The sequence below is a fragment of the Serratia myotis genome, from assembly GCF_027474885.1.
In the GTDB taxonomy this organism is placed as follows: domain Bacteria; phylum Pseudomonadota; class Gammaproteobacteria; order Enterobacterales; family Enterobacteriaceae; genus Serratia; species Serratia proteamaculans.
The window spans coordinates 633,213-863,898 of the sequence record NZ_CP099707.1 but is presented as its reverse complement, the minus strand read 5'-3'; the positions used below and the strand labels follow the sequence as shown (position 1 = coordinate 863,898).

The following is a 230,686-nucleotide window of genomic DNA, read 5'->3' as shown; positions in this document are numbered from 1 at the left end:
AGGCTATCGATCAGCAGCTGTGGGTGGTTAATAAGATCACCCATACCTTAAGCAACAGTGGCTTCTTCAGTAATCTGGAACTTAACGTCTACATCGAGGGTGTTGAGATCACTACCAAAGAAAATTAATCTCGATTTCGACAATCAAGCTTGCTTTTGCAAGTTATTGGGCTATTATAAGTCATATAACTTGATGCAGTCGAAAGAGGGATTCAACTATGATGCACTGTCCACTTTGCGGTAGCGTGGCCCATACTCGCTCCAGTCGGTACCTGAGTGAAGCGACCAAAGAGCGCTATCACCAATGCCAGAACATTAACTGTAGCTGCACCTTCGCCACGCATGAGTCCGTCGCGCGAGTGATTGTAAAGCCTGGCGATATTATTCCGGCTCAGCCGCACCCGGAAAAAGCCAAGCCGCGCGCCGCCGCGCTGTAATGCAAAGAGCCTGCCTCCGCAGGCTTTTTTATGCCTGTCGTAACTTACTTTTACAAGAATCAAATCTTGCAAATGCGACCATTGGATTTTAAGCATAATAATAAATATCCTCCGGCATAGCCGGAGGTTTTTCATATGCGCCTATAAGGCTCTGTTACCAGCCGCGCCCTAACAGGCGCATAGCAATCTGACATTTGCATCTATGGATTACTTACGGCCCGTAAACGGGCTACCTGGATACGGGATCGAGAGTTGCTCACCCATTTTATCCTCTTCCAGTTGGTGCTTTATGTATTCTTGTATCCTGGCCGTGTTTTTCCCTACCGTATCAACGTAATACCCTCGGCACCAAAACTCCCTGTTACGGTATTTGAACTTCAAATCCCCAAACTGCTCATAAAGCATCAGGCTGCTCTTTCCCTTCAGGTACCCCATAAACCCCGATACACTCATCTTCGGCGGGATTTCCAGAAGCATATGAATGTGATCCGCACAGCATTCCGCTTCCAGAATATTCACGTTTTTCCATTCGCACAGCTTTCTTAAAATACTGCCAATCGCTTTGCGTTTTTCCCCGTAGAACACCTTTCTTCGGTACTTCGGCGCAAAAACTATGTGATATTTACAGTTCCATCGGGTGTGCGCTAAGCTCTTTTCGTCCCTCATTGGGACCCCCTTTTGATTTCTTGTTGAACATTTGCAGTTGCCAGACCGCAAACTGTTTTAACAAATCAAAAGGGGTTTTTATAACTGGCTCAAAGCTGAAAGCTTTACTGAACCCCCAGCCTAGCTGGGGGTTTTCTGTGCACAAAAAAAGGGGTCGGCATATTGCCAACCCCTTCATAGTTATTAACTTTTGGATGCAGCGTTAGCCGACGCGGTTCAGACGCTCTTTGATACGAGCAGACTTACCAGTACGCTCACGCAGATAGTACAGTTTGGCTTTACGAACGGCACCACGACGTTTAACAGCAATGCTGTCAATTACTGGTGAGTGAGTCTGGAATACACGCTCAACACCTTCGCCGTTGGAAATCTTACGAACAGTGAATGCAGAGTGCAGACCGCGGTTACGGATAGCGATAACCACGCCCTCGAATGCCTGCAGACGTTTTTTGCTACCTTCAACGACCCATACCTTCACTTCCACGGAATCACCCGGACGGAATGCAGGTACGTCTTGCTTCATCTGCTCTTGTTCAATTTGCTTAATAATGTTGCTCATAATATGTCTCTTACCCTAGGTAAACTGATATATCGGTCCCGTCGAGCCAATTGCTCAGACGTTCCCTTCATAGTCCTGCTACTTGGTCTGATGTTCCCGTTGGAACTCAGCCAGCAACACCGCTTGCTCGTCAGTCAGAGCTAGGCTTTCCAGAAGTTCAGGTCTTCTAAGCCAGGTACGGCCCAGCGACTGCTTTAAGCGCCAGCGACGTATCTCGGCATGGTTGCCCGACAGTAGAACTGGCGGAACCTCCATCCCTTCCAACACCTCAGGACGGGTATAGTGCGGGCAGTCCAGCAATCCATCGGCAAAAGAATCTTCTTCTGCTGAAGCCTGATGGCCCAGCACACCCGGTATAAAGCGGGCGACTGAATCGATCAGGGTCATTGCCGGCAGTTCCCCGCCGCTGAGAACGTAATCGCCGATTGACCATTCTTCATCAATTTCGGTTTGGATTACGCGCTCGTCTACCCCTTCATAACGACCGCACACCAGAATCATCTTCGGGTTGGCCGCCAGTTCGCACACGCCGGTTTGATCCAGCTTGCGCCCCTGAGGTGACAGATAAATCACCTTTGCTCCCTCGCCTGCCGCTGCTTTTGCTGCATGAATAGCTTCCCGCAAGGGTTGCACCATCATCAACATTCCCGGGCCGCCGCCATAAGGGCGCTCGTCCACGGTACGATGCCGGTCGTAGGTGAAGTCACGTGGACTCCAACACTGCACGCTCAGCAGGCCATTTTTTACTGCCCGGCCAGTCACCCCGTAATCGGTGATCGCGCGGAACATCTCAGGAAACAGGCTTACAATACCAATGAACACAAGCCAATCCCCATACTGTCATTCCACTTGTTTCGACCGTTTAATTCGGAGGTCAAAAACCAGGATCCCAATCTGCTTCAATCACGCGAGCAGTGAGATCGACTTTCTTGATAACCTGCCCATGAAGAAACGGGACCAACCGCTCCTTCATGCCGAATGCATCTTTCAGGTTAGCTTTAACAACCAACACATCGTTCGAACCGGTTTCCATCATATCGATGACTTTACCCAGTTCGTAGCCGGTGGTTGTGACTACCTGGCAGCCCATAAGGTCTTTCCAGTAGTAATCATCACCCACCAACTCAGGAAGTTGTTCCGAATCCACCAGGATCTCGCGATTGGTCAGTAGATTCGCAGCATCCCGATCGTCAACGCCTTTGACTTTGATGATCAGGTCCTGACTGTGGCGCTTCCAGTCTTCCAACTCGACAAGCTGCCATTGACCCGCCTGCTGGATAAACCACGGCTGATAGTCAAAAATGCTTTCGGCGTTCTCGGTGGATGAAAATACTCTGAGCCAACCACGGATGCCGTAAGTAGACCCCATTTTACCGAGTACAATCGGCTGCTTAGGTGCTACCGGTTTGAGTTGCTTGCTCATTGCCACCACCGCGACAGATTAAGCTGCTTTCTTAGCGTCTTTGATCAGCGCGTGAACGCGATCAGAAACAGTTGCACCCAGGCCGACCCAATGTTCGATGCGGTCCAGGTCCAGACGCAGTGCTTCAGCCTGACCAGATGCGATCGGGTTGAAGAAGCCTACGCGCTCGATGAAACGACCATCACGAGCATTGCGGCTGTCGGTCACTACTACTTGATAGAACGGACGCTTTTTTGCGCCGCCACGTGCCAAACGAATTGTTACCATAACATCCTCTTTAGTTAATAAAACAGCCGGGCCCCATTGAGGGAACGGGGCCCGGTTGCAATATAAAAAGCCCGAAAATTTTACTCATTTTGGCGCAAAAAGCAATCGAAAGCGTAGATCGTCGTCAACTACTTTTTATAGCCAGTAATATTTCGGGCGGTTTTCACCGCGAACGGCAAATGCTTAAACGCGCTCACCCCAGAGGGCAAGCGGCTGTCAGCGGCCTGGGAAGCCCGGCGGCATCATACCTTTCATGCCGCGCATCATCTTCGCCATTCCGCCTTTCTTCATCTTTTTCATCATCCGTTGCATATCGTCGAACTGCTTTAACAAACGGTTAACATCCTGCACCTGCATGCCGGAACCTACCGCAATACGACGCTTGCGCGAACCTTTGATAATTTCCGGCTTGGCGCGCTCTTTCAGCGTCATCGAATTGATCATCGCCTCCATACGCACCAAAACCTTGTCGTCCATCTGCGATTTCACATTGTCCGGCAGTTGGCCGGCACCGGGCAGTTTACTCAGCATGTTGGCCATACCGCCCATGTTACGCATCTGCTTCAGCTGCTCCAGGAAGTCGGTCAGATCGAAACCGTCACCCTTCTTCAGCTTGTTAGCCAGTTTTTCCGCCTGTTCGCGGTCAACTTTGCTTTCGATATCCTCGATCAGCGACAGCACGTCGCCCATGCCGAGAATACGCGATGCTACGCGGTCCGGATGGAATGGCTCCAGCGCTTCGGTTTTCTCGCCGACACCGAGGAACTTGATCGGCTTGCCGGTAATGTGACGGATGGATAACGCAGCACCGCCGCGCGCATCACCGTCAACTTTGGTCAGCACCACACCGGTCAGCGGCAGCGCTTCGTTAAAGGCCTTGGCGGTGTTGGCCGCATCCTGGCCGGTCATGGCGTCGACCACAAACAGGGTTTCCACCGGCTTAATCGCCGCGTGCACCTGCTTGATCTCGTCCATCATCGCTTCATCAACGTGCAAACGGCCGGCGGTATCGACGATCAGAACATCGTAGAATTTCAGCTTGGCCTGTTGCAGCGCACGGTTAACGATATCGATCGGCTTTTCTTTAACATCGGACGGGAAAAAGTCGATGCCGACACTCTCCGCCAACGTTTCCAACTGTTTGATCGCCGCAGGGCGATAAACGTCGGCAGAAACCACCAACACTTTTTTCTTCTGTTTTTCTTTCAGGAACTTGCCGAGCTTGGCGACGCTGGTGGTTTTACCGGCGCCCTGCAGGCCCGCCATCAGCACCACGGCCGGCGGTTGTGCCGCCAGGTTCAGTTCGGTGTTCACTTCGCCCATCGCGGCAATCAGCTCGCCCTTGACGATTTTGACGAACTCTTGCCCCGGCGTCAGGCTTTTGTTGACTTCATGACCTACCGCGCTCTCTTTTACACGGCTGATAAAGTCCCGCACCACCGGCAGCGCAACGTCCGCTTCCAGCAATGCCATACGCACTTCACGCAGGGTTTCTTTGATATTTTCTTCGGTCAGCCGCCCACGGCCGCTGATATTGCGCAGGGTGCGCGACAAACGATCGGTTAAATTTTCAAACATCGTCTCTTGCTCAACGTGTAATAACAGGCCGCTCTGGCGACATAATTACGGCGATGATAACACGAAGCGAAAAGGATCTCTGCCTCAGCGTTGGAGATCGGTTGGAGTGGGACGCGCTCGACGCTATACTGACAATCCCATTCACCACGCCGAAGCAAAATTAAACGCTATGCCAGTTTTCTCCATTGTGGCTTTGATCGCCTACCTGCTCAGCCTTGGACTGATTATTCCCAGCTTGTTGCGGAAGAATAGCGCATACCGTCGGCTTGCTCTCGTCTCAGCAGTGGTGGCGCTGGTTTGCCACGCCATCGCACTGCAGCAACGTATTTTTGATGTCAGCGCCGGGCAAAACCTCAGCTTGCTGAACATCGGCTCGATAGTCAGCCTGATCATCTGTTCGGTCATGACCTTCGTTGCTTCACGTGACCGCGGCTGGTTCCTGCTGCCCATTGTTTACAGCTTCGCGATGATCAATCTGGCCTTTGCCAGCTTTATGCCAGGTGAATTTATTACCCATCTGGAAGCCAGCCCGGAACTGATGGTGCACATTGGCCTGGCGCTGTTTTCCTACGCCACACTGATTATTGCCGCGCTGTATGCGCTGCAACTGGCCTGGCTGGACTATCTGCTGAAAAACAAAAAGCTGTCGTTCAGCGCCGACATGCCGCCGTTAATGAGCATCGAACGTAAAATGTTCCACATCACCCAGATCGGTGTCGTGCTGCTCACGCTCACGCTGTGCACCGGCCTGCTGTATATGGATAACCTGTTCAGCAAAGAAAACGTGCACAAAGCCGTCCTGTCGATCATGGCATGGTTTGTCTATATCGTTCTGTTGTGGGGCCATTACCATGAAGGCTGGCGTGGCCGCCGTGTCGTGTGGTTCAGCTTTGCCGGCGCCTTTCTGCTGACGCTGGCCTACTTCGGCAGCCGTCTGATCCAGCAAGTGATGGTTCGCTAAGCCTTCAGGCTATCTTTCTCCATACATAAGGAATACCGCGTTGGAGCACGTTTCGACAGGAACCCTGATCATTGTCCTGGTGGTTATGATCGTGGTTTCCGCTTACTTTTCAGCATCCGAAACCGGCATGATGACTCTAAACCGCTATCGTCTCCGTCATCTTTCCAAGCAGGGCAACCGCTCTGCCCGCCGGGTCGAGAGGCTACTGAAAAAACCGGATCGGTTGATTGGCCTGGTGCTGATCGGCAATAACCTGGTCAACATTCTGGCCTCCGCGCTGGCAACCATCGTCGGTATGCGTCTGTATGGCGATCTCGGCGTAGCCATCGCCACCGGTATCCTGACGTTTGCCGTGCTGTTGTTCGCCGAAGTGCTGCCAAAAACCTTCGCCGCACTTTATCCAGAGCGCATCGCATTCCCCAGCAGCGTTCTGCTGGCACCGCTGCAGAAGGTCATGTTCCCGCTGGTATGGCTGCTCAACGGCATCACCACGCTGGTCTTGCGCCTGTTTGGCATCCATACCAACGTGCGCGTCAGCGACGCCGTCAGCAAAGACGAGCTGCGCACTATCGTGAATGAATCCCACTCGCAGATTTCTCGTCGCAATCAGGACATGTTGATTTCGGTGCTGGATCTGGAGAAGGTGACGGTTGACGACATCATGGTGCCCCGCAACGAGATCGTCGGCATCGATGTAAACGATGACTGGAAGTCGATCATGCGTCAGCTCACCCACTCACCGCACGGCCGCATCGTGCTGTATCGCGGGTCGCTGGACGATGCCATCGGCATGCTGCGGGTGCGTGAAGCCTACCGCCTGATGACCGAGAAAAAAGAGTTCAACAAAGAGAACCTGTTGCGCGCCGCCGATGAGATTTACTACGTGCCGGAAGGCACGCCGCTGAACGTCCAACTGGTGAAATTTCAGCGCAACAAAGAGAAAGTCAGCATCGTGGTAGACGAATACGGCGATATTCAGGGCTTGGTGACGGTCGAAGATATCCTGGAAGAGATCGTCGGTGATTTCACTACCTCGATGTCGCCAACGCTGGCGGAAGAGGTCAATCCGCAGAGCGATGGCTCGGTCCTGATCGACGGCACCGCCAACGTGCGCGAGTTGAACAAGGCATTCAACTGGACACTGCCGGCCACCGATGCACGAACCATTAACGGCATGCTGTTGGAAGAGCTGGAAGAGATCCCTGAGATTGGCACCCGGGTTCGGGTAGGCCATTACGACGTTGATATCCTCGACGTGCAGGACAATATGATCAAACAGGTGCGGGTCACGCCAATAAAATCGCTGCAATCCAGCGTCCAGCAACACTGACCGCCCGCCAGAAAGGAAAAAAGACGCGAACATCGCGTCTTTTTTTATCGCTGTAGCCAGGTGACGAACTAGATGTGCAGTTCCTGCAATTTCTCTTTCGGCAACGCCAGCTCTTCGTTGTGGTTCACTACCACGTCGTGATCAAGAATGTGCTTGGCGATTTCCTGTGCTTCTTCCAGCGAGTGCATGTGGTAAGTCCCGCACTGGAACTCATTCAGCTCAGGAATTTTGCGCTGATCGGTCACTTTCAGCACGTCACTCATCGCGGCTTTCCAGGCATCGGCAACACGCTGCTCTTCCGGCACGCCAATCAGGCTCATGTAGAAGCCGGTACGGCATCCCATTGGGGAGATATCGATAATCTCAACGCCCTGGCCATTCAGATGGTCACGCATAAAGCCGGCAAACAGGTGTTCCAGTGTATGAATGCCGCGTTCAGGCATCACTTCCAGATTCGGACGGCAGAAGCGCAGATCGAATACGGTGATGGTATCGCCATGAGGAGTTTTCATGGTTTTCGCAACGCGGACAGCCGGGGCTGCCATGCGGGTATGGTCTACGGTGAAGCTATCCAGCAGTGGCATTTCGTTACCTCCTCGTAAAAGTGTATTTATTTCGAAACTTTTTTATCTATCCAGGAAACCTTTTCCAACTCAGCGAGTCTGAATATGTGAAAGACGCGCATTTGTTATCATCATCCCTGTCATCAGAGATGCATATTTGGCCACATTGATGTGGCCTTTTTCTTTTTCAGCTCCCGCCATGTTGCTTCAGGAACTCTTCAAAGCTTAGCGTATCACTGGCTTCTATGTTGCGTTGACGCTGCCATGAGGCTTCCTGCTCCTTCGCCAGTTCGGCTTCAGTCAGGATTTCCAACGGCTCTTCCATCAGCATCTGACGGTATTGCTCAGCCAGTTGCAGGCCTACACGACCGGTCCCCTCTTCCTTCATCGCTTTCAGAATACGGGCAGAGAATGTCAGTTCCGGATCGTCAAATGCCGCGACCAATTCGTCACACACCTGCTGGTACTGGCGATCGCCGGCTTCACTATCCAACACTTCCGCCACGCGGCGCAAATCGTCAAACAGCGCTTTGCCTACTTTTGCCAACGGCTCACGGCTGTCATCACAACCGATGCCAATGGTCTGACCCGGTTTACGCCCTTCGAGGATCACCCGGTTCCAGTTTTTGCGCGTACACAGCAATTCATCGCTGCTCATCTCCGGCGCATCGGCCAGTACACACCACACCAGGAACAGGTCCAGGAAACGCGCCTGCACCGCATCTACGCCGATTGGCGAGAACGGGTTGATATCCAGCGAGCGAACTTCAATGTATTCGATACCGCCCCGTAGCAGCGCATCTGACGGTGTCTCACCGCTTTTAGTCACACGCTTCGGCCGGATCGGCGCATAGAGTTCGTTTTCGATCTGCAGTACGTTACTGTTCAACTGCAGATGACGATCACCGTCTTTCACACCCAACTTGGCAAACTCTTCTGAAGGCGTGACAATCGCCCGCTTCAGGCCTTCAACATAGCTTTGCAGATCGTTGAAGGTGATGCCCAGATTACTTTGCGATTTATTGGTGTAACCCAGATCGCTCAAGCGTAGTGAAGTGGCATACGGCAGATAGCACATACCCTGTTCGGTACGCTCAAACGGCAACGCAGTTTCACGCCCTTTCAGGAACGAAGAACAGATCGCCGGCGATGCGCCGAACAGATACGGGATCACCCAGCCAAAACGATAATAGTTACGGATCAGACGGAAGTAGCCCGCTGAAATCTGCTCCTTACCGCTTTCGGCATCTTTAACACCAGCCCATGCTTGCCAGAATTCCAGCGGCAGGGAGAAATTGTAGTGCACGCCGGAAATGGTCTGCATCAGCGCGCCGTAGCGGTTCTTCAACCCCTCACGGTACAACGTCTTCATGCGGCCAATATTCGACGAGCCGAACTGCGCCAGTTCAATGTCCTGCTCGGCTTCAATAAAGCACGGCATACTGAGCGGCCACATGCGCTCCTCGCCCAGATTACGCGCTACGTGACGATGAATATCACGCAAGAACGTCAGCAGGTGATCGAGGTTGTCGTCAACCGGCGTAATAAACTCTAACAGCGCCTCGGCAAAGTCTGTGGTTATCCAGTGGTGCGTTAATGCCGCCCCCAACTTCTCCGGATGTCCGGTTGTTGCAAGCTTTCCGTCTTCGGTGACACGCAGCGTTTCACGCTCAATGCCGCGACGAATGCCTTTTAATGCATGGGGATGGGCTTCCAACCAAGAAAGCGCCTGGGATACGTCCGGGATCAAATTGACCTCCCGCTTCTAAAAACAAGAACTCGTAAGCATACTGAATCTGCACCCGAGAGAATATTGAGTTATATTCACGTCGTTAATGCCACCAGGCCATTCCCTGTAACGTTATCATAGTCAAAATGATGTAACGCAGCGCCTTTCCGATACACAGAAACAGCGCGACAGGGCCCCAGGGCATGCGCAGCCAGCCTGCCAACACGCACAACAAATCGCCCACCACCGGCACCCAACTGAGCAACAGCGCAGCCGGGCCAAAGCGTTGCATCCACCCCAGTGCTGTATCCAGCCCTCGCTGTGGTTTCAACGCCGGTAACAGGCGCCCGATAATGACATTGGTCAGCCCACCAAGCGTATTGCCCAACGTCGCGGCCAGCACCAGCAATTCCGGTGAGACACGACTGTTGGTCAGCAAGGCGACCAAAATAATTTCTGAATTTCCCGGCAACAACGTCGCACTGAGAAAGCTGCCGCCGAATAACGACATCACGGCCAGCGTACTACTCACAGCGTGCGGACATCTACCACAGCCATATTGGCGCTTTTCGCCGCCTGGATACCGAAATCTGCGTCCTCAAACACCACACATTTCTCTGGCGGTACGCCAATCAGTTCGGCGCAACGCAGGAAGGTGTCCGGCTCCGGCTTGTGACGCTGCACGTCGTCAGCACCCACGATCGCATCAAAGCAGTGGAACAGGCCCAGATGACGCAGCAGAGTTTCGGCCATACGATGCTCACTGCCGGTACCCACTGCCATCGGGCGGCGGCCATGGTAGGCTTTCACCACCTCGATCAATGGCAAGGGCTGTACGCTGTCCAGCAGCATTGCTTCTACCGCACGGGTTTTCTCTGCAGCCAGATGGTGAGGATCAAGATCGGCCTGATGGCTGGCAATAATCGCCTGGGCAATGCGCCAGGTCGGAGAACCGCTCAACGCCATCACCGCTGGCTCATCAAACGTCATACCGTAACGGGACAACACTTCACGCCACGCCTTACGGTGCGTCGGCTCAGTATCGAGAATGGTGCCGTCCATGTCGAAAATAAGACCCTGATAGCGGTCGTACATCGTTACTCCATGATCGTTGTGGAAAGAAAACTACTTTAGCGTAAAGCCGGAAGGTTGTCGCTGATCGCGTAATAGCGGAATGTGCTGTGCGCAAGAGTAAAGATGGTGGGATTACAGTAGCGTATCGCCGAATGCCAGAAAGCGAAAAACCCGCCAAGGCGGGTTTTTCTTAGATGGTGCATCCAGGAGGATTACTCAGCGTAAACGCTTCGCCCTGCGGGCCGTTGCTAAAGCAACGTTATCCTTCTTCGTGCTACCTTCCAGTTCGTAGCTATCTGAAAGCGAAGACTTAGAGATAAGTACTTTTCAATATGGTGCATCCAGGAGGATTCGAACCTCCGACCGCTCGGTTCGTAGCCGAGTACTCTATCCAGCTGAGCTATGGATGCATTACTATTTTTGGTTTGTCTGCTTGAAGAAACAAGTTTGACAGAAAGAATGGTGCATCCAGGAGGATTACTCAGCGTAAACGCTTCGCCCTGTGGGCCGTTGCTGAAGCAACGTTATCCTCCTTTGAGCTACCTTCTAGCTCGCATCTATCTGAAAGTGAAGACTTAGAGATAAGCGCTTTTAAATATGGTGCATCCAGGAGGATTCGAACCTCCGACCGCTCGGTTCGTAGCCGAGTACTCTATCCAGCTGAGCTATGGATGCACAGGAATTCTTTTTTGATACCGTATGGTACGTTGTTACTACCCCACCATACTGCGAAATATGGTGCATCCAGGAGGATTCGAACCTCCGACCGCTCGGTTCGTAGCCGAGTACTCTATCCAGCTGAGCTATGGATGCAAATGGCGGTGAGGCGGGGATTCGAACCCCGGATGCAGCTTTTGACCGCATACTCCCTTAGCAGGGGAGCGCCTTCAGCCTCTCGGCCACCTCACCATACGCTTCTTGCGAATTGTGCCTAACTTGCTTTGGAGAAGCTCATCGGCACTGCGTGGCGCACATATTACTTTCTCCGACTTTTAAGTCAAACAATTTTTCCCATCTCATGCGTGTTTGCACAATTCACGCTCAACATGGGCAATTTCACGTCAAAAAGAGTGTTTTATCAACAGGCAATAACAGTGAATTAGCAAACAAAGCGAAAGAAGCGGCAGAAAGATTTTGCAGGGGAAGTCTGGGAAAGGTCGGTGGCGGGCACAAAAAAGCGCAGTAGCGTCTCGCTGAGCAACGAGACGCTGCTTCGAAATCAGAAAGTCGTCTGTTGAGACTTCTCGGCCTGAATGCGCTGATAGATTTCTTCGCGGTGAACTGACACCTCTTTAGGGGCATTCACACCAATACGAACCTGGTTGCCTTTGACCCCTAACACTGTGACAGTGACCTCATCGCCAATCATGAGGGTTTCACCAACTCGACGAGTCAGAATTAACATTCTTTGCTCCTTGAAAGATTAAAAGAGTCGGGTCTCTCAGTTTCCCCGTCAGTATCCATCATATGCTGCGAAAACGTAAGTCATGTAACCCACAATAAATGTAAGCAGACTTGGTCTCACCTCAGATAATGATAAGTTTAGCCGACCTGAAAAACTTTGTTCCCGTAATTGTAACCAAATTGTGTTAGCACAGTTTAAAAACGCCATAATCAGTAATGAGTTATGGCGTTTTTAAGTGCTATTTATTTATATTCACAGTTTCGAGGCCACCCAGGCTTCTACGCTGTCTAATGCCGCTGGCAGGGCACTGACATCAGTCCCCCCGGCCTGCGCCATATCAGGGCGTCCGCCCCCTTTGCCGCCAACCTGCTGCGCCACGTTACCGATCAGCTCGCCGGCTTTCACCCGGTCGGTCAAATCTTTGGTCACGCCGGCAATCAGGCTCACCTTATCATCGGCCGTGGTGGCCAGCACGATAATCGCAGAACCCAGTTGATTTTTCAGGTCATCAACCATGGTTCGCAGCATTTTGGCCTCAACGTTATCCAACTGGCTGACCAACAGCTGTACGCCGTTAACCATTTTCGCCTTGCTGGACAATGAAGCGCTTTCTTGCGCCGCCTGCTGGTCCTTCAACTGCTGCAGCTCTTTTTCCAAGGCACGGGTACGATCGAGCACCGCTCGCACTTTGTCCGTCAGGTTATTGCTGTCACCCTTAACCAGATGAGCAACGTCCTGTAACAGATCGTTTTGCTGATGCAAGGTAGCAATCGCCCCTTCACCGGTTACCGCTTCAATACGGCGGATACCGGCGGCGGTGCCAGACTCACTCAGAATGCGGAACAGACCGATATCGCCGGTACGGCTGGCATGGGTGCCGCCACACAGCTCGGTCGAGAAGTCGCCCATGGTCAGTACGCGCACGTTGTCGTCGTACTTCTCACCGAACAGCGCCATAGCGCCCTTCTCTTTGGCATCATCCAACGCCATGACCTCGGTTTGCACCGGCAGGTTACGACGTATCTGCTGGTTTACCAAGTCTTCCACAATGCGAATTTGCTCCGGCTTCATCGCTTCAAAATGCGAGAAGTCAAAACGCAGGTATTTATCGTTAACCAACGAACCTTTCTGCGCCACGTGCTCGCCCAGCGTCTGACGCAGTGCAGCGTGCAGCAGGTGGGTCGCGGAGTGGTTCAGACGAATGCGGTTGCGGCGAACAGTGTCGATTTGCGCATCAACGCGGTCATTCACTTTCAGCGAACCCTGAGACAACTTGCCCTGATGGCCGATCGCCTGACCGTATTTCTGGGTATCACTCACCACAAAATCAGCGCCGGCGGCTTTCAGCACGCCTTTATCACCGACCTGCCCACCGGACTCACCGTAGAACGGGGTCTCGTCCAGTACCACCACGGCTTCTTCACCGGCGTGGATCTCGTCTACAGCCTGGCCATCACGGAACAGCGCGGTCACGGTGGACTGCTGTTGTTCGTGGTCATAACCGCTGAATTGGCTGGCACCATCAACACGGATCATGCTGTTGTAGTCTGCGCCAAAACCGCTGGACTCACGCGCACGACGGCGCTGGGCTTCCATTGCCTGTTCGAAACCGGCTTCATCCACTTTCAAGCCACGTTCGCGACACACGTCTGCCGTCAGATCGACCGGGAAACCGTAGGTGTCATACAGTCGGAATGCAGTTTCACCATCCAGAGTATCGCCCTGCAAGTTGGCCAGCTCTTCGTCCAACAGCGTCAAACCACGCTCCAGGGTACGGGCAAACTGATCTTCTTCGGTTTTCAGCACTTGCTCAACCAGTGACTGCTGGCGCTTCAGCTCATCGGCTGCCGGCCCCATCACTTCGATCAATGGTGCGACCAGCTTGTAGAAGAAGGTGTCTTTCGCACCCAGCATGTTGCCATGACGAACCGCGCGGCGAATGATGCGACGCAGCACATAACCACGGCCTTCGTTTGACGGTGTCACACCGTCTGACACCAGGAAGGCGCAAGAACGGATATGGTCGGCAATAACGCGCAGGGATTTGTTATCCAAATCTGTGGCGCCGGTCACCTTGGCCACCGCGGCAATCAGCTTGCTGAACAGGTCGATTTCATAGTTGGAGTTCACATGCTGCAAGACTGCGGCAATACGCTCCAGTCCCATACCGGTATCTACCGAAGGTTTTGGCAGTGGCAACATGGTACCGTCGGATTGACGGTTGAACTGCATGAATACGAGGTTCCAGATCTCAATGTAACGATCGCCGTCTTCTTCCGGGCTGCCCGGTGGGCCACCCCAGATATGATCGCCGTGATCGTAGAAAATCTCGGTGCACGGGCCACATGGGCCGGTATCACCCATCTGCCAGAAGTTGTCGGAAGCAAAGGCCCCGCCTTTATTGTCGCCAATGCGGATAATACGCTCTGCCGGTACGCCAATTTGCTTCTGCCAGATGTCGAAGGCTTCGTCATCGGTTTCATAGACGGTCACCCACAGCCGGTCTTTCGGCAGGTTAAACCAGTTTTCACCGGTCAACAGTTCCCACGCGTAGCTGATGGCATCGTGTTTGAAGTAGTCGCCGAAGCTGAAGTTACCCAGCATTTCGAAGAAGGTGTGGTGACGTGCGGTATAACCGACGTTTTCCAGATCGTTATGCTTGCCGCCCGCACGTACGCAACGCTGTGAGGTAGTGGCTCGGGAATAGGCGCGCTTGTCCAGCCCCAGGAAAACATCTTTAAATTGGTTCATGCCGGCATTGGTAAACAACAATGTCGGATCATTGTCAGGCACCAGGGAGCTGCTTGCTACAACCTGATGGCCCTTACTATGAAAGAAATCGAGAAACGCTTGACGGATCTCAGCGGTGCTCTTGCTCATAATTTTCCCGGAAAGGCTAGAATAACGACACGTGAGCAAGATACGCGACATCCTGACGATGCATCTAACTCACGAACAAAAAGTGGGGATAAGATAAATTTTCTTCAGAGGGAAGTAAAACCCCGTGTGCGTTCATTGCGCAAAATCACGGAAAATTGACTGAATTTCTTCCTGGAAAAAGCCACGATAGAGCAGATAACGCTGCACTTTGGCTTTTTCTTTCCAGTCCGTAGGCAATGAGTCGCCAAATTTACGCTGTGCCACCTGTTTGGCCTGTTCACACCAGTCAATCTCACAGTCCGCCAACGCTGCCTGCGTCAGCTCTTTATCCACGCCTTTTTGCATCAGTTCAGAGCGGATGCGCTGCGCACCATAGCCTTTACGGCTGCGGCTACCGATGTAGCTGCGGGCAAAGCGCTCATCGTCCAGCCAGTTATGCTGGTAGCAATAGGCAATCACCTGCTCGATAACGGCAGGATCGATGGGTTCTTCAGGGGGCGGAGCAGAGGACGAGGGAGTTTTGGTGCCAAATCTGGCTTTCGCCATAAATGACTGCGCCGCAAGTTTGCGGCGCAGTTCAGCTTCACTATGATCGCGTTGCGACAGCAGGCGCATGGCGCGGCTTAGCAAATCATTCATTATTCAAGCCTGATTAATTAACGTTCGTGAACCCTCAATGGTGCTCACGAACGTCAGCAGCGATTAAAACTCTTCGCTGGTTTCAGCTTCATCATCGAAGCCTTCGTTGGTGGCAGCGACCAGTTCGCCGTTGCTGTGCAGCAGCAGTTCACGCAGTCGTTTATCCAACTCAGCAGCCACCGCCGGGTTTTCTTTCAGGAAGTTACAGGCGTTTGCCTTACCCTGACCGATTTTGTCGCCGTTGTAGCTGTACCAGGCGCCGGCTTTCTCGATCATCTTGTGCTTAACGCCCAGATCAACCAGTTCACCGCGGCTGTTGATGCCTTCACCGTACAGGATTTGGAACTCGGCCTGCTTGAACGGCGCAGCGATTTTGTTTTTTACCACTTTTACGCGGGTTTCGCTGCCGACCACTTCATCGCCTTCTTTTACCGCGCCGATACGGCGGATATCCAGACGAACAGAAGCGTAGAATTTCAGTGCGTTACCGCCAGTGGTGGTTTCCGGGTTACCGAACATCACACCGATTTTCATACGGATCTGGTTGATGAAGATCAGCAGCGTGTTGGCGTTTTTCAGGTTACCCGCCAGCTTACGCATCGCCTGGCTCATCATACGCGCCGCCAGGCCCATATGTGAGTCACCGATTTCACCTTCGATTTCCGCTTTTGGCGTCAGCGCCGCTACGGAGTCAACGATGATCACGTCAACCGCGCCAGAGCGGGTTAAGGCATCACAGATTTCCAGCGCTTGCTCACCGGTGTCCGGCTGAGAACACAGCAGGTTGTCGATATCAACACCCAGCTTTTTCGCATAAATCGGATCCAGCGCGTGTTCGGCATCGATGAACGCACAGGTTTTACCCTGGCGCTGTGCCGAAGCGATAACTTGCAGCGTCAGGGTAGTTTTACCTGAAGACTCCGGGCCATAAATCTCAACGATACGGCCCATTGGCAGGCCGCCCGCACCCAGTGCGATATCCAGTGACAGTGAGCCGGTGGAGATCGTTTCTACGTCCATAGAACGGTCTTCACCCAGACGCATGATGGAGCCTTTGCCGAACTGTTTCTCAATCTGGCCCAGTGCCGCAGCTAGCGCCTTTTGCTTGTTCTCATCAATAGCCATTTTTGCTCCTTCGTTACGCAATGTCGGTGTTACCCCACACTGCCACTGATTGTATGTTGTGCAGGAAATGCCACTAATTATACTGTATGGTCATACAGTATCAAGCCTAATTTTACAAAAAATCATCAAGCGCGGTTTGCAGCGCAAAAATCGTCGCCTGAAGCCGCACTGCATCGCGATCGCCGCTAAATTGCTTCTTGTGCGCCACTACCCTTCCGGAGCGGTCGGCAAAGCCAAACCAAACGGTGCCCACCGGTTTTTCCGTACTCCCGCCGTCTGGCCCGGCAATGCCGCTCACCGACAGCGCCAGGCTGGCCCGTGCGGCGTGTAATGCCCCCTGAGCCATCTCACGCACCACCTCTTCGCTCACTGCGCCATGGGCTGTCAGGGTCGCTTCAGCCACGCCCAACAATTCATGTTTCGCCGTATTGCTGTAGGTGACAAAGCCACGGTCGAAATAGGCAGAACTCCCGGCAATGTCGGTGATGGCTTTGGCAATGCCGCCGCCAGTGCAGGACTCTGCGCAGGTGATCCACTGGCCGTTGGCCTTCAGTTTTTCGCCCACCGCAATGCTGAGTTTACGCAGTTGATTTTCACTCATAACCTCTCCTTAGCGAATCAGGTATATGCGCCCGATAGTAGCATTTATCAAGCTTGCCTGACGGCGTGATGACAGAAATGCGCGGCGCTTCGCAGGCGAGGCGGTGTTAAGCGGCAAACCAAACTGCTAGTATCGAATGTAATGCTCGGGTTAACGGGCGGTGTTTTGCACGAGGGATCTCACCGGGTTGCGTTTGCCACCGGCAGGGTCAGCCCCAGGGCAAACCAGGATAAAAGATTAGGATGATAGAGTGAAAAAAACGTTAGGCGTCTTCTTTCCGTTGTATACCACCACCCTGCTGATGCTGCTGGGTTCAGGGTTGCTCACCACTTACGTCTCCCTGCGTTTAACCTCTATCCACGTGACCGGTGCGCTGATCGGCGCCATTATCGCCGCCAACTACATCGGCCTGGTGATCGGCGGCAAAGTCGGCCATTTTCTGATTGCCCGCGTCGGTCATATCCGCGCCTACGTTTCCTGCGCCGGTATTATCACCGCCGCGGTGTTGGGACATGGCCTGACGGAATATATTCCCGTGTGGGTGGTGCTGCGGCTGATTATCGGCATGTGCATGATGTGTCAATTCATGGTGCTGGAAAGCTGGCTGAACGATCAGGCGGAATCCAATCAGCGCGGAACGGTTTTCGGCTTTTATATGGCGGCCACCTATCTGGGTATGTCATTGGGTCAGGTGGTGTTAATGCTGCAAAGCAATCTCGGCATCACCACCCTGCTGGTGATCGCCCTGTGCTTTGCACTCTGCCTGGTACCTATCGCCCTCACCACCCGCACCAATGCACGCCATATGTCACCGGCTCCAATGGAGCTACGCTATTTTATCGGGGCCATTCCCAAGGTGCTGGCCACCACGCTGGTGATCGGCATGGTGGTGGGATCTTTCTATGGGCTGGCACCGGTATACGCGAGCCTGCAATCGCTGACTACTCAGCAGACCGGCTTGTTTATGGCGATAGCCATCTTCGCCGGGCTGGTAGCGCAGTTCCCGCTTAGTTGGCTGTCAGACCGCTACAACCGCACGCTGCTGATGCGCATCAACGCCATTTTATTGATCGTCGCCGCCCTGCCGCTGGCGCTGGTGCCGCACATTGATTTTCCGGTGTTGCTGGTGGTGGGCTTTATCGTCAGCATGCTGCAGTTCACGCTGTATCCGCTGGTGGTCGCCCTGGCGAACGATTTGATTGAACCGGAACGACGCGTATCCCTGGCCGCCTGTTTGCTGATGGCCTTCGGCGTAGGTGCCAGTATCGGCCCATTGGCAGTCGGCTCGCTGATTGAGCCACTGGGCGGCAATATTCTGTATGCCTTCTTCTCGCTTTGCGGCCTGCTGCTGGTGGGCTTCAGTCGGACGGTCAAACAGGACGAATCGCAGTTTGTGCAGGATGCGCCCTTGCCGCATATTCCCCTGCCGGACAGCCTGACCAGTTCCCCGCTTTCTCCGGCGCTGAACCCAACCTTCGATGAACAGATCATCCATGACACCATGCCGCCGCCGGAAGCGGCACCGGATCCGGTCGAGCCACAGACCAGTGAAACGTCGGGGGAAGAAGACGCAGAGACACCGGTCCCGCAGGGCGCCGATCCTGATGAGGATACCGGGCTGAAAAAGGCCCACTCGATGCTTTAAGCGGGCCATTTTTATGATGCTACGTCGGGGTCTTCACAGATCCAGGAAGGATCCCAGACGGTAGCCGCGCTCCGCAATCATGTTTTTAATGCCTGGCGATGTCAAAACATCCACTTCGGCCAGGCGCGGGTAGCAATACTTGCTCGCCAATATCGTTTTATCCAAAAACGCCGGGTGACACATCATCTCCACCGACTGGGCACCGCGTTGATCGGTGCGCTCAAGCACCTGTAAAAACAGCGCCTCGGATATCTCCTCACCATAAAAGCCCGCATCAAACCATTCGGTGCTGCGACCATAGCGCAGTGGAATGTCTTGCCGTGCAACTTCTTCGCGGCCGATGCGCAGCGGGATGGATTTGGTCTGGGCAAAGGCCTCCACCAGCGGGAAAATCTGCGGCAGCATGTGCACGTGATGGTGGCTGTCGATATGCGTCGGCGCTTTACCAAACACGGCCACGAATTTGTCGTATTGGCTCACCAACTCATCGTGGATTTCGTTCAGGTCCAACAGCGCAGATTCCGCGCGTTCCCATAACCACTTGCCCAGCTCCCCACGCTCGTTGACCAGCGACGGCATGGCGGTCAGGGGATGCCCGTGGGTCAGTACAAAGTGCAGGCCAATCTGCAGCCCGGGATAAAGCTGGCTGAGCCTGGCCGCATGGTGCACATCCGCGCTATTGACCATGGCCGTGGTCGAAGAAACAACCCCAGAGTGAAACGCCTCGATAACGCCGTAGTTCTGGCCCTTGCTCAGGCCAAAATCGTCGGCATTCACTATCAGTAACTTGTCCATTGTGGGCATCCATTTAACAAATTTTTGGCAAGGGAATACCGTCCGTCAGGTACGGCAATTCCCCTTCGCTTAAGCAAAGAAATTTATCGCATCAGGCTATTGGCGGCCTGAAAGGCATTCGGAATATCGGCGTTAATGCTTATCGGGAGCGGCCCTAAATAGGGCCGTAGAACTTTTTTCGGTAATTACCCGGCGTCACTTCAGTGAGTCTTTTAAAGTTTTTAATAAACAGGCTCACGTCACCATAGCCCGAGTCAAAGGCGATATCCGAAACCGAATAGTTGGTGACCTCAAGCTGGGTTTTGGCGAAGTTGATGCGGATTTCATTGATCACCTGCATCGGGGTTTTATGGTAATAACGCCGCATTGCCCGGGTCAGGTACTCCTGCGTTTTCCCCGACAGCTCAACCATATTAAGCAATGCCTTTTCACCAAACATCGCCTTATCATGCATCCCCGCCAGGGTGTTCTTCAGCCACTGAGGAATGTCATCCCCCTCGCCACTCTCTTCCTTATAATGACGAATGCGGCTGATGATATAAAAGGTCAGCGTTTCCAGAAACTCGGCAAAATCATCCTCACGAAACTGCGGTGAACTGACCACCGACTCGATATAAGCCAGGAACTCGTTCTTCAGGCTATAGGCCTGAGAGGCGACAAAACAACGAGGTAACTGCTGCAAATAGTTCTCTTCAAAGAAAACCTTGCCGACCGCCACGTTAAAGATTTTCGCGGCGCCGAACTCATAGAAGCTTTGGTGATGCGAGCCAATGGGGATAAACACAAAATCCCCCCGCTCCAGCAGCACCCGCTTGCCGTTAATCTCCTGATAGCATTTGCCGCTCAGGACGATGGTGAATTCGTAATAGTCATGCTGATGCAGCCCGGTGGCGCTCTCCACCTTGTTATAGATAAACAGATGGAAATCTTTGCAGTTAAAAAAATCCTGCTCCCGAATCAGCTTAACGTCGTTCGCATTCAGCGAAACCAGGTTCTCAGACACCGCGCGCGCTCCCATTAGTCAAAGCCGTTTTGTCTGGCCGTCTCAGCAAACCAATAGCCGCTCTTTTTGATCGTGCGCCGTTGGCTTTCCCGCTCCAGTCGAACCAACCCGTAGCGATTCTTGTAGGCATTAAGCCAGGACCAGCAGTCAATAAAGGTCCATAAATGGTAGCCTTTACAGTTAGCCCCCTCGGACAACGCCTGATGCAGCCATTTCAGGTGGTCGCGAATGAAGTCGATGCGATAATCATCCTCTACCCGCCCACTGGCACCAATAAAGGCCTCTTCACCCTCTACACCCATGCCGTTTTCTGAAATATAGCAGGGAATATTGCCGTAGTTCTCCTTCAGGTCCATCAGGATGTCATACAGGCCTTTTTCATAGATTTCCCAACCGCGATGCGGGTTAATCTTGCGGCCCGGCATCTCGTAAAAGCTGAACAAATCTTCCGGCATCGTCACCGGGTCACTGGCCTGATAGCCAGACTTGGCTTTAACTCTGCGCGGTTGATAGTAATTGACGCCCAGAATATCCACCACCCCATCGGCAATCAGCTGCGCGTCTTCCGGCGCTGTCTGCGGCAACAAATCATTGGCCCGCAGTAAATTCACCAGATCTTCCGGATAGCGCCCTTTGGTCACCGGATCGAGGAAGCTTTTATTCAACAGCAGATCCGCATAGTGGGCGGCAATGCCGTCTTCCTGGCTGTCCGAACGCGGATAAGTCGGGCTCAGGTTCAGGATAATCCCGATGCTGCCCTGATTCCCCAGCGCTCTGAATTCGTTCACCGCTTTGGCATGGGCCAAAACGCTGTGGTAAGCCACCGCGATCGCCCTTTTGAAATCAACCACACAAGGATAATGCAGGTCATTCAGATACCCGGCTTCGACCGGGACAATCGGCTCATTGAAGGTGAACCAATGGCTGACTCTGTCGCCGAACAGGCTGAAACAGGTTTTGGCATAGCGGGCGTAGGCTTCCACCACCGTCCGGCTTTCCCAGCCGCCCTGTTGCTGCATGCACAGCGGCATATCGAAATGGTAAAGGTTGATAAATGGCGTGATGCCCTGGGCTAGCAGGCTGTCGATCATCGCATTATAGAAAGCGACCGCTTTCGGGTTCACTTCGCCATCCCCCTGCGGGATCAACCGCGACCAGGAGATGGAAGTCCTGAAGCTATTATGGCCAAGGGTCTTTAACAGCAGGACATCTTGCTGGAAATGGTCATAAAAGGTGGAGGTCTCGGACGGGCCAACCTGATGATGAAAGCGTTCTGGCGCAATCTCATACCAGTAATCGAAGATGTTCTGGCTTTTGCCATCCCGGGCTGCTGCCCCTTCCGACTGCGGCGCAGAGGTGGCACTTCCCCACCAGAAATCGTCAGCAAATTGATATTTCATCCGAAGGCTCCCTAAAACCGGGGCAGCAAGCGCTGCCCCAGACTGCAGTTAGAATTTCAACGCTTTGGCGATGTCTTCTTCGCTTTCCGTTGCCTGATCAATCTGGCTCTGCGCCTTGTTGGAGATCATCACAAACGGCAGGTAAATCAAGGTCGCGACGCCCAGGTTGAAGAAGCTCAACAACATGGCGACGATACTGCCGTTAGTGTTGAAGAACGCCCCCAGCCCCACCGGCATGGTCCACGGTGCAATGTTGGTGATTGGCGGGATCAGCCCGGTGTAATAAGCCACCGTGGTGATGATCGTCAGCACCGGCTGAACCAGGATAAAGGGAATAAACATCACCGGGTTCATAATCACCGGCAGACCGAACAGAATAGGTTCGTTGATCTGGAAGATGCCCGATGGCGTCGCCAGCTTGGCAACCTGACGATAATCTTCGCGGCGTGAAGCGATAAAGATGGCAATGATCAGCCCCAGCGTCGACCCCGTCCCACCCAGATAGATGTAGGAGTCAACAAACGGCTTCGCCCACATGTGGAACTCTTTACCGGCAGCCACTGCCGCTTCGACAGAACCATACTTGTTGTACAGCTCTACGTTCTCCAGCGCGAATGGCGTCATGATGCCGCTGTCCAGCGCGGCCAGTGCCATCGAACCATGCACCCCAAAGAACCACAGCAGTGAGGAGAACATCACATACACCCAGCCCACTACGCTGCCCATTTTCGCCAGCGGTGCCGAGATGCTGTCCATAATGATTTGGTGGAAGTTGGTTCCCCACAGCGTCAGGCAATAGGCCAGTACGCCCATGATCGACAGGATAAGAAAGCCGGGGATCAGGGCCGAGAACGAACGTGACACTGAAGAAGGTACGCTGTCCGGCAGGCTGATCACCCAGTTGCGGCGCACCACAAAGGTAAACATCTCTGCCACCACCAGGCCGATCACCATACCGGAAATAATGTTGGCACCGCCCAGCCAGTTAGCGCCTACGGCATAGGCCTCACCGACGCTGAACGGGGTCACCGTCATAAAGGCGGCAACCGCCAGCAGAGCCGCGGCCAGTGGATCGACCTTGCGCTCTTCGGCTAAAGCCATGCTAATAAAGAAGGGCGTCATCAGGGACATAATCCCCAGGGTGCCGTTATAAACGCTGCCACCGATGGCCTTCAGGCCATTCAGCGTCTCAATGGTGGACGCATCCAGCCGCACCCCCATTGAAAAGAAGAACGAGCCTTCACCGAAGCTGAGGAACACGTTGTTGATCAGCACGAACATCGCCCCGGTCAACGTCAGCGGCATTAATCGAATGAACCCGTTTTTGATGGCATTAACATGGGGCTGTTTACCAATTTTCACAGCAAAAGGCAGAATGACCTTTTCCAACGAGGCAATTAACGTATTCACGGCAGACCCCTTTATTGGTTAGCTTTTTTTATAGTGGCGACTGCGGCCTTCAATACCCCAAGGCCATCGAGCTTGCCGTATAAAGCAGAGTCGATCACTTCGACGGGCTTATTGGGCAACTGCTTCTGTACTTCGGCCAGCGTATAGGCAATCTGCGGCCCCAGCAGGATCAAATCGGCCTCAGCGCCCTTTTCTGCTGCCAGCGCCTCCGGATAAGCGGCAATGATTACCGGCACTTCGTACTTCTCGGCTTGCGCTTTCATTTTGGAAACCAGCAGGGAAGTCGACATACCGGCAGAACAAAACAGATAGATTTTTTTCTTTTCCATACCCAATCCCTCAAGATAATCAAAAAAGCCCCGTGTCATTTGTTTGCCAGATGCAATAGCCATTGCCTCACGCACATTCCTTATGAAAATTTCCGTCACTTTGCCCTGGTTGCAGACAGTATACGGAGGCATTGCAGCGGATCGGTAAGCCATCAGCATAGAGAACCGTCTCTGCTTGACCTGCCTGATTGACCCTCTTCACATTTCACATAAAAAAATAGTGTGATCGACGTCGCAAATAACCTTAAATTACTGAATAAATTCGATAAAAATAACCAAAAAACAATTATAAACAATAAGTTATAAACATGCAGGGTATTTATGGATCATTCGACGCGCGGGACCAGCCATCGCTCGATAGATGAACAAAAAATCGTTCGCCCTTGATTAGCCGACTTCAACAAGACGGGACGATTCGACAGAGGAAAACCAGAGGTAAAATGGCAGGGATTTTGAGCAAAGGGCGTTTGCCGGATGAGGTCTGGACTCGGAGCTATGACTCCGCGGGATTATTCTCCTGGCTGGGATAACGCATGACATTGATCACCGTGGTCAGTGCCACTGGATGGTTTCTGCGGTTCGGATAATAAAGATAAAAACCAGGGAACGGCGCGCACCAGTCAGCCAACACTCGCTCCAGCCGCCCGGTTGCCAGATGTTCATTCACTTCTTCCTCGATAGCGAACGCAATGCCTGCGTGAGCTAACGCAGCCTGCAACATCAGTCTCGCGTCATCCAGTATCAGCGGGCTGTTCACCGAGACGGAAAGCGCCTGAGTCCCTTTTTGGAATATCCACTTGTAGAGCTCTCCTGAGGCAATCTTTCGCCATCCGATACAGCGATGACTCAACAGATCTTCAGGATGATTCGGCTTGCCGTACTGTTGGAAATATTCAGGGGTTGCCACAATGGCCAGCCGCAAATCAGGGGTAACGCGCACCGCCCGCATGTCGTTGTGCAGATCCTTTCCGAGCCTGATACCGGCATCAAAACCTTGTTCAACGATATTGGCAAAGCCCTCTTGCGCCACGATTTCCAGCGTAATTCCTGGGTAATCACGGGCCAGTCGCCCCAAATGAGGGACCAGCGCAAGTTCTATTGCCGTTCGCGGCGCATTGATCCGCACCAGCCCCTGGGGCTGTTCGCGGAAGGTATTCAGGCTTTCCAGTGCGGTATCTATATCCGTAAACGCCGGTACCAGCTGCGCCAACAGATGTTCACCGGCCTCAGTCGGCGCTACGTTACGGGTAGTCCGATTCAACAGACGAATACCGACCTGCGCCTCCAGCTCGCGCATCGTATGACTGAGCGTTGGCGGCGTCACGCCAAGCCTGGCGGCTGCCCGTCTGAAACTGCGTTCCTGAGCAATGGCGACGAAAGCCACCAGCCCTGACAAGTCGGTTTTTTTCATTGGATTGATATAAATAATCTAATAGTGAAGTGAATTTTTAACGGATAGTTATCCTTTTCGCAACAACATAGCATGGTGAGGTGTTCAATTACTGAGTATTAATACCATGACTCACTACGCTGATGCTGTACAAACGCCCTCCCGTAAACGTCTGGAGGGGAAAGTCGCCCTGGTTACCGGCGGGGGCACCGGTATCGGGCGCGCCGCCGTACTGGCCTATGCTCGCGAAGGGGCGAAAGTCATGCTGGCCGGGCGCCGCGCTGCAGAGATAGAAGCCACCGCTCATGAGGTTGTGCTGGCCGGCGGAGAAGCGCTGGCCGTGGTGGCGGACGTTTCACAGGAAGAAGATGTCCGTCGTTTGCTCGCCAGAGTCAACGCGCACTACGGACGACTGGATATCGCCTTCAACAACGCCGGTATTCTCGGCAACTTTGTGCCGATTCATCAACAAACCAGTGCAGATTTCGACGCGGTGATCGCCATCAACCTCAGGGGCGTGTGGCTCTCGATTAAATACCAGGTCGAGACTTTCCTGGCGCAAAACTCGGGCGGCGTGATCGTCAACACCTCTTCCTGGCTCGCCAAAGGCGCACTTGCCGGATCATCAAGTTATTCCGCCAGCAAGGGAGCACTCGATTCGTTGATCCGTGCGGTAGCGCTTGAGTATGGCAATCAGGCTATCCGTATCAACAACATCAATCCCGGCATCATCGACACGCCAATGGCCCACAGCAGCATATCCGACGCATCCGCCTTTACGCCTTTCATCGCACATACGCCCGCCCAACGTCTGGGTCAGCCTGAAGATATCGGTGATGTCGCCGTCTGGCTTTCGACGGATGACGCCCGCTTTATCACCGGACAAAGCATTTTGGTGGACGGCGGCTACACCATCGCCGGTATGCGCTGAGAGATAACCCTGTCGACACCCAGCTCGACGAGTCCCCGGAGGGAAGATGATGAACTATGTGCGCCTTGGAAATAGCGGTCTGAAAGTCTCCCAGCTTTGTCTGGGCTGTATGACCTATGGCGATCCCGGTTGGCGTCCCTGGGTATTGCCAGAAGATCAAGCCCGCCCCTTCATCCGGGAAGCGCTGGAAGCCGGAATTAACTTTTTCGATACCGCCAATATCTATTCTTCAGGCGAGAGTGAACGCATTCTCGGGCGTGCGTTGAAGGATTTTGCCCACCGCGATGACATGGTGATCGCCACCAAGGCATTCTTCCCGATGGGCGAACAGCCCAACAATCGCGGCCTGTCACGCAAACATATCATTCAAAGCGTTGAGGCCTCGCTGCAACGTCTGGGGACTGATTATCTCGATCTGTTCGTCATGCACCGTTTCGATGAGGAAACCCCGATTGAGGAAACGGCCGAAACGCTCGATGCGCTGGTGCGGGCCGGCAAGATCCGCTATCTCGGCGCGTCCTCGATGCAGGCCTGGCATTTTATGAAAATGTTGGCGTTTCAACGCCATAACAAATTGGCCGCCTTTATTTCCATGCAAAGCCAATACAATCTGGTCACGCGTGAGGATGAAGAGGATCTCATCCCGCTCTGCCTGAAGGAAGGAGTCAGCCTGACTCCGTGGTCGCCATTGGCGAGGGGGTTACTGGCAGGGGCAAAAGGAGCCGGGACGCTACGCGCCGAAACCGACGAACAAGCGCCCCGCTGGTACGGCGACAGAAAAGAAGTCGAACAAAGCATTATGGCCGTTGAAAACATCGCTGCCGAGAGAGGCGTTCCGGCGGCCCAGGTCTCTCTGGCATGGGTGCTGGCCAAAACGGTGGTTGCTGCGCCGATTGTCGGTATGTCCAAGTCACATCACCTCCAGGATGCGCTCAAGGCGCTCTCTCTCACGCTGTCCCATGAGGAAATCGCACAACTTGAAGCACCGATGAAAGAACAGACTCGCCTTCAGCGTTGGTAGGACTTCGCCCCATCATCAATCACAGGAGAGGCTCAATGTTATACGCTATAAACTATCGCCCGGCACAGGCTGCGCTGGTGGCCTTTATGCTCGCCATGACAACGCCTGCGGTTTCCGCTGCCGTCACCGCTGCGCCGAACGCCACCTGCAACTCGTCCAATCTGACATTACCGCCGGGCGCACTCTACCCTAATGGCATTGCCCGCGCATCCGACGGCACCCTGTATGTTGGCCTGGTGACCAGTGGCCGCATCCTGCGCAAACGCCCGAACGAAGATTGGGAGACCTTCTTTGCCGGCGCCGATACCGTTTTCGCCTCAACCACGCTGCGGTTGGATGAACAACATGGGCTGTTATGGGGAAACTCGCCGGATTTCCTGCCCACAGGAAAAACCCGCGCCCATCGCGTTTTTGCCCTGAATGTCTCCAGTGCCACCATTAACCGCAGTTTGACCTTACCAGAGGGGGGAATGGGCAATGACCTGGTTCTCGCCAAAGATGGCACGGTTTATCTTACGGAGACCAAAGCGGGCAGCATCATGAGGCTACGCCCGGGTGAAGACAACTTTCAGATCCTCTTCCGCGATAAACGTCTGGCTGGTCCCGAGGGTATCGGTGCCGCAGGCATTGTTCTGTTGAATGACCGGATAATGGCGGTTGCCAACTTTGGCAGCGGAAAGCTCTATACCCTGAGCTATGGGGAGGCGACGCCGCAACTGACTGAAATCCTGCTGCCTCGCACTATCGAAAATCCGGATGGGATGGGAATGGCACCAGACGGTTCGCTGATCGTGCTCGAAAATGGCATTAAAAGCGGCCAGGGCAGGATCCTGCGAATTACCGATCCCGATGCTGCCGGTATGCATTCTATTGAAGTTATTCGTGAGGGAATGGAGTCGCCGGTCAATCTGGACATCACGCCACAGGGCTGCGCCTTTGTCACTGAATCGCGTATTCGCCACCGCCTGCTGCCCGGCCACGAAGCCGAAGTACCCGACAGCTTTCGTATTTACCAACTTCCACTGCCCTTATCCGCCGCCAACTGACACTTCAACCTTTCTGGGCTTGTTGGAGAATATACTCCACAAGTCCAGCGCCCTATTTTTGGGCCTTCTTCATTTTCGCATAACCGTAAAAAACGATGCGGTTTATAAAACACCACAAAGTGACACTCAGAGTGAATGTACAGTCAAAATTTTAAACTACCCTATCCACCCGGCAAGAGTCTCCTCAAGCTTCACCAACGCCTGAATGTGTTTCTCTTTTGGCATACGACCAATATTTTGGAGCTTCCACCTCACCGCAGGTAAATACTGAATCTGGTTTTCGGGAGCAAGGCTCCAATCCGGTTCACCGCGCTTGAAAGACATCAGAAAATCACAATCCCGCTGAGTAAATTGTACTTTGAGAGCCGTCACCATTAATTCGGGTATCGCATTGAGTTCTTCCAGAGAAACCATATCGAATGTCATTCCGTTAAATTCATTCGCATACAGTTCAGAGATATTTTTCCAGCGGGGGTTCAGTACCTCTGATAATGGACGTGGATGTCCCAGCAGATAGGTGATAAATCCATTAAAGATTTGGCGATCAATACCTTGTGTTTCGAGTAGCATTTTGACGTCATAGAAATCGCGAGGATGTTGCCTATCCAATGCAGCGCAAAGCTTGCCACCATAGAGATCGACAAGTGATACAACCTGAATGGTTGCAAAACCGAACTCGTTTTCGACCGCTTCAACAACATCACGTTCTTCTGAAGGATACAGAGGGCCTCGTGCGACAGGCGAAACTTCAATCTTAATCTGTGCCTGCTGAGAATAAACAACAATGCGCATTTCATCAGAGTTATTCGTTTGTAGCACCGCCGAAATACCCGCCTGTTGTTGCAGTATTTCAGCGATACGTGTCAAGGCCGCCCGAACATTTGGCAATGCCACATCTCTGTTTTACAGCGGAATATAAGCCAAATCAATATCAACTGATAAACGTGGAAACTCGCGAACAAACAAGTTAATCGCCGTCCCACCCTTTAGTGCAAAGCAGCGCTCTGATGCTACGACAGGTAATGTACTGAGTAGCAACGCCACTTGGCGATAATAGGGTGAATGCTTATCCATGTGAGATCTCTTTGCTAACAAAACTCTCTGGAACCGTGATCTGATATTTTTGGTCCAGCTTGCCACCCGATACGATCTGTCGCTTTCCTGCCCCTAAATCAATGTTGGTTTTATCTATTCGCTTAACCCATGCATGAGCATAGTGATCGGCCAAAAACAGATAAAGGCGGTTAGTTTGCACTGCTCGACTGGATTGCAACAATGCTTCGACTTTACGTGGACTCAGGTTTACCAGGCCCTGAAACAGCTCCGCTGCATGCTCAAATGAAAGCGAACCTGGAACGGCGTTAGCAACCTCGTAAGCCGCTAACTCCGGCACACTCGCCTTTAACCGCTCGCCCTTAATTTCTACCTCGGTCAGATATTTTCCGTCATGCATATTGAGCTTCTGATTTGAAAGTAAAAGCCACTCAACATTGGGAAATTCTTTGAACCACTTTGGCAATGAAGCTTTATTTTCAACACAGAGCCAAATCACCTGGCGCGTTAACTGAAGATAATGAGAGCGTCCTTGATAGGTCAGACTAGTAAGCCCTGCCAGATGTACAGAAACCCCAAGTTGATGTTGCAGGCATAGAACTGCATCACTCCACAGAGGCTCACGCCCACTCCTCACGTATACTCCAGCACGTAGTTTTTGCAACCAGTCGCTGTGCATATACTTATTGGCCAAAGAAGGGCTGATGCCATTTTTCGTCAGCCAGGACTGCAAAACCAAGGATCCCGGTGCCGTATTCTGCAAAAGCCAGTTTAACTTTGATGACATAGATTCACCCTTGGTTTAACAATAATGAAAATAGTAAACTCCCGAGTGAGTATCATGTCAATGTTGAACGCAATTAATACAATGGCCAGGTGGCCGAGTTTTAAGCGAGGTTCTGCTCGGTATAGGTCCTTGCAACCTCATCCCCCGTCTTGCAAACCGACTTTGCGTAAAGCTTCCCATTTTTACCTGTGACAGCCGATTGCCCGCTGGGCTAGTATAGCGACAGTATTAAGGGCTTATTGATCCTTAACGCCGTCAACCACAGCCTATTGAGTGGTTTTTTTATGCCACGGCGTGACCCCGATGATGACAATCAAAATCGCAACCAACTTTAAATTCAATGGATTGGAAACAGTAATCTTATGAATAGTACCGACAAGCTCGATTCACATACGCCGATGATGCAGCAGTACCTGCGCCTTAAGGCCCAGCATCCCGAGATCCTGCTGTTCTACCGCATGGGCGACTTCTACGAGCTGTTCTATGACGACGCTAAACGCGCTTCCCAACTGCTGGATATCTCGCTGACCAAACGCGGTGCCTCAGCAGGGGAGCCTATCCCAATGGCCGGCGTCCCCCACCACGCGGTAGAGAACTACCTGGCCAAGCTGGTGCAGCTCGGTGAATCTGTCGCCCTGTGTGAACAAATCGGCGATCCGGCCACCAGTAAAGGTCCGGTGGAGCGCAAAGTGGTGCGTATCGTCACGCCAGGCACCATCACCGACGAAGCCCTGTTGCAAGAACGTCAGGATAACCTGCTGGCGGCCATCTGGCAGGACGCACGCGGCTTTGGTTACGCCACGCTGGACATCAGCTCCGGTCGTTTCCGCGTTGCCGAACCGGCAGATATCGAAACCATGGCGGCAGAGTTGCAGCGCACCAATCCCGCCGAGTTGCTGTACCCCGAAACCTTTGAACAGATGTCGCTGATTGAACAGCGCCACGGCCTGCGCCGTCGTCCACTGTGGGAATTTGAACCTGAAACGGCACGCCAGCAGCTTAATCTGCAGTTCGGCACCCGCGATCTCACCGGTTTCGGCGTTGAACAGGCTCATCAGGCGCTGCGCGCTGCCGGTTGTCTGTTGCAGTACGTTAAAGATACCCAACGTACCTCATTACCGCATATCCGCGGGATCACCATGGAGCGCCAGCAGGACGGCATTATCATGGATGCCGCCACGCGGCGTAACCTTGAGCTGACTCAGAACCTGTCCGGCGGCAGCGAAAATACCCTGGCGGCGATCCTCGACTGTAGCGTGACGGCGATGGGCAGCCGCATGCTTAAGCGCTGGCTGCACATGCCCACCCGTGACATCAAGGTGCTGAATAACCGCCAGCAGGCAATTGGCTCCCTGCAGGATCTGTATGCCGATTTGCAGCCTTCGCTGCGCCAGGTCGGCGACCTGGAACGCATACTGGCCCGTTTGGCGTTGCGCAGTGCCCGTCCACGCGATTTGGCGCGTATGCGTCATGCTTTCCAACAATTGCCGGATATCCATGCGTTGCTAAAAGGGGTAGAAACCCCCTATGTGCAACAGTTGCTGTCACAGGTCGGTCAGTTTGATGAACTACAGGATTTGCTGGAACGCGCAGTGGTTGAAGCCCCGCCGGTGCTGGTACGTGACGGCGGCGTGATCGCTCCCGGTTACAACAGCGAACTGGATGAATGGCGCGCGCTGGCCGATGGTGCCACCGACTATCTCGACCGTCTTGAGATCCGCGAGCGTGAAAAGCTGGGGCTGGATACGCTGAAGGTGGGCTTCAATGGCGTGCATGGTTATTACATCCAGGTCAGCCGCGGGCAAAGCCATCTGGTGCCGATCCACTACGTGCGCCGCCAGACGCTGAAAAACGCCGAACGCTACATCATTCCAGAACTGAAAGAATATGAAGACAAGGTGCTGACCTCGAAAGGGAAAGCGCTGGCGATCGAGAAAGGGCTGTACGAAGAGCTGTTCGACCTGTTGTTGCCGCACCTGGGTGAATTGCAACAAAGCGCCGGTGCACTGGCCGAGCTGGACGTGTTGGCCAACCTGTCTGAACGTGCAGAGACGCTGAACTACGCCTGCCCGACCATGAGCGAACAACCCGGCGTGCGCATCACCGAAGGCCGCCACCCGGTCGTCGAGCAGGTGCTGAGCGAGCCGTTTATTTCCAACCCGCTGTCGCTGTCACCTCAGCGTCGGATGTTGATCATTACCGGCCCAAATATGGGCGGTAAAAGTACCTATATGCGCCAAACGGCGCTGATCGTGCTGATGGCACACATCGGCAGTTATGTGCCGGCGAGCAAGGCGGTCATCGGCCCGGTAGACCGCATTTTCACCCGCGTGGGCGCAGCGGACGATCTGGCCTCCGGGCGTTCTACCTTTATGGTGGAGATGACCGAAACCGCCAATATCCTGCATAACGCCACCGAAAACAGCCTGGTGCTGATGGATGAAATTGGCCGCGGCACCTCAACTTATGACGGTTTATCCCTGGCCTGGGCCTGCGCCGAGAACCTGGCCAGCCGCATTAAAGCCATGACGCTGTTCGCCACCCATTACTTTGAGCTCACCACCCTGCCGGAAAAAATGGAAGGCGTGGTTAACGTGCATCTGGATGCGCTGGAACACGGCGACACTATCGCCTTTATGCACAGCGTGCAGGACGGCGCGGCCAGCAAGAGTTATGGTCTGGCGGTTGCTGCACTGGCCGGCGTACCGCGTGAGGTGATCAAGCGCGCGCGCCAGAAGCTGCGTGAACTGGAGGCCATTTCCAGCCATACCGCTACCGGTACCGTTGATGCCACCCAGATGACGCTGCTGAATGAGGAAACCTCACCGGCGGTTGAAGCACTCGAGGCATTGGATCCGGACTCACTGTCGCCACGTCAGGCGCTGGAGTGGATTTACCGTCTGAAGAACATGGTCTGATCCTGCATAAACTGCAGGCATAAAAAAACGGTGAGCATGATGCTCACCGTTTTTATTTTGATGCGATTCGACTGTCGACGTTACTCGCGGAACAGTGCCTCAATGCTCAGGCCCTGCATTTGCAGAATTTCACGTAAACGGCGTAAACCTTCAACCTGGATCTGGCGTACTCGCTCGCGAGTCAGGCCAATTTCACGGCCCACATCTTCAAGCGTTGCCGCTTCGTAGCCCAACAGGCCAAAGCGACGCGCCAGCACTTCACGCTGTTTGGCGTTCAGTTCGAACAGCCATTTAACGATGCTCTGTTTCATGTCATCGTCTTGCGTGGTGTCTTCCGGTCCGTTGTCTTTCTCGTCTGCCAGAATATCCAGCAAAGCCTTCTCTGAATCCCCGCCCAACGGCGTATCGACAGAAGTGATACGTTCGTTCAGACGCAGCATACGGCTGACGTCATCGACCGGCTTGTCGAGTTGCTCTGCAATCTCTTCAGCGCTCGGTTCATGATCCAGTTTATGAGAAAGCTCGCGCGCGGTGCGCAAATAGACATTCAGTTCTTTAACAATGTGGATAGGCAAGCGGATGGTACGGGTTTGGTTCATGATCGCCCGTTCAATCGTCTGCCGGATCCACCAGGTTGCGTAAGTCGAGAAACGGAAACCGCGTTCTGGGTCAAACTTTTCCACCGCACGGATCAGACCGAGGTTACCCTCTTCAATCAGATCCAGCAGCGCCAGGCCGCGATTGCTGTAACGGCGGGCGATTTTCACCACCAACCGCAGGTTACTTTCAATCATTCGGCGGCGGGACGGCACGTCACCGCGCAGTGCACGCCGCGCAAAATAAACTTCTTCCTCTGCGGTCAGCAGCGGAGAATAACCGATTTCGCCAAGATAGAGCTGCGTCGCATCCAATACGCGTTGGGTCACGCCTTGTGACAACAACTCTTCTTCCGCTAAATCACTCTCACTGGCCTCTTCTTCAACCAGTGTTTTTTCGTCGAATGATTCCGCTTCCGTTGCGTTCTCGTCGAAATCCGCATCGTCATGTAACTCGTTAACTTTCAGCGTATTTTGGCTCATATGCTGCTCCTACCCGTGATACCGCGAGCAGAATACAGCGTATTCTGCCCAATCTATCGCTGCGGAAGATAACGCAGCGGGTTTACGGATTTCCCCTTGTAACGAATTTCAAAATGCAAACGTACTGAACTGGTTCCGGTGCTACCCATGGTGGCTATTTTTTGACCCGCCTTCACTTCTTGTTGTTCCCGGACCAGCATTGTGTCGTTGTGAGCGTAGGCGCTCAGGTAATCATCATTGTGTTTGATGATGATTAGATTACCGTAACCCCGTAAAGCGTTGCCTGCGTACACTACACGACCATCGGCGGTAGCGAAGATTGGCTGCCCACGAGTCCCGGCGATATCGACACCTTTATTCCCACCTTCTGATGAGGAAAAGTTATCAATAATCTTACCGTCAGTCGGCCATCTCCAGGTACTTACTGGGGCGCTGTTGCTGACGGTGCTGCTCACTGGTGGAGCAACTACCGGTGCGGTAACAGGGGCTGTTGCGGTAGTTGCCGCCACTGCACCTGCTGTAGGCAACATCTTACCTACATTCTGTTTACCCGAATTATCAGAATACGCGTTAGTTGATGGAGAATCAACCGTTGCAGTTTGTATCTGAGAGGTCGATGGCGGCTTCGGAACACCGCCGCTGGTTGCGTCTGTTGCCGCCAGCATGCCGCCGTTTCCGTTGGCAGAACCATTACCAAGCTGAATGCTTTGGCCGACATTCAGGCTGTATGGTTCAGGAATATTATTGCGCTGGGCCAGGTCACGGTAATCGTTTCCGGTGATCCAGGCGATGTAAAACAGCGTGTCTCCGCGCTTAACCGTATAGGTATTACCGCTGTAGCTCCCTTTGGGGATCGAAGTGTAACTGCGGTTGTAAACAATGTGCCCTTCAGCATTAGCCTGTGATCCAGCATTGCCGGATGCAGCGGCTCCGCCACCGTCCACACTACTAATAGGGGCCGATGTCGACTCAGTGTTCGAACAACCTGCCAACCACAAACTTACCATCGTACACACCGCAACCCGGCGTAATGTAATCATTGGGCTTCCCGTGCTCATGCTTCCCCCATGACAGCAATATCAGCGATATATCCAAATACCCTTTACATGGTAGCTGAGCTTTTAACATTCTCTCGATTTCTACCCTGAAAGGTGCCCACGGCCGATCCCTGAACGTCAGGAAATCCTCATGCCGGAGCCTCAAAACAGCGCGCCAATGCTAACCACATTAGCGCCGCTGCACCATAAGACAACTGCGCAGAAAGGCAATTGTATTGAAAATTAGTTTTATTGAAACGTTAAAACATTAACCGGAGGTGATGAAAGTGCAACAGATTTCGTTTCCTGTCGAAAATTCAGACAATCGCTAGGCCAATTCGCCCTTCACCAGGGGAACAAAACGCACCGCTTCGACGGTATCGATAACAAATTCGCTTCCCTGGCGCCGAATGTACTTCAGCGTTTGGGCCTGCTCACCGACCGGTAACACCAGAATGCCACCGTCGTCCAACTGCTCCATCAGCGCCGGGGGGATCTCCGGTGGTGCCGCCGTGACAATGATGGCATCAAACGGCCCGCGCGATGCCCAGCCCTGCCAGCCATCGCCGTGACGGGTGGAAACATTGTGAAGATCGAGTTGTTTCAACCGGCGCTTGGCCTGCCATTGCAGCCCTTTGATACGTTCAACAGAGCAAACATGCTGCACCAGATGCGCCAGGATGGCGGTTTGATAGCCGGAACCGGTACCGATCTCCAATACCCGGGAGGTTGGCGTCAGGTTCAGCAGTTCGGTCATGCGTGCGACCATATAAGGTTGGGAGATCGTTTGGCCGGAGCCAATGGGTAACGCGGTATTCTCATAGGCCTTGTGTTCAAGTGCTTCATCAACAAAACGTTCCCGCGGCACTGCTTCGATCGCCTGCAGCAACCGTTCGTCCCGGATCCCCTGTTGACGCAGCTGCGTCAGCAATGTTTGCATACGCTTGTTCACCATTCCCCGCCGACCCTTGCTTTGGTTAACCACGTTTTTACCACGTCCTGAGCCGCATAGGCGGTTAAATCCACCTGCAGTGGCGTGATGGCCACATAACCTTGTTCTACCGCAGCGAAATCCGTGTCTGGCCCGGCATCAAACTTATCACCCGGCGGCCCGATCCAATAGAGATTTTGCCCGCGCGGATCTTGTTGACAGAACACCTTGTCAGCCGGATGGCGGCTGCCGCAGCGGGTCACACGAATGCCCTTAATCTGGTCCAGCGGCAAATCCGGCACGTTAATATTCAGAATTTTACCGGTTCGCAACGGTTCCCGCAGTAACGCACGCAGTACCCGACAGGTGATCGCCGCGGCGGTCGCATAATGCTGATGGCCGTTCAGCGACACGGCCAGCGCAGGCAACCCCAAATGACGCCCTTCCATAGCAGCCGCTACGGTGCCGGAATAGATAACGTCATCCCCCAGATTAGGCCCGGCGTTGATACCGGAAACCACGATATCCGGCGCAGGCTGCATCAGGGCATTCACACCCAGATACACACAGTCGGTCGGCGTTCCCTGCTGTACGGCGATATCGCCATTGGGCATCGTCAGGGTGCGCAATGGGGATTCCAGCGTCAGCGCATTGGATGAACCACTGCGGTTACGATCCGGTGCCACAACTTGAACTTCGGCGAACTCTCGCAATGCCGCCGCCAGCACCTGAATGCCCGGGGCGGTCACGCCGTCGTCATTACTCAGCAATATCCGCATAAGAGGTTGTCTTCTTTTTTATCTCTCAACCTGACCCTTTTTAAGCGGGCCGGCTATTTAACTACTCGGAATGAACGCCCAAAAGGAGGGGCTTAACCAGCAGATATTATGTTCACTCCCCCCGGCATGTCCAGTCACCAAGGGAAAAGACGAATTTTCGACCGGCTTCGGCACACTTCTTAACACCAAAAACCGCAGACAGGGCCAATACACCTCATGGTGCCGTCATGCTCCAGACGAAAAAAAACCTGCCTAAGCAGGTTTTCTATTACTCGCTAATATCCGCATCACTGCTGTCCTGCCGCATAATTTCGCGCACCACGCTGGTGGCGAAACTGCCGGCCGGTAGCCAAAAACGCAGTTCAACGGTGGCATCATCCCACCAGTCCCACTGCATATTTTTTGGCTGTAACAACAGCGCACGGCGGGCCGGATCAACACGTTCACGCTTTAAAAGCGCCATCAGTTCCGGTTGCTCCAGCAAACACTGCTGTTCAAAATTTAACGCTTCACCGGCGGTGCCCGGCTCGCCGTCACCCGGCAAGGGGGCGGTAATCATCAGTTCGCCGGCATCCAGCCGCTGTTGCAGCGCTTCCAGCTCTTCAGGCTTGGCAACAAACCAACTGCCACGACCACTGAGTTGCAAGGCATCTCCTTCCAGCACGGTATATTGCTGCTGATTGGCCAGACGCCGGCTGGCAATCAGATTAAACAGCGCACTGCGGCTGGCAGAAAGATAAAAACTGCGCTTGCTGCGTTCTTTAACCCGGATCTCATCATTCGCCCAACGGCGCGCCATCACCAGATTATTGCCGCCGCGACCAAAGCGCTGGCTGCCAAAATAGTTCGGCACACCGCTGGCCGCAATCGCCTGCAGACGCGGTTCGACATTCTGACGGTCGGAAATATGACGCAGTACCAGCGTGAAGGCATTGCCTTTCAGCGTGCCAATACGCATTTTGCGCAGGTGGCGAGCGCTAGCCAGCACTTCGCAGCCCTCCAGTGAGAACTGAGTAAAATCGGGGGTTTCTTTACCCGGCAAATGCAGGCAGAACCACTGCTCGGTCACCGCATGACGATCTTTCAGACCAGCATAACTGACAGAGCGGGCGTGAATACCGGCAAAGCGCGCCAGATAATCGGCGACAAACTGGGTGTTGCAGCCATTTTTGCGGATGTTCACCAGCACATGTTCGCCTTCGCCGTCCGGCTCAAAACCCAGGTCTTCCACCACCACGAAATCTTCCGGGTTGGCTTTCAACACGCCGGTGCTCTGCGGCTGGCCATGCAGCCAGGTCAGGTTAGTCATATCCATGCGCTTATTCCTTGATCAACAAGGCAACCGCTTCGCAGGCAATACCTTCGCCGCGCCCGGTGAATCCGAGCTGTTCGGTGGTGGTAGCCTTAACGTTAACGTCATCCATATGGCATTGCAGGTCTTCCGCCAGGAAAACGCGCATTTGCGGGATATGCGGCGCCATTTTAGGGGCCTGGGCAATAATGGTGATATCCAGATTCCCCAGACGGTAGCCTTTGGCGCGGATACGTTTCCAGGCCTCACGCAGCAGCACGCGGCTGTCGGCACCTTTGAAAGCGGGGTCTGTGTCCGGGAACAGCTTGCCAATATCCCCCAACGCCGCCGCACCCAGCAGGGCATCGGTCGCCGCGTGCAGCGCCACATCACCGTCGGAGTGGGCCAGCAAACCTTTTTCATAAGGGATACGAACACCACCGATCACCAGCGGCCCTTCGCCACCAAATTTATGTACGTCAAAACCGTGACCGATACGCATGATGCGCTCCTTAATTGTCCAACTGAGTTAAATAGAAGGCCGCCAGCGCCAAATCTTCCGGGCGCGTGACTTTAATATTGTCCGAGCGTCCACTGACCAGCAACGGATGATAGCCACAATGCTCCAGCGCAGAGGCCTCATCGGTGACCGTCGCGCCGTCGTCCAACGCGCGCTGCAGGCAAAGTTTAAGCAAGGCCAGCGGGAATAGCTGCGGCGTTAACGCATGCCACAGGTCCTGACGCTCAACGGTATGGGAGATTGCACTGTGACCCGGCTCGGCACGCTTCATGGTGTCACGTACCGGTGCGGCCAAAATCCCCCCCACCTCGCTGTGTTCGGTGATCGCCAACAGGCGTTCCAGATCGTCGGCATGCAGACAGGGCCGCGCAGCATCGTGTACCAGCACCCATTTTGCCTCACCGGCCAGTTGCAAGCCGGCCATTACCGAATCGGCGCGTTGCTGACCGCCGACGGTGACCCGCACGCGGGGATCCCTGGCAATAGGTAACTGGTGAAATTGCTGGTCATCGGGGCCGATCGCCACAATCACCTGCGGAATACGCGGATGGCGCAATAGCGCGTGGATCGCATGCTCAAGAATGGTTTGGTGGCCGATGGTTAAATACTGCTTCGGGCAATCCGCCTGCATACGGCTGCCGATACCGGCAGCGGGCAGGACGGCAATCACCGGTGGAACGGTTCCTGCGGAGTGATTCATGCGTTACTTTTGTAGGTTATTTTGCGAGGAGGACGCCGCGTTGCGTCTGGATTGATCAGGAACCAGACGATAGAAAGTTTCACCGGGCTTAATCATGCTCAGTTCATTGCGCGCACGCTCTTCGATCGCTTCCTGACCGCCGTTCAAATCGTCGATTTCGGCGAACAGCTGATCGTTACGCGCTTTCAATTTCGCATTGCTGCCCTGTTGGACTGCAACGTCATCATTGACCCGCACGTAATCGTGAACACCATTTTTGCCCAGCCACAGTGAATACTGTAACCAACCGAGCAATGCCAGCAATAACAGCGTAAGTTTTCCCATCTCCGCCCCCTGAAAAACCGCCTAATCATCCCACAACTTTTCGTTGGACTCCACACTGAGAACGGCATTTCACCGCCAAATTCAGAGTAGGATGAGAATTTCTTGAGTTTATAACCTAAATTCGCGCCGAAAGCGGCAAAAAAAACCACTTTCACCCGATAAGACACAGATCGACAGCACCGCCTTCCCTCAATCAGGGTTTTTCTCGGTTATGCAGCAAGAAAAACTGGCTGCCCCGTCGTTTTGCCAACGCTTCCGCCGACCACGAACGAAAAGTGCATATTTAACACTATTGAAAATTCCATCATCAGGTAGGAGTTGTGTTTTTATTCATTAAGGATTATTTTTATGCACTCATAGTGCATAAATAAATCCAATAGATAACTTTTAATTACCGGGGATAGTGATGTTAAAACGCTTAGTTCTGATTGGCGCCTGCCTGGCCGCCACCCTGTCGGCTTCTGCCCTGGCAGCCGAACCTACTTACGTCGTCGGCTCCGGCGGCACCTATCGGCCGTTCGAATTCGAAAACAGCAACAAACAGCTGGAAGGCTTTGATATTGATATCATCAAGGCCGTGGCCAAGGCCGAAGGCTTCCAGGTCAAACTGGTGAATACGCCGTGGGAAGGGATCTTCGCCACGCTGAATTCCGGCGATCGCGACATCATTATCTCCGGCATCACCATCACCGACAAACGCAAGCAAATGGTTGATTTCTCTGCGCCTTACTTCCCGGCGGAGCAGACTATCGTGGTGCCTAAAGACTCTAACGTGAACTCCATCGCCGCGTTGAAAGCGCTGAAGGTCGGTGTGGTGAACTCCAGCACCGGCGACATTGTGGTATCCGACGTGCTGGGCAAAAACAGCACCGCCATCAAACGCTTCGACAACACCCCGCTGCTGTTGCAGGAGCTGTACGAAGACGGCATCGGCGCCGCCGTGGGCGACGTTGGCGTGGCCAAGTTCTACATCAAAACTCACCCGGAAAAAGAGTTCAAACTGGTGTCCGACGCCAAATTCGAGCGTCAGTATTTCGGCATTGCCGTTGCCAAGGGCAACGAGGAACTGCGCGGCAAGATCAACGCCGGCCTGAAGAAAATCATCGCCGACGGCACCTACGCCAAAATTTACCAGACCTGGTTTGACAGCAACGTGCCGACGCTGCCTGCCGAATAACTCAACAGTTGCCTGCAACCGGAAAACACTCGCAGGCAGGCGTAGCGAGCTAAGTCATCTCGGGTGCGGGTAGCGCGCAGCCACCGGAATGGACACAACGTCCATGAGGATGGCGAGCACAGCCCAAGCTCGAGATGACGACGCGCAGTAGCCTAAACACTCTTAAAGAAGGATCCGACCTTGAATTTCCGTTGGGAGATTATCCAGGAGTACGCCCCGCTGTTTATGGAAGGCGCCTGGATGACCATCAAATGCACCATTATCTGCGTGATATTGGGCACCACCTGGGGGCTGCTCCTGGGGTTAGGCCGTCTGGCGCAAGCACCGCACGGCATCTGGAAACCGATACTGCATTACGGCGTCCAATGGCCGGTGCGCATTTATATCAGTGCCTTCCGCGGCACACCGCTGTTTGTGCAGATCATGGTGGTGCACTTTGCCCTGGTACCGTTGTTTATCAACCCACGTGACGGCCTGCTGGTCACCAACGGCCTGATGAGCAGTGACTTCGCCCGTGCGCTGCGCTCCGACTACGGCGCGTTTCTCTCCTGCGTCGTGGCGATTACGCTCAACGCCGGTGCCTACGTCTCGGAAATTTTCCGTGCCGGCATTCAGTCAATCGATCGCGGCCAGATGGAGGCTTCACGCTCACTGGGCATGAGCTATGGCAAAACCATGCGCAAGGTGATCCTGCCACAGGCATTCCGTCGCATGCTGCCACCGCTGGGCAACAACGCCATTGCCATCGTCAAGGATTCCTCACTGGCCTCCGCCATCGGCCTGGCCGATCTGGCCTATGCCGCCCGGACGGTTTCCGGCGCCTATGCCACCTATTGGGAGCCCTACCTGACCATTTCGCTGGTCTATTGGGTCCTCACCTTCCTGCTTTCGCTGATGGTGCAACACATGGAAAAGAGGTTCGGGAAAAGTGATTCGCGTACATAATCTGCAAAAACAATTCGGCGAAAGCCACGTACTGCGTGGCATCTCCTGCGAAATCGCGACCAACGAAGTGGTCTGCGTCATCGGCCCGTCCGGCTCCGGTAAAAGCACCTTCCTGCGTTGTATCAACGCGCTGGAAACGCTTTCTGGCGGCGAGGTCCTGGTTAACGGTTTTGCCATACACAGCCAGAAAACCGATCTCAATAAAATGCGTGAGAGTGTGGGGATGGTGTTCCAGCGCTTTAACCTGTTCCCGCATATGACGGTGCTGGAGAACATTATTATGGCGCCGATGGGGGTGAAAAAGCTGTCGCGCGCCGACGCCGTCCTGCGCGCAGAAGCGCTGTTACGTAAAGTGGGTCTGTTGGACAAGATTGACGCCTATCCCAGCAGCCTGTCCGGCGGCCAACAACAGCGGGTGGCGATTGCCCGGGCGCTGGCGATGGAGCCGAAAATCATGCTGTTCGACGAACCCACCTCAGCGCTTGATCCCGAGTTGGTCGGCGAAGTGCTGGCGGTCATGAAGTCGTTGGCACACGAAGGAATGACCATGGTGGTGGTCACCCACGAGATGGGTTTTGCCCGCGAAGTGGCCGATCGGGTGTTGTTTATCGATCAGGGGATCATTCAGGAAGAAGGCACGCCGCAGCAGATTTTCAGCCAGCCTGCCAACCCGCGAACTCAGGCTTTTCTAAGCAAAGTTTTGTAACCTTCGGCACGGCTTTGCAATGCTTCGGGCGCAGGCAACTGCGCCCGCTCTCTCACCAACCGGTCAGAAAACTGAATACCAGCCAGAACAGACACAGCACGATAGCGCCAGTCAGCAGCAGCGTCAGGATCAGACGGCCACGCAACAGCATGCTGAGCGTAATGCCAATCAGCACCGAAACCGGCATCAGGGCCAGGAAGAACGGCCAGGTGTAGAGCAGGAAGAAGAGGGTGTTGGAGCCATAGACCACGAACGGCACCGCGAACGCCAGCCAGTAGAAAACAAAGCCACAGACGCCGCCCAGGAAAGAATAAGAGGGTTCCTCTTTCTCCTGGTTTGAGTCAATCAAGATAGGCGAGACATTTTGCATAGTGATCCCTGGTTATTCGGCACGCTCTTCGGCGGGCTTAGCGTAAAAAGCGTATGACGCAAAAACGCCACACGCTTTTCTGAATTCAGGGTTTGATAATAGCCCGACCACGCAGCACGTCTAACAATTGCGCAATCAAATTTGTTACCAATTGTTGGCCATCAAGGTGAATATCCGGCCGTTGCGGTGCCTCGTAAACCGAGTCAATTCCGGTGAAATTACGCAGTTCGCCGGCGCGGGCTTTTTTGTACAATCCCTTCGGATCGCGCTCCTCACAAATCGCCAGCGGCGTGTCGACAAACACCTCGATAAAGCGATCTTCATCAAGCAGTTGGCGCACCATCTGCCGTTCTGCGCGGTGCGGTGAAATAAACGCGGTCAGCACCACCAGTCCGGCGTCCACCATCAGTTTGGACACTTCACCCACGCGGCGAATGTTCTCGCGTCGATCGTCATCGGAAAAGCCCAGATCTCGGCACAGGCCATGGCGCACGTTATCGCCATCCAACAGATAGGTGCTGACGCCAAGGGCGTGCAGCGCCTGCTCCAGTGCACCGGCGACGGTGGATTTACCCGAGCCGGACAGCCCGGTAAACCACAGCACCACGCCTTTATGGCCATTACGGGCTTCACGATCCGCACGCGCTACCGCATGCGGGTGCCAGACCACGTTATCGTCCTCCGGCCCGGTTGGCCGTTGCTCTGCATCGGCCACGTTATTTGCCCCCGATCAGGTCACGCGCGCCCCAATGCGGGAAGTGTTTGCGTACCAGAGCATTCAGTTCCAGCTCGAACGCACTGAACTCCCCTGCCGCTACCGGAGCGTCCTGCAAGGTTTCGCGGATCAGCCCTGCGCCGACCGTGACGTTACTCAGGCGATCGATAAAAATCAGCCCACCGGTATCATGGTTACGCTGATAGCTGTCCAGCACCAGCGGTTCGTCGAAGGTCAGTTCCACCAGACCAATGCCGTTCAGTGGCAAGGTGTCGGCCTGATGTTGGGCCAGCGAGTTAATTTCTACCTGGTGACGAATACCTTCCACCCGTGCACGGGTCTTTTTACCGGCAACCTTGATGTCATAGCTCTGCCCTGGCAACAGCGGCTTCTCGGCCATCCACACCACGTCGACCAGTGCGCTTTGCGCCACCTGCAAGGTTTCCCCGGCATCGACCAGCAAATCGCCACGGCTGATATCCACTTCATCCTTCAGCACCAGCGTGATCGCCTCACCCGGCACCGCTTCCTGCAAATCGCCATCAAAGGTAACAATGCGTGCAACGGTAGATTCCACACCGGAAGGCAGCACCTTCACGCGTTGGCCCACGCGCACCACACCGGCAGACAGGGTGCCGGCATAGCCACGAAAATCCAGGTTCGGACGGTTAACATATTGCACCGGGAAGCGCAGCGGCTGCGTTTCACGCTCGCTGATCACATCCACGCTTTCCAGCACCTGCAGCAGCGTTGGGCCGTTATACCAAGGCATCTGGGTGCTTTCGCTGGCCACATTATCGCCGTCCAGCGCCGATAGCGGGACAAACTTGATGTCCAGATCGTTTGGCAACTGCTGGGCGAAGGTCAGATAGTCCTGTTTGAACAGCTCGAATACCGACTCTTGATAATCCACCAGGTCCATTTTATTGACCGCGACCACCAGATGGCGGATCCCCAGCAACGTAGCGATAAAGCTGTGTCGGCGAGTTTGATCCAGCACCCCTTTGCGTGCGTCGATCAACAGGATCGCCAAATCGCAGGTAGAGGCACCGGTCGCCATATTACGGGTGTACTGCTCATGCCCCGGCGTATCGGCGATAATAAACTTGCGCTTTTCGGTCGAGAAATAACGATAGGCCACATCGATGGTAATGCCCTGTTCACGCTCGGCCTGCAGACCGTCGACCAGCAATGCCAGATCGAGCTTTTCGCCCTGGGTGCCGATACGCTTGCTGTCACTGTGCAGCGTTGACAGCTGATCTTCGTAGATCTGGCGGGTATCGTGTAGCAGGCGGCCGATCAGGGTACTTTTACCGTCGTCGACGCTGCCGCAGGTCAGGAACCGTAACAGACTTTTATGTTGCTGTGCGTGCAGGTAAGACTCGACCCCGCCCTGTTCAGCGATTTGTTGTGCAATTGCGTTATTCATCCGGCGGCTCCTTAGAAATACCCTTGACGCTTTTTCAGCTCCATCGAGCCGGACTGATCGCGGTCGATCATCCGTCCCTGGCGCTCACTGGTGGTGGACACCAACATCTCTTCGATGATTTCCGGCAGCGTTTCGGCCTCGGACTCCACCGCACCGGTCAGCGGCCAGCAACCCAGCGTGCGGAAACGCACCATGCGCTGGCTGATCACTTCACCCGGCTGCAGATCAATACGATCGTCGTCCACCATCAGCAGCATGCCGTCGCGCTCTACCACCGGGCGTGGTTTCGCCAGGTACAACGGGATAATGTCGATCTTTTCCAGGAAGATGTACTGCCAGATATCCAGCTCGGTCCAGTTCGACAGCGGGAACACACGAATGCTCTCGCCCTTGTTAATCTGGCCGTTATAGTTGTGCCACAGCTCCGGACGCTGGTTCTTCGGATCCCAGCGGTGGAAACGGTCGCGGAAAGAATAGATACGCTCTTTGGCGCGTGACTTCTCTTCGTCACGGCGAGCACCGCCAAAGGCGGCATCAAAACCGTATTTGTTCAGCGCCTGCTTCAGGCCTTCGGTTTTCATGATATCGGTGTGCTTGGCACTGCCGTGAACGAACGGGTTGATGCCCATCGCCACGCCTTCCGGGTTTTTGTGGATCAGCAGTTCAAAACCGTATTCCTTCGCGGTGCGATCACGGAATTGGTACATTTCACTGAATTTCCAGCCGGTATCCACGTGCAGCAGAGGGAACGGCAGCGTGCCCGGGTAAAAGGCCTTACGCGCCAGATGCAGCATCACGGAAGAGTCTTTACCGATGGAATAGAGCATCACCGGGTTGCCGAATTCAGCGGCGACTTCACGGATGATATGGATACTCTCCGCCTCCAATTGCCGCAAATGAGTGAGTCGTTTTTCGTCCATAACAGATCCTTAAGCCAAATTCACGACGGCTGGGCGTGATACCCCTTCCGTCTGCGGTTGATGCCCAAACCAGGCGATTTGGTGATGTAACTCCACCACTTCGCCGATCACCAGCAGCGCCGGTAACGGTGCCTGTTGAGCCAATTGTTCGAGTTGTTGCAGCGTACCGGTTTGCACCAGTTGGTCCGCACGCGTGCCGCGGCTGATGACCGCTACGGGCGTAGTGGCCGCGCGGCCGTGGGCTATCAGGCGCTGGCTGATATCCGCCGCCTTCATGGTGCCCATATAGATAGCCAGAGTCTGACGCGCACGCGCCAGGTCGGCCCAGTCCAGCCCATCGCCGTCGGGACGACAGTGACCGGTAATAAAGGTGACACTTTGTGCGTGATCGCGGTGCGTCAGCGGGATACCTGCATAGGCGGTAGCCCCGGCGGCAGCGGTCACACCCGGCACCACCTGGAACGGAATGCCTGCCGCAGCAGCCACCTGCAATTCTTCGCCGCCCCGGCCAAAGATAAAGGGATCGCCCCCCTTCAACCGCACCACACGCTTGCCCTGTTGCGCCAGTTCCACCAGCAGGCGGTTGGTTTCCTCCTGGATCACCGAATGCGCTCCGGCGCGTTTGCCCACGCAGATGCGTTCGGCATCGCGACGAACCAAATCAAGGATTTCATCGCTGACCAGATGGTCATACAGCACCACGTCGGCCTGCTGCATCACCTGCAACCCGCGCAGGGTCAGTAACCCCACGTCGCCCGGCCCGGCGCCCACCAGCGAGATTTCGCCCTGAGTGCCTTCACTGCCCTGGGCAAACTGCTGTAAGTCTTGCTCCAGTTGCCGTTCCGCCTCGGCAGTTTGGCCATTGGCCACCAGCGTTGCGAAACGGCCACCAAAGGTTTTTTCCCAAAAACGACGGCGTTCACCGATCGCATTCAGCCGTTGTTTCACCTGCCCGCGCCAGCGTCCGGCCACTTCGGCCATCTGCCCCAGGCTGGCGGGCAACAAGGCTTCGAGTTTTTCACGCAGCATACGTGCCAACACCGGCGCCTGGCCGCTGGAAGATACGGCCACCACCAAGGGTGAACGGTCGATTATCGACGGGAAGATGAATGAGCAACGCGGCTGATCGTCCACCACATTGGCCAGCACCCGGCGTTTGTCCGCTTCGGCAAACACCTCGGCATTCAGCGCACTGTCATCAGTGGCGGCAATCACCAGGAAAACCTCATCCAGTTGCTGAGCGACAAAAGCTTGTCCCAGCCAGTGGACTTGCCCCTGCTGACGTAATTGTTCGAGTATCGGTGAGAGTGACTGCGCAACTATCCGTATTTCAGCCCCGGCGCGCAGGAGAAGATCAACTTTGCGCGCAGCCACTTCACCGCCGCCAACGACCAGCACCGGACGTTGTTTTAGGTCGGCAAATATAGGTAGATAGTCCACAACAGCCTTTTCATCTATGCAGAAAGATACTGTGACTATACGGGCTGAGATTTAGCCTCTGAAATGACGAAAAGGAATGACTAGTGCAATAATGGAATAAGGCACGCCGCGTCAGGGTTTGCGGCGGTTTCACGCCCGGTATGGCCACAGCGATGAACCAGCCCAGGCAGGCGCCAGGGAACGGAAGTTAAAACCAAAACTTCGCGGCAGTCATGCACAGTCCGGCTACAACCAATATGGTGCTAACCATCCATTTGGTTTGATTAGCCATCTCTTTATGAACCAAACCGATCTCCCGGCGCAGCAATCCCACTTCCTTATGCAAATCGCCTTTGGTAACAAACTCTACGGAACGCATGGTCAGCGTCGCCAAATCGGTTTTGACCTGATTGAGGGTATGTTCCACATACTCAGCTTTCTTCTCTATCAGGCCGAACCTGTTATCACAGTTGTCCAACATCAGGGTTTCTCCTTCGATCCGCATGAACCTTATCGCCGAATAATAAACCATACACTGGCCATGGTTAAATACCGATTCCCGTAATATGCCCAGCATTTCGCAAAATGTGTTGCACGAACCCGGGATCGATATCAATAGTTGCGCACAGCGCCGAAATTTTGCCTGCACAGCGTAAATTTCAGAGCGGAGGAAATTGTTTAATCTGCCGCCGAGTCTCATACTGAGAGCCGCAAAAAGAATCGGTATTACCGACATTAAAAAGAAGGATTTTTCGGTATGTTTTCCCGCGTTTACCTGAAGACCGGCCTGCTGGTGGCAGTGCTTGGCGGTATTTTCAGCGTTTCGGCTGCCGCCCAGCCCGCGAAAGAGGCCCCGATGGGCAAGTTCGCCGCCGATCAAATTCGTCATATTGCCACCTATTTCCCCGGCCGTATGGCAGGCAGCCCAGCCGAATTGCTCACCGCCGATTATCTGAACCAGCAGTTCAGCAAGATGGGGTATCAGAGCGATATCCGCAGTTTCAATACCCGGTATATCTACACCAGCAAAGACGGCAAGAAGAACTGGAATAACGTCACCGCCAGCTCGGTGATCGCCGCCAAAAATGGCAGTAATCCGCAGCAAATCCTGATCGTCGCGCATTTTGATACCTATACGCCGAAGAGCGATGCCGATCTGGACAACAATCTCGGCGGCTTGACGCTACAGGGCGTCGATGACAATGCCTCTGGCGTTGGTGTGATGTTGGAGTTGGCGGAACGCCTGAAGAATATCCCCACGACTTACGGCCTGCGCTTTGTCGCCACCAGCGCCGAAGAGATCAGTTCGCTGGGCGCACAGAACTATTTGCAGCGCATGAGCCCGGAAGAGAAACGTAATACGCTGCTAGTGATTAACCTCGACAGCCTGATTACCGGCGATCGCCTGTACTTCAATTCCGGTCTCAACACGCCGCCGAAACTGGCGAAACAGAGCCGCGATCGCGCGCTGGATATTGCCCATCGCTACGGTATCGCCGCCGCCACTAACCCGGGCACTAAGGCGCACCCAAAAGGCACCGGCTGCTGCTCCGATCAGGAAGTGTTTGATAAAGCCGGTATCCCGGTACTGGCCGTCGAAGCCACCAATTGGTCACTGGGTGATAAAGACGGCTATCAACAACGCGCCGTCAGCCCGCATTTCCCACAGGGCGTGAGCTGGCATCGCCCGCAGTACGATAACCTGCAATACCTGGAGCGTAATCTGCCAGGGCGGATCGACAAGCGCAGCCGCGAGAGCGTGCAGATCCTGTTGCCGCTGCTCAAAGAGCTGGCACAGGCACACCCGGTAAAAACACCCAAGAAGAAGTAGTCGTATCGGGGGCAAAATTCAGTACAAATTTTGTACCCCAGTACTCGACTGAGTATACTGTTGCCAGGAATACGCAGCAGGAGCCCTACTGATGAGCACGCAAAAGACCCTGTCGCAGAAAGCGACGCGGGAAAGCCTCGGCTCTCCCGAAAATTTCGAGGGAGGTGTTTGGGTGACGAGAAATGGAACCGCTGAATTATTCGTTCAAACTGCAGCCGAGCGCCAGGAAGAGCTCGCCGCTTGGGAACGAGAACGGCAAACGCATGCGTTGCTGAAACTGACCTTGAAGGCAAAACAGGATGTCACCGAAGGCAGAACACTTTCTGCTGAAGAGGCATTACAAAGGTTACGCGCATCACGGGGGTAAGGATCACCACCATGTATGATGTTCACCTTACGAATACAGCATTGCAGTGCCTCAGCGATATTGAATCCTTTAAGGCCTCCACTCTTGGCCCACAAGGCTCAGCAAGATTCGTTGACTCACTGTTTGCCGATACTCTCCAACATTTACGCCTTGATCCGCTACGCTGCCGGTATAACGTTCAGTTAGCTGAATTTGGGCTGGCGGTACGTGAGCGACTGGATCGTCACGACTACCGAACGCTGTATGAAGTGACAGAAAATCGCGTAGATATTCTACTTATTTTGCATACCCGCCAAGATATCGGTGCGGCACTCTGGCGGCATATGTTGCTGAATTAACAAGGGCCCAGCAAATGCTGAGCCCTTGGCCGGTTTAATAGGGTATTAGCCTTCGTGCAGGCCGCACTCGCGCTTCAGACCGAAGAAGCGGGTTTCTTCTTCGCTCATGCCCGGTTCCCATTTCTGCGTGGTATGGGTATCCCCTACCGACAGATAGCCTTGCTCCCACAGCGGGTGGTAACTCAGGCCGTGCTCGGTGAGGTATTGATAAATTTTGCGGTTGTCCCAGTCGATAATCGGCAGGATCTTGAACACCCCGCGTTGTACCGCCAACACTGGCAAATGAGCGCGACTGCCGGATTGCTCACGGCGCAGGCCGGCGAACCAGGTCTGTCCGCCCAGGGTTTCCAGCGCGCGGTTCATCGGTTCAACCTTGTTAAGCTGGTTGTACTTCTCTATGCCCTCAACGCCCTGCTCCCACAGTTTGCCATAGCGTGCCTCCTGCCAGGCAGGCGACTGCTCGGCGCGGAACACCTGCAGGTTCAGCTTCAGTTTGTCAGCCAACTGGTCGATAAACTGATAGGTTTCCGGGAACAGATAGCCGGTATCGGTGAGGATCACCGGGATATCCGGCTTGATCCTGGTGACCAAATGCAGGCACACCGCCGCCTGAATGCCAAAGCTTGAAGAGAGCACAAACTCGCCCGGCAGATGTTCCAGCGCCCATTCCACACGTTGCTCGGCAGAAAGTGTCTCCAACTGACCATTAACCACCGCCAGTGCCAACGCCTGCCCAGACTTGGGCAGCGCATTCAGCTCTGCCAGATTGAATTCAGCCATGTTGCCTGCCTCCTGATACTTGAATCATACCGCGCAGATCCAGCCCCCTGTGACAGCGGGGCCAAATGGCGTCAGTCCCAGAAATCCTGTGCCGGATCAACCACCGGCCGGACCACACCGGCGCGGATGGTGAAATCACCAAAGCCTTCGCCTGCCGTGCGCTCGGTGGCCCAACGGCCCACCAGTTGGTCAATCTCTCGCAGAATTTCTTCTTCGTTAATATTTTCGCGATACATGCGCGGAATACGCGTGCCTTCCCGGTTACCGCCAAGATGCAGGTTATAGCGGCCAACCGCTTTACCTACCAGACCAATCTCCGCCAACAGCGCACGACCACAGCCGTTCGGGCAACCGGTGATGCGCAGCACAATGTGCTCGTCACCTACCCCGTGCCGGTGCAGGATCCCTTCCACCTTGGTGACAAACTCCGGCAGGAAACGCTCAGCCTCTGCCATTGCCAATGGGCAGGTTGGGAAAGATACGCAGGCCATCGAGTTTTGACGCTGTACGCTGATCCCGTCGTCGATCAGACCATGATCCCGTGCCAGAGCTTCGATCTTCGCCTTCTCGCTTTCCGGCACGCCGGCGACGATCAGGTTCTGGTTGGCGGTCAGACGGAAATCCCCTTTGTGGATCCGTGCTATCTCGGCAACGCCGGTTTTCAGCGGACGCCCTGGGTAATCCAACAATCGACCATTCTCGATAAACAGCGTCAGGTGCCATTGATCATCAATGCCTTTCACCCAACCGATGCGATCGCCACGACCGGTAAATTCGTATGGGCGGATTGGCTCGAAAGTGATGCCTGCCCGTTTTTCCACTTCAGCACGGAAGGTGTCGACCCCGACACGCTCCAGCGTATATTTGGTTTTGGCGTTCTTGCGATCGGTACGATTGCCCCAGTCGCGTTGAGTGGTCACTACCGCTTCCGCGACGGCCAGCGTGTGTTCCAGCGGGATATAGCCGAATTCACTGGCCTGGCGGGCATAAGTTTTCTTGTTGCCGTGTTCAATCGACAAACCACCGCCCACCAGCAGGTTGAAGCCCACCAGCTTGCCGTTTTTGGCGATCGCAACGAAGTTCATGTCGTTAGCGTGCAGATCAACGTCATTCTGCGGCGGGATCACCACCGTGGTTTTAAATTTGCGCGGCAGATAGGTAGCACCGAGGATTGGCTCTTCGTCGGTGGTCGCCACTTTTTCCTGATCCAGCCACACTTCTGCATAAGCGCGGGTACGCGGCAGCAGATGTTCAGAAATCTTCTTCGCCCACTCGTAGGCTTCCTGATGCAGCTCGGACTCTACCGGGTTGGAGGTACAAAGCACGTTGCGGTTGACGTCGTTGGCGGTAGCCAGCGCGTCCAGGCCCAGTCGGCCCAGCAGTTGGTGAACCGGCTTCACGTTGCCCTTCAAAATGCCATGGAACTGGAAGGTCTGACGGTTGGTGATACGAATGCTGCCGTAAAGCGTGCTTTCCTGCGCAAACTTATCAATGCCCAGCCACTGCTGCGGGGAAATAATCCCCCCCGGCAGACGGCAACGCAGCATCATCGCGTGACGCGGCTCCAGCTTCTGCTCGGCGCGTTCGGCACGGATATCACGGTCGTCCTGCTGGTACATGCCGTGAAAACGGATCAGCAGGAAGTTGTCACCGGTAAAACCGCCGGTCAGGCCGTCCTTCAAATCTTCAGCAATGGTGCCGCGCAGGAAGTTACTTTCTTTCTTCAAACGCTCGGCATCGGCCAATTTGCCTTCAACCACCAGAGGCCCCGGGTGTTTATCACTCATCAGTAAACATCTCGCTGATAACGGCGCTCAAGGCGCAGCTCACTTAAAAATTCATCCGCCAGCTCGGCATCCATACCACCGTGCTCGGCCACCAGTTCCAGTAATGTATTTTCCACGTCCTTCGCCATGCGGTTTGCATCGCCGCAGACATAAATGTGTGCGCCTTCCTGGATCCAACGCCACACTTCAGCGCCCTGTTCGCGCAGTTTGTCTTGCACGTAGACTTTATGTTGCTGGTCGCGTGACCAGGCCAGATCGATGCGAGTCAGCAGGCCGTCCTTCACATAGCGCTGCCATTCGACCTGATACAGGAAATCTTCGGTAAAGTGCGGGTTGCCGAAGAACAGCCAGTTCTTGCCACCGGCACCGTCAGCATCACGCTGCTGCATAAAGGCACGGAACGGCGCAATGCCGGTACCCGGACCAATCATGATCACCGGCGTTTCCGGGTTGGCCGGCAAACGGAAGTTGTCGTTATGTTCGATGAAGACCCGCAGGTCGCCGTCCTCTTCCAGACGATCGGCCAGGAAACTGGAGGCGCCACCGGCACGTTCGCGGCCGTCGATGTCGTAGCGCACCACACCGACGGTAACGTGCACTTCGTTTTCGTTCTCAGCCTGCGAGGAAGCGATGGAATACAAACGCGGCGTCAGCGGACGTAGTAAAGCAATCAACTGTTCGGCGTTGAGATCGGCCGGGGCCTGACGCACCATGTCGACAATCGGCGTGTTGTGCGCGTAATGCTGCAGCGCCGCTTTATCCGCCAGCAGGCCGATCAACTTCTCATCACGCGACAGGGCCGCGTATTTGTCGACAATCAGCGTGGTGTTCTGCGTCAGCTCAAAATGGCTGCGCAACGCTTGCGCCAGCGGCAAGGTTTTACCTTCCACTTCCACCGACTCGTCGCCTTTCAGCCACAGCAGTTGCACCAGCTCATCCACCAGCGCAGGATCGTTATCGAACCATACACCCAGCGCGTCACCCGGTCGGTAACGCAGGCCAGAATCGCCCAGGTCGATCTCGATATGGCGCACGTCTTTGTCTGACGCACGGCCGGTAATTTTTTGCTTCACCGCCAGTTGCGCGGTCAGCGGCTGTTCTTTGCTGTATGGGCTGCTGTCGAGCAGATCAACCGCGCCGCTGGCAAGCTGGCCCGGTGCAGCGTTTTCAGCCGGGGCACGTGCTTTCAGCACTTCCACTACCTGTTTACGCCAGGCCGTGGCCAGTTCCTGATATTCCACGTCGGCGTCAACCCGCTCGACCAGGCGCTCGGCACCCAGTTCGGCCAGTTTGCCGTCGAAGTCTTTCCCCGACTGACAGAAGTTTTCGTAGGAAGTGTCTCCCAACCCGAATACCGCAAACGCGGTCTCGTTGAGTTTGGGTGCTTTCTTCGAGAACAGGAATTTATGCAGCGCAACCGCCTCTTCCGCCGGATCACCTTCCCCCTGCGTGGAGGCGACTATCACCAGCAAACGTTCCTGGGCAATTTGCTTGAACTTGTAGTCACCGGCGTTCACCAGGGTGACGCTCAATTTGGCGGCCAACAGATCGTCACGCAGCTGTTCTGCCAGACGGCGTGCATTACCGGTTTGCGACGCGGAGATCAGCGTAATGCTGGCGGCAGCCGAGGCCACCGGCGCAATGGCTACGGCGCCAGGCTGTTGATTAACCATTCCCCAGAAATAACCTGACAGCCACGCCAGCTGCGTTGGTGAATATTCACCAATCGCCGCCTGCAGGCGTGCCAGCTGTTCGGGCGTCAGCGGGAGCAAAGATGTTGGAGGTGCCTGAGTCGTCATTGCAGTACTTATTTCCTATACTTGGCACCTATCCAGCCAGGTGCTCGCCAATGTCAGTCGCTGTCTTTTCGTTCAGTCCGTGGTGCTGAAAAGATCAGGATAGTTTGTAAGGTTACCGAGCAGATTAGCAACGATTAAATAAGGGATAGCCATAAATAATAACTAAAATGACTAAGCGGTTTTTCTGGTAAGGGTTAGCAGTTAAAGCGTTAAGGTGTATTTTTTATCCCTATGAAAATAAACCTGTTTTTTTGAAGCTTATTGAATGACTCGCATTTACCACTCATTACCCCAACCGATAGGTCTATCAATGACCAAACAAAAAAAGTGTTAAGACCGCTTTGCGGCGGCTGGCGGTAGACCAAAGCGGTATAAATGGCAAGCAGGCTCCATTTCCGGTAAACTTCGGCGGTTTTTGAGTCAATGAGGCCGTAATAATGGCAACCACGCTGTTTAAAGATTTTCAGTTTGAAGCCGCACACCGCTTGCCGAACGTCGCGGAGGGCCATAAATGTGGTCGTCTACACGGGCATTCGTTTATGGTGCGTCTGGAAGTGACCGGTGAAGTCGATGCACACACCGGTTGGGTGATGGATTTCGCCGAGCTTAAAGCCGTGTTCTCCCCTATCTGGGAGCGCCTGGATCACAATTATCTAAACGATATTCCAGGATTGGAAAATCCCACCAGCGAAGTTCTCGCCGCCTGGATTTGGCAGCAGCTCAAACCCCAGTTGCCGGAACTGACTGCGGTGATGGTGAAAGAAACCTGTACCGCGGGATGCGTGTATAAAGGTTAAAGAAAGGGCGCCGATGGCGCCCTGAATTTTAGGCAATATTCAGATACTTATGGGTCTGCATCGACAGGCGCCAGTTGCGCGCAATGCAGGTTTCAATACACAGGCGGGTCGCCTCTTCCTTCTGACTGATCGGCTGCAACGCGATAATCCGCGGTTTCTCATCATGCAGCGTCGCCAGCAGCGCATCCAGCGCTTCAATATCACGCTCGCGTCCGACCGGATGCTTCACTTCATCAGCACGTTGCAAAGCCTGGCTCAACACCTTCATGCCACCGCGCATATTCACCTTGGGTGAAACCGTCACCCAGGTTTTCGCCGAGCATTGAATTTCGTGAGTACCACTGGTTTCAATCTGGCAGCCGTAGCCGTGATCTTCCAGTAACTCGGTCAGCGGAGTCAGATCGTAAATGCAGGGCTCACCGCCGGTGATCACCACGTGGCGCGCGGTATAACCTTGCTGGCGCATGACGGCCAACAACTGCTCGGCACTGGCGCTGCCCCAAGCATCGCTCTCTTCGGTTTTAACCAGAATCCGTTGCATATCAACTTCCCGATTGGCTTCCTTTTCCCAGGTATGTTTGGTATCGCACCAGCTGCATCCTACCGGGCAGCCCTGCAGGCGGATGAAAATGGCCGGAACGCCGGTAAAAAAGCCTTCGCCCTGCAAGGTTTGGAACATTTCATTAATCGGGTACTGCATCGGTTTCTCAATCTGGAAAGGTAAAAAGGGATTATCGCAGATTCCGGCCCGGTGACCAAACAGGCGAAATTGTATTAAATTTTATCCTCCGCGCTATCGGCAGCTTATCTCACCGGCTATCGGCTTCATTTTAATTCGCTTACTGTGCCATCCCCTTGCATTGACGGTGTAATCTGCTTCGCAAAAACAACATTTAATTAACGTATAAGATAAATATATTTGACATAAACCGCTCACACGCAGATGTATATACAGGCAAGCACAAGTCGGACGTCAGTTCCGGCGGTTCATTCACCACAATCATATCTGCGTTTAGAGGGTGCCATGGCTCATTCCACCGAGTTGAATATTCAACAGGCCATCGACGACAGCAAATTCTCGCTGTTTCACTGGACCTTGATCATTTTGGGATTCCTGATCCTGGCCATTGATGGCTTTGACACTGCGGCAATGGGGTATATCGCCCCTTCGGTCGCCAAAGACTGGGGCATCGTGAAGCAGGATCTCGGCCCGGTGCTGAGCGCCGCCCTGTTGGGGCTGTCACTCGGTGCACTGGTTGCCGGGCCGATCTCCGACCGTATCGGCCGCAAACGGGTGCTGGTGTTTTCGTGCCTGTTCTTCGGCCTGTCGAGTCTGGCTACTGCCTATGCCGGATCGCTCAACAGTCTGACGCTATGGCGTTTTCTCACCGGCCTGGGGCTGGGTGCGGCAATGCCGAACGCCATCACGCTGATTTCCGAATATGCGCCGCAGCGCTGCCGTTCGATGGCGATTAACACCATGTACTGCGGTTTCCCACTGGGTGCGGCCGGCGGCGGCGCCATTTCGTCGTGGCTGATCCCGGCCTATGGCTGGCACAGCGTGCTGTTGCTGGGGGCGATAGCTCCGCTGGTGCTGACGGTCTTGTTGATCCTGTTCCTGCCGGAGTCGGTGAAGTACATGGTTAACCGCGGCAAAGAGACGCTCAAAATCAAACGCATCGCCCAGCGCTTTGTCAGCCAGGATCTCGATAACGTCTCGCGTTTTTATCTGTATGAAGAGCCACTGGCGAAATCAAAAACCAGCGTCGGCCTGTTGTTCACCCGGCCTTATCTGACCGGCACGCTGATGCTGTGGCTGACCTACTTTATGGGTCTGGTGATTTATTACGTCTTACTGAGCTGGATGCCGATCCTGATGCAGGGTCTGGGTTATCAGTTGGAGCAGTCGGCGATCCTGACCTCGTTGTTCACCTTCGGCGGGACCCTCGGCATTCTGGTGGCCGGCTGGCTGATGGACCGCTGGAACGCCCATAAGGTGGTGTCGAGCGGCTTTGTCATTACCGCGCTGCTGATTGTGGCGATGGCGACCGAAGACAGCCATATCGTGCTGCTGGGCACCTTTATCTTCCTGATGGGGATCACCATGAACGGGGCGCAGTCCGGCCTGCAAACGCTGGCAGCGACCTTTTACCCGACCCACAGTCGTGCAACCGGCATTGCCTGGATGCAGGGCATCGGCCGCTTTGGTGGCGTGGCGGGCACCATGATGGGGGCGCAGTTGCTGGCCATGCAGTGGGAAGTGCAGAGTATTTTGATGTTCCTGTGCGTGCCGGCGTTGATCGCCGCTATCGCCACGGTATTCAAAATGACCCGCCGGGCGGTGTTACAGCCTGCGGCATAAAGAAAAATGCCCGCCCTCTGGCGGGCGTTTTTCTTCCAGCGATAGGACTTTTTTATCACAGCGCCTAACTTGTAATAGGTATGTAAAATTATTGTGATTGGACGCTCAAAATTGACCCATTTTTAATTCATTTTTGTTGAATAGCTCACTGTTCTCCCCTGTCAGGCTAATGAGTATAACGCCCAATAAATCCGTATCAATTTGATTAACAACAATAATAACTTTCTCTTATGCCATTTTTGGCATCCACTGGTCGGTGTTGCATATGCTTGTACATACAAGTATATGTTAATAAACCCTACGCATTGTTATGGCGTGGTGATTCACCCCACCGCGTTATGGGATCTGCTCCAATACTGTTTGAGGAAAATGCTGTGACTGCAAATAACAAAGTTCGCAATGTCGAAGTACGCGCGCCACGCGGCACAAAATTAAATGCAAAAAGCTGGCTGACCGAAGCGCCGTTGCGCATGCTGATGAACAACCTCGATCCTGAAGTGGCGGAGAACCCGCACGAGCTGGTGGTGTACGGCGGTATCGGCCGCGCTGCACGTGACTGGGATTGCTACGACAAAATTGTCGCCACCCTGAAAACCCTGGAAGACGACGAAACGCTGCTGGTGCAGTCCGGCAAACCGGTTGGGGTATTCAAAACCCACAGCAACGCGCCACGCGTACTGATCGCCAACTCCAACCTGGTGCCTCACTGGGCAACCTGGGAACACTTTAACGAACTGGACGCCAAAGGCCTGGCCATGTACGGCCAGATGACCGCCGGCAGCTGGATCTACATTGGCAGCCAGGGCATCGTCCAGGGCACCTACGAGACCTTCGTGGAAGCGGGTCGCCAGCATTATGACGGCAGCCTGCAGGGCCGCTGGGTGCTGACCGCCGGTCTGGGTGGCATGGGTGGCGCACAGCCGCTGGCCGCGACATTGGCAGGCGCTTGCTCGCTGAACATCGAATGCCAGCAGAGCCGCATCGATTTCCGTCTGAAAACCCGCTATGTCGATGAACAAGCGGTGGATCTGGACGACGCACTGGCCCGCATCAAGAAATACACCGCCGAAGGCAAAGCCATCTCCATCGCCCTGTGCGGTAACGCAGCAGATGTTCTGCCGGAACTGGTACGCCGCGGCGTGCGTCCGGACATGGTCACCGACCAGACCAGCGCCCACGATCCGCTGAACGGCTACCTGCCTAAAGGCTGGAGCTGGGAAGAATACCGTCAGCGTGCGCTGAGCGAACCGGCTCAGGTGGTGATCGCCGCCAAGCAGTCGATGGCCGAACACGTCGAAGCCATGCTGGCGTTCCAGAAAATGGGCGTACCAACCTTCGACTACGGCAACAACATTCGCCAGATGGCGAAAGAAATGGGCGTCAGCAACGCCTTTGATTTCCCGGGCTTCGTACCGGCTTACATCCGCCCGCTGTTCTGTCGCGGTGTTGGTCCGTTCCGCTGGGCTGCACTGTCCGGCGATCCGCAAGACATCTACAAAACCGATGCCATGGTTAAAGAGCTGATCCCGGATGACGAGCATCTGCACCGCTGGCTGGATATGGCGCGCGAGCGCATCAGCTTCCAGGGCCTGCCGGCACGTATCTGCTGGGTCGGTCTGGGCCAGCGCGCCAAGCTGGGTCTGGCGTTCAACGAAATGGTCCGCAGCGGCGAACTTTCCGCACCAATAGTGATCGGCCGTGACCATCTGGACTCCGGTTCCGTTGCCAGCCCGAACCGTGAAACCGAATCGATGAAAGACGGCTCAGACGCCGTCTCCGACTGGCCACTGCTTAATGCCCTGCTCAATACCGCCAGTGGCGCGACCTGGGTTTCTCTGCACCACGGTGGTGGCGTCGGCATGGGCTTCTCCCAGCATTCCGGGATGGTTATCGTTTGTGATGGCACCGATGAAGCCGCAGAACGCATCGCCCGCGTATTGCATAATGACCCGGCCACCGGCGTGATGCGTCATGCCGATGCCGGTTACGACATCGCCATTGAATGCGCCCGCGAGCAAGGGTTGAACCTGCCGATGGTGGCTGCGACTCAAGGAGACAAAGCATGAAAGCGCTGACTATTCGCCCTGGCCACCTGACGCTGGCGCAACTGCGTGAAGTTTACCTACACCCGGTCACCCTGACACTGGACGACAATGCCTACGCCGACATCCAGCAGAGCGTCGCCCTGGTAGAGCGTATCGTTGAAGAAGACCGCACCACTTACGGTATCAACACCGGTTTCGGCCTGTTGGCATCCACCCGCATCGCCCGCGAAGATCTGGAAAATCTGCAGCGTTCGATCGTGCTGTCCCACGCTGCCGGTGTCGGTGCGCCAACCGACGATAGCCTGGTGCGTCTGATTATGGTGTTGAAGATCAACAGCCTGTCGCGCGGTTTCTCCGGCATCCGTCTGGAAGTGATCCAGGCGCTGATGGCGCTGGTCAACGCTGAAGTTTACCCGCATATCCCGCTGAAAGGCTCCGTTGGCGCCTCCGGCGACCTGGCACCGCTGGCGCACATGAGTCTGGTGCTGCTGGGTGAAGGCAAGGCCCGTTATCAGGGCGAATGGCTGCCCGCCACCGAAGCATTGGCCAAAGCGGGCCTGAAACCGCTGACGTTGGCGGCCAAAGAAGGCCTGGCGCTGCTGAACGGCACCCAGGTTTCCGCCGCCTTCGCCCTGCGTGGCCTGTTTGATGTAGAAGATCTGTACGCCGCAGCAACGGTCACCGGTAGCATGACGGTGGAAGCCGCGCTGGGCTCACGCAGCCCGTTCGACGAGCGTATTCATGCCGTGCGTGGCCAGCGCGGCCAGATTGACGCCGCCGCCGCTTACCGCCACCTGCTGGGTGAACGCAGCGAAGTGTCCGATTCACACCGCAACTGCGACAAGGTGCAGGATCCGTACTCCCTGCGCTGCCAGCCGCAGGTGATGGGTGCCTGCCTGACCCAAATCCGCCAGGCCGCCGAAGTACTGGAAATCGAAGCCAACGCCGTCTCCGACAACCCACTGGTGTTCGCGGAGCAGGGTGACGTGCTGTCCGGCGGTAACTTCCACGCCGAGCCGGTCGCGATGGCTGCCGACAATCTGGCGCTGGCGTTTGCCGAAATCGGTTCGTTGTCCGAACGTCGCATCTCGCTGATGATGGATAAGCACATGTCGCAACTGCCACCGTTCCTGGTGGACAACGGCGGGGTGAACTCCGGCTTTATGATTGCTCAGGTTACCGCCGCGGCGCTGACCAGCGAAAACAAGGCACTGGCGCATCCGGCCAGCGTCGACAGCATCCCAACCTCCGCCAACCAGGAAGACCATGTTTCCATGGCACCGGCCGCCGGTCGCCGCCTGTGGGAGATGGCCGATAACGTGCGCGGCATTCTGGCCGTTGAATGGCTGGCTGCCTGTCAGGGACTGGATTTGCGTAAAGGGCTGAAAACCACCGAAAGTCTGGAACAGGCCCGTCGGGTGCTACGCGAGCAAGTCAGTTACTACGACAAGGATCGTTTCTTCGCCCCCGACATTGAAGCCGCCAGCCTGCTGTTGGCGGCCGGTCATCTGACCTCGTTGATGCCTGCAGCGCTGCTGCCTAGCCAGGCATAAATAAACCCTACCACGCAGTTTGTTCTGTCCCACCGGGCGCGTTCCGCCCGGTGCGGATAGCGCGTGCCTGTTCTGCCGTAAAAACTCGACGGGAAGCAACATGCATAACGAAACAACACAACTCAGACGCGGATTAAACGCGCGACATATCCGCTTTATGGCACTCGGTTCCGCCATCGGTACCGGTCTGTTTTATGGCTCCGCCGGGGCGATACAACTGGCCGGTCCTGCGGTGCTGCTGGCCTATATGGTGGGCGGCGCGGCGGTGTTTATGGTGATGCGCGCGCTGGGTGAAATGGCGGTACACCAGCCGGTTTCCGGTTCGTTCGGCCACTACGCCAGTCACTATCTCGGCCCGCTGGCCGGTTTTCTCACCGGCTGGACCTATACCTTCGAAATGGTGATTGTCGCCCTGGCGGACGTGACCGCCTTCGGCATCTATATGGGGCTGTGGTTCCCGGACGTCGCCCAATGGGTGTGGGTACTCAGCATTATTATGTTTATCGGCGCGCTCAATCTGTGCAGCGTGAAAGTGTTCGGTGAAATGGAGTTTTGGCTGTCGCTGATCAAGGTTGCGGCCATTGTGGCGATGATCATCGGCGGTGCGGCAGTGATGCTGTTTGGTTTCGGCCAGACTCAGCACGCCACCGGTATCAGTAACCTGTGGGAACACGGCGGCTTTATGCCTAACGGCTTCAGCGGCGTGGTCGCTTCATTGGCGGTCGTGATGTTCGCCTTTGGCGGCATTGAGATCATCGGTATCACCGCCAGCGAGGCAAAAGACCCCGCGAAGGTTCTGCCGAAGGCGATCAATGCGGTTCCGATTCGTATCCTGCTGTTCTATGTGCTGACGCTGCTGGTACTGATGGCTATCTATCCGTGGAACAGCATCGGTCAGAACGGCAGCCCATTTGTTGAGATCTTCAGCAATCTGGGGATCAGCTCCGCCGCCAACGTGTTGAACGTGGTGGTGATCACCGCCGCGATTTCTGCCATCAACAGCGATATTTTCGGTGCGGGCCGCATGATGTACGGCATGGCGCAGGATGGCCAGGCACCAAAAAGCTTTACCCGGTTGACCAACAACGGCGTGCCCTGGATGACGGTGCTGGTGATGTCGGTGGCCCTGCTGCTGGGCGTGGTGCTCAACTACCTGATGCCTAAACAGGTGTTTATGATCATCGCCTCGATTGCCACCTTCGCCACCGTCTGGGTGTGGCTGATGATCTTGCTATCGCAGATCGCCATGCGCCGCACGCTGACCCCGCAAGAGGTCAGCAAACTGAGTTTCCCGGTGCCGTGGTGGCCGGTTGCTCCAGCGTTGGCAACGATATTTATGCTGTTCGTTATTGGCCTGCTCGGTTACTTCGAAGACAGCCGCATCGCCCTGTACGTTGGGCTGGTGTGGGTGGCCTTCCTTACCCTGGCTTACTGGTTGTGGGTACGTAAAAAAGGCGGGGGTTCACCCGTCACGTCGTCCCCCCAGTATTAACCTCATGAGCCCGCCGTTCCCGGGCTCTTAGTCATTACACTGGAGTATCATTATGCAAACACGACACAAATTATGGATACCGCTTATTGCACTCGGGCTGATGACAGGCAGCCTGTCCGCCCGTGCAGCAGGCTGGTGCGAATCCGGCAAGCCGGTCAAGTTCGCCGGGCTGAACTGGGAAAGCGGCATGCTGCTGACCGACGTCATGCAATACGTGCTGCAAAAGGGTTACGACTGCAAAACCGACGCGCTGCCGGGTAACTCCATCACCATGGAGCAGGCGGTGGGCAACAACGACATTCAGGTATTCGCCGAAGAGTGGATTGGCCGCAGCGAAGTCTGGAACAAGGCCGAAAAAGCCGGCAAAGCGGTCAGCGTTGGCGCACCGATTGTCGGGGCGGTGGAAGGCTGGTACGTGCCGCGCTATGTGATTGAGGGCGATGCCAAACGCAACCTGAAACCGCTGGCACCGGACCTGAAAAGTGTCCCGGACTTAGCCAAATATGCCCAGGTGTTCCGCGATCAGGAAGAGCCGGACAAAGGCCGTTTCTACAACTGCCCGGCCGGCTGGACCTGCGAGTTGGACAACACCGCGATCCTGAAGAAATTCAAGCTGGATGACAAATTCACCAACTTCCGCCCAGGCACCGGTCCGGCACTGGATACCGCTATTCTCTCCAGCTACCGTCGTGGCGAACCTATCCTGTTCTACTACTGGTCACCGACCCCGATCATGGGCCAGCTCGATCTGGTGAAACTGGACGAACCGGGTGTGAACAAGAACATTCACATCAAGGTCGGTCTTTCCAGCGTGTTTAACCAGCAGGCACCTGAACTGGCGCAGGTGCTGTCAAAAGTGAACCTGCCGCTCGATCTGGTTAACCAGAATCTGGCGCGCATGAGCAAGGAACGCATCAGCTCAGAGAAGCTGGCACTGGAGTTCTTCAAGCAGCACCCAGACATCTGGAAACAGTGGGTCAGCGAAGACGCAGCGAAAAAAATTCAAGCCTCCTTGTAATCGCTTTGGCATTCAGTAAACACCAACCCGAAGCCTGTGCGCTTCGGGCCTGACAGGGGTAATACTTATGTTCCCAGATCGCTTTACCTTCTCCATCGCCGATTGGATCAATCGCTGGGTCGATGTCCTGGTCAACAACTATGGCGATACGTTCCGCAAGATCTCCGACACCCTGCTGTGGGCGGTGATCCACCTCGAAAGCCTGCTGCGTGCTACGCCCTGGTGGCTAATGTTGGCAGTGGTTGGGCTCCTGGCCTGGCATGCTACCCGCCGCTGGCTGCCGACGGTGGTGATCGTCGGTCTGCTGCTGCTGGTCGGTACCGCCGGCATGTGGGACAAATTAATGCAAACCCTGGCTCTGGTGCTGGTCGCCACGCTGCTGGCGGTGATTATCGGTATTCCGCAGGGCGTGCTGGCGGCGCGTAACGATCGGGTGCGGGCAGTAATGATGCCGCTGATGGACGTGATGCAAACCATGCCAAGCTTTGTGTACCTGATCCCGGTATTAATGCTGTTTGGGCTGGGCAAGGTGCCGGCGATCCTGGCGACGGTGATCTACGCCACGCCACCGCTGATCCGCCTGACCGACTTGGGCATCCGCCAGGTGGACAAAGAAGTGATGGAGTCCGTCACCGCCTTTGGTGCCAACCGCTGGCAGAAACTATTCGGCGTGCAGTTACCGCTGGCACTGCCAAGTATTATGGCTGGGATCAACCAGACCACCATGATGTCGCTGTCGATGGTGGTTGTAGCCTCGATGATCGGTGCTCGTGGCCTGGGCGAAGACGTGCTGGTGGGCATTCAGACGCTTAACGTCGGCCTGGGACTGGAGGCGGGTCTGGCGATCGTTATTCTGGCCGTGGTCATTGACCGTATCACTCAGGCTTATGGCCGCTCCGCCGTTGCGAGGTAACCCCGATGAACAAAATCGAAATCAAAAACGTTTACAAGATCTTCGGCCACAAAACGGCTGCGGCGCTGGCCATGAGCGAGCAGGGTAAAACCAAGCAGGAAGTCCAGGCAGCAACCGACTGCGTGATCGGCGTGCACGATCTGTCGATGTCGATCGAGGCCGGTGAGATCTTTGTGATCATGGGCCTGTCAGGATCGGGTAAATCCACGCTGGTGCGCCACTTCAACAGGCTGATCGATCCCACCAGCGGCCAGATCCTGGTGGATGGTGAAGATATTCTGCGTTACGACGAGAAGCAGCTCGAGCACTTCCGCCGTCATAAGATCAGCATGGTATTCCAGAGCTTTGGCCTGCTGCCACACAAGACGGTGCTGGACAACGTGGCCTACGGTCTGAAAGTGCGCGGTGAGACAAAAGAAGTCTATCAGGAGCGCGCACTGCACTGGATCAACACAGTCGGGCTGAAGGGCTATGAGAAATCGTACCCGCATCAGCTCTCCGGCGGCATGCGTCAACGTGTCGGGCTGGCGCGTGCGCTGGCCACCGATACCGATATCATTTTGCTGGACGAAGCCTTCAGCGCGCTGGATCCGTTGATCCGCGCCGAGATGCAGGATCAACTGCTGGCGCTGCAAAAAGAGCTGCACAAGACGCTGGTGTTTATCACCCACGATCTGGATGAAGCCGTGCGTATCGGTAATCGGATCGCGATCCTTAAAGACGGCAAACTGATCCAGGTCGGCACACCACAGGAAATTCTTAACAACCCGGCCGATGAGTATGTTAACCGCTTCGTGCAACGCCGTCTGGCGCTGGATGAAAACGTACAGAAACCGCGCCCAATGATCGCAGCCCGCGCCTGAGGAGAGCCACATGCACTATCCTCCTTCGATCACCCTAGACACCCTGCCGCTACGCTGGCAGGACGTGGTGGCGGTGGCTCGGTATCAGGCCCCGCTCAGCCTGTCTGGCGCTGCCTGGGCGCGTATCGACAATGCGCAGGCCATCGTCCAGAAAATTGTCGTCAGTGAACAACGCGCCTATGGCGTCAACACCGGTCTGGGGGCGTTATGCAATCAGGCGCTGCACGGCGAACAGCTGTCGCAACTGTCACGCAACACGCTGATGAGTCACGCCTGCGGCGTGGGTGCACCACTGAGTGATGAGCAGACTCGCGCCATTATCTGCTGTGCCATCGTCAACTACAGCCAAGGAAAATCCGGTATTCAACGCCCGCTAGTCGAAACCCTGTTGGCACTGCTTAACCGCGGGATTACCCCGCAGGTGCCGTCGCAGGGTTCCGTCGGCTACCTGACCCATATGGCGCACGTCGGCGTCGCGCTGCTTGGGCTGGGCAAAGTCAGCTACCGCGGTCAACTCGTCACCGCAGCCCAGGCTTTGGCGGAGGAAGGCATTGTGCCACCGCAGTTGGGCGCCAAAGATGGCCTGTGCCTGGTCAACGGCACGCCGTGCATGACCGGATTAAGCTGTCTGGCGCTGGCCGATGTTTGGCGGCTGGCCCGCTGGGCGGACGTGCTCGCGGCGATGAGTTTTGAAGCGTTGGGCGGGCAGATAGCCGCCTTCGACAGCGAAATTTTGGCGCTGAAGCCGCACCCGGGAATGCAACGGGTGGGCAGTAATTTGCGCATGTTATTGAACGGCAGTGAGATGATTGCCGCCAGCAAGGGCATTCGTACCCAGGATGCGCTGAGCATCCGTTCAATCCCGCAGGTGCACGGTGCCTGCCGCGATCAAATTGCTCATGCTGAACGACAGATTGAAACCGAGCTGAACGGCACTACGGATAATCCCCTGTTGCTCGGCACACCGGACAACTATCGCGTGATGTCACAGGCCAACCCACACGGTGAGTCTGTGGCCATGGCCGCCGATCTGCTGGCGATCGCCATCGCCGAACTCGGCGGTATCGCAGAACGGCGCATCGATCGGCTGATTAACCCGCTGATCAGCGGCTTGCCGGCATTTCTGGTCAGCGAGCCTGGGGTAAACTCGGGCATGATGATTGCTCAATACGTGGCGGCGTCGCTGTGTGCGGAGAACCGCCAACTGGCTCAGCCTTGCGTGGTGGATAACTATGTGACTTCGGCGCTGCAGGAAGATCACCTCAGCCTGGGCACCGGGGCGGCGCTAAGGCTGCATAAGGCGCTGGCCAACGTTAACCAGATCCTGGCGATTGAATACCTGCTGGCGGCGCAGGCCTTTGAGTTCCTGCAGCAGTACCGTTTCGGTGACGGCACCCAGCGTGCCTGGCAGCGGCTGCGGCAAGTGGTGGCACCCTATCATCAGGACCGCTGGCTGGCACCGGACATCGCCAGCAGCAGCGCGCTGTTGCAGGATGAGCAGGCGCTGGCGGAGATTGCCCCGGCATTACTGTAACCCCCGTCCCTGCCCGCCGGGCGGGGGCACCCAGGTTAGCGCAGAGCCAGAGCCTGACGGATATCCGCCTGCAGATCGCTCAGATCTTCCAGCCCGGCAGACAGCCGCACCAAACCGTCGCTGATATGGTGACGCTGCCGCTCCTCGGCGCTGTAGGCCGAGTGCGTCATGCTGGCCGGGTGTTGGGCCAGAGATTCACAATCCCCCAGGCTGACCGCGCGCAAGATGAGGCCCAGCCCATTGAGGAAGCGGATCCCCGCGGCCATACCGCCTTTCAGTTCAAATGCCAGCATGCCGCCTGGCCGCGCCATTTGCCGCTGCGCCAATGCATACTGCGGAAAGTCTTCCAGACCGGGATAATAAACCCGTTCCACCGCCGAATGCTGCGCCAGCATTTCCGCCAGGCGCTGAGCGTTATCGCAGTGGCGCTCCATACGCAGCGGCAAGGTTTTCAGCCCACGCAGCAACAGCGCGGCATCCTGTGCCGACAGCACCGCACCGTTCATGTCTTTCAACCCGACCAAACGGATGTCCTGCGCCAGATCCTGACGTGTCACCGCCAGACCGGCCAGTAAGTCACCGTGCCCCCCGATGTATTTGGTGGCGGAATGCACCACAATGTCCGCCCCCAACTCCAGCGGCCGTTGCAGATACGGCGTGCAATAGGTGTTATCCACCAGCAACAACGCCCCCTGACGGTGAGCAATCTCGGCGACCGCAGCAATATCGACCAGCCGCATATTCGGGTTAGCCGGCGTTTCGCAATATACCAGCCGGGTACGCGGCCCTATCGCCGCCGCCAACCGCTCTGGCCGGGTCAGGTCAACGTGGGTGACTTTCACACCGTAACGTGCCAGCCCATGATGGAAGTAGCTGAAAGTGCAGCCATAAATGGTTTCATCGACGATCAGCTCATCCCCCGGGCTGAGCAGCGTCCAGCAGCAGGCGGTAATCGCGCCCATGCCGGAGGCAAAAGCCACCGCCGCCTCCCCACCTTCCAGATCGGCAATTCGCTGTTCCAGCAGGTTGACCGTTGGGTTGGCAATGCGTGAATAAAAATAACCTGGCTCAGTGCCGGCAAAACAGGCACCGCCGTATTCGGCCGTCGGGAAGGTAAAGGTCGAACTCATAAACACCGGTGGGCAGAGCGCCCCCAGATATTGCTGGGGATCGTAGCCGTGGTGGATCGCACGCGTGGCAAAGCCGTGCCTGAGGATGGCAGACATAACAACTCCTTTCCTGAGTAAGTGAAAGCAATTCCAATGATTCCGATTAAACCTCTGGGGGCAGTGCTCCGCTGCGCACCCGCTGGCCGATGATTTGCAGGGTACGTAGCACCAGCATCAGGCCCAGCAAGGTATCTGGCTGACGCAACAAGGCATACAGCGAGCGAAAATTAGCGGGTGAGGGATCCGACTGCAGCTCGGTATGCGCCATCTTTAATGCCATTCCCCCTTCCCACCCCGCAGCCACCAGGCCTTCAAACACGCCGGACAATTTCTCCACCAGCGCGTTATCGGCGATATCCACCAGATCCGACAGCAGCGACAGCAGATCGACCACGTTATCGAGCCGCCCACCGGCCAGCAGTGGCTGTAACTTGTCCAGCAAGGGTGCCAGGGATTGTTGTTCAGATGCGTTCATAGGCCCTCCGTTAGATCAGCCCGCGTACCGTTGCCCAATAGAGCCCGCGATTAAAGCCGTTGCGCAGCATGCCGCCCACTTTGGTTGACGGTGTCGGCAGCACATCATGGCGATAGTCATAGACCAGCGGCATACCGGCTTGCAGCCCCATTTGAGCGATCGCCTGTACTTTGCCGTCGTAGTGGCTGACGGTCTGGCCCAGTCGCAGTTCAGCCACGATATTGTCAGCGATTACCGGTGCCTGATTGTGGCAAGAGCCACCGGCCTTGCTGACCGGCAGATCCACCGTATCACCGATGACATAAACCCCCTGCTGACCATAAACCTGTAACGTCTGGTGGTCGGTCGGCAGCCAGCCTTCGCCAGTGTTGCCCTCACTCAGACCGGTATTGCGCACCGCCTCAACCGCGCGGATCGGTGGCGTAGCCATCAGGATATCGAACGGCTGTTCCTCACCCTCGGCGGAGTAAGCAATTTTCTGCTGTGCGTCCACCCGGCTGAGAGTAAACCCACGCTGATGACGGATATCACGCGCCGCGAAGATGCCGGGCAAGGCCTCGGCGGTTGGACGTTGCAAAAACAAACAGTTACGCAGCAACTGCGAGACGCTGGGGTAGGTATAAACAATTTCGATCGCCTTACGCACCCCGCGTCGACGCAGGTAATCATCGAGCATCAGCGTGGTTTCTATCGGTGCAATACCGCACTGATGCGGCACGTTAGGCGTTTCGGGGAAGGAGACGGTAATAAAAATTCGGCCTTTTTCAATCGTCGCCAGCTTTTGCGCCAGCTGTCGGGCTGCCTGATATTGGTAGAAGTGATCGCCCGCCTGCGCCAGTCCGTCGATACGATCCGGCCAGGGTACACAGCCAGTGGCAAACACCAAAAAATCATAGGGGTACTGTTTACCGCTGTGGCAATGGATCACCCGTTGAGATAAATCGAATCGCTCTGCCTTGTCGACAATAAACTTTATTTCCGGGCGTAACAGGCTTTGTTGAGAACGGGTTAATTCCTGCTTGAAGAAGGTGTTAAAAGCCACATACATAAATGCCGGTTTATAATAGTGAAACGGGGAGTCCGATATCATTAATAACTCAACTTTATTATTCACTATCTCCCGGTGTAATTTCGCGGCCAGTAAATTAGCCAATATAGTCCCGCCAGTGCCACCACCGACAATCACAATCCTGTTTCGCATCAAGCCCTCGCCCAGCCGGCCTGCGGGTCGGCAAATTGATAGGGGAACGAATTGAGGCAGATTTACCGCTATCCGAGTTCTGCCTTACTGGCAGTCTAGTAACTAAAAAGTATAAAGCAATTAAAAAGGGCATTTATAAATAGGAATTTTATTATTATAATTAAATTATAGAGTTATAAAACACCTAATCAACAATTAATAATATACTAATAAATAACACACTATAACTTACTGGAATTATAAATCGCTGGATAACACCTATAAAAAAACCCGCCGCAGCGGGTTTTTATTTAGCAACGAACCAAGCCGTTATTACTGACCTTTAACTTCTTTCAGGCCGTTGAACGGTGCGCGTGAACCCAGCGCTTCTTCGATACGGATCAGTTGGTTGTATTTAGCAACGCGGTCAGAACGGCTCATGGAACCGGTTTTGATCTGGCCAGCCGCAGTCCCTACCGCGAGATCGGCGATAGTTGCGTCTTCGGTTTCACCTGAACGATGAGAGATCACCGCGGTGTAGCCTGCGTCTTTCGCCATCTTGATAGCAGCCAGGGTTTCGGTCAGAGAACCGATCTGGTTGAATTTGATCAGGATGGAGTTAGCGATGCCTTTATCGATGCCTTCTTTCAGGATCTTGGTGTTGGTTACGAACAGGTCGTCGCCCACCAGCTGGATTTTGTCGCCCAGCACTTTGGTCTGGTATGCGAAACCATCCCAGTCAGATTCGTCCAGACCGTCTTCGATAGACACGATTGGGTACTGTTTGGTCAGGTCTTCCAGGAAGTGAGTGAACTCTTCGGAAGTGAAGGCTTTGTTGCCTTCGCCGGCCAGTACGTATTTACCGTCTTTGTAGAACTCGGAAGCCGCACAGTCCATAGCCAGGGTCACATCTTTGCCCAGCTCGTAGCCTGCTGCTTTTACCGCTTCAGCGATAACAGCCAGTGCTTCAGCGTTGGAACCCAGGTTTGGTGCGTAGCCGCCTTCGTCACCGACAGCCGTGTTCAGGCCTTTGGCCTTCAGCACTTTCGCCAGGTGATGGAATACTTCAGAACCGATGCGAACGGCTTCTTTCAGGGATTTCGCGCCAACCGGCTGAATCATAAATTCCTGAATATCGACGTTGTTGTCAGCGTGCTCGCCGCCGTTGATGATGTTCATCATAGGCAGTGGCATAGAGAATTTGCCTGGGGTGCCGTTCAGCTCAGCGATGTGCTCATACAGCGGCATACCTTTGGAAGCCGCAGCCGCTTTGGCAGCAGCCAGGGAAACCGCCAGAATGGCGTTAGCGCCGAATTGGGATTTGTTTTCGGTGCCGTCCAGGTCGATCATGATCTTGTCGATGTTAGCCTGGTCTTTCGCATCTTTACCCAGTACTGCCTGAGCAATCGGGCCGTTTACTGCAGCAACGGCTTTCAGTACGCCTTTACCCAGGAAACGAGACTTGTCACCGTCACGCAGTTCCAGTGCTTCACGGGAACCGGTAGAAGCACCTGACGGCGCAGCAGCCAGACCTACGAAACCGCCTTCCAGATGCACTTCGGCTTCAACAGTCGGGTTACCGCGGGAGTCGATGATTTCACGACCGATGACTTTAACGATTTTGGACATTAGGTTTTCCTCAGTACAAGTTAAACTAAAACTCCAGACAAACAGCGCGCGGTTCTCACCGCGCGCCGCCTACCAAATATTTTATTTCACCTGGCGCTTCTGATACTCACCAGCGGCCTTCACAAAGCCGGCGAACAACGGATGACCATCACGCGGCGTCGAAGTAAATTCCGGGTGGAACTGACAAGCTACAAACCACGGATGATTCGGCAGTTCGATAATCTCAACCAGCTTGTTGTCTGCAGAACGGCCGGCAACACGCAGCCCGGCGGCTTCGATCTGTTTCAACAGCATGTTGTTAACTTCATAGCGGTGACGATGACGTTCAACAATGGTCGGTTCGCCGTACATCTGACGTACCAGGCTATTGTCGGTCAGGTGGCATTGCTGGCCACCGACACGCATCGTGCCACCCAAATCGCTTTCTTCAGTACGCACTTCGACGTTGCCGTCTTCGTCACGCCACTCGGTGATCAACGCCACCACCGGGTACTTACAGTCTGGCACAAACTCGGTAGAGTTGGCGTTCTCCATACCCACCACGTTGCGGGCGAACTCCATCAGTGCCACCTGCATACCCAGACAGATGCCCAGGTAAGGGATGTTATTCTCACGCGCAAAACGCGCGGTCATCACCTTGCCTTCCACACCACGGTAGCCGAAGCCGCCTGGGATCAGGATCGCATCCAGATCTTTCAGCACTTCTACGCCGCGGGTTTCCACATCCTGCGAGTCGATCAGCTTGATGTTCACGGTCAGACGATTTTTCAGGCCGCCGTGTTTCAAGGCTTCAATCACTGACTTGTAGGCATCCGGCAATTCGACATACTTGCCGACCATGCCAATAGTCACTTCGCCGCCCGGATTGGCTTCTTCGTAAATTACCTGCTCCCATTCGGCCAGGTTGGCTTCCGGCGCGTTGAGGCTGAATCGTTTACAAATATAATCATCAAGGCCCTGAGATTTCAAGAGGCCTGGGATTTTATAAATAGAATCAACGTCTTTTAGGGAGATAACCGCTTTTTCCGGCACGTTACAGAAAAGTGCGATTTTCGCACGTTCGTTAGCAGGAACGGCGCGATCGGAACGGCAAATCAGCACATCAGGCTGAATACCGATAGAAAGCAGCTCTTTTACGGAATGCTGAGTCGGTTTGGTTTTCACTTCACCGGCAGCGGCCAGGTACGGCACCAGCGTCAGATGCATGTACAGGGTGTGCTCACGGCCCACTTCCACAGCCATCTGACGAATGGCTTCCAGGAACGGCAGCGATTCGATATCGCCCACGGTACCGCCGATCTCAACCAATACCACGTCGTGACCTTCGCCACCTTCGAGGATACGCTCTTTGATCGCGTTGGTGATGTGCGGGATAACCTGTACGGTTGCGCCCAGATAGTCGCCACGGCGTTCTTTACGCAGAACGTCGGAGTAGATACGGCCAGTGGTGAAGTTATTGCGGCGCGACATTTTGGTACGGATGTAGCGCTCGTAGTGACCCAAATCCAGATCGGTTTCTGCGCCGTCTTCGGTGACGAAAACTTCCCCATGCTGAATCGGGCTCATGGTGCCCGGATCCACGTTGATGTACGGGTCCAGTTTCATGATGGTAACGTTGAGGCCACGGGCTTCAAGAATAGCCGCCAGAGAGGCTGCGGCAATGCCTTTACCCAGAGAGGATACGACCCCGCCGGTCACAAAAATATAATTAGTTGTCATGCTGAACCTGAGAGTTTAGGTTTAAAGACGATGGAAGAACCAAGACGGGAAAGTAGTATACCCGAACCTCTTCAGACCTACAAACGATCGTTTTACTGTCCATCATGTCTGTCACCCTCAGGAGTTCATCCGGGTTTACCTTATCGGCACACCCTCGGTGGTCTTTTTAAAACAATGAGTTAGCACGGAAAATCTCAATTTACCGCCCTTTAGCAACCATAAAACACCTTAGATTTCAGTTTGTTGGCGTTTTACTGTCGGGACGTCGCGGTTCAGCAAACCATGCCCCAAAGCTTAACCGTTTCAGCTTGGGTAAATCTTGTCGCCGATCAACATTGCGACATTCATAGGACAGCACCGCAGCGGATTAGTTTTCCTGACGTTTAACCTGCTGCCACGCCTCTTCCATCTGCTCCAGCGTGGCTTCACCCATTTGCAGCCCACGCTGTTTGACGATCTCTTCCACCTGACGGAAACGGCGCTCAAACTTGCGATTGGCTGCCTGCAGCGCGTTTTCTGCCTTGTGACCAAGATGACGGGATAAATTCACCGTGGCGAACAGCAGATCGCCGATTTCCTCTTCCAGCTTCTGCTCGTCGACCACCGCCTGCCGCGCTTCATGCATCACTTCGTCGATCTCTTCGTACACTTTGTCCAGCACCGGTCCCAGGGTGTGCCAGTCAAAACCGACCGAGGCGCAGCGTTTCTGAATTTTGTGCGCCTTCATCAGTGCCGGCAACGCCTGAGGAATATCATCCAGCGCCGAATGCAGCTCTTTCTCGGCGCGTTCACCGGCCTTCAGTTGCTCCCAGCGCGCCGCAACGACTTCACTGTCCGCAGCATCGGCTTCGCCAAAGATATGCGGATGACGGCGCTCCAGCTTGTCGCTGATGGCATTGCACACCTCATCGAAGTCAAACAGCCCCTGCTCCTGGCCCATTTGGGCATAAAACACCACCTGGAACAGCAGATCGCCCAGTTCATCACGCAGATCGCCATAGTCCTGGCGCTCAATGGCATCCAGCACCTCGTAGGTTTCTTCCAGCGTGTAAGGCGCGATAGTGGCGAAGGTTTGCTTGCGATCCCACGGGCAACCGGCCTGCGGATCGCGAAGCGTTTTCATGATGTTCAGCAAGCGTTGCAGCGGAGAAGATTGGGTCATATGAAAGTCTCTGACAAAAGAATGGGCAGCAGTCATTAAGGTGAAACGTAGGGGCGCTGCATGCAGCGCCCGAGTCAATCGGGGCGAATATATTCGCCCCCTACGATAACTGAAGCCGCGGAGCTTGGCCAACAACGATGCGGCTCGAAAGACCCAGGGGATTTAACTGCCGTGCAGTCGCTTGGCGTCTATCACATCCGGCAGTTGGTTGAGCTTGGCCAATACCCGGCCCAGCACCTGCTGGTTATAAATTTCAATGTCCATATCGATGGTCGCCAACTGCTTTTTGGTGTCGCTCCGGCTGGCCACGCCCAGCACGTTGACCTTTTCGTTGGCCAAAATGGTGGTGATGTCGCGCAGCAGACCGCTGCGATCGTTGGCCATCACGCGCACCACCAGCGAATAACCGCTGGAGTAGCTCTCGCCCCACACCGCGTCAACGATACGTTCCGGCGCATGCGACTGCAGATCCACCAGTTGGTCACAGTCTGCCCGGTGGATCGAGATACCGCGTCCCTGGGTGATAAAGCCGACAATGTCGTCGCCCGGGATCGGCTGGCAGCAGCGGGCAATGTGGTGCATCAGGTTGCCTACCCCTTCCACCACCACCCGGCCGTTGTCCTTGCTGCGAGTTGCCGCCGGCGCCTTGTGCTGAACCAGTTGGCGCAGTGCTTCGCGATCCTGCTCTTCGGCGCTCGGTTTGTTGAACTTGCCCTGCAGGAAGTTCACCATCTGATTCAGGCGAATATCCCCGCCGCCAATCGCCGCCAGGATTTCATCCAGCGAATTCATGTTGTAACGCGGGATCAGCAGCTTCTCGGCCTCTTTCAGGCTGATGCCGAGGTGTTCCAGCTCGCTGTCCAGCATTTGGCGACCGGCCAGGATGTTCTTGTCACGATCCTGCTTGCGGAACCAGTTGTGGATCTTGGAGCGCCCGCGGCTGGTGGTGACGTAGCCCAGGTTCGGGTTCAGCCAGTCACGGCTCGGGTTCGGCTGCTTCTGGGTGATGATTTCAATCTGATCGCCCATCCGCAACTGGTAGGTAAAGGGTACGATGCGGCCGCCAATTTTGGCGCCGATACAGCGGTGGCCGACGTCGCTGTGAATATGGTAGGCAAAGTCGAGCGGCGTAGAGCCGGCCGGCAGATCCACCACGTCGCCTTTCGGGGTAAACACATAAACCCGATCGTCGAACACCTGGCTGCGAACCTCGTCGAGCATCTCGCCGGAGTCCGCCATCTCTTCCTGCCAGGCGATCAGTTTGCGTAGCCAGGCGATGCGTTCTTCATAGCCGGAACGCACTGTCGCAACCGCACCCTCTTTGTATTTCCAGTGCGCAGCCACGCCCAGTTCGGCGTCTTCATGCATCTGGCGGGTACGGATCTGGATCTCCAGCGTTTTACCGCGCGGCCCCAGCACCACGGTGTGGATCGACTGATAACCGTTAGGCTTCGGGTTGGCGACATAGTCGTCGAACTCATCCGGCAGATGGCGGAAGTGGGTATGCACAATCCCCAGCGCCGCATAGCAGTCCTGCAAGCGCTCGACCACCACGCGCACCGCGCGCACGTCAAACAGCTCGTCAAACGCCAGGGCTTTCTTCTGCATCTTGCGCCAGATGCTGTAGATATGTTTCGGGCGGCCGTAAATATCCGCCTTGATGCCCTCGTCGCCCATAGCACCGCGCAGTGTAGCGACGAAATCATCAATAAATTGCTCGCGATCGATGCGGCGTTCATGCAGCAGTTTGGCGATGCGCTTGTATTCGTCCGGGTGCAGGTAGCGGAAGCAGAAATCTTCCAGCTCCCATTTCAGTTGCCCGATACCGAGGCGGTTGGCCAGCGGTGCATAGATATTCGAACACTCTTTGGCCGCCAGTACGCGTTCGTCTTCCGGCGCATCTTTCACTTCACGCAGGTGAGCGATACGCTCCGCCAGCTTGATCACCACGCAGCGGAAATCTTCCACCATCGCCAACAGCATGCGGCGCACGTTGTCGACCTGTTCGGAGGCCATCGAATCGTTTTGGGTGGCTTTCAGTTGGCGGATGGCATCCATGTCGCGGACACCGTGTACCAGGTAGGTGATGCCCTTGCCGAAGGCTTCGGTCAGGGTTTCTTCCTCCACAATACCGGCATCCACCAACGGGAACAGCAGCGCGGCGCGCATGCTGTCGTTGTCCATGCTAAGGGTCGAGAGGATTTCAACCATTTCCAGCCCGCGCCACAGTAACAGCGAGGCGTTAGGGTGATTCTGAGTCTGTTGCTCACAGTAGCGCCAGGTTGCGGCTAATCGCTCACATGACTGCGGGTTAGGTAGCCCCAAGCTGGCAATCCACTCGTCGAGAGCAAATTCGCCAGCCGTGTTCAGATGTGCACTTCTTACCGCAACCATAACCTCTCCCTACTTTGCAGCGACCTCTGGCGCAAACCGTTAATCAACAGCGCCATTGACTCAATATGCCCCGTATGCGAAAACCGTTCCAACATTCACACACGCGCAAGACGATAAGAAGCTGGCGTGACTCAGCCTATTCTTATGTGCATTATATTGCCCATTCGCTCCCGGTGTGGCAACACCTTCTATGCCTGCCACCGCAGCGGCGCGTCGCGCCAACGGCAGGGTAAAAAGCCCCAGGCCGCAGAACAGATCCAATACCCGAACATTGGGTTGAATAGCCTGCCATTCAAGGGCAAGCCCCACCATTAACTGATTTAATAAGCTATTTATCTGAATAAAGTCACACCAACCAAAGTCTAAGCGTAGCCCGTCGCTCTGATAATACGGCGTTTCAGCGCACAGTTTTTCGAGACTCTCACTGCCCGGTGCCGAATAAAGAAGTGCGCCATAGTTTGTCGATCGAGTGCCGGTTCATTTAAAGTAGAGCCTGTCCGGCAATTTTCCCACATTGGAATCCCATGACCAAATACAGCCTGCGGGCGCGCATGATGATCCTGATTCTGGCCCCAACGCTGTTGATTGGTCTGTTGCTCAGCACTTTCTTCGTGGTGCACCGCTACAATGAATTACAGGAACAGCTGGTTGATGCCGGTGCCAGTATTATCGAACCGCTGGCGGTGGCCAGCGAGTACGGCATGACGTTCCGCAGCCGTGAGTCGGTCAGGCAATTGGTCAGCCTGTTGCACCGTCGCCATTCGGATATCGTGCGATCCATTACGGTGTTCGACGCGCAGAACAATCTGTTTGTCACCTCCAATTATCATCACAACTTTACCCAATTGCAGTTGCCGAAAGGGGTACCTATCCCCACCGATCTGATGCTGACACGGCGTGGCGACTCGCTGATCCTGCGCACCCCGATCCTGTCGGAGAGCCAATATCCGGACCAAGCCGTCAGCAGCGATCCCCAGCAGGATAACCGCCTGGGCTATGTGGCGATCGAGCTGGATCTGCAGTCAGTCCGGTTGCAGCAATACAAAGAGGTGTTTGTCTCCACCCTGCTGCTGCTGTTGTGCATGTGTATCGCCATTCTGTTTGCTTACCGCCTGATGCGTGACGTCACCGGCCCGATCCGCAATATGGTGAACACCGTTGACCGCATCCGCCGTGGCCAGCTCGACAGTCGGGTCGAAGGCTTTATGCTCGGCGAACTGCACATGCTGAAAAACGGCATCAACTCGATGGCGATGTCGCTCACCGCTTACCATGAAGAGATGCAGCAGAATATCGATCAGGCCACCTCCGACCTGCGCGAAACGCTGGAGCAGATGGAGATCCAGAACGTTGAGCTGGACCTGGCAAAAAAACGCGCTCAGGAAGCGGCGCGTATCAAATCCGAATTCCTGGCGAACATGTCACACGAGCTGCGGACCCCGCTCAACGGCGTGATCGGCTTTACCCGCCAGATGCTGAAAACCGAGATGAGCGTCACCCAGACCGATTATCTGCAAACCATCGAGCGCTCGGCCAACAACCTGCTGACCATCATCAACGACGTGCTGGACTTCTCCAAGCTGGAGGCCGGCAAGCTGGTGCTGGAGCATATCCCGTTCTCGCTGCGTGAAACACTGGACGAAGTGATAGTGCTGCTGGCCCCCAGCGCCCATGAGAAAGGGCTGGAACTGACGCTGGATGTGCACAACGACGTGCCGGAACAGGTGATTGGCGATTCGCTGCGACTGCAGCAGATCATTACCAACCTGCTGGGCAACGCGATCAAATTTACCGAGACCGGCAACATCGATATCCGCGTCGAGCTACGTGGCCAGCAGGATCGCCAGATGGAACTGGAAGTGCAGATCCATGACACCGGTATTGGCATCTCCGAACGGCAGCAGTCGCAGCTGTTCCAGGCGTTTCGTCAGGCGGATGCCAGTATTTCACGCCGCCACGGCGGTACCGGCCTGGGGCTGGTGATCACCCAGAAGCTGGTGAAGGAAATGGGGGGCGATATCTGCTTCCACAGCCAGTTGAACCGCGGCTCGACCTTCTGGTTCCATATCACTCTTGATCTGCATGAGGGCATGCTGTCGCTGCCGTCAAACCTGCCGGATCTGCAAGGCAAGACCCTGGGTTATATCGAAGCCAACCCGATGGCGGCGCAGGCGACGCTGAATATGCTGAGCGTCACCCATTTGGTGATCACCCATTCGCCAACACTGGCCCAGTTACCGAAGAAAAATTACGACTTCCTGCTGGTGGGAGTGCCGATCCCGTTCCGCGAGAATATGGCACAGCACGAAAGCAAGCTGTTGGCGGCATTGAAGATCGCCGACCGGGTAATTCTGGCGCTGCCCTCTCAGTCACAGATCAATGCCGAACAGCTTAAACAGCAAGGTGCGGCCGGCTGCCTGATCAAGCCGATCACCAGCAACCGTCTGTTCCCGCTGCTGCGTATGGAAACCCCGCTGCGCCTCACCGCCCTGCCGGAACATAAACGCCTGCCGTTGACGGTGATGGCGGTCGACGATAACCCGGCCAACCTGAAGCTGATTGGCACTCTGCTGGCCGAACAGGTGGAAAAGACCCTGCTGTGTGAAAGTGGGGAAGAAGCGCTGCTACTGGCGCGCGACAACGTGCTGGATCTGATCCTGATGGATATCCAGATGCCCAATATTGACGGTATTCGTACCAGCGAGCTGATCCGCCAACTACCGCACCACAATTCGACGCCGATCGTCGCCGTCACCGCCCATGCGGTCAGTGGCGAGCGCGAACATTTGTTGCAGGCCGGTATGGATGACTATCTGGCCAAGCCGATTGACGAAGCGATGCTGACCCGGGTACTGGCGCGTTATTACAGTGGCGAACCGGAGCCGGTAGCGCCGCTTAATCAGCCGCTGCTGTCGCTCGACTGGCCGCTGGCGCTGCGTCAGGCCGCGAACAAGCCCGATCTGGCGCATGACCTGCTACAGATGCTGCTCGATTTCCTGCCGCAGGTCAGCGGACGGGTACAAGCGATGTTGGACGGCACGCCGGATGATGGCATTCTCGATTTGATCCACAAACTGCACGGCAGTTGCAGCTACAGCGGCGTACCCCGCCTGAAACAGCTGTGTTTCTACCTTGAACAGCAACTGCGTCAGGGCGTCAGTAATGATGAGCTGGAGCCGGAGTGGCTGGAGCTGTTGGATGAGATTGAACTGGTCAGCCAGGCGGCTCGCGCGCACCTGGCCTGATGCCATACGCAATAAAAAAAGCACGCCGAAGCGTGCCTCTGATTGGGACTGGTTAGCTATTACTGCATCAGCAGATACAGCGAGGTGTCGCCACGCAGAATATTCAGCGCCAGTACCGACGGCTTGCTGTCGAGGATTTTACGCAGTTCGCCCAGATTCTGGATCGGCTGCTGGTTAACCCCCAGGATAAAGTCGCCTTTTTTCAGGCCGATACGTGCAGCCGCGCTGCCGGCCTTAACGTTATCCACCTTCACGCCTTTCTGGCTGCCCGTCTGGCCATTGCTCAGTTCGGCGCCTTCGATACCGGTGTAGATATTGCCGGATTCAACCTGAGTCTGTGAGCTTTGCTCCAGCGTGACGTCCACGGTAATCGGTTTGCCGTCGCGGATAATACCCAGCGACATTTTGCTGCCGACCGGCAAAGTACCGATTTCCGCACGGAACGACGCGAAGCTGGAGATGGCTTTACCGTTCATGGTGACAATCACGTCACCGGCCTTGATGCCCGCCTTGGCGGCAGAAGATTTCGGCATTACCTGGCTGACAAATGCCCCGCGCTGCGCGTCCACTTTCATCGCTTTCGCCAGCTCAGAGTTCAGCTCAGCGCCCATAATGCCCAATTCACCGCGTTTCACCTGACCGAATTCGACCATTTGCGCCGTCAGGTTTTTCACCATGTTGCTCGGGATGGCAAAGCCAATACCGATGTTGCCGCCGTCCGGTGCCAAAATGGCAGTGTTAATGCCAATCAGCTCGCCATTCAGGTTAACCAACGCACCGCCGGAGTTACCGCGGTTAATTGCCGCATCGGTCTGGATAAAGTTCTCGTAGTTCTCGATATTCAAGCCGCTACGACCCAACGCAGAAACGATGCCGGAGGTGGCGGTTTCACCCAGCCCATACGGGTTGCCGATCGCTACGGTGTAATCACCCACACGCAGTTGTTCAGAGTCCGCCATCTTGATCGCCGTCAGATTTTTAAAGTCTTTCAGCTGAATCAATGCGATATCGGAACGCGGGTCCTTACCGATCACCTTGGCGTCAAATTTACGGCCATCGCTCAGTTGGACCTGTATTTTGTTGGCATTATCCACCACGTGGTTATTGGTTACCACATAGCCTTTGGCGGCATCAATCACCACCCCGGCACCCAGCGCCTGGAATTTCTGCTGAGTCCCCTGGCCAGGTGCACCCTGCCCACCGCCCTGACACATCGGCGAAGCCTGGAACGGTGAACCGTCCTGGCAGAACGGTGAGTCTTCACCGAAGAACTGTTGGAATTGCGGTGGCATCTTCGCCGTGTTGACGGTCGTGCTGCCTTCAACATTGATGCTCACCACGGAAGGCATCACTTTTTCCAGCATCGGTGCCAGGCTTGGCAATTGCTGAGTGCTGGAAGAAGCGGTTTCTGCGGCGCTGGCCGTCATCGGACCCATCGCCATACCAATACTGAAAGCCAATGCGCTCAGAACTAATGCGGTTTTTTTCATCTGTGTGTCTCTTATAAAGTCGTTCAGAAAGTATTACGGTCTTTGTGCATAGTCAGAACGTATTAATACCCCTAAGTTCCGGCGCAGGTTATTGGTAATAGTAAACAAATATTGTCCGTCTTTACAAAACTCGAAATAGATAACGCGCCGTCCAGTAAAGTGCTTAAAATAATATTTATTAGCTGAATGAATTATTCAGCAGCCATTAATCGCCGGTACTCGTCATAAGCATAAAGATCGGTCATACCACTGATATAATCCTGCAGCAAACGTGCACGAAAATAATACTCGCGGATCGCCAACTGCTCGGGCGACAGGTGTTGCAGGCCTTCAATCGCTTCTATGTAAGCCAGCCGATGTTTGGTCGACAGCTTATGAAACAGACGCGTTTCGATTGGATAAGCACGATGGCTGTCTTCCTGCACCAACAGGGTAAAATCCGCCAGCGGCATTGCCAACAGCGGGCTGTAAATATCCAGCAGGCCGCTGATCACCCGGTACCCCTGCAGTTCAAGCTGCTCGACTTCCGGGTGATTAAACACGTGTTTGAACGCGACATTTTTGAATATTTTCAGCAATTGGTAAGCCGGGCTGGAATCCTCCAGCAGCGCCTGATTAAAGTTCCCCTGATAAACCGCCTCCAGGTTATCAATAAACCGCTGCGCCGCATGCGGGACCAACCGCGCCACGGTGAAAACCCGTAAATACATGAAGAACTGGTCTTCGCTGCTGCGTCGCGCGCCACCGCGATCGATCTTGCGAAATGCGCTGGCCACGGTTTTATCAAACAAATCGCCCGGCGACACTGCCCCCCATTCCTGGGTTAAATGCTGGTAAAGCTGCTCAACGGTGAAAATGTTTTTTTCCACCGCATCTTCCAGATCGGCCACGCAGTAGGAAATATCGTCAGCGGCTTCCATTATATAGGTCAATGGGAAGCGGTCGAACTCGCCCATATTCAGCTCGCGCCGCAGCCGATCGACAAACGCTTCTTCCGCCAGATAAAAGCCCGGTTTTTTCATCAGGTAGTTATGGCTGACGGGAATGTCACTGGCCCAATACGCCGGGCGGGTATATTTCAGGATACAGCCCACCTGCGCATAGGTCAGGTTAAGTTTCAGCAGGCTGTACACCAGCCGGATCGCCTGAGCATTGCCTTCGAAATGGCTGAGGTCCTGACGGATGCGGCTGCGCAGACGGTTAAGATCGCTCTCGCCTTCGTGCAGACGCAGTGCACTGACCTGACAACGATCGTTACTGGCCGGCTCGCTGCCGCAGCTGGCGGGATCGAGCCGCTGGGAAAACCAGTTGTTAATCGCGGACTCGCCAAAGTGACCAAAGGGCGGGTTGCCGATGTCGTGCATCAGACAGGCCATTTCAACAATGCTTTCAAAGGGATCCAGTAGTTTTGTCAGGCCGAGCTCATCGATTCGCCCGTCCTGTTTAAAACGATTGAGGATCTCTTTGGCGATATGCCGTCCGACCTGCTGCACCTCCATCGAGTGTGTCAGGCGGCTGCGAACCGCGGCGTTACGCTCGAGAGGAAACACCTGGGTTTTTTGCTGCAGACGGCGAATGGCGGCGGAATTGACGATGCGCCCGCGATCGCTCTCGAACTGCCGGACAATATCGTATTCTTCCTCGGCTTCAATTGGCTTGCTGAATGGCCGTTGGAAGCTGATTTTTTGCTTAAAGTCGATCCCGGACATCTGTTTCTCCGCCGTTGTACCCTGCCCCGTGATAACAATTCCCGACGGCATATGCAACGGATTATCTCTCTATGAGAGCCATGATAGACTATGGCGAAATTCCCACACCCAATCAGTGAGTGTTATTTATGAAAGTAGGCATCATCGGCGCAATGGAGCAGGAAGTCACCCTGCTGCGCGATCAAATCGAAAACCGTCAGACCCTTCAACGCGCGGGCTGTGAAATCTATACCGGCCAGATCGGCGGCGTTGACGTGGCGCTGTTGAAGTCTGGCATCGGCAAGGTTTCTGCGGCCATGGGCACCACCCTGCTGCTGGAACACTGCAAGCCGGATCTGGTGATCAATACCGGTTCCGCCGGTGGCCTGGCCAGCACGCTGAAGGTCGGCGATATCGTGGTGTCCGAAGAAGTGCGCTACCACGATGCCGACGTGACCGCCTTTGGGTACGAGCCAGGTCAGATGGCCGGCTGCCCGGCGGCGTTTGTGGCGGACGACGCGCTGATTGCGCTGGCGGAAGACTGCATCAAACAGCTGAACCTGAACGCCGTACGCGGCCTGATCTGCAGCGGCGATGCTTTCATTAACGGCGCCGAGCCGCTGGCCCGCATCCGTGCCACCTTCCCGACCGTGGCCGCGGTAGAAATGGAAGCGGCGGCGGTCGGGCACGTTTGCCACCTGTTCGCTACGCCGTTTGTCGTCGTGCGCGCTATCTCTGACGTGGCCGACAGTGAATCGCACATGAGTTTTGACGAGTTCCTTACCGTGGCTGCCAAGCAATCTACGCTGATGGTCAACGCCATGCTGCAAACCCTGGCTAAGCGCGGTTGATGTGACACGACGCTTTTCAGCCCTGCTGTGGCTGCTGGCCTTATGGATGGCGCTGCCTGCCGGCGCCGCCCAACGGGTGATCAGCCTGGCTCCCAACACCACTGAACTTGCCTATGCTGCCGGCATGGGCGAAACCCTGCTGGCAGTCAGTGCTTATTCCGACTACCCACCAGAGGCCAGGAAGCTGGAACAAGTCGCCTCCTGGCAAGGGATCAATCTGGAGCGAGTGCTGGCGTTGAAGCCGGATCTGATCCTGGCCTGGCGCGGCGGCAACCCGCAGCGAGTGCTGGATCAGCTCGCCGCTTTTGGTATCCCGATCTTTTATGCCGATGCCACCACCATTGATGACATCGCCCAGCGGCTGGATGACCTGGCCCAATACAGCCCGCATCCTGAGCAAGCGCATCAGGCGGCAGACGCGATCCGTCAGCAAATTGCTGCGCTGAAAGCAAAATATCCACACAGTCAGCCACGACGGGTGCTGCTGCAATTCGGTACCCAGCCGCTGTTCACCAGCTCCGGCGCCACCTTGCAAAGCCAGGTGCTGTCGTTGTGTGGCGCAGAGAATATCTTTGCCGACAGCCGTATGCCGTGGCCGCAAATCAGCCGCGAACAGGTACTGGCCCGCCAACCGCAGGCCATCGTCATTACCGGCGACCAAAAAGAAATCGCCAGCGTGAAAACCTTCTGGGCACCGCAATTACAGGTGCCGGTGCTTGCGGTGAATGGCGACTGGTTCAACCGCGCCGGCCCTCGCATCATGCTGGCGGCGCAGCAACTGTGCAGCCAACTGGCGGAGATCCGTTAATGCTGGTGTTTTGGCTGGATATTCTCGGCACTGCGGTTTTCGCCATCTCCGGCGTCTTGCTGGCGGGCAAGCTGCGGATGGATCCATTTGGCGTACTGGTGCTGGGCGTGGTCACGGCGGTCGGTGGCGGCACCATCCGCGACATGGCATTGGCCAACGGGCCGGTATTCTGGGTGAAAGATCCGACCGATCTGGTAGTCGCCATGATCACCTGCGTGCTGACGCTGCTGCTGGTACGCCAGCCGCGCCGTCTGCCCAAGTGGATCCTGCCGGTGCTCGATGCCGTCGGCCTGGCCGTGTTCGTCGGTATCGGGGTCAATAAAGCCTTCGCCGCCGGCGCCAGTCCGCTGGTGGCGATCTGTATGGGCGTGATCACCGGGGTTGGCGGCGGCATTATCCGTGATGTGCTGGCGCGGGAAATCCCGATGATCCTGCGAACTGAAATTTACGCCACCGCCTGCATCATCGGCGGCATTGTGCATGCTACGGCCTATGCCACCTTCGGTATGCCGCTGCAGCAGGCGATGATGCTCGGCATGGGCATCACGCTGGCGATCCGCCTGGCGGCCATTCGCTGGCACCTGAAACTTCCCGCTTTTATCCTCGAACGTTAATCCCTCCGCCCGCGGTCAGACAGCAGGATGGGAATGGTAGCAATAAAAAAACCCGCAAACCGGTGAGGTTGGCGGGTTTTATACTGTTGCAGGCAGGATCAGACGCTGAACGAAGATCCGCAGCCGCAGGTTGTTTTGGCGTTCGGGTTGGTCACCACGAAGCGTGAGCCTTCCAGCCCTTCGGTATAATCGACCGAACCGCCCACCAGATATTGCAGGCTCATTGGGTCAACCACCAGCGCAACGCCCTGCTTCTCGATGGTCATGTCGCCATCGTTGACCTTGTCGTCAAAAGTGAAGCCGTACTGGAATCCGCTGCAACCGCCACCGGTAATGTAAACCCGCAACTTCAGATTCGGATTTTCTTCATCAGAAATCAGGACTTTAACCTTGCTTGCTGCTGCCTCGGTAAATTGCAGGGGCAGTGCTGTTTCATCACTCATACTCTTTACTCCCAACATTGTTCTGCATCAGGTCGCTACAATGGCGGCCGGATTAATGTTAATGATTATCCAATACCTGAGTGTTCCGTTCAAGTATTCACCGCATTTGTTGTATTTTCTTTACCTGTTTTATCTGCCGCTTCGCGCGTCTGCAACGCTTCCTGACGCTGTAAGGTACGGGCCAATATTGAGGAATACAACGGCTTACCCCCGAGGAACTGCGCTACCAGCGTAGCACCAAGGCAGGTAATGATCATTGGCAGTATGAGCTGGTAGTTATCGGTCATTTCCAGCACCAGCACGATCCCGGTCAGGGGCGCACGTACCGTGGCGGCAAACAGGGCGCCCATCCCGGCAATGGCAAAGGTACCGGCCTCAATGCCGTACGCCGGGAACAGGTGGGCACCGGCCAGGCCAAAGGCAGTACCAAACAACGTGCCCAATGCCAGCATAGGGGCAAAAATCCCACCCGGCGCACCGGAGCCGAAGCATAACAGCGTGGTGATCACCCGGGTGATAAAAATAAACATCAGCATGCCGACGCTGTAATTACCTGCCGCTGCGATCGGGATCAGTCCAAAGCCCCCGCCTGCCGCTTCTGGCTGGATCAGCCCCAGAATGCCGCAGATGCCGCCAAGCAAGCCGCCCATCAGCAAAACCTTACGCATTTTGCCGCCGTGCAGACGAGCGAACATGTCCTGAGTGCGGAAAATCAGCGCATTGAACATGACGCCCACCGCACCAAAGATCGCCCCGAGCACCAGATACAGCCAAAGGGTGTTAATCGGTGCCGAGGAGAGCTTACCCACTGCAATCACCGAACCTTCACCGTTGAACAGCTGGAATACCACGCTCGACATGATAACGCCGATAAACACCGCTTTAATCGAGATCAGGTTATAGCGGAACTGCGGACGCATCTCTTCAATGATAAACAGAATACCCGCCAGCGGCGCGTTGAAGGCAGCAGAAAGCCCAGCCGCCGCCCCCGTGGCCAATAGCGAATGACGCGCTTCGGCGCCACGCATGCGGAAGATATCCAGCACCATGCGCCCGACATTGCCGCCCATTTGTACCGTCGGCCCTTCACGGCCCAGTACCATGCCCGCCCCCAGCGTGCCCATGCCGCCGATAAACTTCACCGGGATCACGCGCCACCAGCGCACCAGACGCAGCTCTTCCAACGCCCCCTCGATCTCCGGGATACCCGAACCGCCCGCCTCCGGGGCAAAGCGATGTACCAGATAGTACCCCAGCACCGCCAGCAGGGCGGAAATAATAAAGGCCAGCGGCCAAACCAGGATCCAATAATCGGCGACCTGGGCCAGCCCGGACAAACGCTGCTGCTGCACCCAATCTACCGCTTTATCGAACGCCACGCCGAGCAAGCCCGCCAGGGCTCCCACCACTGCCGCCATTAACAGGATCGCTATCGGGGTTTTATCACGGCGCATAAGCTGACGCACCGCGTCACTGCGTTTCAGGCGTGGGGCACGCGCTAGCGGCGGCTGTTGCTGTAATTCAGTCATAATGGGTTATTCATTAATGGAATTAAATGTAATACAAATAGGCCAGCCGATTATTCTAGCTTACCTGCTGACTGACCGCCCCTCAAAATAGGTATCTGACTGTGATCGTTTCATATCGGCGAACACTTCACTAGAATAGCGCGGTCAAATCATTCAAAACAGAATCCAGGAGCCGATTTATGAGCTTACACAGCAAGTCCGAAAGTCTGTATGCCCAGGCAAAACAGGTAATCCCAGGCGGGGTTAACTCTCCGGTGCGTGCATTCAACGGCGTTGGCGGTGTGCCGCTGTTTATCGAACGGGCGGACGGGGCTTACCTGTTCGACGTCGACGGCAAAGCCTATATCGACTACGTCGGTTCCTGGGGCCCAATGGTACTGGGACACAACCACCCGGCGATCCGCAACGCGGTCATCGAAGCGGCGCAGCGCGGTCTGAGCTTTGGCGCCCCCACCGAAATGGAAGTCAAAATGGCGGAGCTGGTCACCGAACTGGTGCCGACCATGGACATGGTGCGGATGGTAAACTCGGGTACCGAAGCCACCATGAGCGCCATTCGTCTGGCGCGTGGCTATACCAACCGCGATAAAATCATCAAGTTTGAAGGCTGCTACCATGGTCATGCCGACTGTCTGCTGGTAAAAGCCGGCTCCGGCGCGCTGACCCTGGGCCAGCCAAACTCACCGGGCGTGCCGGCCGACTTCGCCAAACATACTCTGACCTGCACCTTTAACGATCTCGATTCGGTACGCACCGCATTTGAACAGTACCCTTCCGAGATCGCCTGCATCATCGTCGAACCGGTCGCGGGCAACATGAACTGCGTGCCACCTCTGCCAGAATTCCTGCCTGGCCTGCGCGCACTGTGCGACAAGTATGGCGCGCTGCTGATTATTGACGAAGTCATGACCGGCTTCCGTGTGGCACTGGCCGGGGCACAGGCCTATTACGATGTGGAACCTGACCTCACCTGTCTGGGTAAAATCATCGGTGGTGGTATGCCTGTTGGCGCGTTCGGCGGCCGTCGTGAAGTGATGGCGGCGTTGGCCCCCACTGGCCCGGTCTATCAGGCGGGCACGCTGTCCGGTAACCCGATTGCCATGGCGGCCGGCTTTGCCTGTCTGACCGAGGTTTCGCAGGTCGGTGTCCACCAGACGCTGACCGAACTGACCGATATGCTGGCAACCGGCCTGCTACACGCGGCGAAAGAAGAAAATGTCGCGCTGGTGGTGAACCACGTTGGCGGCATGTTCGGCCTGTTCTTTACCGATGCGCCTGCTGTCACCAGCTACCAGGACGTGATGCAATGCGATGTCGAACGCTTTAAGCGCTTCTTCCATCTGATGCTGGAAGAAGGGGTTTATCTGGCGCCTTCGGCCTTCGAGGCCGGCTTTATGTCCATTGCCCACAGCAAGGAAGACATTCAGCGCACTGTCGATGCCGCACGCCGCTGCTTCGCCAAGCTGTAAGTTTCGACCATCCAATAAAAACGGGCGCTGAGCGCCCGTTTTTATTTTCAAATTTTGCCGTCAGAGCAAAGTGCCATAAATCGTCAGCAGTGCCACCACCACCACGATAATCATGGTCACCTTACGTGCCAGGGTTACCGCAGCCCGTGGCGTCTGCACCGGATCCATATGCGGATCGCGTGCCAGTGAGAACTGCGCCAGCCGCGTCAGCACCTGATACTGAGAAGAATGGAGATCGCCCAGCGAAGCAAACCACGCCGGCAGCGCTCTCTCACCATGCCCAAACAGAGCGTAAGCCACGCCTGCCAGCCGCACCGGGATCCAGTCCAGCCAGTTCAACAGATGATCGATACCCGACTGCGAACGCTCCAGCGGGGTATTGTGGCGCGCCAGCCAGGTCTGGTAAGCACGCAGGAAAGAGTAGCCCGCCAGCGCGATCGGCCCGTAAGGCCCACAGACCACGAACCAGAACAGCGGTGCCAGATAATAACGGAAGTTAATCCACAGCAGCGCATTTTGCAGTTCGCGCAGGCGCAGCTCTTCGCTGCAATCCACCGGCAAACCGTGGATCAATGCCAGCTCCTCCGCCATTTGGTCGCTGGCATGAACATCCCCCTGGCGCGCCGCTTTCAGGTAGGCACGATAGTGTTTGCGCTTGATGCCTGCACCCACACACAGCAAATCAATAACGATCCACAGCAACAGCGTCACTACGCCGAAAAACAGCCCTTGAGCCAGCCACAGGATCCCGCCGACCACCACCATCCAGGCCAGGGTCATCAGCAACGTCTGCGCCAGCGAAAAGCGGTGCAACCGATGAAACACCACCTCCAGGCGATGGTCCAACTGCCAATGCTCACCCAGCTTGAACAAACGTTCCCACGCCAGAACCAGTAACAGCGTAAACAGCGTCATTAGCGACTCCTCTCCCTTTCCATTGTTCCAAGCATAGCGTCATCGGGCTTGCCGGGTTGTTCCAGAGATGCCAGATTTAAATCCCGATCAAATATCGGGCCTGGATCGGTTTTACGGCCTGTGGCGATATTACTGTGCCCGGTAATCCGCGCCGCTGACATCGGATTAATGCCTGATTAGCAGTGCAACCACTGCGCTGCGGTGGTACTTGTCACGGCAACAGAGTAGCATGTTCCCCCTACGATATTACCGTCCATTTCGGAGTTTTCTATGCCGACACGCCGCTACAGTGCCGACAGTCGCCGCACCGAGCTTCTTGAACGAATTGAAAGCGATATCCCCTATGCCGTTGCCCAGGCGCTGCGTGAAGACCTGGGGGGCGAAGTCGATGCCGAACGCGATATTACCGCGCAATTATTACCGGCCGACACCCAGGCCGAAGCCACTATTATTACCCGCGAGCCCGGCATATTTTGCGGCCAGCGCTGGCTGAACGAAGTCTTCATTCAACTGGGTAACCAGGTGAAGGTCGAATGGCTGGTGGCAGACGGCGATAGCCTGATCCCCGACCAACCGCTCTGCAAACTGACCGGTCCGGCGCGGGTGTTGTTGACCGGTGAGCGCACGGCGCTGAATTTTGTACAGACGCTTTCCGGCGTCGCGACCGAAGTCAGCCGCTATGTGGCACTGTTACAGGGCACGCAAACTCGCCTGCTGGATACCCGCAAAACCCTGCCGGGGCTGCGTACCGCGCTGAAATATGCCGTACTGTGCGGCGGCGGCAGTAACCATCGCCTGGGGCTTTCCGATGCCTTCCTGATCAAGGAAAACCACATCATTGCCTCCGGTTCGATTAAAAAGGCGGTCGAGAAGGCTTTCTGGCTGCATGCCGACGTACCGGTCGAGGTAGAAGTCGAGTCGCTGGATGAACTGCAGCAGGCGCTGGACGCCGGTGCCGACATCGTCATGCTGGATAACTTCAGTGTCGAGATGATGCGTACCGCCGTGGCGCAAACTCAGGGCCGTGCTCAACTGGAAGTTTCAGGTAACGTGACCAGCGAAACCCTGCGTACCTTCGCCGAAACCGGCGTGGACTACATCTCGGTGGGCGCCCTGACCAAGCACGTAACCGCGCTCGATCTGTCAATGCGCTTTAAATAATCTCCGCCATCCAGACCTCCCTGGCCAGCCGGGGAGGTATTTTCTCGTCAGAATTGCGAAGCTCGCCCCATCTTTTCTCCTTCCTCTGCAATGCTAATAAATTGCTGTGGAACTGCGCCCCAAAACCGCCATAACCCGCTCGAAGCTCACGCCCTGTGCGCTTACCTTTGCTTCCACATTCACATGGAGGCAATAACAGATGGAAACACAGCGCGGTTTTACCCTGATCGAACTGATGGTGGTGATCGCCATTATCGCGATCCTCAGCGCCATAGGCATTCCCGCCTACCAGCGCTATATCCAAAAAGCAGCGATGACCGACATGCTGCAAACCATGACGCCGTATAAGCTGGCCGTTGAGCTGTGCGTGCTCGACAGCGGTGCACCAACCGGTTGTAACGCCGGCAGCCAAGGTATCCCGACCGGTGACGCCTCACGTTATGTCAGTGCCGTCCAGGTCAACCAGGGAGTGATCTCGCTGACCGGTACTCAAACGCTGCAGGGGCTAACGGTCGCACTGACCCCTACCCAAAACACCAGCGGGCTGACGCGTTGGACACGCCAATGCACCAGCGCCAACGCCAATCTGCAGGAAACCTGTCAGGAAGTTTTCCGTTTTGACACTACCGCAACGGCACCAACGCCATGAGTACGACAATCAGCGACGAAATCCATGCGCTGTGCCGGCGCTATCAAGCGCTGGCTCTCAGCGAGGACCAGCACAGCCTGAGCGTAGCCCTGACGGAGGAGGCGCCACAGGCGTTGCTGTCGGCACTGCGTTTCGCCACCGGCAAGCGCATTCATTTGGAACAGTGGCCGGCAGCCCGGCTGGAGCTGGAACTGAACCACCGTCAAATACAGGACGATCGCCCTGCGCAAGACGTTCCAGAAGTTGGACCTGACATGCCCTGCTTAAACGATGACAGTGACGCACCCGTAGTCCAGTTTATCAATCAGGCGCTGCGCATCGCCATTCAACGGCGGGCCTCGGATATTCATTTCGAGCCCTACCAACAGGCTCTGCGTATCCGGCTGCGTATTGATGGGGTACTGCAGACGATAACCTCACCGCCTTTTGCGCTCGCCGCCCGCCTCACTGCCCGGCTGAAGATCATGGGGCAGTTGGATATCGCCGAGCGTCGCCTGCCGCAAGATGGCCAGCTCAGTGTGCAATTGGATAACGCCAGTTACTCGATGCGCATCGCTACCCTGCCCACGTTGCACGGCGAAAAAGTGGTGCTACGGATCCTGCAAACCGAGCGCCAGGATCTGCCGCTGGATCGGTTGGGAATGGATCCGACAGCGCTGGCGCAGTTCGCCGCCGCGTTGTCCTGCCCGCAGGGTATGATGCTGGTCACCGGCCCGACCGGTAGCGGTAAAACCGTCACGCTGTACAGTGGGTTGCGCCAGTTGAATGACGCGCAAAGTAATTTATGCAGCGTCGAAGATCCGATCGAGATCCCCCTGTTCGGGGTTAACCAGACGCAAATTAATGCCAAAACCGATCTGGATTTTTCCCGCGTTTTACGCGCCTTACTGCGACAGGATCCGGACGTGATCATGATCGGTGAGATCCGCGATCGGGAAACCGCGGAGATCGCGGTGAAGGCCGCGCAAACCGGTCATCTGGTGTTATCCACCTTGCACACCAACTCCACCAGCGAAACCCTGACACGCCTGACCCATATGGGCATTCCCGGCTATCTGATTGCCGCTTGCCTGAAGCTGGTGATCGCCCAACGGCTGGTGCGTAAACTTTGCAGCCACTGTCGCTATCAGCACAGCCAACCGGTACGCTTCCCCGCGGCGATTTGGGCCACGCCCCTGCTGCCCTGGCAAGCTGACGGCTGCGAGCACTGTTTTAGCGGCTATTACGGCCGCACCGGGGTGTATGAATTGCTAACCATCACTCCGGAGGTGCAGGCCGGTCTGTTGCAGGGAGCGGCTCCTGGTCAACTGGCCGAGATCGCCCGACAGCAAGGGCAGACCACGCTGCTGCAGGCTGGGTTAACGCTGGTTTCGCAAGGCGTCACCTCGCTGGAGGAGGTGTACCGCATTGTCGGCAACATTGCCGGTGAGGAGGCCGTATGAAAGCGCTGCGCCTTTTCCTCTGGCAGGCGATTGACCCGCAGGGCCAACTGCGTCAGGGCGAACTGATGAGCAGCGAAAAAAACCGGGTTAGTCAGTGGCTGATCGAACAAGGACTGCAACCCTGCCAAATTAACAGCGGGAAACGCATTGCTCCCAGCCAGTGGCGCGGAGAGCCCTTGATCCAGTTCACCCGCCAACTGGCCACCCTGCTGCAGGCCGGGTTGCCGCTGGTCAGCGGGTTGCAACTGCTGGCGACAGAACACCCGTCCGCAGCCTGGCGTTGCCTGCTGCGCGAGGTGGGCGAACAGGTACGGCAAGGCCAGCCGTTTTCCGAGGTTATCGCCGGGCAACACGCCATATTCCCTCTGATCTACCGCCAGTTAATCGCCATCGGGGAACTGACCGGCCACCTGGATGAGTGCTGCCTGCAACTGGCCCAGCAACAGGAAGCACAGCAAAAATTGCAGAAGAAAGTGGTTAAAGCGCTGCGTTATCCCTTGTTTATCTGCGCAGTGGCGCTGTTGGTGAGTATTCTGATGTTGGTCATGGTGCTGCCGGAATTTGCCGGCGTCTACCAGTCTTTCGATGCCCCACTGCCGTGGTTTACCCAAGGGTTGCTGAACCTTTCCACCCTGTTGATCCACGGCGGCCCCTGGCTGGCGGCGATACTGGGCTGCACGCTATTTGCCTATTTTCGCCAACTGCACCCGCAACCACACTGGCGCAGACGCGAACAGGCCGTATTGCTGCGCCTGCCGCTGGTTGCACAATTGATCAAAGGTGGTTGCCTGAGCCAAATATTTCGTATTTTGGCCATGACTCAGCAGGCCGGGCTCACGCTGATTGAAGGGCTGAACGCCGCAGCGCTGTCGGTGGATAATTTATTTTACCGCCAGGCGATTGAGAGGGTGCAGCAACAGATTGCACAAGGCCAGACTTTCCACAGCGCATTGGGGCAGCAGGCGCTTTTCCCCACCTTGTGTCAGCAGTTGGTGCGGGTGGGCGAAGAGTCCGGTTCGTTAGATACGCTGTTAGGCAAACTGGCGCTGTGGCATGAGCAGCAAACTTTTGAGTTAGCCGATACGCTGGCGCAAACGCTGGAACCGATATTGATGCTGGTGGTGGGTGGGATCGTCGGCACGCTGGTGATCGCCATGTACCTGCCGATATTTCAATTGGGGAACGTCTTGGGATAACGCCTGGAGAACCTTGAGTGCAGCACCGAACGGCACCCAAGGTTTGGTCAGGCTAAATCAGTTACTGCCGAACACGCGGTTTTCCTGCTCCGCTACGCGGATGAACGTGGTGCGTTTAGTCAGCTCTTTCAGACGCTCTGCACCGACATAAGTGCAAGCGGAGCGCAGGCCGCCGAGAATGTCACGGACGGTAAACTCAACCTCACCACGCAATGGCAGCTTGACGGTTTTACCTTCGGCCGCACGGTACTGAGCAACACCGCCGACGTGGCGTTTCATCGCTGACTCGGAGCTCATGCCGTAAAACAGCATGAATTTCTCACCGTTTTCTTCCACTACGGTGCCTTCGCACTCGTCATGACCCGCCAGCATGCCGCCCAGCATGACGAAGTCCGCGCCGCCACCAAAGGCTTTCGCTACATCACCCGGTACCGAACAACCGCCATCACTGACGATCTGACCGCCCAGGCCGTGTGCCGCATCGGCACACTCGATCACCGCAGACAGCTGCGGGTAACCCACACCAGTTTTCACACGGGTGGTGCAAACTGAACCAGGACCAATACCCACCTTGACGATATCGGCACCGGACAGGATAAGCTCTTCCACCATTTCGCCGGTGACCACGTTGCCGGCACAAATCACATGGTTTGGGCAGGCCTCGCGCGCTTTCTGCAAGAAGGCGACAAAATGCTCGGAGTAACCGTTAGCGACGTCGATACAGATAAACTTCAGCCCCGGCGACAAGGCCAGAATTTGCTGCATCTTCACAAAATCAGCTTCGGAGGTGCCGGTTGAGACCATCACATGGCGCAGCACCGATGCCGGTACGCGCTGCACAAATGCGGCCCATTGTTCAACGCTGTAGTGTTTGTGGACGGCGGTGAGTACGTCGAAGGAAGCCAGGGCCTCTGCCATGCTGAAGGTGCCGACCGAGTCCATGTTGGCGGCGATGATCGGCACGCCGGACCAGTTCAAGCCAGAATGTTTGAAGGTAAACTGACGCTCCAGTTCAACTTCTGAACGGCTTTTCAGCGTGGAGCGTTTAGGGCGAATCAGCACATCTTTAAAGCCTAACTTCAAATCTTCTTCAATACGCATGACTTATGATTTCCTGGTTTATGGCGACGGATCGCAGGATAGTATTCGAACCTATACCCTATGAATTTCAAGTTGCAGCTAGGCAGCCAGCTTGCTCATCCCCAGGAGCTTACTTAATTAAGTAACTGGGGTGAGCAAGTGCAGTCAACAACGCTGCGGCTTGAAAGGCGACGGGTAGATTAATGCCAGTTCCAGTGTCGTTATCATACTCGCTAATAATCGCCGGACAAGACTGCGAATTCTCCTTTATTTACGCTACAATCCGACAAATTTACCTGCGAATACGCAGTGTGACCTCCCGCTCATTTTCCCTTTCCGGCTGCGTTTTTTATCACCGTACGGGGCAAGCTGCCAGACAAGCGCCGCCTGCTGACTTGCACTTCTGCGCGATCGCTTTATGATTCGTCTATTATTTTTTTATGAACATCAGGTGCATTCCCTACCATGACCTACATTGTTGCGTTGACAGGGGGTATCGGCAGCGGTAAGTCAACCGTGGCAGACGCCTTTGCCCGCCACGGCGTGATGGTGGTCGACGCGGACGTCATCGCCCGACAGGTTGTCGAACCTGGTGCTCCAGCGCTGGCTGCCATCGTCGAACGATTTGGTAATGAAATGTTGCAGTCAGACGGCACACTTAACCGTGCCGCACTGCGCCAGCGTATCTTCAGTAACCCTGACGAAAAGCGCTGGCTGAACCAACTGCTGCACCCGCTGATTCATCAGGAAACCCAACGCCAACTGGCGCAAGTCACCAGCCCCTATGCACTTTGGGTGGTTCCCCTGTTGGTGGAAAACAACCTGCAGGCACGCGCCGATCGCGTGCTGGTGGTCGACGTTGACAGCGAGACTCAGTTGGCCAGAACCATCGCCCGCGACGGTATCAGTCGTCAGCAGGCACAGAACATACTGTCCGCGCAGGTCACGCGCGAGCAGCGCTTGGCCGCTGCAGATGACATAATTGATAATAGCGGCACCGCTCAGGGGATAGAGCCATTGGTTGCCGCACTGCATCGCCGTTACCTTGAGCTGGCGGCATCAGCGACCCGACAGGATTAAACTGAATGAGTGATGTTTCCCCAAGCGTTCTTTTTGAACACCCGTTGAATGAAAAAATGCGCACCTGGTTGCGTATGGAGTTTTTACTGCAGCAGTTGCATGGCCAGCGGGCATTGAGCGAAACAGCTATCGCCCTAACCTTCTTCCGCACTGTCGCCGATCTGCTCGACGTACTGGAACGTGGTGAAGTGCGTACCGAGTTACTGAAAGAGCTGGAACGTCAGCAGCAAAAGCTGCTGGCATGGGCCGATGTACCGGGCGTCGATATGTCGCTGGTGGATCAGTTACGCAACCAGCTGAAACAGCGCGCGGCGGCACTGATGTCTGCTCCCCGCCTCGGTCAATCGCTGCGTGAAGACCGGCTGATTAGCCTGGTGCGTCAACGCCTGAGCATCCCCGGTGGATGTTGCAGCTTTGATTTACCGACGCTGCACATGTGGATGCATGCTCCACAGCAAGAGCGGGATGACGACGTCAGCAAATGGCAGCAAACGCTGGAGCCCCTGAACCAGGCGCTGATCATGGTGCTGGATCTGATCCGTCAGTCCGGCCCGTTTCGCAATCAGATCAGTTTGAACGGTTTCTTCCAGGATAACGCGGAAGGCGCCGATCTGTTGCGCTTGCGCATCAATCTGGCCCATCAGCTTTACCCACAGATTTCCGGCCATAAAACGCGCTATGCGATCCGCTTCCTGCCGCTGGACAGTGAGCTTGGCGTGGTCCCGGAACGATTAACCTTTGAGTTGGCCTGTTGCTAACCCAATGACATAAAAACCTTTCACGCGTTGGAAGGGAGTAAGGAACAGATATGACGACCGTAGTGAAATGCCCAACCTGTGGCAAAGGCGTGGTTTGGGGTGAAGTCAGCCCGTTCCGCCCGTTTTGCAGCAAGCGCTGTCAGTTAATTGATTTGGGCGAATGGGCCGACGAAGAAAAGCGCATTCCCAGCAGCAGCGATCTGTCGGAAAGCGAAGAATGGAGTGAAGGGGACGATCGTTAATCGATCGTCTTTTGTCGGCCTGGTGTCTGCCAGGCCGCTCGTTTTACTGTGCAGCGTTCGCCTGTGCCACCAACAGTTTGATAATACTGACATTGGCCTCCGGAAATTCCTCCTCCCGTAAATCAGCCTGCTTCACCCAGCGCATAGGCTGGCCTTCACGGCCAAAGGGTTCGCCTGCCCAACCTTCCACCAGATAAAAATTCAGCGTCACGATACGATCGCTAAACCGGTGTTCAAGCACTTCCAGTAGTTCTGCGCGCTCGGTTTCAATGCCGGTTTCTTCCTGCAGTTCACGGTTGAGTGCCTGCTCCGGCGTCTCCCCCTGCTCAATCTTACCGCCTGGAAACTCCCAAAAACCGGCCATATGCGAATCGGCGGCGCGACGGGTAATAAAGATTTCCTGCTGGGCGTTACGAATGATGCCAACGGCGATGTTCAGATGTTTCATCACATCCTCCTGATAGATTTGTCGGGCGCGGTAAACGCCCCAAAAAACAGGGGCTCAGCATGCTGAACCCCTGGGTTTTATTGGTTAAACACTGCCGGTCTTAGTTCTGCAGACGACCGTGGCACTGTTTGTATTTTTTACCGGAACCGCATGGGCATGGATCGTTACGCCCTACTTTACGTTCCGCCGTTGCCGGCGCATTCGGATCTTCGGTGACCAGCGCATTTTCTTCATAGTGGCTCAGCTGTTGCTGTTTGGCCAGGCGCTCAGCTTCTTCACGACGCTGCTGCTCCAGCGCTTCAACCTCTTCCGGCATCCGCACCTGTACCTTGCTCAGTACGCTGATCACTTCATGCTTCAACGATTCCAGCATGGTGGCGAACATGTTGAAGGACTCGCGCTTGTACTCCTGCTTAGGATCCTTCTGCGCATAACCACGCAGATGGATACCCTGGCGCAGGTAGTCCATCGCCGCCAAATGCTCTTTCCACAGGGAATCCAGCGTCTGCAGCATCACGCCTTTCTCGAAGTTGCGCATCATCTCGGTGCCAACCACTTCTTCTTTGCGCAGGTATTCTTCCTTCGCTTTTTCGAGAATACGCTCACGCAGCGTTTCTTCGTGCAGCTCAGGCTCTTTATCCAGCCATTCGGCGATTGGCATGTCCAGATCGAAGTCGTTTTTCAGGCGCTCGGTCAGTCCCTGAATGTCCCACTCTTCTTCCAGCGACTGCGGCTGAATGTAGCCGTCGATGGTGGTCTTGAACACGTCTTCACGAATGCTGGTAATGGTTTCGCTAACGTCAGACACGTCCAGCAGTTCGTTACGCTGGCTGTAGATAGCGCGGCGCTGATCGTTGGCCACGTCATCGTACTCCAGCAATTGCTTACGAATGTCGAAGTTGCGGCTTTCCACTTTACGCTGTGCGTTGGCAATCGCCTTGGTGACCCATGGGTGCTCAATGGCCTCACCCTCTTTCATACCCAGTTTACGCATCATGCTGGAAACGCGATCCGAGGCGAAAATACGCATCAGGGCATCTTCCATCGACAGGTAGAAGCGGGATGAACCGGCGTCACCCTGACGACCTGAACGACCGCGCAGCTGGTTATCGATACGGCGTGATTCATGGCGCTCGGTACCAATGATGTGCAGGCCACCCGCAGCCAATACTTCATCATGGCGGATTTTCCAGGCTTCTTTAATTTCAGCAATTTGCTGTTCAGTCGGATCTTCCAACTGTTCAATTTCGGCCTGCCAGCTGCCACCCAACACGATATCGGTACCACGGCCCGCCATGTTGGTGGCGATAGTGACCGCACGGCTTTGGCCGGCCTGAGCTACGATGTCCGCTTCCATGGCGTGGAATTTGGCGTTCAGTACCTTGTGCTCGATACCGGCTTTGGTCAACTCGCGAGAAACCACTTCGGATTTTTCAATCGAGATAGTCCCCACCAACACCGGTTGCCCGTTGACGGTACGCTCACGGATGTCTTCAATGATTGCACCAATCTTTTCCAGCTCGGTCATATAGACCAGATCCGGCATGTCTTTACGGATCATCGGACGGTTAGTCGGCACCACGATGGTATCCAGCTTGTAGATAGAGCTGAATTCAAAGGCTTCGGTGTCAGCGGTACCGGTCATCCCGGCCAGCTTCTCGTACAGACGGAAGTAGTTCTGGAAGGTGATGGAGGCCAGCGTTTGGTTCTCGTTCTGGATCTCCACGCCTTCTTTGGCTTCTACTGCCTGATGCAGACCATCAGACCAGCGACGCCCCTGCATGGTACGACCGGTGTGTTCGTCAACGATAATGACTTCACCGTCTTTTACGATGTAGTCAACGTCACGGGTAAACAACACATGGGCACGCAGTGCGGCGGTCACATGGTGCATCAACATGATGTTAGTCGGTGAGTACAGTGACTCGCCTTCATCCATGATGCCGGCTTCCATCAACATTTCTTCGATCAGGATCAGACCGCGTTCGGTCAGGTGCACCTGGCGCGCTTTCTCGTCAACCGAGAAGTGGCCTTCGCCCTGGAAGGAATCGGAATCTTCTTTTTCCTGACGGATCAGCTTAGGGATCAGCTTGTTGACCCTGATGTACATCTCGGAACTGTCTTCGGCCGGGCCGGAGATGATCAACGGAGTACGTGCTTCATCGATCAGGATGGAGTCAACCTCATCCACCAACGCATAGTGCAGCTTACGCTGAACGCGCTCTTCCGGGCTGAACGCCATGTTGTCGCGCAGGTAGTCGAAACCGTATTCGTTGTTGGTACCGTAGGTAATGTCAGCGGCATAGGCTTCACGCTTGGCTGGCGCAGGCATTCCTGGCAGGTTAATACCAATGCTCAGACCGAGGAACTCGAACAGTGGGCGGTTGTTTTCGGCGTCACGCTGTGCCAAATAGTCGTTCACTGTTACCACGTGCACACCACGGCCGCTCAGGGCGTTCAGGTAGGCAGGCAGGGTTGCGGTCAGGGTTTTACCTTCACCGGTACGCATCTCTGCGATACAGCGATCGTTCAGGACCATACCACCCAGCAACTGCACGTCGAAGTGACGCATACCGAATACGCGCTTGCTCGCCTCACGCACTACGGCGAAGGCTTCCGGCAGCAGGTTTTCCAGCACTTCGCCCTTTTCCAGGCGTGCGCGGAACTCGTTGGTCTTGGCTTTCAGCTCGTCATCGGACAGTTTTTCCATGTCCGGTTCCATCAGACCGATCTGCTCAACCGATTTACGCATGCGGCGAAGTGTACGATCGTTACGACTACCAAAAACTTTGGTCAATAATTTCACTAACATAATGTTTGATATCTCTGTCATGACAGCCAACACAGGCCGTCAATTTGCTGTTATTTTTTAGGTTTTTTGTCGCCCGACGGGCAAAAAATCAGCTTAAGACTGTGGGTCCAGCACGGATGCCCTGCACCTGTGCAAGCCACAACCCTGTCTGATGCTGCGCAATGGCAGGCAGCACGGCATGGTGGGTATCACGAATGATGGTCGGCGGCTTCGGCTCATGCGTCAACAGCGCGTTGAGAGTAGAAAGCAGCGCCAGTTGCGCTACCTGTGATGGGGGTTCGGTCGCTTCCGCTTCGCGTTCCTGTATCCGCGCGTAAACTGCCTGCGGAGCGAGAGCAAAAGAAAGGTGACGAATGACGGTGCGAAGCGCATGCTGGTGCCAATAATCGACACTGAAATTCGGGCGACGATGCGCTTCCTGCAGCAATGCCAGACTGTTAAAGGCACCGCTGGCGGAATTTTGCCGGTTAAGGCTGGACGAGGTGCTCGGCAGAGCGGCTTGATCGGGTGCGCCGGACAGATTTGTAGGTACGCCAAGCGTGGCCGCGACCATCCCTAACAGGAGATGGGGCCAGAAATAACGTCTGCCAAATTGTCGCCAACGATTTAGAATACCGATCACGAGTTTATTATCCGCCGGAGCCCATTATGCGCGATAGCCGTCCACAATTATTAGATTCCCTGTTTGACGACGCTCACACAGAAGACAAAGGCCCGCTGTATAACGTCCAGCAACGCGCAGTGGCGCTGCTTAAGCTTAACCGGGCAGTGAAAGGCGTATTGCCGGTTCAACTGCATCCCTGGTGCCGCGTCGCTAATTTCCGACAGGGTATTTTAGTGCTAGAAACGGCAAATGCCAGCTGGATGATGCGTCTACGCTACGAACAACCGGCTTTATTATCTGCACTACGAGCGCAAATTCTACCATCATTGTCGTCGATCGACATCAGGATTAATCCTGCCTTGATGGCAAAAGGAAACAACCTTGTGCAGAACGCCGCAAAAACCACAGGAAATCCGCAGGCGAAGGTGCCTATGCGTCATCTGAGCCAGGAAAGTGCTGAGGAATTAAGGGGATTGGCGAGTCGCAGCCCAGAAAAACTGCGCAAGATATTGGAACGACTGGCATCGTTGGCCGGAGAAGGTGCCAACGCTACCAGTCGCGATAAGTAATCAGCGGTATCTACCCTTCATACTTCAAGCTGCATCTTTGTTGGCTGTATTTTCTCACCCGAATCACTGACTTGAGTCAGTTCATCGGGCTTCGCTCACTTGCCGCCGCGATGCAACTCCAATTATTGTGGGTATAGGCTTATGCCAATACGGTGGACGGGGCTTTGAATGCCAGTGGCATTTCGGCTTCGTCCTGGAAGGTGACAAATTCCCACGCTTCCTGTTTCGCCAGAACCGCTTGCAGCAGTTTGTTGTTCAGCGCATGACCAGATTTGTACGCGGTGAACGCGCCAATAATGTTATGGCCGCACATGAACAGGTCGCCGATGGCGTCCAGCATTTTGTGGCGTACGAATTCGTCTTCAAAGCGCAGACCGTCTTCGTTCAGCACGCGGTAATCATCTACCACGATGGCGCAGTCAAAACTGCCGCCCAGGGCCAGGCCACGTGACTGTAAATACTCGATGTCACGCATAAAACCGAAGGTACGCGCACGGCTGATTTGACGCACGAACGAGTCGGCAGAGAAATCAAGGCGGTAGCGTTGCGTACTGGCATCGATTGCCGGGTGGTTGAAGTCGATGGTGAAGTCCAGGCGGAACCCGTTATGCGGGGACAGCTCGGCCCACTTGTCGCCATCTTCAACACGCACGGTGTCTTTCAGACGCAGGAATTTCTTCGCAGAGTTCAGTTCTTCAATGCCGGCATCCAGCAACAGGAAGACGAACGGACTGGCACTGCCGTCCATGATAGGGATTTCGGCGGCGTCAACTTCGATAACGATGTTGTCGATGCCCAATCCAGCCAGTGCGGCATTAAGATGCTCAACGGTAGAAATACGCACGTCATGCTCATTCACCAGGCAAGTACATAGCATGGTATCACGCACGGATTTTGCATCAGCCGGGAAATCAACCGGGGGATTCAAGTCAGTGCGACGATAGATGACCCCGGTATTAGCCGCCGCGGGGCGCATTGTCAGCGTGACCTTCTTGCCGGTATGCAAACCGACACCAGTCGCCTGAACAATACGTTTTAATGTCCTTTGTTTGATCATCGTTTTATCTCGCAATGTTATCAATCCTACCGACCAAGCATACAGCAAGGTCGGCGGGACAGTTTAGCACAAAGAGCGGAGATTCCAAATTCTCAGGATATTCTTAGTCTGCCTGCTTGCGCAGGAAGGCAGGAATATCAAGATAGTCGGGCTCTTTATTAGGCTGCGCAGTCGGATCGTTAACTACCTTGGCGGCAGGTTTCACTTCCTGCGGCAACGGCGACATGCCGTGCTGCTGGTAGCGATGATCCATCACTGGCTGGCTGGCCTGTTTGTTGGTCACCAGAGTGATTTCCGGACGTTTGTCCATGCCGATACCGGTCGCAACCACGGTCACGCGCAGTTCGTCGTTCATTTCCGGATCCAGCGAGGTACCGATAACTACGGTCGCATTGTCGGAAGCGAAAGCACGAATGGTGTTACCCACAGTTTCGAACTCATCCAAACGCAGGTCGAAGCCGGCGGTGATGTTGACCAGAACGCCGCGAGCGCCGGACAGGTCGATGTCTTCCAGCAGTGGGCTGGAGATCGCCATTTCCGCTGCTTCTTCAGCACGGTCTTCACCACAGGCAACGCCGGAACCCATCATCGCGTAGCCCATTTCGGACATTACGGTGCGCACGTCGGCAAAGTCGACGTTCATCAGGCCCGGACGGGTGATCAGTTCGGCAATACCCTGCACCGCGCCTTTCAGCACGTCGTTAGCCGCGCCGAACGCGTCCAGCAGAGAAATACCGCGACCCAGAACTTTCAACAGCTTGTCGTTCGGGATAGTGATCAGTGAGTCCACATGTTTGGACAATTCTGCAATACCCTGCTCAGCGAACGCCATGCGTTTCTTGCCTTCAAAATTGAAAGGCTTGGTAACCACGGCCACTGTCAGAATACCCAGATCTTTAGCAACTTCTGCGACGACTGGCGCTGCACCGGTACCGGTACCGCCGCCCATGCCGGCTGCAATGAAGACCATGTCTGCACCATCCAGTGCGGCGCGCAGGGCTTCACGGTCTTCTTCCGCTGAATTGCGACCCACTTCAGGGTTCGCGCCTGCACCCAGACCTTTGGTAATACCGCTACCGATCTGGATGGTTTGGCCAACTGCCGTTTTACGAAGCGCCTGAGCGTCTGTATTAACGGCGAAGAATTCAACACCTTCGATGCGCTCGCGCACCATGTGTTCAACGGCGTTGCCACCGCCACCGCCGACGCCGATGACTTTAATCACCGCGTCATTGGTTAGTTCCATTGGTTCAAACATAGTTTCTCTCCGTTTTGTGCCTGTCGCTGCGAGATCATAAAAAGATTACTCAGCATGATCTCTTTGTTGAAACATTAAAACTCTTTTCTCAGCCAGCTATTGATACGTTTAAACCAATTGCCCACCGAGGCGCGTTTTTCTACTTCTGCCTCACCACTCAGGTGAGACTCTTTTCCATAGTGCAGCAGACCTACCGCCGTAGAGTAGTAAGGCTCCTGCGCATAATCCGTCAGACCCGTGATGTTCAAGGGTTGGCCGATGCGTACCTGGGTATGGAATACCCGTTGCGCACAAGCTGCCAGGCCATCAATCTGGGCGGCGCCACCGGTCAGCACAATACCCGCTGCCAGATGATGCTTAACCCCTTGCTGACGCAGTTGCTCCTGCAATTGCAAAATCTCATCGTTAACCAGATTCAACAGTTCGGTGTAGCGTGGCTCAATAACTTCAGCCAGTGTCTGTCTTTGCAGACTACGAGGAGGACGCCCCCCAACGCTTGGCACCTCTACACTTTCATCCTTGCTAACAATCGACCCAAGCGCACAGCCGTGTCGAACTTTGATCGCTTCCGCATCTGTCGGCGGTGTGCCGAAGGCGTAGGCGATATCGCTGGTGACCACGTTCCCGGCGTAAGGGATCACTTTGGTGTGGCGCAACGCACCGCCGGTGTACACCGCCATATCCATGGTGCCCCCGCCGATATCCACCACACAAACGCCGAGTTCGCGCTCATCTTCGGTCAGTACCGCATAGCTGGCGGCCAGACCGGCGAAAATAAGTTGGTCTACTTTCAGACCGCAACGTTCTACTGCCTTAACGATGTTCTTCGCCATATCGTTATGACAGGTAATCAGGTGCACCTTGGCTTGCATACGCACGCCGGACAACCCAACCGGGTTTTTGATGCCTTCCTGATAGTCGATGGCGTATTCCTGAGGGATGACGTGCAGGATGCGGTGTTCATCGCGTACACGTACCGATTTAGCGGTATGCACCACGTTCTCCACATCTTCCTGTGTCACTTCCTCTTCGGAAATAGGAACCATCCCTATTTCGTTCTGGCAACTGATGTGTTTCCCCGATAATGCGAGGTAAACCGAAGAAATCTGGCAATCAGCCATCAGTTCGGCCTGATCGATAGCGCGCTGTACGCACTTCACTACCGACTCCAGGTCGTTAACGCCACCCTTATCCATGCCGCGAGACGGGCAGCTGCCCACCCCGATAATGTTGACCATGCCATCGGGCAGAACTTCCCCTACCAATGCGGAGACTTTTGCAGTACCGATCTCCAGTCCAACTACCAGTTTTCTGTCCGTCGACTTGATCATTGTTGTTTTGCCTGTGCCTGATTCTGTTGCTGATTACTGTTTTGCTGATCGCCTGCTGCCTGCGGGTCGATTAACACTGGGGCCCAACCTACCGATGCACCGGCCTCATAGCGTAAGTCGACATAGCTGACTCGCTTGCTTTCTGCCTGCCCCTGCTGCTGCAATACCGGATAAAGCTCGATAAAGCGCTGCAGGCGTCCGGTGCGATCGTCGCGTCCCAGCTCCAGCCGAACATCATTATCCAAAGCCAGCTGCCAGGAGTGGCGGGCACTCATGGCCGCCATTTTCAGCGTATATTTGCTGGCCGCTAACATGCTGCTCATGGTCCGATATCCATCCAGAACATCCTGTTCGCTCCCTTCCGGGCCATAAAGCAACGGCAATTTCTGTTTGCCAATTCGTTCTGCCGGCACGCTGAAGGATTTGCCTTCGGCGTCCACCATGTGCAAATCATTCCAGCGCGCTACCGGGACATATTCCACCAGGTGGATTTTCAGCTCATCCGGCCACTGCTTGCGTACGCTGGCCTGCTTGATCCACGGCAGGCGTTCAATCTGTTGCTGGATGATGTCCACATCCTGCGTCATGAAAGTTCCCGGCGATCCCAACGCCAGGATCGCCTGGCGAATATCGTCGTTGGTGGTGTAGTGACGTTCCCCGGTCACCACCAGTCGTGACAGCGGCAGGCGGCTGGCGTCTTTCATCCAGCCAATTACCGCCCAGCCACTCCACAGGACCGTTCCCAACACCATCAGCAGGAAAACCATTCCCGCCAACTGGGTTCCATTGCTGCGGCGCGGGTTGTTATCCACCTCGCGTTCACGTGCATTCAGGGCAGCTTGCGACATATCAGTCGGCCAACTCCAAAATTCTCGCTACCAGCTGCGAGAAGCTTAAACCAGACTGGCGCGCTGCCATCGGCACCAAGCTATGACTGGTCATGCCTGGCGAGGTATTCACCTCAAGCAGATAGAAGCTGCCATCGCTATCCTGCATTACATCCACACGGCCCCAGCCGCTGCAGTCCAGCCCACGGTAGGCGCGTAACGCCAGGGCAGCCATCTCGGCTTCCTGTTCCGCACCCAGGCCACTCGGACAGAAATATTGGGTATCGTCCGAAATGTACTTGGCCTGATAGTCGTAAAACACGCCGGCCGGCTGAATGCGGATCGAAGGCAGAACCTGGTCACCCAGCATCGCCACCGTGTATTCCGGGCCACTCAGCCATTTCTCGACCAGGACGTCGTCGTCATGGCGGAAACCTTCTTCCAATGCGGCTTCAAGCGCGTCACGCTCTGTGACCTTGCTCATCCCGACGCTGGAACCTTCACGGCTTGGCTTGACGATCAGCGGCAGGCCCAGGGCCTCCACGCGAGCAATCAGCGTCGCTTTCTCTGCACCGGCATACTGCTTGCGGTTCAGTGCTACATACGGCGCAACCGGCAAGCCCATCGACTGCCACACCATCTTGGTACGCCATTTGTCCATGGTCAGCGCCGAAGCCATCACGCCGCTGCCGGTATAAGGCAGTTCGAGGAACTCCAGCATCCCTTGCAGGGTACCGTCTTCACCGCCGCGACCGTGCAGCGCGATAAATACTTTGGTAAACCCGTGCTCTTTCAACTGGGTTACCGGGAAGTCACGGATATCAATGCCGTGGGCATCGATACCGGCTTCACGCAGCCCGGCCAGTACGGCGGCGCCGGATTGCAATGACACTTCACGTTCAGCGGAGGTGCCACCCAGCAGTACGGCAACTTTATCGGCCATGATGTTCCTCCTCTTTTTTCTGTGGCTGCAGTTTCAGCTCAGCCAGTTTGCGGGCAACTTTACCCACGTTACCGGCGCCCTGCACCAGTACCAAATCGTCGGCTTGCAGCAACTGCGCCAGGGTTTCCGGCACCGTGTCCGCATCGGAAACCAGAATCGGATCCAGCTTGCCGCGGCTGCGAATGGTCCGGCACAGCGAGCGGCTGTCCGCCCCCGGGATTGCCGTCTCACCCGCGGAATACACATCCAGCATCAGCAACACATCAACCTGCGACAGCACGTTGGCGAAATCGTCGTACAGATCGCGAGTACGTGTGTAACGGTGCGGCTGGAAAATCATCACCAGACGTTTGTCCGGCCAACCGGCGCGCGCAGCTTTCAGCGTTGCGTCAACTTCGGTCGGATGGTGACCGTAATCATCCACCAGCATCGCACTGCCACTTTTGCCGTTTACCGGCTCCAGCGGGAATTCGCCGAGGAAATCAAAGCGGCGACCGGTACCCTGGAAATTCGCCAGCGCACGCAGGATATCTGCGTCGTCAATGCCTTCTTCTGTTGCTACCGCCACTGCCGCCGCGGCGTTCAACGCGTTATGGCGGCCCGGTGCGTTCAGGGTCACCGTCATCAACGGCTTATCCTGACGGCTCAGGGTAAAGTGGCCCTGTGGCCCAACCTGACGGTAGTTCTCGATGCGAACATCGGCATCATCGCTAAAACCGTAAGTGGTGATATGGCGGCCCACGCGTGGCAGCAATTCGCGCACCACCGGGTCATCAACACACATCACCGCACGGCCGTAGAACGGCAGGTTGTGCAAAAAGTTAATAAACGTCTGCTTCAGAATCTCGAAGTCGCCCTGGTAAGTCTCCATATGGTCGGCTTCGATATTGGTGACAATCGCCACCATCGGCTGCAAATGCAGGAACGACGCATCGCTCTCATCCGCTTCCGCAATCAGATAACGGCTGGATCCCAAACGTGCATGGGTACCCGCCGCTTTTACCAGTCCGCCGTTCACAAAGGTCGGATCCAGACCGGCTTCGGCATAAATGTTCGATACCATCGCCGTGGTCGTAGTCTTGCCGTGCGTACCGGCAACGGCGATACCGTGGCGGAAGCGCATCAGTTCAGCCAGCATTTCCGCGCGACGGATCACCGGGATACGCGCCTCACGGGCGGCGACAATTTCCGGGTTGTCGGCGGAAATGGCGGTAGAAACCACCACTACGCTGGCATCCAGCACGTTTTCCGGGCGGTGATGGAAGTAAATCGTCGCCCCGAGCGCGCTCAACTGTTGGGTTACCGGGTTCGGTGCCAGATCGGAACCGCTGATTTGATAACCTTCATTAGCCAACACTTCGGCGATACCACCCATGCCGGCGCCACCGATGCCGACAAAGTGAATGTGCCGGACGCGTCGCATCTCGGGCACGATAGTACGTAGTTTCGCCAGTTGTTGTGTATTCATCACTCTCTCTAATCCGGGTCCGGCTTGCCGAGCCCCTGTATGACATTCTTTAATTCAGGTCCGGCGTACCGAACCCCTGCAAATTATTTGGCGACCCGCACCAGCTCCGCCGCCACGCGTTCGGTGGCATCCGGGATAGCGACTGCACGTGCCTTTTCAGCCATCGCCAACAGCGTTGGGCGATCCCAGCTTGCCAGCAGTTCTGCCACGACATCGGCGTTAAACTGTGGCTGTTCGATAATCTTCGCCGCGCCGGCTTCTTCCAGCGGACGAGCATTCCAATACTGCTGACGGTCTTTGTGCTGGAACGGCACAAATATCGCCGGCAGGCCCGCGGCAGCAATCTCGCTGACGGTCAGCGCGCCGGAGCGACACACCACCACATCAGCCCAGGCGTAGGCGGCAGCCATGTCATCAATAAACTCGGTCACCTTGTGCTGTGTCTGCCCTACCCTCTCGTAGTCGCGTAACACGTTTTCCAGTGCGCCTTTACCGACCTGGTGCCAGAGCGTTATTTTATCGCCCAATCTCGCCGCGACTTCAGGAACTGTCTGATTCAGTACCCGGGCGCCCTGACTTCCGCCAATCACCAGCACGCGGGTCGGCCCTTCACGGCCAATCAATCGCTCTGCCGGTAGCGGTAGCGCCAGTACGTCGGTTCGCACCGGGTTGCCCACCACTTCCGCGTTCGGGAACGCGCCGGGGAAGGCTTGCAGCACGGTTTTGGCAATGCGCGCCAGCCAGCGGTTGGTCAACCCGGCAATGCCGTTCTGCTCGTGCAATACCACCGGGATACCGCACAGCCATGCCGCCAAACCGCCAGGGCCGGAAACATAACCGCCCATGCCCAACACCACGTCCGGCTGGTAGCTGCGCATAATCGCCTTCGCCTGACGAACGGCGTGCCAGATACGCAGCGGTGCGCTCAACTGGGCCTTCAGCCCTTTGCCGCGCAGGCCGGAAATACGGATGAAATCAATCTCGATCCCGTGCTTGGGCACCAGATCGGCTTCCATTCGGTCTGCGGTTCCAAGCCAGCGCACCTGCCAGCCCTGCGCCATCAGATGATGTGCGACCGCCAGTCCCGGGAACACATGTCCGCCGGTACCGCCTGCCATCACCATTAAACGCTTAGGTTTCCCGCTCATCCCTTACCTCTTCACAAACGCCTGGGCTTTAGCCAGACGCGTTTCATAATCAATACGCAGTAACAGCACGATCGCCGTCGACATAATCAACAGGCTCGAGCCGCCGTAACTTATCAGCGGCAGCGTCAGGCCCTTGGTCGGCAACATACCGGCGGCGGCACCGACGTTAACCAGCGCCTGGAAGCTAAACCAGACGCCAATTGAGCAGGCCAAAAAGCCGGAAAAGCGTTGATCGAGCTCTAGCGCACGGCGGCCAATCGACATAGCACGAAAAGCGACGCAGAATACCATTAACAATGCGAAAACCACACCGATATAGCCCAGTTCTTCGCCTAAAATCGAGAAGATAAAGTCGGTGTGCGCCTCCGGCAAATACTCGAGTTTCTGCACCGAGTTGCCCAACCCCTGTCCCCAGAACTCACCGCGCCCAAAGGCCATCAGCGACTGGGTCAACTGGTAGCCGCTGCCGAACGGATCGGCCCATGGATTCCAGAACGAAGTCACGCGGCGCATACGGTAAGGTTCGGCAATGATCAACAGCACCACGGCGAAGCCACCAGAGCCGATAATCGCCAGGAACTGCCACATTTTGGCGCCGGCCAGGAACAGCATCGCCAGCGTAGTGATAAACAGCACTACCACGGTACCGAGGTCCGGCTGTGCCAACAGCAATACCGCCAGCACCACCATCACACCCATCGGCTTACAGAAGCCCCAGAAGTTGGTACGCACTTCTTCTACCTTGCGCACCAAATAGCTCGCCAGGTAACAGAACAGCGACAGCTTGGACAGCTCCGCCGGCTGAATACGCAATGGCCCCAATGCGATCCAGCGCGATGCCCCGTTTACCGAGCTACCGACCACCAGCACGATTAACAGCATCACAATCGACATCAGTAGCATGACATTGCTGTAACGCTGCCAGACTTCCATCGGAATGCGCAGCGTCACCATCGACAGGCCAAATGCCAACCCGAGGTACAGCGCGTCACGCTTGGCGAACAGGAAAGGATCGTCTGCCAAACGCTGGCCGATCGGCATCGACGCCGAAGTCACCATCACAAAGCCGACAATGGCCAACCCAAAGGTCAGCCACAGCAGGGTACGGTCGTACAGCACCATATTGACCGAATCGTTATCCCGCGATCCCGCCACCCAGTTTTTAAACAGTTCGGTCAGCCCGAAGTTCGGCAAGCGTAGTCTCATCCACCGAGCTCCTGTGCCAGGCGGGCGAACTCATCGCCGCGCACTTCAAAATTACGGAACTGATCCAGGCTGGCGCATGCCGGTGACAGTAACACCATATCGCCGGACTGCACCCGACCGGCTATCGCCTGCATCGCCTGTTCCATGGTCTCGGTCAGCGTAGCCACCTCCGGTCGCAGCTGCGCCAGCTGTTCGCCATCACGGCCGAAGCAGTAAAGGCGGACATTGTCGCCTTGCAGATACTGCGCCAGCGGGGAGAAGTCGGCAGATTTGCCGTCGCCGCCCAGCAGCAGGTGCAGAGTGCCGTCAACTTGCAGGCCATTCAACGCCGCTTCGGTGCTGCCGACGTTGGTGGCTTTGGAATCGTTAATCCAGCGTACGCCGTTATGTTCCCAGGCCAGTTGGAAGCGGTGTGCCAACCCGGTAAAGGTGGTTAACGCTTTCAGGCTGGAAGCACGCGGGATATTCACCGCATCGGCCAGTGCCAACGCCGCCAGCGCATTGGTATAGTTGTGGCGGCCGGTCAGCTTCATCTCACGGGTATTGAGGATTTTCTCGCCGCGCACGCGCAGCCAGGTTTCACCCAGTTGACGGTTCAGATGGTAGTCGCCCACATCGGCACCGAAGCTGATGCAGCGCTGGTCTGCACCGCGTACTGGCATGGTCAGCGCATCATCCGCATTCACCACGCACAGGTTGGCATTTTCATAAACGCGCAGTTTGGCCGCACGGTACTGCTGCAGGCCAAACGGATAGCGGTCCATGTGATCTTCGGTGACATTCAAAATGGTCGCCGCAGCCGCATGCAGGCTGAAGGTGGTTTCCAGTTGGAAACTTGACAGCTCCAGCACGTACAGCTGGCATTCCTGGCGCAACAGGCTCAGCGCCGGCAGGCCGATATTGCCGCCAACCCCCACCGCCCAACCGGCCGCTTTCGCCATCTCACCCACCAGGGTGGTGACGGTGCTTTTGCCGTTAGAGCCAGTGATGGCTACGATCGGTGCCTGGGCTTCGCGACAGAACAGCTCGACGTCACCGACGATCTCCACGCCAGCCTCTGCAGCAGCGCTTAATGCCGGGGTCGCCAACGCCATGCCTGGGCTGGCGACGATCAAATCTGCCGCCAACAGCCAGTCCAGATTCAAATCGCCCAAATGACGCTCAACGCTTTCAGGCAGCTTGTCCAGCCCTGGCGGTGAGATGCGGGTATCCATAACGCGTGGCGTCACGCCGCGCGCCATAAAGAAATCAACACAGGACAGGCCGGTGAGGCCCAGCCCGATGATGACCACTTTTTTACCCTGATAATCCGTCATAATTACCGCACCTTCAGCGTCGCCAGGCCAATCAGCACCAGCATCAGCGAAATAATCCAGAAGCGCACGATCACGCGCGGTTCTGGCCAGCCCTTCAATTCATAGTGGTGGTGAATCGGTGCCATGCGGAAGATACGTTGCCCGCGCAGCTTGAACGACCCCACCTGCAAAATCACCGACAGCGTTTCAACCACGAACACGCCGCCCATAATCAACAGTAAAAACTCTTGGCGCAGCAGCACCGCAATGGTGCCCAACGCGCCGCCCAGTGCCAGGGAGCCAACATCACCCATAAAGACCTGAGCCGGGTAGGTGTTGAACCACAGGAAGCCCAGACCGGCACCGACGATGGCGGTACAGACGATCACCAGCTCACCGGCATGGCGCAGATAAGGAATGTGCAGGTAGTTGGCGAAGTTCATGTTACCGGTCGCCCAGGCCACCAGCGCAAAGCCCGCGGCCACAAACACCGTTGGCATAATCGCCAGGCCATCCAGCCCGTCGGTCAGGTTGACCGCGTTGCTGGTGCCCACAATCACAAAGTACGCCAGCAGCACGTATAACAGGCCGAGCTGCGGCATGATGTCCTTAAAGAACGGCACAACCAGCTCAGTGGCTGGCGTGTCTTTTCCTACGGCATACATGGCGAAGGCAACCACCAACGCAATCACCGACTGCCAGAAGTATTTCCAGCGGGCAATCAGCCCCTTGGTGTCTTTACGCACCACCTTGCGGTAATCATCAACGAAGCCAACAATCCCGTAACCCACCAGCACGAACAGTACGCACCACACATAAGGATTCGACGGATAGGCCCACATCAATACCGAAACGGTGATGGAGGTCAGGATCATGATGCCGCCCATGGTCGGCGTGCCGCGCTTGCTGAAATGCGACTCCGGACCGTCGTTACGCACCACCTGGCCGAAGGACATCTCCTGCAGGCGTTTAATCACCCGCGGCCCCATCCACAAAGAGAGGAACAGCGCGGTCAACAGGCTGACAATGGCTCGGAACGTCAGGTAGGAAAAGACGTTGAAGCCGGAATAATATTTGACCAAATGTTCGGCCAGCCAAACTAACATGGTGCTTTCTCCTGTAACGCGCGTACTACCTGCTCCATTGCGGCACTACGTGAACCCTTGATTAACACGGTAATTACCGCATGTTCTGACAGTAATTCCGCCACGCGCGCGATCACTGCTGCCTTATCCTGAAAATGTTCGCCATGACCCGAGGCTTCAACCAGCACCTGGCTTAACGGGCCGACGCCCAACACTTTATCCACCCCTGCCAGCCGGGCGGCTTCGCCCACCTGGCGGTGACATTCTTCGGCTTCTGCCCCTAACTCTGCCATGTCGCCCACCACCATCACGCGGTAGCCCGGCATTTCCGCCAGCACCTGTGCGGCAGCCGTCATTGAACCGACGTTGGCGTTATAGCTGTCATCCAGCAGCAGCTGGTGGTCAGAAAGCGCAATCGGGAACAAACGCCCCGGTACCGCCTGTAACTGTTTCAATCCCTGACGCACGGCTTCGAGCGAGGCACCCGCCGACATTGCCAGCGCCGCAGCGGCCAACGCATTGGCCACGTTATGACGGCCCGGCAGCGGCAGTGCGATGGGCGCGGTACCGAACGGGCTGTGCAGCGTAAACTGCGTGCCTTTGCCATTCACCTGCACATCGCTGGCGAAGAAATCGATGTTTTCTGCCGCCTGCGGCGAGAAACGCCAGACAGTTTTGCCGTCCAGCATGCTCTGCCAGTGCGGCCAGTCGTTATTGTCGGCGTTGAGGATTGCCACGCCGTCAGCCGGCAAACCGGCAAAAATTTCGCCTTTCGCCTGAGCGACACCGGCCAAAGAGCCAAAGCCTTCCAGGTGGGCGGCCGCCAGGTTATTCACCAGTGCGGTCTGCGGACAGGTTAAAGCCGTGGTGTAAGCAATTTCACCAATATGATTGGCACCCAGCTCAATCACGGCAAAGTCGTGCTGCGGCTGCAAACGCAACAACGTCAGCGGCACGCCGATATCGTTGTTGAAGTTACCGGCGGTATACAGCACTTCACCGCATTCACGCAGAATGGCCGCGGTCATTTCTTTCACCGAGGTCTTGCCCGATGAACCGGTTAACGCCACTACGCGAGTCGGCACCTGCTGACGAACCCAGGCAGCAAGCTGTCCCAGAGCCAGGCGGGTATCTTTCACCACCAGTTGCGGAACCTCCACCAATAAGCGCTTACTTACCAGCAGCGCCCCAGCGCCAGCGGCTACCGCATCAACAGCAAAATCGTGAGCGTCGAAACGCTCGCCTTTCAATGCCACAAACAGGCAACCCGCGGTTACCTGACGGGTATCTGTCGTCACCTCAACGATTTGGCAATCGGCGCCGATCAACTCAGCGCTCAATACATCGGCCAGTGTCCGAAGGGAGACAGGGATCATGCTATTACCCCCAGCAGACGCGCTACGGTGGTGCGATCGGAGTAATCCAGGCGGCGATTCCCCACCAGTTGGTAGTCCTCGTGGCCTTTACCTGCCACCAGTACCACATCTTGTTCTTTAGCTTGCATGATGGCGCTGGTTACCGCTTCCGCACGACCGTGGATCACCAGAGCACGTCCGGCGTCCAGCAGGCCGGTCAGGATATCGGCGATGATCGCCTGCGGCTCTTCGGTACGAGGGTTATCGTCGGTCACGACCACGCGATCGGCGAACTGTTCGGCGATACCGCCCATCAACGGACGCTTGCCTTTGTCACGATCGCCGCCACAGCCAAACACGCACCACAACTGCCCCAGGCAGTGCAAGCGAGCGGCTTCCAAGGCTTTTTCCAGCGCGTCCGGGGTGTGGGCGTAATCGACCACTACCGTCGGTTTACCCGGCGCGTTGAACACTTCCATTCGGCCGCAGACCGGCTGCAGCTGATTGCCGGTGGCGACCAATTTGTCCAGCGGATACCCCAGCGACAGCAGCGTCGCCAGTGCCAGCAGCAGATTGCTGACGTTGAAGGCCCCCATCAGGCGGCTTTCAATCTCACCGTCACCCCAGCTTGAACTGAAGTGGATGGTGGCACCGTTATCGTGATAGTTGACCGCAGTGGTCTTCAGCCAGCGGCCATGGCAGCCCGGCTGCAGGTTATCCTGCATGGTAACGGCCACGGCATCCGGTAATTTGCTCAACCAGCGCTGACCGACTTCATCATCAGCATTGATAATCGCCTGGCCCACTTCGTGACCGGCGAACAGCGACCACTTGGCCGCTTCGTAATTGGCCATATCACCGTGGTAATCCAGGTGATCGCGGCTCAGGTTGGTGAATACGGCAGCGGCAAAAGGTAACGCCGCCACGCGGTGCTGCACCAGCCCATGGGAAGAGACTTCCATCGCGGCAAAGGTCGCACCGCTGTCGACCAATTCGTTCAACACGTGCTGAATATCCACCGCAGAACCGGTGGTATTCTCCGTTGGGCATACCTGGCCCAGCAGACCGTTGCCCACGGTGCCCATCACGGCGCTGGTTTCGCCCAGCAGTTGGCCCCACTGCGCCAGCAGTTGTGTGGTGGTGGTTTTGCCGTTAGTCCCGGTGACGCCAACCAGACGCAGGCGCTCCGCCGGCTGATGGTAAAAACGACCGGCCAACGCGGAAAGACGCTGATTGAGCTGGCTCAGATAAATCACCGGCACGCCGTGCATTTCAGTAATAGCACCGTCTTCAGCCTGACCTTCAGCTTCGGCAATCACGGCGGCAACGCCCTGCGCAATGGCCTGCGGAATATAGCGGCGTCCATCCGTTTGATGGCCGACAACGGCGACAAACAGATCCCCGGCAGCCGCAATACGGCTGTCTAATGTCATTTCCCGCAGCGCGCGCCCGGGCGCCGTTGGCACCCACGGAGCGAGTAAATCGCGCAAATTACGATCGGCCACCTGAACCCTCTTTTCTGTTAATTACAAAATCGCTTTTCTCACCGGTAGGCAACGCATCCGGCTCGACGTTCATGGTGCGCAATACGCCGCCCATGATGGCGCCAAACACCGGTGCGGAGATCGCACCACCGTAGTATTTCCCACCCTGCGGGTCATTGATGACCACCACCAGAGCAAATCGGGGATTACTCGCCGGCGCAACGCCGGCGGTATAAGCGATGTATCGGTTGACGTATTTGCCGTCCGGGCCCACTTTTTTGGCGGTACCGGTTTTGATGGCAATACGGTAGCCCTTGATCGCGGCTTTCACCCCACCGCCTCCCGGCAGGGCAACGCTTTCCATCATGTGCACCACAGTGCGCACCAGAGGTTCAGGGAACACGCGCTCACCGGCAACCGGTGGGTCAACCTTGGTAATCGACAACGGGCGATAAACGCCCAAACTGCCGATCGTTGCGTAGACTCGCGCTAACTGTAACGGGGTTACCATTAGCCCATAGCCGAAAGAGAAGGTGGCCCTCTCTATGTCAGACCACCGTTGTTTTTTTGGGTATATGCCACTGCTTTCTCCGACCAGCCCCAAATTGGTCGCTTTTCCCAATCCAAAACGAGAGTAAGTATCTACTAACGCTGAGGACGGCATCGATAACGCCAGTCGTGAAACACCGACGTTACTCGACTTCTGCAAGATCCCGGTCAGGGAGAGTTCCGCATAACGCGCAACGTCCCTGATTTCCTTGCCGTTGATACGGTAAGGGACGGTATTCAGCACGCTGTTTTCTTTCACAATGCCGTGCTGCAATGCCGTCATGACCACCATAGGTTTCACGGTGGAGCCGGGTTCAAAAATATCGGTGATAGCACGGTTACGCATGGTTTCTTTCGGCGTACCGGCCATATTGTTCGGGTTGTAAGACGGGCTGTTGGCCATGGCCAATACTTCGCCGGTGTTCACGTCCACCAGTACTGCGGTACCGGATTCGGCCTTGTTGAACGCCACGGCGTTGTTCAGTTCGCGATAAACCAGCGCCTGCAGACGTTCGTCGACGCTCAGCACCAGGTTATGCGCCGCCTGGCTGTCGACCGAGGAGATATCCTCAATCACCCGGCCATAGCGGTCTTTACGCACGGTTCTTTCGCCCGGTTGCCCGGTCAGCCAGCGATCAAAGCTCTTCTCGACGCCTTCAATCCCCTGGCCATCAATGTTGGTCACGCCGATGATATGCGAGGTCACCTGGCCGGAAGGATAGTAACGGCGAGACTCCTGACGCAGGTAAATCCCCGGCAGTTTCAGCTTGTGGATGTAATCGCCAATCGCCGGGTTCACCTGGCGCGCCAGGTAGACAAAGCGCCCTTTCGGGTTGGCGTTGATGCGGGTAGAAAGCTGATCCAGCGGGATATTCAACGCATCGGACAGTGCCTTCCAACGGCTGTCCAGCGTTATGCCACCACGCTCATTCAGCTCTTTCGGGTCAGCCCAAATGGCGTTAACCGGCACGCTCACCGCCAACGGGCGCCCTGAGCGATCGCTGATCATGCCGCGAGAGGTTGGCACTTCCTGCACGCGCAGTGAACGCATGTCGCCTTCTTTCACCAGGCGGTCCGGGTTAATTACCTGCAGATAAGCCACCCGCAGCATCAACCCCACCAACGCCAGCAAAATACAGCCGCACAGCAACGCAAAACGCCAGCTTACAAAGCTGGCCTGATCTTCCTGGCGTTTCAACTTACCGGGGCGTGCTGCTTTCATGCGTTCCCTTTCTACTCCGTGTAGTGATTTCAGTTAAACCATTCATTGTTTAACGATGATATTTTCCTGCGATGGATCAACATGTTGCATCTGCAGTTTTTCAGTAGCGATGCGCTCTACCCGACTGTGATCCCCAAGAGCATTCTCTTCCAGAATCAGGTTGCGCCACTCAATGTCCAGAGCATCTCGCTCTAAAACCAGCTGCTCGCGCTCGGCGGTCAGCAAACGGGTACGGTGCGCGGTAGTCACCACAAAAACCGCAGACACCAGCGAGGCAATCAGCAAAATCAACGGGATCTTGGCGTTACGCAGCAGATCGCCGCCAATCACCCCGACTAAGCCATGACGCTCATTACCAATCACGCGGGCATCCTCTCGGCAATACGCAACACCGAACTACGCGCACGTGGGTTTTCCGCCACTTCGGCATCTCCAGGCATCATCTTGCCCAGCGCTTTCAGCGTGCGTCCGCCCATGCTGCGCAATTGCGCTTCTGTCAGCGGAATACCGGCCGGTACCTGAGCACCGCGGCTGTGGTGGCGCATAAAGCGTTTAACGATACGGTCTTCCAGCGAGTGGAAGCTGATCACCGACAGGCGACCCTGCGGGGCCAGCACTTCCAGCGCGCCGTCCAGCGCACGTTCGATCTCTTCCAACTCACTGTTGATGTAGATGCGGATCGCCTGGAAACTGCGGGTTGCCGGGTGTTTGTGTTTATCCCGGAACGGGCTGGCGTTGGCGATCAAATCGGCCAGCTGTTTGGTGCGAGTCATCGGATCGACCAGATTTCTTTCCACGATGGCGCGAGCGATACGCTTGGCGAAACGCTCCTCGCCAAAGGTTTTCAACACCCAGGCAATGTCGTCGGCTTCCGCTTTCATCAGCCACTCTGAGGCTGACTGACCGCTTGAGGAGTCCATACGCATATCCAGCGGTCCGTCACGCATGAAGGAGAAGCCGCGTTCTGCGTCATCCAACTGCGGCGAAGAAACGCCCAGATCGAGTAAAATGCCATCTATCTGCCCCACTAATTCGCGTTCCCGCACATAGTGTGACAAATCTGAAAATGGGCCGTGTACGATGCTAAAACGAGGATCTTCAATAGACTTGGCGGCTGCAATCGCCTGTGGGTCGCGGTCAATTGCCAGCAAACGCCCTTCCGGCCCCAACTGGGACAGAATCAGACGCGAATGGCCACCGCGGCCAAAAGTACCGTCGATATATATGCCGTTACTGCGAATATTGAGACCTTTTACCGCCTCATCCAACAGTACGGTGGTGTGTTTATAATTTTCCAACATGCTTATAGCGACAAGTCCTGTAGCCGCTCAGACAACGGTTCCTGAGTCGACTGTTCTGCGTCAATATCATCCTTGACTTGTTGATACCAGGTCTGTTCATCCCACAGTTCAAACTTGTTGAACTGCCCGACCAGCATCACTTCTTTGGTAAGCCCGGCGTGTTGGCGTAGCGTTGTCGCTAACAGCAACCGACCGGCGCTATCCATCTGACACTCACTGGCATGTCCCAACAGCAAGCGCTGAACGCGGCGCTCGGCGGGATTCATACTCGACAGACGGGATAACTTTTGCTCGATAATTTCCCATTCGGGCAGTGGGTAAAGCAGTAGGCAGGGCTGATGGAGGTCAATGGTGCAAACCATTTGGCCTAGCGATTGCTCGTTCAGCAAATCCCGGTAACGGGTGGGTACGGCAAGCCGCCCTTTGCTGTCGAGATTAACCATCGTTGCTCCACGGAACATGCCTGAGCTACCCCTCCACGACCATTTTCACCACTTTACCCCACAAATTCCCACATAATGGAGTTTACGGAGGGTATGAAAACCTTGTCAAGCCAGAGCGCCAGCGCTTTGGCAATATTTCTTCGGTCATTTTGGGAGCTGGCTCGCGAAAGGAACGCTATTTATTAGATGATTAAAAATTAACATCATGATAAACGGGGAGAAATTTCTAAGCGGAAAGAACGTGATTAAAAACCTGACAAATTGGCGATTAATTAACTCAATACTTCCTTCTGCAATCGATGTCTCATTTTTTAGCTCGGCAATCACATCCCTGTAACCCGTTGGGACCCGCACCGGACAAGGCCCGGCGCAAACTTGCATTACTGCCGAACCAGGGCTTAAGCCATTGAGTTAATAACGCTCAACGGTTATTACGCCCCACACCGGCCGCTATTTTACTTCAATTAAAGCCTCAGTGATAAGTTCGCTGAAAAAATAAATGACTCAGATATTACGAGGGGAGCTAATTTCGATTTAAATCAATTTAGTAAGATTATTCTCAAAATACCTGTTTACAATTATGGTTTCATTTCCTTACATCATTTATTCCCACAATTTTTACTGTGAAAAAGCAGTTCGCCGCAACAAATAATGCAACTCATTGTTTTTTATTGAATAGTTGCAATTCATCCATTTTTAATCCCTTCGCGCCATATTCCTCTGCCTGAGCTCAGCACAAAAACCACGCAACACCTTAAAATAAAAATATTTAGCTACTTAGTGAATTCATGGCGGAAGTGTAAACTACAAAAATAATAAAAAACCAGATTTAACAACCAACAATTAATGATTTAACAGAACATTAACCAATAACCACGGAGATTGCATCATGCTTTCGCCTGTCCCTCATTGGCGCAGCGCCGCTGCCGATACCTTTGCACTGGTGGTGTACTGCTTCATCGCCGGTATGGCGATAGAAATCCTGGTGTCCGGCATGAGCTTTCAACAATCACTCTCGTCCCGTTTGCTGTCGATCCCGGTGAACATCCTGATCGCCTGGCCCTATGGCCGCTATCGCGATCTGTTTATCCGTGTCGCCAGGCGCTTTCACCGCCAACCCTTTTTACTGCGCAACCTGGCCGACCTGTTGGCCTATGTCAGTTTCCAGTCCCCCGTCTATGCCGCCATCCTGTGGAGCGTCGGTGCCGATGGGCAACAAATCATGACGGCGGTAACCAGCAACGCGGTGGTGTCGATGGCAATGGGCGTGGTGTACGGTTACTTTCTCGAATACTGCAGAAGATTGTTCAGAGTGGCAGGCTACGTGTGAAGCATGAAGCAGGAGCGCAACGGGGCGCTCCTGTTAAGAATTATTTCCGGCTCAGACTGCCGCGGCGGAACAGATTACGGCGGATGCGCGTCAGACCCGGTTTGGGTTTACGCGGTTCATCCAGGCTGGCCAGCACCAGTTCCAGCACGCGCTCGGCCACGTCACGGTGACGCTGGGCAACCGCCAGGACCGGACACTCGAGGAAGTCCAACAGCTCGTGATCGCCGAAGGTGGCGATCGCCAGATCGGTCGGCAAACGGCCACGTTGCTTCAGCGTCACATCCATCACCCCTTGCAGCAAAGAGAATGAGGTGGTGAACAGCGCCTGCGGCATCGGGTGGGTTTTCAACCATTCGGCAAACAACACGCCGGCAGCCTCACGCTCATAACTGTTGGCATACAGATAATCGACATGCCGCTCGTCATCCTGCCATGCCTCACGGAACCCCTGCTCACGCAGGAAGCTGACTGAAAGCTCCGGCAAGGCCCCCAGATACAGCACCGACTCAGCCGGGAAGGTACGAAGCTCCTGCGCCAGCGCGAATGAGTCCTCTTGATCGGCCCCCACCACGCTGATGAAATGCTCGCGATCCAGTGCCCGGTCCAGAGCGATAATCGGCAGTGGATCGTTGGCCCAACGCTGATAGAACGGGTGCTCCGGCGGTAAGGCGGTGGAAACGATCAGCGCGTCGACCTGGCGTTGCAACAGGTGCTCAATGCAGCGCATTTCGTTATCCGGCTGATCTTCCGAACAGGCAATCAACAACTGGTAGCCGCGTTGGCGAGCCTGACGTTCCAGATAGTTGGCAATGCGGGTGTAGCTGGTGTTTTCCAGATCCGGTATCACCAGACCAATTGAACGAGTCCGCCCGGCGCGCAGCCCTGCCGCGACGGCATTCGGATGATAGTTGTGCTCCCTGACCACGGCCATCACTTTTTCGACGGTTTTATCGCTGACACGATACTGCTTCGCCTTGCCGTTGATGACATAACTGGCCGTAGTGCGCGAAACGCCCGCGAGACGCGCGATTTCATCCAGTTTCACGTTAACCCCTTAATGACGCTGAAAATAGAAGTGAAAACCATGCCCGGATTAACCATCGCATCCTGTGCGGTTATTCAATCCAGCCTCTGCGATCTAACAGCAGAAAACACTGCCTAGCAACCGCTTTTGCCGAAAGGTGCCAGCAAACGGGCAAAAAACACCGAAAAACAAAGGGCGCAGCCTGGCTACGCCCCTAGATTATGCCGGTATCACGCCTCAGCGCATGATTTTATCGCCGCGCGACACGCCGACCACACCGGAACGCGCCACCTCGACAATTTCGGCCACTTCACGCACCGCACTCAGGAACGCATCCAGCTTGTCGCTGGTACCCGCCAGTTGAACGGTGTATAGCGTGGCGGTGACGTCGACAATCTGACCACGGAAAATGTCGGCGCAGCGTTTCACCTCTTCGCGGCCATAACCGCTGGCCTGCAGCTTCACCAGCATGATTTCACGCTCAACGTGCGCGCCCTGCACCAGTTCGCTGACGCGCAGCACGTCCACCAACTTATGCAGCTGCTTTTCGATCTGCTCCAGCACTTTCTCATCGCCAACGGTTTGAATCGTCATTCGTGACAGAGTGGGATCGTCGGTCGGGGCTACCGTCAGGCTTTCAATGTTGTAACCGCGCTGAGAGAACAAGCCCACCACACGCGATAACGCACCGGATTCATTTTCCAGCAATACAGATAAAATACGGCGCATGATCAGGTCCTCTCCGTTTTGCTTAACCACATTTCGTCCATGCTTCCACCCCGGATCTGCATCGGGTAAACATGTTCGGTCTCATCGACGGTGACGTCGACAAATACCAGACGCTCCTTCTCGGCCAGCGCCTGTGCCAGTTTGCTTTCCAGCTCATCCGGGGTGCGAATGGCGATGCCTACGTGGCCATAAGCCTCCGCCAGTTTGACGAAGTCCGGCAGGGAATCCATATAAGACTGGGAGTGGCGGCCGGAATAAATCATGTCCTGCCACTGCTTCACCATCCCCAGATAGCGGTTGTTCAGGTTCACCACGATCACCGGCAGGTTGTACTGCAGCGCGGTGGACAGCTCCTGAATGTTCATCTGGATACTGCCGTCCCCGGTGACACACACCACGGTTTCATCAGGCAGCGCCAACTTCACGCCCAGCGCCGCCGGCAGACCAAAGCCCATGGTGCCCAGCCCGCCGGAGTTAATCCAACGGCGTGGCTTGTCGAAGGGATAATAGAGCGCGGCGAACATCTGGTGCTGGCCGACATCGGAAGTGACATAAGCGTCACCCTTGGTCAGCCGGTGCAGGGTTTCGATCACTGCCTGTGGCTTAATGGTGCCGCTGTTTTTGTCGTAGCTCAGGCAATCGCGCGCGCGCCACTGCTCAATGGATTGCCACCAGTCACGCAACGCATCGTGGTCCTGCGCCTTGTCTTCCTGTGCCAGAAGCTCCAGCATCTGCGTAAGCACCTGTTTGGCATCGCCAACAATTGGAATATCGGCGTCTACCGTCTTGGAAATTGAGGTAGGGTCAATGTCGATATGCAGTACGGTAGCGTCCGGGCAGTATTTGGCCAGGTTGTTGGTGGTACGATCGTCGAAACGCACGCCGACGGCAAAAATCACGTCAGAGTTGTGCATGGTTTTGTTGGCTTCATAAGTGCCGTGCATGCCGAGCATGCCGACGCTCTGGCGATGCGTACCGGGAAAGGCGCCCAACCCCATCAGGGTGCAGGTCACCGGCAGATTCAGCTTCTCCGCCAATTCCAGCAGCTCTGCCTCACAGGCCGAGTTGATCGCCCCGCCGCCAACGTACATCACGGGTTTTTTAGCCGACAGCACGGTGTGTAACGCACGCTTAATCTGCCCGCGATGCCCTTGCACCGTCGGGTTATAGGAACGCATGCTCACTTCCTGCGGATAGGCGTAAGGCATTCTCACCGCCGGACCCACGATGTCTTTCGGTAGGTCGATCACCACCGGACCAGGGCGACCGGTAGAAGCCAGGTAAAAAGCCTTCTTCAGGATGCCGGGAATATCTTCGGTGCGTTTGACCAGGAAGCTGTGCTTCACTACCGGGCGAGAAATCCCCACCATGTCGCACTCCTGGAAGGCATCATAGCCAATCAGCGAGCTGGGAACCTGACCGGACAGCACCACCATTGGGATGGAGTCCATATAGGCAGTCGCAATGCCGGTGATCGCATTGGTCGCTCCGGGACCTGAGGTCACCAGCACCACCCCCACTTCACCAGTCGCACGCGCATAGCCATCGGCCATATGCACGGCACCTTGCTCATGGCGTACCAATATGTGATCGATTCCTCCGACCGTATGCAGGGCATCGTAGATATCGAGTACCGCCCCGCCCGGATAACCGAATACATGCTTAACGCCCTGATCGATCAACGATCGGACGACCATCTCGGCTCCTGACAACATCTCCATGGGTTTGCCTCCAGGCTAACTTATTCTTATCTGGCGCCGGAACGTGGCGCCTGTTGTGGGGCAATACCCCAAACTTTTTATGGATTGACTATAACCCATTAACATAACGTCAGAATATAAGGCAGGCAAACGGCAAAATGGCACAACAACAAAAGGGTTACTGGCAACGAGCTGGGGATCGGGGGTTTACAGAAACAATGCACTAGCCGCTGGCAAATCGGGCTAGGCATTGTTTCAGTCAGGCGAGGAATTACAGAACTATATCAGGCAAGAAGGATGCCGTTTTTTTAACCGGGAAACCTGCACTAAGGCGTGGTTAAGCCTTCTCCTGGTACATTGAATCAATTTCACTCTGATAGCGCTGCAAAATCACTTTACGACGCAGCTTCAACGTCGGTGTCAGTTCCCCCAACTCCATCGAAAAGGCCGCCGGCAACAGGGTAAACTTTTTCACCTGTTCGAAACGCGCCAACTCTTTTTGCATCTCACGCAGGCGGCTGTCGAACATTTCCAGAATATGGCTGTTGCGCAGCAGTTCAAGCCGATCCTGGTATTTCAGGTTGATGGACTTGGCATACTCTTCCAGCGACTCAAAGCTGGGCACAATCAAGGCGGAGACAAATTTACGTGCGTCGGCAATGATCGCCACCTGTTCGATAAAGCGATCCTGCGCCAGCGTGCCTTCGAGCATCTGCGGAGCAATGTACTTGCCGCCGGAGGTTTTCATAAGATCCTTGAGGCGCTCGGTGATAAACAGGTTGCCGCCTTCGTCAATGGCACCGGCATCGCCGGTCTTCAACCAGCCATCTTCGGTAAAGGAGGCGGCGGTTTCCAGCGGCTTATTGAAATAACCGCGCATCACCACCGGGCCACGCACCTGGATTTCATTCTCCTCACCAATACGCACCTCAACCCCCGGCAGGGGTTTGCCAATCGAGCCAAAGCGGAAATTGCCCTCTTCCCAGCAGGAAACGGTGGCGCAGGTCTCGGTCATGCCATAACCATATTTGATGTTGATGCCCATCGCCTGGAAAAACAGGATCACATTGTCGTCCAGTTTGGCACCGGCAGCCGGCAAGAACCGCACCCGCCCGCCGAGAATGCCGCGCAGTTTACTCAACACCAGCTTATCGGCCCAACGGTGGGAAAGATCAAACAACTTGCCCAGAGGCTTACCGGCGCGTTCTTGCAGGAACTTACGCTCACCGCAGACAATTGCCCAGTGGAACAGTGCACGGCGCAGCCAGGGGGCACGGGCAACTTTCTCGTGCACTGCACTGAAGATTTTTTCGTAGAACCGCGGCACCGCGCACATCAGCGTCGGGCGTACCGCCGTCATGGCCTCACGCACCCAGTCGGTATTGGGCAAAAACACGTTTTGCGCACCGGAGTGCATAATGAAGAAACTCCAGGCGCGTTCAAACACATGCGACATCGGCAGGAAACTGAGAGAGACATCTTCTTCCGTTACCGTCAGTCGCTCATCGTGCAGATACAGCTGTGCCGCCAGGTTGCGGTAATCCAGCATCACCCCTTTAGGTTCGCCGGTGGTACCGGAGGTGTAGATCAGTGTGAACAGATCCCGCAGATCGCAATCGGCAATGCGTTGTTGCAGCTGCGATTCAAACGCCGCCGGATCGGCTTCACGCTCAAAGGCGCTCAGGTGCTGAGCAATCTCACAACCGCGCAGATCAACGCCGTCATCAAACACAATAATGTGGTTCAATTGCGGACAGACGCCGCGTAATGCGATGGCAGCATCCAGCTGAGCCTGTTCGCCAACGAACAGAATGCGGATATCGGCGTCATTAATGATAAAAGCCGCCTGGGCCGGTGTATTGGTGGCATACAGCGGCACGCTGACCCCACGTAACCGCAGGATCGCCAAATCCGCCAGCGACCAGGCCATGCTGTTATTGGCAAAGATCGCGATACGCTCCTGCACCTCGGTGCCCAACGCCAACAGCGCACTGGCAATGTGGTTGATATGCGTATCGACCTGCTGCCAGGTCAATTGGGTCTCTCCAGCAGGAGACCATTGGCGAAAAGCTGTGCGATCGGCACGCTGGGAAATTTGGTGCTGTATACGGTGAGTCAAATGGTATTGCAGCAGATTATTGATCATAGCGCCCTGAGCCTGAAATGAATCAAACAGTTAGCGTTGAGCAGGCCATCTTGCTCTGCATCTCAGCTTACACGTGTTTACTTTTTTTCGCGCAGTCTACCTACTCTCTGGCAACGGGAAAAGAGATTTCAGCGTAGAAGTGTGAGCTAAAACCCAGGTTAATTTCACCGCAACCTCTCATTGGACAGAAGGGTGATGAAAAGGTTTTATCCAGGTCACAAAACGCGGGTTCGACAGGCACCGAAGAAAACAGATAAAAACACCAACTGTAATTAATATTTCAGAATATAATTTCATTATAATAATTTTCAATGAAACTACCGAGGTCATGCGGAAGCGGTTAATGCAGAACACTTAAGCCAAGATATATCTTACATAAACCCAAGGTAATTCCTAACCAACGAATGGGAAAAATTATTCCCCCAACGGGAAACTACCACCTCGGGGGTAATAATCGGCTGATTTACTCAGACATATCAGACTGGCCAAGCATACCTTTCATCCATAGATGTCCCTTATCTCTTTCTGCCGACTCATGCCAGGACAGATAACAGGTCACCTTATTTTCACTGCAGGGGAAAGGAATAAAACGCAGCTGTAATGCTTCAGCCTGCTGCTGAGCCAGCCAGGCCGGAACTATGGCAATCATGTCAGTATTGGATACCATATTCAGCACACTGTATAAATCGGTACATTGCTGAGCCACGACGCGCTGCATCGCCTCCTCTATATAGTAAGGCTTACTGAAGGAGTTAAAAATATCCAGCGAAACCACCGCATGCTGCTCACCAAGAATTTGTTCCGGCGTGATGGCCTTTTCAATTCTCGGATGTTTCTTGGCAAGAACCAGCACCAGTTCATCCTCAAAAAGCCTCACACTTTTAAACTCTGCCGATTCAAAACAGGCATAGCCAATAACGAACTCAACCTCCTGGTAGCGCAATTGGCTATCAATACTACTCGTTATATATGATTTTATTTTTAAATGGGTCTGAGGCGCTATTTCCTTCAGGTGGTTGATTAGCGCGGACCCCAAGCGCAAATCAAGTGGGCTGCAAATGGCGATGGAGAAGACTCGCTCACTGGTAAAGGGTTCAAACTCCGCGCCAGGCAGCTCATTTTGCACCAACTGCAATGCTTGCCTCACCGGCCCAAAAAGCTGCCTGGCCCTTACCGTAGGCTGGATCCCGCGCCCACAGCGCACAAACAACTCGTCATTGAACATCAGTTTCAAGCGCGCAACGGCGTTGCTCACTGCCGGTTGCGACATCCCCAAAAAGCTCGCGGCCCGGGTAATATTCTGCATCTGCATAACGGCATCAAACACCGTTAGCAAATTCAGATCGACACTGCGTAAATGCAAATCGCTGGTTTCTTTCTCAGTGATAACTTCTGAATTATATTCCGACATATCCCACTCCACTAAGTCCTGTGTAGATAATCCCCAAAGTACAATTAACGAGTCATAATTCATCGCTGTTCTAATCGCACAAAGCAGAATTAGTTATCTCTCGCTCCGTTCATTTAAACCGAGCTCAAGCAACGTCCTATATACAAACATGGTTAAAAGTTAATACCTGCCGCACATCACATCCATTTTTCTCACGGGAAGAGATCACACACACCATTTAAATCTGTTAACTTCACAAACCTCTCTTTGCACCTTCATTTAACTTCTGTTCCTCACCCTTACTTACTCCGATAAAAACACGGTTAATAACCACTTCATTTAATAAAACCTCCTCATTAATTACTGATAGCCATTAACTCTATGAATAATTCATAAAAAACATAACAAACCACAAACATATTGATGGAAAAAATATAACCACCCCTGTTTTTTTTGGCTAGCATGCCTTCTGTCGTTTTGCATCTTTAATTTTAACCTAATGAACATCAGAAGCAATTACGACGATATATATTCATTTCATTTATGCTAACAGGCCCGCAAATCCTTCATTGCCTTTTATCTGACAATGTCATTTTTCACCGAACTATCTTCTGTTCGCCGCGGAACGTTAATCAGGAGGTCAGTGAGTACCCTCATTTTCAATCAGGTGTTGACATGACCAAGCCAATAACGTATCAAATTAGGCAACGAAACTATTTTAGAGAAGCTGAACCGCCATGAACCGTACTTACCGTCTACTAGGCCTACTACTTAACGCATCTTGTTTGCGCGGTATGCCGGTGGACGCAGTTCAGAGCTGATTTAGCCCACCCTCATAACAAACCCGCGCTACTGCGCGGGTTTTTTTTTACCCGCTTAGCGTGAAATAAACACGATAAGGAACGCCCTGATGAGCCAACAAGTCATTATTTTCGATACAACGCTGCGTGATGGCGAACAAGCGCTGCAAGCCAGCCTGAGCGTGAAAGAGAAGATTCAGATAGCGATGGCGCTGGAGAGAATGGGTGTCGACGTCATGGAAGTCGGCTTCCCGGTATCCTCACCGGGCGATTTCGAATCCGTACAAACCATTGCCCGCCAGATTAAAAACAGTCGTGTATGTGGCCTGGCCCGTTGCGTGGATAAAGACATCGACGTCGCAGCCGAAGCGTTGCGCGTGGCCGAAGCCTTCCGTATTCACGTATTCCTGGCCACCTCCACCCTGCATATTGAATCCAAGCTGAAGCGCTCGTTCGACGAAGTGCTGGAGATGGCAATCCGCTCAGTGAAGCGCGCCCGTAACTACACTGATGACGTAGAGTTCTCCTGTGAAGATGCAGGCCGTACGCCGATCGATAACCTGTGTCGTGTGGTAGAAGCCGCCATCAACGCCGGTGCTACCACCATCAATATTCCAGACACCGTTGGCTACACCACGCCGAACCAGTTTGGTGGCATTATCACCACCCTGTATGACCGCGTACCGAATATCGACAAGGCCATTATCTCTGTGCACTGCCACGACGATCTGGGGATGGCGGTCGGCAACTCCATCGCCGCGGTGCAGGCGGGGGCACGCCAGGTAGAAGGTACCTTGAATGGCATTGGTGAACGCGCCGGCAACACCTCGCTGGAAGAAGTGATCATGGCAATCAAAGTGCGCCAGGACATCATGAACGTGCACACCAACATCAACCATCAGGAAATTTTCCGCACCAGCCAAATTGTCAGCCAGCTGTGTAATATGCCGATTCCTGCCAACAAGGCGATCGTCGGTTCCAATGCCTTCGCCCACTCCTCTGGCATTCATCAGGACGGCGTGCTGAAAAATCGTGAAAACTACGAAATCATGTCCCCGCAAACCATAGGTCTGAAAGATGTGCAGTTGAACCTGACTTCCCGTTCCGGCCGCGCGGCAGTGAAACACCGCATGGAAGAGATGGGCTACAAAGAACAGGACTACAACCTGGACAATCTGTACGCCGCCTTCCTGAAGCTGGCCGATAAGAAAGGTCAGGTGTTCGATTACGATCTGGAAGCCCTGGCCTTCATTAATAAGCAGCAGGAAGAGCCCGAGCATTTCAGCCTGGACTACTTCAGCGTGCAGTCAGGCAGCAGCATCATGGCCACCGCATCGGTGAAATTGATCTGCGGCGAAGAAGAGAAAGCCGAAGCGGCCACCGGTAACGGGCCGGTTGACGCGGTCTATCAGGCCATCAATCGCATTACCGGTTATCCCATTGAACTGGTGAAATACCAGTTAACCGCCAAAGGCCAGGGCCGCGACGCTCTGGGCCAGGTTGATATCGTGGTGTCCTACAACGGCCGCCGCTTCCACGGCGTGGGTCTGGCGACCGACATTGTGGAATCCTCCGCCAAGGCGATGGTTCACGTATTAAATAATATTTGGCGCTCCCAGCAGGTAGAAAAAGAAAAACAGCGTCTGCAGCAAAGCAAACATCAAAATAATCAGGAAACGGTGTGAACATGACGAAGACTTACCACATTGCCGTCTTGCCCGGAGACGGAATCGGCCCGGAAGTAATGGCCCAAGCACGTAAAGTGTTGAACGCAGTGCGTCAGCGCTTTGACATCCGTATCACCGAAGCCGAATACGACGTCGGTGGCATCGCCATCGATCGCCATGGCAGCCCGCTGCCACAGGCCACCCTCGCCGGTTGTGAGCAAGCCGACGCCATCCTGTTCGGTTCAGTCGGTGGCCCGAAGTGGGAACACCTGCCGCCGGCAGAGCAGCCTGAACGTGGCGCTTTGCTGCCGTTGCGTAAGCACTTCAAACTGTTCAGCAACCTGCGCCCTGCTCGTTTGTACCAGGGGCTGGAAGAGTTCTGTCCATTGCGTGCCGACATCGCCGCCCGCGGTTTCGATATTCTGTGCGTGCGTGAACTGACCGGCGGCATCTACTTTGGCCAGCCAAAAGGCCGCGAAGGCCAGGGCATGCAAGAACGCGCCTTCGATACCGAGGTTTATCACCGCTTCGAGATCGAGCGCATTGCCCGCATCGCCTTCGAGTCCGCCCGCAAGCGTCGCAACAAAGTGACCTCGATTGATAAGGCCAACGTATTGCAGAGCTCCATTCTGTGGCGCGAAGTGGTCAATCAGGTCGCCAAGGATTACCCGGATGTGTCGCTGTCGCATATGTACATCGACAACGCCACCATGCAGTTGATCAAAGACCCGTCGCAGTTCGACGTGCTGCTGTGCTCCAACCTGTTCGGTGACATTCTGTCCGACGAATGTGCGATGATCACCGGTTCGATGGGCATGCTGCCTTCCGCCAGCCTGAACGAACAGGGCTTTGGCCTGTATGAGCCAGCCGGTGGTTCAGCGCCGGATATCGCGGGTAAAGGCATTGCCAACCCGATCGCCCAGATCCTGTCAGCCACCCTGCTGCTGCGTTACAGCCTGGGTGCCAGCGAAGCGGCCGATGCCGTTGAACGCGCCATCAATCAGGCGCTGGAACAGGGTTACCGCACCGCCGATCTGGCCGGTGTTGGTCCAGCCATCAGCACCGATGAAATGGGTGACATCATCGCCCGCTTTGTTGCTCAGGGGGCATAACATGTCTAAAACGTTATATCAGAAATTATACGATGCCCACGTGGTCTACTCGGCGCCGGAAGAAACCCCGCTGTTGTATATCGATCGCCACCTGGTGCACGAAGTGACTTCCCCGCAGGCGTTCGACGGCCTGCGCGCCATGGGCCGTAAAGTACGCCAGCCGGGCAAGACTTTTGCCACCATGGACCACAACGTGTCCACCCAAACCAAAGACATCAACGCCAGTGGCGAGATGGCGCGCATTCAGATGCAAGAGCTGATCAAGAACTGCGAAGAGTTTGGCGTGTTGCTGTATGACCTGAACCACCCGTATCAGGGCATCGTACACGTGATCGGCCCTGAGCAGGGCATGACGCTGCCGGGCATGACCATCGTCTGTGGTGACTCACACACCGCGACTCACGGCGCTTTCGGTTCACTGGCGTTTGGTATCGGCACCTCTGAAGTGGAGCACGTGCTGGCGACCCAGACCCTGAAACAGGGCCGCGCCAAGACCATGAAAATTGAAGTGACCGGCGATGCCGCCGTTGGCATCACCGCTAAAGACATCGTACTGGCAGTGATTGGTAAAACCGGCAGTGCCGGCGGTACCGGCCACGTGGTGGAATTCTGTGGCACAGCCATTCAGGCGCTGAGCATGGAAGGCCGCATGACGCTGTGCAACATGGCGATCGAAATGGGTGCCAAAGCCGGGCTGGTTGCGCCGGACGACACCACCTTTGATTACCTGAAGGGCCGTCAGTTTGCACCAACCGGCGATAACTGGGAACAGGCCGTTGCCTACTGGCGCACGCTGAAATCCGACGACGATGCCAAATTCGACACCATTGTTACCCTGCGCGCTGAAGACATCGCGCCACAGGTGACCTGGGGTACCAACCCGGGTCAGGTTATCGCCGTCAACCAGACCATCCCCGCGCCAGAATCGTTCAGCGATCCGGGTGAGCGCGCCTCGGCCGAAAAAGCCCTGGCTTATATGGATCTGAAACCGGGTATCAAGCTGACAGACGTGCCGATCGACAAGGTATTTATCGGTTCCTGCACCAACTCACGCATTGAAGACCTGCGCGCAGCAGCGGCCATCGCCAAAGGCCGCAAGGTTGCCAGCGGTGTTCAGGCCATCGTGGTACCAGGCTCTGGCCCGGTGAAAGCGCAGGCGGAAGCCGAAGGTCTGGATAAAATCTTTATCGATGCCGGTTTTGAATGGCGTCTGCCGGGCTGCTCGATGTGCCTGGCGATGAACAACGACCGCCTGAACCCGGGCGAACGCTGCGCATCCACCAGCAACCGTAACTTCGAAGGGCGTCAGGGCCGCGGTGGACGTACTCACCTGGTCAGTCCGGCAATGGCCGCTGCGGCCGCTATTGCCGGCCATTTCGCCGATATCCGTGATATTCACTAAGGAACGCAACCGTGGCTAAATTTACTCAACATACCGGTTTAGTGGTGCCTTTGGATGCGGCTAATGTCGATACCGATGCCATTATTCCAAAACAGTTTTTACAGAAGGTAACGCGCACCGGCTTTGGCCAGCACCTGTTTAACGACTGGCGTTTTCTGGACGATGCCGGCCAGCAGCCAAATCCGGAGTTTGTACTGAACCAACCGCGTTACAAAGGTGCCAGCATTTTGCTGGCGCGTGAAAACTTCGGTTGCGGCTCATCGCGTGAGCATGCCCCCTGGGCGCTGACCGACTACGGCTTTAGAGTGGTGATTGCCCCCAGCTTCGCCGATATCTTCTACGGCAACTCGCTCAACAACCAGCTGCTGCCGGTTAAGCTGAGTGAGCAGGACGTGGAAACGCTGTTCCAACTGGTCGCCGCCAACGAAGGCATTGAATTTGAAGTTGACCTGGAAAACCAGACGGTGAAAGCCGGTGACAAAAGCTATCCGTTCGAGATCGACAGCTTCCGCCGCCACTGCATGATTAACGGGTTGGACAGCATCGGTCTGACGCTGCAACACGAAGCGGATATTTCCCGCTACGAGGCGCAGCAGCCGGCCTTCCTGAACTGATCATCGGCAAATACCCTAAATAATTGGAACTGCGGCAAGGCGGCAAGTCAGTAAATCCCCTGGAGCTTAGTGAACTAAGTGACAGGGGTGCACTTACGCAGCCAACACAGCGGCAGTTTCAAGTATGACGGGTATTACCAATAACCGAGCCATTTCCACCACGCCCCACCAATCAACATCCAAATCAGCAAGTTAACTATGCTCATCACCAAACCGGTTTTCCACCACTCACCCAGCGTCGCATAGCCTGAGCCGAAGACAATCGGTGCCGTGCCGGTACCATAGTGGGTCAGCGACATCATCAGTGAAGAAGAGAATGCCAGGATTAAACCCAGCAACGCGGGCGGTGCGCCGAGCGCAATGCCGGCGGCAAAGAAGGCGGCAAACATGGCGGTAACGTGCGCGGTGGTGCTGGCGAAGAAGTAATGCGAATACAGATAGATAATGGTCAGCAATACCGTGCCGCCAACCCAACTCATCCCCATATGATCAATACCGTTGCCCACGGTTTGCGACAGCCAACTGATTAACCCCAACTTGCCAAGGAAGCTGGCCATCATCACCAGCGCGGAGAACCACACCACCGTGTCCCAGGCCCCCTTGTGCCTGAGCACATCTTCCCAACTCAACACGCCGGTCGCCAGCAGCACCGCCAGGCCAATCATCGCGGCGGTGGTCGGGTTGACCGCCAGCGCCGGGCCGAAGATCATCGCCGGAATACCGGCCCACAGCACCAGCAGCAAGGCAAACACCGCCAGCGTGATTTTCTCCGGCAGCGTTACCGGTCCCAGCGCTTGCAGCTTGTCGCGTGCGAAACGCGGGGCATCCGGGGTGCTTTTCACCTCCGGCGGATAGAGCAGATAAATCACCAACGGCATGACGATCAGCGAGCACAACCCCGGCACCAGCGCGGCCACCGCCCACATGGACCAGGACAGCTCGAAGTTGCCATGCGTGCCCTTGGCGATCAGGCTGACGATCAACGGGTTAGGTGCGGTCGCGGTGATAAACATCGCCGAAGTGATCGGGTTGATATTGTAATTTACCAGCGACAGATAACGGCCAATCTTGCCGGAGGTGTTCAACTCGGGTTTGGAGCCGAAGCTGTCGGCGATCGACTTCATGATCGGATGGATAATCCCGCCACCACGGGCGGTGTTGCTTGGGGTCACCGGTGCCAGGGTGGTTTCCGCCAGCGTTAGCGCATAGGCGATGCCCAGCGTCTTCTTACCGAACAGCGAGATAAAGTAATAGCCGATACGCGCCCCCAGCCCGGTTTTGTTCAGGCTAAGGGAGATCATGATCGAAAAGCCGATCAGCCAGATCAACTGGTTGGAAAATCCGCTGAGCGCATCATTCAGCGCAGCACTGGGTTTACCGGGATTGGTGACGCCCGTGACGGCCACCAGCGCAATCGCTACCACCGAAACGGCGCCGATGGGCATAGCTTTGCCGATGATGGCGATGATGGTGCCGATAAACAGCGCGAGCAAATGCCAGGCATTGGGTTCCACCCCTTCAGGCACAGGGATCACAAACCAGATAAGCAAGGCGGCAACGACGGCACACAGAGAAGGGACGGGCTTGAGCGGCGTTAGTTTATCCATAACATACCCACTTTTCTAAACGGATCGGCATCTCAGCAGCAAGATGGGCGGGAACGCGCTCATCGCGTTCCGGGTCCGTTCAGCTTGGGGGGCTGGCGTCATGTTCTCAATGACATGCGTCAAGGTTGGTGACGTTTAAGCTCACACTTCCCGCACGCGGGCACTCATCCACAACGCCGCCACCGCCAGAAGGGTCGCCAACCAGTAAACCGCATAGTGCCCCAGGTTTTCCACCAGCGCCCCCTGCAGTACCCCGGCCAGGATCACCCCGGTGGAAATACTGTTGGTAAACAGCGTGGTTGCCGCGCCCGGTCGGCCTGGCATCAGGTCCTGGAAATAGAGCATACCGATACCGGCGATGATGCCGATAAATATGGCGTTGAACAGCTGTAGCACCATCAGTGCCAGCTTAAATTTAAACACCACCAATCCGGCATAAAACAGGATGCCGGCCGCCACGGCGAACAGCATCATGTTGCGCTTACCGAACCGTTTGACGTAATAACCGGCCAGCAACATTGCCGGGATCTCCAGCCCGGCGGCGGTCCCCATCAGCAGCCCCGCCAGATCCTCCGGCAGGCCCAGATCGGCGGTAATATACAGCGGCATGTCGATGATATACAGGGTGTTGCAGGTCCACATCAGCATCGAGGCAATAAACAAGCGTCGTACATCGCGGTTGCGCCAGACGCTGGCAGGGGCGATAGGAGCCGAAGGGGTCGCCGCCAGTACATTCTCCGGCTCGACCGGAGCCGCGCGGGGCACCGAAGGCAGGGTAAACCACACCAGCAATGCACAGATCGCGAAGGTCGCCGCGGCAATCATGAACATCACGGTAAATCCATAGTTCAGCGCCAGTGTGAACGAAAGCGGCGGACCAATCACCCAGGCCAGCGACAGTTGCGCACGCATCACCGAGCTGAACATCACCACTTCACGCGCCGAACTGTCGGCATATTCCCGCGCCAGCGCGAAAATCTGCGGCATCGCGGTATTGGCAATCGCCGACAGCAAGACCCCGGCGGTGATCAATGTCAGGTAGTCACGGTTAAAGGCAAACAGCAGACAGTTGCCAACCGCCATCAGGCAACACAACAGAATCAACTTGCGCCGATCTCCGCGCGTATCCGAACGCTTGGCCAACAGGAAACTGACCGCAATGCCGACAATGGCGTTAACGGTATAAAACAGGCCGACCCACAGCGGCCGCACCTTGACCTCGGTGGTCAGGAACAGGCTCAGCGTCGGCGCCAAGAGCGCGCCGGCAATGCCGGAAAGAAAAGCAATCAGCAGGAATGCGGCAAAGATCGGATTAAAGCGGCGTGGCAGCCAGCGCTGGCGTTTCATATCTTTGTTCCTGACCCTAAAGCGGAAGACAGAACCTTAGGCTACGGTGGCAAAATTGCAAGAACATCACCGCGACCCATAATAAAAAAACCAGTGGGTATGACCCCACTGGCTGGTGAACAACACCATTACTCAGAAACTTTTTCTACCCGAGCCTCACAGGTGCTCGCGATATTGCTTATCTGTCATGCCAGGGATATCCCATTGGGTTACATGCGCCAGTATCTCCAGGCGCGCCTGTTCAGGCACCAGCCCCAACCAGTCGGCCCGCTGGCGGCGTACCGCTGTGAAATACCGCTGATAGAACTGTTTTGACAAGAAAACTTTCATCCGTCGCCCTCCCCCTTTCATTGAGGAAAATTATCGGCGTAATATAGGGAAAGATAAATTGATGGGTTGATGCCGGAGCGTTCCTCTTTTATGTCCACATCCAGATTGCAACAGCAGTTCATTCGCCTGTGGCAGCGTTGCCACGGCGAGCCGACAGAAACGACCCTGCAAGAGCTGGCCGAAGTGCTCACCTGCTCGCGCCGCCACGTACGTTCGTTACTGGGCGCCATGCAGCAGCAGGGCTGGCTAACCTGGCAGGCAGAGTCGGGGCGCGGCAAGCGTTCACGGCTCACCTTTCATTACACCGGTCTGGCGTTGCAACAGCAGCGGGCGGAGGAATTGCTGGAGCAGGACCGCATCGATCAACTGGTGCAACTGGTCGGCGATAAAAACGTGGTGCGGCAGATGCTGCTATCCCAACTGGGGCGCAGCTTTCGTCAGGGGAAACACATTCTGCGGGTGCTCTACTATCGCCAGTTGTACAACCTGTTGCCCGGTTCGGCGCTGCGGCGTTCGGAAACCCATCTGGCACGGCAAATTTTCAGCGGCCTGACGCGGATAAATGAGGAAAACGGGGAACTGGAGTCTGACCTTTCGCATCACTGGCAGCCATTAACTCCACAGCACTGGCGTTTTTATCTGCGCCCGGCGATTCATTTTCACCATGGCCGCGAGCTGGAAATGGAGGATGTCATCAGTTCGCTTACCCGCTTGATGCCACAGCCGTTGTTTTCCCATATTGAACGAGTGACTTCACCGACGCCTTATGTGATCGACGTCCATCTGCACAGTCCCGATTACTGGCTGCCGTGGCTGCTGGGCAGCGTGCCCGCGATGATCCTGCCGCGTGAATGGCAGAGCCTGCCGGAATTCTCACGCCACCCGGTGGGGACCGGGCCGTATAGCGTGGTGCGCAACCACCGCAGCCAGATGAAAATTCACGCCTTTGACGATTATTTTGGCTACCGCGCGCTGATCGATGAGGTGAATATCTGGGTGTTGCCGGAAGTGACTGAGGAACTGGTGCATTCCGGCGTCCAACTGCAGGCGGACGATACCGGCAAAAATGAGCTGGAAAGCCGGTTGGAAGAAGGCTGCTATTTCCTGCTGTTCGATCAGCGTTCGCCGCTGGCGGCCGATCCGGCTATTCGCAGCTGGCTGTGCGAGTTGATCAACCCCATTTCGCTGTTGAGCAATGCCGGCCCGGTCTATCAGCGCTATTGGTCACCGGCCTACGGCCTTTTGCCGCGCTGGCACCATAATCGGGCTCTGGCGCAGCAGCCCAAACCGGCCGGGCTGACCGAACTGACGCTGACCTACTACAGCGAGCATTCGGAATTCCACGCCATTCAACAGGCGATCGAACCCCTGCTGGCGCAGCAGGGCATCAAGCTGAAGATCCAGGTTGTGGATTACGACACCTGGCATAAAGGCGAAGCCAGTAGCGATTTATGGCTCGGTAGCGCCAACTTCTATCTGCCGCTGGAGTTCTCGCTGTTCGCTACCCTGTATGAACTGCCGCTGATGCAGCACTGCATGAATGAAGACCTCGCTACGGATGCCGCACTGTGGCGTGCCAATGCCTTGCCGCTGGCCGATTTTTGCCAACGCCTGGTCAGCAATCATCAGTTACACCCGTTGTTCCACCACTGGTTGCAACTGCACGGCCAACGCAGCATGCGCGGCGTGCGAATGAACACCCTCGGCTGGTTTGATTTTAAATCCGCCTGGTTTGCGCCGCCGGAAGCATAAGCGCCTTTCACCGGCGCCCGTTAGTCTTTACAATGGCGCCGTCTCAACGGGGTGCAAAAAACGATTTATTGCTGAGATATACCCAAAATAATTGGAGTTGCAGGTAGGCGGCGACCGAGCGAATCCCCAAGAACATAGAATTCCTATGTGACTGGGGTGAGAGAGAGAAGCCAACACCGCTGCAACTTCAAGTATGAAGGGGATAAACCCGTCGAACCTGATCCGGTCAATACCGGCGGAGGGATTTGAGCCCAGCGAACCGGCAGCAGCCGATCGCCCCCTCAGATACCCTTGCCCCCCTAAATTTTCAGGAGTGCAAAGTGGTCAAGAAAAGCCTGCCCTTATTACTGTTGTTGTGCGCCGCACCGGTGTTCGCCAAACCCACGCTGACGGTCTACACCTATGATTCGTTCGCTGCCGACTGGGGCCCGGGTCCGGCGGTCAAAAAAGCCTTTGAGGCCCAGTGTGACTGTGAGCTGAAGTTCGTCGCGCTGGAAGACGGCGTTTCGCTGCTTAACCGCCTGCGCATGGAAGGGAAAAACAGCGCCGCCGACGTCGTGCTGGGGCTGGACAACAACCTGCTGCAGGCTGCGCAACAAACCGGTTTATTCGCGCCAAGCGACGTCGACAGCGCGAAGTTGAGCGTCCCCGGCGGCTGGCAGGATAAAACCTTTGTGCCTTATGACTACGGCTACTTTGCCTTCGTTTACAACAAAGAAAAGCTGAAGAACCCGCCAAAAAGCCTGCAGGAGCTGGTCGACAGTGACCAGAACTGGAAGGTGATTTACGAAGATCCGCGCACCAGCACCCCCGGCCTCGGCCTGCTGCTGTGGATGCAGAAAGTTTATGGCGACAAGGCCCCCGCAGCCTGGCAAAAGCTGGCGAAGAAAACCGTCACCGTGACCAAGGGCTGGAGTGAAGCCTACGGCCTGTTCCTGAAAGGCGAAGGTGACCTGGTGCTCAGCTACACCACCTCCCCGGCCTACCATCTGATCGAAGAGAAAAAAGACAGCTACGCCGCCGCTAACTTCAGCGAAGGCCATTATCTGCAGGTCGAAGTGGCGGGCAAACTCAAGGCCAGCAAACAACCCGAGCTGGCAGAACGCTTTATGCAATTTATGGTGACCCCGGCGTTCCAGAACAGCATTCCCACCGGCAACTGGATGTACCCGGTGATCAAAACCCAGCTGCCGGCCGGGTTTGAACAAATGACCGTCCCGCAAACCGCGCTGCAATACAGCGCTGAAGAAGTGGCCAAACAACGCGGCAACTGGATCCGGGCATGGCAAACCGCCGTAAGCCACTGATCCCACGCTGGCTATGGCCGGGGCTGCTGGCTGCCGGTCTGATCCTGACCATCGCCGCACTGGCGATGGGTTCTCTGTGGCGGCACGCGCCGGAAAGCGACTGGCAAGGTCTATGGCAGGACAGCTATCTGTGGCATGTGGTGCGTTTCACCTTCTGGCAGGCGTTGCTGTCCGCACTGATCTCGGTGCTGCCCGCCATTTTGTTGGCGCGCGCGCTGTACCGCCGCCGTTTCCCTGGACGCCAATTACTGCTGCGGCTGTGCGCCATGACGCTGGTGTTGCCGGTGCTGGTGGCGGTGTTCGGCCTGCTCAGCGTTTATGGTCGACAGGGCTGGCTGGCCGCGCTGTGCGGTTGGTTAGGCATTGATTACAGCTTCTCGCCTTATGGCCTGCAGGGCATCCTGTTGGCCCACATGTTCTTCAACCTGCCGCTGGCGACCCGCCTGCTGTTGCAGGCGCTGGAAAATATTCCGGTCGAACAGCGCCAACTGGCAGCACAACTCGGCATGAGCAGCTGGCAACAGTTTCGTTTTGTCGAGTGGCCGGCACTACGCCGCCAGATCCTGCCGAGCGGGGCGCTGATCTTTATGCTGTGCTTTGCCAGCTTCGCCACCGTATTGTCACTGGGTGGCGGGCCACAGGCCACCACCATCGAACTGGCGATCTACCAGGCGCTCAGCTATGACTACGATCTCAGCCGCGCCGCGCTGTTGGCGCTGATCCAACTGGCCTGCTGCCTGGGGCTGGTGGTACTCAGCCAGCGCTTGAGCCAGGCCTTGCCGGTCGGCAACACCCAGGCCCACGTCTGGCGTAACCCGGAAGACAGCCTGGGGCGCCGGGTCAGCGACTTTTTGCTGATCGTCGCCGCCCTGCTACTGCTGTTACCCCCGCTGTTGGCGGTGATTGCTGACGGTGCCAACCAAACTCTGGTCAGCGTGCTGCAACAGCAGGTGCTGTGGCAGGCGTTGTTTACCTCGTTGCGTATTGCTCTCGGTGCCGGCGCACTGTGCGTGGTGCTGACCATGATGCTGCTGTGGAGCAGCCGTGAGCTGAAGCTGCAACAGAGCCTGCGCTGGGGCCATGCACTGGAACTGAGCGGCATGGTGATCCTGGCGATGCCGGGCATCGTGTTGGCGACCGGCTTCTTCCTGCTGCTGAGCGATACCGTCGGGCTGCCACAGTCGCCGTACGCACTGGTGATCCTCACCAATGCACTGATGGCGGTGCCCTACGCGCTGAAAGTGCTGGAAAACCCGATGCGCGACCTGGCCGAACGTTACAACCCACTGTGTCTATCGCTGGATATCCACGGCTGGCAGCGGCTGCGGCTTATCGAGCTGAAAGCGTTGCGCCGCCCGCTGGCCCAGGCGCTGGCCTTTGCCTGCGTGCTGTCGATCGGCGATTTCGGCGTGGTGGCCCTGTTTGGCAACGAGCACTTTCGCACTCTGCCTTACTACCTGTATCAGCAGATTGGCGCCTATCGCAGTAATGACGGCGCGGTCACCGCACTGTTGTTGCTACTGTTGTGTTTCCTGCTGTTTACCCTGATCGAACGCTTACCGGGCCGCCATGATAGAGCTTGAAAAACTGACCTACCTGTATGAGCACCTGCCGATGCGCTTTGACCTGCGCATTGAGCCGGGCGAACGTGTCGCGGTGCTTGGCCCCAGTGGGGCAGGCAAAAGCACCCTGCTCAGCCTGATCGCCGGGTTCCTGCCGGCCGCCAGCGGCAAGCTGCTGCTGAACGGCAGCGTTCACACCGCCACACCACCGGCCAAACGCCCGGTCTCGATGCTGTTTCAGGAAAACAACCTGTTTGCCCACCTGACGGTGGCGCAGAACATCGGATTGGGGCTGGATCCGGGGCTGCGGCTGAATGAGCAGCAAAAGCAGCAGTTGGCACAGATTGCCCGGCAAGTGGGGCTGGAAGAGCATCTGCCACGTCTGCCGTCCCAGCTTTCCGGCGGCCAACGTCAGCGTGCCGCCCTGGCGCGCTGTCTGATCCGCCAACAACCCATCTTGCTGCTCGACGAACCCTTTTCGGCGCTCGATCCGGCGTTACGCAATGAGATGCTGCAGCTGCTGCGGGAGGTGTGTGACCAGCGCAACCTGACGCTGCTGATGGTGTCCCACAACCTGGATGACGCCGCGCGCATCGCGCCACGTACCCTGTTGGTAGTCGATGGACGCATTTATTACGACGGTCCAACCCAGGCATTGCTGGACGGCAGTGCGCCGGAAGCCTGGGTGTTGGGTATTTCACACAAACCGTGATCTGCCGCGCGTTTTTTATGCTGCGCAAATAAACCTGTTGTGCGAATTTTTCGCCTGTGGTTTTATAAAATCCTGACTTTTTTTACTGATGATAAGGTTCCCTGTGATCGCATCCTCGCTGACTTCGACCCTACTAGTTACCGCGCTACCAGCCGCGGTGATGGTCGTCGTGCGTGTGGTGGTGGTCGTCGGCAATGCGCCGTAGGGTCCGAATCAACGCATCGATTCCCAAACCCCGCCGGCGCAACCGGGCGGGGTTTTTAGTTTCAGCCCCCTGCCCAGAAAAGCGAACCGGCCTTGAGAAAGGATAGGAACATGGCAATTTCGGGCACGCCACAGCAAGGCAACCGCTTCACCGGCGCACAGTTGATCGTTCATCTGCTGGAACGTCAGGGCATCACCACCGTCGCCGGCATTCCCGGTGGCGCGGCGCTGCCGCTGTATGACGCACTGAGCCAAAGCACCCGCATTCATCACGTACTGGCACGCCACGAACAGGGCGCGGGCTTTATGGCACAGGGCATGGCACGCGCCAATGGTAAAGCTGCGGTGTGCATCGCCTCCAGCGGGCCGGGCGCCACCAACCTGGTGACCGCCATCGCCGACGCCAAGCTCGATTCCATTCCGCTGGTGTGCATCACCGGCCAGGTGCCCTCTTCGATGATCGGCACCGATGCCTTCCAGGAAGTAGACACCTACGGCATCTCGATCCCCATCACCAAGCACAACCATTTGGTGCGCGATATCCGTGAACTGCCACAGGTGATCTGCGACGCATTCCATATCGCCGAATCCGGCCGTCCTGGCCCGGTGTGGATCGACGTACCGAAGGACGTACAAACCGCGGTGATCGATTGGGATGAACTGCCGCCGATCGCCGTTCCCGACGCCGCCCCCACCTTCGAGGCCACTGCCGTAGCGCAGGCCGCGGCGATGATTAACCAGGCCAAGCGCCCGGTACTGTACCTGGGCGGTGGCATCATCTGCGCCAATGCTCACCAACAGGCGATTGAGTTAGCGGAACGCGCCAACCTGCCGACCACCATGACGCTGATGGCGTTGGGCGCCATGCCGGTGCAGCATCCACTGTCGCTGGGCATGCTGGGGATGCACGCGGCGCGCAGTACCAACTTTATTCTGCAAGAGGCCGACCTGCTGATCGTTCTGGGCGCACGCTTTGACGATCGGGCAATTGGCAAAACCGAACAGTTCTGCCCGAACGCCAGCATCATTCACGTGGATATCGACCGTGCCGAACTGGGCAAGGTGAAACAGGCCAACATTGCCATTCATGCCGACGTCGGCCAGGTGCTGCAGCAACTGCTGCCGCAGATTGAGGCGCAGCCGCGCAGCGAATGGCTGGATACCGTCAACGGTCTGAAGCGCGAGTTCCCGTTCAGCATGCCGAACGCCGAAGATCCGCTGAGTCACTACGGGCTGGTGCTGGCCGCTGCGCGCTGCGTGGACGAAAGCGCCATCATCACCACCGATGTGGGCCAGCATCAGATGTGGGTGGCGCAGGCTTATCCGCTGAGCCGTCCGCGCCAGTGGCTGACCTCCGGCGGCCTGGGCACCATGGGCTTCGGCCTGCCGGCGGCGATCGGCGCAGCCCTGGCCGAGCCGCAGCGCAAGGTATTGTGCTTCTCCGGTGACGGCAGCCTGATGATGAACATTCAGGAAATGGCCACTGCCGTCGAGCAGGATCTGGACGTGAAAATTATCCTGATGAACAACCAGGCGCTGGGGCTGGTGCATCAGCAGCAAACGCTGTTCTACCAGCAGCGCATCTTTGCCGCCGCCTATCCCAAGCGTACCGACTTTATCAAGATTGCCGCCGGTTTCGGGCTGGATACCTGCGATTTGAACGCCGCAGAAGATCCGCAGGCCGCGCTGGCCGAAGCGATCCAACGGCCCGGCCCTTGCCTGATCCACGCGCTGATTGATATCAATGAAAAAGTCTTCCCGATGGTGCCGCCGGGTGCCGCCAACATCGACATGATTGGAGAATAAGCCATGTCAGAACAACACAATAACCCACAGGTGATCCTGGAGCTGACGGTACGTAACCATCCCGGCGTGATGTCGCACGTGTGCGGCCTGTTTGCCCGCCGCGCCTTCAACGTAGAGGGCATTCTGTGTCTGCCGCTGAAAGACGGCAAACAGAGCCGTATCTGGCTATTGGTGGCGGACGATCAACGGCTGATGCAGATGATCAGCCAGGTGGAAAAACTCGAAGATGTGCTGCAGGTAAAACGCCACAGCGAAGACGTGCGGGTGTTCGAACAGTTAGAGGCTTTCTTCCAGTAATGCACCGAGGGGCGTTACACCCCCTGGTTACTGCCCGGCCAGCACCTTCCACAGCAAATGCCGGTAAACCGGCATCAACGGCTGCTGGTGCAGATAATAAAAGGTGGTGAGCGCGAGGATCCAGCTCAGTACGCAGGCCATCCGCAGCCGTACCGGTGACAGCCAGTTGCTTAGTCGATCGGCGCTGCGCTTGCCTTCACGCCACCAGCGCCAGCTCAGCCAGGCGGCCAGCCAGATCAACACCACCACCGCAAACAGCAGCCATTTGAATAAAGCGCTGTTGGCGCTGGCGGGAATGTCGATCGCCACCCCGGCCAGAATCCCCGGGAAGAAGTAGACCGGCGGCCAGGTGATACAGCCGATAATGTTTGGCAGTGCGAATTTGTACGGCGGTAAGTCCAGCATCCCCGCCACCATCGGTACCAGCGGGCGGGTCGGGCCGACAAAGCGGCCAATCAGAACGGTCGCCATACTGTGTTGATGCAGCGCATGTTCGGTCTTGTCGAGCATAGCCTTGTTCTTTTTCAGGAATGACCAGCGGTGCAACGGCCCTTTGAAGGCACGGCCGATAAAATAAGAGATCCAGTCCCCCAGCAGGCAACCGACGATCCCCGCAGCCCAGGCATAATAGAAGTCTACCTGACCACTGCCGATCAGCGCACCGATGCTGGCCATCATCACCGTACCGGGCAACAGCAGCCCGACCAGCGCCAGCGACTCCAAAAACGCGACAAACATGACGACCATCAGAGTGAAAGCCAAAGACTGGGTGATCAAATGCTGTAAATAGGCTTCCATTAAACCTCTGTTGGTTATCCAAAGCGCGTGGGCGTGGGATTGTCAGGTGCCGCCGGAAACGAGTCAACCGGTGAATTGTATGCGTTTTTGGCAGAACTGTGCGGTAATGGACAATCACTGTATAAAAACCCATACTATAATTTATCTATTCCCCCCTTTAGCTTAGCTTGTCAGGAACAGCGTGATGTCACTCCAACAGGGTTTCTTGCTCACCCGCCACTGGCGTGATACGCCCGCCGGCACCGAGGTGGAGTTTTGGCTGGCGACCGATCACGGCCCGCAGCAACTTCGCCTGTCGCCGCAGACCTCAGTCGCCTTTATCCCAGCGGAACAGCGCCAACGCGCTGAGCAATTGCTGCGTGAAGAACGCCAATGGGAGCTAAAACCGCTGCCGCTAACCGATTTTCATCATCGCCCGGTATTGGGGCTCTATTGCCGTCAGCACCGTCAGTTGATCAAACTGGAAAGGCTGCTGAAAGACGGCGGCGTCAATCTCTACGAGGCCGATATCCGCCCGCCGGAACGCTACCTGATGGAACGCTTTATCACCGCACCGGTGTGGTTCAGCGGCCAGGCCAACGGCAATGGCCCGCTGATCAACGGCCAGATGAAGCCGGCGCCGGAATATCGCCCCACGTTGAAACTGGTCTCGCTGGACATTGAAACCACCGCCCATGGCGAGCTCTACTCGATCGCGCTGGAAGGCTGCGGTCAGCGTAAGGTTTACATGCTCGGGCCCGCTAACGGTGGCAATGAGGCGCTGGATTTTGACCTGGAGTACTGTGTCAGCCGCCCACAAATGTTGGAAAGGCTGAATCAGTGGCTGGAACAACACGATCCCGACGCCATCATTGGCTGGAATCTGGTGCAGTTCGATTTACGGGTGCTGCAAAAACATGCCGAGCGTTACCAAATCCCGTTACGGTTTGGTCGTGGCGGCAACCTGCTGGAGTGGCGTGAACACGGTTTCAAGCAGAATCACTTTTTTGCCTCCGCCGCCGGGCGGTTGATTATTGACGGCATCGAGGCACTGAAGTCCGCCACCTGGAACTTCCCTTCCTTCAGCCTCGAGCATGTGTCACAGACGCTGCTGGGAGAAGGCAAGTCGATCGACAATCCTTACCAGCGAATGGCGGAAATCGACCGGCGCTTTGCCGAAGACAAACCGGCGCTGGCACGCTACAACCTGAAGGACTGCGAACTGGTGACGCGAGTCTTCGCCAAGACCGATCTGCTGACCTTCCTGCTGGAGCGCGCCACGGTGACCGGACTGGCCGCCGACCGCAGCGGCGGTTCGGTGGCCGCGTTCAGCAATCTGTATATGCCGCGCATGCACCGGCTGGGCTTTGTTGCCCCCAACCTCGGCGAGCAACCGGAAGAACACAGCCCTGGTGGCTTTGTGATGGATTCACAGCCCGGCCTGTATGACTCGGTGCTGGTGCTGGATTACAAGAGCCTGTACCCGTCGATCATCCGCACCTTCCTGATCGACCCCGTCGGGTTGGTGGAAGGCATGCAGCACCCCGGCGATGCCGATTCGGTGCCCGGTTTCCGCCATGCACGCTTCTCGCGCAGCAAACACTGTCTACCGGCGATCGTCGAACAGATCTGGCAGGGGCGTGAGGCAGCCAAGCGTCAACAGAACAAAGCCTTGTCCCAGGCATTAAAGATCATTATGAACGCGCTGTACGGCGTACTGGGATCGAGCGGCTGCCGCTTTTTCGATCCGCGGTTGGCCTCGTCAATCACCCTGCGTGGCCATGAGATCATGCGCCAGACGCGCGAGCTGATCGAGGCTCAGGGTTATCAGGTGATCTACGGGGATACCGATTCCACCTTCGTCTGGCTCAAGCAGCCGCATGACGAGCAACAGGCGGCGCAAATAGGCCGGACCCTGGTGCAACAGGTGAACCAATGGTGGCAACAGCATTTACAGCAACAGTACGGGCTGGAAAATGCGCTGGAGCTGGAGTTCGAAACCCATTATTCGCGCTTCCTGATGCCCACCATTCGCGGTGCCGAACAGGGCAGTAAAAAACGCTATGCCGGGCTGATCGCCAAACCGGACGGCAGCGAAGAGATGGTGTACAAAGGGCTGGAAACGGTGCGTACCGACTGGACACCGCTGGCACAGCAGTTCCAACAGCTGCTTTACCAACGTATTTTCAAGCGGCAGCCGTATCAGGATTTTGTGCGTGAATACGTTAGCCAAACGCTTAACGGCGACTTCGACGATCGGCTGGTCTACCGCAAGCGCCTGCGCAGAAAGCTGGACGAATATCAACGTAACGTCCCGCCACATGTTCGCGCAGCCCGCATCGCTGACGACTATAATCGTCAGCAGGGGCGACCGCTGCAATACCAGAACGGCGGCTGGATCAGCTATGTGATGACCGTGGCCGGGCCAGAGCCGCTGGAAACCCAGCAGTCGGCAATTGATTACCCCCATTATCTGGAGCGCCAGTTGGAACCGGTGGCTGACGCCATACTGCCATTTTTACATGACGATTTTACCACTCTGGTGACCGGACAGATGGGCCTGTTTTAACATTCCGCCCGCCATGCGGGCGTTGGCGAAGGGTTAAGAAAAATCATCGGGTTTTGCAGGTGACGAACGCGCCGCCTTCCATTACCATAGCGCCCTTCCCAAATTCTGGACCACACTCCACCCATGCCATCGATGATGTATGCATGGGATGAATAGCTATTGCCCGCCATATTAAAATAAATCGGGATTAGCAGACGTTTGATACGGGTGCCGCGGCCTTCTCGCCCGGTAACAAGACTTACTTAAAGAATCGAGCCGACAATATATGCCTTTTACACTTGGTCAACGCTGGATCAGCGACACGGAAAGCGAATTAGGACTGGGTACCGTCGTGGCGCTGGATACGCGCATGATTACCCTGCTTTTCCCCGCAACCGGCGAAAACCGCCTCTATGCCAGAAATGACTCGCCAATCACCCGCGTGATGTTCAACCCGGGCGACACCATCAGCAACCACGAAGGCTGGGAGCTGCAGGTGGAAGAGGTCAAAGAGGATAACGGCCTGCTGACCTATATCGGCACCCGCCTGGATACCCAGGAAAGCGGTGTGGCAATGCGTGAAGTGCTGCTGGACAGCAAGCTGACCTTCAGCAAGCCGCAGGACCGTCTGTTTGCCGGCCAGATCGACCGTATGGACCGTTTCGCCCTGCGCTTCCGTGCGCGTAAATACCAGAGCGAGCAGTATCGTCTGCCGTTTGCCGGCCTGCGCGGCATGCGCGCCAGCCTGATCCCGCACCAGTTGCATATCGCCTATGAAGTCGGTCAGCGTCACGCACCGCGCGTGCTGTTGGCGGATGAAGTCGGCCTGGGTAAAACCATCGAAGCCGGGATGATCATTCACCAGCAATTGCTGGCAGGCCGCGCCGAGCGCGTACTGATCGTGGTGCCGGAAACCCTGCAGCACCAGTGGCTGGTCGAAATGATGCGCCGCTTCAACCTGTATTTCTCACTGTTCGACGACAGCCGTTACTCAGAGGCCAAACTCGACAGCAGCAACCCGTTTGAAACCGAACAACTGGTGATCTGCTCGCTGGACTTCGTGCGCCGCAACAAGCAGCGTCTGGAAGAGCTGGCCGACGCCCAGTGGGACCTGCTGGTGGTCGATGAAGCCCACCACCTGGCCTGGAGCGAAGACGCGCCAAGCCGCGAGTATCAGGTGATTGAGCAACTGGCTGAGCACATTCCCGGCGTGTTGCTGCTGACCGCAACCCCGGAACAGCTTGGCCAGCAGAGCCACTTCGCCCGTCTGCGCCTGCTGGATCCGAACCGTTTCCACGACTATCACGACTTTGTCGCCGAACAGCAGAAATATCGCCCGGTGGCCGACGCCGTCACCCTGCTGCTGAGCGGTGAACGTCTGACCGATGACAAGCTGAACCTGTTGGGTGAACTGATTGACGAGCAGGACATCGAACCGCTGCTGAAAGCGGCCAACAGCGACAGCGACAACAGTGAGCAGGCGCGTCAGGAACTGGTCACCATGCTGATGGACCGCCACGGCACCAGCCGCGTGCTGTTCCGTAACACCCGTAACGGCGTCAAAGGTTTCCCACACCGTAACCTGCACCAGATCAAGCTGCCGCTGCCGAGCCAGTATCAGACCGCGATTAAAGTGTCCGGCATCATGGGCGCGAAGAAAACCGTCGATGCCCGCGCGCGCGACATGCTGTACCCGGAGCAAATTTATCAGGAGTTCGAGGGCGAAAACGCCACCTGGTGGAACTTCGATCCACGCGTTGAGTGGCTGCTGAATTACCTGGTGGCCAACCGTCACGAGAAAGTACTGGTAATCTGCGCCCACGCCGCCACCGCGCTGCAACTGGAGCAGGTGCTGCGTGAACGTGAAGCGATCCGCGCTGCCGTCTTCCACGAAGGCTTGTCGATTATCGAACGCGACCGTGCCGCCGCCTACTTCGCCTCAGAAGAAGACGGCGCTCAGGTGCTGCTGTGCTCGGAGATCGGTTCTGAAGGCCGTAACTTCCAGTTCGCCAGCCACCTGGTGATGTTCGATCTGCCGTTCAACCCGGATCTGCTGGAACAGCGTATCGGCCGTCTGGACCGTATCGGCCAGATGCATGACATTCAAATCATGGTGCCTTACCTGGAAAACACCGCTCAGGCGGTACTGGGGCGTTGGTTCCACGAAGGGCTGGATGCCTTCGAGCATACCTGCCCAACCGGCCGCACCATTTATGACAGCGGCTACGAGCAACTGATCGGTTTCCTGGCGTCGCCGACCGAGCAGGAAGGGCTGGATGAATTCATTCACGCCTGCCGTCAGCAACACGACCACCTGAAAGTGCAACTGGAGCAGGGCCGTGACCGCCTGCTGGAAATGCACTCCAACGGCGGTGAGAAAGCGCAAGCACTGGCAGAAGCCATCGCCAATCAGGACAACGACGTCAATCTGGTGGGCTTTGCGCTTAACCTGTTCGATATCGTCGGTATCAACCAGGACGATCGCAGCGACAACCTGATTGTGCTGACGCCGTCCGACCACATGCTCGTGCCGGACTTCCCGGGCCTGCCGCAGGACGGCTGCACCGTCACCTTCGATCGCGAACAGGCCCTGTCGCGTGAAGATGCGCAGTTCGTCAGTTGGGAGCACCCGATTATCCGCAACGGTCTGGACCTGATCCTGTCCGGCGATACCGGCAGCTGTGCGGTCTCCCTGTTGAAAAACAAGGCGCTGCCGGTCGGTACCCTGCTGGTCGAACTGGTGTACGTGGTTGAGGCACAGGCGCCGAAGCACCTGCAACTGACCCGCTTCCTGCCCCCGACGCCAATCCGCATGCTGATGGACCGCAAAGGCACCAATCTGGCGGCACAGGTTGAATTCGAAAGCTTCAACCGCCAGTTGAACGCGGTTAATCGCCACACCTCCAGCAAGCTGGTCAATGCGGTGCAGCAGGATGTGCATGCCATGCTGCAACAGGCGGAAAGCCTGGTTGAAGAACAGGCCCGTGCGCTGATTGAACTGGCGAAACAGGAAGCGGATGACAAGCTGAGCACCGAATTGGCGCGTCTGGAAGCCCTGAAGGCGGTCAACCCGAACATCCGTGATGACGAAGTCGAAACGCTGGAGTTCAACCGCAAGCAGGTGCTGGTTAACCTGAATGAAGCGGGATGGCGTCTGGATGCGATCCGTCTGGTGGTCGTGACTCACCAGTAATTTGTGCGAGGGGGAACTGCGGTTCCCCGTACCGTCACTTTCAGCGGAGTCAACAAGATGGAACCTTACAATCCCCCGCAGGGCCCGATGCATATTCTGTATCAGGATGAGCACATTATCGTGGTCAACAAACCGAGCGGCCTGCTGTCGGTACCTGGCCGTGCGCCGGAAAACAAAGACAGCCTGATGACACGCATTCAGGCGGACTTTCCGGCGGCAGAATCGGTACATCGCCTGGATATGGCAACCAGCGGCGTGATTGTAGTGGCGCTGAACAAGCCTGCCGAGCGCGAGCTTAAGCGCCAGTTCCGCGAGCGTGAGCCGAAGAAGTCTTATATCGCCCGCGTATGGGGCCATCTGGAGCAGGACGAAGGTTTGGTAGATTTGCCACTGATTTGTGACTGGCCGAACCGGCCGTTGCAGAAGGTGTGTTTCGAGACCGGCAAAGCGGCGCAAACCGAATATCTGGTGCTGTCACGCGATGCCGATGGCAGCACGCGGGTAAAACTCATGCCGATTACCGGCCGCTCACATCAGTTACGCGTGCATATGCTGGCGCTGGGCCATCCGATCCTCGGCGACGGTTTCTACGCCCCTCCAGAAGCCAAAGCCATGGCGCCCAGATTACAGCTGCATGCACAGGAACTGCGAATTACCCACCCGGCATTCCAGACGCCAATGCACTTTCGCGTCGAACCGGATTTCTGAGTGGTATTATAAAGACGGGCCCAGCATGCTGGGCCCCTGTCAGGCATTCAGAGCCCGCTATTACTTAAAGCCTTTCTCACGCTTGATCAGGTCGTACGCTGCCTGAATTTCCTGCGCTTTCTGCTTGGCCATTTCCATCATTTGCGGCGGCAAACCTTTCGCCACCAGCTTATCCGGATGGTGCTCGCTCATCAGCTTGCGATAAGCACGCTTGATGGTGGTAGCATCGTCGCTGCTGCTGACACCCAGCACTTTGCAGGCATCCTCCAGCGTAGGCCCACGTTGCGCCTGCTGGTAGCCGCCGTGCGAATAACCGCCCTGCTGACCACCACCAAACTGACGCCCGCCTTCCATCATGCTGAGGAACTGATCGAACTGCGCACGCGAAATGCCAAGCTCTTCAGCAATCACATACAGCACCTGACGCTCGTTCGGGTGCAGCGAGCCATCGGCAAATGCCGCCTGGATTTGAATTTCCAGAAACATCCGAATCAGGTCAAAACGGCCGAAACAAATGCTGCGGAACTGCTGCAGCGTTTCTCTCAGCGGAAACTGGCTCTGTTTACCTTCACGAAACGCCTGCTGCGCCGCCGTACGGGCTTCCCCGTGCAGTTGCAGACGATCCATAAACAGGCTGGCGATCTGAATATCCGCCTCGGTAACGCGTCCTTTTGATTTGGTCAGGTGACCCATCACCTGAAAAGTGGTGCGGAAAAACAGCGTTTGCCGCGTTTGCTGGCCGGCGAAAAAGCCCCGGCTGCGCTTATTGCTGCGCGCAGTGTCGATCATATGACCGACAATCAGCCCCAAAACTACACCCCAGAATCCCGCGCCAGCCCAAATGGCCACGATGACCCCGAGCAGTTTTCCCCAATACTGCATATACTCCTCAATTATCATGCCGAAAGCCGACTGCTCCCTCCCGTCTTAGGTGAGGGTTAAGGCGATTTTTCTCAGGATTTGGATTATCATACCTGTCATTTATCTTTGCGCCTATCGACGACGCAAGTAAACGGCCGGATTTAACACTAGCGCAACGCAGATGAGTAATATAGTCTCTGACCGTTTGCCGGACATGACGCCTCTGATGACGGAACACCAAAACCGCGTATGAAAAAAAGTTTCCCAACACTGCTGGCCACACTGATTTGGACGGCACTCTACAGCCAGCATGCCCTGGCTGACCTGGCCGAGCAATGTATGCTTGGCGTTCCTGTTTATGACAAACCGCTGGTCAGCGGCGACCCCAACAGCCTGCCTGTCACTATCAACGCTGATGACTCTCGCACGGATTATCCGAAAAGCGCGCTGTTCACCGGTAACGTAAATATTGAACAAGGCAACAGCACTCTGACCGCCAAGCAGGTGGAACTGACCCAGACGCAAAATCCGGGCCAGACCGATCCGGTGCGCACCGTGACCGCTACCGGTGATGTGCACTACAGCGACAATCAGATCAAGCTGAAAGGTCCGAAGGCCTGGTCAAACCTGAACAACAAAGATACCGACGTCTATGAGGGTGACTACCAAATGGTAGGCCGTCAGGGGCGTGGCGACGCCGACAAGATGAAGATGCGCGGCGCCAACCGTTACACCATTCTGGAAAACGGCACCTTTACCTCCTGTTTGCCGGGTGACGACAGCTGGAGCGTGGTCGGTTCCGAAGTGATCCACGACCGTGAAGAACAGGTAGCGGAAATCTGGAATGCCCGCTTTAAGATTGGCGGTGTGCCGGTGTTTTACAGCCCGTACCTGCAATTGCCGGTCGGTGATAAACGTCGCTCCGGTTTCCTGATCCCGAATGCAAAATATGGCAGCAGCAATGGCTTTGAGTTTATGCTGCCGTATTACTGGAACATTGCGCCGAACTTCGACGCCACCATCACGCCGCACTACATGTCCCGACGCGGCATGCAGTTGCAGAACGAATTCCGCTATCTGGTGCAGCCTGGCCTGGGCCTGATGGAATTCGACTGGTTGCCGGACGACAAGGAATACAGCAAGAATAACCCTGACGACAGCAAGCGCTGGTTATTCTACTGGAACCACAATGGCGTGATGGACCAGGTGTGGCGCTTCAACGTCGACTACACCAAGGTCAGTGATTCCAAATACTTTACCGATCTGGACTCAACCTACGGTTCCACCACCGACGGTTATGCCACGCAGAAATTCAGCCTCGGCTACGCCATTGATAACTGGGACGCCACCTTAAGTTCCAAACAGTTCCAGATCTACGACGATACCGATCGCAGCCGGTCAGACTCGTACAAAGTTCAGCCACAGCTGGACCTGAACTACTATAAAGACGATCTCGGCCCGTTTGATTTCCGCATCTACGGCCAGGCGGCCAAGTTTATCAGCGTCAACCCTTACAGTCCGGACGCCACTCGTCTGCATATGGAACCGACGCTGAGCCTGCCGCTGACCAACGGCTGGGGCAGTCTGAACACCGAAGCCAAACTGCTGGCGACCCACTATCAGCAGGATATTCCTGACGGTTTCGCCGCCAACTACAAGACCCGTACCGGCAACAACGCGCCAGGTCTTGAAGACTCGGTTAACCGCGTCTTGCCGCAGTTCAAGGTCGACGGAAAAATGGTGTTCGATCGCCCAATGGATTGGTCGGAAGGCTATACCCAGACCCTGGAGCCGCGCATGCAGTACCTGTATGTGCCGTATCGCGATCAGAGCAATATCTACACCTACGACACCACGCTGCTGCAAACCGACTACTCCGGCCTGTTCCGTGACCGTACCTACAGCGGCCTGGATCGCATCGCTTCACAGAACCGCGTATCTACCGGTTTGACCACGCGAATTTATGATGACGCGCTGGTTGAACGTTTTAATGCTTCCGTGGGTCAAATCTACTACTTCAGCCGTTCACGTACCGGTGACCAAACCACGGGTTACGATAACAATGATGACACCGGCAGCCTGGCCTGGGCCGGCGACACCTATTGGAAGATCGACGATCGTTGGGGCCTGCGCGGCGGCCTGCAGTATGATACGCGCCTGAATAGCGTCTCGCTGGGCAACGGCGTACTGGAATACCGTCAGGATTCTGAACGTGTATTGCAGTTGAACTACCGTTACGCCACGCCGGAGTATATTGAGACGGCACTGAACACCACGCAGGTTCCGGCCTATCAGGACGGTATCTCGCAGGTGGGCGTCACCGGCAGTTGGCCAATCGCCGATCGTTGGGCCGTCGTAGGTGCTTATTACTACGACACCCGTGCCAAGCAGTCCGCCGATCAGTTGCTCGGCGTGAAGTACAACACCTGCTGCTGGGCAGTGACCTTGGGCTATGAGCGTAAGATCACCGACTGGAATGGCAGCAACAATACCAGTGTTTATGACAACAAAGTTTCGTTCAACGTCGAACTGCGTGGCCTGAGCAGCGATCACAGTCTGGGCTCCGCGGAAATGCTGCGTTCCGGCATTCTGCCTTACCAGCGTGCATTTTGATGCTTTGTAACACTTTGAAAACGAGAACTTTAACCCGCATTTGCGGATTACATAATGGGAAATGTATGAAGAACTGGAGAACGCTTATTCTCGGATTGGTGGTTTGTGCCAATACCGCGTTCGCAGCACCCCAAGAAGTGGATAAAGTCGCCGCCGTCGTGGATAACGGCGTGGTCCTTGAGAGCGACGTAAACACCCTGTTGCAGTCGGTGAAGCTCAATGCGCAGCAGGCCGGCCAACAATTGCCGGATGACAAAACGCTTCGTCACCAGATCCTTGAGCGTCTGATTATGGATAACATCCAGCTGCAGATGGCCAAGAAAATGGGCATCAACGTTTCTGACGCCGATCTGGACAAAGCCATCGGCAACATCGCCGCACAGAACAAAATGAGCATCGATCAGATGCGCAGCCGTCTGGCGTATGAAGGCCTGAACTACAACACCTACCGTTCGCAGATCCGCAAGGAAATGCTGATTACGGAAGTGCGTAACAATGAAGTGCGCCGCCGCGTCACTATCCTGCCTCAGGAAGTTGACTCCCTGGCCACTCAGGTTGGCGCTCAGAACGGTAGCGATACCGAAATGAACATCAGCCACATCCTGATCCCACTGCCGGAAAACCCGTCGCAGGCACAGGTGGACGACGCGGAAGCCCTGGCTAAAAAACTGATGGGCGAAATCAACGGCGGTGCCGACTTCGGCAAGCTGGCGATCTCCTACTCTGCTGACTCCCAGGCGCTGAAAGGCGGCAACATGGGCTGGGGCAAGCTGCAGGAAATCCCTACCCTGTTCGCCGAAAGACTGGTTAACGCCAAAAAAGGCGACGTGGTTGGGCCGATCCGTTCCGGCGTAGGCTTCCACATCCTGAAAGTGAATGACATCCGTGGCTCCAGCCAGTCGGTGTCCGTTACCGAGGTTCATGCTCGTCACATTCTGCTGAAACCTTCTGTGGTGCTGACCGACGATCAAGCACGCGCCAAGCTGCAAGCGGTAGCCGAAGAAATCAAAAGCGGCCGCGCCAAGTTTGCTGACGAAGCCAAACAGCTTTCTCAGGATCCGGGTTCTGCACTGCAGGGCGGCGATCTGGGCTGGGCTTCTCCAGACATCTACGATCCAGCCTTCCGCGACGCGTTGATGAAGCTGAGCAAAGGCGAAGTCAGCCAACCGGTGCATTCTTCCTTCGGCTGGCACCTGATTCAGTTGCTGGATACGCGTCAGGTCGACAAAACCGATGCAGCGCAGAAAGATCGCGCTTACCGCATGCTGTTCAACCGCAAGTTTGCTGAAGAAGCGCAAACCTGGATGCAGGAACAACGTGCTCAGGCTTACGTGAAGATCCTTGACGGTAATGCACAACAATAATCGCATCGTAATCACCCCCGGCGAGCCTGCCGGGGTTGGGCCGGATTTAGTGGCAGCGCTGGCGCAACAGGATTGGCCTGTTGAACTGGTGGTGTGCGCGGATCCGGCCTTGTTGCTTGAACGCGCCCGACAGTTAAACCTGCCGTTGCAACTGCGCACCTATCAGCCACAGCAGCCTGCTCAGCCACAGCGCGCCGGTACGCTGACGGTGTTGCCGGTCGCTACTGCTCATCCGGTGGTGGCAGGCGAGTTGAACGTGGGCAACAGCGCCTACGTGGTGGAAACTCTGGCGCGCGCCTGTGACGGCTGTCTGAACGGTGAATTCGCCGCGCTGATCACCGGCCCGGTGAACAAGGCGGTGATCAACGACGCCGGCGTGCCGTTTATTGGCCATACCGAATTCTTTGCCGATCGCAGCGGTTGCGATCGCGTGGTGATGATGTTGGCGACTGAAGAGCTGCGCGTGGCGCTGGCGACCACCCACCTGCCTTTACTGGCGGTGCCTGGCGCTATCACCCGGCAAAGCCTGCATGAAGTCATCCGCATTCTCGACCATGACCTGAAAACCAAATTTGGCCTCGCTCAACCGCAGATCTATGTCTGTGGCCTGAACCCGCATGCCGGGGAAGGCGGCCATATGGGGCATGAAGAGATAGATACCATCATCCCGGCGCTCGACGCGCTGCGTGCTGAAGGTATTCATCTGATCGGCCCACTGCCGGCGGACACCCTGTTCCAGCCCAAGTATCTGCAACATGCCGATGCGGTGCTGGCGATGTATCACGATCAGGGTCTACCGGTGCTAAAATACCAAGGGTTCGGCCGGGCGGTAAATATTACCCTCGGTTTGCCTTTTATCCGTACCTCGGTCGACCACGGTACCGCTTTGGAACTGGCCGGCACCGGCACCGCCGATGCAGGCAGTTTTAAAACGGCCTTGAATCTCGCCATTAAAATGATAATTAATTGTAATGAATAATAAAGTCCACCAAGGGCACTTTGCCCGCAAACGCTTTGGACAGAACTTTTTAACCGATCAGTTTGTCATCGATAGCATTGTCTCCGCCATTCACCCGATGCCGGGCGAAGCGGTAGTTGAAATCGGCCCCGGCCTGGGCGCACTGACCGAGCCGGTCGGCGCACGTATGGATCGCATGACGGTGATTGAGCTGGACCGCGATTTGGCGGCCCGCCTGGCGAACCACCCGCAGCTGAAAGACAAACTGACCATTCACCAGCAAGATGCCATGACGGTGAACTTTGCCGAAATGGCCGAGCAGGCTGGCCAACCGCTGCGCGTGTTTGGTAACCTGCCGTATAACATTTCGACGCCGCTGATGTTCCACCTTTTCAGCTATACTCAGGCCATTCGCGACATGCACTTTATGTTGCAGAAAGAAGTGGTTAACCGCCTGGTTGCCGGCCCGAACAGCAAGGCCTACGGGCGTTTGACCGTGATGGCGCAGTACTACTGCAACGTTATCCCGGTGCTGGAAGTGCCACCGACCTCCTTCACCCCGGCGCCGAAAGTGGATTCCGCCGTGGTGCGTCTGGTGCCACACCTGGTGAACCCGAACCCGGTGGGCGACGTGCGCATGCTGAGCCGTATTACCACTCAGGCGTTCAACCAACGCCGGAAGACCGTCCGTAACAGCCTGGGCGACCTGTTCACCCCGGAGCAACTGACGGAGTTGGGTATCGATCCGATACTGAGAGCAGAGAATATTTCTGTGGCGCAATACTGTAAGCTGGCCAACTGGCTTTCAGCCAATCCCACGCCGCAGCAATAAGGAGTAGTGGTCATGATTGATTCGCCCCGCGTATGTATTCAGGTACAAAGTGTCTATGTGGAATCACAGTCGATACCTGAGGAAGAACGTTACGTCTTCGCTTATACCATCACCATCCGCAACCTGGGGCGTTTCAATGTGCAACTGCTGGGCCGTTACTGGCTGATCACCAACAGTAATGGCCGTCAGACTGAAGTTCAGGGCGAAGGTGTCGTCGGCGAACAGCCGCTCATCCCGCCTGGAGGCGAATTCCAATATACCAGCGGTGCGATCCTTGAAACGCCGCTGGGTACCATGGAAGGCCATTACGAAATGGTTGATCATCAGGGTCAGCCATTCCAGACCGCTATTCCGGTGTTCCGCTTAGCTATTCCAACGCTGATCCACTAATTATGTCGACATACCTTATCGGCGACGTTCATGGCTGTTTCGATGAACTGAAATCGCTATTGGCCCAGGTGGCTTTCGATCCTCAGCATGACCAGCTGTGGCTGACCGGCGATCTGGTCGCCCGCGGCCCCGGTTCGCTGGACGTCTTGCGCTACGTACGTTCACTGGGTCCGGCGGTACGTATGGTGCTGGGCAACCACGACCTGCATCTGCTGGCGGTCTACGCCGGTATCAGCCGCAACAAGCCCAAAGACCGCATCACCCCGCTGCTGGAGGCCCCGGACGCCGACGAATTGATCAACTGGCTGCGCCGCCAACCGGTGCTGCAGGTAGATGAACAACTCAAACTGGTGATGGCACATGCCGGCATTACGCCGCAGTGGGATATTGAAACCGCACAGCTCTGCGCCCGCGAAGTGGAAGCGGTACTGAGCAGCGACAGCTACCCGCTGTTCCTCGACGCCATGTACGGCGATATGCCGAACAACTGGAGTCCGGAACTGAGTGGCCTGGCACGCCTGCGTTTCAGCACCAATGCCCTGACGCGCATGCGTTACTGCTTCCCGAACGGCCAGCTCGACATGATCTGCAAAGATGCGCCAGGCACCGCGCCTGCGCCGCTGAAACCCTGGTTTGAATTGCCACGATTGGTCGATGCCGATTACACCATTATCTTTGGTCATTGGGCATCACTGGAAGGCAAAGGCACACCGGCAGGCATTATTGGCCTCGATACCGGCTGTTGCTGGGGAGGCGATCTGACCATGTTGCGCTGGGAAGACCAGCAGTACTTTACCCAACCGGCCCACCGCCGCGATCTGCTGGATGGCGTGCACCAACAGGTCGCGTCATAATCAAGTCGGGGCGGTCAACGCCGCCCCACTGTTTTCGTCTTAAGCGCCAATCACCCCACCGTCTTCACGCGTAATCATCAATACTGACGAGCGTGGACGTGGACTGTTGTTCGGAAAATGAGAATCGCCCTCTTCGCCCGGGTGCTGGACGTTGACGAACATGGTCTTGTAATCCGGGGTGAAAGTAATACCGGTCAGTTCACAGGATTTTGGCCCGACCATAAAGCGGCGGATCTCCCCGCTCTGCGGATCGCCCACCAGCATCTGGTTGTTCCCCTGTCCTTCATAGTCGCCCTTGTTACTGTATTTGCCGTCGGTGAGGATCCACAGGCGACCGGCCTTATCAAAGCCCAAGCCGTCCGGGCTGTTAAAAGTATTGTCGGCCGTGATATTTGGCGTACCGCGATTGACCCCTTCCGGGTGCGCAATCGGGTTGCCGCACAGGGCATAAATATCCCAGGAGAATGACGCTGCCGTCGCATCGCCGCCCTCATCCCAACGAATAATCTGGCCATAGACATTGTTCGGGCGTGGGTTCGCCGCGTTCAATGGCATGCCTTCTTCGCCACGTTTGCTGTTGTTGGTCAATGTGCAGTAGGCGCGGCCATCATGCGGGTTGACCGCGATCCATTCCGGACGGTCCATCTTGGTGGCACCCACCTGTGCCGCGGCCTTGCGAGCGAAGATCAGCACCTCCGCCTCATCACGGAAACCGTTTTCCGGCGTCAGGCCATTTTTGCCGAACTCCAGCGCAATCCAGCGCCCGGTGCCTTTCAGTGGCGTACCGGCGGCATCACCGTCAAACTGCGCCACGTACAGCGTGCCTTCGTCCAACAGGCTGCGATTGTTGGCCGGATTAGCCACGTCCACCACGCCTTTGGAAACGTACTTGTAGATGTGCTCGCCGCGCTCATCGTCACCCATGTAAACCACCAGGCGACCGTCCTTGGCGACGGTCACGGCGGCATTTTCATGTTTGAAGCGGCCCAGTGCCGTATGTTTGATTGGCGTCGAGGTTGGATTCATCGGGTCGATTTCGACGATCCAGCCGTGACGGTTGAACTCATTCGGGTTCTTCGCCACGTCAAAACGTTCGTCGTAATCCGGCCAGTTGCGTTCCGGCTCGCTGACTTTCAGCGTGTAGCGCTTTTGATCCGCCGTGGTCTTATAGTCGGCCTGATGGGTGCCGAAATAGGTATCGTAATTCTCTTCGCAGGTCAGGTAAGTACCCCAGGGGGTTTTACCGTTGGCACAGTTGCCGAAGGTACCCAGAACCTTGCGGCCGGTAGGATCGGCCGCGGTTTGCAGCAATGCATGACCGGCAGCCGGGCCGCTGAACTGCATCTCGGTATTGGCCGTTATGCGGCGGTTATAGCGCGACGGGCGCTCTACTTCCCAGCGCTGGCTGTCACCGGTGCGGCGTACCGCCACGATGGAAACCCCGTGCGCGGCCTGAGATTTACGCACGTCTTCCAGACTGGTGGCTTTGCTGCCGCCGTGGGCGAACAGATACTGCTCGTTAACGTATTCATTGTTGATGGCCATCACGCCGTGATTGTCATCAATCGGGAAGAAGCTCATGCCATCGTTGTTATCACCGAACTGCTTTTCCTGATCGGCGGCGCTATTGTTGCCCTGTGGGTCAAAAGCGGCAGCCCCCTCCACCAGCGGCTCCCCCCAGGAAATCAACACCTCGGCGCGGTAGCCCGGTGCGATCACCACTTCATCGGCGGTTGAGGCCGCAATGCCTTTGAAACCCAGCAGCTTGTTCGGCGGTAAGTCTTCGGCAAGCGCCTGGGCGGAAACGGTCCAGATGCCACCGCCGAGGAAGCCGGCCAGGCCAACGGCACCGGCGCTGCCCAGCAGCAGTTTACGACGGGTGGGATCGGTCAGGCGGTCGGCGTCTAATTGCTCAATTTTGCTCGTCATTGCTTTGCTTCCTTTTTAAATGGCGCCGCGATCGAGATTCACCAGAGTTGCCGGGCGCTCAGAGTTGGGCTTCATACTAATCAGGAAGTGTGACGAAAATGTTACAATCAAAAGTCAGCGGAAATTTTGCCGCAGAAACGACAAAGGACGCAATCTCTTGCGCCCTCAGGAAGGTCGGACTCACACCCGGCAATCAGCGGTGTTCTAAAATCTCGAAGCAATAGCTGTGAGAATTCAGTTCGTCAGCATCGTGGAACTCACTGAACGAGGTTTCCCATTCGTCCGGCTCATAGTCCGGGAAGTGAGCATCGCCACCGACTTCGGCATCGATATGCGTCAGGTACATGCGGTTGGCGCGAGCCAGGAACTGGCTGTAAATACGCCCGCCACCTATCACCATCACTTCTTCCACATCACCGGCAGCGGCCAGCGCTTCGTCAATCGACGTGGCCCAGGTCACCCCGGTATCCGTGCCGGGACGGCTGCTTAAAACGATGTTATGACGGCCCGGCAATGGGCGACCAATGGATTCGAAAGTTTTACGGCCCATAATAACCGGTTTATTCAGCGTGTTACGTTTAAACCACGCTAAGTCCGCCGGCAGGTGCCACGGCATGGCGTTTTCCATGCCAATAACGCGATCCGCCGCCAAGGCAGCGATCAGGCTGATAATCATTGTTAAACCCTGTGTAGGCAGCAAAATTGCTCACACTATACGTAAAGCCCCAACTGCCGTCGATAGGCTAATCAAGCAATATGAATATATAAGATAGCTCTTATTAGAATATCTAATACCCGTTTTTCCCCCCTTGATTCTCAGACGCCGGGGCGTTTACGGTACAGCCACAGCCCGGGCAGTGACAGCCCAATCGATAACGCACCAACGATAAAACAGGCCTTGAGGAAATTGCTCATCAGGGTGGCCATCAGCGCCTCGCTGTACCCCAAATGCGAGATTTCCACCACCGAGATCATCGCGGTATAGGCCGAGATACCCGGGAACATCGGGATCACCGCCGCCACGGTAAACACCTTCGGGTGCGCCAGCAGCCAGCGCGACCAGTAAATACCGATCATGCCGATCAAAATCGCCGCCAAGAACGTGGCCCATTCGATGTTCATGCCTGCGTGCATCATCAGCATCCGTGAACCATGGCCCACCGCCCCCAACAGTGCACAATAACGCAGTGCGCGCACCGGTACGTTGAAGACCATGGCGAAGCCCAGCGCCGGTACCGCCGCCAGCAGCATGTCCTGCAGCAAAGCCCAAAGCAGGTTCATGACCACCCCCGCAGATCCCACAACGACATCGCCATCACCACGCCAATACAGGTGGCCAGCGTCAGCAAACTGGCCATCGCCCAGCGCGCCAGCCCGGTATTGATATGGCCTTTGAACATATCCGCCACCGCGTTAATCAGCGGAAACCCCGGCACCAGCAACAGCACGCTGGCGGCCATCGCCACCGTAGAGGTTTGGCTGAACACCGGCAGCCGCAGCAACAGGCCGGAAACCGAGGTGGCGACAAATGCCGTCAGGCAAAAGTTGATCAGTGGATTCATGTGGCGGGCGGTCAGCATTTGGCGCACCGACATGGCCAGGCCGCTGGCGATAAAGGTCACGGCAAAGGCTTTCTGATCGCCGCCGTTCAGCATGCTGAAGCAACCGCAGGACAGCGCTACCATTAGCACCACCAACCAACGCGGATAGCGCAGCGGACGAATTTTCTCGAAGCGCCGGGCCACATCATGCGCATCCGCCAGCCGGTGCTCCGCCAAAATAACGATGTGCTGCACCTCGGTCACCATCTGCATATTGATGCCGCGATCGACGTTCTTGCGCGTGGTGGTCAGGCATTCACCGTTACTGAGGGTGGTCAGCACCACCGCATTGGCCGAGATCGAACTTTCCACGCTGTCCATGCCCAACGCCAGCCCCAGCCGGGTGGATAATTGCTCCACCACCATGCTTTCGGCGCCGTGCTGTAACAACAGCAAAGCACATTGAATGCACAGACGGGTGATTTCACGCTGTTGCCGCTGCGGTGGCGGTAGGTCGGTGGTTGTCAGTTGCTGCATAGGGCCCCGGGGTTTGTTCAGACTGAGGATCCATCATAGGGTTAAACATTACCTCATTTGGTTGATGCGCATCAGGGGAAGCGGCGTTATTATCAGCGCAATTAGGCCTTTTGTGCAGAGAGTCAAATCATGCTTGAAACTTCGCTGTTCGTTGCTGGTATTGCCGCCCTGGGGATGCTGTCGCCCGGCCCGGATTTTTTTCTGGTGATCAAGAATGCTGCCCGCTACCCGCGCCTGGCCGCCATGATGACCGCCTTCGGTGTGATCTGCGGCGTCGCGACCCATATGTCTTACTGCGTGGCCGGACTGGCAGTGGTGATCACCACCACACCATGGCTGTTCAACGTGCTGAAGTACGCCGGGGCGGTCTATCTGATCTGGGTAGGTATTCAGGCATTGCTGTCACGCAGTGGCAGCAAGATGAACGTCAGCAATCTGCCGCAGCAACAGGTGAGTCTGAAAAGCGCCTTTGTGCAGGGCTATCTGTGTAATTTGCTCAACCCGAAAGCCACGCTGTTCTTCCTGGCAGTGTTTACTCAGGTATTGCAGATCAACTCCGGGCTGGGTGAAAAACTGTGGTATGCGGGGATTATCCTTGGCCTGTCCGCCCTGTGGTGGCCGGTGCTGGTGTTCCTGATCCAAAGCGGACCGGTGCGTCGCGGGCTGGAGAAAACCCAGAAGGTAGTGGATAAATTGCTGGGCGGCATGCTGATTGCCCTGGGTATCAAGGTGGCGCTGAGCTAATTAAAAAAAGGGCTCAGTATAGAACTGCGCCCACAGACTACTGATAAAGACAGTTATTAGGGAGAGCGTGCCGATGGGGTCGTAGCGGCCTTGGCCGCCGACCAATTTGCCGGGAGCAAATTAGAACGACTTCCAGTCGGCCCGTAGGGTGGGACACATGGATGTGTCCCATAATGGCCCCACGGTGCGCTAGGCCCGGGTATCTCAAGCTTACAAGCAACTTTCAATGTTTAGCCCTTGGCTTCTACCACCTCATCCTCCGGTGCTTTGCCATCGATACTGCCGCGCCAGCCACTCTGCTGTACCCTCGCCAACCGATTCTGATCCTGCTCGATAGCCGCACTGAGCATCTCTTTGGCCCGTTGCAGACCGGCAAGACGGAATTCGGTATCCTGATAATTCTCCAGCGTTTCCTCGAGCATTTTCAGGTTGTAGCGCCGGAAGGTATCCGCTTTTTCACGTGCCTCGTAAGCATCCAGCCCCAACAGCTCCAGCGTTTCGCGGCCAATACGCAATGAGCTTTCAAAGGTTTCACGCTCCGGGCTTTCCACCCCTAACTGGCGCAACTGATACCAGTGGTCAACATCGCGTGCGCGCGCCACCACCTTCAGGTGTGGGAAGTGCCGCTTGGCCAACTCGGTCAATTGTAAATTGGCCTCCACGTCGTCGATGGCGTTAATCAGCACCTTGGCGTGCTCGGCACCCGCGGCCTCCAGCAGATCGGCACGCGTGGCATCACCATAAAACACCTTGGTGTCGAACTTGCGCAGCGTTTCGATATGGTCCGGGTCGTGATCCAACACCACGGTATGCACGCCATTAGCCAGCAGCAAACGGCCGGCAATCTGACCAAAGCGGCCAAACCCGGCAATGATTACGCTGGCGTTTTCATCATCAATTTCATCCGCCGGACGCTCATCCTTCGGCGCGTTTTTCTCAATGCGAGCCGCTACCACCAACAGCACTGGCGTCACCGCCATTGATAAGGCCACCGCCAGCGTCAGCGATTTAGCCCATTCCGGCGGCAACACCCCGGCCAACTGGGCGGCCCCGAAAATCACGAAGGCAAACTCACTGCCCTGCCCTAACAAAATGGCAAACATGCCGCGCTGACGCTTCGGTACGCCAAGCCAGGGTCCAATCACCCACAGCAGCGCCGCCTTGATCAACATAAAGCCCAACAGCAGCGAGGCAATCAACAACGGATGGTGGAACAGGGTGCCGAAGTCGATCGACATGCCAACACCGATAAAGAACAGCCCGAGCAGCAGGCCCTTGAACGGCTGAATATCGCTTTCCAACGCATGACGGTATTCGGAACTCGCCAGCATCACCCCGGCAAGGAAAGCCCCCATCGCCATCGACAGCCCGGCCATTTCCAGCAGAATGCCAAAACCAAATACCAGAAACAGCGCCACGGCACTAAAGACTTCGCGCATGCCGGAGCGGGCGACAAAATGCAGCAACGGCCGGGTCACATAACGACCGAGCAATACCACCACCACCAGCGCACCCACCACCTTGGCCGCCGACAGGGCAAAGGTCGCTAACGTGGTGACGGCACCGCTGCTGGCCAACAAGGGGATCATCGCCACCAGCGGGATCGCCGCGATATCCTGGAACAGCAATGCAGCAAATGCGCTACGGCCAATCGGCGACGGCGTCAGGTTACGTTCACTCATCGCCTGCATGGCAATGGCGGTGGAGGACAGAGCCAGCGTCAGGCCGATCAGCAGCGCCACCTTCCAGTCCAGCCCGAGGAAATAGCAAAAGGCACTCAGCGCCAGCCCGCAAGCCGCCATCTGGATAATGCCGCCGCCAAATACCGAGGCGCGCAACGTCCACAGTCGTTTCGGATCCAGCTCCAGCCCGATGATAAACAGCATCAGCACCACGCCGATCTCGGCAAAGGTGAGGATCGACTCCGCGTCAGAGACCAGTTTCAGCCCCCAGGGGCCAATAATACAGCCGGCGATCAGGTAGCCCAGTACCGAGCCCAGCCCCAATCGCACCGCTATCGGCACGAACAACGCGGCCGATCCCAGATAGATCAGCCCCTCAATCATCATATGGTGATTATCCATGCTCGACTCCCTGATCCGCCGGTTCACTGTGTTCCATCAGATACGCCACCAGCCGCTGGCGGTAGGCCTCTCCGGCGGCAATCAGCGCCGGTTCATTGCAGGTAAAGGTATTGTGCACGGCAAAGTAGGGTTGCCAGTTCATACCGCAATACAGCGCCGTGGCCTGCAGCGGCTGCCCCAGTGCGGCAAAATTGGGATAATCGCCCAGTTCGAAATGGTGCTCATCCCCCCCACTGGTCACCGCCCACAGGACATCTTTACCTACCAACGCATCGCCTTCATGGCCATAGGCCCAACCGTGCTCCAGCACTTTGTCGATCCACAGTTTCAGCAACGGCGGTTGGCTGTACCACTGCATCGGATGCTGCAACACCACCAGATCGGCACGCTCCAGCGCTTGCTGCTCGGCGTTGATATCAATATTGAAATCGGGATACAGCTCGTACAGCGAACGGACTTCCACCTCGGGAAGGTCCTTCACCGCCTGTAGCAGCCGATGGTTGGCATGAGAATGCCGGGGATAAGGATGGGCGTAAATTATCAGGATCATGGTTGTCGTCGTTCCTTCGTTCCTTGCCAATATATCAAGCATATACCAATCACACAGAGTGACAGTTTGCTGAATGATTGATAGCGGAAATTTTTAACGTGAGACAACAAATTGGCTGATGGAGATAAAAAAAGGGCACTGCATTCAACTGCAGCGCCCTGATGTTACGGCATAGAGAGATTACTTACCGATGCGTGCGTGCATCTCCTGCACCGAAGTGACCTGTTCGGTCGGATCGGCCTTCAGCGCCATCGCGGTGGCAAAGCCGCCGTTCAGGGTGGTGTCGTAATGCACCTTGTACTGCAGCGCACTGCGGCGAATCAGCTTGGAATCCTCAATCGCCTGGCGGCCGGCCGTGGTGTTAACGATGTAGGTGTACTCGCCATTCTTGATACGGTCCTGAATGTGCGGACGACCTTCATGCACCTTGTTGACCAGGCGTGGGTTAATCCCCGCCTCGCCCAGCACCACGGCGGTACCGTGGGTCGCATCCAGCTCAAAGCCCTGTTTCAGCAGGCTTGCCGCCAGATCCACCACCCGGGCTTTATCGCCTTCACGCACCGACAGCAGCGCACGACCCTGTTTCTTCATGCCTGACTGGCTGCCGAGCATCGCCTTGGAGAAGGCTTCCGCGAAGGTGCGGCCTACGCCCATCACTTCCCCGGTAGAGCGCATTTCCGGCCCTAAAATCGGGTCGACGCCTGGGAACTTGTTGAACGGCAGCACCACTTCTTTCACCGAGTAGTAAGGCGGAATAACTTCTTCCGTTACACCCTGCTCGGCCAGCGTTTTGCCCGCCATCACGCGTGCCGCTACCTTAGCCAACTGGACGCCGGTCGCCTTGGAGACGAAAGGTACGGTACGCGCAGCACGTGGGTTGACTTCAATCAGGTAGACTTCGTTGTTCTTCACCGCAAACTGCACGTTCATCAGGCCGCGAACCTGCAGCTCGAACGCCAGTTTCTCAACCTGCTGGCGCATCACATCCTGAATTTCTTTGCTCAGGGTGTAGGCCGGCAGTGAGCAAGCGGAGTCACCGGAGTGCACGCCCGCCTGTTCGATGTGTTCCATGATACCGCCAATCAGCACCCGCTCGCCGTCGCAAATGGCATCGACGTCGACTTCTACCGCATCATCCAGGAAGCGATCCAGCAGCACTGGCGCGTCGTTGGAAACGCTGACTGCATTCTGGAAGTAACGGCGCAGGTCGATATCGTCATAAACGATTTCCATCGCGCGGCCGCCCAGCACGTAGGAAGGACGTACCACCAGCGGGTAGCCGAGGCCGGCCGCTTTCTCTACCGCCTGTTCGATGGTGGAGACGGTGGCGTTGGCCGGCTGTTTCAGGCCCAGACGGTGCACCGCCTGTTGGAAACGCTCACGGTCTTCGGCGCGGTCAATCGCATCCGGGCTGGTGCCGATGATCGGCACGCCTGCGGCTTCCAGCTCACGCGCCAGCTTCAGCGGGGTCTGGCCGCCGTACTGGACGATCACCCCTTTCGGCTTCTCGATACGCACGATTTCCAGCACGTCTTCCAGCGTCACCGGCTCGAAGTACAGACGGTCGGAAGTGTCGTAGTCGGTAGACACGGTTTCCGGGTTACAGTTGACCATAATGGTTTCGTAACCGTCTTCGCGCAGCGCCAGCGAGGCGTGTACGCAGCAGTAGTCGAACTCAATGCCCTGGCCGATACGGTTCGGACCGCCGCCCAGCACCATGATTTTCGGACGGTCATTGGTCGGATTGGACTCGCACTCTTCTTCATAAGTGGAGTACATATAAGCGGTGTCGGTGGCGAATTCTGCCGCGCAGGTATCCACACGCTTGTAAACCGGGTGCAGACCATAACCGTGGCGCAGTTTGCGGATTTCGCTCTCTGCAACGCCGGCCAGGATAGCCAGGCGCGCATCGGCGAAGCCTTTACGCTTCAGGGTACGCAGGAATTCCGACGTCAAACCGTTGATGCCGGTTTCGGCAACCTGCTCTTCCAGGCGCACCAGCTCTTCAATTTGCACCAGGAACCAGCGGTCCACATTGGTCAGATTGAAGACACCGTCAACCGACAGACCGGCACGGAAGGCGTCAGCGATGTACCAGATGCGGTCAGAACCGGCATCTTTCAGCTCACGACGGATTTTGGTCAGCGCTTCCGGGTCGTCCAGGCTCACTTTCGGGTCAAAGCCGGTAGCACCCACTTCCAGGCCACGCAGCGCTTTCTGCAGTGACTCTTGCTGAGTACGGCCAATCGCCATCACTTCGCCGACGGATTTCATTTGGGTGGTCAGACGGTCGTTGGCACCGGCAAATTTCTCGAAGTTGAAGCGAGGAATTTTGGTCACGACGTAGTCGATGGACGGTTCGAACGAGGCTGGCGTGCGGCCACCGGTGATGTCGTTCATCAGTTCGTCGAGGGTGTAACCCACCGCCAGCTTGGCGGCAATTTTGGCAATCGGGAAGCCGGTGGCTTTCGACGCCAGCGCCGAAGAGCGGGATACACGCGGGTTCATTTCGATGACGATCAGACGGCCGGTTTTCGGGTTAACCGAGAACTGCACGTTGGAGCCACCGGTTTCCACGCCGATTTCACGCAGCACCGCCATCGAGGCGTTACGCATGATTTGGTATTCTTTGTCGGTCAGCGTCTGCGCCGGCGCGACGGTGATCGAGTCACCGGTATGGATACCCATGGCGTCGAAGTTTTCGATCGAGCAGACGATGATGCAATTATCATTCTTATCGCGCACCACCTCCATCTCGTACTCTTTCCAGCCGATCAGCGACTCGTCAATCAACAGCTCTTTGGTTGGTGACAAATCCAGGCCGCGTTCGCAGATCTCTTCGAACTCTTCGCGGTTATAGGCGATACCGCCGCCGCTGCCGCCCATGGTAAAGGAAGGACGGATGATGCACGGGAAGCCGACGTCAGCGGCAACCGCCAGCGCTTCTTCCATATTGTGCGCAATGCCGGAGCGCGCGGTGTCCAGACCGATTTTCTTCATCGCCACGTCGAAACGGCGACGGTCTTCAGCTTTATCGATCGCGTCAGCGGTAGCGCCAATCATGGTCACGCCAAACTCGGCCAGCACGCCCTGACGTTCCAGTTCCAGCGCACAGTTCAGTGCGGTCTGGCCGCCCATGGTCGGCAGCACGGCATCCGGACGCTCTTTTTCGATGATTTTGCGCACCACTTTCCAGTGAATCGGCTCGATGTAGGTCGCATCCGCCATTTCCGGGTCAGTCATGATGGTGGCCGGGTTGGAGTTCACCAAAATAACGCGGTAACCCTCTTCGCGCAGCGCTTTACACGCCTGAGCACCCGAGTAGTCGAACTCACACGCCTGGCCGATAACAATCGGGCCAGCGCCGAGGATCAGGATGCTTTTTATGTCTGTACGTTTTGGCATTTTTACTGCTCCTGATTATTTGGCGTTAGAACGGTAAGTCTCGATCAGTTCGATAAAGTGATCGAACAACGGCGCGGCATCGTGTGGGCCCGGGCTGGCTTCAGGGTGCCCCTGGAAGCTGAACGCAGCCTTGTCGGTGCGGTGAATGCCCTGCACCGTGTGGTCAAACAAGGATTTGTGCGTTACGCGCAGTTCTGCCGGCAGGTTGTTTTCATCCACGGCAAAACCGTGGTTCTGCGCGGTGATCATGACGCAGTCTTTATCCAGGTCTTTTACCGGGTGGTTACCGCCGTGGTGGCCGAGCTTCATCTTCACGGTTTTCGCGCCGCTGGCCAGTGCCAGCAACTGGTGGCCGAGGCAGATGCCAAATACCGGAATGTCGGTTTCCAGGAACTGTTTGATGGCGGTAATGGCGTAATCACAAGGCTCCGGGTCACCCGGGCCGTTGGACAGGAAAATGCCGTCCGGACTCATCTTCAATACTTCATCTGCCGGGGTCTGCGCCGGCACTACCGTCAGGCGGCAGCCGCGATCCACCAGCATGCGCAGGATGTTGCGCTTGGCGCCAAAGTCGTAGGCCACCACGTGGAACGGCAGCTCGGAGGCCGCTTTGGCTTCCGGCAGTTCGCCTTCAAGCGTCCAGCTACCTTGCTGCCAGCTGTATGCTTCCTGAGTGGTTACTTCTTTCGCCAGGTCCATGCCTTTCAGGCCCGGGAAACCTTTGGCCTTCGCCAATGCCAGGGCAGCATCCGGTGTGTCAGCGGCGATGATGCAGCCGTTCTGTGCACCCTTTTCACGCAGCAGACGGGTCAGCTTGCGGGTATCAATATCGGCAATCGCCACGATGTTGTGACGCTTCAGGTAGTCAGACAGGCCTTCTTCGTTGCGGTAGTTGCTGGCAATCAGTGGGAGGTCGCGAATGACGAGGCCTTGGGCGTGTACAGCGGAGGATTCTTCGTCAGCAGCATTGGTGCCGACATTGCCGATATGAGGATAAGTAAGAGTAACGATCTGGCGGGAGTAGGAAGGATCAGTGAGGATTTCTTGATAACCGGTCATCGACGTATTGAAGACCACTTCCCCCACTGCCGTACCCTCTGCCCCGATGGCCCGACCGTGGAATTGGGTTCCGTCTTCGAGAACCAATAGCGCTGACTTAATCAAAACACCCTCCAAGGAATAATCAATCACAATATTTGCATATTAATTCAGATATCGCGATCTAAATCAATGCAAAAACCGCCTTCAAGGTCAATTTTTGGCAAATTGGGCGCATTTTAATGATGAGAGCTCCGCTTGTCTACCCAAAGCGCCATTTTTTCTCTTATTTTTGCACTTCTCAACGTTTAATAGGGTTAGCAGCCACAAAAACACCGCTAAACTCGGGTTGGTAAACGGTTGCGGGGAGGAATGACAAAAAAGCGCAATGATAAAGGCAAAATCCCGGGCTAAAAACATCATTGTTTGAGATTAACGGCAAAAAAATCAAATTAAACCCATCAAAACAAGCATTACACTATAAAATAAATGCATCAGCATCATTTTAAGCATTAAAAAAAAGGACAATAAAATTATTGTCCGTTAATCATAGCATTATGATCAATACAACCACATCACGATGGTATATAAATCAATTATAACTGGTCAAGATTGAGCACATCCCGCATATCAAACAGCCCTTTATCACGCTTATACAGCCATGATGCCGCGCGCACCGCTCCACTGGCGAAAGTCATGCGGCTGGAGGCTTTATGGGTAATCTCTACCCGCTCGCCGATGTCGGCAAACATGGCGGTGTGCTCCCCGACGATATCGCCGGCACGAATAGTGGCAAAGCCAATACTCTTCGGATCGCGCTCACCGGTATAACCTTCGCGCGCATACACCGCACACTCTTTAAGATCGCGTCCCAGTGCACCGGCAATCGCCTCGCCCATCGCCAACGCCGTGCCCGAAGGGGCATCCACTTTATGGCGGTGATGCGCTTCAATAATCTCGATATCGGTATAGTCGCCCATCACTTGAGCGGCTTTTTCCAACAGTTTCAGCACCAGATTGACGCCGACGCTGAAGTTGGCGGCGAAGACGATACCAATCTGCTGCCCGGCGGCACGGATGGCCTCTTTGCCGGCATCATCAAAGCCGGTGGTGCCAATCACCATGGCTTTTTTATGCTCGACGCAGAAAGCCAGGTAGCCCAGGGTGCTTTCCGGACGGGTGAAGTCGATCAGAATATCGAAATCGCCAACCACCTTTTCCAGACTGTCGCTAACGGTCACGCCCAGCGTGCCAACGCCCGCCAGTTCACCGGCATCGGTACCAATCAGGCTTGAGCCTGGCCGTGAAATCGCGGCTCCCAGCACCACACCCGGTGCCTGCTGTACCGCCTGGATCAATTGACGGCCCATACGGCCGCCGGAACCCGCAACCGCAATGCGGATTTGTGAATCAGTCATGCTTGCTCTCTTGTTGATTTGACGCCTATCCCATTAGGCTATCGGTTCAGGGTAACTGCCCCACCTTATCACCGCCAGAGGATTCATTTCATAATTAGAAAATTATGATATCCCACGCATTTCATCAGCAATGCTGTCAATGGGTTAACATTTAACCTAAAAAGCGTCGATGGTTTGATTTACATAATCATGCAGTTTTAACCGGCATAATCTGCATGAAAAACCGCTTATTCGCTTCACTAAAATCGGCATAGGTACCACCAACCTGTCGCTTAGCTTAGTATATGCAGTAACTGCCGCTTTATTGCCTGAGAGCCACGGATGAAAACCGCACCCACCACCCTATCGGAAACCCTGACGCAAGATCTGGCCCGCCGTATCATCAAGGGCGATCTGCCGCCCGGGCTGTCACTGCCGGGGGAAAATGAACTGGCGCTGCAATATGAGGTTTCACGCACCTCGGTGCGCAATGCCTTGCAAGTGCTGGCGGCAAAAGGGCTGATTTCCATCCAGGCGAAGAAACGCAGCACGGTCAATGCGCGCGAGCAATGGAGTTTTCTGGATACCGATGTTCTGGCCTGGCTGGCAGAAGGCAGCCTCGACCCGTTGTTGGTTGAGCAATTGATGGTCACTCGCCTTATCTTTGAGCCTAATATCGCCGCACTGGCGGCCGTTAACGCAACCGGCCATGATTTGGCCGCACTTGAAGATGCCTGCAAACTGATGGCACAAGGGCAACAACAAGCCAGCCGCGAACTCTTCGAACAGGGCGATATGGCGTTCCACCTCGCCTTGTTGAGCGCCAGCCACAACCCCTTTTTGCATTCATTAGGCAGCGCACTTTCCGCCGCCATGGCACTCTCTTTCCAGCAAACGCTGGAAGAGGACGTCCGTCTGGCCAAAAATGCCGTAGAAGAACATCAGCAACTGCTGGAGGCGATTCGCTTCAAGCAGGTGGAAAATGCGCGCCAGCGTATGCGGGTGATTCTGCTCAACGCGGCCAAAAAGAATAACTGGCATCAACAACCGGAAATGTTCGCCCATATCCTCTAAAAACCCTCCTTTGCTGTAATTTCGATCAATCTCACAGTTCCCGAGTGCTTTTGGCTCTAGCATTCTTGTATTACAAGATTGCTACTTTTGTATTACCTGAATAAATAATAACTGAACGGCTTACGTCTGGGGCGGGCTTCACCGACAGTTCGGTGCCAGCGCTTTCCGCATAAAAAAATAACGCATTGAATAAAAGGGTGTTGTTATGGAAAAAATCGCTGTTCCCGCCAAAGCTAACCGACAAACCCTGCAGGTTTGCTTTCTCGCCGCCTTAGCAGGGCTGCTGTTTGGCCTGGATATGGGGGTAATCGCCGGTGCGTTGCCGTTCCTGGCCCACGAATTCAGCCTGTCCAGCCAACAGCAGGAAATCGTGGTCAGCATTATGATGCTCGGTGCCGCACTCGGGGCACTGGGCAGCGGGCCGATGTCTTCCCGCCTTGGCCGTAAAAAAAGCCTGTTGTTGAGCGCCGTGTTGTTTGTCGTCGGCTCTGTCGGTTGCGCCATTGCCCTTAATCTCGAAGTGTTGGTTATTTCGCGCTTTATTCTGGGTTTAGCCGTCGGCGTAGCGTCGTTCACTGCACCACTGTACCTGTCGGAAATCGCCCCGGAGCGTATTCGCGGCAGCATGATCTCGCTTTATCAATTGATGATTACTATCGGCATTCTGGCGGCCTTCCTGTCTGACACCGCCTTCAGCGCCGGAGGTCACTGGCGCTGGATGCTGGGTATTATCACATTCCCCGCCATCATCCTGTTTATTGGCGTGGTGACGCTGCCGGAAAGTCCGCGCTGGTTAGCCATGAAAGGCCGCAGCGAGCTGGCCTCAAAGGTGCTAATGCTGCTACGTAACTCGGATGATGAAGCCCGCGTGGAGCTGGACCAAATCCGTGAAAGTCTGCAAATGAAGCAACGCGGCTGGCAACTGTTTCGCCACAATGCCAACTTCCGTCGTTCCACCTGTCTTGGCATCTTGCTGCAATTTATGCAGCAGTTCACCGGCATGACGATAATCATGTACTACGCACCGAAGATCTTTGAAATCGCCGGCTTCTCCACCACCAGCGAACAAATGTGGTGCACCGTGATCGCCGGGTTGACCAACGTGCTGGCCACCTTTATCGCTATCGCGCTGGTCGATCGTTGGGGACGCAAGCCAATGCTCAAGCTGGGTTTCGGTGTGATGGCCATTTGCATGGGCACCCTGGGTTATATGTTCCACACCGGCATCAGCAATCCAGCAGAACAATACGCAGCGGTTATGGTGCTGCTGATTTTCATCACCGGCTTTGCCATGAGTGCAGGCCCCTTGATTTGGGTATTGTGCTCCGAGATCCAGCCGCTGGCCGGACGCGATTTTGGCGTTACCTGCTCCACCATGGCCAACTGGATGGCCAATATGATCATCGGCGCTACCTTCCTGACGCTGATCGACACCGTCGGCAGTGCCGGTACTTTCTGGCTTTACGCTGGGCTCAACCTGTTCTGTATCTTGCTGACGTTATGGCTGGTGCCAGAAACCAAGAATATCTCGCTTGAACACATCGAAAAAAACCTGATGAACGGTGTTGCCCTGCGCCACATCGGCAAATCACCGCAGCCGAAGGCTGATGTTCGCTCCTTGAATACGCCGGTATAACCCGACTAATAAATCTGAGGAACCGCTCATGAAGTTGACGACGGAAAACCAGACGGTGAAGCAAGCCGCTGAAACACAGGTCTACGGTAAGATCACACGCCGCCTGATCCCTTTTTTGATCCTGTGTTATTTCTTCGCTTACCTGGACCGCGTTAACGTCGGGTTCGCCAAGCTGCACATGCAGGATGCCCTGAATTTCAGCGATACCGTTTATGGCCTGGGTGCCGGTATCTTCTTCATTGGTTATTTTATTTTTGAGTTGCCCAGCAACCTGCTTATGCAACGTTTTGGGCCGCGATTCTGGATAGCCCGCATCATGGCAACCTGGGCACTATTGTCAGCCGCCATGATGTTCGTCACCACCCCCACCAGCTTTTATGTATTGCGCTTTCTGCTCGGCGTGGCCGAAGCCGGTTTCTTCCCCGGCATCGTATTCTATTTAACCCTGTGGTTTCCTTCATGGCGCTCCGCCCGCACGCTGGGGCTGTTTATTCTGGTCACCCCGCTGTCGGTGATCATCGGCAGCCCGCTTTCAGGCCTGATCCTCAAGCTGTTTGAGGATGTGGGGGGGTTGCATAACTGGCAGTGGCTGTTCTTGATTGAAGCGGTCCCATCTTTGGTTCTGGCCTTTGTGGTACTGCGTTATCTGGATAACAACGTGGCCGAAGCCAAGTGGCTAACCGCCGAAGAGAAAAACCTCGTACAGGCCGATCTGGCCAAAGATCGCGCCAATCGTGACCGGGCTGCCAACGGCAAAGCGGCCCACAGCCTGAAAGAGATGTTGGCTAACCGCTATGTCTGGCTGTTGGCGCTGATTTTCTTCAGCTTCAACGTCGGCTATTACGGCATCAGCTTTTGGTTGCCTTCCATCATCAAAACCTCAGGTATCAGCGACGACTTCCAAATCGGCCTGCTGGCGGCCTTGCCCTACGTATTTGGCGCGTTGTTTATGATATGGAACAGTCGTCATTCCGATCTGAAACAGGAGCGCCGTTGGCATATTGCCATTCCGGCGGTGATTGGCTGTATCGGGCTGACACTCAGCGCTTACTGCAGCGGCTCGACCTTCTGGATGATGACGTGGATCTGCGTTGCCATGTCCGGCACCCTGGCGCTGATCCCCACCTATATCAGCCTGCCGGGCGCGTTGCTTTCCGGCACTGCGGCGGCGGCCGGTATCGCACTGGTGAATTCAGTCGGCAATCTCGCGGGGTTCTTCGGCCCCACGGTGCTCGGCTGGCTGAAAGACCAAACCGGCCAGACTGACAGTGGACTGTATATTTTGGCGGGCTTCCTGCTGCTCTGCGCCCCGTTGATCTTCATGCTTCCGGCCAGATTGATAAACCCAAAGATAAAACCGCATCAGGCGACTCAGCCTGATACCGACGGCCCTTTAAATATCACTGAGAGATTTTGATTATGAGCGGATGTGGAACCTGTGGCGGCGGCAGTTGCGGCTCGCATTTTAACCCAATCCTCGAGGGTGACGACGGTGCGCTGAAACGTGCGCTGTATAAATCGATGGGCCACAGCGACGAACAACTGCGACGCCCGGTGATCGCCGTGGTCAACAGTTATACCAATGCCACCGCCGGCCACGTCAACCTGAATGAACTGACGGCCAAGGTATTGCAGGGCATTGAAGAAGCCGGCGGTGTCGGCATGGTGTTCGGCACTATCGCCCCCTGCGACGGTATTGCCGAAGGGCATCTTGGCATGCGCTATATCCTGGCCGCTCGTGAAGTGATCACGGCATCAATTGAAGTGATGATGCGCGCCCATCGCTTCGATGGCATGGTGCTACTCGGCTCTTGCGACAAGATTGTACCCGCCATGCTGATGGCGGCTGCACGGCTGGACGTTCCGGCGATCATGGTCAACGGTGGCCCGATGTACCCGGCAGAATATAAGGGCAAACACTGGGACGGCAACATCGTCACCGAAGCCATCGGCTGGAAAAAACGCGGTGAAATCGATGAGGCCGAATTCGCTTACATCGAAAATATCGCTGAACCCGGACCGGGCTCCTGCACCATGTACGGCACCGCCAACACCATGTGCTGTATCGGCGAGGTGCTCGGCATGAGCCTGCCGGGCAGCAGTACGCTACCGGCGGTTTCAGCCGCACGGCGCGAGTGCGCTATCGAAACCGGCCGCCAGGCGGTAGCACTGGTGCTCAATGGCATCAACGCGCGCCAGATCATCACCGCGGCGTCGATCCGCAATGCGATGATTTATCTACTGGCCACCGGCGGTTCCACCAATGCCATTCTGCATCTGCAAGCCATTCACTACGAAGCGGAATTGGGGCATCTGCCGCTGTCCGCCTTTGATGAACTGAGCCATCAGGTGCCACTGGTCGCCTCACTCTACCCGGCCAGTGAACATGACATGATTGACTTCTGGGAGGCAGGCGGCGTACCGGCGGTCGAAGTTGAGATTGCCCAACTGCTCGATCTCAACGCCTTAACCGTTACCGGCAAAACCAAAGCTGAACTGCTGGCGAAGACCCCGCCAAGCCGACGTCCGGAAGTCATTCACACCCTCGCCATTCCGGTGCGTAATGAAGCCGGTGTCGCCGTGCTGCACGGTAATTTGTCGCCGCTCGGCTGCGTCGTGAAGCCTGCGGCCGTACCGGAAAATTTGATGCGTTTCCGTGGTCCCGCTGTGGTGTTCAACAGCGAACATGAGTCTGTCGAGGCGATTATGTCCGGTCAAATTAAGCCGGGTAGCGCACTGGTGTTGCGTTATGAAGGGCCCAAAGGCGGCCCTGGCATGCCGGAAATGTATAAGCCGATGAAATCGCTGGAGGGGATGGGGTTGGCCGACAGTTGCGCCCTGATCACCGACGGCCGTTTCTCCGGTTCCAACCGCGGGCTGTTTGTCGGCCATATCTCGCCTGAGGCAGTGGACGGCGGCGAACTGGCATTGGTGCAGGATGGCGATGAAATTTCGATAGATATCCCGGCGCGTACCCTGACGCTACACGTCAGCGAGACCGAACTGATCCAGCGACGTAAAACCTGGCAGCCGCTGGATAAAGAAGTACCGCGAGGTTTCCTGCGACTTTATCGTCGCTGGGCAATGCCGGCCGCACAGGGTGCCGTGCTGGCTGACCGGGAGGAAGAATAATGAGCCGTTATCAAGCCGCTGATATTTGCGGGGTCAACCCTATTGTCGCTATGCCGTTCAGTCCTGACGGCGAGATCGATGAAAAAAGCTTTGTGCGATTGCTGGAACATTTGGCCGCAACCGGCATTCAGGGAACGACGCTGTTTGGTATCGCCAGTGAATTTCCCAAATTGGACGACCACGAGCGCGGCCGCCTGGCAGAAATCTTTATCACCACGCTGGCAGGCGCCCCGCTGTACCGTGCTATCTCGGTCACCGATCACAGCAGCGAAGTCGCCGTTAAGCGCGCCCGCCATTATCAACAGCTGGGCGCGGATGCGTTGATGCTGCTGCCGCCATTTTTCCTGCAGCCCAGTCCACAGGCGATCCAACAGCACATTTTTGCCGTACTGGATGCCGTAGACATCCCGGTGATGGTGCAATACGCGCCGGGTGAAACCGGATTGCCGATCACGCCTCAACAATTGGCTGACGTGGCAGCACGCTACCCCCATGCGGTGTTTAAGATAGAGTGCAATCCGCCGGTGGATTACACCAAAGAATTTCTGCAACTGGCGCCGCAAGCCAGCGTGTTAAACGGCTATGCCGGACTTTATATGTTGCCAATGCTGGCTGCGGGGGGCAAAGGCGTGATGCCCGGCTGTTCATTCAGTGAGGTTTACCTGCGCATTTATCACCACTGGCAAGTCGGTGAAGCTGAACAGGCGCAGAGGCTGCATCAGGCACTCTTGCCTTACATTCAGCGCTGGATGAGCCACTGCGAATACATTATTCAGGTTGAGAAGACGATTCTGCAGCGGCGCAATATCATTGACACCGATTACTGCCGTCACCCCGGCTGGCAACTCACCGCAGACGATCACCTGATGATCGACCGGTTTTTAGGCCAGTTTTCTCTGTAGCAAAACAGCCCTTGCCGAGGTTTATATGCTTATCGACAAATCCGGACGAGTGGTGATCGTCACCGGTGCCAGCCAGGGCATAGGTCTGGCTATTACCAAGGCCTTTCTCGCTAACGGCGATAGCGTTATGGGTTGCGCCGAACCAACCCTGGAGAAAGCCCCCCATGCCCAGCAATTGCGACGCGAGTACCCGCAACATTTTTTCTACGACTCGGTGGATGTCACGCAGACCACCGAGATAAAACGTTTTGTCGCCAATGCTGAGCAACGGTTCCATCGTATCGATATTGTGGTTTCCAACGCCGGTAAAAACGTTTTCAAAGGCATTGATTGCGAAGAAGAAGACTGGACGCATAACTTCAATCTCAATCTGCGCTCACATTGGTATCTGGCCAAATGTGCCCGTGCGGCCCTGACCCAAAGCCGTGGCGTGATCCTGGTGATTACCTCCAACCACGCATTTTCCACCCTGCCGGGCTGTGCGCCGTATAACATCAGCAAGCGGGCACTACTCTCCCTGGTACAAAGCCTGACTATCGAGTGGGGCCCGGCGATCCGCACTCTGGGGATTGCTCCTGGTTTTATCGATACCGAAGGCAACCAAACCTGGTTCGATAGCCACCCGGATGCCAAACTGGCGCGGGAAAGAACCGTTAACAAGCACCCGGTCGGCCGCCTGGGAGCACCTGAAGAAGTCGGTGATTTGTGTTTGTTTCTCGCCAGTGAACACGCGGGATTTATCGCAGGCACCACGATTGTGATGGACGGAGGACGCAGTGCCATCATGCAGGATGAAGACCCCGACTAACTGAAAGAAAAACGGGGAGCCAAAGCTCCCCGTTCGACAGACCATTCAACCGGCTAGGTTAACACCGCCACCTCGTCGGCGATTGCCGTCAGTGCATCATGGCGAGCGTAATCGGCCTGGACCAGTGCAGCACGCTGCCGATACATCGGCTGCGTCAAAATTTGCTGCACAGCTTGCCGCAACTGCGCCTGATCCGGGTTGCTGGTATGCAGGTTAATTCCGCATCCCGCAGCCACCACCCGCGTGGCGGCCTCGAGTTTATCTTCACCGGTACCGGCGACAATCAATGGCACCCCCTGATCCAGAGCGTAGTTGATTGAACCGTAACCGCCGTTGGTGATCAACAGCGCGGCCTGCGGCAGCCAGTGCTCGAAAGAGATAAACTCCTGCACCCTGGCATTAGCGGGCAACAGCGCCAACAACTCGTCAATCGGGCGGCCCCCCGTGGTCGCTAACACCCGAACCGGCAATTCAGCCAGCGCCTTCAGCGTCGGGACAATCAGCTGATGCAGATCGACATTCGCCAGCGTGCCCTGCGAGACAATCACCAGCGGCCGCCGGTCGGCTTCATCCCACTCATCGGCAGTTTCAACCGCCGCTGCCGTGCTGCGCAGCGGACCAATAAAGCGCACGCTGGCCGGTAAATCTTCACGCGGATACTCCAGTGCCGGGGTTGCCAGTTGCAAAAAGCGATCGCAGCCGCCAATTAACGCATCGGTAAACGGCTGTTGCAGTGGCTGACCGCCGGATTGTGCCATCGCAGCATCAAAACTCTGTTGTACCTCCTCGATTAACGCGCGGGTGCCTTCATCCACCAACTGCTCGCGCCGCAGCTCAGAGGGCAATAACGCCGGAGGGATCCGTGGCCCATAGAAGATCGAATCCGTAGAGGAGAACGATAACGGCGTCACGCCAATGCCGATCACCGGCGGGCGATCCCGAGTCTGCAATAGCGGCAACACCCCGTAGAAACAGTTCTCCACAATCAACAGATCTGTGCTCTCGGCGGCCATCACGCTTCGCAACTGCTGATCCAGCAAGGGGATCGGAGCAGCGAAGAAGTCTTTCAGCGCCAGCGCCATCTGTGCATTGCCCGGCGGCAGCGCAGCCCGCTCTGGAAAGTGCTGCTCAAGATAGCGGTAGTCAAAATCGACCCGCTGATCAAAAGCAATGAATTGCGCGCCGACGGCCTCAGCACGTTGGCGAAACAGCGCACCGGTCATCACCCGAACCTGGTGCCCTTGCGCAATCAGGTGCCGGGCAATGCTCAGCATCGGATAAACGTGGCCGGGCGTGGCCACCGCGGCCATCAGAATACGTGCCATAACGGCTTAAGCCTCTGTGTTTGCCGGCTTCAACGCCAGATTGGCGCACACCGGGTTGCTCTGAATATGGACCCGCTGCAAATGGCGAGCAGAGCGTGCAGTGAAGCCCTCACGCCCGTGCAGCAGCGAGAAGTTGTCCGCTACCACTACGTCGCCCTGCTGCCACTGGTGGGCGTAGTAATGGCGCGGATCGTAGAGATGCTGTTGCAGGGTCTGGTGGAATGCCTCTTGCTTGTCTTGCGGCACACCGTGATATTCCAGCGCGTGCTGGTTAAGGAACTTTTTGCCTTCGGTCGGCGGTTCGTTGTAGCGCATGATCTGCCCACGGCCGCTCGGATGCGTCACCACCAGCGGCGAACAAACCTCACCGCCGTAGTGCACGACCTGCTTAATGCGATAAGAAATCGACACCTTCAGCCACTGGGCCAACAACGCCTCATCGGCATTGGCCAGCAGGCGCGTGGTATCGACAAAGGTGGTACGCCCGCCCTCATCCTGCGAAGGCGCGGCCACACAGTGGAATAGCTGGAATTCCGGGATGGTCGGTTTGTACATGCCGTCCCAGTGCAACGGCACATAGCTGCTGTCGAAAATATGGTCCTTGGCATCCGGATGTTCTTTCACATCCAATACTGCACCAAATGGCCACATCATGATCTCGCCCCAGCCTTCGGCATAGCCTGTCAGCACCTGAGGATCGGTAAAGCCAGAGTCGAAGCCACGCAGCACCAGCAGGTGATGCTGTTGAGCCAACGCCCGCAGCGTCGCTACCGGCAGTTCGCTGATCGGTTGCCCAGGATATTGCGGGGTCAGTACCGCGCCAAAAGGAGTATTCAGTTCAATACGGCAGTTCAGTGTTTGGTGGTCCATAGGTCACTCTCCTTGAATCGAATTTTCTGCTCACACGGCAACCGGGCCGTTAAAAGACGCCCACCAAAGTGACGGGCGTAAGGTGATGCATCAGGCCATCTGTGGCTGTTCGATCAGGTAATGGCTGGGCGTGCCGCGGATCGCCACCAGTTCGCCCGCCAACTGCTGAGCGTCTTTGCGTTTCATCAGCACAAACTGTCCGTTGACGTTAGCCGCTACGCCATGCCACGGCGTCAGCCAGTCGTCTTTGGTTGGCATCATATGAATGCCCATTTTCAGGCTGTCGGCGGGCTGCGGGTGGATCGACAGACGTATCGCCAGCGGGAAATGCTGGGCCAGCAGGTTACCCCAGGCCCAGCTGCGCTGGATCACACCACAGGCGCGCTGTTTGGCGTCTTTTTGCAATGCGGCGTTGGAGCCGCTGTAGCCCGGCAGTTGGCTGTCTTCATACAGGAACCGGGTGATGGCGCGATACAACTGTAGCCCCTGCTCGTCCTGCATCAGTTGCTGTTTGATTGTCGCCTCCGGCTCGGCATAACCGTCGACCAACAACTGGCGCAGCAGGTCATAGTCGCCGGTATGCTCGGCCAGCCCTTCCACGTCCCCCAGGTTGAACACGCTCAGGTGCGTCGCCCCGACCTCATGCAACAGGTTTTCGATTTCGTGCTGATAGTGGTTGATAGCCTCGTCGCTGACACGGATCAAATCACCGAAGACATGGCCATCCGAGCAGATGACGATATGGGCACCCGGCGGGTAATAAAGCTGAATACGTTGGCAGAGAGAATTAAGAAATATCAACGACAGTCGCTCTGCCATATCGGGTACCGAACCAATCACCTTATTCGTATTGGGTGATTTTGTCGGGAAGGCGGGCAGGACAAATTCAATACGCTGCTCATTTTCAATGAATGCCCGGATACGCGGTAATTGTACCTGTGAAACGGCCTGTTCTTCTTCAGCATTTGAGGCTTCCAATCCCGGGAATCGGCGCCGATATTGCAATAGCTCATGAAGGATTTTTAACGATATTTGTTCAGTACGGGCACTATCCACAATTAACTCCTGTTCAGATGTGGCGCAGGCAACTTATTCGCAAACGCAATAAGACTTATCAAAAAGAGAGGTATCGCGTGGAAAATAAGCCTCGCCTCGCGATTTATCTGCTTCAGGCAATATAGAAGAGTTAATGCTATATTATTAGCCCGTATAATTAACAATCTTGGTTAAGTTGAACTTAACAAACTATGAGTAATATTCTAAAACGCATGGCCATTTTTTCTAAAGTTGTCGATTGCGGCGCATTCAGCATGGCAGCCAAAGAATTAGGCATTACGACCTCCGCTGTCAGCCAGCATATCCGCCAGTTGGAAAACGAGCTGGGCATTCAATTACTTCTGCGTTCTACTCGCTCACTGAGCCTGACCGAAGCCGGGCTGTGTTTTTATGAGGACTGTGTTCTGATGATCCATGCTGCCGAGCGGGGTCAACAGCGTATTGCCGCGCTACGCGGTGAACTGGCCGGTGAGTTGCGCGTCGCCACCTCGACGGAATTCGCCACCCATTATCTGGTGCCGGCGCTACAGAGCTTCCTTGATGAACACCCACGCATCACGCTGAGGCTGGAAATTCATGATGAAAAGATCGACCTGATAGGCCAGCGTATCGATCTGGCGATCCGCGGCGGCGTAATGGCAGATTCCAGCTACGTCTCTACCCGCCTGGCGCGCTTTCGTGAAGTGTTGTGCGCCTCACCGGCCTACCTTGCCGGCCATGGCATACCGGATACCCCACAGGCATTAACACACCATCAATGGGTCACTTTTACCCCGTTGGGGAACCCGCAGTTTGTTCGCCTGCTCCACCCTAACGGCGACGAGCATCGGTTGCGCATGACCGGACGTTTATTTACCAATAACGGTATGGCGATGAAAGAATTAGCGCTGGCCGGCAAGGGGATCATCCGTAATTTCTTCGTTAACGTTGAAAATGAATTGTGCCGGGGCGACCTGGTCGAGGTGTTACCGGGTTGGCGATTACCGGATATTAATTGCTACGCGATTATGCCGCGTCGGGACAGCCAGCCATTAAAGGTTCGCCGTTTACTCGAGCATATGAAAATCCATTTACAGAAAAAAGAGCAGAATTCCGTAGGCCAGTTACGGACTTAATAAAATAAGAAACATCTGTAACGACACTTTATTTAGTTATTTAACTTTTCAGCCGATTGCTGACCAGCACCAGAGTTTATTTAGATCGCAGCCTAATGATATTAACCTTAATAACTTCCTCGTTGCCTATATAAGCATTTACTCCGTCATTAATTCAAATTGTCAGAACGAATTTGACTTTAAGTAACAGAAAATTTGAATCAGTTCTCTCTCCCACGCCTTTTTAATACTTTCACTGTCTGATACTGATCCCAAAAAAAAACGGGAAGCCAAAGCTCCCCGTTATTTTATTTATGCCCGATGCTTAATCGACCTGTTTGATATCAACCCGCAGCTCTTTCGGCACTTCGAACACGATGTTCTCTTCACGGCCACTGACTTCCTGCACGTTGACACCGCCCAGCGCTTTCAGGCGACTGATCACGTCCTGCACCAATACGTCTGGTGCCGATGCCCCGGCGGTAACCCCGATATTACTAGCATCCTTCAGCCAGGCTTCCTGAATGTCAGCCGCAGAGTCGATCAGGTACGCCGGCTTACCCACGCGTTGAGCCAGCTCCGCCAGACGGTTGGAGTTAGAGGAGTTCTTCGACCCCACCACCAGAACCACATCCGCATCCCCGGCCAGGTTACGCACCGCTTCCTGACGGTTGGTGGTGGCGTAACAGATGTCGTCCTTACGCGGCCCGATAATGCTCGGGAAACGCTTGCGCAGGGCATCAATCACGTCAGAAGTGTCGTCCACCGACAGCGTGGTTTGTGTCATAAAGCACAGGTTGCTTTCATCTTTCACCTGTAGCTTACCCACGTCGTCCGGTGACTCCACCAGATACATGCCGCCCTTCGGGTTGCTGTACTGGCCCATGGTGCCTTCCACTTCCGGGTGGCCCGCATGGCCGATCAGGATCGCTTCGGTACCACGGCGGCTGGCTCGCGCCACCTCCATATGCACCTTAGTGACCAGCGGGCAGGTGGCGTCAAACAGCATGGTCAAATCACGCGCTTTGGCTTCGGCCCGAACGGCCTGGGAAACCCCGTGCGCCGAGAAGATCAGAATCGACCCGTCCGGCACTTCGGTAATTTCCTCGATAAATACCGCCCCACGCTCACGCAGGCTGTCCACCACGTAGCGGTTATGCACCACTTCGTGACGCACGTAGATAGGTGCGCCGTAAATTTCCAGCGCGCGTTCAACGATACTGATCGCACGATCAACCCCGGCGCAAAAGCCACGTGGGTTAGCCAGCAATATTTGCATGCGTCTCCTCCTGCTGCGGGTCAATCTCCAGCACTTCAATATCGAAGGTCACCGGATGGCCCGCCAGCGGATGGTTGAAATCAACGGTAATCGAATCTTCCGCCACTTCACGCACCACACCCGGCATTTCGCTGCCGTTGACGGCGGTAAACAGCATGATGGTGCCCGCGTCCGGTACCCCGGTTTCCGCGAAGTCACGGCGTGAGAAGAACTGGACCAGGTCCGGGTTCTCTTCGCCGAACGCCGCTTCCGGTTGCAGGGTAAAGGCGCACTTGTCGCCCGCACTCAGACCAAGCAACTGTGCTTCCAGCGGCTCGGACAGGCTGCCGTCACCCAGACGGAACAGCGCCGGTTTACCATTGCTGCGGGTGGATTCTGCGGTTGAACCGTCTTCCAGTTTCAACGTGAAGTGAACCAGCACTTCACTATCGCCCTTAATCTGAGCCGTCATATTACTCACCTTTGCTCTTTGCACTTTTGTTCGCCGGCGATAAAAAGCCTTCCAGTACGATCATCGCCGCCCCCACGCAGATAAAGCTATCCGCCAGGTTGAAGGTCGGGTAGTGCCAGCCGCCCACGTAGAAGTCGATAAAATCGACCACGAAGCCGTGCCACAAGCGATCGAACAGGTTGCCGAGCGCACCGCCAATAATAAAGGCATAGGCGATATTGTTCAGCTTTTGCTGCGCCGAACTGCGGTACATCATCACCAGCAGCACCGCCACGATAGCGACGGCGATACCGGCGAAGAACCAGCGCTGCCAGCCGCCGTGATCGGCCAGGAAGCTGAACGCGGCACCGTAGTTGCGCGCATAGAACAGATTGAACGACGGGATCAGCGGCTGGGACTGGCCCAGCACGAAGTTACCGAGGATCCACTGTTTGCTGGCAAAATCCAGCACCAGCACCACCACTACCAACCACAGCCAGCGTAAGCCGGTCGAACAAATAGGTTTACTCATTAGGCAAACTTACGCTTTTCGCCGTCACCGGCTACGTTGATCACACAGCGGCCGCAGAGATCTGCATGTTCCGCCACCAGGCCGATATCGGTGGTGTAATGCCAGCAGCGCGGGCACTTCTCACCTTCTGCGGTGCTGAAGGCGATTTTCAGACCTTTCACCTGTTCTGACGCTTGGGCATCCGCCGGCGCATCGGCCAGAGGTGCAACGCGCGCCGCCGAAGTCAGCAGCACAAAGCGCAGCTCATCCTGCAAGCTGTTGAGACGCTCAGCCAGTTCGCTATCGGCATACAGCGTTACCGCGGCCTCCAGCGAGCCACCGAGGCGTTTGTCGGCACGCGCCTGCTCCAGTACCTTGTTTACTTCGCCGCGCACTTTCAGCAGCTCGGCCCAGAAGCTATCGTTCATGCCTTCGCCTTCCGCCAGACCGAACAGGCCGTCGTACCACTCTTCAGTGAACACGTACTGCGCGCGTTTGCCCGGCAGGAAAGCCCAGATTTCATCGGCAGTGAACGACATGATAGGTGCCATCCAGCGCACCAGCGCTTCTGCGATATGGAACAAGGCAGTCTGGCAGCTACGGCGGGCGACGCTGTCGCTCTTCGCGGTGTACTGGCGGTCCTTGATGATATCCAGATAGAAGGAGCCCATCTCGACCGAACAGAACTGCATCAGGCGCTGTACCACTTCATGGAAATCATAGTTGGCGTAAGCCTGTTCGATATCCTGCTGCGCCGCCAGTGCACGGCCCACAGCCCAGCGATCCAGTACGACCATCTCTTCCGGTGCCACGCAGTCGGTGCTCGGCTCAAACCCGTTCAGGTTGGCCAGCAGGAAGCGCGCGGTGTTACGGATGCGACGATAAGAATCGGCAGAGCGTTTCAGGATCTCGTCCGACACCGCGATCTCGCCGGTGTAGTCGGTAGAGGCTACCCACAGACGCAGGATGTCGCCGCCCAGCTTGTTCATCACGTCTTGTGGACTGATGGTGTTGCCGATCGACTTGGACATCTTGCGGCCCTGACCGTCCACGGTGAAACCATGGGTCAGAACTTCTTTATACGGCGCCTTGCCTTTCATCGCGGTGGAGATCATCAGTGATGACATAAACCAGCCGCGGTGTTGGTCAGAGCCTTCCAGATACATGTCGGCGCCATGACCATTGAACTCAGGGCGCACGTCGACCACGGAAGAGTGGGTCGAACCGGAGTCGAACCATACGTCCAGGGTGTCTGGCACTTTCACGTAGTCGGCAGCATCCGCACCGAGAATATCGGCCGCGTCCAGATCCCACCAGGCCTGAATACCGTCCTGCTCAACGCGCTTGGCCACTTCTTCCATCAGCTCGACGCTGCGTGGGTGCAGTTGCTCAGTGTCTTTGTGCACGAACAGTGACATCGGCACGCCCCAGGTACGCTGACGCGAAATACACCAGTCCGGACGGTTGGCGACCATGGTTTCGATACGTGCCTGGCCCCATTCAGGGATCCACTGCACGCCTTTGATCTCTTCCAGCGACTGCTTGCGCAGGCCTTTTTGATCCATGCTGATGAACCACTGAGGCGTAGCGCGGAAGATGATCGGCGTTTTGTGGCGCCAGCAGCATGGGTAGCTGTGAACCAGTTTTTCCACGTGCAGCAGTGCGCCTTTCTCACGCAGCAGCTCAACGATCAGATCGTTGGCCTTGAAAACAAACTTGCCATCCAGCAGCGGATGGGTGCCGGTCAGGTAGCAGCCGTTCGGCCCCACTGGGTTGGCGATTTCCAAACCGTATTTCTGGCTGATGACAAAGTCATCCGGACCGTGACCGCCTGCGGTGTGTACCGCACCGGTACCGGCATCCAGCGTCACGTGCTCACCCATGATCGCCGGCACGTCGAAGCCCATGAACGGGTGTTCGAAACGCATCAGTTCCAGATCGGCACCTTTGCAGCCGCCCAACACTTCCCAATGGGTAATGCCGGCGCGCTTCATCACGCTTTCCACCAGTTCGGCCGCCAGGATCAGGCATTGGCCTTCAACCTGAACCAACTGATACGCAAATTCAGGGTGCAGCGAGATGGCGCGGTTAGCCGGCAGCGTCCACGGGGTGGTGGTCCAGATAACCAAAGAAACCGGACCGTTAAAGCTGGCCACATCAAACTTGGCCGCCACGGCAGCTGCGTCAACCGCGTGGAAAGCCACATCGATAGACGGCGAAGTTTTGTCGTAATACTCAACTTCCGCTTCCGCCAGTGAAGAACGGCAATCGGTACACCAGTGCACCGGCTTGGCACCTTTCAACAGGTGGCCATTGCTGATGATTTTACCCAGCGCGCGGATGATATTGGCTTCGGTTTTGAAGTCCATGGTCAGGTACGGGTGATCCCAGTCACCCAGCACGCCCAGACGGATGAAGTCTTTCTTCTGACCTTCAACCTGTTCTGCGGCGTACTCACGGCACTTGATACGGAATTCTGCCGCGGTGAGTTTTTCACCCGGCTTGCCGTACAGTTGCTCGACCTTCAGTTCGATCGGCAGGCCGTGGCAGTCCCAACCCGGAATGTAAGGCGAGTCGAAACCGGACATCCCTTTCGACTTGATAATAATGTCTTTGAGAATCTTGTTAACCGAGTGACCAATGTGAATGCTGCCATTCGCATACGGAGGGCCGTCATGCAGAATGAAGGATTTTTTGCCCTTTTTGGCAGTACGAATAATCCCGTACAGATCCTGTTCATACCAACGTTGCAGCATGCCAGGTTCACGCTTGGCCAGATCGCCACGCATCGGGAACCCTGTTTCCGGCAAGTTCAGGGTATTCTTGTAGTCACTCATTAGATTCTCGGTTCCGTTTTCGGCTATAGAGATTAAACCGGTGTCTGTAGCCCGAAGAACTTCCGGGCCGTCACCACATCATTGGCGATTTGCTGCTTCAGTGCATCGAGCGAAGCAAAACGCTGTTCATTGCGCAATTTCGCGCGGAGCACCACGTCAATATGGCGCCCGTAAAGATCCATTGTGACATCCAGCAGATGGACTTCCAGCTGCTGTCGCACGCCGGCAACGGTTGGGCGTGTACCAATATTGGCCACGCCGGGGAGCGGTTCAGGCCCCAGGCCATAAACTTCTACCGCATAGACCCCTTTCACCGGGGCAACCAGGCGTTTCAGCGGCAGGTTGGCGGTGGGAAAACCGATGGTACGGCCCAGTTCATCGCCGTGCACCACCCGACCAGAAATACTGTACGGGTGGCCCAGCAGCGTTTCGGCCAGTGCCAGGTCGTCATCGCGCAGCGCATTGCGAATCGCCGTGCTGCTGATACGTTGATCGCCCTCGCGGAAGGTCGGCGTGCTGATCACTTCAAAACCGTATTCTTTACCGGCTTTTTGCAATAGCGGAAAATCGCCCTGGCGGGTAGCGCCAAAGCGAAAATCATCCCCGACCATCAGGAATTTCACCCCCAGTTTCTCGACCAACAGTTCGGCAACGAAAGCCTGCGCCGTGTTGGCAGCGAAACGCGGGTCGAACTTGACGCACAACAGGTAGTCAACACCCGCCTGCGCCAGGTATTTGGCCTTGTCACGCAAACGCGTGAGACGGGCCGGTGCCTTGTCCGCTGCAAACATTTCCAGCGGCTGCGGCTCAAAGATCATGACCATCACTGGCAGCCCGAGGCGATGCCCCTCTTGTTTCAGCTGCTCCAGCAACGCTTGGTGACCGCGGTGTACGCCGTCAAAGTTGCCGATGGTGAGCACGCAACCATGGTGGCGTGCCCGGATATTGTGAATGCCGCGAATTAGCTCCATAGCTGGCTCAAAACAGTGGAAATCGCCGGATTATACCTTGTACAGCGGTTAAGGTTAACCCGCGATTGGTGCCTTTATGTAATAGACATACCATACCGGAGATAATCTGCAGGTGAAACGCCCTAACCGCAGTTTATCCGGCGACACAAAGCTGATTATCGACCGCGGCCAACAGCTTGCGGCCAATACGGCAACTCATTGGCGAATTTTCTCGCGAAACACTGTATTCCCATGACCGAAGCTGGTAAAATCCTGCCCCATCACAACGTAGCAAGTGCCGCCAGTACAAACGGCGCTTATTTGCACAAATCCGTTGACAAACGAAGACTAAAAGGGGATATTCCTCGGCCTTCGAATTGTCCTCAATAGAATATATTTGGGAGTTGGACCTTGGCTAATATCAAATCAGCTAAGAAACGCGCCGTACAGTCTGAGAAACGTCGTAAGCACAACGCTAGCGGCCGCTCAATGATGCGTACCTACATCAAGAAAGTAGAAGTTGCTATCGCAACTGGCGACAAAGAAGCTGCAAAAAATGCATTCCTCGTGATGCAACCAATCGTGGACCGCAAGGCAGCTAAAGGCCTGATCCACAAAAACAAAGCTGCACGCCATAAGTCAAATCTGACTGCGCGTATCAACGCAATGCAATAAGCATTACGTTGTCAGCTTGATAAAAAAACCGGCTTAGGCCGGTTTTTTTACGTCTGCAATACCCGCTCTAGTAAGCAAACAGCGCAGAGAAGTCCTTGTTACACACCCGCTGTACCGCCGGATGCTGGATCATGCGCTCGGCAAAGATGATGTAGTACTCTTCCTGCACGCTATCAATACGCCCAATCTCCACCACGTCATCATCGTTATAGGTATCCTGCGCATACAGCGTCGGTGCAACGAAGATCGCGTTGTGGTACATGCCAAAGGTCTTCATCAGGGCCGCATCATCAAACTCGCCCAGGATCTCGACCTGAATGCCCTGGGTGTTAAACCAGTTCAGTAATTTACGGCCCAGCATCGAACGCCGACCGGGGATCAGCAATTTTCGCTGTTCCAGGCAGGCGGGGAACGGCAGATCCGGCGCCGGCTGGCGGCAAAAGAAGCTGATGCCGCATTCACCCAGCTTGAGCGAGAACAACCCTTCCTGCTGGCTGGAGTCCACCGGGCAGTCTGACAGGATCATGTCGAGCTTATGCTGGCTGAGCTGTTCCAGCAGCATCTCGTGCGTCGACTCGAAACAACGCAGGTGAATTTGCTCATTATCCACCACTACCGCCGTCTCCAGCACCTGGCTCACCAAACGTTTGGACAGCGCATCCGCAACCCCGACGTCGAACAACAGGTTAGATTCCTTGCGGTAATTAACGATATCCAGCATTTCCTGGCTGAGCATAAACATCTTGTCGGCATAGCGGAAAACCAGTTGCCCCAATTCGGATGGCACCAGCCCACGCCCCTGACGCTTGAACAGCTTGCCGTCCAAACGTTCTTCCAGCGCTTTGATCTGGCCGGTGATGGTCTGCGGTGTCAGAAATAAGGCTTCGGCGGCGCCGACCACCGAACCTTCCTTGCAGACCTGCCAGAAGTAGTAAAGGTGATTAAAGTTGATATGCGACATCCTCACGAGGTGCTCTCCTTAACATTTCGTCATGGCGGCGATCGGCCATGACGAGCGACTAATGTCCTTTCCCTGTTTCAGACAACCTGTTGCTGCATTCGTCCCAAACAGAACGGCCGAAGCTGTGCATATTTTATCCTGCACAGCTCCGACCAGCTATTGTAGAGTGTCCCCACGAACAGGGGATCCCCTAAAAGGGTTATCTGACTCGCGGTAACGACATACGCAACAGACCGTACCCGACCACCGCCGCCGTGGTTGATCCAATCAGGATACCCAGCCGCGAATAGGTGCTTAGTACAACATCCGCATCGCCAAACGCCAGCGAAGCGATAAAGATCGACATGGTAAAACCAATACCACAGAGCACGGAAACGGCAAACACCTGTTTGAAACCAATTCCTTCAGGCAGCTTGGCAATACCCAGTTTCACCGCCAACAGGCTGAAAGTGAAAATACCCAACGGCTTACCGATAAACAGGCCCGCTGCGATGCCCACCGGCAACAGTGAGGTCAGCCCGCTCAGTGACACGCTCTGTAATGAAACCCCGGCGTTGGCAAAAGCAAACAACGGCAGTATCAGGAACGCCACCCACGGATGCAGCTCATGCTCCAGTGTTTCTGACGGTGACGGCCCCTTCTTCACGTTCAGCGGGATCATAAAGCCGATGATGACCCCGGCCAGCGTCGCATGTACCCCGGACTTGAGGATAGCGACCCACAGGACCAGGCCGACTATCATATACAACGAGGTTTTGCCCACGCCGCGCCAGTTCATAAATGCCAGCACGGCGATAGATGCCGCCGCCACGCCCAACGCCGCCATCGAGACTTCGTGGGTATAGAACAGCGCGATAATCACGATCACACCCAGGTCGTCGATGATCGCCAGCGCCAACAGGAACACCTTCAGGCTGGTTGGCACGCGGTTACCCAGCAGCGCCATCACCCCGAGGGCAAAGGCAATATCGGTCGCAGCCGGGATCGCCCATCCCTGACGGGTTACCTCGTCCGCCCCGTTGAACATCAGATAAATCAACGCCGGTGCCAGCATGCCGCCCAATGCGGCAATCGCCGGGAACACCGCCTTGTCACGCCCGGCCAATGACCCCTGCATCAGCTCACGCTTGACCTCCAGCCCGACCACCAGGAAAAAGATCGCCATCAGGCCATCGTTAATCCACAACAGCAACGGCTTGGCAATCTCCAGTGAGGACACTTTTACCATTACCGGTAAATTGAGGAAGGCGTGATAAATCCCCTGGGCTGGGGTATTGGCCATGATCAACGCGATAATCGCGGCTACGATCAGGATAATGCCGCCCGCGGCTTCCTGACGTAAAAATTGACGAATGATGTTGGTCACAATACGTCTCTCCAGAGCAGCGCAAGGCATAGAAGGCCCTGCAGACAAAGTAATGGAATGAGTATAGACGGCGAATCACTTCGATAAAATACGTTTATAAATGCTTAAAACATCGTAAAAACCGATCAATAAGAGATATATGTCACGCTTTTATTAGGGTTATTAGACGAGTCAGAGCCAATAAAAAACCCCGGTTTTGACGCCGGGGTTATGCAGTACGCTAACGGAAACAGCAGCTTAACGCGTCAGGTCATCAAAAAACTTTTTTACCCCGTCGAAGAAGCTCTTCGAACGCGGGCTGTTTTTGTCACCAGAAGGGCCACCCAGGCTCTCCTCCAGTTCCTTCAGCAATTGCTTCTGCTTGTCGTTCAGGTTAACCGGGGTTTCGACCACCACACGGCACAGCAGGTCACCCTGGCTGCCACCACGTACCGATTTAACACCCTTGCCGCGCATGCGGAACAGTTTACCCGTCTGCGTCTCTGCCGGTACTTTCAGCTTCACGCGGCCATCCAGCGTCGGGACTTCAATCTCGCCGCCCAATGCCGCCATCGCGAAGTTAATCGGCACTTCACAGTACAGGTTATTGCCTTCACGCTCGAAGATCGGGTGCGCTTTCACCTGAACCTGAACGTACAGATCGCCTGCCGGCGCGCCGTGCTCACCCGCTTCACCCTCACCCGCCAGACGGATGCGGTCACCGGTATCAACGCCGGCCGGGATTTTCACCGACAGCGTTTTGGCTTTCTCTACCCGGCCGTGGCCGTGGCAGCTATTGCAAGGGTCTTTGATAATCTGACCGCGACCATGACAGTGCGGACAAGCCTGCTGCACGGTAAAGAAGCCCTGGCGCATCTGCACCTGGCCCTGCCCGTGACAGGTTGGACAGGTCACCGGCGAGCTGCCCGGCTTCGCGCCGCTGCCGTGGCAAACGTCACACTCTTCCAGCGTCGGGATGCGGATCTCTTTGGTCACGCCACGAACCGCTTCCTCGAGGGAGAGCTCCATGTTGTAGCGCAGATCGGAACCGCGGCTGGCGCGCTGACGGCGGCCACCACCGAAGATGTCGCCAAATACGTCGCCAAAGATATCGCTGAACTCAGCACCGCCGCCACCAAACCCGCCGCCGCCGCCCATACCGCCCTGTTCAAAGGCTGCATGGCCGTATTGATCGTAGGCCGCACGCTTTTGACTGTCGGTCAGGATTTCGTACGCTTCCTTGATCTCTTTAAACTTGGCTTCGGCGTCTTGCTCCTGATTGCGGTCAGGATGGTATTTCATCGCCAGGCGTTTATACGCCTTTTTGATCTCACGTTCTTCCGCCGTCTTGGAGACGCCGAGAATCTCGTAATAGTCTTTCTTCGCCATTATTTCTGTAACCCTTAACATGCGTGCACGGGCGTAGAGTTGCCTCGACGCCCGTGCTGGTTTGCGGTAACGGCCTCTCGGCCGTTCCGTGCCCGCTTAAGGGCGATTATTTTTTGTCTTTAACTTCTTCGAACTCAGCGTCAACCACGTCGTCGTCTTTCTGCGCCGCGTTGTCAGCACCGGCATCAGCACCTTGCTGAGCCTGCTGCGCCTGAGCCATTTCCAGCAGCTTGCCGGAAACCTGCACCAGAGCCTGGGTCTTCGCTTCGATCTCGGCTTTATCTTCGCCTTTAACCGCCACTTCCAGATCTTTCAGCGCCGCTTCGATAGCCGTTTTGTCTTCTGCCGGCAGTTTGTCGCCCGCTTCTTCCAACTGCTTACGGGTGCCGTGGATCAGGTGGTCAGCCTGGTTACGGGTCTGCACCAGCTCTTCGAACTTACGGTCCGCTTCGGCGTTCAGTTCAGCATCACGCACCATTTTCTGGATTTCTTCTTCGTTCAGACCAGAAGAAGCCTTGATGGTGATTTTCTGCTCACGGCCAGTATTCTTGTCTTTGGCAGACACGTGCAAAATACCGTCGGCGTCGATGTCGAAGGTCACTTCGATCTGCGCCATACCGCGTGCAGCAGCCTGGATACCGTCCAGGTTGAACTGGCCCAGTGACTTGTTATCGTTAGCGCGTTTACGCTCACCCTGTAGCACATGGATGGTTACCGCAGACTGGTTGTCTTCAGCGGTAGAGAACACCTGGCTGTGCTTGGTCGGGATAGTGGTGTTTTTAGTGATCAGCGGAGTCATCACGCTGCCCATGGTTTCGATACCCAGCGACAGCGGGGTAACGTCCAGCAGCAGAACGTCCTTCACATCACCGGCCAACACGCCGCCCTGTACCGCAGCACCCACCGCAACGGCTTCGTCCGGGTTAACGTCTTTACGCGGTTCTTTACCGAAGAAGTCAGCAACTTTCTTCTGAACCATTGGCATACGGGTCTGGCCGCCCACCAGGATCACGTCCTGAATGTCGGAAACCGACAGGCCTGCGTCTGTCAGGGCCACTTTCAGCGGCTCGATAGAACGCGCAACCAGATCTTCTACCAGCGACTCGAGTTTTGCACGGGTCACTTTGATGTTCATGTGTTTTGGACCGCTCGCATCTGCAGTGATGTACGGCAGGTTAACGTCGGTCTGCTGAGCGGAAGACAGTTCAATCTTCGCTTTCTCAGCGGCTTCTTTCAGACGCTGCATCGCCAACGGATCTTTGCGCAGATCGAAACCTTGTTCTTTCTTGAATTCGTCCACCAGGTAGTTGATCAGGCGGCTGTCGAAGTCTTCACCACCCAGGTGGGTATCACCGTTGGTTGCCAGGACTTCGAAGGTTTTTTCGCCGTCAACTTCGTCGATTTCGATAATAGAGATATCGAAAGTACCGCCACCCAGGTCATAAACCGCGATGGTACGGTTACCGACTTCTTTGTCCAGGCCGTAAGCCAGGGCTGCAGCGGTCGGTTCGTTGATGATACGTTTTACTTCCAGACCTGCGATACGGCCGGCGTCTTTGGTCGCCTGACGCTGAGCATCGTTGAAGTAAGCAGGTACGGTGATAACCGCTTCAGTTACCGGTTCGCCCAGGTAATCTTCAGCCGTTTTCTTCATTTTCTTCAACACTTCAGCAGAGATCTGCGGAGGTGCTACACGCTGGCCTTTCACTTCGACCCATGCGTCGCCGTTATCAGCAGCCACAATTTTGTACGGCATGATGTCTTTATCACGCTGTGCTTCTTCATCCTGGAAGCGACGGCCAATCAGGCGCTTGATCGCAAACAGGGTGTTTTGTGGGTTAGTCACAGCCTGACGCTTAGCAGGCTGGCCAACCAGAATTTCACCATCCTGGGTATATGCGATGATCGAAGGTGTAGTACGGTCGCCTTCGCTGTTCTCCAGCACGCGCGCTTTACCACCATCCATAATTGCTACACAAGAGTTGGTAGTACCCAGGTCGATACCAATAATTTTGCCCATCTAAACGTCTCCACTAATAAATTCATATTCGGTCAGGTTGCTAACCTATATGTGGGCAATTTTTTGTTTTTCAACTGCCCGACATTTCAGTCTTAGCCGCGGTCAGCAACTGCGGTTGCAAATAAGATGGGGCCATACCATCCAGCATCAAGGGGCAGGGCAAAAAAAAATTCGTTTTTATCGTCACTCAGATCATTGTTTCCTGTTCTGGGGATCATTATGATGCCGCGCGCTCTGATGGAAGTTAGGGTTTTTTCGGCCATTCAGACCATTTATGAATTTACCTATCCATTTTCGTTAAAATTCTGTTATCGCAGAGGACATATGCACACCAACAAGTTGGCAAATCCCGGCCCTCTCGGCCTGATGGGCTTCGGGATGACCACCGTCTTGCTGAACCTGCACAACGCGGGCTTTTTCCCATTGAACTCCGCCATCATCAGCATGGGGATTTTCTTCGGTGGACTGGCCCAGATTATGGCTGGCCTGCTGGAATACAAGAAAGGCAACACCTTCGGCATGACGGCCTTTATCTCTTACGGCAGCTTCTGGCTGAGCCTGGTCGGGCTGCTGCTGCTGCCACGCCTGGGGTTGGCTGAACCGACCGATGCCGGCGTACTGGGCATCTACCTGGCACTGTGGGGTGTCTTCACGCTGTTTATGTTCTTCGGCACCTTGCGCGCCAACCGCGTGCTGCAGTTCGTGTTCGGCAGCCTGACGCTGCTGTTCGCCCTGCTGGCCATCGGCAACATCACCGGCAACCATGCGCTGCTGAACTTTGCCGGTTACGAAGGCATTATCTGCGGAGCCAGCGCCATTTATTTGGCCATGGCGGAAGTGCTCAACGAGCAGTTTGGCCGCACGGTGCTGCCGATTGGCGAGCCAAAGGTCAACAATGTTGAACCTATTCGGGCCGTGGCATAATTGCCGTTAGCCTGAAACAAGAAGCCCTGCGATTGCAGGGCTTTTTTTTAGCTGTAGGAACCGGCTCGCTGCGCCTTGGTTTCGCTGTTCAGATCGCGATGCAGGTAAATTCCCAGCAGCAGTCCGATACCTGACAGCGCCAACACATAGTAAGCGGGCGCTAACGGGGTTAACTTCATGATCAACGTCACAAATATTGGGGTTAAACCACCAAAAATAGCGTATGCAACATTATATGAGAACGAAATCCCGGTAAACCGAACTTCCGCTGGAAAAGCCCGTACCATCACGTAGGGTACCGCACCCACGATGCCTACGCTGAAGCCCACCAGCGCATAGCAGGCGAACAACATTTCCGGGTGTTCGCCCACCGTCCGATAAAATAACCAACTGCAACCGGCCAGCAACAAGCTACCGACGATAAAGGTTTTGCTGGCACCAAAACGATCCGCCGACAACCCGGCGAGGATGCAACCGGCAATCAGCATGATGGTAGCAATGCTATTAGCCTGCAGCGACAGCGCCGGGGCGATACCAAACTGTTTTTGCAGATAGGTCGGGGTCATCAGGATCACCACCACGATACCGGCGGACAATAACCAGGTGAGCAGCATCGACACCACCACTTCCTTGCGATGATTGAGCACCACCGATTTCAGCGGCAACTCCTCAGCCAGGGCTTTACGCGCCTGCATTTCGATGAAGATCGGCGTTTCCTGCAGCCAGCGACGCAGGTACATCGCCACCAGACCGAAAATGCCGCCAAGCAGGAACGGAATACGCCAGCCCCCGTCAATAATGGTCTGTTGGCTGAGCGTGGTGTTGATCACCGTCGCCACCAGCGAGCCCAACAGGATGCCGACGGTCAGGCCGGCAGTCAGCGTGCCGCAGGCAAAACCGATGCGGCGGCGCGGCACGTGTTCAGCAACAAATACCCAGGCCCCTGGCACTTCACCGCCGATCGCCGCCCCTTGCAGCACCCGCATCAGCAACAGCAACAGCGGTGCAGCAATGCCGATGCTGGCATAGGTCGGTAACAGACCCATCGCCAGCGTCGGCAGCGCCATCAGTAAAATACTCAGGCTGAACATTTTCTTGCGACCGACCAGATCGCCGAAGTGCGCCATCACGATGCCGCCCAGCGGCCGGGCCAGGTAACCGGCGGCAAAAATGCCGAAGGTTTGCACCTGACGTAGCCATTCCGGCATATCCGCCGGGAAGAACAGCTCGCCCATCACCGCCGCAAAGAAGACAAAAATGATGAAATCATAGAACTCCAGCGCACCGCCCAGGGCAGCTAACGTCAGAGTTTTGTAGTCTTGCCGGTTTAACCGGCGATTATTATCGTGAGGCATAGGGTACCGTCGGAGGAAACTGTGAAAATAAAAGCCATCGGCTGAAGTTAGATGACAATGTTGTCTTTGAACCCAAGATACCCGGGCCTAGCGCACCGAGGGGCGCTCCGGCGGGCAAGCCGCTACGACCCCTTCGGCACGCTCTCCCTAATAATGGGCTTTGTCAGCAGTCTGAGCCATCGGCTTTCTGTAAACGAATCCTTACTATAACGGCAAATTATTTTCACACCAGATCGGCTAGCGCTTATCTCACAAAAGGCTGAAATTTAGAGGTTTATCTCGCGACGCGCATTCTTCGGGCGAAATGCTGCTACCACTGCGGCCTCGGTTTCCACATACGGCCCCTCAAGCAACTGAATGCAGTACGGCACGCTGGCAAAGATGCCATGCACCACCACCTTGCCCTGCTCGTCCTTAACCCCTTCCAGCGTCTCCTTGATCGACTTGGGTTGCCCCGGCAGGTTGATGATCAACGCCTGCTTGCGGACTGCCCCTACCTGACGTGAAAGAATTGCCGTTGGCACATAGTGTAGGCTGATCTGACGCATTTGCTCGCCGAAGCCAGGCATCACGCGATCGGCGATCGCCAGCGTGGCATCAGGGGTCACGTCGCGGCGTGCCGGGCCGGTTCCCCCGGTGGTCAGCACCAAATGGCAGCCCATTTCATCCACCAGTTCACACAGGGTTTGTTCGATCAACGTCTGCTCATCGGGGATCAGGCGGGTTTCCAGTTTGAACGGGGTGGTCAGCGCGCCGCTCAGCCACTCTTCCAGCGCCGGGATACCTTTGTCCTGATAAACGCCGCCGGAAGCGCGGTCAGAAACAGAAACCAAACCAATACGTAATATGTCCATGCGTAACCTCTACAGCCTGATGGGGTTCGGACGGGTTCGCTTCCCGCCCTATTTTGAATCTTGAGAGTATAAAGTGTCTGCCTGCCGCCGGGATCTGCGGGCATAAAAAAAGGCGGCCTAAGCCACCTTTTTCTGCACTGATTGCCGCAATTACAGCAGATCGGCGATCATTTTTTCCAGCTTGCCCTGGTCTACGGCAAACTTGCGGATACCGTCGGTCAGTTTCTCAACGGCCATTGGATCCTGGTTGTGCTGCCAGTAGAACTCAGGTTCAGTCAAGGCTGCAGGACGCGCTTGCACTTCGCCGGTGTAGGCCAGTTTACGCTCCAGGGTCCCTTCGCTCTCTGCCAGCTCTTTCAGCAGCGCAGGGGCGATGGTCAGACGGTCACAACCGGCCAGCTCGATGATTTCGCCGACGTTACGGAAGCTGGCGCCCATCACCACGGTTTTGAAACCGTGCTGTTTGTAATACTGATAGATTTCGGTAACGGAAACCACACCCGGGTCTTCGTTTGGCGCGAACTCTTTCTTGTCGCCATTGGCTTTGTACCAGTCGAGGATACGGCCAACAAACGGAGAAATCAGGAATACGCCGGCTTCGGCACAGGCACGAGCCTGAGCGAAGGAGAACAGCAGCGTCAGGTTACAGTTGATGCCTTCTTTTTCCAGCTGCTCCGCAGCGCGGATACCCTGCCAGGTAGAAGCCAGTTTGATCAGAATGCGATCGTTGCTGATGCCGGCATCGTTGTACAGTTTGATCAGGCGCTTGGCCTTGGCAACGCTGGCCACGGTGTCGTAGGACAGGCGTGCGTCCACTTCGGTGGAGATACGGCCCGGAACCAGCTTCAGGATTTCCAGACCGATGTTAACGGCCAGCTTGTCGGCGGCATCGGCGATCTGCTGTTCGCGATCGCTGCTCTGCTCGCGCGCCCAGGCAATGGCTTCGTCAATCAGTTTGCGGTATTCAGGAATTTGGGCTGCATTGAGGATCAGCGAAGGGTTGGTCGTAGCATCTTGCGGTTGATACAGCTTCATAGCCGCGATATCGCCCGTATCTGCAACCACGGTGGTCAGTTGGCGCAGGGAAGTTAATTTATCGGTCATGTTGGCATTATCTCATCGTTTGTGCATGAACTTTTGGCATCGTTCAACCATGCCCTGCCCTGATAATAACATGCGCAAGGCCCGGTGCAAGGCTGGAAAATCGCGGCCCGGCGGCGCTGGTTTTATCCTTGAGCGAGCAACCGTTTACGCTGGTATCTTTCGTCATTCCCGAGCGGATGAAAAGGCAATAACGTGCTATCGATTGAATAAATTATGTTAAATTCGCGAAAATTAATGCAATGAGCCTCAGAATCTGAGAAAAATCTCAATTGCTTTGAACCGGGCGAATTTCAGCTAAGCTCTTGTAAAAATTCAATCAATCTATTTTCACCCGCGGTGGATGCGGCGCGGTGCGCAACAAATTTCAACAAGGAGGGATCCGTGACGGACCTGATGAATTTTATTAATAATATTTTGTGGGGTTCAGTACTGATTTATTTGCTGCTCGGTACCGGCATTTATTTCACCCTGCGCACCCGTTTTATCCAGGTCCGCCATTTCAGCCATATGTTCTCGGTGCTTAAGCACAGTAACAAGAGCGACAGCGCGGGGATCTCCTCCTTTCAAGCCTTGTGTACCACGCTGGCCGCACGGGTCGGCACCGGCAACCTGACCGGCGTGGCAATTGCCCTTACCGCCGGTGGCCCGGGTGCCATCTTCTGGATGTGGGTAGTGGCGTTTATCGGCATGGCCACCTCCTTTGTTGAAAGTACCCTGGCGCAGCTCTATAAAACCAAAGACCAACAAGGTAACTACCGTGGCGGCCCGGCTTACTATATGGAGAAAGGGTTGGGCATGCGCTGGATGGGCGTGATGTTCTCCATCTTCCTGATCATCGCCTTCGGCCTGGTGTTCAACGCCGTTCAGGCCAACTCCATCGCCCAGGCCTCCGCCGTCGCCTTCCACGCGAAACCACTGTATGTCGGTCTCGGTCTGGTGGTCCTGAGCGGTATCGTGATCTTCGGCGGCATTCGCTCCGTGGCCCGCGTGGCAGAACTGGTGGTGCCCGTGATGGCCGCAGTTTATTTACTGCTGGCCCTCTGGGTGATTGGCCATAACATTGAGCATATGCCGGCGATCCTCTCGCTGGTGGTCAAAAGCGCCTTCGGGCTGCAGGAAGCGGCAGCCGGTGCCGTCGGTTACGGTATTTCACAAGCGATGACCCAGGGTGTTCAGCGTGGCCTGTTTTCCAACGAGGCCGGTATGGGCTCGGCACCTAATGCGGCGGCTTCCGCCTCACCTTACCCACCGCATCCGGCCTCGCAGGGCTATGTGCAGATGCTCGGGGTGTTTATCGATACCATCGTGATTTGCAGCGCAACCGCTGCGATCATTCTTTCTTCCGGCGTATTGGATCAGCCGGTGGCCAACATCAGCGGTATCGATATGACCCAGCGTGCACTGTCCACCGCCGTCGGCAGTTGGGGCTCGCCGTTTGTCGCTATCGCCATTTTCTTCTTCGCCTTTACCTCGATTATCGCCAACTATGCCTATGCCGAGAGCAATCTGCTGTTCCTGGAGCGCAACCACCCGGCCGGCCTGCTGATTTTCCGTTGCGCCGCACTGGGTATGGTGATGTTTGGTGCACTGGCCGAACTGCCGGTGGTGTGGAAAATGGCCGATACCTCAATGGCTTTGATGGCCATCACCAACCTGACGGCGATCCTGCTGTTGTCACGCGTGGCGCTGAAGTTGGCTAACGATTATCATCGCCAGAGAACGCTGGGAAGACTGCCCACTTTCGACGCCAACCGCTTCCCTGAGTTGAAATCCCAGCTTGAACCGGGCGTGTGGGACAAAAATTAACTTTTGCGGGCGCGGCTGGCACGCGCCCTGCCTATCAGACCCATTGACCCTTTTTCCCGCGCTTTTTGCTACAGTATCCGCTCTTGGATAAACAGGATCTGGCCATGCTCGTTATTATTTCACCTGCAAAAACTCTTGATTACGAAAGCCCGCTGGCAACCGAACGCTTCACCCAGCCGGAGCTACTGGACAAATCGAAACAGTTGATCAAAATCTGCCGCGACCTGACGCCGGTGCAAATCTCCAGCCTGATGGGCATCAGCGATAAACTGGCTGGCCTGAACGCCGCGCGCTTTGGCGACTGGAAACCGAAATTCACCCCGGACAATGCCCGCCAGGCACTGTTGGCGTTTAAAGGCGATGTTTATACCGGCCTGCACGCGCAGGATTTCAGCGAAGATGACTTTGATTTCGCCCAACAGCATCTGCGCATGCTGTCCGGACTGTACGGCGTGCTGCGTCCGCTTGATCTGATGATGCCTTACCGTCTGGAGATGGGTATCAAGCTGGAGAATGCCAAGGGCAAGGATTTGTACAGTTTCTGGGACGAGCAGATCACCAAGAAGCTCAACGAGGCGCTGGAACAACAGGGGGACGACATGGTGGTCAACCTGGCTTCCGACGAATACTTCAAATCGGTGAAGCCGGCCAAACTGCATGGCACGCTGATTAAACCGGTGTTCCTCGACGAGAAGAACGGCAAATACAAAGTGATCAGCTTCTACGCCAAGAAAGCGCGCGGACTGATGAGCCGTTTTATCATCAAAAATCGCCTGACCCAGCGCGAACAACTGCTTGATTTTAACCTGGAAGGCTACGCTTTCGACCCGGCTAATTCCAAAGGCAACGAATTGGTGTTCAAACGCCCCGAGCAGTGAAATACCCGCCCATAAAAAAGCCGTCGCAATGACGGCTTTTCGCTTTTATATCAGGGCAGAGCCCCACGCAAGTCAGGCAGGCAGAGCCATCAGGAACTTACGCAGTTCGCCAAAACCGGCCGGCAGGCTGTGGGACAGCAGCGGCAAATCGGCACGCAGCGCCAATGCCTTCGGCAGCGGCAGTTCCTGACCGAGGATTTCCTCAACGCTCTCTTTGAACTTGGCCGGATGTGCCGTGCCGAGGAACAAACCAAACTCCCCTTCTTGCAACTGGTCACGCAGCGCGCGATAAGCGATTGCCGCGTGCGGTTCGGAGAGGTAACCCAGCTTCGCCAGCTCACGCATGCTGTCCTTGGTGGTTTCGTCACTGACCGTGGCATGACCCAGCTCTTTCAACTGCCAGATCTTACGACGGAACAGCTCCTCGACCCGCGGCCAGTTGTTCGGCTGACTAACATCCATGGCATTGGACAACGTAGCTACCGTGGCATGCGGCTGCCACTGACCGTTAGTCAGGAAGCGCGGTACGGTGTCGTTGGCATTGGTCGCGGCGATAAAACGCTTCACCGGCAGGCCCAATGATTTGGCCAGCAGGCCGGCGGTCAGATCGCCGAAGTTGCCGCTGGGTACCGAGATCACCAGTTGATTACGGGCTTCCTGCGGCAGTTGCGCCACCGCTTCAAAGTAGTAGCAAATTTGCGCCAGCAGACGGCTGATGTTGATCGAGTTGGCCGAGTTCAGGTGCAGCGCTTCTTTCAGCTCCTGATCGTCAAATGCCTGTTTCACCAACGCCTGGCAGGCGTCAAAGTCGCCGTCGATCGCCACGGTGTGGATGTTGCCACCCAGGGTGCAAAACAGCTTTTCCTGCAGCGGGCTGATTTTGCCCTGTGGATACAGGATCACCACACGCACATTCTTCAGGCCGTAGAAAGCATGGGCCACTGCCGCACCGGTATCCCCGGAGGTCGCGGTCAGGATAGTCACCGGCTCATCGCCCGCCACTTCTGCCAGCATTTGCGCCATAAAGCGGCCACCGAAGTCTTTGAACGCCAGCGTTGGACCGTGGAACAGTTCCAGGCAGGCAATGTCGTCTTCCACTTGCGCCACCGGTGCCGGGAACTCAAAGGCTGCCGCAACACGCTTACGCAATGCCTCCTCAGAGACTTCATCACCAATAAACGCCGACAGGATGCGGCTACTGCGAGTGACAAAATCCTGTTCCAGCAGATGGTCGATTTCAGTCAGCTCAAACTCAGGCAAATCCAGCGGGAAAAACAGCCCTTGCTGCTTGCCCAGGCCCTGTTTGATCGCCTGTGTAAAGCTGACCTGCTCGTTATGATCCTTAAGGTTGTACAGTTTCATGCGTTATCCCAGTAGTCGTGCGCCTGCGGTATCCAGGCGGCAAATATGAACAAAACCTTCGTCGTTTTGCAGATAGTGATTAGTCAGCCAGTCGGCCATACGTTGTGCGGTCGCGCCGTCATCACAGACGGCGAACAGCGTCGGGCCGGAACCGGAAATACCACAAGCCAGCGCACCGATATCCTGGGCAGCCTTGCGTGCGTCGGCAAAGCCCGGCAACAGGCGGGTGCGGTAGGGCTCGGCAATCACGTCCTGCATCAGTTTGGCGGCCAGCTGCGGCTGTTGGGTATGGCAGGCGTGGATAAAGCCCGCCAGATAGCGACCGTGGCTGATACAGTCCTGACGACGATACTGCGCGGGCAGGATCGCACGCGCTTCGGCGGTGGATACCTTGATGCCCGGGTAAGCCATCACCCACAGCCAGTCTTTAAAGCATGGCACTTCCTGGCTGATGAAGCCTTCTTCTTCCAGCATCAGTTGCAGGCCGCCGAGATAGCAAGGCGCCACGTTATCGTAATGCACGCTGCCGGAAATGCGGCCTTCCAACTCGCCCATCAGGCCCAACAGCGTCATTTTGTCCAGCGGGCGGTTGCAGAACTCATTCATCGCCATCAACCCGGCGACCACCGAACAGGCGCTGGAACCCAGCCCTGAACCGATTGGCATGTTTTTCTCGAGCCGCATCGCCACCGGGATCTGCTGACCGATTTCCTGGCAGAAACGCTCCCAGCACTGGTAGACAATATTCTCTTTCGGGTCATCCGGCAGTTTGCTGACGAAGCGCCCGGCATTCTGCAGACTGAACGTTTCGGCGGCCTCTACACTGACGCAGTCGCCCAGTAAGGTCCCGTCGATCGGCGACACTGCTGCACCCAGAACGTCGAAACCGACGCTGACGTTACCAATTGAGGCCGGCGCATACACCTTAACCATATTAAACTCCCAACTTCCATGACAGTGTGCGCAACAGGTCGGCAAACACCCCCGCTGCGGTCACATCGTTACCGGCGCCGTAGCCGCGCAGCACCAGAGGCAATGGCTGATAGTAGCGGCTGTAGAAAGCCAAAGCGTTCTCGCCGTTCTTCACTTTATACAACGGATCGTTACCGTCTACCGCATCTATACGTACCTGGCAGCGGCCATTTTCGATCACCCCGACATAGCGCAATACCTTGCCTTGCTCGGCGGCGTTGGCCACGTTGCGGGCATACTCTTTGTCGAGCTCCGGCAGGCGCGCCATAAAGGTTTCCACGTCACCGGTGGCATCAAAGGAAGGCGGCAGCACCGACTCAACCTCAATGTCCGCCAATTCCAGTTTGTAACCCGCCTCACGGGCCAAGATCAACAGCTTGCGGGCAACGTCCATACCGGAAAGATCGTCTCGTGGATCCGGCTCGGTATACCCTTTGGCTTTAGCCTCCAGGGTCGCGGCCGACAACGACATACCTTCGTCCAGCTTGCCGAAAATAAATGACAGCGAACCGGACAGGATACCGGAGAAACGCGTCAGTTCGTCACCGGCGTTCAGCAGGTTTTGCAGGTTCTCGATCACCGGCAAGCCCGCACCGACGTTGGTGTCGTACAGGAACTTGCGACGTGAACCGGCAGCGGCGGTGCGCAGCTGTTGGTAATAGTTCATCGATGAGGTATTGGCTTTTTTGTTCGGTGTCACCACGTGGAAACCATCGGCCAGGAAATCGGCGTATTGATCGGCCACCGCCTGGCTGGAGGTACAGTCGACAATCACCGGATTCAGCAGGTGGTACTCCTTCACCAGGCGGATCAGGCGACCGAGGTTGAACGGCTCCTGCGCACCGGCCAGCTCATCCCGCCAGCTTTCCAGTGCGATGCCGTGTACGTTGGTCAGCATGGCGCGTGAATTGGCGATACCGCACACCCGCAGATCGATATGTTTTTGTTTCAGCCACGGCTGCTGACGGTAGATCTGTTCGATCAACGCGCCACCCACGCCGCCGACGCCGATGACAAACACTTCAATCACCTGATCGGTGTTAAACAGCATCTGGTGACAGACGCGAACGCCGGTAGTGGCGGAGTCATTGCTGACCACTACAGAGATGGAACGCTCGGAAGACCCCTGGGCAATAGCGACAATGTTGATATTGGCGCGCGCCAGTGCGGAGAAGAAGCTGGCCGAAATGCCGCGCAGGGTGCGCATGCCATCGCCAACGACCGAGATGATCGCCAACTGTTCCATCACGTCCAGCGGCTCCAGCAGGCCGTCTTTCAATTCAAGATAGAACTCGTCCTCCAGCGCTTTACGCGCACGTTGCAGCTCACTCTGCGGTACGCAGAAGCTGATGCTGTATTCAGAGGAGGACTGGGTGATCAGTACCACCGAGATACCGGCACGCGACATCACGGCGAACACTCGCGCAGCCATACCGACCATGCCCTTCATTCCCGGCCCGGATACGTTGATCATCGCCATGTTATTCAGGTTGGTGATGCCCTTCACCGGAGTTTCGGTATCCAAATTTTCGCCGCCGATCAGCGTGCCCGGGGCCTGCGGATTGGCGGTATTTTTGATCAGGCAAGGGATTTGGAACTGGGCGATGGGAGCGATAGTACGGGGGTGAAGCACGCTGGCGCCGAAATAGGAAAGCTCCATAGCTTCCTGGTACGACATCGATTTCAGCAACCGGGCGTCCGGGACAGTGCGTGGATCGCAGGTATAAACGCCGTCAACGTCGGTCCAGATTTCACAACAGTCGGCGCGCAAGCAGGCTGCCAGTACCGCCGCAGAGTAGTCAGAGCCGTTACGGCCCAGCACCACCAGTTCCCCTTTGTCATTACCGGCGGTGAAACCGGCCATCAGCACGATGTTATCCGCCGGGATTGCCGCAGCGGCGATACGCAGTGTGGATTCGGCGATATCTACCGTGGACTCCAGATAGTGCCCCTGTGCCAGCAGCTTCTCCACCGGGTTGATCACCGTAACCGGGAAACCCTTGGCACGAAACACCCCTTCCATGATGGCAATGGAGAGCTTCTCACCGCGGCAGATGATGGCCGCATTCACACTGTCCGGGCATTGCCCCAGCAGCGCAACGCCGTGCAATACCTGCTTGAGTTGTGAAAACTCTTGGTCGACCAGGGTTTTGAGACGATCGTACTCAAAGCCTGGCAGCGCCTGCGTCAGGCCGCTCAGCAGGTCGGCAAAGATGCGTTCTGCATCGCTCATATTTGGCAGAATGTCCTGCCCCGCTACCGTTTTTTCAATCATCGCCACCAAATGGTTGGTGATTTTAGCCGGAGCGGACAAGACCGTGGCCACCTGTCCCTGACGTGCGTTACTTTCCATGATGTCGGCAACGCGCAGAAAACGTTCTGCATTCGCTACCGAGGTTCCGCCAAATTTCAGCACTCGCATTTCTTATCTCTCCCGAATTTAAGCCGAAAAAAAAGCCCGCACTGGTTAGGTGCGGGCTTTTTTCTTTTGTTTCCTGTACGCGTCAGCCCGCCCCGTTACCTGTGGTATCGGTGGTGGTAATAATTGTTGTGTTCAGGCTGATATTTCGCATTTTGTCTGTCTGTCTCATTAATTACTCTGTCCCCTCTATTGGTTAAAGCAATCACTATCCCAAGTCAAATTATTTCTTGTTTTTGCTTGTTTATCACCCAGCAGCGCAACTGGGCAATGCGATAGTCAAAAAGCCAAATGACAGAATAAAAAGACAGACAGGTAACAGTTTTATAGTGGATCACACTGCCTAACTAGCCCAGTTTGCGGGTATCACTTTGTCAATTTTTTTTCGATGTCATGCAGCAAAGTATGCAACATCGCGGTATCGCGCTGCTGTAACGCGCCAAGCCGCTGATGCAACCAATCGCGTAATTTTTGATCGTCACTGACCTCCAGTGCCGTCAATAATCCCTCGGCTCGCTGACGCAACGCCTTGAGCTGGCCCTCATTGGCCGCCGGCTCCTGCGGTGCGCTAACATTCATCAGCTCCGATAATTGATAGCAATACACCATCACTGCCTGGCCGAGATTCAACGAAGGGTAATCCGCCTGCATCGGCACGCCGGTCAACAGATCCGCCAGTTCCAGCTCTTCATTGGTCAGGCCTGAATCTTCACGGCCAAACACCAACGCCGCCTGACCTACCCATTGGCTGCGCTCATTCAACTGACCCAGCAGTTGCTGCGGCGTACAGTAATAATGGAAACGCGCGCGGCTGCGGGCAGTGGTGGCAACGGTGAAATCCACGTCCACCAGCGCCTGCTCAAGAGTGGCAAAAGTTTGCACGCCGTCGAGGATATCCCCCGCCCCATGCGCAACCCAGCGAGCCGCCGGTTGCAGGTGCGCTTCGCTGTCGACAATGCGCAACGAAGTGAAACCCATGGTTTTCATTGCCCGCGCCGCAGCGCCGACGTTTTCCGGCCGCGCCGGAGCCACTAAAACAATATGAAGCTGCATCAATACTCCACTGAATGAGGGATCGCGTATTTTTGACTGTTTGGGATAGTCTGATTATATTTACATCTGTGCAACAATAATCCCGGAGAACACGATAGACGGAGTTAAATGGATTATTGACCTGATAAATTGCGCGTAATACATATTATTGCTACTTATGTTTTACTACGCTTATTAATCAAAGCGTTAAAAGAAGCCATTTATCAACAAGCCAATAATTCTACCTCATTAGGTGCCACAATGCTGAATCGAACACAGAATTTAGGGTTCTGTGACTTAAGCTGGCATTTCTGTAAGTGTTTTTCACAAAACTGTTAACGTGCTACAATTGAATTTGATATATGTCAACAAACCTTAGTTTTGTTGGGTGATGAATTCGGTGTGCACTGTTATATTGCTGTTAATACGGTTAGGATATGCACCGTTTTGGCACCTTTGGGGATGTAAGGAATAGCGCCCCAACCAAGCTAGCGATCTTGTTGACATGGGATGGAAAGTGCATCAAGAACGAGTTTACGTACTTTAGTCATTGGGTAGCAGGGAACGTGAGCGCTAATCTCTGCCCTCCGCTATGAAAACAAAGACTTCTGTACTTCCTATTTTCTATTTTGTTGGCAATTTTAGGTAGCATATATGCAGACCCCGCACATTCTGATTGTCGAAGACGAGCTAGTCACTCGTAACACCCTGAAGAGCATTTTCGAGGCGGAAGGCTACGTTGTTCATGAAGCCAATGATGGTGCAGAAATGCACAACATCCTGTCTGAAAATGATATCAATCTGGTTATCATGGACATCAATCTGCCAGGCAAAAATGGCCTGCTGTTGGCGCGTGAATTGCGCGAACAGGCCAGCGTTGCGCTGATGTTCCTGACCGGCCGTGATAACGAAGTTGATAAGATCCTCGGATTGGAAATCGGCGCTGATGATTACATCACCAAGCCGTTCAATCCGCGTGAACTGACCATTCGCGCACGCAATCTGCTGTCACGCACCATGAACCTGGGCAGCGTCGGCGAAGAACGTCGTCTGGTTGAAAGCTACAAATTCAATGGTTGGGAGCTGGACATCAACAGCCGCTCACTGATCAGCCCAGCGGGTGAGCAGTATAAACTGCCACGCAGTGAATTCCGCGCCATGCTGCACTTCTGCGAAAATCCGGGCAAGATCCAATCCCGTGGCGATCTGCTGAAGAAGATGACTGGCCGCGAGCTGAAGCCACATGACCGCACCGTGGACGTGACCATCCGTCGCATCCGCAAGCACTTCGAATCGACACCGGACACGCCAGAAATCATCGCCACCATTCACGGTGAAGGTTACCGTTTCTGCGGTGATCTGGAAGAGTAAGTTTCCCGCGTTAAAATATTTGGGGTTCCATCGAACCCCAAATCTTATTTTGCCTCACCCCAAGGGATGATCGGCACGGCGCTCAGCGCATTCTTCGGTGAACCATCCACCACACGATCTGAATAGCTCAGATAAATCAACGCATTGCGAGTTGCATCGTAGAAACGCACCACCTGCAGTTTCTTGAACACCAGCGACGTTCGTTTCTGGAACACCACGGTCCCTTCCGCCTTACCATTTTTGATTTTATCGTTCAGCGCAATCGGCCCGACCTGCTGGCAAGAAATGGCAGCATCCGCGGTATCTTCCGCTAATCCCAGCCCACCTTTGATGCCACCGGTTTTTGCCCGGCTGATATAACAAGTTACATTTTTAACATCAGGATCATCGAAGGCTTCCACCACAATTTTATGGTCCGGACCAAAGAGTTTGAATACCGTATCGACCGATCCAACCTGTTCTGCCTGCGCGCTATTTACCGTTGCGCAAACTAAACCAAACAAAAATATCCATCCTTTTTTCATTCACTTAACTCCAATAGCCTGAATCCTGAAAATAGACGCAGGCAATCAATATTGTTTATGTTTTAGGTCACAGAATAGGGATCTTTCCAGTCCGCACCGATCTTTTTAGCACAGAGCGTGAAAAAAATCTTTGAGAGTCTCGGAGGAAAAAAATTGCTATTATGCGGCGTCGTTATATCTTTGCGCCCGTTTAGGTGTGCCCCTGTCCAACCCTTGCGCAACGCGCTGCAAGAGGCAAAGAGTGCTACGCAAAATGGCTCATGGATTGGTCTGATAGCGCAAGCACCAGCGTAATGAATAAACAGTTCGGGTCCCTACCCTAAAGCTCTACGAGGAAGATCTATGGATCAAGCCGGTATTATTCGTGATCTGCTTATCTGGCTGGAAAGCCATTTGGACCAGCCCCTGTCATTGGACAACGTGGCGGCCAAAGCAGGTTACTCTAAATGGCATTTACAACGGATGTTTAAAGATATTACCGGTAACGCCATCGGCGCTTATATCCGGGCAAGGAGATTATCCAAGGCTGCGGTGGCGCTGCGTTTAACCAGTCGACCAATTTTGGATATCGCCTTACAGTATCGCTTCGACTCGCAGCAGACATTTACACGCGCATTTAAGAAACAGTTTGCCCAAACGCCAGCGCTGTACCGCCGAGCCGAAGACTGGAGCGCATTCGGCATCTGTCCGCCGATCCGCCTGGGTGCCTTTACTCTGCCGCAGCCAGAATTTGTTACCTTGCCGGAACAGCAGTTGATTGGCCTGACGCAAAGCTATTCCTGTACGCTGGAGCAAATCTCTCACTGTCGTACCGAATTGCGTTCACAATTCTGGCGCCAGTATTTGGGCGAAGCTGAAACGCTACCGCCGGTACTGTACGGGCTGCACCATTCACGCCCGAGTCAGGAAAAAGACGACGAACAGGAAGTGCTATACACCACAGCGCTGGAGCCACATCACGTGCCGGCAAAGATCGTGGCCGGACAGCCACTGGTGCTGCAAGGTGGCGAGTACGCGATGTTCAGCTATGAAGGCCCGACCTCTGGCCTGCAAGACTTCATTCTGACCGTGTATGGCACCTGCCTGCCGGCGCTCAAACTCACGCGCCGTAAAGGGCACGATATTGAGCGCTTTTATCCCAAGGGTGACCGTCGGCCACCCCAACCGCCGACCGAGATTAACTGCGATTATTTGATCCCGATCCGCCGTTAACGCTGCAGTTCGTCCAGCGCGGGCGTGTCCAGATGCGTGACATCGCCCGCCGTTTCGACGATCCAGCCAGAAGCCAACCATGGGCTCTGCTGATGATCGACTCGCGACAATGAACAGTTGCGTAAACGCAGGCGGCGTTCTGCGTAAGCCGGTAATCCGAGTACGGTGCTGATTAAACAGCCCAAAGCGATACCGTGGCTGACAATCAACGGTTTGCTGCCCTCAGGCAACATCAGGCAGCTTTCCAGCGCCTCGCGCATCCGGTCACCCAGCTCACTCATGGATTCACCTTGAGGGATCCGGCCGTCGGCAGTACCATCGACCATCTGCTTACGCCACTGTTCTTCCTGTGGCGTCAGGCTGTCGATCAGGCGCTCTTCCAGCACCCCCATATGCAACTCACGCAAACGTGGATCGGTTATCACCTCGCAGCCGCAAGCCTCTGCGATGATTTGCGCGGTGCGTCGGGTACGCCCCAGATCGCTGGTAATCACGTGCGTGATGCCTTGTTTGCTGACGCGCTGGGCAACCAGACGAGCCTGATGTTCACCGTTAGCGGTCAACGGGCTGTCGGACTGTCCCTGGATACGGCGAGCCGCATTCCATTCCGTTTCGCCGTGGCGAACGAGGTATACCTGTAACATTTTGCTTTTCCGTTATACTGCGTGAAACCTGAGTTTATCGTCGTCAGATGCCGCTTGCGCAAGCGTCTGACGTAGTGAATAGGCTCTTAGCTTAAGGATGCCAAACCCGTTATGTATCATGTTGTCGCTGCAACTACCAACCCAGCAAAGATCAAGGCTATTCAATTGGCCTTTGATGACACCTTTGGCACGGGCCAATGCCGTATTGAATCGGTCGACGTCGCCAGTGGTGTCTCACTGCAACCCATAGGTAATCACGAAACCCGCACCGGCGCACGTCAGCGCGTAATGGAAGCACGGCAGGTACGCCCGGAGGCCGACTTTTGGGTCGGCGTAGAAGCAGGAATCGAAGAGAATATGACTTTCGCCTGGATGACGGTGGAAAACCCGCATACCCGTGGCGAATCGCGCTCAGCCAGTCTGATGCTACCGGAGACAATTTTACAGGGAATTCGCGCCGGCCGCGAATTGGGGAGTGAGATGGCGATCATCACCGGCAATGCCGAAGTGAAACGCCAGGGTGGCGCTATCGGTATCTTTACCGATGGGCGATTGAGCCGCACCAGCGTTTACCATCAGGCTCTGCTTTTGGCGCTGGTGCCTTTCCACAACCCGATCTACCAGAACCATAACAACGCAGCACAGAAATAACCTTTGCCGGGCGCGGCGCTACTGTGCATCGCCCAGCAACTGCTGTTCCAGCCACTGTTTCAGCGCTGGCGTCGCCGCCTTCAGGCTGTTCGAACCGCGAGTGATGGTGGCAATTCCCGCCCCCAGTTCGTTTTTCAGCTCACGCTGGCTCATTTCACCGCGCATCAGCTCCTGAATAATCCGTACCCGCGTACCTAAAGCCGTGCGTTCGTCCGGCGTCAACAGCAGTTGCATCAGTGGTTGGTGCAAATCCTGGGCAAACGAATTCTGCAGCAGCGCAACAAAGCGCAGCCAATCCTCATTACCTTGTTCTGAAAGAGCCGGGTCGTTAAGCGATAATTGCGTCATGGCAAGCCACCATACTATTTAACTAGTACAGCAGCATACCATAGCGACGTCAAAATCAATAACGCCTCTGCCACTCGGCATCGGTCAGCACTTTGGCCGGCCGGTGCATGAGATAGCGATAAAATGCGTCGTAAGCCAACACGTTCTTCACGTAGGAACGGGTTTCCGAGAACGGAATGCTTTCGACAAACGCCACCGCGTCAACCCGCCCTTCACTGTTACCCAGCCAGGTATTCACCCGCGATGGACCGGCATTGTAAGCCGCCGATGACAGGATACGGTTGCGACCGAACTGCTGGTATACGTACTCCAGATAGCTGGTACCGATGGTAATATTGACGCGCGGATCAAGCAGTTGGCTTGGGCTTGAGTAACCGGGAATATTGTACATCTGCACGGTATGCTGCGCGGTACGTGGCATCACCTGCATCAGGCCGCTGGCCCCGACCGGTGACTGCGCTTTCGGGTTCCAGGCGCTCTCCTGACGGGCAATGGCCATGGCATAGCTTGGCGTTATTCCCTTATCATCGGTCGCGGCACGGAATTCTTGCGGCCAGGCCACCGGGAAGCGTTCTTCAAGGTGATCCCACATTTTGCCGACGATGGTCGCCTGCACGCTGAGATCGGCCCATTTTTGCTCAAAAGCGTAACGCGCCAGCGCTTCCTGTTCCGGGCGGCTGCGGCTGGCCACGAACGAAGTCCATTCACTGCGCGCCAGATTATCCATGTTCCAGTACATCAGTTCGCGCACCCTGGCGATTTCCGGTCCGTCCACCAGCGAAGCGCGGGGCTTCGCCGCCACTGCCACCATCACCGGATAAGGCGTATTCAGTTTCTGCGCCGCTACCATCGGGTAGAAGCCACGTTCGCTCATCAGCCGACGCAGGATCTCTTCCCCTTCGCTACGTTTGCCTTCGTCCAGTAAAATGCTCGCACGCCAGTAGCGCCATTCATCTTTATTACGTGATTCCGTCGGCAGACGCGCCAGCCAGGTTGCCACCCCCTGACGATCGCCGGCGCCCAGCGCCATACGCACGCGACGCTCCAGCAGTGCCGGTGACTGACTACGCAAGATCACCTTGTCGCGCCACTGGGTCTGTTCAAAGGTCGCGTCGCTGCCCATCAGACGCCATGCCACTGCCTCTTCCAGCCCCAGCCGTTCGCTGTCGCTCATTTTCTGCAGGCGGGCAAGGGTTGGGATCATCGCGCGGGCATTTTCCGCATCCTGACGCGCCAGACGCTCGAAAGCGATGCCGGTTGCCGCACGGGTAAAGTCAGTCGGGCCCACGCTGCGGGCAAAGGACTCGACCGTCGCAGGATCGTTTTGCAGGCGCACCAGGGCATCGCCCATGGTCTGATAATCTGACGGCAACTGACGGTAGAGGCTGTTCACCAGGCCACTATTGCCCTCTTTCAACGCCAGTTTCATGCGTTCCAAAATAGCCGATGGCGTTTGTTTACCGGCCCCCTGCCACACGTTGAACAACTTGTCACAGGCCCCCGGCAACGATTTACCGCTCATCCAGATGTCGTCGACGCCGCTCCAGGCCGCAGGCTTATCGCCGGTGGCCCATTTGGCGTAGTAATAATTACAGCGTGCCGCGATAGGTTTCGGCGGCTGCGGGCTGAAGGTCAACAGGGTACGCCAGTCTTCACGTCGCGCCAGTTCATTCACAAAACGCGGAGCCAGTGACTTGGCCGGCGGCAGCGTCGGATGCTGCTTGATAAAGTCATTTACCTCAGAGAATCCGGCCTGGCTGAGATCTTGCGTCAGCTCACGGTATTCCAGATAAGGGTAAAGCGGGTAATCACGCAGCGTCGGCATCAGTTGCGCCACCACGTCCATCTGTTTACTGTCCCACGCCTGCTTAATCTGCAGGTAACGCTGACGCTGAGCGTCCAGCGAGTCCGCCAATGCGGCGCTTGAAAATGCCGTCAGGCACAGGCCCACAGCTAAAAACCGCCACTTGTCTACCTTGACCATACTGACTCTTTCCTCGCTAATGCTGATGGTGTTGCCAGAGCCGGTTCACCCCGTTGCCGCGCTACGCCAGCAGCCAACGGATCGGTAAACCCGGCTCTCCGAGTATTTCACGCCCTGTCGTGGGATAACGACTATCCGGCACGCCAGAACAAAAGAGGGGGCGCTGAGCAACCCGCTCAGCCATCTACCATAGACAGCGGGATCGCTTATCCATTCACTACTGTAGAAGAAGTTTATCGTCACGATGGGCCTCAGATAAAAAAGGTTTACCCTCGCTGACAAATTAATTAAAGCTGGCGACAATTTTGCCGTATTAATCATTTCACTCCGGCGTTAACACTAACCGGCCGGATCCTCAATTATTAATCCCCGCTGCCAATATAAAATGAAGCCATTTGAAATTATTAGCCGTCGCAGGATTTCGCCATCAAAACGATAAGCAGAAACGTTGCGCAAACCGCCGGAATCCAGGCCTGCCGCACTAACTTTGCAGAAAACGCCTGGCAAACCCTGAGGGACGTTTTTATACTATTAAAAAAAGCTAGGATAATTCCGAGAAAACGGCACATAAAGCGCGCAACAGGGATATCTTATAATACAATCCGCGCCAATTATGGGTTAGATAGTGTTCACCAGGCAGTGCGATTGACAGTTTTCAGCAAGACAATTATCCCTTCAACCGGGTCAGGCTTCTCATTGTTATGTTGCCGCAACAGCACTGCGGACGTGGGCAGGAATGGCAGATGAAGATGGCAAAGTATGCCGCGTTGTTAGCGACCTGCGCAAAAAGCTCCCTCAGGAGCTTCATTTGCGCACGTCTGGACTGCAGCCGTCTGTTGTCGCTGGTTCTGCTCGCCCTGTTGGCATTTCCCGGTTTGGCACGTCCCGAGACTGGCGACCCACATAAAAGTCGCACCCACGCCGTCACTACCGTGGTAGTCGGCATTATCAGCTATGCCCGCTGGCCCAGTGAACCCAACCCCATCCGACTTTGCGTGACTGCGCCGACACAATATGCCGAAGGCCTGTTCGATCCCATCTTGCTGAGCGCCCCCAGGCCAATAAAAGCCGAGCGTATCGCTTTCGACAGCCCGTTGCTGAGCACCGGCTGTGACGTGATTTATTTGGGCAATATCAATGCCGGTCAGAAACAGAATTTTATGCAACGCATTAACGGCCACTCCATTCTCAGCATCAGCGAGAATGATGATGAATGCTCCGCCGGCAACGCGTTTTGCCTGCAGTTCGAAGGTGACACGGCCAGCTTTAAAGTGAACCTTGACGCACTGGCACGCAGCGGCGTGCGCGTTCACCCCAACGTGCTGCAACTGGCACGCAAACAGGCCCCCCCACTATGAAGTGGTTGCGCAAGAACCGATCGGGTCAGTCGCGACCTACGCTGGGGCGGGTGCTGCAACGGGTGCACCTTGGACTGGCGCTGATTGCCGTCGGCACCGCCGGAATTTTCCTGACGCTGGTCGCGTTGTTTGCGCTGCGCGCCTATGCCGACCATAACCTGCATCTGATTGCGCGCTCCATCAGCTACACCGTCGAAGCTGCCGTGGTATTTGAAGACCGCACTGCCGCACGTGAGGCACTGGTATTGATCGCCTCCAAAGAAGAAGTATCAGAGGCAAGAATTCTGAACAACAGCGGCAAAGTGCTCGCCAGTTGGCGTCATCCCAAAGATGGCCCGCTGCACGGTATGGAAGAAATCGTGGCCCACTGGGCGCTGCCCGAGCCGGTGATCCTGCCGATTACTCACGAAGGCAAAGAGGTCGGCAAAGTATGGCTGCTCGGCCACGGCGGCAGCCTGCTGCGTTTTCTGTTGCGCGGTATGGTCGGCATGATCGCCTGTCTGGTGCTCAGTACCCTGTGTGCGCTGGTGCTTTCCCGCCGCATGCTGCTGGGGATTGTCCGTTCGCTGGATGACATCGCCAATGTCGCACATGCGGTACGCCGCGATCGCGCCTTTGGCCTGCGGGTGCCATCAGCGCCGATTGCCGAACTGCATGAGCTGAGCGTCGACTTTAATGGCCTGCTCGATGAGCTGGAAGCCTGGCAGGCACACCTGAAACAGGAAAATGATTCACTGACTCACCGGGCAACGCACGACAGCCTGACCGGCTTGCCGAACCGCGCCTTCTTTGAAGGGCGACTGAGCCGTGCGTTGGGGGACATTAAACCGACCGAAAAGCTGGCGGTGCTGTTTATCGACGGTGACCGCTTCAAGGAGGTCAATGACAGCTACGGTCACGCCGCAGGCGACATGGTGCTGACCACCATTGCCGGGCGCATTCGCGCACAGCTGCGTGAAAGCGACCTGGTGGCACGTTTAGGAGGTGATGAGTTCGCCGTATTATTGGCTCCGGTCCACACTACGGAAGATGTCCTGCAGATTGCCGATAACATTATCGACTGCATGACCCAACCGGTCATTTTGCCGAACGACGAGGCGGTGATTTCCTCTCTGAGTATCGGTATTGCCCTTTACCCTGAGCATGCGGTAACGCCTCAAGGGCTCTTGCACGAAGCTGACGATGCAATGTACCAGGCAAAGCATCGTTATAACGGAGGCTGGCGGCTGGCAATACAGAAATAAAGCCCCGGCTAAAAAATAAAACTAGGGATTTGATTATGATACAGCAAACACTAAAAAACCGTTTCTCACTGCTGGCGATGATGTTTATCGCCCTGCTGGCGCTCGCCGGCTGCCAGAGCAAACCGCAGGGCCTGACGCCTGAGCAGATTGCCCTGTTGCAGTCACAAGGGTTCAAGCTGACGGACAACGGCTGGGAATTTGGCCTGTCCGACAAGGTGCTGTTTGGCAATAACGTCGGCAAACTGAACCCGGAAAGCACCGATACGGTACAAAAAATGGGTCGCGCGCTGATGAGCGTCGGCATCACCCAATTCCGTCTGGACGGTCATACGGATAATTACGGTGAAGACAGCTATAACGATCAGCTTTCGCTGCGCCGCGCCAACGCGGTGGCCGATCTGCTGGCCAGCGTCGGCATTCCTCGTTCCAACATCGAAACCCGCGGCATGGGTAAACGCGATCCGGTGGCCGATAACCGCAGCTCCAGCGGCCGTGCGGAAAACCGCCGCGTCGCGATTGTTGTCACCCCTTAAGCGACCAATATGCGCCTTCACGGGCGCATAAAGGGTTATACCCGTCATCTTTCAAGCCGCAGCGTTGTTACCTGCACTAGCTCACCCCAGTTACTTACTCAAGTAAGCGCCTGGGGATGAGCGAGCTGGGCGCCTAGCTGCAACTTGAAAGCTATAGGGTTATACTTAGCGATCGCTGTGTGATGTCTGGGATCCGCTTTCGAAACGGGCTACACTCCGCAGCCAGACATCCTATAAAAACTGATATAGAGAGGCAGAGGCACCGTGGCTCAATACGTCTATACCATGCATCGCGTCGGCAAAGTGGTTCCGCCGAAGCGTCACATCCTGAAAAACATCTCGCTGAGCTTCTTCCCGGGCGCCAAAATTGGCGTGCTGGGTCTGAACGGCTCAGGTAAATCCACTCTGTTGCGCATCATGGCCGGCATCGATACCGATATCGAAGGTGAAGCCCGCCCGCAGCAAGGGATTAAAATCGGTTACCTGCCACAGGAACCGCAGTTAAACCTGGAACACAGCGTTCGTGAGTCAGTCGAAGAAGCGCTGGCGGAAGTGGTCGGCGCACTGAAACGTCTTGATGAGGTGTACGCGCTGTACGCTGAAGAAGGCGCCGACTTCGACAAGCTGGCCGCTGAACAGGGCCGCCTGGAAGAGATCATTCAGGCCCACGATGGCCACAACCTGAACACCCAGCTTGAGCGTGCCGCCGATGCGTTGCGCCTGCCGGAATGGGACGCGAAAATCGCCAACCTCTCCGGTGGTGAGCGTCGCCGCGTAGCGCTGTGCCGCCTGCTGCTGGAAAAACCGGACATGCTGCTGCTCGACGAACCGACCAACCACCTGGATGCTGAATCCGTGGCCTGGCTGGAACGCTTCCTGCACGACTTCGAAGGCACCGTGGTGGCCATTACCCACGACCGTTACTTCCTCGACAACGTGGCCGGCTGGATCCTCGAGCTGGACCGTGGCGAAGGCATTCCATGGGAAGGTAACTACTCTTCCTGGCTGGAGCAGAAAGACGCTCGTCTGGCGCAGGAAGCCTCTTCCGAAGCCGCACGTCGCAAATCCATCGAGAAAGAGCTGGAGTGGGTTCGTCAGGGCGCTAAAGGCCGTCAGTCTAAAGGCAAGGCCCGTTTGGCCCGCTTTGAAGAGCTGAACAGCACTGATTACCAGAAGCGTAACGAGACCAACGAACTGTTTATCCCACCTGGCGCACGCCTGGGTGATAAGGTTCTAGAAATCAGTAACCTGCGCAAGTCCTACGGCGACCGTTTACTGATTGACGATCTCACCTTTGCGGTACCGAAAGGCGCGATTGTCGGCATTATCGGCCCGAACGGCGCGGGTAAATCCACGCTGTTCCGCATGATGTCCGGTCAGGAACAGCCTGATTCCGGCAGCATCGTGCTGGGTGACACCGTCAAGCTGGCCTCGGTCGATCAGTTCCGCGACAGCATGGATAACTCCAAAACCGTGTGGGAAGAAGTCTCTGGCGGTCAGGACATCATGCGTGTCGGCAACACCGAAATGCCAAGCCGCGCCTACGTCGGCCGCTTTAACTTCAAGGGTGTCGATCAGGGCAAACGCGTCGGCGAGTTGTCCGGGGGTGAACGTGGTCGTCTGCATCTGGCCAAGCTGCTGCAGGTTGGCGGCAACGTACTGCTGCTCGATGAACCGACCAACGACCTGGATATTGAAACCCTGCGCGCGTTAGAAAACGCCCTGCTGGAGTTCCCTGGCTGCGCGATGGTTATCTCGCACGACCGTTGGTTCCTTGACCGCATCGCCACCCACATTCTGGATTACCAGGATGAAGGCAAAGTGGAGTTCTTCGAAGGTAACTTCACCGAATACGAAGAGTACAAGAAACGGACGCTGGGCGCCGAAGCGCTTGAGCCACACCGTATCAAGTACAAAAGAATCACCAAGTAATCCGAAAGGCGCCGCATGCGGCGCCTTTTTTATTCCCGCGCCAGCTCGCGGGCATAGTCGTCAAATACCGGGTGCTGCAATACCACATCGATAAAACAGGCCAGCGCCGGTGAATTCAACTTGCGGCTCGGATAGACCAAATACAGTTCATTGCCTTCCGCCTGCCAGTCCGGCAGCACCTCAACCAATTGCCTCTGTGCCACCACCTCACGGCTGAGAAAAGCCGGCAGCAAGGTAATGCCCGCACCGGCAATCGCACATTCACGCGCGTACAACAGATTATCGGTGATATGCCGCATCGGCAGTTGCCAACGAAAATAGTCGTCACCCCTGCGCAGGCTCCAGACCGGCCAGGAGCGGTGTGCAATACAACGGTGCTGCTGCAACTGCTGCGGATCGACAATCGGTGGGGACTCTGCCAAATAAGCCGGTGAAGCCAGCAAATAACGCGGCGCATGCCCCAAGCGACGGCCAATCAGTGAAGAGTCCTGTGGCTTGCCGGTGCGCAACGCCGCATCGAACCCTTCCTGCACCATGTCCACCATCGCATCAGACACCGACACCTCCAGCGAAACGTCCGGATATTGGCGCTGGAAATCCGCCGCCAGCCGCGCCAGCAACGTCGCCCCCAGTCCGGCAGGCGTCGAGATGCGCAACCGCCCGCTAGGGTTATCACGCAGCCGTTGCAGCGCCAGATCGGCCCGTTCGGCGGCGGACAGCATCTCCTGGCAGTGCTCCAGATAACGCTCGCCGGCAAAGGTCAGATTGAGCTGACGGGTAGTACGGTTCAGCAGCCGCAGGCCCAGCGTCTGTTCCAACTGGCTGATGCGTTGGCTAACGCTGGACTTCGGCAAAGCGGCACGTTTGGCGGCGGCGGTAAAACTGCCACACTCTGCCACCAGCGCAAACAATGCCATATCCTGTAGCTGCTTAAACCTCATTGTTCACCTCAAACGAACACTTAGTTAGTTATTGTCCATCTTATCACTCCCCTCTAACAGGTCTACACTGGGGCTATACATTCGAAAGGAGCAAAGTCATGCCGATTAAAGCCATTGCCGTAGACCCGAAAAACCCCGCCGGTTTCATTGAAATCAGCCCGGAAAAAACTACCCCAGGCCAGTACGATTTACTGGTGGAAGTCAAAGCGGTGTCGGTCAACCCGGTGGACACCAAGGTTCACGCCGGTCTGCAAAAAAGCGGCCTGCAGCAGCCACGTATTCTCGGTTGGGATGCCAGCGGCGTAGTGGTAGAAGTGGGCAGCAGCGTCAGCGGTTTCAAGCCCGGCGATGAAGTCTGGTATGCCGGTGACATCACCCGCCCAGGCAGCAACACCACCCATCAGTTGATTGATTCGCGCATTACCGCCCATAAGCCACGTAGCCTGAACTGGGCCGAGTCCGCAGCGATGCCATTGACCGCCCTGACCGCCTGGGAAGCGCTGTTCGAACACCTGAAAATTCAGGACGCCGCGCCTGGCAAAACCCTGTTGATTATCGGCGGTGCCGGTGGCGTAGGTTCGTTGGCCATCCCATTTGCTGCCCAGCGCAGCCAGGTAAAGGTGATTGCGACTGCATCGCGCCCCGAATCAGCGGCCTGGTGTCGGGAGCGCGGTGCCGATCTGGTGGTCGACTACCACGATTTGAAAGCTAATCTGGCGCAGCAGGGTATTGAGAGCGTGGATTATATTCTTTGCCTGAACGATACCGACGGTCACTGGCAAGCCATTTCCGATCTGATCGCGCCAATGGGCCATATCTGCACCATCGTAGAAAACGCCCAGCCGTTGGACCAAAATGCATTGAAGTTGAAAAGTGCCGCGCTGCACTGGGAATTGATGTTTACTCGCAGCATGTTCACCACGCCGGACATCGCCCAACAGGGTGAGATCCTCAAGCAAGTGGCGCAACTGCTGGATGAAGGAAAACTGAGCACCACCCTGAGCGAAACCTTGCAAGGGCTGACGGTAGAGACCCTGACCGCCGCGCATAAAAAGCTGCACGACGGGCATATGCAGGGCAAACTGGTGATTGTTTACTGATGACAGTTGGGGCGCAGCACTGAACTGCGCCCCAATGGCTTATACCGCCGCAACACCGACCAGCCGACTGGCATCAGCTGCCAGCAACTGCTTGACCAGCTCGACGCAGCGCAGGAAGCGTTCGTCGTAGTCGCTGGACTCCACGTGTACGTACTCGATGTTATTGGCCCGCAGCATCTCTTCCAACAAATGCTGGAACACCTTGCGATCCTTGGGATTCCCCAGACTGCGCAGGCCATCCGCCACCCAGGGGGTGTTATTTTCCAGCAGGATCACCAGATCAAACCGATATTCGTCGATCAGCGCCTGCACAAAGGGGTGTTCTCGCCCTTCGTACTTTTTGCAAAACGCCTGAGTGGTGACAAAGTCGGTGTCGATAAATGCCACTTTGTTGGCGTACTTCACCGCAAAGTCGACGTACTGCGCCTGCCCGAGGGCGATCTTGTCGTAGTCGGAATACTGGAGCGCCATCTCATCCCCGCCGAGGTGCGAGAACACATAGTCGCGGCCATACTCCCAGGCACTGGTGGTGTTAAAGATGTTTGCCAGTTTGTTCACCAGGGTCGATTTACCGCTCGACTCCCCGCCGAGGATCGCCACGGTACGCACAAAGAACGGCTTCACTTCGGTCGGAATATAATCCCAATAGCGGAACGGATCCTGACGGATCTGGCGGCCACTGATATTCATAAATGAACGTTCGGGATCGATCAGGACGGTTTCAATCGCCAGATGTTCACGGTAACGCGGGGCGTCCTGCGCTTCGCTGGAATAGATGAAACTCGGCACTATGGCTTTCTGTTCCAGGAAGGCCTTCACCCCATCGCTCCAGACGTTCCAACCGTGCGGATAGGGTTCAATGCCCTGCTCGTCGAACGAATGAATATGGATGTTTTTCTGGTATTTGAAGGTTTGCAGCAGCCAGCGCAGGCGATCGCTGACCGTCGGCTGTTGCGACATCGAACTGTTCTCGAACAGCTCTCTGTCACGCGGTTCGTCGTAACACAGGATCACGTGCAGCTCATCCACCTGGCTACAGGCGCGCTGGATCAGATAGATGTGGCCGGTGTGCAGGGGGTAAAATTTACCAAACACCACGCCGACCTTTTTCTCACGCCGTGGAAATTCCAGGCCAAGATAGCGGTGCAGCGCCTCCAGTTTCTGGGCGCTCGGACTTTTGATTTTGTCGTTTAGCAGCTGGCTGAGGTAGCCTTTGGTCATGCCACTGGCATCCGCCACCTGCTGCAGAGTGCAGCTCTTCTGCTTAATTGACGCCTTCAGGTAATCGAATTGCCGCATAGCCCCTCCGTTTAATATGCTAAACAAAATAGCATAATCTGCACACCGCGTGGCAATTAATAAAACTGCTCCAGGACGTCCAGCGCGTCTGCCAATTTCTTCACACCGAACACCTGCATATTGGCCGGTGGTTTTTTCGGTACGTTGGCATGCGGCACGATGGCTCGCTTGAAACCGTGTTTCGCCGCTTCGGAAATACGCTCCTGACCGCTGGGCACCGGGCGGATCTCCCCCGCCAGCCCCACTTCGCCAAACACCACCAAATCGTTTGGCAGCGGGCGATCGCGCAGGCTGGACACCAGTGACATCAATAGTGCCAGATCGGCGCTGGTTTCACTGACTTTCACCCCACCCACCACGTTGACGAACACGTCCTGATCGGACATCTGCAGCCCGCCGTGACGGTGCAGCACCGCCAGCAGGATCGCCAACCGGTTTTGTTCCAGGCCAACGGCTACACGACGCGGGTTGGACATCATCGAATGATCCACCAGCGCCTGGATCTCCACCAGCAACGGCCGCGTGCCTTCCCAGACCACCATCACCGAACTGCCGGAGGTCACTTCATCGCCACGGCTGAGGAAGATGGCCGACGGGTTGCTGACCTCACGCAGGCCCTGCTCAGTCATGGCGAAAACGCCCAATTCATTCACCGCACCAAAGCGGTTTTTGTGGCTGCGCAGGGTACGAAAACGCGAATCGGCGTCGCCGTCCAGCAGCACCGAGCAGTCGATACAGTGTTCCAAAACTTTCGGCCCGGCCAGCGAGCCGTCTTTGGTGACGTGTCCCACCATCACAATCGCTACGCCGCGCGTCTTGGCGAAGCGTGTCAGATAGGCGGCAGTTTCACGCACCTGCGCCACGCTGCCCGGCGAAGACTGAATATCAGCCATGTGCATCACCTGGATGGAGTCGATCACCATCAGTTTCGGCTGCTCCTGCTCGGCAATCAGGCAGATCTGCTCGATACTGGTTTCCGACAGCATATTCAGGCCACCGGTTGGCAAACCGAGGCGGTGGGCGCGCATCGCCACCTGTTGCAGTGACTCCTCGCCGGTGACGTACAGGGTTTTCATCTGCTCGGACAGCTTGCACAGCACCTGCAGCAATAGCGTACTCTTGCCGGCACCAGGGTTACCACCGATCAGGATCGCACTGCCCGGCACCACCCCACCGCCCAGCACCCGGTCAAACTCAAGGAAACCGGTGGAGAAACGCGGCAGCTCGTCCAGACTGATGTCCGACAGCTTTTGCACCTTGCTGATACCGGCATCACCGGCGTAGCCGCTAAGACGCTCATTGCGAGAGGAGGAAGACACCGCAGCCAGGCGCACTTCTGTAATGCTGTTCCAGGCGTGGCAAGCGCTGCACTGCCCCTGCCAGCGCGGATAATCGGCCCCGCACTCATTACATACAAACGCCCGTTTTGCTGCTTTTGCCACGTATTACCTCAATCTTTTGTTTATACCCTAAATAATTGGAGCTGCATCAAGGCGGCAAGTTTGTGAGTCCCCAGGAGCTTTTAGGTAAGTGACTGGGGTGAGCAATGCAGCCAAGCTTCAAGTATGAAGGGTTTAGCGAACTTCGTGTTTCAGGCTGCCGGTCAGTACACACAGCACGCCAATCAGGTCAGCATGGCGAATCGACACCTGCGCCTTCTCATAGACTTTCGGTTTGGCGTGATAGGCAATGCCCAACCCGGCAACCTGCATCATTTTCAAATCGTTGGCACCGTCGCCGATGGCCACGGTTTGCTGCGGCGAAATACCCAGTTTTTCCGCCAGAGCAACCAGCGTATCGGCCTTGAACTGTGCGTCGACTATTGACCCCAGCACTTCACCGGTCAGTTTGCCGTCGCGGATTTCCAGCTCGTTGGCCGCCACCGCCACCAGCTTCAATTTGTCACGCAGGTACTCGGCATAATAGGTGAAACCGCCGGACGCGATCGCCACGTGCCAGTCCATCGCCTGCAGCTTGCGCACCAGGTTAATCAGCCCAGGCATCAGCGGCAACTCATCGCGCACCTGCTTGAGGATATTGGCATCGGCACCTTTCAGCGTACCTACGCGCTGGCGCAGGCTGGCGGTAAAGTCCAGTTCGCCGCGCATCGCACGTTCAGTGACTTCAGACACCTGTTCACCGACGCCCGCCAGTTTGGCGATCTCGTCGATGCATTCAATCTCAATCGCGGTAGAGTCCATATCCATCACCAGCAGCCCGGGGGTGCGCAGATGGGGGATCTTGCCGAGCGGTGCTACATCCAGCCCGCCCTCTGCCGCCAACAGCTTGGCACGCGCCGTCAGGGTGCCTGCCAGACGCACCACCTGATAATCTTCGACGCACCAGGCAGTAACAATCACCATCGCCGCACCCAGCTTGCGCTGGAAATCGGTAATGCGCGTTTTGTTCAGTTCTCTGCCATATAATAGCCAACCGGTATGACCCGCCCGATAATCCAGCGGCATCACTTCGTCACCGCTCAGCGAAAGGGGAAGACCCGGCCATTGAGAGATCTCTGCCGGGAGATCGCAATAGGTCAGACTATTCGACATCCTTAACTCCTGAAAAAACACTGCATGATAAAACGACGCATCAAGCTATCCTATCGCCATTGCTTCTGGCAACATAAAGTCTCGAAGATGCCCAAGGAACCTGCATGGCTCGCGCTAAACTGAAATTTCGCCTGCACCGCACCGCTATTATCCTGATTTGCCTGGCTTTGCTGGTGCTGCTGATGCAGGGCGCGTCCTATTTTAGCCTGAGTCATCAACTGGCGCGATCCGAACAGGTGGAAGAACTGGCGCAAACGCTGACCAAACAGGTGGCCTCCAGCCTGGCACCGCTGATGGACGACGACAGCGACGTCGATAACCAGCGCATCGACGCCATCCTCAAACAGCTCACCGCGGGCAGTCGCATTCTGGACGCCAGCGTCTATCAGCTTGACGGCACGTTAGTTTCCCACGCAGGTGAACAGATAAGTATACGCGATCGTTTGTCGCTCGACGGTAAACGCGCCGGCAGCTACTTCAATCATCAGCTGGTCGAGTCCATTCAGGGCAAAGACGGCCCAATCGGCTTTATCCGCATCACGCTGGACACCCACGTGCTGGCGACCGAATCCAAACAGGTGGACAACACCACCAACCTGCTGCGCCTGATGATCCTGCTGGCTCTGGCCATAGGTATTATTCTGGCGCGCACGCTACTGCAACACCGCCGCAGCCGCTGGCAACAATCACCGTATCTGCTGACCGCCAATACGCCATTGGAAGAAGGTAACACAGTAGAAAATGACGATGATGACGATCGACCGCAAGAGAACAAAGAAGAAGAGAAGAAAATCTGATGATCACATGCTGATGAATGAATATTGTATAGATTGAATATCATTCAACTGGCTGAATCAAAAATAAAAACTGGCTTTTATTTTGCTGAAATGAATAGATTAGTGAATAGATAGGTACAGGGGCGCAGCAAGCTGCTGCGCCCGCTGGATATTACTCTTTGTCGCCCAACAGCACGGATTCCAGCGCGATAACGATCATTTCGTTAAAGGTGGTTTGACGCTCTGCTGCGGTGGTCGCTTCGTGACGCAGAATGTGGTCAGAAACGGTACAAATGGTCAGTGCCTTACAGCCAAACTCTTCGTACAGCTCTGCCACCACGCCGTAGATACCGGCCGCTTCCATTTCCACACCCAGAATGCCGTACTTCTTCATTACCTGGAACATGTCTGGATCTGGCGTGTAGAACAGGTCAGCGGAGAAGATGTTGCCTACGCGCGCCGGGATACCCTGCGCTGCCGCTGCGTCTACCGCGTTACGCACCATGTCAAAGTCGGCGATAGCCGCATAGTCATGGTCCTTGAAACGCATGCGGTTCACTTTGGAATCGGTGCAAGCACCCATACCGATCACCACGTCACGCAGTTTGACATCGTCACGCACCGCGCCACAGGAGCCCACGCGGATGATTTTCTTCACGCCGAATTCGGCAATCAGTTCACGCGCATAAATGGAGCAGGACGGGATACCCATACCGTGGCCCATTACGGAGATTTTGCGGCCTTTGTAAGTCCCGGTGAAGCCCAGCATGCCACGCACGTTGTTCACTTCCACCGCGCCTTCCAGGAAAGTTTCCGCGATGTATTTTGCACGCAGCGGATCGCCCGGCATCAGTACTACGTCAGCGAAATCACCCATTTCAGCATTAATATGCGGCGTAGCCATAATTGTCTTCCTTTAAATCGTCGTCATGAATAAAAAAATACGCCGGGCAACCGCCCGGCACTAACAAAGTCTTAGAACATCGATTTGCCGTAATCCATCGGCGACACACCAAAGTAACTGGCGATCGTCTGGCCGATGTCGGCGAAAGTTTCACGATGGCCCAGCGAGCCCGGTTTCACTTTCGGGCCGTAAACCAATACCGGGATGTGTTCACGGGTGTGGTCGGTACCCGGCCAGGTTGGGTCACAGCCGTGGTCAGCGGTGAAGATAATGATGTCTTCATCTTTAACCAGTTTCAGCAGTTCCGGCAGGCGGCGGTCGAACAGCTCCAGTGCGGCAGCATAGCCTGCCACGTCACGGCGGTGACCGTAAGAGGAGTCAAAATCAACGAAGTTGGTGAACACAATAGTGTTGTCGCCGGCTTTTTCCATTTCGATCAGGGTGGCGTCGAACAGCGCGTCGATACCGGTAGCCTTGACCTTTTTGGTGATACCCACGTTGGCGTAGATGTCGGCGATTTTACCGATCGACACCACTTCACCGCCCTTCTCGTCCACCAGCTTTTTCAGTACGGTTGGCGCGGGTGGCTCGACGGCCAGGTCGTGACGGTTGCCGGTACGCTGGAAGTTGCCCGGCTTGTCGCCCAGGAATGGACGCGCGATCACGCGGCCAATGTTATAACCGCCTTCGGTCAACTCTTCACGGGCGATTTCACACAGCTCATACAGACGGTCCAGACCGAAGGTCTCTTCGTGACAGGCGATCTGGAATACCGAGTCAGCAGAGGTGTAGAAAATCGGTTTGCCGGTTTTCATGTGCTCTTCGCCCAACTGGTCGAGGATCACCGTGCCGGAAGAGTGGCAGTTGCCGAGGTAACCCGGCAGGTTGGCGCGCTCAACCAGCTTGTCCAGCAGCTCCTGCGGGAAGCTGTTGTGTTCGTCGCTGAAGTAGCCCCAGTCGAACAGGACCGGCACGCCGGCAATTTCCCAGTGGCCTGACGGCGTATCTTTACCGGAAGAAAGTTCGCTGGCGTGAGCATAGGCACCAATGATGTCCGCATCGCGATCCAGCCCTTGCGGGAAGGTACCGGTGGACTCTTCTGCCGCTTTGCCCAGGCCCAGTCGGCTCAGGTTAGGCAGGGTCAACGGGCCCTGGCGGCCAACGTTGGCTTCACCGCGCGCGCAAACCTCAGCAATGTGCCCAAGAGTATCGGAACCCTGATCGCCAAATTTCTCGGCATCTTCGCTTGCGCCAATACCGAATGAGTCTAATACCATAATAAATGTGCGTTTCATCATGCTCTCCTGCGTGTTCTCACGCTGTGGGCGACAGCGAAAACGCCGCTGCCGCTCCTGATTCGTTAATTATTCGGTGATGCGTTTGTAGACCACTGGCGTCACTTCCGGCGCTTTGTCACTCAGCACCATTGCACTGCGTACCGCTTCGGCCGCCTGCTGCCAGCTTTCTTCGTCGTTGGCGTGGATCACCGCCAGCGGTTGCTGGGTATCCACCTTGTCACCCAGGCGCGCCATGCCGGTCAGGCCGACGCTGTAGTCGATATTGTCGGTCGCGCG

Annotated in this window: 201 protein-coding genes, 4 tRNA genes, 3 pseudogenes and 1 other annotated feature (2 of these 209 only partly in view); of the genes and pseudogenes, 79 read left to right on the top strand and 129 right to left on the bottom strand. The window is 55.8% G+C overall.

Translation table 11 applies throughout. The features are described from left to right. On the top strand, nt 1-128 hold the end of the coding sequence (locus tag NHG65_RS03940; RefSeq protein WP_085120318.1) for a contractile injection system protein, VgrG/Pvc8 family. The gene continues 1,027 nt to the left of window position 1, outside the view; the window shows 128 of its 1,155 coding nt (coding positions 1,028-1,155); its start codon lies beyond the left edge, outside the window; the stop codon is at nt 126-128. Between the two features lie 89 nt (nt 129-217). Beyond that, nucleotides 218-436 carry an ogr/Delta-like zinc finger family protein gene (locus NHG65_RS03935; protein WP_017891661.1) on the top strand — a complete coding sequence of 73 codons (219 nt, stop codon included), beginning with the start codon at nt 218-220 and terminating at the stop codon, nt 434-436. Nucleotides 437-643: 207 nt separating this feature from the next. Here NHG65_RS03935 and tnpA read toward each other — a convergent pair whose 3' ends face one another. From tnpA to ffh, 6 genes and pseudogenes are all read right to left on the bottom strand, one after another. Next, entirely contained in the window at nt 644-1,102 is a 459-nt protein-coding gene (tnpA, locus tag NHG65_RS03930; protein WP_129935314.1) for an IS200/IS605-like element IS1541C family transposase, read from the bottom strand. Between the two features lie 202 nt (nt 1,103-1,304). Further along, nucleotides 1,305-1,661: a 50S ribosomal protein L19 gene (gene rplS / locus NHG65_RS03925; RefSeq protein ID WP_012005300.1), complete on the bottom strand. Its 357-nt coding sequence runs from the start codon at nt 1,659-1,661 to the stop codon at nt 1,305-1,307. 78 nt (nt 1,662-1,739) lie between these two features. Continuing rightward, nucleotides 1,740-2,497 (bottom strand): annotated as a pseudogene (gene trmD / locus NHG65_RS03920) (tRNA (guanosine(37)-N1)-methyltransferase TrmD). Between the two features lie 38 nt (nt 2,498-2,535). Further along, nucleotides 2,536-3,084 (bottom strand): ribosome maturation factor RimM, encoded by a 549-nt coding sequence (gene rimM, locus NHG65_RS03915; protein ID WP_099062806.1) that lies wholly within the window; start codon nt 3,082-3,084, stop codon nt 2,536-2,538. Between the two features lie 18 nt (nt 3,085-3,102). Next, nucleotides 3,103-3,351 carry a 30S ribosomal protein S16 gene (gene rpsP / locus NHG65_RS03910; protein WP_004932501.1) on the bottom strand — a complete coding sequence of 83 codons (249 nt, stop codon included), beginning with the start codon at nt 3,349-3,351 and terminating at the stop codon, nt 3,103-3,105. Nucleotides 3,352-3,567: 216 nt separating this feature from the next. Next, the gene (ffh, locus tag NHG65_RS03905; RefSeq protein WP_207979215.1) at nt 3,568-4,929 is read right to left on the bottom strand and encodes a signal recognition particle protein; all 1,362 of its coding nucleotides are present in this window, start codon (nt 4,927-4,929) and stop codon (nt 3,568-3,570) included. Nucleotides 4,930-5,098: 169 nt separating this feature from the next. Between ffh and NHG65_RS03900 the strand changes: the two genes are divergently transcribed. After that, a complete protein-coding gene (locus NHG65_RS03900) occupies nt 5,099-5,890 on the top strand; it encodes a cytochrome C assembly family protein (protein ID WP_017891659.1) in 792 nt (263 codons plus the stop codon). Between the two features lie 40 nt (nt 5,891-5,930). Further along, nucleotides 5,931-7,220, top strand: coding sequence for an HlyC/CorC family transporter (locus tag NHG65_RS03895; RefSeq protein ID WP_219015433.1), 1,290 nt, complete (start codon nt 5,931-5,933; stop codon nt 7,218-7,220). A gap of 68 nt (nt 7,221-7,288) precedes the next feature. On the opposite strand, the gene luxS is transcribed toward NHG65_RS03895, so the two are convergent. The 13 genes from luxS to pncC all read right to left on the bottom strand — a co-directional run bounded on the left by luxS (nt 7,289) and on the right by pncC (nt 17,236). Further along, nucleotides 7,289-7,804, bottom strand: coding sequence for an S-ribosylhomocysteine lyase (luxS, locus tag NHG65_RS03890; protein ID WP_004950350.1), 516 nt, complete (start codon nt 7,802-7,804; stop codon nt 7,289-7,291). Between the two features lie 166 nt (nt 7,805-7,970). Beyond that, nucleotides 7,971-9,533 (bottom strand): glutamate--cysteine ligase, encoded by a 1,563-nt coding sequence (gene gshA, locus NHG65_RS03885; protein ID WP_099062804.1) that lies wholly within the window; start codon nt 9,531-9,533, stop codon nt 7,971-7,973. 82 nt (nt 9,534-9,615) lie between these two features. Next, on the bottom strand, nt 9,616-10,044 hold the full coding sequence (locus tag NHG65_RS03880) for a YqaA family protein (RefSeq protein ID WP_012005293.1): 429 nt from the start codon (nt 10,042-10,044) through the stop codon (nt 9,616-9,618). Next, entirely contained in the window at nt 10,041-10,607 is a 567-nt protein-coding gene (gene yqaB / locus NHG65_RS03875; protein ID WP_099062803.1) for a fructose-1-phosphate/6-phosphogluconate phosphatase, read from the bottom strand. Before yqaB ends, NHG65_RS03880 begins: the two co-directional genes overlap by 4 nt. Before the next feature lie 312 nt (nt 10,608-10,919). Further along, nucleotides 10,920-10,996 (bottom strand) — tRNA-Arg (locus NHG65_RS03870). Nucleotides 10,997-11,184: 188 nt separating this feature from the next. Next, nucleotides 11,185-11,261 (bottom strand) — tRNA-Arg (locus tag NHG65_RS03865). 61 nt (nt 11,262-11,322) lie between these two features. Next, nucleotides 11,323-11,399, bottom strand: a tRNA-Arg gene (locus tag NHG65_RS03860). A gap of 3 nt (nt 11,400-11,402) precedes the next feature. After that, a tRNA-Ser gene (locus NHG65_RS03855) sits at nt 11,403-11,495 on the bottom strand. 310 nt (nt 11,496-11,805) lie between these two features. Next, complete coding sequence (gene csrA, locus NHG65_RS03850) at nt 11,806-11,991, bottom strand: carbon storage regulator CsrA (protein WP_004950328.1); 186 nt, start codon at nt 11,989-11,991, stop codon at nt 11,806-11,808. 252 nt (nt 11,992-12,243) lie between these two features. Then, nucleotides 12,244-14,871: an alanine--tRNA ligase gene (gene alaS, locus NHG65_RS03845; RefSeq protein ID WP_207979219.1), complete on the bottom strand. Its 2,628-nt coding sequence runs from the start codon at nt 14,869-14,871 to the stop codon at nt 12,244-12,246. Nucleotides 14,872-15,003: 132 nt separating this feature from the next. Continuing rightward, nucleotides 15,004-15,510, bottom strand: coding sequence for a recombination regulator RecX (gene recX, locus NHG65_RS03840; RefSeq protein ID WP_499182951.1), 507 nt, complete (start codon nt 15,508-15,510; stop codon nt 15,004-15,006). A gap of 63 nt (nt 15,511-15,573) precedes the next feature. Continuing rightward, nucleotides 15,574-16,635, bottom strand: a complete 1,062-nt coding sequence (recA, locus tag NHG65_RS03835) for a recombinase RecA (protein WP_085120306.1) — start codon at nt 16,633-16,635, stop codon at nt 15,574-15,576. A 112-nt stretch (nt 16,636-16,747) separates the two neighbouring features. Next, complete coding sequence (gene pncC, locus NHG65_RS03830) at nt 16,748-17,236, bottom strand: nicotinamide-nucleotide amidase (RefSeq protein ID WP_099062799.1); 489 nt, start codon at nt 17,234-17,236, stop codon at nt 16,748-16,750. Between the two features lie 250 nt (nt 17,237-17,486). On the opposite strand from pncC, the gene NHG65_RS03825 reads away from it, so the two are divergent. Next, nucleotides 17,487-18,881 (top strand): MFS transporter, encoded by a 1,395-nt coding sequence (locus NHG65_RS03825; protein ID WP_099062798.1) that lies wholly within the window; start codon nt 17,487-17,489, stop codon nt 18,879-18,881. Nucleotides 18,882-18,914: 33 nt separating this feature from the next. Here NHG65_RS03825 and chbG read toward each other — a convergent pair whose 3' ends face one another. The 6 genes from chbG to NHG65_RS03795 all read right to left on the bottom strand — a co-directional run bounded on the left by chbG (nt 18,915) and on the right by NHG65_RS03795 (nt 25,229). After that, on the bottom strand, nt 18,915-19,676 hold the full coding sequence (chbG, locus tag NHG65_RS03820) for a chitin disaccharide deacetylase (RefSeq protein ID WP_099062797.1): 762 nt from the start codon (nt 19,674-19,676) through the stop codon (nt 18,915-18,917). 154 nt (nt 19,677-19,830) lie between these two features. Then, nucleotides 19,831-20,694, bottom strand: coding sequence for a transcriptional regulator ChbR (gene chbR / locus NHG65_RS03815; protein WP_129934305.1), 864 nt, complete (start codon nt 20,692-20,694; stop codon nt 19,831-19,833). Then, entirely contained in the window at nt 20,694-22,079 is a 1,386-nt protein-coding gene (locus tag NHG65_RS03810) for a glycoside hydrolase family 1 protein (protein ID WP_207979221.1), read from the bottom strand. The genes chbR and NHG65_RS03810 overlap by 1 nt, the downstream gene beginning before the upstream one ends. Nucleotides 22,080-22,127: 48 nt before the next feature. Further along, complete coding sequence (gene chbC, locus NHG65_RS03805; RefSeq protein ID WP_012005283.1) at nt 22,128-23,489, bottom strand: PTS N,N'-diacetylchitobiose transporter subunit IIC; 1,362 nt, start codon at nt 23,487-23,489, stop codon at nt 22,128-22,130. A gap of 11 nt (nt 23,490-23,500) precedes the next feature. Further along, nucleotides 23,501-23,818, bottom strand: a complete 318-nt coding sequence (locus tag NHG65_RS03800) for a PTS sugar transporter subunit IIB (RefSeq protein ID WP_020825274.1) — start codon at nt 23,816-23,818, stop codon at nt 23,501-23,503. Nucleotides 23,819-24,311: 493 nt separating this feature from the next. After that, nucleotides 24,312-25,229 (bottom strand): LysR family transcriptional regulator, encoded by a 918-nt coding sequence (locus NHG65_RS03795; RefSeq protein WP_499182950.1) that lies wholly within the window; start codon nt 25,227-25,229, stop codon nt 24,312-24,314. A 106-nt stretch (nt 25,230-25,335) separates the two neighbouring features. Here NHG65_RS03795 and NHG65_RS03790 point away from each other — a divergent pair, with 106 nt between their 5' ends. Genes NHG65_RS03790 through NHG65_RS03780 form a run of 3 tightly spaced genes read left to right on the top strand, consistent with a single transcriptional unit; the run spans nt 25,336 to nt 28,206 of the window. Continuing rightward, nucleotides 25,336-26,139: an SDR family NAD(P)-dependent oxidoreductase gene (locus tag NHG65_RS03790; RefSeq protein ID WP_499182949.1), complete on the top strand. Its 804-nt coding sequence runs from the start codon at nt 25,336-25,338 to the stop codon at nt 26,137-26,139. Nucleotides 26,140-26,188: 49 nt separating this feature from the next. After that, nucleotides 26,189-27,160 (top strand): aldo/keto reductase, encoded by a 972-nt coding sequence (locus NHG65_RS03785; protein ID WP_261416465.1) that lies wholly within the window; start codon nt 26,189-26,191, stop codon nt 27,158-27,160. A gap of 35 nt (nt 27,161-27,195) precedes the next feature. Further along, nucleotides 27,196-28,206 (top strand): NHL repeat-containing protein, encoded by a 1,011-nt coding sequence (locus tag NHG65_RS03780; protein WP_499182948.1) that lies wholly within the window; start codon nt 27,196-27,198, stop codon nt 28,204-28,206. A gap of 156 nt (nt 28,207-28,362) precedes the next feature. Here the strand turns inward: NHG65_RS03780 and NHG65_RS03775 are convergent. Continuing rightward, a pseudogene (locus NHG65_RS03775) lies at nt 28,363-29,280 on the bottom strand (nucleotidyl transferase AbiEii/AbiGii toxin family protein). Then, nucleotides 29,273-30,046 (bottom strand): type IV toxin-antitoxin system AbiEi family antitoxin domain-containing protein, encoded by a 774-nt coding sequence (locus tag NHG65_RS03770; RefSeq protein WP_499182947.1) that lies wholly within the window; start codon nt 30,044-30,046, stop codon nt 29,273-29,275. The pseudogene NHG65_RS03775 and the gene NHG65_RS03770 overlap by 8 nt, the downstream one beginning before the upstream one ends. Before the next feature lie 362 nt (nt 30,047-30,408). On the opposite strand from NHG65_RS03770, the gene mutS reads away from it, so the two are divergent. Beyond that, the gene (gene mutS / locus NHG65_RS03765) at nt 30,409-32,964 is read left to right on the top strand and encodes a DNA mismatch repair protein MutS (RefSeq protein ID WP_099062790.1); all 2,556 of its coding nucleotides are present in this window, start codon (nt 30,409-30,411) and stop codon (nt 32,962-32,964) included. 80 nt (nt 32,965-33,044) lie between these two features. On the opposite strand, the gene rpoS is transcribed toward mutS, so the two are convergent. The 8 genes from rpoS to ftsB form a co-directional block, all read right to left on the bottom strand. Beyond that, nucleotides 33,045-34,043, bottom strand: a complete 999-nt coding sequence (gene rpoS, locus NHG65_RS03760; protein WP_099062789.1) for an RNA polymerase sigma factor RpoS — start codon at nt 34,041-34,043, stop codon at nt 33,045-33,047. Nucleotides 34,044-34,096: 53 nt separating this feature from the next. Next, nucleotides 34,097-35,083, bottom strand: a complete 987-nt coding sequence (gene nlpD / locus NHG65_RS03755; protein WP_198404416.1) for a murein hydrolase activator NlpD — start codon at nt 35,081-35,083, stop codon at nt 34,097-34,099. A 325-nt stretch (nt 35,084-35,408) separates the two neighbouring features. After that, nucleotides 35,409-36,035 (bottom strand): protein-L-isoaspartate(D-aspartate) O-methyltransferase, encoded by a 627-nt coding sequence (locus NHG65_RS03750; RefSeq protein ID WP_012005278.1) that lies wholly within the window; start codon nt 36,033-36,035, stop codon nt 35,409-35,411. Then, nucleotides 36,029-36,790: a 5'/3'-nucleotidase SurE gene (gene surE, locus NHG65_RS03745; protein ID WP_499182946.1), complete on the bottom strand. Its 762-nt coding sequence runs from the start codon at nt 36,788-36,790 to the stop codon at nt 36,029-36,031. The genes NHG65_RS03750 and surE overlap by 7 nt, the downstream gene beginning before the upstream one ends. A 268-nt stretch (nt 36,791-37,058) precedes the next feature. Further along, entirely contained in the window at nt 37,059-38,105 is a 1,047-nt protein-coding gene (gene truD / locus NHG65_RS03740; RefSeq protein ID WP_219015424.1) for a tRNA pseudouridine(13) synthase TruD, read from the bottom strand. A gap of 4 nt (nt 38,106-38,109) precedes the next feature. Beyond that, nucleotides 38,110-38,583 carry a 2-C-methyl-D-erythritol 2,4-cyclodiphosphate synthase gene (gene ispF, locus NHG65_RS03735; RefSeq protein ID WP_012005275.1) on the bottom strand — a complete coding sequence of 158 codons (474 nt, stop codon included), beginning with the start codon at nt 38,581-38,583 and terminating at the stop codon, nt 38,110-38,112. A gap of 10 nt (nt 38,584-38,593) precedes the next feature. Beyond that, nucleotides 38,594-39,301: a 2-C-methyl-D-erythritol 4-phosphate cytidylyltransferase gene (gene ispD, locus NHG65_RS03730; protein WP_099062784.1), complete on the bottom strand. Its 708-nt coding sequence runs from the start codon at nt 39,299-39,301 to the stop codon at nt 38,594-38,596. A 3-nt stretch (nt 39,302-39,304) separates the two neighbouring features. Continuing rightward, the gene (ftsB, locus tag NHG65_RS03725) at nt 39,305-39,625 is read right to left on the bottom strand and encodes a cell division protein FtsB (protein WP_012005273.1); all 321 of its coding nucleotides are present in this window, start codon (nt 39,623-39,625) and stop codon (nt 39,305-39,307) included. Between the two features lie 406 nt (nt 39,626-40,031). On the opposite strand from ftsB, the gene NHG65_RS03720 reads away from it, so the two are divergent. The 3 genes from NHG65_RS03720 (at nt 40,032) to NHG65_RS03710 (ending at nt 42,453) form a co-directional block, all read left to right on the top strand. Continuing rightward, nucleotides 40,032-40,802: a basic amino acid ABC transporter substrate-binding protein gene (locus tag NHG65_RS03720; RefSeq protein WP_099062783.1), complete on the top strand. Its 771-nt coding sequence runs from the start codon at nt 40,032-40,034 to the stop codon at nt 40,800-40,802. 225 nt (nt 40,803-41,027) lie between these two features. Next, nucleotides 41,028-41,747, top strand: a complete 720-nt coding sequence (locus NHG65_RS03715) for an amino acid ABC transporter permease (protein WP_051922616.1) — start codon at nt 41,028-41,030, stop codon at nt 41,745-41,747. Beyond that, nucleotides 41,731-42,453 (top strand): amino acid ABC transporter ATP-binding protein, encoded by a 723-nt coding sequence (locus tag NHG65_RS03710; protein WP_099062782.1) that lies wholly within the window; start codon nt 41,731-41,733, stop codon nt 42,451-42,453. The genes NHG65_RS03715 and NHG65_RS03710 overlap by 17 nt, the downstream gene beginning before the upstream one ends. A 52-nt stretch (nt 42,454-42,505) precedes the next feature. Here NHG65_RS03710 and NHG65_RS03705 read toward each other — a convergent pair whose 3' ends face one another. The 6 genes from NHG65_RS03705 to NHG65_RS03680 all read right to left on the bottom strand — a co-directional run bounded on the left by NHG65_RS03705 (nt 42,506) and on the right by NHG65_RS03680 (nt 48,195). Beyond that, the gene (locus NHG65_RS03705; RefSeq protein ID WP_012005269.1) at nt 42,506-42,823 is read right to left on the bottom strand and encodes a DUF3561 family protein; all 318 of its coding nucleotides are present in this window, start codon (nt 42,821-42,823) and stop codon (nt 42,506-42,508) included. A gap of 85 nt (nt 42,824-42,908) precedes the next feature. Beyond that, a complete protein-coding gene (gene cysC, locus NHG65_RS03700) occupies nt 42,909-43,538 on the bottom strand; it encodes an adenylyl-sulfate kinase (protein ID WP_099062781.1) in 630 nt (209 codons plus the stop codon). A gap of 1 nt (nt 43,539) precedes the next feature. Continuing rightward, a complete protein-coding gene (cysN, locus tag NHG65_RS03695) occupies nt 43,540-44,967 on the bottom strand; it encodes a sulfate adenylyltransferase subunit CysN (protein ID WP_499182945.1) in 1,428 nt (475 codons plus the stop codon). 11 nt (nt 44,968-44,978) lie between these two features. Continuing rightward, nucleotides 44,979-45,887, bottom strand: coding sequence for a sulfate adenylyltransferase subunit CysD (gene cysD / locus NHG65_RS03690; RefSeq protein WP_037424720.1), 909 nt, complete (start codon nt 45,885-45,887; stop codon nt 44,979-44,981). 9 nt (nt 45,888-45,896) lie between these two features. Next, the gene (gene cysG, locus NHG65_RS03685; RefSeq protein ID WP_219015419.1) at nt 45,897-47,327 is read right to left on the bottom strand and encodes a siroheme synthase CysG; all 1,431 of its coding nucleotides are present in this window, start codon (nt 47,325-47,327) and stop codon (nt 45,897-45,899) included. 187 nt (nt 47,328-47,514) lie between these two features. Then, nucleotides 47,515-48,195 carry a hypothetical protein gene (locus tag NHG65_RS03680; RefSeq protein ID WP_260329095.1) on the bottom strand — a complete coding sequence of 227 codons (681 nt, stop codon included), beginning with the start codon at nt 48,193-48,195 and terminating at the stop codon, nt 47,515-47,517. Between NHG65_RS03680 and NHG65_RS03675 the strand changes: the two genes are divergently transcribed. From NHG65_RS03675 to NHG65_RS03665, 3 genes are all read left to right on the top strand, one after another. Next, nucleotides 48,100-49,137, top strand: a complete 1,038-nt coding sequence (locus NHG65_RS03675) for an aminopeptidase (protein ID WP_499183457.1) — start codon at nt 48,100-48,102, stop codon at nt 49,135-49,137. The genes NHG65_RS03680 and NHG65_RS03675 overlap by 96 nt on opposite strands. Before the next feature lie 91 nt (nt 49,138-49,228). Further along, nucleotides 49,229-49,504: a hypothetical protein gene (locus NHG65_RS03670; protein ID WP_085120271.1), complete on the top strand. Its 276-nt coding sequence runs from the start codon at nt 49,229-49,231 to the stop codon at nt 49,502-49,504. A gap of 11 nt (nt 49,505-49,515) precedes the next feature. Then, a complete protein-coding gene (locus NHG65_RS03665) occupies nt 49,516-49,842 on the top strand; it encodes a type II toxin-antitoxin system RelE/ParE family toxin (protein ID WP_219015416.1) in 327 nt (108 codons plus the stop codon). A gap of 45 nt (nt 49,843-49,887) precedes the next feature. On the opposite strand, the gene NHG65_RS03660 is transcribed toward NHG65_RS03665, so the two are convergent. From NHG65_RS03660 to cysJ, 3 genes are all read right to left on the bottom strand, one after another. Next, on the bottom strand, nt 49,888-50,622 hold the full coding sequence (locus NHG65_RS03660; protein WP_099062775.1) for a phosphoadenylyl-sulfate reductase: 735 nt from the start codon (nt 50,620-50,622) through the stop codon (nt 49,888-49,890). A 71-nt stretch (nt 50,623-50,693) separates the two neighbouring features. Continuing rightward, complete coding sequence (gene cysI, locus NHG65_RS03655) at nt 50,694-52,409, bottom strand: assimilatory sulfite reductase (NADPH) hemoprotein subunit (RefSeq protein ID WP_207979233.1); 1,716 nt, start codon at nt 52,407-52,409, stop codon at nt 50,694-50,696. Then, a complete protein-coding gene (gene cysJ, locus NHG65_RS03650; protein ID WP_085120268.1) occupies nt 52,409-54,208 on the bottom strand; it encodes an NADPH-dependent assimilatory sulfite reductase flavoprotein subunit in 1,800 nt (599 codons plus the stop codon). The genes cysI and cysJ overlap by 1 nt, the downstream gene beginning before the upstream one ends. A gap of 437 nt (nt 54,209-54,645) precedes the next feature. Here cysJ and queD point away from each other — a divergent pair, with 437 nt between their 5' ends. Next, nucleotides 54,646-55,005, top strand: coding sequence for a 6-carboxytetrahydropterin synthase QueD (queD, locus tag NHG65_RS03645; RefSeq protein WP_012005257.1), 360 nt, complete (start codon nt 54,646-54,648; stop codon nt 55,003-55,005). A 28-nt stretch (nt 55,006-55,033) separates the two neighbouring features. On the opposite strand, the gene queE is transcribed toward queD, so the two are convergent. Continuing rightward, complete coding sequence (gene queE, locus NHG65_RS03640) at nt 55,034-55,705, bottom strand: 7-carboxy-7-deazaguanine synthase QueE (protein WP_207979235.1); 672 nt, start codon at nt 55,703-55,705, stop codon at nt 55,034-55,036. 324 nt (nt 55,706-56,029) lie between these two features. Between queE and NHG65_RS03635 the strand changes: the two genes are divergently transcribed. From NHG65_RS03635 to NHG65_RS03600, 8 genes are all read left to right on the top strand, one after another. Next, entirely contained in the window at nt 56,030-57,367 is a 1,338-nt protein-coding gene (locus tag NHG65_RS03635; protein WP_099062771.1) for an MFS transporter, read from the top strand. Between the two features lie 374 nt (nt 57,368-57,741). After that, nucleotides 57,742-59,433 carry a urocanate hydratase gene (gene hutU, locus NHG65_RS03630; protein WP_099063052.1) on the top strand — a complete coding sequence of 564 codons (1,692 nt, stop codon included), beginning with the start codon at nt 57,742-57,744 and terminating at the stop codon, nt 59,431-59,433. Continuing rightward, nucleotides 59,430-60,965 (top strand): histidine ammonia-lyase, encoded by a 1,536-nt coding sequence (hutH, locus tag NHG65_RS03625; RefSeq protein ID WP_099063053.1) that lies wholly within the window; start codon nt 59,430-59,432, stop codon nt 60,963-60,965. Before hutU ends, hutH begins: the two co-directional genes overlap by 4 nt. 100 nt (nt 60,966-61,065) lie before the next feature. Then, entirely contained in the window at nt 61,066-62,457 is a 1,392-nt protein-coding gene (locus NHG65_RS03620; RefSeq protein ID WP_261416041.1) for an amino acid permease, read from the top strand. 52 nt (nt 62,458-62,509) lie between these two features. Then, on the top strand, nt 62,510-63,475 hold the full coding sequence (locus NHG65_RS03615; RefSeq protein ID WP_261416042.1) for an ABC transporter substrate-binding protein: 966 nt from the start codon (nt 62,510-62,512) through the stop codon (nt 63,473-63,475). 67 nt (nt 63,476-63,542) lie between these two features. Continuing rightward, complete coding sequence (locus NHG65_RS03610) at nt 63,543-64,388, top strand: ABC transporter permease (RefSeq protein ID WP_174354292.1); 846 nt, start codon at nt 63,543-63,545, stop codon at nt 64,386-64,388. A 5-nt stretch (nt 64,389-64,393) separates the two neighbouring features. Beyond that, entirely contained in the window at nt 64,394-65,251 is an 858-nt protein-coding gene (locus NHG65_RS03605) for a quaternary amine ABC transporter ATP-binding protein (protein WP_207979245.1), read from the top strand. A 10-nt stretch (nt 65,252-65,261) separates the two neighbouring features. Beyond that, complete coding sequence (locus NHG65_RS03600) at nt 65,262-66,785, top strand: HAL/PAL/TAL family ammonia-lyase (RefSeq protein WP_499182944.1); 1,524 nt, start codon at nt 65,262-65,264, stop codon at nt 66,783-66,785. A 35-nt stretch (nt 66,786-66,820) separates the two neighbouring features. Here the strand turns inward: NHG65_RS03600 and NHG65_RS03595 are convergent, their stop codons facing one another. The 8 genes from NHG65_RS03595 to NHG65_RS03560 form a co-directional block, all read right to left on the bottom strand. Continuing rightward, nucleotides 66,821-68,011, bottom strand: a complete 1,191-nt coding sequence (locus NHG65_RS03595) for a methionine gamma-lyase (RefSeq protein WP_099063055.1) — start codon at nt 68,009-68,011, stop codon at nt 66,821-66,823. 46 nt (nt 68,012-68,057) lie between these two features. Then, nucleotides 68,058-68,429, bottom strand: coding sequence for a hypothetical protein (locus tag NHG65_RS03590; protein WP_085120259.1), 372 nt, complete (start codon nt 68,427-68,429; stop codon nt 68,058-68,060). 10 nt (nt 68,430-68,439) lie between these two features. Continuing rightward, nucleotides 68,440-69,630 (bottom strand): NAD(P)/FAD-dependent oxidoreductase, encoded by a 1,191-nt coding sequence (locus tag NHG65_RS03585; RefSeq protein WP_499182943.1) that lies wholly within the window; start codon nt 69,628-69,630, stop codon nt 68,440-68,442. A 312-nt stretch (nt 69,631-69,942) separates the two neighbouring features. Then, nucleotides 69,943-71,238: a phosphopyruvate hydratase gene (eno, locus tag NHG65_RS03580; protein ID WP_099063057.1), complete on the bottom strand. Its 1,296-nt coding sequence runs from the start codon at nt 71,236-71,238 to the stop codon at nt 69,943-69,945. A gap of 81 nt (nt 71,239-71,319) precedes the next feature. Next, the gene (gene pyrG / locus NHG65_RS03575) at nt 71,320-72,957 is read right to left on the bottom strand and encodes a glutamine hydrolyzing CTP synthase (protein WP_261416046.1); all 1,638 of its coding nucleotides are present in this window, start codon (nt 72,955-72,957) and stop codon (nt 71,320-71,322) included. Nucleotides 72,958-73,324: 367 nt separating this feature from the next. Next, nucleotides 73,325-74,119: a nucleoside triphosphate pyrophosphohydrolase gene (gene mazG / locus NHG65_RS03570; RefSeq protein WP_085120255.1), complete on the bottom strand. Its 795-nt coding sequence runs from the start codon at nt 74,117-74,119 to the stop codon at nt 73,325-73,327. Nucleotides 74,120-74,281: 162 nt separating this feature from the next. Continuing rightward, on the bottom strand, nt 74,282-76,513 hold the full coding sequence (relA, locus tag NHG65_RS03565; RefSeq protein ID WP_099063059.1) for a GTP diphosphokinase: 2,232 nt from the start codon (nt 76,511-76,513) through the stop codon (nt 74,282-74,284). A 60-nt stretch (nt 76,514-76,573) separates the two neighbouring features. Beyond that, nucleotides 76,574-76,825 (bottom strand): hypothetical protein, encoded by a 252-nt coding sequence (locus tag NHG65_RS03560; RefSeq protein ID WP_232519055.1) that lies wholly within the window; start codon nt 76,823-76,825, stop codon nt 76,574-76,576. A gap of 212 nt (nt 76,826-77,037) precedes the next feature. On the opposite strand from NHG65_RS03560, the gene barA reads away from it, so the two are divergent. Next, complete coding sequence (gene barA, locus NHG65_RS03555) at nt 77,038-79,758, top strand: two-component sensor histidine kinase BarA (protein ID WP_262261706.1); 2,721 nt, start codon at nt 77,038-77,040, stop codon at nt 79,756-79,758. A gap of 59 nt (nt 79,759-79,817) precedes the next feature. On the opposite strand, the gene degP is transcribed toward barA, so the two are convergent. Together degP and dgt are read right to left on the bottom strand one after the other, a co-directional pair. Then, nucleotides 79,818-81,248, bottom strand: a complete 1,431-nt coding sequence (degP, locus tag NHG65_RS03550) for a serine endoprotease DegP (RefSeq protein WP_099063061.1) — start codon at nt 81,246-81,248, stop codon at nt 79,818-79,820. A gap of 191 nt (nt 81,249-81,439) precedes the next feature. Further along, on the bottom strand, nt 81,440-82,957 hold the full coding sequence (dgt, locus tag NHG65_RS03545; protein WP_207979249.1) for a dGTPase: 1,518 nt from the start codon (nt 82,955-82,957) through the stop codon (nt 81,440-81,442). 128 nt (nt 82,958-83,085) lie between these two features. On the opposite strand from dgt, the gene mtnN reads away from it, so the two are divergent. The 3 genes from mtnN to NHG65_RS03530 are packed head-to-tail and all read left to right on the top strand — an operon-like array spanning nt 83,086 to nt 85,209. Then, a complete protein-coding gene (gene mtnN, locus NHG65_RS03540) occupies nt 83,086-83,787 on the top strand; it encodes a 5'-methylthioadenosine/S-adenosylhomocysteine nucleosidase (RefSeq protein WP_099063063.1) in 702 nt (233 codons plus the stop codon). 46 nt (nt 83,788-83,833) lie between these two features. Further along, on the top strand, nt 83,834-84,595 hold the full coding sequence (gene btuF / locus NHG65_RS03535) for a vitamin B12 ABC transporter substrate-binding protein BtuF (RefSeq protein ID WP_243457981.1): 762 nt from the start codon (nt 83,834-83,836) through the stop codon (nt 84,593-84,595). Further along, on the top strand, nt 84,595-85,209 hold the full coding sequence (locus NHG65_RS03530; RefSeq protein WP_085120248.1) for a TRIC cation channel family protein: 615 nt from the start codon (nt 84,595-84,597) through the stop codon (nt 85,207-85,209). Before btuF ends, NHG65_RS03530 begins: the two co-directional genes overlap by 1 nt. 98 nt (nt 85,210-85,307) lie before the next feature. Here the strand turns inward: NHG65_RS03530 and erpA are convergent, their stop codons facing one another. Both erpA and clcA read right to left on the bottom strand, forming a co-directional pair. Continuing rightward, the gene (erpA, locus tag NHG65_RS03525; protein WP_062791309.1) at nt 85,308-85,652 is read right to left on the bottom strand and encodes an iron-sulfur cluster insertion protein ErpA; all 345 of its coding nucleotides are present in this window, start codon (nt 85,650-85,652) and stop codon (nt 85,308-85,310) included. A gap of 89 nt (nt 85,653-85,741) precedes the next feature. Continuing rightward, on the bottom strand, nt 85,742-87,181 hold the full coding sequence (gene clcA / locus NHG65_RS03520; protein ID WP_499182942.1) for a H(+)/Cl(-) exchange transporter ClcA: 1,440 nt from the start codon (nt 87,179-87,181) through the stop codon (nt 85,742-85,744). A gap of 179 nt (nt 87,182-87,360) precedes the next feature. Here clcA and hemL point away from each other — a divergent pair, with 179 nt between their 5' ends. Beyond that, nucleotides 87,361-88,650: a glutamate-1-semialdehyde 2,1-aminomutase gene (gene hemL, locus NHG65_RS03515; protein ID WP_099063067.1), complete on the top strand. Its 1,290-nt coding sequence runs from the start codon at nt 87,361-87,363 to the stop codon at nt 88,648-88,650. A 60-nt stretch (nt 88,651-88,710) separates the two neighbouring features. On the opposite strand, the gene ampE is transcribed toward hemL, so the two are convergent. Then, nucleotides 88,711-89,565 (bottom strand): beta-lactamase regulator AmpE, encoded by an 855-nt coding sequence (ampE, locus tag NHG65_RS03510; protein ID WP_085120245.1) that lies wholly within the window; start codon nt 89,563-89,565, stop codon nt 88,711-88,713. Then, nucleotides 89,565-89,760, bottom strand: a pseudogene (locus tag NHG65_RS03505) (1,6-anhydro-N-acetylmuramyl-L-alanine amidase AmpD); the annotation flags it as partial. The pseudogene NHG65_RS03505 and the gene ampE, both read right to left, overlap by 1 nt. Nucleotides 89,761-89,835: 75 nt before the next feature. On the opposite strand from NHG65_RS03505, the gene nadC reads away from it, so the two are divergent. The 4 genes from nadC (at nt 89,836) to hofC (ending at nt 94,013) form a co-directional block, all read left to right on the top strand. Next, the gene (nadC, locus tag NHG65_RS03500; protein WP_099063068.1) at nt 89,836-90,726 is read left to right on the top strand and encodes a carboxylating nicotinate-nucleotide diphosphorylase; all 891 of its coding nucleotides are present in this window, start codon (nt 89,836-89,838) and stop codon (nt 90,724-90,726) included. Between the two features lie 199 nt (nt 90,727-90,925). Continuing rightward, a complete protein-coding gene (gene ppdD / locus NHG65_RS03495; RefSeq protein WP_099063069.1) occupies nt 90,926-91,375 on the top strand; it encodes a prepilin peptidase-dependent pilin in 450 nt (149 codons plus the stop codon). Beyond that, nucleotides 91,372-92,817, top strand: coding sequence for a type II secretion system protein GspE (gene gspE, locus NHG65_RS03490; protein WP_261416051.1), 1,446 nt, complete (start codon nt 91,372-91,374; stop codon nt 92,815-92,817). The genes ppdD and gspE overlap by 4 nt, the downstream gene beginning before the upstream one ends. Further along, a complete protein-coding gene (hofC, locus tag NHG65_RS03485; RefSeq protein ID WP_499182941.1) occupies nt 92,814-94,013 on the top strand; it encodes a protein transport protein HofC in 1,200 nt (399 codons plus the stop codon). Before gspE ends, hofC begins: the two co-directional genes overlap by 4 nt. Before the next feature lie 57 nt (nt 94,014-94,070). Here hofC and NHG65_RS03480 read toward each other — a convergent pair whose 3' ends face one another. Beyond that, a complete protein-coding gene (locus tag NHG65_RS03480) occupies nt 94,071-95,114 on the bottom strand; it encodes a GMP reductase (protein ID WP_099063072.1) in 1,044 nt (347 codons plus the stop codon). A 444-nt stretch (nt 95,115-95,558) separates the two neighbouring features. Here NHG65_RS03480 and coaE point away from each other — a divergent pair, with 444 nt between their 5' ends. The 3 genes from coaE to yacG are packed head-to-tail and all read left to right on the top strand — an operon-like array spanning nt 95,559 to nt 97,173. After that, entirely contained in the window at nt 95,559-96,173 is a 615-nt protein-coding gene (gene coaE, locus NHG65_RS03475) for a dephospho-CoA kinase (protein ID WP_099063073.1), read from the top strand. Between the two features lie 5 nt (nt 96,174-96,178). Next, entirely contained in the window at nt 96,179-96,931 is a 753-nt protein-coding gene (gene zapD / locus NHG65_RS03470) for a cell division protein ZapD (RefSeq protein WP_085120239.1), read from the top strand. Between the two features lie 50 nt (nt 96,932-96,981). After that, the gene (gene yacG / locus NHG65_RS03465) at nt 96,982-97,173 is read left to right on the top strand and encodes a DNA gyrase inhibitor YacG (RefSeq protein ID WP_099063074.1); all 192 of its coding nucleotides are present in this window, start codon (nt 96,982-96,984) and stop codon (nt 97,171-97,173) included. Nucleotides 97,174-97,216: 43 nt separating this feature from the next. Here yacG and mutT read toward each other — a convergent pair whose 3' ends face one another. From mutT to secM, 3 genes are all read right to left on the bottom strand, one after another. Continuing rightward, the gene (gene mutT / locus NHG65_RS03460) at nt 97,217-97,621 is read right to left on the bottom strand and encodes an 8-oxo-dGTP diphosphatase MutT (protein WP_085120238.1); all 405 of its coding nucleotides are present in this window, start codon (nt 97,619-97,621) and stop codon (nt 97,217-97,219) included. A gap of 100 nt (nt 97,622-97,721) precedes the next feature. Further along, nucleotides 97,722-100,433 carry a preprotein translocase subunit SecA gene (gene secA / locus NHG65_RS03455; RefSeq protein ID WP_099063075.1) on the bottom strand — a complete coding sequence of 904 codons (2,712 nt, stop codon included), beginning with the start codon at nt 100,431-100,433 and terminating at the stop codon, nt 97,722-97,724. Between the two features lie 88 nt (nt 100,434-100,521). Beyond that, nucleotides 100,522-101,055, bottom strand: coding sequence for a secA translation cis-regulator SecM (secM, locus tag NHG65_RS03450; protein ID WP_099063076.1), 534 nt, complete (start codon nt 101,053-101,055; stop codon nt 100,522-100,524). A 26-nt stretch (nt 101,056-101,081) separates the two neighbouring features. Here secM and NHG65_RS03445 point away from each other — a divergent pair, with 26 nt between their 5' ends. Then, on the top strand, nt 101,082-101,606 hold the full coding sequence (locus tag NHG65_RS03445) for a DUF721 domain-containing protein (protein WP_099063077.1): 525 nt from the start codon (nt 101,082-101,084) through the stop codon (nt 101,604-101,606). A 139-nt stretch (nt 101,607-101,745) separates the two neighbouring features. On the opposite strand, the gene lpxC is transcribed toward NHG65_RS03445, so the two are convergent. The 16 genes from lpxC to mraZ form a co-directional block, all read right to left on the bottom strand. Then, nucleotides 101,746-102,663 carry a UDP-3-O-acyl-N-acetylglucosamine deacetylase gene (lpxC, locus tag NHG65_RS03440; RefSeq protein WP_017891607.1) on the bottom strand — a complete coding sequence of 306 codons (918 nt, stop codon included), beginning with the start codon at nt 102,661-102,663 and terminating at the stop codon, nt 101,746-101,748. A 103-nt stretch (nt 102,664-102,766) separates the two neighbouring features. Beyond that, nucleotides 102,767-103,921 (bottom strand): cell division protein FtsZ, encoded by a 1,155-nt coding sequence (gene ftsZ / locus NHG65_RS03435; protein WP_004950150.1) that lies wholly within the window; start codon nt 103,919-103,921, stop codon nt 102,767-102,769. A 74-nt stretch (nt 103,922-103,995) separates the two neighbouring features. Beyond that, nucleotides 103,996-105,252, bottom strand: coding sequence for a cell division protein FtsA (ftsA, locus tag NHG65_RS03430; protein ID WP_004950148.1), 1,257 nt, complete (start codon nt 105,250-105,252; stop codon nt 103,996-103,998). Continuing rightward, nucleotides 105,249-106,100 carry a cell division protein FtsQ gene (ftsQ, locus tag NHG65_RS03425; RefSeq protein ID WP_099063078.1) on the bottom strand — a complete coding sequence of 284 codons (852 nt, stop codon included), beginning with the start codon at nt 106,098-106,100 and terminating at the stop codon, nt 105,249-105,251. Before ftsQ ends, ftsA begins: the two co-directional genes overlap by 4 nt. A gap of 1 nt (nt 106,101) precedes the next feature. Beyond that, nucleotides 106,102-107,022, bottom strand: coding sequence for a D-alanine--D-alanine ligase (locus NHG65_RS03420; protein WP_085120232.1), 921 nt, complete (start codon nt 107,020-107,022; stop codon nt 106,102-106,104). Beyond that, complete coding sequence (murC, locus tag NHG65_RS03415; protein ID WP_085120231.1) at nt 107,012-108,490, bottom strand: UDP-N-acetylmuramate--L-alanine ligase; 1,479 nt, start codon at nt 108,488-108,490, stop codon at nt 107,012-107,014. The genes NHG65_RS03420 and murC overlap by 11 nt, the downstream gene beginning before the upstream one ends. Nucleotides 108,491-108,573: 83 nt before the next feature. Continuing rightward, entirely contained in the window at nt 108,574-109,638 is a 1,065-nt protein-coding gene (gene murG, locus NHG65_RS03410; protein WP_207979264.1) for an undecaprenyldiphospho-muramoylpentapeptide beta-N-acetylglucosaminyltransferase, read from the bottom strand. A 3-nt stretch (nt 109,639-109,641) separates the two neighbouring features. Further along, on the bottom strand, nt 109,642-110,844 hold the full coding sequence (gene ftsW / locus NHG65_RS03405) for a cell division protein FtsW (RefSeq protein ID WP_085120229.1): 1,203 nt from the start codon (nt 110,842-110,844) through the stop codon (nt 109,642-109,644). Then, complete coding sequence (murD, locus tag NHG65_RS03400; protein WP_207979278.1) at nt 110,841-112,160, bottom strand: UDP-N-acetylmuramoyl-L-alanine--D-glutamate ligase; 1,320 nt, start codon at nt 112,158-112,160, stop codon at nt 110,841-110,843. The genes ftsW and murD overlap by 4 nt, the downstream gene beginning before the upstream one ends. A 2-nt stretch (nt 112,161-112,162) precedes the next feature. Beyond that, on the bottom strand, nt 112,163-113,245 hold the full coding sequence (gene mraY / locus NHG65_RS03395; RefSeq protein WP_012005208.1) for a phospho-N-acetylmuramoyl-pentapeptide-transferase: 1,083 nt from the start codon (nt 113,243-113,245) through the stop codon (nt 112,163-112,165). Next, a complete protein-coding gene (murF, locus tag NHG65_RS03390; RefSeq protein WP_099063081.1) occupies nt 113,239-114,600 on the bottom strand; it encodes a UDP-N-acetylmuramoyl-tripeptide--D-alanyl-D-alanine ligase in 1,362 nt (453 codons plus the stop codon). The genes mraY and murF overlap by 7 nt, the downstream gene beginning before the upstream one ends. Further along, nucleotides 114,597-116,084 (bottom strand): UDP-N-acetylmuramoyl-L-alanyl-D-glutamate--2,6-diaminopimelate ligase, encoded by a 1,488-nt coding sequence (murE, locus tag NHG65_RS03385; RefSeq protein ID WP_207979284.1) that lies wholly within the window; start codon nt 116,082-116,084, stop codon nt 114,597-114,599. Before murE ends, murF begins: the two co-directional genes overlap by 4 nt. Next, nucleotides 116,071-117,834, bottom strand: a complete 1,764-nt coding sequence (locus tag NHG65_RS03380; protein WP_099063083.1) for a peptidoglycan glycosyltransferase FtsI — start codon at nt 117,832-117,834, stop codon at nt 116,071-116,073. Before NHG65_RS03380 ends, murE begins: the two co-directional genes overlap by 14 nt. 42 nt (nt 117,835-117,876) lie before the next feature. Beyond that, a complete protein-coding gene (gene ftsL, locus NHG65_RS03375) occupies nt 117,877-118,197 on the bottom strand; it encodes a cell division protein FtsL (RefSeq protein ID WP_012005204.1) in 321 nt (106 codons plus the stop codon). Then, nucleotides 118,194-119,135 (bottom strand): 16S rRNA (cytosine(1402)-N(4))-methyltransferase RsmH, encoded by a 942-nt coding sequence (gene rsmH, locus NHG65_RS03370; RefSeq protein ID WP_085120224.1) that lies wholly within the window; start codon nt 119,133-119,135, stop codon nt 118,194-118,196. The genes ftsL and rsmH overlap by 4 nt, the downstream gene beginning before the upstream one ends. A 2-nt stretch (nt 119,136-119,137) precedes the next feature. Continuing rightward, nucleotides 119,138-119,596: a division/cell wall cluster transcriptional repressor MraZ gene (gene mraZ, locus NHG65_RS03365; protein ID WP_085120223.1), complete on the bottom strand. Its 459-nt coding sequence runs from the start codon at nt 119,594-119,596 to the stop codon at nt 119,138-119,140. A gap of 871 nt (nt 119,597-120,467) precedes the next feature. On the opposite strand from mraZ, the gene NHG65_RS03360 reads away from it, so the two are divergent. Further along, the gene (locus tag NHG65_RS03360; protein WP_085120222.1) at nt 120,468-120,908 is read left to right on the top strand and encodes an L-alanine exporter AlaE; all 441 of its coding nucleotides are present in this window, start codon (nt 120,468-120,470) and stop codon (nt 120,906-120,908) included. Nucleotides 120,909-120,948: 40 nt separating this feature from the next. Here NHG65_RS03360 and cra read toward each other — a convergent pair whose 3' ends face one another. From cra to leuO, 5 genes are all read right to left on the bottom strand, one after another. Continuing rightward, the gene (gene cra, locus NHG65_RS03355) at nt 120,949-121,953 is read right to left on the bottom strand and encodes a catabolite repressor/activator (protein ID WP_085120221.1); all 1,005 of its coding nucleotides are present in this window, start codon (nt 121,951-121,953) and stop codon (nt 120,949-120,951) included. A gap of 216 nt (nt 121,954-122,169) precedes the next feature. Continuing rightward, entirely contained in the window at nt 122,170-122,661 is a 492-nt protein-coding gene (ilvN, locus tag NHG65_RS03350; protein WP_004932806.1) for an acetolactate synthase small subunit, read from the bottom strand. Between the two features lie 2 nt (nt 122,662-122,663). After that, nucleotides 122,664-124,382 carry an acetolactate synthase 3 large subunit gene (gene ilvI, locus NHG65_RS03345; RefSeq protein ID WP_099063084.1) on the bottom strand — a complete coding sequence of 573 codons (1,719 nt, stop codon included), beginning with the start codon at nt 124,380-124,382 and terminating at the stop codon, nt 122,664-122,666. Nucleotides 124,383-124,698: 316 nt separating this feature from the next. Beyond that, the gene (locus tag NHG65_RS03340; protein WP_499182940.1) at nt 124,699-126,507 is read right to left on the bottom strand and encodes an AMP-dependent synthetase/ligase; all 1,809 of its coding nucleotides are present in this window, start codon (nt 126,505-126,507) and stop codon (nt 124,699-124,701) included. Nucleotides 126,508-126,970: 463 nt separating this feature from the next. Next, entirely contained in the window at nt 126,971-127,918 is a 948-nt protein-coding gene (leuO, locus tag NHG65_RS03335) for a transcriptional regulator LeuO (RefSeq protein WP_099063086.1), read from the bottom strand. An 889-nt stretch (nt 127,919-128,807) separates the two neighbouring features. On the opposite strand from leuO, the gene leuA reads away from it, so the two are divergent. Genes leuA through leuD form a run of 4 tightly spaced genes read left to right on the top strand, consistent with a single transcriptional unit; the run spans nt 128,808 to nt 133,492 of the window. Then, nucleotides 128,808-130,382 (top strand): 2-isopropylmalate synthase, encoded by a 1,575-nt coding sequence (leuA, locus tag NHG65_RS03330; protein WP_017891594.1) that lies wholly within the window; start codon nt 128,808-128,810, stop codon nt 130,380-130,382. A 2-nt stretch (nt 130,383-130,384) separates the two neighbouring features. Next, nucleotides 130,385-131,476, top strand: a complete 1,092-nt coding sequence (gene leuB, locus NHG65_RS03325) for a 3-isopropylmalate dehydrogenase (RefSeq protein ID WP_085120217.1) — start codon at nt 130,385-130,387, stop codon at nt 131,474-131,476. A 1-nt stretch (nt 131,477) separates the two neighbouring features. Next, on the top strand, nt 131,478-132,878 hold the full coding sequence (gene leuC, locus NHG65_RS03320; protein WP_099063088.1) for a 3-isopropylmalate dehydratase large subunit: 1,401 nt from the start codon (nt 131,478-131,480) through the stop codon (nt 132,876-132,878). A gap of 11 nt (nt 132,879-132,889) precedes the next feature. After that, nucleotides 132,890-133,492: a 3-isopropylmalate dehydratase small subunit gene (gene leuD / locus NHG65_RS03315; protein WP_085120215.1), complete on the top strand. Its 603-nt coding sequence runs from the start codon at nt 132,890-132,892 to the stop codon at nt 133,490-133,492. A 134-nt stretch (nt 133,493-133,626) separates the two neighbouring features. Here the strand turns inward: leuD and NHG65_RS03310 are convergent, their stop codons facing one another. From NHG65_RS03310 to sgrT, 3 genes are all read right to left on the bottom strand, one after another. After that, complete coding sequence (locus tag NHG65_RS03310; RefSeq protein WP_413481135.1) at nt 133,627-135,099, bottom strand: DASS family sodium-coupled anion symporter; 1,473 nt, start codon at nt 135,097-135,099, stop codon at nt 133,627-133,629. A gap of 141 nt (nt 135,100-135,240) precedes the next feature. Further along, nucleotides 135,241-136,446 (bottom strand): sugar efflux transporter, encoded by a 1,206-nt coding sequence (locus NHG65_RS03305; protein WP_499182939.1) that lies wholly within the window; start codon nt 136,444-136,446, stop codon nt 135,241-135,243. Between the two features lie 156 nt (nt 136,447-136,602). Continuing rightward, the gene (gene sgrT, locus NHG65_RS03300; RefSeq protein ID WP_112348008.1) at nt 136,603-136,776 is read right to left on the bottom strand and encodes a glucose uptake inhibitor SgrT; all 174 of its coding nucleotides are present in this window, start codon (nt 136,774-136,776) and stop codon (nt 136,603-136,605) included. Between the two features lie 90 nt (nt 136,777-136,866). On the opposite strand from sgrT, the gene sgrR reads away from it, so the two are divergent. The 7 genes from sgrR to ilvN (NHG65_RS03265) all read left to right on the top strand — a co-directional run bounded on the left by sgrR (nt 136,867) and on the right by ilvN (NHG65_RS03265) (nt 144,416). After that, a complete protein-coding gene (sgrR, locus tag NHG65_RS03295; protein ID WP_207979287.1) occupies nt 136,867-138,528 on the top strand; it encodes an HTH-type transcriptional regulator SgrR in 1,662 nt (553 codons plus the stop codon). A gap of 320 nt (nt 138,529-138,848) precedes the next feature. Further along, complete coding sequence (gene thiB / locus NHG65_RS03290) at nt 138,849-139,835, top strand: thiamine ABC transporter substrate binding subunit (protein ID WP_085120210.1); 987 nt, start codon at nt 138,849-138,851, stop codon at nt 139,833-139,835. After that, nucleotides 139,811-141,418, top strand: a complete 1,608-nt coding sequence (thiP, locus tag NHG65_RS03285) for a thiamine/thiamine pyrophosphate ABC transporter permease ThiP (protein WP_499182938.1) — start codon at nt 139,811-139,813, stop codon at nt 141,416-141,418. Before thiB ends, thiP begins: the two co-directional genes overlap by 25 nt. Beyond that, nucleotides 141,405-142,109: a thiamine ABC transporter ATP-binding protein ThiQ gene (gene thiQ / locus NHG65_RS03280; RefSeq protein WP_499182937.1), complete on the top strand. Its 705-nt coding sequence runs from the start codon at nt 141,405-141,407 to the stop codon at nt 142,107-142,109. Before thiP ends, thiQ begins: the two co-directional genes overlap by 14 nt. A gap of 88 nt (nt 142,110-142,197) precedes the next feature. Beyond that, nucleotides 142,198-142,314 (top strand): ilvB operon leader peptide IvbL, encoded by a 117-nt coding sequence (gene ivbL / locus NHG65_RS03275; RefSeq protein WP_208295193.1) that lies wholly within the window; start codon nt 142,198-142,200, stop codon nt 142,312-142,314. 110 nt (nt 142,315-142,424) lie between these two features. Then, complete coding sequence (gene ilvB / locus NHG65_RS03270; protein WP_499182936.1) at nt 142,425-144,119, top strand: acetolactate synthase large subunit; 1,695 nt, start codon at nt 142,425-142,427, stop codon at nt 144,117-144,119. A 3-nt stretch (nt 144,120-144,122) separates the two neighbouring features. Further along, nucleotides 144,123-144,416, top strand: coding sequence for an acetolactate synthase small subunit (gene ilvN / locus NHG65_RS03265; RefSeq protein ID WP_099063098.1), 294 nt, complete (start codon nt 144,123-144,125; stop codon nt 144,414-144,416). A gap of 27 nt (nt 144,417-144,443) precedes the next feature. Here the strand turns inward: ilvN (NHG65_RS03265) and NHG65_RS03260 are convergent, their stop codons facing one another. After that, nucleotides 144,444-145,214 carry a DedA family protein gene (locus NHG65_RS03260; RefSeq protein WP_099063099.1) on the bottom strand — a complete coding sequence of 257 codons (771 nt, stop codon included), beginning with the start codon at nt 145,212-145,214 and terminating at the stop codon, nt 144,444-144,446. 184 nt (nt 145,215-145,398) lie between these two features. Here NHG65_RS03260 and NHG65_RS03255 point away from each other — a divergent pair, with 184 nt between their 5' ends. The 3 genes from NHG65_RS03255 to rluA all read left to right on the top strand — a co-directional run bounded on the left by NHG65_RS03255 (nt 145,399) and on the right by rluA (nt 151,642). Next, on the top strand, nt 145,399-147,762 hold the full coding sequence (locus NHG65_RS03255; protein ID WP_499182935.1) for a DNA polymerase II: 2,364 nt from the start codon (nt 145,399-145,401) through the stop codon (nt 147,760-147,762). Between the two features lie 265 nt (nt 147,763-148,027). Beyond that, entirely contained in the window at nt 148,028-150,934 is a 2,907-nt protein-coding gene (rapA, locus tag NHG65_RS03250; protein ID WP_099063101.1) for an RNA polymerase-associated protein RapA, read from the top strand. A 57-nt stretch (nt 150,935-150,991) separates the two neighbouring features. Further along, nucleotides 150,992-151,642: a bifunctional tRNA pseudouridine(32) synthase/23S rRNA pseudouridine(746) synthase RluA gene (gene rluA / locus NHG65_RS03245; protein ID WP_099063102.1), complete on the top strand. Its 651-nt coding sequence runs from the start codon at nt 150,992-150,994 to the stop codon at nt 151,640-151,642. Between the two features lie 60 nt (nt 151,643-151,702). Here rluA and djlA read toward each other — a convergent pair whose 3' ends face one another. Continuing rightward, nucleotides 151,703-152,524, bottom strand: a complete 822-nt coding sequence (djlA, locus tag NHG65_RS03240) for a co-chaperone DjlA (protein ID WP_085120201.1) — start codon at nt 152,522-152,524, stop codon at nt 151,703-151,705. 228 nt (nt 152,525-152,752) lie between these two features. Here djlA and lptD point away from each other — a divergent pair, with 228 nt between their 5' ends. The 6 genes from lptD (at nt 152,753) to apaH (ending at nt 159,514) form a co-directional block, all read left to right on the top strand. After that, nucleotides 152,753-155,116, top strand: coding sequence for an LPS assembly protein LptD (lptD, locus tag NHG65_RS03235; protein WP_207979297.1), 2,364 nt, complete (start codon nt 152,753-152,755; stop codon nt 155,114-155,116). A gap of 65 nt (nt 155,117-155,181) precedes the next feature. Continuing rightward, on the top strand, nt 155,182-156,480 hold the full coding sequence (surA, locus tag NHG65_RS03230; protein WP_099063104.1) for a peptidylprolyl isomerase SurA: 1,299 nt from the start codon (nt 155,182-155,184) through the stop codon (nt 156,478-156,480). Continuing rightward, a complete protein-coding gene (pdxA, locus tag NHG65_RS03225) occupies nt 156,467-157,459 on the top strand; it encodes a 4-hydroxythreonine-4-phosphate dehydrogenase PdxA (RefSeq protein WP_207979298.1) in 993 nt (330 codons plus the stop codon). The genes surA and pdxA overlap by 14 nt, the downstream gene beginning before the upstream one ends. Next, nucleotides 157,452-158,270, top strand: coding sequence for a 16S rRNA (adenine(1518)-N(6)/adenine(1519)-N(6))-dimethyltransferase RsmA (gene rsmA, locus NHG65_RS03220; protein ID WP_085120197.1), 819 nt, complete (start codon nt 157,452-157,454; stop codon nt 158,268-158,270). Before pdxA ends, rsmA begins: the two co-directional genes overlap by 8 nt. A gap of 12 nt (nt 158,271-158,282) precedes the next feature. Next, entirely contained in the window at nt 158,283-158,660 is a 378-nt protein-coding gene (gene apaG / locus NHG65_RS03215) for a Co2+/Mg2+ efflux facilitator ApaG/CorD (RefSeq protein ID WP_012005174.1), read from the top strand. Nucleotides 158,661-158,662: 2 nt separating this feature from the next. Continuing rightward, on the top strand, nt 158,663-159,514 hold the full coding sequence (gene apaH, locus NHG65_RS03210) for a bis(5'-nucleosyl)-tetraphosphatase (symmetrical) ApaH (protein ID WP_099063106.1): 852 nt from the start codon (nt 158,663-158,665) through the stop codon (nt 159,512-159,514). Between the two features lie 39 nt (nt 159,515-159,553). Here the strand turns inward: apaH and NHG65_RS03205 are convergent, their stop codons facing one another. From NHG65_RS03205 to NHG65_RS03190, 4 genes are all read right to left on the bottom strand, one after another. Next, nucleotides 159,554-161,443: a PhoX family protein gene (locus NHG65_RS03205; protein ID WP_099063107.1), complete on the bottom strand. Its 1,890-nt coding sequence runs from the start codon at nt 161,441-161,443 to the stop codon at nt 159,554-159,556. Nucleotides 161,444-161,636: 193 nt separating this feature from the next. Continuing rightward, complete coding sequence (gene folA / locus NHG65_RS03200; RefSeq protein WP_099063108.1) at nt 161,637-162,119, bottom strand: type 3 dihydrofolate reductase; 483 nt, start codon at nt 162,117-162,119, stop codon at nt 161,637-161,639. Nucleotides 162,120-162,259: 140 nt separating this feature from the next. After that, nucleotides 162,260-162,724, bottom strand: a complete 465-nt coding sequence (locus NHG65_RS03195) for a threonine/serine exporter (RefSeq protein WP_165366336.1) — start codon at nt 162,722-162,724, stop codon at nt 162,260-162,262. Next, the gene (locus NHG65_RS03190; RefSeq protein WP_099063110.1) at nt 162,721-163,521 is read right to left on the bottom strand and encodes a threonine/serine exporter family protein; all 801 of its coding nucleotides are present in this window, start codon (nt 163,519-163,521) and stop codon (nt 162,721-162,723) included. The genes NHG65_RS03195 and NHG65_RS03190 overlap by 4 nt, the downstream gene beginning before the upstream one ends. Before the next feature lie 129 nt (nt 163,522-163,650). Between NHG65_RS03190 and NHG65_RS03185 the strand changes: the two genes are divergently transcribed. Continuing rightward, a complete protein-coding gene (locus tag NHG65_RS03185) occupies nt 163,651-164,265 on the top strand; it encodes a LysE family translocator (protein ID WP_099063111.1) in 615 nt (204 codons plus the stop codon). A gap of 230 nt (nt 164,266-164,495) precedes the next feature. Here the strand turns inward: NHG65_RS03185 and kefC are convergent, their stop codons facing one another. From kefC to dapB, 5 genes are all read right to left on the bottom strand, one after another. Next, a complete protein-coding gene (gene kefC / locus NHG65_RS03180) occupies nt 164,496-166,349 on the bottom strand; it encodes a glutathione-regulated potassium-efflux system protein KefC (RefSeq protein ID WP_207979299.1) in 1,854 nt (617 codons plus the stop codon). Continuing rightward, the gene (gene kefF, locus NHG65_RS03175) at nt 166,342-166,899 is read right to left on the bottom strand and encodes a glutathione-regulated potassium-efflux system oxidoreductase KefF (protein ID WP_112347991.1); all 558 of its coding nucleotides are present in this window, start codon (nt 166,897-166,899) and stop codon (nt 166,342-166,344) included. Before kefF ends, kefC begins: the two co-directional genes overlap by 8 nt. Nucleotides 166,900-167,079: 180 nt before the next feature. After that, nucleotides 167,080-170,304: a carbamoyl-phosphate synthase large subunit gene (carB, locus tag NHG65_RS03170; protein WP_099063114.1), complete on the bottom strand. Its 3,225-nt coding sequence runs from the start codon at nt 170,302-170,304 to the stop codon at nt 167,080-167,082. A gap of 15 nt (nt 170,305-170,319) precedes the next feature. After that, nucleotides 170,320-171,468, bottom strand: coding sequence for a glutamine-hydrolyzing carbamoyl-phosphate synthase small subunit (gene carA / locus NHG65_RS03165; RefSeq protein ID WP_099063244.1), 1,149 nt, complete (start codon nt 171,466-171,468; stop codon nt 170,320-170,322). A 470-nt stretch (nt 171,469-171,938) separates the two neighbouring features. Then, on the bottom strand, nt 171,939-172,760 hold the full coding sequence (gene dapB / locus NHG65_RS03160; RefSeq protein WP_099063115.1) for a 4-hydroxy-tetrahydrodipicolinate reductase: 822 nt from the start codon (nt 172,758-172,760) through the stop codon (nt 171,939-171,941). Between the two features lie 321 nt (nt 172,761-173,081). On the opposite strand from dapB, the gene NHG65_RS03155 reads away from it, so the two are divergent. The 6 genes from NHG65_RS03155 (at nt 173,082) to NHG65_RS03130 (ending at nt 180,291) form a co-directional block, all read left to right on the top strand. Then, on the top strand, nt 173,082-173,813 hold the full coding sequence (locus NHG65_RS03155; protein ID WP_099063116.1) for a FadR/GntR family transcriptional regulator: 732 nt from the start codon (nt 173,082-173,084) through the stop codon (nt 173,811-173,813). Between the two features lie 205 nt (nt 173,814-174,018). Beyond that, nucleotides 174,019-175,449, top strand: a complete 1,431-nt coding sequence (locus NHG65_RS03150; protein WP_099063117.1) for a sugar porter family MFS transporter — start codon at nt 174,019-174,021, stop codon at nt 175,447-175,449. A 28-nt stretch (nt 175,450-175,477) separates the two neighbouring features. Beyond that, nucleotides 175,478-176,866: an MFS transporter gene (locus NHG65_RS03145; RefSeq protein ID WP_099063118.1), complete on the top strand. Its 1,389-nt coding sequence runs from the start codon at nt 175,478-175,480 to the stop codon at nt 176,864-176,866. Between the two features lie 2 nt (nt 176,867-176,868). Then, a complete protein-coding gene (ilvD, locus tag NHG65_RS03140; protein WP_262261677.1) occupies nt 176,869-178,581 on the top strand; it encodes a dihydroxy-acid dehydratase in 1,713 nt (570 codons plus the stop codon). Next, nucleotides 178,581-179,483 carry a dihydrodipicolinate synthase family protein gene (locus NHG65_RS03135; RefSeq protein WP_262261676.1) on the top strand — a complete coding sequence of 301 codons (903 nt, stop codon included), beginning with the start codon at nt 178,581-178,583 and terminating at the stop codon, nt 179,481-179,483. The genes ilvD and NHG65_RS03135 overlap by 1 nt, the downstream gene beginning before the upstream one ends. Before the next feature lie 25 nt (nt 179,484-179,508). Beyond that, nucleotides 179,509-180,291: an SDR family NAD(P)-dependent oxidoreductase gene (locus NHG65_RS03130; protein WP_207979322.1), complete on the top strand. Its 783-nt coding sequence runs from the start codon at nt 179,509-179,511 to the stop codon at nt 180,289-180,291. 53 nt (nt 180,292-180,344) lie between these two features. Here the strand turns inward: NHG65_RS03130 and NHG65_RS03125 are convergent, their stop codons facing one another. The 3 genes from NHG65_RS03125 to pvcA form a co-directional block, all read right to left on the bottom strand. Continuing rightward, the gene (locus NHG65_RS03125) at nt 180,345-181,616 is read right to left on the bottom strand and encodes a glycosyltransferase (protein ID WP_499182934.1); all 1,272 of its coding nucleotides are present in this window, start codon (nt 181,614-181,616) and stop codon (nt 180,345-180,347) included. Nucleotides 181,617-181,622: 6 nt separating this feature from the next. Next, nucleotides 181,623-182,486, bottom strand: coding sequence for a TauD/TfdA dioxygenase family protein (locus NHG65_RS03120; protein ID WP_099063122.1), 864 nt, complete (start codon nt 182,484-182,486; stop codon nt 181,623-181,625). A 90-nt stretch (nt 182,487-182,576) separates the two neighbouring features. Beyond that, nucleotides 182,577-183,542 (bottom strand): L-tyrosine isonitrile synthase, encoded by a 966-nt coding sequence (gene pvcA, locus NHG65_RS03115; RefSeq protein WP_099063123.1) that lies wholly within the window; start codon nt 183,540-183,542, stop codon nt 182,577-182,579. 254 nt (nt 183,543-183,796) lie between these two features. Between pvcA and NHG65_RS03110 the strand changes: the two genes are divergently transcribed. Then, complete coding sequence (locus NHG65_RS03110; protein WP_232519059.1) at nt 183,797-184,657, top strand: LysR family transcriptional regulator; 861 nt, start codon at nt 183,797-183,799, stop codon at nt 184,655-184,657. A gap of 304 nt (nt 184,658-184,961) precedes the next feature. Here the strand turns inward: NHG65_RS03110 and ispH are convergent, their stop codons facing one another. The 5 genes from ispH to ribF are packed head-to-tail and all read right to left on the bottom strand — an operon-like array spanning nt 184,962 to nt 190,664. Beyond that, entirely contained in the window at nt 184,962-185,915 is a 954-nt protein-coding gene (gene ispH, locus NHG65_RS03105) for a 4-hydroxy-3-methylbut-2-enyl diphosphate reductase (RefSeq protein WP_099063125.1), read from the bottom strand. Further along, complete coding sequence (fkpB, locus tag NHG65_RS03100; protein ID WP_085120175.1) at nt 185,896-186,366, bottom strand: FKBP-type peptidyl-prolyl cis-trans isomerase; 471 nt, start codon at nt 186,364-186,366, stop codon at nt 185,896-185,898. Before fkpB ends, ispH begins: the two co-directional genes overlap by 20 nt. A gap of 1 nt (nt 186,367) precedes the next feature. Then, the gene (gene lspA / locus NHG65_RS03095) at nt 186,368-186,877 is read right to left on the bottom strand and encodes a signal peptidase II (protein ID WP_099063126.1); all 510 of its coding nucleotides are present in this window, start codon (nt 186,875-186,877) and stop codon (nt 186,368-186,370) included. Then, a complete protein-coding gene (gene ileS, locus NHG65_RS03090; RefSeq protein ID WP_099063127.1) occupies nt 186,877-189,693 on the bottom strand; it encodes an isoleucine--tRNA ligase in 2,817 nt (938 codons plus the stop codon). Before ileS ends, lspA begins: the two co-directional genes overlap by 1 nt. Before the next feature lie 32 nt (nt 189,694-189,725). Further along, complete coding sequence (ribF, locus tag NHG65_RS03085; protein WP_099063128.1) at nt 189,726-190,664, bottom strand: bifunctional riboflavin kinase/FAD synthetase; 939 nt, start codon at nt 190,662-190,664, stop codon at nt 189,726-189,728. Nucleotides 190,665-191,054: 390 nt separating this feature from the next. Between ribF and rpsT the strand changes: the two genes are divergently transcribed. Next, nucleotides 191,055-191,318 (top strand): 30S ribosomal protein S20, encoded by a 264-nt coding sequence (gene rpsT / locus NHG65_RS03080; RefSeq protein WP_037420676.1) that lies wholly within the window; start codon nt 191,055-191,057, stop codon nt 191,316-191,318. Nucleotides 191,319-191,385: 67 nt separating this feature from the next. Here the strand turns inward: rpsT and nhaR are convergent, their stop codons facing one another. The 4 genes from nhaR to dnaK all read right to left on the bottom strand — a co-directional run bounded on the left by nhaR (nt 191,386) and on the right by dnaK (nt 197,033). Continuing rightward, entirely contained in the window at nt 191,386-192,285 is a 900-nt protein-coding gene (gene nhaR / locus NHG65_RS03075) for a transcriptional activator NhaR (RefSeq protein ID WP_004950031.1), read from the bottom strand. Between the two features lie 193 nt (nt 192,286-192,478). Then, on the bottom strand, nt 192,479-193,645 hold the full coding sequence (nhaA, locus tag NHG65_RS03070; RefSeq protein ID WP_499182933.1) for a Na+/H+ antiporter NhaA: 1,167 nt from the start codon (nt 193,643-193,645) through the stop codon (nt 192,479-192,481). Between the two features lie 237 nt (nt 193,646-193,882). Then, nucleotides 193,883-195,013: a molecular chaperone DnaJ gene (gene dnaJ / locus NHG65_RS03065; protein ID WP_099063131.1), complete on the bottom strand. Its 1,131-nt coding sequence runs from the start codon at nt 195,011-195,013 to the stop codon at nt 193,883-193,885. Between the two features lie 106 nt (nt 195,014-195,119). Next, the gene (gene dnaK / locus NHG65_RS03060; RefSeq protein WP_085120168.1) at nt 195,120-197,033 is read right to left on the bottom strand and encodes a molecular chaperone DnaK; all 1,914 of its coding nucleotides are present in this window, start codon (nt 197,031-197,033) and stop codon (nt 195,120-195,122) included. A gap of 324 nt (nt 197,034-197,357) precedes the next feature. Here dnaK and satP point away from each other — a divergent pair, with 324 nt between their 5' ends. Continuing rightward, the gene (gene satP, locus NHG65_RS03055; RefSeq protein WP_112348063.1) at nt 197,358-197,957 is read left to right on the top strand and encodes an acetate uptake transporter; all 600 of its coding nucleotides are present in this window, start codon (nt 197,358-197,360) and stop codon (nt 197,955-197,957) included. A gap of 47 nt (nt 197,958-198,004) precedes the next feature. Here the strand turns inward: satP and NHG65_RS03050 are convergent, their stop codons facing one another. The 3 genes from NHG65_RS03050 to tal all read right to left on the bottom strand — a co-directional run bounded on the left by NHG65_RS03050 (nt 198,005) and on the right by tal (nt 201,270). Further along, nucleotides 198,005-199,312, bottom strand: coding sequence for an MFS transporter (locus tag NHG65_RS03050; RefSeq protein WP_207977895.1), 1,308 nt, complete (start codon nt 199,310-199,312; stop codon nt 198,005-198,007). Between the two features lie 266 nt (nt 199,313-199,578). Beyond that, nucleotides 199,579-200,166: a molybdopterin adenylyltransferase gene (gene mog / locus NHG65_RS03045; protein ID WP_085120166.1), complete on the bottom strand. Its 588-nt coding sequence runs from the start codon at nt 200,164-200,166 to the stop codon at nt 199,579-199,581. A gap of 150 nt (nt 200,167-200,316) precedes the next feature. Beyond that, nucleotides 200,317-201,270 carry a transaldolase gene (gene tal, locus NHG65_RS03040; RefSeq protein ID WP_085120165.1) on the bottom strand — a complete coding sequence of 318 codons (954 nt, stop codon included), beginning with the start codon at nt 201,268-201,270 and terminating at the stop codon, nt 200,317-200,319. A 381-nt stretch (nt 201,271-201,651) separates the two neighbouring features. Here tal and NHG65_RS03035 point away from each other — a divergent pair, with 381 nt between their 5' ends. Both NHG65_RS03035 and yaaA read left to right on the top strand, forming a co-directional pair. Next, nucleotides 201,652-203,076, top strand: coding sequence for an alanine/glycine:cation symporter family protein (locus tag NHG65_RS03035; RefSeq protein WP_129934203.1), 1,425 nt, complete (start codon nt 201,652-201,654; stop codon nt 203,074-203,076). Nucleotides 203,077-203,180: 104 nt separating this feature from the next. Then, complete coding sequence (gene yaaA / locus NHG65_RS03030) at nt 203,181-203,954, top strand: peroxide stress protein YaaA (RefSeq protein WP_283602557.1); 774 nt, start codon at nt 203,181-203,183, stop codon at nt 203,952-203,954. Between the two features lie 72 nt (nt 203,955-204,026). On the opposite strand, the gene thrC is transcribed toward yaaA, so the two are convergent. The 5 genes from thrC to NHG65_RS03005 all read right to left on the bottom strand — a co-directional run bounded on the left by thrC (nt 204,027) and on the right by NHG65_RS03005 (nt 209,760). Further along, a complete protein-coding gene (gene thrC, locus NHG65_RS03025; RefSeq protein ID WP_099063135.1) occupies nt 204,027-205,316 on the bottom strand; it encodes a threonine synthase in 1,290 nt (429 codons plus the stop codon). A gap of 3 nt (nt 205,317-205,319) precedes the next feature. Next, nucleotides 205,320-206,249 (bottom strand): homoserine kinase, encoded by a 930-nt coding sequence (thrB, locus tag NHG65_RS03020; protein WP_099063136.1) that lies wholly within the window; start codon nt 206,247-206,249, stop codon nt 205,320-205,322. A 1-nt stretch (nt 206,250) separates the two neighbouring features. Further along, entirely contained in the window at nt 206,251-208,710 is a 2,460-nt protein-coding gene (gene thrA, locus NHG65_RS03015) for a bifunctional aspartate kinase/homoserine dehydrogenase I (protein WP_099063137.1), read from the bottom strand. A gap of 25 nt (nt 208,711-208,735) precedes the next feature. After that, nucleotides 208,736-208,854 (bottom strand) — a sequence feature (Thr leader region). Continuing rightward, nucleotides 208,793-208,861: a thr operon leader peptide gene (thrL, locus tag NHG65_RS03010; protein ID WP_071998276.1), complete on the bottom strand. Its 69-nt coding sequence runs from the start codon at nt 208,859-208,861 to the stop codon at nt 208,793-208,795. Its footprint overlaps the feature before it by 62 nt. Before the next feature lie 212 nt (nt 208,862-209,073). Beyond that, nucleotides 209,074-209,760, bottom strand: coding sequence for a tRNA/rRNA methyltransferase (locus NHG65_RS03005; protein WP_499182932.1), 687 nt, complete (start codon nt 209,758-209,760; stop codon nt 209,074-209,076). Nucleotides 209,761-210,393: 633 nt separating this feature from the next. Here NHG65_RS03005 and arcA point away from each other — a divergent pair. Then, a complete protein-coding gene (gene arcA / locus NHG65_RS03000) occupies nt 210,394-211,110 on the top strand; it encodes a two-component system response regulator ArcA (RefSeq protein ID WP_064798650.1) in 717 nt (238 codons plus the stop codon). Between the two features lie 44 nt (nt 211,111-211,154). Here the strand turns inward: arcA and creA are convergent, their stop codons facing one another. Then, the gene (gene creA / locus NHG65_RS02995) at nt 211,155-211,634 is read right to left on the bottom strand and encodes a protein CreA (protein ID WP_099063139.1); all 480 of its coding nucleotides are present in this window, start codon (nt 211,632-211,634) and stop codon (nt 211,155-211,157) included. Nucleotides 211,635-211,976: 342 nt separating this feature from the next. Between creA and robA the strand changes: the two genes are divergently transcribed. Further along, complete coding sequence (gene robA, locus NHG65_RS02990; RefSeq protein WP_099063140.1) at nt 211,977-212,846, top strand: MDR efflux pump AcrAB transcriptional activator RobA; 870 nt, start codon at nt 211,977-211,979, stop codon at nt 212,844-212,846. On the opposite strand, the gene gpmB is transcribed toward robA, so the two are convergent. Then, nucleotides 212,843-213,490 carry a 2,3-diphosphoglycerate-dependent phosphoglycerate mutase GpmB gene (gene gpmB, locus NHG65_RS02985; RefSeq protein WP_099063141.1) on the bottom strand — a complete coding sequence of 216 codons (648 nt, stop codon included), beginning with the start codon at nt 213,488-213,490 and terminating at the stop codon, nt 212,843-212,845. The genes robA and gpmB overlap by 4 nt on opposite strands. A 111-nt stretch (nt 213,491-213,601) precedes the next feature. On the opposite strand from gpmB, the gene yjjX reads away from it, so the two are divergent. Then, nucleotides 213,602-214,141 (top strand): inosine/xanthosine triphosphatase, encoded by a 540-nt coding sequence (gene yjjX / locus NHG65_RS02980; RefSeq protein WP_261427624.1) that lies wholly within the window; start codon nt 213,602-213,604, stop codon nt 214,139-214,141. Nucleotides 214,142-214,159: 18 nt separating this feature from the next. Here yjjX and trpR read toward each other — a convergent pair whose 3' ends face one another. Together trpR and sltY are read right to left on the bottom strand one after the other, a co-directional pair. Beyond that, nucleotides 214,160-214,489, bottom strand: a complete 330-nt coding sequence (trpR, locus tag NHG65_RS02975; RefSeq protein WP_012005129.1) for a trp operon repressor — start codon at nt 214,487-214,489, stop codon at nt 214,160-214,162. 55 nt (nt 214,490-214,544) lie between these two features. Continuing rightward, complete coding sequence (gene sltY, locus NHG65_RS02970) at nt 214,545-216,473, bottom strand: murein transglycosylase (RefSeq protein ID WP_261427625.1); 1,929 nt, start codon at nt 216,471-216,473, stop codon at nt 214,545-214,547. Between the two features lie 743 nt (nt 216,474-217,216). On the opposite strand from sltY, the gene yfiR reads away from it, so the two are divergent. The 4 genes from yfiR (at nt 217,217) to ettA (ending at nt 221,540) form a co-directional block, all read left to right on the top strand. Continuing rightward, a complete protein-coding gene (yfiR, locus tag NHG65_RS02965) occupies nt 217,217-217,831 on the top strand; it encodes a regulatory sequestration protein YfiR (RefSeq protein WP_207977908.1) in 615 nt (204 codons plus the stop codon). After that, a complete protein-coding gene (gene dgcN / locus NHG65_RS02960; protein WP_099063145.1) occupies nt 217,828-219,075 on the top strand; it encodes a diguanylate cyclase DgcN/YfiN in 1,248 nt (415 codons plus the stop codon). Before yfiR ends, dgcN begins: the two co-directional genes overlap by 4 nt. A gap of 35 nt (nt 219,076-219,110) precedes the next feature. Next, complete coding sequence (gene yfiB, locus NHG65_RS02955) at nt 219,111-219,608, top strand: outer membrane lipoprotein YfiB (protein WP_261416075.1); 498 nt, start codon at nt 219,111-219,113, stop codon at nt 219,606-219,608. Nucleotides 219,609-219,872: 264 nt separating this feature from the next. Beyond that, nucleotides 219,873-221,540, top strand: coding sequence for an energy-dependent translational throttle protein EttA (ettA, locus tag NHG65_RS02950; RefSeq protein ID WP_099063147.1), 1,668 nt, complete (start codon nt 219,873-219,875; stop codon nt 221,538-221,540). A 29-nt stretch (nt 221,541-221,569) separates the two neighbouring features. Here ettA and NHG65_RS02945 read toward each other — a convergent pair whose 3' ends face one another. Then, nucleotides 221,570-222,481 (bottom strand): LysR family transcriptional regulator, encoded by a 912-nt coding sequence (locus tag NHG65_RS02945; protein ID WP_099063148.1) that lies wholly within the window; start codon nt 222,479-222,481, stop codon nt 221,570-221,572. Between the two features lie 98 nt (nt 222,482-222,579). Between NHG65_RS02945 and NHG65_RS02940 the strand changes: the two genes are divergently transcribed. Then, entirely contained in the window at nt 222,580-223,581 is a 1,002-nt protein-coding gene (locus NHG65_RS02940) for a zinc-binding alcohol dehydrogenase family protein (protein WP_499182931.1), read from the top strand. Nucleotides 223,582-223,620: 39 nt separating this feature from the next. Here NHG65_RS02940 and nadR read toward each other — a convergent pair whose 3' ends face one another. The 3 genes from nadR to serB form a co-directional block, all read right to left on the bottom strand. Then, on the bottom strand, nt 223,621-224,880 hold the full coding sequence (gene nadR / locus NHG65_RS02935; RefSeq protein WP_085120142.1) for a multifunctional transcriptional regulator/nicotinamide-nucleotide adenylyltransferase/ribosylnicotinamide kinase NadR: 1,260 nt from the start codon (nt 224,878-224,880) through the stop codon (nt 223,621-223,623). 56 nt (nt 224,881-224,936) lie between these two features. Then, the gene (gene radA / locus NHG65_RS02930) at nt 224,937-226,322 is read right to left on the bottom strand and encodes a DNA repair protein RadA (RefSeq protein ID WP_012005120.1); all 1,386 of its coding nucleotides are present in this window, start codon (nt 226,320-226,322) and stop codon (nt 224,937-224,939) included. 132 nt (nt 226,323-226,454) lie between these two features. Further along, nucleotides 226,455-227,432 carry a phosphoserine phosphatase gene (serB, locus tag NHG65_RS02925; RefSeq protein ID WP_261427628.1) on the bottom strand — a complete coding sequence of 326 codons (978 nt, stop codon included), beginning with the start codon at nt 227,430-227,432 and terminating at the stop codon, nt 226,455-226,457. A 104-nt stretch (nt 227,433-227,536) separates the two neighbouring features. Here serB and NHG65_RS02920 point away from each other — a divergent pair, with 104 nt between their 5' ends. Further along, entirely contained in the window at nt 227,537-228,229 is a 693-nt protein-coding gene (locus NHG65_RS02920; protein ID WP_099063150.1) for a YtjB family periplasmic protein, read from the top strand. A gap of 151 nt (nt 228,230-228,380) precedes the next feature. On the opposite strand, the gene deoD is transcribed toward NHG65_RS02920, so the two are convergent. From deoD to deoA, 3 genes are all read right to left on the bottom strand, one after another. After that, a complete protein-coding gene (deoD, locus tag NHG65_RS02915; RefSeq protein WP_499182930.1) occupies nt 228,381-229,112 on the bottom strand; it encodes a purine-nucleoside phosphorylase in 732 nt (243 codons plus the stop codon). A 71-nt stretch (nt 229,113-229,183) separates the two neighbouring features. Beyond that, nucleotides 229,184-230,407 (bottom strand): phosphopentomutase, encoded by a 1,224-nt coding sequence (deoB, locus tag NHG65_RS02910; RefSeq protein WP_207977914.1) that lies wholly within the window; start codon nt 230,405-230,407, stop codon nt 229,184-229,186. Nucleotides 230,408-230,476: 69 nt separating this feature from the next. Then, nucleotides 230,477-230,686: the final stretch of a thymidine phosphorylase gene (gene deoA / locus NHG65_RS02905; protein ID WP_099063152.1), read on the bottom strand. 1,113 nt of this gene lie beyond the right edge of the window; 210 of the gene's 1,323 nt are visible here — the last part of the coding sequence; the start codon falls outside the window, past its right edge; it ends in the stop codon at nt 230,477-230,479.

Excerpts from the sequence above, each read along its gene's own strand:
- NHG65_RS03620 (WP_261416041.1), top strand. The coding sequence starts at position 61,066 with ATGCATAACGAAACAACACAACTCAGACGCGGATTAAACGCGCGACAT.
- NHG65_RS03560 (WP_232519055.1), bottom strand. The coding sequence starts at position 76,825 with ATGGTGGGGCTTGCCCTTGAATGGCAGGCTATTCAACCCAATGTTCGG.
- NHG65_RS02920 (WP_099063150.1), top strand. The coding sequence starts at position 227,537 with ATGGCTCGCGCTAAACTGAAATTTCGCCTGCACCGCACCGCTATTATC.
- NHG65_RS03770 (WP_499182947.1), bottom strand. The coding sequence starts at position 30,046 with ATGTCATCAAAGTTAAACTGGCTTTTGCAGAATACGGCACCGGGATCC.
- NHG65_RS03380 (WP_099063083.1), bottom strand. The coding sequence starts at position 117,834 with ATGAAAGCAGCACGCCCCGGTAAGTTGAAACGCCAGGAAGATCAGGCC.
- NHG65_RS03590 (WP_085120259.1), bottom strand. The coding sequence starts at position 68,429 with ATGAACGCATCTGAACAACAATCCCTGGCACCCTTGCTGGACAAGTTA.
- NHG65_RS03110 (WP_232519059.1), top strand. The coding sequence starts at position 183,797 with ATGGCAGCCAAAGAATTAGGCATTACGACCTCCGCTGTCAGCCAGCAT.
- carB (WP_099063114.1), bottom strand. The coding sequence starts at position 170,304 with ATGCCAAAACGTACAGACATAAAAAGCATCCTGATCCTCGGCGCTGGC.
- NHG65_RS03310 (WP_413481135.1), bottom strand. The coding sequence starts at position 135,099 with ATGGATAAACTAACGCCGCTCAAGCCCGTCCCTTCTCTGTGTGCCGTC.
- NHG65_RS03260 (WP_099063099.1), bottom strand. The coding sequence starts at position 145,214 with ATGGAAGCCTATTTACAGCATTTGATCACCCAGTCTTTGGCTTTCACT.
- apaG (WP_012005174.1), top strand. The coding sequence starts at position 158,283 with ATGATTGATTCGCCCCGCGTATGTATTCAGGTACAAAGTGTCTATGTG.
- NHG65_RS03900 (WP_017891659.1), top strand. The coding sequence starts at position 5,099 with ATGCCAGTTTTCTCCATTGTGGCTTTGATCGCCTACCTGCTCAGCCTT.
- NHG65_RS03800 (WP_020825274.1), bottom strand. The coding sequence starts at position 23,818 with ATGGAAAAGAAAAAAATCTATCTGTTTTGTTCTGCCGGTATGTCGACT.
- ispF (WP_012005275.1), bottom strand. The coding sequence starts at position 38,583 with ATGCGTATCGGTCACGGTTTTGACGTACATAAATTTGGTGGCGAAGGG.
- surE (WP_499182946.1), bottom strand. The coding sequence starts at position 36,790 with ATGCGGATATTGCTGAGTAATGACGACGGCGTGACCGCCCCGGGCATT.
- mog (WP_085120166.1), bottom strand. The coding sequence starts at position 200,166 with ATGGACATATTACGTATTGGTTTGGTTTCTGTTTCTGACCGCGCTTCC.
- NHG65_RS03155 (WP_099063116.1), top strand. The coding sequence starts at position 173,082 with ATGAAAACCGCACCCACCACCCTATCGGAAACCCTGACGCAAGATCTG.
- rsmA (WP_085120197.1), top strand. The coding sequence starts at position 157,452 with ATGAATAATAAAGTCCACCAAGGGCACTTTGCCCGCAAACGCTTTGGA.
- csrA (WP_004950328.1), bottom strand. The coding sequence starts at position 11,991 with ATGTTAATTCTGACTCGTCGAGTTGGTGAAACCCTCATGATTGGCGAT.
- alaS (WP_207979219.1), bottom strand. The coding sequence starts at position 14,871 with ATGAGCAAGAGCACCGCTGAGATCCGTCAAGCGTTTCTCGATTTCTTT.
- NHG65_RS03785 (WP_261416465.1), top strand. The coding sequence starts at position 26,189 with ATGAACTATGTGCGCCTTGGAAATAGCGGTCTGAAAGTCTCCCAGCTT.
- NHG65_RS03190 (WP_099063110.1), bottom strand. The coding sequence starts at position 163,521 with ATGCAGCAACTGACAACCACCGACCTACCGCCACCGCAGCGGCAACAG.
- deoD (WP_499182930.1), bottom strand. The coding sequence starts at position 229,112 with ATGGCTACGCCGCATATTAATGCTGAAATGGGTGATTTCGCTGACGTA.
- truD (WP_219015424.1), bottom strand. The coding sequence starts at position 38,105 with ATGGATATGACTAACCTGACCTGGCTGCATGGCCAGCCGCAGAGCACC.
- thrB (WP_099063136.1), bottom strand. The coding sequence starts at position 206,249 with ATGGTTAAGGTGTATGCGCCGGCCTCAATTGGTAACGTCAGCGTCGGT.
- dgcN (WP_099063145.1), top strand. The coding sequence starts at position 217,828 with ATGAAGTGGTTGCGCAAGAACCGATCGGGTCAGTCGCGACCTACGCTG.
- yaaA (WP_283602557.1), top strand. The coding sequence starts at position 203,181 with ATGCTCGTTATTATTTCACCTGCAAAAACTCTTGATTACGAAAGCCCG.
- NHG65_RS03610 (WP_174354292.1), top strand. The coding sequence starts at position 63,543 with ATGTTCCCAGATCGCTTTACCTTCTCCATCGCCGATTGGATCAATCGC.
- leuC (WP_099063088.1), top strand. The coding sequence starts at position 131,478 with ATGTCTAAAACGTTATATCAGAAATTATACGATGCCCACGTGGTCTAC.
- ampE (WP_085120245.1), bottom strand. The coding sequence starts at position 89,565 with ATGACGCTGTTTACGCTGTTACTGGTTCTGGCGTGGGAACGTTTGTTC.
- NHG65_RS03360 (WP_085120222.1), top strand. The coding sequence starts at position 120,468 with ATGCTTTCGCCTGTCCCTCATTGGCGCAGCGCCGCTGCCGATACCTTT.
- cysJ (WP_085120268.1), bottom strand. The coding sequence starts at position 54,208 with ATGACGACTCAGGCACCTCCAACATCTTTGCTCCCGCTGACGCCCGAA.
- NHG65_RS03305 (WP_499182939.1), bottom strand. The coding sequence starts at position 136,446 with ATGAAACGCCAGCGCTGGCTGCCACGCCGCTTTAATCCGATCTTTGCC.
- ftsA (WP_004950148.1), bottom strand. The coding sequence starts at position 105,252 with ATGATCAAGTCGACGGACAGAAAACTGGTAGTTGGACTGGAGATCGGT.
- ffh (WP_207979215.1), bottom strand. The coding sequence starts at position 4,929 with ATGTTTGAAAATTTAACCGATCGTTTGTCGCGCACCCTGCGCAATATC.
- lspA (WP_099063126.1), bottom strand. The coding sequence starts at position 186,877 with ATGAGTAAACCTATTTGTTCGACCGGCTTACGCTGGCTGTGGTTGGTA.
- secA (WP_099063075.1), bottom strand. The coding sequence starts at position 100,433 with ATGTTAGTGAAATTATTGACCAAAGTTTTTGGTAGTCGTAACGATCGT.
- rapA (WP_099063101.1), top strand. The coding sequence starts at position 148,028 with ATGCCTTTTACACTTGGTCAACGCTGGATCAGCGACACGGAAAGCGAA.
- NHG65_RS03670 (WP_085120271.1), top strand. The coding sequence starts at position 49,229 with ATGAGCACGCAAAAGACCCTGTCGCAGAAAGCGACGCGGGAAAGCCTC.
- kefC (WP_207979299.1), bottom strand. The coding sequence starts at position 166,349 with ATGGATAATCACCATATGATGATTGAGGGGCTGATCTATCTGGGATCG.
- yacG (WP_099063074.1), top strand. The coding sequence starts at position 96,982 with ATGACGACCGTAGTGAAATGCCCAACCTGTGGCAAAGGCGTGGTTTGG.
- NHG65_RS03185 (WP_099063111.1), top strand. The coding sequence starts at position 163,651 with ATGCTTGAAACTTCGCTGTTCGTTGCTGGTATTGCCGCCCTGGGGATG.
- NHG65_RS03615 (WP_261416042.1), top strand. The coding sequence starts at position 62,510 with ATGCAAACACGACACAAATTATGGATACCGCTTATTGCACTCGGGCTG.
- leuA (WP_017891594.1), top strand. The coding sequence starts at position 128,808 with ATGAGCCAACAAGTCATTATTTTCGATACAACGCTGCGTGATGGCGAA.
- leuB (WP_085120217.1), top strand. The coding sequence starts at position 130,385 with ATGACGAAGACTTACCACATTGCCGTCTTGCCCGGAGACGGAATCGGC.
- hutH (WP_099063053.1), top strand. The coding sequence starts at position 59,430 with ATGAAAGCGCTGACTATTCGCCCTGGCCACCTGACGCTGGCGCAACTG.
- pncC (WP_099062799.1), bottom strand. The coding sequence starts at position 17,236 with ATGAGTGAAAATCAACTGCGTAAACTCAGCATTGCGGTGGGCGAAAAA.
- ftsQ (WP_099063078.1), bottom strand. The coding sequence starts at position 106,100 with ATGTCGCAAGCTGCCCTGAATGCACGTGAACGCGAGGTGGATAACAAC.
- tnpA (WP_129935314.1), bottom strand. The coding sequence starts at position 1,102 with ATGAGGGACGAAAAGAGCTTAGCGCACACCCGATGGAACTGTAAATAT.
- chbR (WP_129934305.1), bottom strand. The coding sequence starts at position 20,694 with ATGGGAGCGCGCGCGGTGTCTGAGAACCTGGTTTCGCTGAATGCGAAC.
- zapD (WP_085120239.1), top strand. The coding sequence starts at position 96,179 with ATGAGTGATGTTTCCCCAAGCGTTCTTTTTGAACACCCGTTGAATGAA.
- rplS (WP_012005300.1), bottom strand. The coding sequence starts at position 1,661 with ATGAGCAACATTATTAAGCAAATTGAACAAGAGCAGATGAAGCAAGAC.
- tal (WP_085120165.1), bottom strand. The coding sequence starts at position 201,270 with ATGACCGATAAATTAACTTCCCTGCGCCAACTGACCACCGTGGTTGCA.
- NHG65_RS02945 (WP_099063148.1), bottom strand. The coding sequence starts at position 222,481 with ATGAGGTTTAAGCAGCTACAGGATATGGCATTGTTTGCGCTGGTGGCA.
- dapB (WP_099063115.1), bottom strand. The coding sequence starts at position 172,760 with ATGACTGATTCACAAATCCGCATTGCGGTTGCGGGTTCCGGCGGCCGT.
- ilvD (WP_262261677.1), top strand. The coding sequence starts at position 176,869 with ATGAGCGGATGTGGAACCTGTGGCGGCGGCAGTTGCGGCTCGCATTTT.
- creA (WP_099063139.1), bottom strand. The coding sequence starts at position 211,634 with ATGAAAAAAGGATGGATATTTTTGTTTGGTTTAGTTTGCGCAACGGTA.
- lpxC (WP_017891607.1), bottom strand. The coding sequence starts at position 102,663 with ATGATCAAACAAAGGACATTAAAACGTATTGTTCAGGCGACTGGTGTC.
- relA (WP_099063059.1), bottom strand. The coding sequence starts at position 76,513 with ATGGTTGCGGTAAGAAGTGCACATCTGAACACGGCTGGCGAATTTGCT.
- NHG65_RS03480 (WP_099063072.1), bottom strand. The coding sequence starts at position 95,114 with ATGCGTATTGAAGAAGATTTGAAGTTAGGCTTTAAAGATGTGCTGATT.
- dgt (WP_207979249.1), bottom strand. The coding sequence starts at position 82,957 with ATGTCCGGGATCGACTTTAAGCAAAAAATCAGCTTCCAACGGCCATTC.
- sgrR (WP_207979287.1), top strand. The coding sequence starts at position 136,867 with ATGTCCACATCCAGATTGCAACAGCAGTTCATTCGCCTGTGGCAGCGT.
- ftsB (WP_012005273.1), bottom strand. The coding sequence starts at position 39,625 with ATGGGAAAACTTACGCTGTTATTGCTGGCATTGCTCGGTTGGTTACAG.
- trpR (WP_012005129.1), bottom strand. The coding sequence starts at position 214,489 with ATGACGCAATTATCGCTTAACGACCCGGCTCTTTCAGAACAAGGTAAT.
- hemL (WP_099063067.1), top strand. The coding sequence starts at position 87,361 with ATGAGCTTACACAGCAAGTCCGAAAGTCTGTATGCCCAGGCAAAACAG.
- mutS (WP_099062790.1), top strand. The coding sequence starts at position 30,409 with ATGAATAGTACCGACAAGCTCGATTCACATACGCCGATGATGCAGCAG.
- ppdD (WP_099063069.1), top strand. The coding sequence starts at position 90,926 with ATGGAAACACAGCGCGGTTTTACCCTGATCGAACTGATGGTGGTGATC.
- pyrG (WP_261416046.1), bottom strand. The coding sequence starts at position 72,957 with ATGACAACTAATTATATTTTTGTGACCGGCGGGGTCGTATCCTCTCTG.
- NHG65_RS03420 (WP_085120232.1), bottom strand. The coding sequence starts at position 107,022 with ATGGCCGATAAAGTTGCCGTACTGCTGGGTGGCACCTCCGCTGAACGT.
- NHG65_RS03585 (WP_499182943.1), bottom strand. The coding sequence starts at position 69,630 with ATGCGAAACAGGATTGTGATTGTCGGTGGTGGCACTGGCGGGACTATA.
- NHG65_RS03780 (WP_499182948.1), top strand. The coding sequence starts at position 27,196 with ATGTTATACGCTATAAACTATCGCCCGGCACAGGCTGCGCTGGTGGCC.
- nlpD (WP_198404416.1), bottom strand. The coding sequence starts at position 35,083 with ATGATTACATTACGCCGGGTTGCGGTGTGTACGATGGTAAGTTTGTGG.
- NHG65_RS03135 (WP_262261676.1), top strand. The coding sequence starts at position 178,581 with ATGAGCCGTTATCAAGCCGCTGATATTTGCGGGGTCAACCCTATTGTC.
- murD (WP_207979278.1), bottom strand. The coding sequence starts at position 112,160 with ATGACGGATTATCAGGGTAAAAAAGTGGTCATCATCGGGCTGGGCCTC.
- NHG65_RS03340 (WP_499182940.1), bottom strand. The coding sequence starts at position 126,507 with ATGATCAATAATCTGCTGCAATACCATTTGACTCACCGTATACAGCAC.
- fkpB (WP_085120175.1), bottom strand. The coding sequence starts at position 186,366 with ATGACGGCTCAGATTAAGGGCGATAGTGAAGTGCTGGTTCACTTCACG.
- murC (WP_085120231.1), bottom strand. The coding sequence starts at position 108,490 with ATGAATACACAACAACTGGCGAAACTACGTACTATCGTGCCCGAGATG.
- eno (WP_099063057.1), bottom strand. The coding sequence starts at position 71,238 with ATGTCCAAAATCGTTAAAGTCATCGGTCGTGAAATCATCGACTCCCGC.
- thiP (WP_499182938.1), top strand. The coding sequence starts at position 139,811 with ATGGCAAACCGCCGTAAGCCACTGATCCCACGCTGGCTATGGCCGGGG.
- queE (WP_207979235.1), bottom strand. The coding sequence starts at position 55,705 with ATGCAGTACCCGATTAATGAAATGTTCCAAACCTTGCAGGGCGAAGGC.
- mtnN (WP_099063063.1), top strand. The coding sequence starts at position 83,086 with ATGAAAGTAGGCATCATCGGCGCAATGGAGCAGGAAGTCACCCTGCTG.
- chbG (WP_099062797.1), bottom strand. The coding sequence starts at position 19,676 with ATGGACAAGTTACTGATAGTGAATGCCGACGATTTTGGCCTGAGCAAG.
- ftsZ (WP_004950150.1), bottom strand. The coding sequence starts at position 103,921 with ATGTTTGAACCAATGGAACTAACCAATGACGCGGTGATTAAAGTCATC.
- NHG65_RS03120 (WP_099063122.1), bottom strand. The coding sequence starts at position 182,486 with ATGGACCACCAAACACTGAACTGCCGTATTGAACTGAATACTCCTTTT.
- ileS (WP_099063127.1), bottom strand. The coding sequence starts at position 189,693 with ATGAGTGACTACAAGAATACCCTGAACTTGCCGGAAACAGGGTTCCCG.
- NHG65_RS02940 (WP_499182931.1), top strand. The coding sequence starts at position 222,580 with ATGCCGATTAAAGCCATTGCCGTAGACCCGAAAAACCCCGCCGGTTTC.
- cysN (WP_499182945.1), bottom strand. The coding sequence starts at position 44,967 with ATGAATAACGCAATTGCACAACAAATCGCTGAACAGGGCGGGGTCGAG.
- ilvI (WP_099063084.1), bottom strand. The coding sequence starts at position 124,382 with ATGGAGATGTTGTCAGGAGCCGAGATGGTCGTCCGATCGTTGATCGAT.
- ribF (WP_099063128.1), bottom strand. The coding sequence starts at position 190,664 with ATGGAGCTAATTCGCGGCATTCACAATATCCGGGCACGCCACCATGGT.
- sltY (WP_261427625.1), bottom strand. The coding sequence starts at position 216,473 with ATGGTCAAGGTAGACAAGTGGCGGTTTTTAGCTGTGGGCCTGTGCCTG.
- NHG65_RS03125 (WP_499182934.1), bottom strand. The coding sequence starts at position 181,616 with ATGGCACGTATTCTGATGGCCGCGGTGGCCACGCCCGGCCACGTTTAT.
- rluA (WP_099063102.1), top strand. The coding sequence starts at position 150,992 with ATGGAACCTTACAATCCCCCGCAGGGCCCGATGCATATTCTGTATCAG.
- NHG65_RS03705 (WP_012005269.1), bottom strand. The coding sequence starts at position 42,823 with ATGCAAAATGTCTCGCCTATCTTGATTGACTCAAACCAGGAGAAAGAG.
- satP (WP_112348063.1), top strand. The coding sequence starts at position 197,358 with ATGCACACCAACAAGTTGGCAAATCCCGGCCCTCTCGGCCTGATGGGC.
- yjjX (WP_261427624.1), top strand. The coding sequence starts at position 213,602 with ATGTATCATGTTGTCGCTGCAACTACCAACCCAGCAAAGATCAAGGCT.
- NHG65_RS03530 (WP_085120248.1), top strand. The coding sequence starts at position 84,595 with ATGCTGGTGTTTTGGCTGGATATTCTCGGCACTGCGGTTTTCGCCATC.
- NHG65_RS03195 (WP_165366336.1), bottom strand. The coding sequence starts at position 162,724 with ATGAACCTGCTTTGGGCTTTGCTGCAGGACATGCTGCTGGCGGCGGTA.
- rsmH (WP_085120224.1), bottom strand. The coding sequence starts at position 119,135 with ATGTTGGAAAATTATAAACACACCACCGTACTGTTGGATGAGGCGGTA.
- NHG65_RS03750 (WP_012005278.1), bottom strand. The coding sequence starts at position 36,035 with ATGGTGAACAAGCGTATGCAAACATTGCTGACGCAGCTGCGTCAACAG.
- NHG65_RS03810 (WP_207979221.1), bottom strand. The coding sequence starts at position 22,079 with ATGAAATATCAATTTGCTGACGATTTCTGGTGGGGAAGTGCCACCTCT.
- recX (WP_499182951.1), bottom strand. The coding sequence starts at position 15,510 with ATGAATGATTTGCTAAGCCGCGCCATGCGCCTGCTGTCGCAACGCGAT.
- surA (WP_099063104.1), top strand. The coding sequence starts at position 155,182 with ATGAAGAACTGGAGAACGCTTATTCTCGGATTGGTGGTTTGTGCCAAT.
- degP (WP_099063061.1), bottom strand. The coding sequence starts at position 81,248 with ATGAAAAAAACCGCATTAGTTCTGAGCGCATTGGCTTTCAGTATTGGT.
- yqaB (WP_099062803.1), bottom strand. The coding sequence starts at position 10,607 with ATGTACGACCGCTATCAGGGTCTTATTTTCGACATGGACGGCACCATT.
- NHG65_RS03205 (WP_099063107.1), bottom strand. The coding sequence starts at position 161,443 with ATGACGAGCAAAATTGAGCAATTAGACGCCGACCGCCTGACCGATCCC.
- ilvN (WP_099063098.1), top strand. The coding sequence starts at position 144,123 with ATGTCAGAACAACACAATAACCCACAGGTGATCCTGGAGCTGACGGTA.
- mazG (WP_085120255.1), bottom strand. The coding sequence starts at position 74,119 with ATGACCCAATCTTCTCCGCTGCAACGCTTGCTGAACATCATGAAAACG.
- ivbL (WP_208295193.1), top strand. The coding sequence starts at position 142,198 with ATGATAAGGTTCCCTGTGATCGCATCCTCGCTGACTTCGACCCTACTA.
- ispH (WP_099063125.1), bottom strand. The coding sequence starts at position 185,915 with ATGCAAATATTGCTGGCTAACCCACGTGGCTTTTGCGCCGGGGTTGAT.
- gspE (WP_261416051.1), top strand. The coding sequence starts at position 91,372 with ATGAGTACGACAATCAGCGACGAAATCCATGCGCTGTGCCGGCGCTAT.
- yfiB (WP_261416075.1), top strand. The coding sequence starts at position 219,111 with ATGATACAGCAAACACTAAAAAACCGTTTCTCACTGCTGGCGATGATG.
- lptD (WP_207979297.1), top strand. The coding sequence starts at position 152,753 with ATGAAAAAAAGTTTCCCAACACTGCTGGCCACACTGATTTGGACGGCA.
- NHG65_RS03715 (WP_051922616.1), top strand. The coding sequence starts at position 41,028 with ATGGAAGGCGCCTGGATGACCATCAAATGCACCATTATCTGCGTGATA.
- luxS (WP_004950350.1), bottom strand. The coding sequence starts at position 7,804 with ATGCCACTGCTGGATAGCTTCACCGTAGACCATACCCGCATGGCAGCC.
- leuO (WP_099063086.1), bottom strand. The coding sequence starts at position 127,918 with ATGTCGGAATATAATTCAGAAGTTATCACTGAGAAAGAAACCAGCGAT.
- apaH (WP_099063106.1), top strand. The coding sequence starts at position 158,663 with ATGTCGACATACCTTATCGGCGACGTTCATGGCTGTTTCGATGAACTG.
- serB (WP_261427628.1), bottom strand. The coding sequence starts at position 227,432 with ATGTCGAATAGTCTGACCTATTGCGATCTCCCGGCAGAGATCTCTCAA.
- barA (WP_262261706.1), top strand. The coding sequence starts at position 77,038 with ATGACCAAATACAGCCTGCGGGCGCGCATGATGATCCTGATTCTGGCC.
- deoB (WP_207977914.1), bottom strand. The coding sequence starts at position 230,407 with ATGAAACGCACATTTATTATGGTATTAGACTCATTCGGTATTGGCGCA.
- arcA (WP_064798650.1), top strand. The coding sequence starts at position 210,394 with ATGCAGACCCCGCACATTCTGATTGTCGAAGACGAGCTAGTCACTCGT.
- NHG65_RS03720 (WP_099062783.1), top strand. The coding sequence starts at position 40,032 with ATGTTAAAACGCTTAGTTCTGATTGGCGCCTGCCTGGCCGCCACCCTG.
- ilvN (WP_004932806.1), bottom strand. The coding sequence starts at position 122,661 with ATGCGCCGTATTTTATCTGTATTGCTGGAAAATGAATCCGGTGCGTTA.
- robA (WP_099063140.1), top strand. The coding sequence starts at position 211,977 with ATGGATCAAGCCGGTATTATTCGTGATCTGCTTATCTGGCTGGAAAGC.
- NHG65_RS03605 (WP_207979245.1), top strand. The coding sequence starts at position 64,394 with ATGAACAAAATCGAAATCAAAAACGTTTACAAGATCTTCGGCCACAAA.
- NHG65_RS03145 (WP_099063118.1), top strand. The coding sequence starts at position 175,478 with ATGAAGTTGACGACGGAAAACCAGACGGTGAAGCAAGCCGCTGAAACA.
- NHG65_RS03445 (WP_099063077.1), top strand. The coding sequence starts at position 101,082 with ATGCGCGATAGCCGTCCACAATTATTAGATTCCCTGTTTGACGACGCT.
- sgrT (WP_112348008.1), bottom strand. The coding sequence starts at position 136,776 with ATGAAAGTTTTCTTGTCAAAACAGTTCTATCAGCGGTATTTCACAGCG.
- kefF (WP_112347991.1), bottom strand. The coding sequence starts at position 166,899 with ATGATCCTGATAATTTACGCCCATCCTTATCCCCGGCATTCTCATGCC.
- rpsP (WP_004932501.1), bottom strand. The coding sequence starts at position 3,351 with ATGGTAACAATTCGTTTGGCACGTGGCGGCGCAAAAAAGCGTCCGTTC.
- erpA (WP_062791309.1), bottom strand. The coding sequence starts at position 85,652 with ATGAGTGATGAAACAGCACTGCCCCTGCAATTTACCGAGGCAGCAGCA.
- hofC (WP_499182941.1), top strand. The coding sequence starts at position 92,814 with ATGAAAGCGCTGCGCCTTTTCCTCTGGCAGGCGATTGACCCGCAGGGC.
- clcA (WP_499182942.1), bottom strand. The coding sequence starts at position 87,181 with ATGACTGAATTACAGCAACAGCCGCCGCTAGCGCGTGCCCCACGCCTG.
- murF (WP_099063081.1), bottom strand. The coding sequence starts at position 114,600 with ATGATCCCTGTCTCCCTTCGGACACTGGCCGATGTATTGAGCGCTGAG.
- djlA (WP_085120201.1), bottom strand. The coding sequence starts at position 152,524 with ATGCAGTATTGGGGAAAACTGCTCGGGGTCATCGTGGCCATTTGGGCT.
- nadR (WP_085120142.1), bottom strand. The coding sequence starts at position 224,880 with ATGCGGCAATTCGATTACCTGAAGGCGTCAATTAAGCAGAAGAGCTGC.
- NHG65_RS03600 (WP_499182944.1), top strand. The coding sequence starts at position 65,262 with ATGCACTATCCTCCTTCGATCACCCTAGACACCCTGCCGCTACGCTGG.
- NHG65_RS03795 (WP_499182950.1), bottom strand. The coding sequence starts at position 25,229 with ATGAAAAAAACCGACTTGTCAGGGCTGGTGGCTTTCGTCGCCATTGCT.
- NHG65_RS03050 (WP_207977895.1), bottom strand. The coding sequence starts at position 199,312 with ATGCCTCACGATAATAATCGCCGGTTAAACCGGCAAGACTACAAAACT.
- NHG65_RS03255 (WP_499182935.1), top strand. The coding sequence starts at position 145,399 with ATGTCACTCCAACAGGGTTTCTTGCTCACCCGCCACTGGCGTGATACG.
- btuF (WP_243457981.1), top strand. The coding sequence starts at position 83,834 with ATGGCGCTGCCTGCCGGCGCCGCCCAACGGGTGATCAGCCTGGCTCCC.
- NHG65_RS03595 (WP_099063055.1), bottom strand. The coding sequence starts at position 68,011 with ATGTCTGCCATCCTCAGGCACGGCTTTGCCACGCGTGCGATCCACCAC.
- NHG65_RS03150 (WP_099063117.1), top strand. The coding sequence starts at position 174,019 with ATGGAAAAAATCGCTGTTCCCGCCAAAGCTAACCGACAAACCCTGCAG.
- rimM (WP_099062806.1), bottom strand. The coding sequence starts at position 3,084 with ATGAGCAAGCAACTCAAACCGGTAGCACCTAAGCAGCCGATTGTACTC.
- folA (WP_099063108.1), bottom strand. The coding sequence starts at position 162,119 with ATGATTATCAGCCTGATCGCTGCCTTGGCGGCGGATCGCGTTATTGGC.
- ilvB (WP_499182936.1), top strand. The coding sequence starts at position 142,425 with ATGGCAATTTCGGGCACGCCACAGCAAGGCAACCGCTTCACCGGCGCA.
- NHG65_RS03005 (WP_499182932.1), bottom strand. The coding sequence starts at position 209,760 with ATGCAGCTTCATATTGTTTTAGTGGCTCCGGCGCGGCCGGAAAACGTC.
- NHG65_RS03635 (WP_099062771.1), top strand. The coding sequence starts at position 56,030 with ATGGCTCATTCCACCGAGTTGAATATTCAACAGGCCATCGACGACAGC.
- mraY (WP_012005208.1), bottom strand. The coding sequence starts at position 113,245 with ATGTTAGTTTGGCTGGCCGAACATTTGGTCAAATATTATTCCGGCTTC.
- pdxA (WP_207979298.1), top strand. The coding sequence starts at position 156,467 with ATGCACAACAATAATCGCATCGTAATCACCCCCGGCGAGCCTGCCGGG.
- rpoS (WP_099062789.1), bottom strand. The coding sequence starts at position 34,043 with ATGAGCCAAAATACGCTGAAAGTTAACGAGTTACATGACGATGCGGAT.
- dnaJ (WP_099063131.1), bottom strand. The coding sequence starts at position 195,013 with ATGGCGAAGAAAGACTATTACGAGATTCTCGGCGTCTCCAAGACGGCG.
- gpmB (WP_099063141.1), bottom strand. The coding sequence starts at position 213,490 with ATGTTACAGGTATACCTCGTTCGCCACGGCGAAACGGAATGGAATGCG.
- yfiR (WP_207977908.1), top strand. The coding sequence starts at position 217,217 with ATGAAGATGGCAAAGTATGCCGCGTTGTTAGCGACCTGCGCAAAAAGC.
- recA (WP_085120306.1), bottom strand. The coding sequence starts at position 16,635 with ATGGCTATTGATGAGAACAAGCAAAAGGCGCTAGCTGCGGCACTGGGC.
- NHG65_RS03660 (WP_099062775.1), bottom strand. The coding sequence starts at position 50,622 with ATGGCTGAATTCAATCTGGCAGAGCTGAATGCGCTGCCCAAGTCTGGG.
- NHG65_RS03680 (WP_260329095.1), bottom strand. The coding sequence starts at position 48,195 with ATGACGAATTTGATCGGCGGCGAACTTGCCCATCGGGGCCTCTTTCGC.
- nadC (WP_099063068.1), top strand. The coding sequence starts at position 89,836 with ATGCCGACACGCCGCTACAGTGCCGACAGTCGCCGCACCGAGCTTCTT.
- thrA (WP_099063137.1), bottom strand. The coding sequence starts at position 208,710 with ATGCGAGTGCTGAAATTTGGCGGAACCTCGGTAGCGAATGCAGAACGT.
- NHG65_RS03665 (WP_219015416.1), top strand. The coding sequence starts at position 49,516 with ATGTATGATGTTCACCTTACGAATACAGCATTGCAGTGCCTCAGCGAT.
- cysD (WP_037424720.1), bottom strand. The coding sequence starts at position 45,887 with ATGGACGAAAAACGACTCACTCATTTGCGGCAATTGGAGGCGGAGAGT.
- NHG65_RS03790 (WP_499182949.1), top strand. The coding sequence starts at position 25,336 with ATGACTCACTACGCTGATGCTGTACAAACGCCCTCCCGTAAACGTCTG.
- thiQ (WP_499182937.1), top strand. The coding sequence starts at position 141,405 with ATGATAGAGCTTGAAAAACTGACCTACCTGTATGAGCACCTGCCGATG.
- murG (WP_207979264.1), bottom strand. The coding sequence starts at position 109,638 with ATGAGCGGGAAACCTAAGCGTTTAATGGTGATGGCAGGCGGTACCGGC.
- ftsW (WP_085120229.1), bottom strand. The coding sequence starts at position 110,844 with ATGAGACTACGCTTGCCGAACTTCGGGCTGACCGAACTGTTTAAAAAC.
- queD (WP_012005257.1), top strand. The coding sequence starts at position 54,646 with ATGGCAACCACGCTGTTTAAAGATTTTCAGTTTGAAGCCGCACACCGC.
- cysI (WP_207979233.1), bottom strand. The coding sequence starts at position 52,409 with ATGAGTGATAAACACCCGGGGCCTCTGGTGGTTGAAGGCAAATTGGCC.
- NHG65_RS03130 (WP_207979322.1), top strand. The coding sequence starts at position 179,509 with ATGCTTATCGACAAATCCGGACGAGTGGTGATCGTCACCGGTGCCAGC.
- thrC (WP_099063135.1), bottom strand. The coding sequence starts at position 205,316 with ATGAAACTGTACAACCTTAAGGATCATAACGAGCAGGTCAGCTTTACA.
- dnaK (WP_085120168.1), bottom strand. The coding sequence starts at position 197,033 with ATGGGCAAAATTATTGGTATCGACCTGGGTACTACCAACTCTTGTGTA.
- ispD (WP_099062784.1), bottom strand. The coding sequence starts at position 39,301 with ATGAATCACTCCGCAGGAACCGTTCCACCGGTGATTGCCGTCCTGCCC.
- mraZ (WP_085120223.1), bottom strand. The coding sequence starts at position 119,596 with ATGTTCCGTGGAGCAACGATGGTTAATCTCGACAGCAAAGGGCGGCTT.
- mutT (WP_085120238.1), bottom strand. The coding sequence starts at position 97,621 with ATGAAACATCTGAACATCGCCGTTGGCATCATTCGTAACGCCCAGCAG.
- NHG65_RS03935 (WP_017891661.1), top strand. The coding sequence starts at position 218 with ATGATGCACTGTCCACTTTGCGGTAGCGTGGCCCATACTCGCTCCAGT.
- coaE (WP_099063073.1), top strand. The coding sequence starts at position 95,559 with ATGACCTACATTGTTGCGTTGACAGGGGGTATCGGCAGCGGTAAGTCA.